Source organism: Dryocola baronae, assembly GCF_051297175.1.
Lineage (GTDB): Bacteria > Pseudomonadota > Gammaproteobacteria > Enterobacterales > Enterobacteriaceae > Dryocola.
Map to the genome: position 1 here is coordinate 4,108,107 of NZ_JBINNY010000001.1, position 230,686 is coordinate 4,338,792.

198 protein-coding genes, 4 tRNA genes, 3 rRNA genes, 1 pseudogene and 1 riboswitch (2 of these 207 only partly in view) are annotated in these 230,686 nt (G+C 55.4%); of the genes and pseudogenes, 80 read left to right on the forward strand and 126 right to left on the reverse strand.

Annotated features, from left to right (window positions below):
- A protein-coding gene (gene hpxZ, locus ACSPHG_RS19445; protein ID WP_435955115.1) for an oxalurate catabolism protein HpxZ crosses the window boundary here: on the forward strand, positions 1–67 show its 3' portion. It extends 317 nt beyond the left edge of the window; 67 of the gene's 384 nt are visible here — the last part of the coding sequence; its start codon lies beyond the left edge, outside the window; the stop codon is at positions 65–67.
- 40 nt (positions 68–107) lie between these two features.
- On the opposite strand, the gene puuE is transcribed toward hpxZ, so the two are convergent.
- Both puuE and hpxA read right to left on the reverse strand, forming a co-directional pair.
- Positions 108–1,073, reverse strand: a complete 966-nt coding sequence (gene puuE, locus ACSPHG_RS19450; RefSeq protein WP_435955116.1) for an allantoinase PuuE — start codon at positions 1,071–1,073, stop codon at positions 108–110.
- Positions 1,074–1,104: 31 nt separating this feature from the next.
- The gene (gene hpxA / locus ACSPHG_RS19455) at positions 1,105–1,842 is read right to left on the reverse strand and encodes an allantoin racemase (protein ID WP_435955117.1); all 738 of its coding nucleotides are present in this window, start codon (positions 1,840–1,842) and stop codon (positions 1,105–1,107) included.
- Between the two features lie 225 nt (positions 1,843–2,067).
- Here hpxA and ACSPHG_RS19460 point away from each other — a divergent pair, with 225 nt between their 5' ends.
- The gene (locus tag ACSPHG_RS19460) at positions 2,068–3,567 is read left to right on the forward strand and encodes an NCS1 family nucleobase:cation symporter-1 (protein WP_435955119.1); all 1,500 of its coding nucleotides are present in this window, start codon (positions 2,068–2,070) and stop codon (positions 3,565–3,567) included.
- A 53-nt stretch (positions 3,568–3,620) separates the two neighbouring features.
- On the opposite strand, the gene ACSPHG_RS19465 is transcribed toward ACSPHG_RS19460, so the two are convergent.
- Together ACSPHG_RS19465 and dnaQ are read right to left on the reverse strand one after the other, a co-directional pair.
- A tRNA-Asp gene (locus ACSPHG_RS19465) sits at positions 3,621–3,697 on the reverse strand.
- 131 nt (positions 3,698–3,828) lie between these two features.
- Complete coding sequence (dnaQ, locus tag ACSPHG_RS19470; protein WP_435955120.1) at positions 3,829–4,560, reverse strand: DNA polymerase III subunit epsilon; 732 nt, start codon at positions 4,558–4,560, stop codon at positions 3,829–3,831.
- A gap of 52 nt (positions 4,561–4,612) precedes the next feature.
- Here dnaQ and rnhA point away from each other — a divergent pair, with 52 nt between their 5' ends.
- A complete protein-coding gene (gene rnhA / locus ACSPHG_RS19475; protein ID WP_435955121.1) occupies positions 4,613–5,086 on the forward strand; it encodes a ribonuclease HI in 474 nt (157 codons plus the stop codon).
- On the opposite strand, the gene ACSPHG_RS19480 is transcribed toward rnhA, so the two are convergent.
- Positions 5,043–5,801: a class I SAM-dependent methyltransferase gene (locus tag ACSPHG_RS19480; protein WP_435955122.1), complete on the reverse strand. Its 759-nt coding sequence runs from the start codon at positions 5,799–5,801 to the stop codon at positions 5,043–5,045. The two genes, rnhA and ACSPHG_RS19480, sit on opposite strands and share 44 nt — an antisense overlap.
- A 36-nt stretch (positions 5,802–5,837) precedes the next feature.
- Between ACSPHG_RS19480 and gloB the strand changes: the two genes are divergently transcribed.
- Together gloB and mltD are read left to right on the forward strand one after the other, a co-directional pair.
- Positions 5,838–6,593 (forward strand): hydroxyacylglutathione hydrolase, encoded by a 756-nt coding sequence (gloB, locus tag ACSPHG_RS19485; protein WP_435955123.1) that lies wholly within the window; start codon positions 5,838–5,840, stop codon positions 6,591–6,593.
- Between the two features lie 70 nt (positions 6,594–6,663).
- Positions 6,664–8,034 carry a murein transglycosylase D gene (gene mltD / locus ACSPHG_RS19490; RefSeq protein ID WP_435955124.1) on the forward strand — a complete coding sequence of 457 codons (1,371 nt, stop codon included), beginning with the start codon at positions 6,664–6,666 and terminating at the stop codon, positions 8,032–8,034.
- 52 nt (positions 8,035–8,086) lie between these two features.
- Here the strand turns inward: mltD and ACSPHG_RS19495 are convergent, their stop codons facing one another.
- From ACSPHG_RS19495 to ACSPHG_RS19505, 3 genes are all read right to left on the reverse strand, one after another.
- A complete protein-coding gene (locus ACSPHG_RS19495) occupies positions 8,087–8,854 on the reverse strand; it encodes a class I SAM-dependent methyltransferase (protein WP_435955125.1) in 768 nt (255 codons plus the stop codon).
- Positions 8,855–8,925: 71 nt separating this feature from the next.
- On the reverse strand, positions 8,926–9,729 hold the full coding sequence (locus tag ACSPHG_RS19500; RefSeq protein WP_435955126.1) for an endonuclease/exonuclease/phosphatase family protein: 804 nt from the start codon (positions 9,727–9,729) through the stop codon (positions 8,926–8,928).
- A gap of 147 nt (positions 9,730–9,876) precedes the next feature.
- Entirely contained in the window at positions 9,877–11,052 is a 1,176-nt protein-coding gene (locus ACSPHG_RS19505; RefSeq protein ID WP_435955127.1) for an MFS transporter, read from the reverse strand.
- Between the two features lie 104 nt (positions 11,053–11,156).
- Between ACSPHG_RS19505 and yafC the strand changes: the two are divergent.
- Positions 11,157–12,100, forward strand: a pseudogene (gene yafC / locus ACSPHG_RS19510) (DNA-binding transcriptional regulator YafC).
- On the opposite strand, the gene dkgB reads toward yafC, so the two are convergent.
- The 8 genes from dkgB to gmhB all read right to left on the reverse strand — a co-directional run bounded on the left by dkgB (position 12,066) and on the right by gmhB (position 19,344).
- Positions 12,066–12,869: a 2,5-didehydrogluconate reductase DkgB gene (dkgB, locus tag ACSPHG_RS19515; protein ID WP_435955128.1), complete on the reverse strand. Its 804-nt coding sequence runs from the start codon at positions 12,867–12,869 to the stop codon at positions 12,066–12,068. The pseudogene yafC and the gene dkgB overlap by 35 nt on opposite strands.
- 175 nt (positions 12,870–13,044) lie before the next feature.
- Positions 13,045–13,121, reverse strand: a tRNA-Asp gene (locus ACSPHG_RS19520).
- A gap of 53 nt (positions 13,122–13,174) precedes the next feature.
- Positions 13,175–13,290: ribosomal RNA gene (gene rrf, locus ACSPHG_RS19525) — 5S ribosomal RNA — on the reverse strand.
- A 105-nt stretch (positions 13,291–13,395) separates the two neighbouring features.
- A 23S ribosomal RNA gene (locus tag ACSPHG_RS19530) occupies positions 13,396–16,303 on the reverse strand.
- Between the two features lie 206 nt (positions 16,304–16,509).
- Positions 16,510–16,585 (reverse strand) — tRNA-Ala (locus ACSPHG_RS19535).
- Positions 16,586–16,696: 111 nt separating this feature from the next.
- A tRNA-Ile gene (locus ACSPHG_RS19540) sits at positions 16,697–16,773 on the reverse strand.
- A gap of 68 nt (positions 16,774–16,841) precedes the next feature.
- Positions 16,842–18,383, reverse strand: a 16S ribosomal RNA gene (locus ACSPHG_RS19545).
- The 16S, 23S and 5S rRNA genes sit together here with 3 tRNA genes alongside, the layout of an rRNA operon.
- 388 nt (positions 18,384–18,771) lie before the next feature.
- On the reverse strand, positions 18,772–19,344 hold the full coding sequence (gene gmhB, locus ACSPHG_RS19550) for a D-glycero-beta-D-manno-heptose 1,7-bisphosphate 7-phosphatase (RefSeq protein WP_435955129.1): 573 nt from the start codon (positions 19,342–19,344) through the stop codon (positions 18,772–18,774).
- Between the two features lie 189 nt (positions 19,345–19,533).
- Here gmhB and metN point away from each other — a divergent pair, with 189 nt between their 5' ends.
- The 7 genes from metN to ACSPHG_RS19585 all read left to right on the forward strand — a co-directional run bounded on the left by metN (position 19,534) and on the right by ACSPHG_RS19585 (position 26,009).
- Positions 19,534–20,565 (forward strand): methionine ABC transporter ATP-binding protein MetN, encoded by a 1,032-nt coding sequence (metN, locus tag ACSPHG_RS19555; protein WP_435955131.1) that lies wholly within the window; start codon positions 19,534–19,536, stop codon positions 20,563–20,565.
- Entirely contained in the window at positions 20,558–21,211 is a 654-nt protein-coding gene (locus ACSPHG_RS19560) for a methionine ABC transporter permease MetI (RefSeq protein ID WP_435955132.1), read from the forward strand. The genes metN and ACSPHG_RS19560 overlap by 8 nt, the downstream gene beginning before the upstream one ends.
- A 41-nt stretch (positions 21,212–21,252) precedes the next feature.
- Positions 21,253–22,068, forward strand: a complete 816-nt coding sequence (gene metQ / locus ACSPHG_RS19565) for a methionine ABC transporter substrate-binding lipoprotein MetQ (protein WP_435955133.1) — start codon at positions 21,253–21,255, stop codon at positions 22,066–22,068.
- Positions 22,069–22,181: 113 nt separating this feature from the next.
- The gene (rcsF, locus tag ACSPHG_RS19570) at positions 22,182–22,586 is read left to right on the forward strand and encodes an Rcs stress response system protein RcsF (RefSeq protein ID WP_435955134.1); all 405 of its coding nucleotides are present in this window, start codon (positions 22,182–22,184) and stop codon (positions 22,584–22,586) included.
- A complete protein-coding gene (gene tsaA / locus ACSPHG_RS19575) occupies positions 22,583–23,290 on the forward strand; it encodes a tRNA (N6-threonylcarbamoyladenosine(37)-N6)-methyltransferase TrmO (RefSeq protein ID WP_435955135.1) in 708 nt (235 codons plus the stop codon). Before rcsF ends, tsaA begins: the two co-directional genes overlap by 4 nt.
- Positions 23,291–23,402: 112 nt before the next feature.
- Positions 23,403–25,121, forward strand: coding sequence for a proline--tRNA ligase (gene proS, locus ACSPHG_RS19580; RefSeq protein ID WP_435955136.1), 1,719 nt, complete (start codon positions 23,403–23,405; stop codon positions 25,119–25,121).
- 78 nt (positions 25,122–25,199) lie between these two features.
- Positions 25,200–26,009, forward strand: coding sequence for a YaeF family permuted papain-like enzyme (locus ACSPHG_RS19585; RefSeq protein ID WP_435955137.1), 810 nt, complete (start codon positions 25,200–25,202; stop codon positions 26,007–26,009).
- A 27-nt stretch (positions 26,010–26,036) separates the two neighbouring features.
- Here ACSPHG_RS19585 and nlpE read toward each other — a convergent pair whose 3' ends face one another.
- From nlpE to ACSPHG_RS19600, 3 genes are read right to left on the reverse strand one after another with little or no spacing between them, the layout of a single operon-like run.
- On the reverse strand, positions 26,037–26,732 hold the full coding sequence (gene nlpE / locus ACSPHG_RS19590; RefSeq protein WP_435955138.1) for an envelope stress response activation lipoprotein NlpE: 696 nt from the start codon (positions 26,730–26,732) through the stop codon (positions 26,037–26,039).
- A gap of 37 nt (positions 26,733–26,769) precedes the next feature.
- A complete protein-coding gene (gene arfB / locus ACSPHG_RS19595; protein WP_435955139.1) occupies positions 26,770–27,189 on the reverse strand; it encodes an alternative ribosome rescue aminoacyl-tRNA hydrolase ArfB in 420 nt (139 codons plus the stop codon).
- Positions 27,189–27,731, reverse strand: coding sequence for a YaeQ family protein (locus ACSPHG_RS19600; RefSeq protein WP_435956067.1), 543 nt, complete (start codon positions 27,729–27,731; stop codon positions 27,189–27,191). The genes arfB and ACSPHG_RS19600 overlap by 1 nt, the downstream gene beginning before the upstream one ends.
- 203 nt (positions 27,732–27,934) lie before the next feature.
- Between ACSPHG_RS19600 and ACSPHG_RS19605 the strand changes: the two genes are divergently transcribed.
- Both ACSPHG_RS19605 and rof read left to right on the forward strand, forming a co-directional pair.
- Entirely contained in the window at positions 27,935–28,135 is a 201-nt protein-coding gene (locus tag ACSPHG_RS19605; protein ID WP_435955140.1) for a YaeP family protein, read from the forward strand.
- Positions 28,122–28,382: a Rho-binding antiterminator gene (gene rof / locus ACSPHG_RS19610; protein WP_435955141.1), complete on the forward strand. Its 261-nt coding sequence runs from the start codon at positions 28,122–28,124 to the stop codon at positions 28,380–28,382. Before ACSPHG_RS19605 ends, rof begins: the two co-directional genes overlap by 14 nt.
- Before the next feature lie 61 nt (positions 28,383–28,443).
- Here rof and ACSPHG_RS19615 read toward each other — a convergent pair whose 3' ends face one another.
- The 22 genes from ACSPHG_RS19615 to rpsB all read right to left on the reverse strand — a co-directional run bounded on the left by ACSPHG_RS19615 (position 28,444) and on the right by rpsB (position 54,291).
- Positions 28,444–28,755, reverse strand: coding sequence for a c-type cytochrome (locus tag ACSPHG_RS19615; RefSeq protein ID WP_435955142.1), 312 nt, complete (start codon positions 28,753–28,755; stop codon positions 28,444–28,446).
- A complete protein-coding gene (tilS, locus tag ACSPHG_RS19620) occupies positions 28,752–30,062 on the reverse strand; it encodes a tRNA lysidine(34) synthetase TilS (RefSeq protein WP_435956068.1) in 1,311 nt (436 codons plus the stop codon). Before tilS ends, ACSPHG_RS19615 begins: the two co-directional genes overlap by 4 nt.
- Before the next feature lie 63 nt (positions 30,063–30,125).
- Positions 30,126–30,515 carry a VOC family protein gene (locus tag ACSPHG_RS19625; protein ID WP_435955143.1) on the reverse strand — a complete coding sequence of 130 codons (390 nt, stop codon included), beginning with the start codon at positions 30,513–30,515 and terminating at the stop codon, positions 30,126–30,128.
- Positions 30,516–30,569: 54 nt separating this feature from the next.
- Complete coding sequence (locus ACSPHG_RS19630) at positions 30,570–32,711, reverse strand: lysine decarboxylase LdcC (protein ID WP_435955144.1); 2,142 nt, start codon at positions 32,709–32,711, stop codon at positions 30,570–30,572.
- An 81-nt stretch (positions 32,712–32,792) separates the two neighbouring features.
- Positions 32,793–34,565: a glycoside hydrolase family 19 protein gene (locus tag ACSPHG_RS19635; protein WP_435955145.1), complete on the reverse strand. Its 1,773-nt coding sequence runs from the start codon at positions 34,563–34,565 to the stop codon at positions 32,793–32,795.
- 187 nt (positions 34,566–34,752) lie between these two features.
- Complete coding sequence (gene accA / locus ACSPHG_RS19640; RefSeq protein ID WP_435955146.1) at positions 34,753–35,712, reverse strand: acetyl-CoA carboxylase carboxyl transferase subunit alpha; 960 nt, start codon at positions 35,710–35,712, stop codon at positions 34,753–34,755.
- Between the two features lie 12 nt (positions 35,713–35,724).
- Positions 35,725–39,207 carry a DNA polymerase III subunit alpha gene (dnaE, locus tag ACSPHG_RS19645; protein ID WP_435955147.1) on the reverse strand — a complete coding sequence of 1,161 codons (3,483 nt, stop codon included), beginning with the start codon at positions 39,205–39,207 and terminating at the stop codon, positions 35,725–35,727.
- A 38-nt stretch (positions 39,208–39,245) separates the two neighbouring features.
- Complete coding sequence (rnhB, locus tag ACSPHG_RS19650; protein WP_435955148.1) at positions 39,246–39,842, reverse strand: ribonuclease HII; 597 nt, start codon at positions 39,840–39,842, stop codon at positions 39,246–39,248.
- The gene (gene lpxB / locus ACSPHG_RS19655; RefSeq protein ID WP_435955150.1) at positions 39,839–40,987 is read right to left on the reverse strand and encodes a lipid-A-disaccharide synthase; all 1,149 of its coding nucleotides are present in this window, start codon (positions 40,985–40,987) and stop codon (positions 39,839–39,841) included. Before lpxB ends, rnhB begins: the two co-directional genes overlap by 4 nt.
- Positions 40,988–41,776: an acyl-ACP--UDP-N-acetylglucosamine O-acyltransferase gene (lpxA, locus tag ACSPHG_RS19660; protein ID WP_435955151.1), complete on the reverse strand. Its 789-nt coding sequence runs from the start codon at positions 41,774–41,776 to the stop codon at positions 40,988–40,990.
- Between the two features lie 3 nt (positions 41,777–41,779).
- Entirely contained in the window at positions 41,780–42,235 is a 456-nt protein-coding gene (gene fabZ, locus ACSPHG_RS19665) for a 3-hydroxyacyl-ACP dehydratase FabZ (protein WP_121264562.1), read from the reverse strand.
- A gap of 128 nt (positions 42,236–42,363) precedes the next feature.
- Positions 42,364–43,389 carry a UDP-3-O-(3-hydroxymyristoyl)glucosamine N-acyltransferase gene (lpxD, locus tag ACSPHG_RS19670; protein WP_435955152.1) on the reverse strand — a complete coding sequence of 342 codons (1,026 nt, stop codon included), beginning with the start codon at positions 43,387–43,389 and terminating at the stop codon, positions 42,364–42,366.
- 3 nt (positions 43,390–43,392) lie between these two features.
- Positions 43,393–43,893 carry a molecular chaperone Skp gene (gene skp / locus ACSPHG_RS19675; RefSeq protein WP_435955153.1) on the reverse strand — a complete coding sequence of 167 codons (501 nt, stop codon included), beginning with the start codon at positions 43,891–43,893 and terminating at the stop codon, positions 43,393–43,395.
- 120 nt (positions 43,894–44,013) lie between these two features.
- Positions 44,014–46,431: an outer membrane protein assembly factor BamA gene (gene bamA / locus ACSPHG_RS19680; RefSeq protein ID WP_435955154.1), complete on the reverse strand. Its 2,418-nt coding sequence runs from the start codon at positions 46,429–46,431 to the stop codon at positions 44,014–44,016.
- A 33-nt stretch (positions 46,432–46,464) separates the two neighbouring features.
- Positions 46,465–47,817 (reverse strand): sigma E protease regulator RseP, encoded by a 1,353-nt coding sequence (gene rseP / locus ACSPHG_RS19685; protein WP_435955155.1) that lies wholly within the window; start codon positions 47,815–47,817, stop codon positions 46,465–46,467.
- Positions 47,818–47,828: 11 nt separating this feature from the next.
- Positions 47,829–48,686, reverse strand: a complete 858-nt coding sequence (cdsA, locus tag ACSPHG_RS19690) for a phosphatidate cytidylyltransferase (RefSeq protein ID WP_435955156.1) — start codon at positions 48,684–48,686, stop codon at positions 47,829–47,831.
- Positions 48,687–48,704: 18 nt separating this feature from the next.
- A complete protein-coding gene (gene ispU / locus ACSPHG_RS19695; RefSeq protein WP_435955157.1) occupies positions 48,705–49,457 on the reverse strand; it encodes a (2E,6E)-farnesyl-diphosphate-specific ditrans,polycis-undecaprenyl-diphosphate synthase in 753 nt (250 codons plus the stop codon).
- A 186-nt stretch (positions 49,458–49,643) separates the two neighbouring features.
- Positions 49,644–50,843, reverse strand: coding sequence for a 1-deoxy-D-xylulose-5-phosphate reductoisomerase (gene ispC / locus ACSPHG_RS19700; RefSeq protein ID WP_435955158.1), 1,200 nt, complete (start codon positions 50,841–50,843; stop codon positions 49,644–49,646).
- Positions 50,844–50,996: 153 nt separating this feature from the next.
- Positions 50,997–51,554: a ribosome recycling factor gene (frr, locus tag ACSPHG_RS19705; protein WP_435955159.1), complete on the reverse strand. Its 558-nt coding sequence runs from the start codon at positions 51,552–51,554 to the stop codon at positions 50,997–50,999.
- A gap of 136 nt (positions 51,555–51,690) precedes the next feature.
- Positions 51,691–52,416 carry a UMP kinase gene (gene pyrH, locus ACSPHG_RS19710; RefSeq protein WP_435955161.1) on the reverse strand — a complete coding sequence of 242 codons (726 nt, stop codon included), beginning with the start codon at positions 52,414–52,416 and terminating at the stop codon, positions 51,691–51,693.
- Positions 52,417–52,561: 145 nt separating this feature from the next.
- A complete protein-coding gene (gene tsf / locus ACSPHG_RS19715) occupies positions 52,562–53,413 on the reverse strand; it encodes a translation elongation factor Ts (protein WP_435955162.1) in 852 nt (283 codons plus the stop codon).
- 152 nt (positions 53,414–53,565) lie between these two features.
- On the reverse strand, positions 53,566–54,291 hold the full coding sequence (rpsB, locus tag ACSPHG_RS19720; RefSeq protein WP_435955163.1) for a 30S ribosomal protein S2: 726 nt from the start codon (positions 54,289–54,291) through the stop codon (positions 53,566–53,568).
- A gap of 310 nt (positions 54,292–54,601) precedes the next feature.
- Here rpsB and map point away from each other — a divergent pair, with 310 nt between their 5' ends.
- The 4 genes from map to ACSPHG_RS19740 all read left to right on the forward strand — a co-directional run bounded on the left by map (position 54,602) and on the right by ACSPHG_RS19740 (position 59,494).
- Positions 54,602–55,396 (forward strand): type I methionyl aminopeptidase, encoded by a 795-nt coding sequence (gene map / locus ACSPHG_RS19725; RefSeq protein WP_435955164.1) that lies wholly within the window; start codon positions 54,602–54,604, stop codon positions 55,394–55,396.
- A 63-nt stretch (positions 55,397–55,459) separates the two neighbouring features.
- Positions 55,460–58,132 (forward strand): bifunctional uridylyltransferase/uridylyl-removing protein GlnD, encoded by a 2,673-nt coding sequence (gene glnD, locus ACSPHG_RS19730; RefSeq protein WP_435955165.1) that lies wholly within the window; start codon positions 55,460–55,462, stop codon positions 58,130–58,132.
- Between the two features lie 37 nt (positions 58,133–58,169).
- Positions 58,170–58,994 (forward strand): 2,3,4,5-tetrahydropyridine-2,6-dicarboxylate N-succinyltransferase, encoded by an 825-nt coding sequence (dapD, locus tag ACSPHG_RS19735; protein ID WP_435955166.1) that lies wholly within the window; start codon positions 58,170–58,172, stop codon positions 58,992–58,994.
- A gap of 110 nt (positions 58,995–59,104) precedes the next feature.
- Positions 59,105–59,494, forward strand: a complete 390-nt coding sequence (locus ACSPHG_RS19740; protein ID WP_435955167.1) for a DUF3461 family protein — start codon at positions 59,105–59,107, stop codon at positions 59,492–59,494.
- An 86-nt stretch (positions 59,495–59,580) separates the two neighbouring features.
- Here ACSPHG_RS19740 and cdaR read toward each other — a convergent pair whose 3' ends face one another.
- The 3 genes from cdaR to dgt form a co-directional block, all read right to left on the reverse strand.
- Positions 59,581–60,738 (reverse strand): DNA-binding transcriptional regulator CdaR, encoded by a 1,158-nt coding sequence (gene cdaR / locus ACSPHG_RS19745; RefSeq protein ID WP_435955168.1) that lies wholly within the window; start codon positions 60,736–60,738, stop codon positions 59,581–59,583.
- Positions 60,739–60,911: 173 nt separating this feature from the next.
- Complete coding sequence (gene degP, locus ACSPHG_RS19750; RefSeq protein WP_435955169.1) at positions 60,912–62,351, reverse strand: serine endoprotease DegP; 1,440 nt, start codon at positions 62,349–62,351, stop codon at positions 60,912–60,914.
- Positions 62,352–62,492: 141 nt separating this feature from the next.
- Positions 62,493–64,007: a dGTPase gene (gene dgt, locus ACSPHG_RS19755; RefSeq protein ID WP_435955171.1), complete on the reverse strand. Its 1,515-nt coding sequence runs from the start codon at positions 64,005–64,007 to the stop codon at positions 62,493–62,495.
- Between the two features lie 94 nt (positions 64,008–64,101).
- On the opposite strand from dgt, the gene mtnN reads away from it, so the two are divergent.
- The 3 genes from mtnN to ACSPHG_RS19770 are packed head-to-tail and all read left to right on the forward strand — an operon-like array spanning position 64,102 to position 66,232.
- Positions 64,102–64,800: a 5'-methylthioadenosine/S-adenosylhomocysteine nucleosidase gene (gene mtnN / locus ACSPHG_RS19760; RefSeq protein ID WP_435955172.1), complete on the forward strand. Its 699-nt coding sequence runs from the start codon at positions 64,102–64,104 to the stop codon at positions 64,798–64,800.
- Positions 64,793–65,593: a vitamin B12 ABC transporter substrate-binding protein BtuF gene (btuF, locus tag ACSPHG_RS19765; protein ID WP_435955173.1), complete on the forward strand. Its 801-nt coding sequence runs from the start codon at positions 64,793–64,795 to the stop codon at positions 65,591–65,593. The genes mtnN and btuF overlap by 8 nt, the downstream gene beginning before the upstream one ends.
- Before the next feature lie 21 nt (positions 65,594–65,614).
- The gene (locus tag ACSPHG_RS19770; protein WP_435955175.1) at positions 65,615–66,232 is read left to right on the forward strand and encodes a TRIC cation channel family protein; all 618 of its coding nucleotides are present in this window, start codon (positions 65,615–65,617) and stop codon (positions 66,230–66,232) included.
- 51 nt (positions 66,233–66,283) lie between these two features.
- Here the strand turns inward: ACSPHG_RS19770 and erpA are convergent, their stop codons facing one another.
- Together erpA and clcA are read right to left on the reverse strand one after the other, a co-directional pair.
- Positions 66,284–66,631 (reverse strand): iron-sulfur cluster insertion protein ErpA, encoded by a 348-nt coding sequence (gene erpA / locus ACSPHG_RS19775; RefSeq protein ID WP_435955176.1) that lies wholly within the window; start codon positions 66,629–66,631, stop codon positions 66,284–66,286.
- Between the two features lie 81 nt (positions 66,632–66,712).
- Complete coding sequence (clcA, locus tag ACSPHG_RS19780) at positions 66,713–68,134, reverse strand: H(+)/Cl(-) exchange transporter ClcA (protein ID WP_435955177.1); 1,422 nt, start codon at positions 68,132–68,134, stop codon at positions 66,713–66,715.
- Between the two features lie 138 nt (positions 68,135–68,272).
- Between clcA and hemL the strand changes: the two genes are divergently transcribed.
- Entirely contained in the window at positions 68,273–69,553 is a 1,281-nt protein-coding gene (gene hemL, locus ACSPHG_RS19785; protein ID WP_435955178.1) for a glutamate-1-semialdehyde 2,1-aminomutase, read from the forward strand.
- A 150-nt stretch (positions 69,554–69,703) separates the two neighbouring features.
- On the opposite strand, the gene fhuB is transcribed toward hemL, so the two are convergent.
- The 6 genes from fhuB to hrpB all read right to left on the reverse strand — a co-directional run bounded on the left by fhuB (position 69,704) and on the right by hrpB (position 80,914).
- Positions 69,704–71,689 (reverse strand): Fe(3+)-hydroxamate ABC transporter permease FhuB, encoded by a 1,986-nt coding sequence (gene fhuB, locus ACSPHG_RS19790; protein WP_435955179.1) that lies wholly within the window; start codon positions 71,687–71,689, stop codon positions 69,704–69,706.
- Positions 71,686–72,585: a Fe(3+)-hydroxamate ABC transporter substrate-binding protein FhuD gene (gene fhuD / locus ACSPHG_RS19795; RefSeq protein WP_435955180.1), complete on the reverse strand. Its 900-nt coding sequence runs from the start codon at positions 72,583–72,585 to the stop codon at positions 71,686–71,688. Before fhuD ends, fhuB begins: the two co-directional genes overlap by 4 nt.
- Complete coding sequence (gene fhuC / locus ACSPHG_RS19800; RefSeq protein ID WP_435955181.1) at positions 72,585–73,382, reverse strand: Fe3+-hydroxamate ABC transporter ATP-binding protein FhuC; 798 nt, start codon at positions 73,380–73,382, stop codon at positions 72,585–72,587. The genes fhuD and fhuC overlap by 1 nt, the downstream gene beginning before the upstream one ends.
- 56 nt (positions 73,383–73,438) lie before the next feature.
- Positions 73,439–75,640: a ferrichrome porin FhuA gene (gene fhuA / locus ACSPHG_RS19805; RefSeq protein WP_435955182.1), complete on the reverse strand. Its 2,202-nt coding sequence runs from the start codon at positions 75,638–75,640 to the stop codon at positions 73,439–73,441.
- 211 nt (positions 75,641–75,851) lie between these two features.
- Complete coding sequence (mrcB, locus tag ACSPHG_RS19810; RefSeq protein ID WP_435955183.1) at positions 75,852–78,401, reverse strand: bifunctional glycosyl transferase/transpeptidase; 2,550 nt, start codon at positions 78,399–78,401, stop codon at positions 75,852–75,854.
- A gap of 80 nt (positions 78,402–78,481) precedes the next feature.
- Positions 78,482–80,914 (reverse strand): ATP-dependent helicase HrpB, encoded by a 2,433-nt coding sequence (gene hrpB / locus ACSPHG_RS19815; RefSeq protein WP_435955184.1) that lies wholly within the window; start codon positions 80,912–80,914, stop codon positions 78,482–78,484.
- Between the two features lie 75 nt (positions 80,915–80,989).
- Between hrpB and thpR the strand changes: the two genes are divergently transcribed.
- The 9 genes from thpR (at position 80,990) to panD (ending at position 87,997) form a co-directional block, all read left to right on the forward strand.
- Positions 80,990–81,538 (forward strand): RNA 2',3'-cyclic phosphodiesterase, encoded by a 549-nt coding sequence (thpR, locus tag ACSPHG_RS19820; protein WP_435955185.1) that lies wholly within the window; start codon positions 80,990–80,992, stop codon positions 81,536–81,538.
- On the forward strand, positions 81,538–82,242 hold the full coding sequence (gene sfsA / locus ACSPHG_RS19825) for a DNA/RNA nuclease SfsA (protein WP_435955186.1): 705 nt from the start codon (positions 81,538–81,540) through the stop codon (positions 82,240–82,242). The genes thpR and sfsA overlap by 1 nt, the downstream gene beginning before the upstream one ends.
- A 191-nt stretch (positions 82,243–82,433) precedes the next feature.
- The gene (dksA, locus tag ACSPHG_RS19830) at positions 82,434–82,889 is read left to right on the forward strand and encodes an RNA polymerase-binding protein DksA (protein ID WP_121266913.1); all 456 of its coding nucleotides are present in this window, start codon (positions 82,434–82,436) and stop codon (positions 82,887–82,889) included.
- Positions 82,890–82,961: 72 nt separating this feature from the next.
- Positions 82,962–83,858, forward strand: coding sequence for a tRNA glutamyl-Q(34) synthetase GluQRS (gene gluQRS, locus ACSPHG_RS19835; protein WP_435955187.1), 897 nt, complete (start codon positions 82,962–82,964; stop codon positions 83,856–83,858).
- 57 nt (positions 83,859–83,915) lie between these two features.
- Complete coding sequence (pcnB, locus tag ACSPHG_RS19840) at positions 83,916–85,313, forward strand: polynucleotide adenylyltransferase PcnB (RefSeq protein WP_435956069.1); 1,398 nt, start codon at positions 83,916–83,918, stop codon at positions 85,311–85,313.
- Positions 85,310–85,789 (forward strand): 2-amino-4-hydroxy-6-hydroxymethyldihydropteridine diphosphokinase, encoded by a 480-nt coding sequence (folK, locus tag ACSPHG_RS19845; protein ID WP_435955188.1) that lies wholly within the window; start codon positions 85,310–85,312, stop codon positions 85,787–85,789. Before pcnB ends, folK begins: the two co-directional genes overlap by 4 nt.
- 70 nt (positions 85,790–85,859) lie before the next feature.
- The gene (panB, locus tag ACSPHG_RS19850; protein ID WP_435955189.1) at positions 85,860–86,654 is read left to right on the forward strand and encodes a 3-methyl-2-oxobutanoate hydroxymethyltransferase; all 795 of its coding nucleotides are present in this window, start codon (positions 85,860–85,862) and stop codon (positions 86,652–86,654) included.
- Between the two features lie 13 nt (positions 86,655–86,667).
- Positions 86,668–87,522 carry a pantoate--beta-alanine ligase gene (panC, locus tag ACSPHG_RS19855; RefSeq protein WP_435955190.1) on the forward strand — a complete coding sequence of 285 codons (855 nt, stop codon included), beginning with the start codon at positions 86,668–86,670 and terminating at the stop codon, positions 87,520–87,522.
- Positions 87,523–87,616: 94 nt separating this feature from the next.
- Positions 87,617–87,997, forward strand: coding sequence for an aspartate 1-decarboxylase (gene panD / locus ACSPHG_RS19860; protein WP_435955191.1), 381 nt, complete (start codon positions 87,617–87,619; stop codon positions 87,995–87,997).
- Between the two features lie 115 nt (positions 87,998–88,112).
- Here the strand turns inward: panD and ACSPHG_RS19865 are convergent, their stop codons facing one another.
- The 4 genes from ACSPHG_RS19865 to ACSPHG_RS19880 all read right to left on the reverse strand — a co-directional run bounded on the left by ACSPHG_RS19865 (position 88,113) and on the right by ACSPHG_RS19880 (position 91,684).
- Positions 88,113–89,363 carry a polysaccharide deacetylase family protein gene (locus ACSPHG_RS19865; protein WP_435955192.1) on the reverse strand — a complete coding sequence of 417 codons (1,251 nt, stop codon included), beginning with the start codon at positions 89,361–89,363 and terminating at the stop codon, positions 88,113–88,115.
- Between the two features lie 83 nt (positions 89,364–89,446).
- Positions 89,447–89,878 carry a PTS sugar transporter subunit IIA domain-containing protein gene (locus ACSPHG_RS19870; RefSeq protein ID WP_435955193.1) on the reverse strand — a complete coding sequence of 144 codons (432 nt, stop codon included), beginning with the start codon at positions 89,876–89,878 and terminating at the stop codon, positions 89,447–89,449.
- Positions 89,879–89,993: 115 nt separating this feature from the next.
- Entirely contained in the window at positions 89,994–90,764 is a 771-nt protein-coding gene (locus ACSPHG_RS19875; RefSeq protein ID WP_435955194.1) for an ABC transporter permease, read from the reverse strand.
- Complete coding sequence (locus tag ACSPHG_RS19880; protein WP_435955195.1) at positions 90,761–91,684, reverse strand: ABC transporter ATP-binding protein; 924 nt, start codon at positions 91,682–91,684, stop codon at positions 90,761–90,763. The genes ACSPHG_RS19875 and ACSPHG_RS19880 overlap by 4 nt, the downstream gene beginning before the upstream one ends.
- 108 nt (positions 91,685–91,792) lie before the next feature.
- Between ACSPHG_RS19880 and can the strand changes: the two genes are divergently transcribed.
- A complete protein-coding gene (can, locus tag ACSPHG_RS19885; RefSeq protein ID WP_435955196.1) occupies positions 91,793–92,473 on the forward strand; it encodes a carbonate dehydratase in 681 nt (226 codons plus the stop codon).
- A 200-nt stretch (positions 92,474–92,673) separates the two neighbouring features.
- On the opposite strand, the gene hpt is transcribed toward can, so the two are convergent.
- Complete coding sequence (gene hpt / locus ACSPHG_RS19890) at positions 92,674–93,210, reverse strand: hypoxanthine phosphoribosyltransferase (RefSeq protein ID WP_435955197.1); 537 nt, start codon at positions 93,208–93,210, stop codon at positions 92,674–92,676.
- A 160-nt stretch (positions 93,211–93,370) separates the two neighbouring features.
- Here hpt and ACSPHG_RS19895 point away from each other — a divergent pair, with 160 nt between their 5' ends.
- Positions 93,371–95,791, forward strand: a complete 2,421-nt coding sequence (locus ACSPHG_RS19895) for a glucose/quinate/shikimate family membrane-bound PQQ-dependent dehydrogenase (RefSeq protein ID WP_435955198.1) — start codon at positions 93,371–93,373, stop codon at positions 95,789–95,791.
- A 77-nt stretch (positions 95,792–95,868) separates the two neighbouring features.
- Here the strand turns inward: ACSPHG_RS19895 and cueO are convergent, their stop codons facing one another.
- Positions 95,869–97,443 (reverse strand): multicopper oxidase CueO, encoded by a 1,575-nt coding sequence (gene cueO / locus ACSPHG_RS19900; protein ID WP_435955199.1) that lies wholly within the window; start codon positions 97,441–97,443, stop codon positions 95,869–95,871.
- Between the two features lie 143 nt (positions 97,444–97,586).
- Here cueO and ACSPHG_RS19905 point away from each other — a divergent pair, with 143 nt between their 5' ends.
- The 3 genes from ACSPHG_RS19905 to speD all read left to right on the forward strand — a co-directional run bounded on the left by ACSPHG_RS19905 (position 97,587) and on the right by speD (position 99,719).
- On the forward strand, positions 97,587–97,934 hold the full coding sequence (locus tag ACSPHG_RS19905; protein WP_435955200.1) for a YacC family pilotin-like protein: 348 nt from the start codon (positions 97,587–97,589) through the stop codon (positions 97,932–97,934).
- A 109-nt stretch (positions 97,935–98,043) separates the two neighbouring features.
- Positions 98,044–98,910 carry a polyamine aminopropyltransferase gene (speE, locus tag ACSPHG_RS19910; protein ID WP_435955201.1) on the forward strand — a complete coding sequence of 289 codons (867 nt, stop codon included), beginning with the start codon at positions 98,044–98,046 and terminating at the stop codon, positions 98,908–98,910.
- Positions 98,911–98,924: 14 nt separating this feature from the next.
- The gene (gene speD, locus ACSPHG_RS19915) at positions 98,925–99,719 is read left to right on the forward strand and encodes an adenosylmethionine decarboxylase (RefSeq protein ID WP_435955202.1); all 795 of its coding nucleotides are present in this window, start codon (positions 98,925–98,927) and stop codon (positions 99,717–99,719) included.
- A gap of 40 nt (positions 99,720–99,759) precedes the next feature.
- Here speD and yacL read toward each other — a convergent pair whose 3' ends face one another.
- The 3 genes from yacL to ACSPHG_RS19930 all read right to left on the reverse strand — a co-directional run bounded on the left by yacL (position 99,760) and on the right by ACSPHG_RS19930 (position 101,514).
- Positions 99,760–100,122 carry a protein YacL gene (gene yacL / locus ACSPHG_RS19920; protein WP_435955203.1) on the reverse strand — a complete coding sequence of 121 codons (363 nt, stop codon included), beginning with the start codon at positions 100,120–100,122 and terminating at the stop codon, positions 99,760–99,762.
- 120 nt (positions 100,123–100,242) lie between these two features.
- A complete protein-coding gene (locus ACSPHG_RS19925; protein ID WP_435955204.1) occupies positions 100,243–100,716 on the reverse strand; it encodes a hypothetical protein in 474 nt (157 codons plus the stop codon).
- Complete coding sequence (locus ACSPHG_RS19930) at positions 100,717–101,514, reverse strand: DUF4431 domain-containing protein (RefSeq protein WP_435955205.1); 798 nt, start codon at positions 101,512–101,514, stop codon at positions 100,717–100,719.
- Between the two features lie 57 nt (positions 101,515–101,571).
- Between ACSPHG_RS19930 and ACSPHG_RS19935 the strand changes: the two genes are divergently transcribed.
- Positions 101,572–102,561 carry a DUF4424 family protein gene (locus ACSPHG_RS19935; protein WP_435955206.1) on the forward strand — a complete coding sequence of 330 codons (990 nt, stop codon included), beginning with the start codon at positions 101,572–101,574 and terminating at the stop codon, positions 102,559–102,561.
- 38 nt (positions 102,562–102,599) lie between these two features.
- On the opposite strand, the gene acnB is transcribed toward ACSPHG_RS19935, so the two are convergent.
- Positions 102,600–105,197 (reverse strand): bifunctional aconitate hydratase 2/2-methylisocitrate dehydratase, encoded by a 2,598-nt coding sequence (gene acnB / locus ACSPHG_RS19940; protein ID WP_435955207.1) that lies wholly within the window; start codon positions 105,195–105,197, stop codon positions 102,600–102,602.
- 510 nt (positions 105,198–105,707) lie between these two features.
- Between acnB and ACSPHG_RS19945 the strand changes: the two genes are divergently transcribed.
- Positions 105,708–106,343, forward strand: coding sequence for a hypothetical protein (locus ACSPHG_RS19945; RefSeq protein ID WP_435955208.1), 636 nt, complete (start codon positions 105,708–105,710; stop codon positions 106,341–106,343).
- Positions 106,344–106,437: 94 nt separating this feature from the next.
- Here the strand turns inward: ACSPHG_RS19945 and lpdA are convergent, their stop codons facing one another.
- From lpdA to pdhR, 4 genes are all read right to left on the reverse strand, one after another.
- The gene (gene lpdA / locus ACSPHG_RS19950) at positions 106,438–107,862 is read right to left on the reverse strand and encodes a dihydrolipoyl dehydrogenase (protein WP_435955209.1); all 1,425 of its coding nucleotides are present in this window, start codon (positions 107,860–107,862) and stop codon (positions 106,438–106,440) included.
- Between the two features lie 176 nt (positions 107,863–108,038).
- Positions 108,039–109,928 carry a pyruvate dehydrogenase complex dihydrolipoyllysine-residue acetyltransferase gene (gene aceF / locus ACSPHG_RS19955; RefSeq protein WP_435955210.1) on the reverse strand — a complete coding sequence of 630 codons (1,890 nt, stop codon included), beginning with the start codon at positions 109,926–109,928 and terminating at the stop codon, positions 108,039–108,041.
- Between the two features lie 15 nt (positions 109,929–109,943).
- Positions 109,944–112,607 carry a pyruvate dehydrogenase (acetyl-transferring), homodimeric type gene (gene aceE, locus ACSPHG_RS19960; RefSeq protein ID WP_435955211.1) on the reverse strand — a complete coding sequence of 888 codons (2,664 nt, stop codon included), beginning with the start codon at positions 112,605–112,607 and terminating at the stop codon, positions 109,944–109,946.
- 141 nt (positions 112,608–112,748) lie between these two features.
- On the reverse strand, positions 112,749–113,513 hold the full coding sequence (gene pdhR, locus ACSPHG_RS19965; protein ID WP_435955212.1) for a pyruvate dehydrogenase complex transcriptional repressor PdhR: 765 nt from the start codon (positions 113,511–113,513) through the stop codon (positions 112,749–112,751).
- Between the two features lie 567 nt (positions 113,514–114,080).
- Here pdhR and aroP point away from each other — a divergent pair.
- The 3 genes from aroP to ACSPHG_RS19980 all read left to right on the forward strand — a co-directional run bounded on the left by aroP (position 114,081) and on the right by ACSPHG_RS19980 (position 117,981).
- The gene (gene aroP, locus ACSPHG_RS19970; protein WP_435955213.1) at positions 114,081–115,451 is read left to right on the forward strand and encodes an aromatic amino acid transporter AroP; all 1,371 of its coding nucleotides are present in this window, start codon (positions 114,081–114,083) and stop codon (positions 115,449–115,451) included.
- 168 nt (positions 115,452–115,619) lie between these two features.
- Positions 115,620–117,020, forward strand: a complete 1,401-nt coding sequence (locus ACSPHG_RS19975) for a glycoside-pentoside-hexuronide (GPH):cation symporter (protein WP_435955214.1) — start codon at positions 115,620–115,622, stop codon at positions 117,018–117,020.
- A gap of 10 nt (positions 117,021–117,030) precedes the next feature.
- A complete protein-coding gene (locus ACSPHG_RS19980) occupies positions 117,031–117,981 on the forward strand; it encodes a glycoside hydrolase family 43 protein (RefSeq protein WP_435955215.1) in 951 nt (316 codons plus the stop codon).
- A gap of 82 nt (positions 117,982–118,063) precedes the next feature.
- On the opposite strand, the gene ampE is transcribed toward ACSPHG_RS19980, so the two are convergent.
- Positions 118,064–118,918, reverse strand: a complete 855-nt coding sequence (gene ampE / locus ACSPHG_RS19985) for a beta-lactamase regulator AmpE (RefSeq protein WP_435955216.1) — start codon at positions 118,916–118,918, stop codon at positions 118,064–118,066.
- Positions 118,915–119,478, reverse strand: coding sequence for a 1,6-anhydro-N-acetylmuramyl-L-alanine amidase AmpD (gene ampD / locus ACSPHG_RS19990; RefSeq protein WP_435955217.1), 564 nt, complete (start codon positions 119,476–119,478; stop codon positions 118,915–118,917). Before ampD ends, ampE begins: the two co-directional genes overlap by 4 nt.
- A gap of 84 nt (positions 119,479–119,562) precedes the next feature.
- Here ampD and nadC point away from each other — a divergent pair, with 84 nt between their 5' ends.
- The 4 genes from nadC (at position 119,563) to hofC (ending at position 123,688) form a co-directional block, all read left to right on the forward strand.
- Positions 119,563–120,453: a carboxylating nicotinate-nucleotide diphosphorylase gene (gene nadC, locus ACSPHG_RS19995; RefSeq protein WP_435955218.1), complete on the forward strand. Its 891-nt coding sequence runs from the start codon at positions 119,563–119,565 to the stop codon at positions 120,451–120,453.
- A gap of 187 nt (positions 120,454–120,640) precedes the next feature.
- Positions 120,641–121,102: a prepilin peptidase-dependent pilin gene (gene ppdD / locus ACSPHG_RS20000; RefSeq protein ID WP_435955219.1), complete on the forward strand. Its 462-nt coding sequence runs from the start codon at positions 120,641–120,643 to the stop codon at positions 121,100–121,102.
- Positions 121,103–121,104: 2 nt separating this feature from the next.
- Entirely contained in the window at positions 121,105–122,490 is a 1,386-nt protein-coding gene (gene gspE, locus ACSPHG_RS20005) for a type II secretion system protein GspE (RefSeq protein WP_435955220.1), read from the forward strand.
- On the forward strand, positions 122,483–123,688 hold the full coding sequence (gene hofC, locus ACSPHG_RS20010) for a protein transport protein HofC (RefSeq protein ID WP_435955221.1): 1,206 nt from the start codon (positions 122,483–122,485) through the stop codon (positions 123,686–123,688). The genes gspE and hofC overlap by 8 nt, the downstream gene beginning before the upstream one ends.
- 30 nt (positions 123,689–123,718) lie before the next feature.
- Here the strand turns inward: hofC and ACSPHG_RS20015 are convergent, their stop codons facing one another.
- Complete coding sequence (locus ACSPHG_RS20015; protein WP_435955222.1) at positions 123,719–124,762, reverse strand: GMP reductase; 1,044 nt, start codon at positions 124,760–124,762, stop codon at positions 123,719–123,721.
- 398 nt (positions 124,763–125,160) lie between these two features.
- Between ACSPHG_RS20015 and coaE the strand changes: the two genes are divergently transcribed.
- From coaE to yacG, 3 genes are read left to right on the forward strand one after another with little or no spacing between them, the layout of a single operon-like run.
- Positions 125,161–125,781: a dephospho-CoA kinase gene (coaE, locus tag ACSPHG_RS20020; RefSeq protein ID WP_435955223.1), complete on the forward strand. Its 621-nt coding sequence runs from the start codon at positions 125,161–125,163 to the stop codon at positions 125,779–125,781.
- Complete coding sequence (gene zapD, locus ACSPHG_RS20025) at positions 125,781–126,524, forward strand: cell division protein ZapD (RefSeq protein WP_435955224.1); 744 nt, start codon at positions 125,781–125,783, stop codon at positions 126,522–126,524. Before coaE ends, zapD begins: the two co-directional genes overlap by 1 nt.
- A 9-nt stretch (positions 126,525–126,533) precedes the next feature.
- Complete coding sequence (gene yacG / locus ACSPHG_RS20030; RefSeq protein WP_435955225.1) at positions 126,534–126,731, forward strand: DNA gyrase inhibitor YacG; 198 nt, start codon at positions 126,534–126,536, stop codon at positions 126,729–126,731.
- Here yacG and mutT read toward each other — a convergent pair.
- From mutT to secM, 3 genes are all read right to left on the reverse strand, one after another.
- Positions 126,728–127,117, reverse strand: coding sequence for an 8-oxo-dGTP diphosphatase MutT (gene mutT, locus ACSPHG_RS20035; protein ID WP_435955226.1), 390 nt, complete (start codon positions 127,115–127,117; stop codon positions 126,728–126,730). The two genes, yacG and mutT, sit on opposite strands and share 4 nt — an antisense overlap.
- Before the next feature lie 64 nt (positions 127,118–127,181).
- Entirely contained in the window at positions 127,182–129,887 is a 2,706-nt protein-coding gene (secA, locus tag ACSPHG_RS20040; RefSeq protein ID WP_435955227.1) for a preprotein translocase subunit SecA, read from the reverse strand.
- A 70-nt stretch (positions 129,888–129,957) separates the two neighbouring features.
- Positions 129,958–130,464, reverse strand: a complete 507-nt coding sequence (gene secM / locus ACSPHG_RS20045) for a secA translation cis-regulator SecM (protein WP_435955229.1) — start codon at positions 130,462–130,464, stop codon at positions 129,958–129,960.
- 22 nt (positions 130,465–130,486) lie between these two features.
- On the opposite strand from secM, the gene ACSPHG_RS20050 reads away from it, so the two are divergent.
- The gene (locus ACSPHG_RS20050; RefSeq protein WP_435955230.1) at positions 130,487–130,996 is read left to right on the forward strand and encodes a DUF721 domain-containing protein; all 510 of its coding nucleotides are present in this window, start codon (positions 130,487–130,489) and stop codon (positions 130,994–130,996) included.
- A gap of 14 nt (positions 130,997–131,010) precedes the next feature.
- On the opposite strand, the gene lpxC is transcribed toward ACSPHG_RS20050, so the two are convergent.
- The 20 genes from lpxC to leuO form a co-directional block, all read right to left on the reverse strand.
- On the reverse strand, positions 131,011–131,928 hold the full coding sequence (gene lpxC / locus ACSPHG_RS20055) for a UDP-3-O-acyl-N-acetylglucosamine deacetylase (protein WP_435955231.1): 918 nt from the start codon (positions 131,926–131,928) through the stop codon (positions 131,011–131,013).
- A gap of 100 nt (positions 131,929–132,028) precedes the next feature.
- Positions 132,029–133,180, reverse strand: coding sequence for a cell division protein FtsZ (gene ftsZ / locus ACSPHG_RS20060; RefSeq protein ID WP_435955232.1), 1,152 nt, complete (start codon positions 133,178–133,180; stop codon positions 132,029–132,031).
- A gap of 63 nt (positions 133,181–133,243) precedes the next feature.
- Entirely contained in the window at positions 133,244–134,500 is a 1,257-nt protein-coding gene (ftsA, locus tag ACSPHG_RS20065; protein WP_435955233.1) for a cell division protein FtsA, read from the reverse strand.
- Positions 134,497–135,333: a cell division protein FtsQ gene (gene ftsQ / locus ACSPHG_RS20070; RefSeq protein WP_435955234.1), complete on the reverse strand. Its 837-nt coding sequence runs from the start codon at positions 135,331–135,333 to the stop codon at positions 134,497–134,499. Before ftsQ ends, ftsA begins: the two co-directional genes overlap by 4 nt.
- Position 135,334: 1 nt before the next feature.
- The gene (locus ACSPHG_RS20075) at positions 135,335–136,255 is read right to left on the reverse strand and encodes a D-alanine--D-alanine ligase (protein WP_435955235.1); all 921 of its coding nucleotides are present in this window, start codon (positions 136,253–136,255) and stop codon (positions 135,335–135,337) included.
- Complete coding sequence (gene murC / locus ACSPHG_RS20080; RefSeq protein WP_435955236.1) at positions 136,248–137,723, reverse strand: UDP-N-acetylmuramate--L-alanine ligase; 1,476 nt, start codon at positions 137,721–137,723, stop codon at positions 136,248–136,250. The genes ACSPHG_RS20075 and murC overlap by 8 nt, the downstream gene beginning before the upstream one ends.
- Positions 137,724–137,791: 68 nt before the next feature.
- Entirely contained in the window at positions 137,792–138,859 is a 1,068-nt protein-coding gene (murG, locus tag ACSPHG_RS20085) for an undecaprenyldiphospho-muramoylpentapeptide beta-N-acetylglucosaminyltransferase (RefSeq protein WP_435955237.1), read from the reverse strand.
- Positions 138,856–140,100 carry a cell division protein FtsW gene (gene ftsW / locus ACSPHG_RS20090; protein ID WP_435955238.1) on the reverse strand — a complete coding sequence of 415 codons (1,245 nt, stop codon included), beginning with the start codon at positions 140,098–140,100 and terminating at the stop codon, positions 138,856–138,858. Before ftsW ends, murG begins: the two co-directional genes overlap by 4 nt.
- Complete coding sequence (gene murD, locus ACSPHG_RS20095; RefSeq protein WP_435955239.1) at positions 140,100–141,416, reverse strand: UDP-N-acetylmuramoyl-L-alanine--D-glutamate ligase; 1,317 nt, start codon at positions 141,414–141,416, stop codon at positions 140,100–140,102. The genes ftsW and murD overlap by 1 nt, the downstream gene beginning before the upstream one ends.
- 2 nt (positions 141,417–141,418) lie before the next feature.
- Positions 141,419–142,501 (reverse strand): phospho-N-acetylmuramoyl-pentapeptide-transferase, encoded by a 1,083-nt coding sequence (mraY, locus tag ACSPHG_RS20100; RefSeq protein WP_271121844.1) that lies wholly within the window; start codon positions 142,499–142,501, stop codon positions 141,419–141,421.
- Entirely contained in the window at positions 142,495–143,853 is a 1,359-nt protein-coding gene (murF, locus tag ACSPHG_RS20105; protein ID WP_435955240.1) for a UDP-N-acetylmuramoyl-tripeptide--D-alanyl-D-alanine ligase, read from the reverse strand. The genes mraY and murF overlap by 7 nt, the downstream gene beginning before the upstream one ends.
- A complete protein-coding gene (gene murE, locus ACSPHG_RS20110) occupies positions 143,850–145,337 on the reverse strand; it encodes a UDP-N-acetylmuramoyl-L-alanyl-D-glutamate--2,6-diaminopimelate ligase (RefSeq protein ID WP_435955241.1) in 1,488 nt (495 codons plus the stop codon). Before murE ends, murF begins: the two co-directional genes overlap by 4 nt.
- Positions 145,324–147,090: a peptidoglycan glycosyltransferase FtsI gene (locus ACSPHG_RS20115; protein ID WP_435955243.1), complete on the reverse strand. Its 1,767-nt coding sequence runs from the start codon at positions 147,088–147,090 to the stop codon at positions 145,324–145,326. Before ACSPHG_RS20115 ends, murE begins: the two co-directional genes overlap by 14 nt.
- 15 nt (positions 147,091–147,105) lie before the next feature.
- On the reverse strand, positions 147,106–147,468 hold the full coding sequence (ftsL, locus tag ACSPHG_RS20120) for a cell division protein FtsL (protein ID WP_435955244.1): 363 nt from the start codon (positions 147,466–147,468) through the stop codon (positions 147,106–147,108).
- Complete coding sequence (gene rsmH / locus ACSPHG_RS20125) at positions 147,465–148,406, reverse strand: 16S rRNA (cytosine(1402)-N(4))-methyltransferase RsmH (RefSeq protein ID WP_435955247.1); 942 nt, start codon at positions 148,404–148,406, stop codon at positions 147,465–147,467. Before rsmH ends, ftsL begins: the two co-directional genes overlap by 4 nt.
- A 3-nt stretch (positions 148,407–148,409) precedes the next feature.
- Positions 148,410–148,865, reverse strand: a complete 456-nt coding sequence (gene mraZ / locus ACSPHG_RS20130) for a division/cell wall cluster transcriptional repressor MraZ (RefSeq protein WP_435955248.1) — start codon at positions 148,863–148,865, stop codon at positions 148,410–148,412.
- A gap of 565 nt (positions 148,866–149,430) precedes the next feature.
- The gene (gene cra, locus ACSPHG_RS20135) at positions 149,431–150,435 is read right to left on the reverse strand and encodes a catabolite repressor/activator (protein WP_435955249.1); all 1,005 of its coding nucleotides are present in this window, start codon (positions 150,433–150,435) and stop codon (positions 149,431–149,433) included.
- A gap of 176 nt (positions 150,436–150,611) precedes the next feature.
- On the reverse strand, positions 150,612–151,103 hold the full coding sequence (ilvN, locus tag ACSPHG_RS20140; RefSeq protein WP_435955250.1) for an acetolactate synthase small subunit: 492 nt from the start codon (positions 151,101–151,103) through the stop codon (positions 150,612–150,614).
- Positions 151,103–152,827 (reverse strand): acetolactate synthase 3 large subunit, encoded by a 1,725-nt coding sequence (ilvI, locus tag ACSPHG_RS20145; RefSeq protein ID WP_435955251.1) that lies wholly within the window; start codon positions 152,825–152,827, stop codon positions 151,103–151,105. The genes ilvN and ilvI overlap by 1 nt, the downstream gene beginning before the upstream one ends.
- Before the next feature lie 411 nt (positions 152,828–153,238).
- On the reverse strand, positions 153,239–154,183 hold the full coding sequence (gene leuO, locus ACSPHG_RS20150; RefSeq protein WP_435955252.1) for a transcriptional regulator LeuO: 945 nt from the start codon (positions 154,181–154,183) through the stop codon (positions 153,239–153,241).
- An 833-nt stretch (positions 154,184–155,016) separates the two neighbouring features.
- Between leuO and leuA the strand changes: the two genes are divergently transcribed.
- The 4 genes from leuA to leuD are packed head-to-tail and all read left to right on the forward strand — an operon-like array spanning position 155,017 to position 159,701.
- Positions 155,017–156,588: a 2-isopropylmalate synthase gene (gene leuA, locus ACSPHG_RS20155; RefSeq protein WP_435955253.1), complete on the forward strand. Its 1,572-nt coding sequence runs from the start codon at positions 155,017–155,019 to the stop codon at positions 156,586–156,588.
- 1 nt (position 156,589) lies between these two features.
- Positions 156,590–157,681, forward strand: a complete 1,092-nt coding sequence (leuB, locus tag ACSPHG_RS20160) for a 3-isopropylmalate dehydrogenase (RefSeq protein WP_435955254.1) — start codon at positions 156,590–156,592, stop codon at positions 157,679–157,681.
- A gap of 2 nt (positions 157,682–157,683) precedes the next feature.
- Positions 157,684–159,084 carry a 3-isopropylmalate dehydratase large subunit gene (gene leuC, locus ACSPHG_RS20165; protein WP_435955255.1) on the forward strand — a complete coding sequence of 467 codons (1,401 nt, stop codon included), beginning with the start codon at positions 157,684–157,686 and terminating at the stop codon, positions 159,082–159,084.
- A gap of 11 nt (positions 159,085–159,095) precedes the next feature.
- Positions 159,096–159,701 carry a 3-isopropylmalate dehydratase small subunit gene (gene leuD / locus ACSPHG_RS20170; RefSeq protein ID WP_435955256.1) on the forward strand — a complete coding sequence of 202 codons (606 nt, stop codon included), beginning with the start codon at positions 159,096–159,098 and terminating at the stop codon, positions 159,699–159,701.
- A 52-nt stretch (positions 159,702–159,753) separates the two neighbouring features.
- Here leuD and ACSPHG_RS20175 read toward each other — a convergent pair whose 3' ends face one another.
- From ACSPHG_RS20175 to sgrT, 3 genes are all read right to left on the reverse strand, one after another.
- Positions 159,754–160,455 carry a YopT-type cysteine protease domain-containing protein gene (locus ACSPHG_RS20175; protein ID WP_435955258.1) on the reverse strand — a complete coding sequence of 234 codons (702 nt, stop codon included), beginning with the start codon at positions 160,453–160,455 and terminating at the stop codon, positions 159,754–159,756.
- A gap of 142 nt (positions 160,456–160,597) precedes the next feature.
- Positions 160,598–161,314 carry a YopT-type cysteine protease domain-containing protein gene (locus ACSPHG_RS20180; RefSeq protein WP_435955260.1) on the reverse strand — a complete coding sequence of 239 codons (717 nt, stop codon included), beginning with the start codon at positions 161,312–161,314 and terminating at the stop codon, positions 160,598–160,600.
- 206 nt (positions 161,315–161,520) lie between these two features.
- On the reverse strand, positions 161,521–161,697 hold the full coding sequence (gene sgrT / locus ACSPHG_RS20185; protein WP_435955261.1) for a glucose uptake inhibitor SgrT: 177 nt from the start codon (positions 161,695–161,697) through the stop codon (positions 161,521–161,523).
- A gap of 88 nt (positions 161,698–161,785) precedes the next feature.
- Between sgrT and sgrR the strand changes: the two genes are divergently transcribed.
- From sgrR to thiQ, 4 genes are all read left to right on the forward strand, one after another.
- Positions 161,786–163,444 carry an HTH-type transcriptional regulator SgrR gene (gene sgrR / locus ACSPHG_RS20190; RefSeq protein ID WP_435955262.1) on the forward strand — a complete coding sequence of 553 codons (1,659 nt, stop codon included), beginning with the start codon at positions 161,786–161,788 and terminating at the stop codon, positions 163,442–163,444.
- A gap of 35 nt (positions 163,445–163,479) precedes the next feature.
- Positions 163,480–163,581: riboswitch (TPP riboswitch) on the forward strand.
- Between the two features lie 35 nt (positions 163,582–163,616).
- Positions 163,617–164,600 (forward strand): thiamine ABC transporter substrate binding subunit, encoded by a 984-nt coding sequence (gene thiB, locus ACSPHG_RS20195; RefSeq protein WP_435955263.1) that lies wholly within the window; start codon positions 163,617–163,619, stop codon positions 164,598–164,600.
- Positions 164,576–166,186, forward strand: coding sequence for a thiamine/thiamine pyrophosphate ABC transporter permease ThiP (gene thiP / locus ACSPHG_RS20200; RefSeq protein WP_435955264.1), 1,611 nt, complete (start codon positions 164,576–164,578; stop codon positions 166,184–166,186). Before thiB ends, thiP begins: the two co-directional genes overlap by 25 nt.
- A complete protein-coding gene (thiQ, locus tag ACSPHG_RS20205) occupies positions 166,170–166,868 on the forward strand; it encodes a thiamine ABC transporter ATP-binding protein ThiQ (protein ID WP_435955266.1) in 699 nt (232 codons plus the stop codon). Before thiP ends, thiQ begins: the two co-directional genes overlap by 17 nt.
- Here thiQ and ACSPHG_RS20210 read toward each other — a convergent pair.
- Both ACSPHG_RS20210 and araC read right to left on the reverse strand, forming a co-directional pair.
- The gene (locus ACSPHG_RS20210; RefSeq protein ID WP_435955267.1) at positions 166,865–167,638 is read right to left on the reverse strand and encodes a DedA family protein; all 774 of its coding nucleotides are present in this window, start codon (positions 167,636–167,638) and stop codon (positions 166,865–166,867) included. The two genes, thiQ and ACSPHG_RS20210, sit on opposite strands and share 4 nt — an antisense overlap.
- Positions 167,639–167,725: 87 nt before the next feature.
- Positions 167,726–168,571, reverse strand: coding sequence for an arabinose operon transcriptional regulator AraC (gene araC / locus ACSPHG_RS20215; protein ID WP_435955268.1), 846 nt, complete (start codon positions 168,569–168,571; stop codon positions 167,726–167,728).
- A 340-nt stretch (positions 168,572–168,911) separates the two neighbouring features.
- Here araC and araB point away from each other — a divergent pair, with 340 nt between their 5' ends.
- From araB to rluA, 6 genes are all read left to right on the forward strand, one after another.
- Complete coding sequence (gene araB, locus ACSPHG_RS20220; protein ID WP_435955269.1) at positions 168,912–170,618, forward strand: ribulokinase; 1,707 nt, start codon at positions 168,912–168,914, stop codon at positions 170,616–170,618.
- Positions 170,619–170,628: 10 nt separating this feature from the next.
- Positions 170,629–172,131 carry an L-arabinose isomerase gene (araA, locus tag ACSPHG_RS20225; RefSeq protein WP_435955270.1) on the forward strand — a complete coding sequence of 501 codons (1,503 nt, stop codon included), beginning with the start codon at positions 170,629–170,631 and terminating at the stop codon, positions 172,129–172,131.
- Positions 172,132–172,237: 106 nt separating this feature from the next.
- Positions 172,238–172,933, forward strand: a complete 696-nt coding sequence (gene araD / locus ACSPHG_RS20230) for an L-ribulose-5-phosphate 4-epimerase (protein ID WP_435955271.1) — start codon at positions 172,238–172,240, stop codon at positions 172,931–172,933.
- Positions 172,934–173,008: 75 nt separating this feature from the next.
- The gene (gene polB, locus ACSPHG_RS20235) at positions 173,009–175,369 is read left to right on the forward strand and encodes a DNA polymerase II (protein WP_435955272.1); all 2,361 of its coding nucleotides are present in this window, start codon (positions 173,009–173,011) and stop codon (positions 175,367–175,369) included.
- Between the two features lie 268 nt (positions 175,370–175,637).
- Positions 175,638–178,544 carry an RNA polymerase-associated protein RapA gene (rapA, locus tag ACSPHG_RS20240; RefSeq protein ID WP_435955273.1) on the forward strand — a complete coding sequence of 969 codons (2,907 nt, stop codon included), beginning with the start codon at positions 175,638–175,640 and terminating at the stop codon, positions 178,542–178,544.
- Positions 178,544–179,203 (forward strand): bifunctional tRNA pseudouridine(32) synthase/23S rRNA pseudouridine(746) synthase RluA, encoded by a 660-nt coding sequence (rluA, locus tag ACSPHG_RS20245; RefSeq protein ID WP_435955274.1) that lies wholly within the window; start codon positions 178,544–178,546, stop codon positions 179,201–179,203. Before rapA ends, rluA begins: the two co-directional genes overlap by 1 nt.
- Positions 179,204–179,312: 109 nt before the next feature.
- Here rluA and djlA read toward each other — a convergent pair whose 3' ends face one another.
- The gene (gene djlA, locus ACSPHG_RS20250; RefSeq protein ID WP_435955275.1) at positions 179,313–180,122 is read right to left on the reverse strand and encodes a co-chaperone DjlA; all 810 of its coding nucleotides are present in this window, start codon (positions 180,120–180,122) and stop codon (positions 179,313–179,315) included.
- 183 nt (positions 180,123–180,305) lie between these two features.
- Here djlA and lptD point away from each other — a divergent pair, with 183 nt between their 5' ends.
- Genes lptD through apaH form a run of 6 tightly spaced genes read left to right on the forward strand, consistent with a single transcriptional unit; the run spans position 180,306 to position 187,072 of the window.
- Positions 180,306–182,687, forward strand: coding sequence for an LPS assembly protein LptD (lptD, locus tag ACSPHG_RS20255; protein WP_435955276.1), 2,382 nt, complete (start codon positions 180,306–180,308; stop codon positions 182,685–182,687).
- Between the two features lie 56 nt (positions 182,688–182,743).
- The gene (surA, locus tag ACSPHG_RS20260; protein ID WP_435955277.1) at positions 182,744–184,036 is read left to right on the forward strand and encodes a peptidylprolyl isomerase SurA; all 1,293 of its coding nucleotides are present in this window, start codon (positions 182,744–182,746) and stop codon (positions 184,034–184,036) included.
- The gene (gene pdxA, locus ACSPHG_RS20265) at positions 184,029–185,018 is read left to right on the forward strand and encodes a 4-hydroxythreonine-4-phosphate dehydrogenase PdxA (RefSeq protein ID WP_435955278.1); all 990 of its coding nucleotides are present in this window, start codon (positions 184,029–184,031) and stop codon (positions 185,016–185,018) included. The genes surA and pdxA overlap by 8 nt, the downstream gene beginning before the upstream one ends.
- Positions 185,015–185,839 carry a 16S rRNA (adenine(1518)-N(6)/adenine(1519)-N(6))-dimethyltransferase RsmA gene (gene rsmA / locus ACSPHG_RS20270; protein WP_435955279.1) on the forward strand — a complete coding sequence of 275 codons (825 nt, stop codon included), beginning with the start codon at positions 185,015–185,017 and terminating at the stop codon, positions 185,837–185,839. Before pdxA ends, rsmA begins: the two co-directional genes overlap by 4 nt.
- A gap of 2 nt (positions 185,840–185,841) precedes the next feature.
- The gene (apaG, locus tag ACSPHG_RS20275; protein ID WP_435955280.1) at positions 185,842–186,219 is read left to right on the forward strand and encodes a Co2+/Mg2+ efflux facilitator ApaG/CorD; all 378 of its coding nucleotides are present in this window, start codon (positions 185,842–185,844) and stop codon (positions 186,217–186,219) included.
- 4 nt (positions 186,220–186,223) lie between these two features.
- Positions 186,224–187,072, forward strand: a complete 849-nt coding sequence (apaH, locus tag ACSPHG_RS20280) for a bis(5'-nucleosyl)-tetraphosphatase (symmetrical) ApaH (protein ID WP_435955281.1) — start codon at positions 186,224–186,226, stop codon at positions 187,070–187,072.
- A 156-nt stretch (positions 187,073–187,228) separates the two neighbouring features.
- On the opposite strand, the gene folA is transcribed toward apaH, so the two are convergent.
- The 9 genes from folA to ACSPHG_RS20325 form a co-directional block, all read right to left on the reverse strand.
- Positions 187,229–187,708: a type 3 dihydrofolate reductase gene (gene folA / locus ACSPHG_RS20285; RefSeq protein ID WP_435955282.1), complete on the reverse strand. Its 480-nt coding sequence runs from the start codon at positions 187,706–187,708 to the stop codon at positions 187,229–187,231.
- 159 nt (positions 187,709–187,867) lie between these two features.
- Entirely contained in the window at positions 187,868–189,727 is a 1,860-nt protein-coding gene (gene kefC / locus ACSPHG_RS20290) for a glutathione-regulated potassium-efflux system protein KefC (RefSeq protein ID WP_435955283.1), read from the reverse strand.
- Entirely contained in the window at positions 189,720–190,250 is a 531-nt protein-coding gene (gene kefF, locus ACSPHG_RS20295) for a glutathione-regulated potassium-efflux system oxidoreductase KefF (RefSeq protein ID WP_435955284.1), read from the reverse strand. The genes kefC and kefF overlap by 8 nt, the downstream gene beginning before the upstream one ends.
- Positions 190,251–190,555: 305 nt before the next feature.
- Positions 190,556–193,144 (reverse strand): glycosyl hydrolase family 18 protein, encoded by a 2,589-nt coding sequence (locus tag ACSPHG_RS20300; RefSeq protein ID WP_435955285.1) that lies wholly within the window; start codon positions 193,142–193,144, stop codon positions 190,556–190,558.
- A 291-nt stretch (positions 193,145–193,435) separates the two neighbouring features.
- A complete protein-coding gene (locus ACSPHG_RS20305) occupies positions 193,436–193,669 on the reverse strand; it encodes a YgdI/YgdR family lipoprotein (RefSeq protein WP_435955286.1) in 234 nt (77 codons plus the stop codon).
- Between the two features lie 171 nt (positions 193,670–193,840).
- Positions 193,841–197,065, reverse strand: a complete 3,225-nt coding sequence (carB, locus tag ACSPHG_RS20310; RefSeq protein ID WP_435955287.1) for a carbamoyl-phosphate synthase large subunit — start codon at positions 197,063–197,065, stop codon at positions 193,841–193,843.
- A gap of 15 nt (positions 197,066–197,080) precedes the next feature.
- Positions 197,081–198,229: a glutamine-hydrolyzing carbamoyl-phosphate synthase small subunit gene (gene carA / locus ACSPHG_RS20315; protein ID WP_435955288.1), complete on the reverse strand. Its 1,149-nt coding sequence runs from the start codon at positions 198,227–198,229 to the stop codon at positions 197,081–197,083.
- A 460-nt stretch (positions 198,230–198,689) separates the two neighbouring features.
- Positions 198,690–199,511, reverse strand: a complete 822-nt coding sequence (dapB, locus tag ACSPHG_RS20320) for a 4-hydroxy-tetrahydrodipicolinate reductase (protein ID WP_435955290.1) — start codon at positions 199,509–199,511, stop codon at positions 198,690–198,692.
- Positions 199,512–199,662: 151 nt separating this feature from the next.
- Complete coding sequence (locus tag ACSPHG_RS20325; protein WP_435955291.1) at positions 199,663–200,670, reverse strand: LacI family DNA-binding transcriptional regulator; 1,008 nt, start codon at positions 200,668–200,670, stop codon at positions 199,663–199,665.
- A gap of 197 nt (positions 200,671–200,867) precedes the next feature.
- Between ACSPHG_RS20325 and ACSPHG_RS20330 the strand changes: the two genes are divergently transcribed.
- The 5 genes from ACSPHG_RS20330 to ACSPHG_RS20350 are packed head-to-tail and all read left to right on the forward strand — an operon-like array spanning position 200,868 to position 205,171.
- Positions 200,868–202,613 (forward strand): class I mannose-6-phosphate isomerase, encoded by a 1,746-nt coding sequence (locus ACSPHG_RS20330; protein ID WP_435955292.1) that lies wholly within the window; start codon positions 200,868–200,870, stop codon positions 202,611–202,613.
- A gap of 4 nt (positions 202,614–202,617) precedes the next feature.
- A complete protein-coding gene (locus tag ACSPHG_RS20335) occupies positions 202,618–203,046 on the forward strand; it encodes a PTS sugar transporter subunit IIA (protein ID WP_435955293.1) in 429 nt (142 codons plus the stop codon).
- Between the two features lie 9 nt (positions 203,047–203,055).
- Positions 203,056–203,550, forward strand: a complete 495-nt coding sequence (locus tag ACSPHG_RS20340) for a PTS sugar transporter subunit IIB (protein WP_435955294.1) — start codon at positions 203,056–203,058, stop codon at positions 203,548–203,550.
- 11 nt (positions 203,551–203,561) lie between these two features.
- Complete coding sequence (locus tag ACSPHG_RS20345) at positions 203,562–204,356, forward strand: PTS mannose/fructose/sorbose/N-acetylgalactosamine transporter subunit IIC (protein ID WP_435955295.1); 795 nt, start codon at positions 203,562–203,564, stop codon at positions 204,354–204,356.
- Positions 204,356–205,171 (forward strand): PTS system mannose/fructose/sorbose family transporter subunit IID, encoded by an 816-nt coding sequence (locus tag ACSPHG_RS20350; protein ID WP_435955296.1) that lies wholly within the window; start codon positions 204,356–204,358, stop codon positions 205,169–205,171. Before ACSPHG_RS20345 ends, ACSPHG_RS20350 begins: the two co-directional genes overlap by 1 nt.
- Positions 205,172–205,418: 247 nt before the next feature.
- Here ACSPHG_RS20350 and ACSPHG_RS20355 read toward each other — a convergent pair whose 3' ends face one another.
- From ACSPHG_RS20355 to ribF, 8 genes are all read right to left on the reverse strand, one after another.
- Positions 205,419–206,201: a glucose-6-phosphate isomerase family protein gene (locus ACSPHG_RS20355; RefSeq protein WP_435955297.1), complete on the reverse strand. Its 783-nt coding sequence runs from the start codon at positions 206,199–206,201 to the stop codon at positions 205,419–205,421.
- The gene (locus ACSPHG_RS20360) at positions 206,194–206,757 is read right to left on the reverse strand and encodes a glucose-6-phosphate isomerase family protein (protein WP_435955298.1); all 564 of its coding nucleotides are present in this window, start codon (positions 206,755–206,757) and stop codon (positions 206,194–206,196) included. Before ACSPHG_RS20360 ends, ACSPHG_RS20355 begins: the two co-directional genes overlap by 8 nt.
- Positions 206,758–206,858: 101 nt before the next feature.
- The gene (gene rihC / locus ACSPHG_RS20365) at positions 206,859–207,776 is read right to left on the reverse strand and encodes a ribonucleoside hydrolase RihC (RefSeq protein ID WP_435955299.1); all 918 of its coding nucleotides are present in this window, start codon (positions 207,774–207,776) and stop codon (positions 206,859–206,861) included.
- A gap of 71 nt (positions 207,777–207,847) precedes the next feature.
- Positions 207,848–208,798 carry a 4-hydroxy-3-methylbut-2-enyl diphosphate reductase gene (gene ispH, locus ACSPHG_RS20370; protein ID WP_435955300.1) on the reverse strand — a complete coding sequence of 317 codons (951 nt, stop codon included), beginning with the start codon at positions 208,796–208,798 and terminating at the stop codon, positions 207,848–207,850.
- Complete coding sequence (gene fkpB / locus ACSPHG_RS20375; RefSeq protein ID WP_435955302.1) at positions 208,779–209,249, reverse strand: FKBP-type peptidyl-prolyl cis-trans isomerase; 471 nt, start codon at positions 209,247–209,249, stop codon at positions 208,779–208,781. The genes ispH and fkpB overlap by 20 nt, the downstream gene beginning before the upstream one ends.
- 3 nt (positions 209,250–209,252) lie before the next feature.
- Positions 209,253–209,759: a signal peptidase II gene (gene lspA / locus ACSPHG_RS20380; protein WP_435955303.1), complete on the reverse strand. Its 507-nt coding sequence runs from the start codon at positions 209,757–209,759 to the stop codon at positions 209,253–209,255.
- The gene (ileS, locus tag ACSPHG_RS20385) at positions 209,759–212,575 is read right to left on the reverse strand and encodes an isoleucine--tRNA ligase (RefSeq protein ID WP_435955304.1); all 2,817 of its coding nucleotides are present in this window, start codon (positions 212,573–212,575) and stop codon (positions 209,759–209,761) included. The genes lspA and ileS overlap by 1 nt, the downstream gene beginning before the upstream one ends.
- 40 nt (positions 212,576–212,615) lie before the next feature.
- Entirely contained in the window at positions 212,616–213,548 is a 933-nt protein-coding gene (gene ribF / locus ACSPHG_RS20390; protein ID WP_435955306.1) for a bifunctional riboflavin kinase/FAD synthetase, read from the reverse strand.
- Positions 213,549–213,875: 327 nt separating this feature from the next.
- On the opposite strand from ribF, the gene rpsT reads away from it, so the two are divergent.
- Positions 213,876–214,139, forward strand: a complete 264-nt coding sequence (gene rpsT, locus ACSPHG_RS20395; protein WP_039897887.1) for a 30S ribosomal protein S20 — start codon at positions 213,876–213,878, stop codon at positions 214,137–214,139.
- 61 nt (positions 214,140–214,200) lie between these two features.
- On the opposite strand, the gene nhaR is transcribed toward rpsT, so the two are convergent.
- The 3 genes from nhaR to ACSPHG_RS20410 form a co-directional block, all read right to left on the reverse strand.
- Entirely contained in the window at positions 214,201–215,094 is an 894-nt protein-coding gene (gene nhaR / locus ACSPHG_RS20400; RefSeq protein ID WP_435955307.1) for a transcriptional activator NhaR, read from the reverse strand.
- 64 nt (positions 215,095–215,158) lie between these two features.
- Positions 215,159–216,337 carry a Na+/H+ antiporter NhaA gene (gene nhaA / locus ACSPHG_RS20405; RefSeq protein ID WP_435955308.1) on the reverse strand — a complete coding sequence of 393 codons (1,179 nt, stop codon included), beginning with the start codon at positions 216,335–216,337 and terminating at the stop codon, positions 215,159–215,161.
- 260 nt (positions 216,338–216,597) lie between these two features.
- A complete protein-coding gene (locus ACSPHG_RS20410) occupies positions 216,598–218,667 on the reverse strand; it encodes a glycoside hydrolase family 18 protein (RefSeq protein ID WP_435955309.1) in 2,070 nt (689 codons plus the stop codon).
- A gap of 411 nt (positions 218,668–219,078) precedes the next feature.
- On the opposite strand from ACSPHG_RS20410, the gene ACSPHG_RS20415 reads away from it, so the two are divergent.
- Together ACSPHG_RS20415 and ACSPHG_RS20420 are read left to right on the forward strand one after the other, a co-directional pair.
- Positions 219,079–219,525: a winged helix-turn-helix domain-containing protein gene (locus ACSPHG_RS20415; protein ID WP_435955310.1), complete on the forward strand. Its 447-nt coding sequence runs from the start codon at positions 219,079–219,081 to the stop codon at positions 219,523–219,525.
- A 22-nt stretch (positions 219,526–219,547) separates the two neighbouring features.
- Positions 219,548–220,096: a glycoside hydrolase family 108 protein gene (locus ACSPHG_RS20420; protein WP_435955311.1), complete on the forward strand. Its 549-nt coding sequence runs from the start codon at positions 219,548–219,550 to the stop codon at positions 220,094–220,096.
- A gap of 42 nt (positions 220,097–220,138) precedes the next feature.
- Here ACSPHG_RS20420 and ACSPHG_RS20425 read toward each other — a convergent pair whose 3' ends face one another.
- The 5 genes from ACSPHG_RS20425 to ACSPHG_RS20445 form a co-directional block, all read right to left on the reverse strand.
- Positions 220,139–220,468 (reverse strand): phage holin family protein, encoded by a 330-nt coding sequence (locus ACSPHG_RS20425; protein ID WP_435955313.1) that lies wholly within the window; start codon positions 220,466–220,468, stop codon positions 220,139–220,141.
- A 152-nt stretch (positions 220,469–220,620) separates the two neighbouring features.
- Positions 220,621–221,568: a LysR family transcriptional regulator gene (locus ACSPHG_RS20430; protein WP_435955314.1), complete on the reverse strand. Its 948-nt coding sequence runs from the start codon at positions 221,566–221,568 to the stop codon at positions 220,621–220,623.
- A 311-nt stretch (positions 221,569–221,879) separates the two neighbouring features.
- Positions 221,880–223,025 carry a molecular chaperone DnaJ gene (dnaJ, locus tag ACSPHG_RS20435; protein WP_435955315.1) on the reverse strand — a complete coding sequence of 382 codons (1,146 nt, stop codon included), beginning with the start codon at positions 223,023–223,025 and terminating at the stop codon, positions 221,880–221,882.
- A gap of 85 nt (positions 223,026–223,110) precedes the next feature.
- On the reverse strand, positions 223,111–225,027 hold the full coding sequence (gene dnaK, locus ACSPHG_RS20440; RefSeq protein WP_435955316.1) for a molecular chaperone DnaK: 1,917 nt from the start codon (positions 225,025–225,027) through the stop codon (positions 223,111–223,113).
- A complete protein-coding gene (locus tag ACSPHG_RS20445) occupies positions 225,028–225,201 on the reverse strand; it encodes a hypothetical protein (RefSeq protein ID WP_435955317.1) in 174 nt (57 codons plus the stop codon).
- 125 nt (positions 225,202–225,326) lie between these two features.
- On the opposite strand from ACSPHG_RS20445, the gene satP reads away from it, so the two are divergent.
- Positions 225,327–225,893 carry an acetate uptake transporter gene (gene satP, locus ACSPHG_RS20450; protein ID WP_435955318.1) on the forward strand — a complete coding sequence of 189 codons (567 nt, stop codon included), beginning with the start codon at positions 225,327–225,329 and terminating at the stop codon, positions 225,891–225,893.
- A 52-nt stretch (positions 225,894–225,945) separates the two neighbouring features.
- Here the strand turns inward: satP and ACSPHG_RS20455 are convergent, their stop codons facing one another.
- From ACSPHG_RS20455 to tal, 3 genes are all read right to left on the reverse strand, one after another.
- The gene (locus ACSPHG_RS20455) at positions 225,946–227,286 is read right to left on the reverse strand and encodes an MFS transporter (RefSeq protein WP_435955319.1); all 1,341 of its coding nucleotides are present in this window, start codon (positions 227,284–227,286) and stop codon (positions 225,946–225,948) included.
- Positions 227,287–227,411: 125 nt separating this feature from the next.
- Entirely contained in the window at positions 227,412–227,999 is a 588-nt protein-coding gene (mog, locus tag ACSPHG_RS20460; RefSeq protein WP_435955320.1) for a molybdopterin adenylyltransferase, read from the reverse strand.
- A 110-nt stretch (positions 228,000–228,109) separates the two neighbouring features.
- Positions 228,110–229,063, reverse strand: a complete 954-nt coding sequence (tal, locus tag ACSPHG_RS20465; RefSeq protein ID WP_435955321.1) for a transaldolase — start codon at positions 229,061–229,063, stop codon at positions 228,110–228,112.
- Between the two features lie 216 nt (positions 229,064–229,279).
- Here tal and ACSPHG_RS20470 point away from each other — a divergent pair, with 216 nt between their 5' ends.
- Positions 229,280–230,686, forward strand: partial view of an alanine/glycine:cation symporter family protein gene (locus ACSPHG_RS20470; RefSeq protein WP_435955322.1) — the 5' portion only. It continues 39 nt past the right edge of the window; 1,407 of the gene's 1,446 nt are visible here — the first part of the coding sequence; its start codon is at positions 229,280–229,282; the stop codon falls past the right edge of the window.

The window sequence follows — 230,686 nt, forward strand, 5'->3', positions numbered from 1 at the left end:
GCAGACGTGGGTGAAGTTCCCCTACGGCTGGCGCATCGTGGCGGCGCACGTAAGTTTGATGGGGTAGGCTCAGCCGCAAATGTCGGATGGCGCTTCGCTTATCCGACCTACAACATCTCTCCCCGGCTGAATGGGTGCTCCCGCGCCCAGTGCTCCGCGATTTCCTGGCGGCGGCAAATCCACACGTCGTCAAACTGACCAATGTAATCCAGAAAGCGCTGTAGGGCGCGGAAGCGGCCGGGACGGCCGAGTAGGCGGCAGTGCATGCCGATCGACATCATTTTTGGTGCCGTTTCCCCCTCTTCGTACAGCACGTCAAAGCTGTCTTTCAGATAGGTGTAAAACTGCTCGGCGGTGTTAAAGCCCTGCGCGGTGGCGAAGCGCATGTCGTTGGCGTCGAGCGTGTAGGGCACGATGAGGTGCGGTTTCACCGTACCGTCTTCGCAGGTGACCTCGCTCCAGAACGGCAGGTCGTCACCGTAGTAGTCGCTGTCGTAGAGAAAACCGCCGTTTTCCACCAGCAGCCGCCGGGTGTTGGGGCTGTCGCGCCCGGTGTACCAGCCGAGCGGCCTGCTGCCGAACAGGTCGGTGAGGATTTCGATGGCCTGGTGCATGTGCTGGCGTTCGGTGGCGGCGTCGAGGTGCTGATAGTGGATCCAGCGCCAGCCGTGGCTGACAACGTCGTAATCCGCGGCTTTGATGGCTTCGACAATTGCCGGGTTGCGCGCCAGCGCCATCGCCACGCCGAACACGGTGAGCGTCAGGCCACGCTTTTGAAACTCGTCGTGGATGCGCCAGAAACCGGCCCGCGAGCCGTATTCATATAAAGAATCCATCGACATATGGCGATCCGGATAGCTCGCCGCGCCGATGATATCGGACAGAAACTGCTCGGAGCCGTCGTCGCCGTGCAGCACGTGGTTTTCACCGCCCTCTTCAAAATTCAGCACAAACTGAACGGCGAGTCGTGCGTTGCCGGGCCACCGGGCGTGCGGCGGACGCCCGGCGTAGCCCTTCATGTCGCGCGGATAGTTTTCGGTAAAGCTGTAGGTTTTTTTGGCTTCGGCCTGCATGGTTGAGTTCCTTTTTGCGCCGAGCCGCACGTCAGCTCAGCATGTCAAAACAGCCGGATAGCGGCTTTTTATTCGGATACGCGAGGTCGCCGTGCTTGCTGGTGCCGAGGCCGAGCGCGAGAAGGGATTCCACCATTTTCACCGCTGCGGTTACGCCGTCTATCACCGGAACGCCCAGTTCAGCGGTTAGCTCCCGCGCCAGATTCGCCATCCCGCCACAGCCGAGCACGATGGCCCCGCTGTTGTCCTCTTTTATCGCCCGTATGCAACGCTCGCGTACCTTTTCCTGAGCAAGACCCGTGCCATCTTCTAAAGCCAGTACCGGCAGGTCGATGGCGTGGAGCGCGGCGCAGTGGTGTTCAAAGCCGTACTGCTGGAGAAGATGGCGGGCGATAATCAGCGTGCGCGGCAGCGTAGTGACGATGGAAAAGCGCGTGGCGACAAACGTTGCGGCGTGCATCGCGGCTTCGGCAATGCCGATAACCGGGCCGCTCGCCATCTCGCGCGCCGCCAGCAGGCCGGGGTCGCCAAAGCAGGCAATCACGTGGCCGTGGACGCCCTGCTCTTTGCCAAGCCTGATTTGCTCCAGCACGCCAATGGCGGCAATTGCCTCGTCGAAATGGCCTTCAATCGATTCCACGCCCTGCGAGGGGCAAACCGCGATGATTTTGCTTGAGGGGGCGGCCACGCTGCGCGCCGCCTCGGCGATGGTATGGGTCATCGCCACGCTGGTATTGGGATTGATTACCTGAATCAAATGTTGCGTCATGCTCGCTCCTGTTAGCCTTTTTACCCGGCGGTGGAGCACCACCTGCGGGCATTGCTCGCTTTATCTGCACTAAGATAATGCATGTTAAGTATCAATATTGCTTTGTTAAGGCGGTATTTTGCCGCGGAACGCCCTTTGTTTCTTCAAAAATGAAACCTGGCCTGGTTCATGCAACGAAAGTTGCAGACATTCCGTCAGCATCTGTTTTTGAAAGGAGCAGATTTCATGCCAAACGTTGAACATACCCATTCAGCCATGCCCGACGGCGCTAACGCTGGCTACAGCCCGCGCCTGTGTAACGAGGATCTCGCGCCGACGCGCAACCAGAGCTGGTCCTGGTACAATATTTTTTCTTTCTGGATGTCAGACGTCCACAGCATGGGCGGCTACGTAGTTGCCGCCAGCTTCTTCACGCTGGGGCTGGCGAGCTGGCAGGTGCTGCTTTGCCTGCTGGTGGGGATCTGCATCGTGCAGCTTTGCGCGAACCTGGTCGCCAAGCCTAGCCAGATGGCGGGCGTGCCCTATGCGGTCATTTGCCGCCAGGCGTTTGGCGTGTTCGGGGCTAATATTCCGGCGGTGATCCGCGGGCTTATCGCTTTTGCATGGTACGGCATCCAGACTTGGCTCGCCGCCAACGCGCTGATGCTGGTGATTTTGAAGTTCTGGCCTGCGCTTGCGCCGATGACCGTCGGGCATTTTCTCGGCCTTTCACATCTGGGCTGGGTGTGCTTCGGCATTATGTGGGTGCTGCAGGCGATGGTGTTCTGGCGCGGCATGAACGCGATTAAGCGCTTTATTGATATCGCCGGGCCTGCGGTTTACGTGGTGATGATGGCGCTGGCGGGGTGGATCCTCTACCAGACCGGCTTTGACGGCATTTCCTTTACCCTTGCCAGCAAGCAGCTGACCTCCGGCGAGCAGGCCTGGCAGATGCTGACCGCCACCGCGCTGGTCGTCTCATACTTCTCCGGCCCGCTGCTGAACTTCGGCGACTTTTCGCGCTACGGCAAGAGCATGAAGGAAATCCGCCGCGGCAACCGCTGGGGGCTGCCGTTTAACTTCCTGCTGTTTTCGATCGTGACGGTGGTGATTGTTTCCGGCACCCAGTCGCTGTTCGGCAAGATGATCACCGATCCTATCGAAACCGTGAGCCACGTGGGTAACAGCCTGGCGATGGCGATTGGCCTGCTGACGATGATCACCGCCACCATCGGCATTAATATCGTCGCCAACTTTGTGTCGCCCGCCTTTGATTTTTCTAACTGTTCGCCGCAGAAGATCAGCTTCCGCACCGGCGGGATGATTGCTGCCGTGGGGTCCGTGCTGCTGACGCCGTGGAACCTGTTCCAGTCGCCGGAGCTGATTCACTACACGCTGGACGTGCTGGGTTCCTTTATCGGGCCGCTGTTCGGAATTCTGCTCACCGATTTCTACATCATCAAGCGCAGCAAGGTGTACGTGGACGATCTGTTTGATGATTCACCGAAGGGGCGCTACTGGTACAAGGGCGGCTTTAACCCGAAGGCAATTGCAGCGCTTGTGCCGTCGGTAGCGGTTTGCCTGACGATTAGCTTTATTCCTTCTCTGCACGAGATCGCTAACTTCAGCTGGTTTATCGGCGCGTTTCTGAGCGCGGGCTGCTATAACCTGCTGGCGCGCAGTGAGAAAGAGAATGAGGTGGCGGGATATACGGCGCAGGTTGTCGTGTCGAAAGATCGGCTTTAAACGCCAGAAACGACAAAGGCCTGAATCATTGCTGATTCAGGCCTTTTGAATTGTGGCGGAACGGACGGGACTCGAACCCGCGACCCCCTGCGTGACAGGCAGGTATTCTAACCGACTGAACTACCGCTCCGCATTGTCCCCCGTCGGGAACGAAGCGGATATTACGGACTGGCCCGCAGGCCGTCAACGGTTTTTCTTACAAAGTGAATCGTTTGCCGCAAAAATCGGCTGAATGCTCTTTTTTAGAGCGTTCTCACTGGTTTAAATGCGCCACAGGCAGCTGCCGCCTTTTTTCTGTACCAGATCGAGACGCGATTCGTGGGCCGCCACTTCTTCGTCGCTTGCCTGAATCACGCGGAGGCCGCTTGCGCCTCTAACCACGCGCTGAATGCCGTCACCGCCCTGCTTCTGCTGAATGTCGCCTTCCATAGAGAAGGTCAGCGTAGTCTGGCCGCCGGTCATCATCAGATAGACGTCGGCCAGAATCTGGGCATCGAGCAACGCGCCGTGCAGCGTACGCTTGCTGTTGTCTATTTCGTAGCGTGAGCAAAGCGCATCGAGGCTATTACGTTTGCCCGGAAACATCTTACGGGCGAGCGCCAGGCTGTCGGTAATTTTGCAGAAGGTGTCGGTTTTCGGGATATCGCGTTTGAGCATGCCAAACTCGTAATCCATAAAGCCGATATCAAACGAGGCGTTGTGGATGACAAGTTCCGCGCCGCGAATGTAGTCCATGAACGAATCGGCAACCTGGTCGAAGGTCGGTTTATCTGCCAGGAACTCATCCGCGATGCCGTGAACGCCGAATGCCTCCGGGTCCACCAGCCGGTCGGGCTTGAGATAGACGTGGAAGTTATTGCCGGTCAGGCGGCGGTTAACCACTTCGACGGCACCGATTTCAATGATGCGATGGCCTTCGTAGTGAGCGCCGATCTGGTTCATACCGGTGGTTTCGGTATCGAGGACGATCTGTCGTGTAATTGGTGTGCTCATAACGCTCGTTTATGTCAGACTTGGATTTTTAATCACAGGAAGTCTACCAGAGATGCGTAAACAGGTAGAAATATTCACCGATGGTTCTTGCCTCGGTAACCCAGGGCCGGGTGGATACGGCGCTATTCTACGTTATAAGCAGCATGAAAAAATATTCAGCGTTGGCTACCGTTTGACCACCAATAACCGGATGGAGATGATGGCGGCCATCGTCGCGCTTGAGGCGCTGATTGAGCCTTGTGACATCGTGCTCAGTACCGATAGCCAGTACGTGCGCCAGGGGATCACCCAGTGGATCCACAACTGGAAAAAGCGCGGCTGGAAAACGGCGGATAAAAAGCCGGTGAAGAACGTCGATTTATGGCAGCGCCTGGACGCCGCCCTGCAGGAACATAAAATTAGCTGGGAGTGGGTAAAAGGCCACGCGGGCCATCCGGAAAACGAACGCTGCGACGAGCTTGCGCGCGAGGCCGCGTCCAATCCTACTCTTGAGGATGTTGGCTACCTGCCGGACGTGAAGGCTTAATTTCTTCACGATACTGACGGGTTGCCCCGACCGCCGAGCGAATTTGTGATTTCGCTTGGCGGTTTTTCATCGGATTTAGCGTTAACGGCAGCGTACGCTTGCGCGCCACGATCACATGCATGCACCCTAATGCCGGAAGGTGGGTACTAAGCATTTTCCCGCCCTGCTTTTGCCACGGTAAAACCTGAAAACCGCGCTGATACATCACTTCGAAATTGAGCAGCGAGAGCCAGTCACACTGGCGCATCGGCGTAAACATGCGGCTGTTGTAAGGCACGCGCTTGCGCAGGTAGGGGATCGTTTTCCCAAGACCCAGCAGGCTAACCGGGTTGAAGCTGCTGATGATAAGCCAGCCGTCGTCGATCAGGACACGATCCGCCTCGCGCAACAGGCCGTGCGGGTCAGCACTCCAGGGCAGCGTATGCGCCAGCAGGCAGGCATCGACGGATTTAGAAGCAAAGGGCAGATGCAGCGGGTCGGCCATGACCTGGAGCTGCGAACCTTGCGAAGCGACGTTAACCTGATGTGAAATAGCGCAGGCGCTGGTGTCGATTTCTGCGCTAAGGTTGCCTATTTTCAGTAGGTGAAAGCCGAACATTTTAGCAAGCCAGGGGCGCAGCTGATTTTCCAGCGCCTCGCGGTAGTATTCCCCCCAGGGCAGCTGTCCCCAATGATGCGGTGAAGTGAAATTGTCAGGTATCCTTGCCGGTTTCATCACTACCTTCTAATCGCTTTGCCGAGAGGTTGAATTATGAATCTTAACAGTATTCCCGCCTTCCAGGATAACTACATCTGGGTTCTCAATGACGAACAGGGCAAATGTATTATTGTCGACCCAGGCGAAGCGGCCCCGGTGCTGAAAGCCATCGCTGAGAATCACTGGCAGCCGGAAGCCATTTTGCTCACCCACCATCATCATGACCACGTTGGCGGCGTGAAAGAACTTCTGCAAAACTTCCCAGACCTTGTGGTGTATGGCCCCGAGGAGACACGAGATAAGGGAACGAACCGGGTAGTGGGTGAAGGCGATAAGGTCAATATTTTGAAGTATGAATTTAGTGTAATTGCCACACCCGGTCACACTTTAGGACATATCTGTTATTTTAATTTTCCTTATCTTTTTTGCGGCGACACGATGTTTTCCGGCGGCTGCGGCAGACTTTTCGAAGGCACACCAGAGCAAATGTATCAATCATTTCAAAAGATTAACTCACTGCCCGCCGAAACGTTAATTTGTTGTGCACATGAATACACATTATCCAACATTCAATTTGCCTTAAGTATTTTACCGAAGGATGAGGGTTTAACCCGATACTATCGAAAAGTTAAGGAGTTACGTGCAAAAAACCAATCAACTCTGCCGACTACGTTACAATTAGAACGTGAAATTAATGTTTTTTTGAAAACAGAAGATACTGATTTAAAAGAAATAATTGGAAAAGAAACAAACTTGCAACAACCACAGCAGATATTCGCCTGGTTACGCGCAAAGAAAGATAGCTTCTGAATTTTCTGGTTGTGTTGTCGAACGGTCAAATGTATTCTTGCTCGTCTTTTAAGCAACCATTGACACACACATGAAGGCAAAAGCGATATTACTCGCCACTGTCCTGCTTGTGGGGTGCCAGGCGTCAAAGCATGACGCTAACATCCAACAGCATGCGCAGAGTCTGTCTGCGGCTGGTCAAGGTGAAGCAGGAAAGTACACTGGTCGAGCGACCTCGGCGCGATGGATGGACGATGGGACATTCCTCGCGCAAGATCAGAACCTGTGGAACTTCATCGGCGACGAGCTAAAGATGGGGATACCGGAAAATACCCGGATCCGCGAACAGAAACAGAAGTACCTAAGCAATAAGAGCTATCTCCACGATGTAACATTACGGGCAGAGCCGTATATGTACTGGATTGCCGGGCAAGTTAAAAAACGTAACATGCCGATGGAACTAGTACTGCTACCCATAGTGGAGAGCGCTTTTGACCCCCACGCGACGTCTGGCGCAAATGCAGCTGGCATTTGGCAGATTATTCCAAGTACGGGGCGCAATTACGGTCTTAAGCAGACCAAAGCGTACGATGCACGCCGTGACGTAGTGGCTTCCACCACCGCAGCACTGGACATGATGCAGCGTTTGAACAAGATGTTTGACGGTGACTGGTTACTCACTGTAGCAGCGTACAACAGCGGTGAAGGCCGCGTGATGAACGCCATTAAAGCGAACAAATCCCGCGGTAAACCAACGGACTTCTGGTCGCTTTCACTGCCGCAGGAAACCAAGATTTACGTGCCGAAGATGCTGGCCTTGAGCGATATTCTCAAGAACAGTCAAAAATACGGTGTACGTTTGCCGACCACCGACGAAAGCCGTGCTTTAGCACGTGTTGAAGTCAGCAATCCCGTCGAGCTGACGCAGGTTGCGGAGATGGCCGGGATTTCACTTTCATCGTTGAAAACGTTCAACGCAGGCGTAAAAACGTCTACCGTTGGCAAAAATCAGCGTTATGTGATGGTGCCGAAGAAGCATGCCGACCAGCTAAAAGCTTCTCTCGCATCGGGTGAGATCGCAGCCGTACAGCCAACATTGATGGCGGATAACCGCCTCAGCGCTGGCAGCAACAAATCTTACAAGGTTCGTTCGGGTGATACCCTTTCGAGCATCGCTTCTCGCTTAGGCGTAAGCGCTAAAGATTTGCAGAGCTGGAACGGTATTCGCGGTGCGCATATTAAGGTTGGCCAAACTCTTAGCGTTAAAAACGGCGGTGAGCGTTTAGCCAACAACGATAGCATCACCTATAAGGTGCGCAAGGGCGACTCCTTGTCGAGTATTGCGAAGCGTCACGGTGTGAACATCAAAGATGTTTTGCGCTGGAACGACGATACGGATAATTTGAAACCGGGCGATCAGTTAACGCTGTTTGTTAGCAACAACTCTACGCCAGATACGTGATTGTTAATCAAAGAAAAAGGCACCTTTTTAGGTGCCTTTTTTGTTTTTCATCTCAAGGCTTCGTCGCCTCAAGCATGACGATGTCGCTGCTAAACGAGCCATCGTTCTGCAGTTCAAAGTAGCGCTGGACCTCATCTGATGCGCTTTGCTGGTAGGTGCGAATGGCTTCGGCCAGTACCGCTGGGGTTCTCATTCTTGCGATCCAGCTCGAAAACTCCAGGTGCAGACGGTCGCACAGCAGGTTCTGCGTGACGAGGCCCGCGTCATTAAACATGCTCAGCCATTCGCCGCTTGAGTAGTCACGCACGTGGGACGTATCGCGCAGGGCTTCCACCGTTTGCAGCCAGATATCCAGCACGGAATGTCCAGGCGACATTACATCCATAAAGATGACCACCCCGCCCGGCTTAAGCACGCGCTTAACCTCACGCAGCGCTTTGCCGACGTCGTGCCAGTGATGGGCTGAATAGCGGCTGATGACAACGTCGAAAGTTTCATCGTCGAACGGCAGGATTTCCGCATAGCCTTGCTGCGTGGTGATGTTTTCTAATCCGCGCGTTTGCGCCGCATCGCTGACAACGCCCAGCATCTTTTCTGAAAGATCGTAAGCAACCACCTCTCTCACCTGCGCCGCCGCAATGAAACTGGCGTGTCCAGCCCCGCATCCCATATCGAGCAGTTTTGCCTGCGGGAAAGCCGCCAGACGAGCGCTCAGACGCTCGAGATCGCGTCCAGCAGCGTGTACAGCGCTTTTCAGGTAAGCGCTGGCCTGCGATCCAAACTGTTGATCGACTTTATCGTGGTGAGACTGTGTTGCCATCGTATTGTCCTTGCGTTTGAGTAATTGAAAGGGCAGCACACGGGTCTGCCCACCGGCAGACCTGACTAACCTTACTTCAGCTCAGGCTTGCCGGGACGAAATTCGACGAGTAGCGGGTTGTGATCGGAAGCGCGGGTCACCAACACCGATGCTTCGGTGACGTTCAGACCACGGTAGAAAACGAAGTCCAGCGGACGGCCAAAAGCACGACGGCGATGATCGTCGGTGAAACGCACTTCACGCAGCGACATTTCACGCGCGAAGCGGTACAGCGCATTCATACGCGGACGGCTCCAGGCATTGAAATCCCCGGCCATGATCACCGGGCCATTGTGATGGCCAATCTGATCGCCTATAGGGCCGAGCTGTTTGCTGTACACGTCCACGCCCAGACTAAAATTCACCGCGTGAATATTTACCACCATTAATAGGCGGCCATCGGGTAAGGGATAGACGGTGACTAGGGCAGATTTGGAGAGGCGAAGAATGGGCTCGCGCTCCCTCAACGGGCAACAATATACAGGATGAGCTGCGGACAGCGTCATCACGCCGGAGGGATGCTGAGGCAGAACAAATGCTGGAACCTGATCCGCTGCCAGATAGTTGCTGGTCGCGAAGGTCACCAGCTCAGGGGTCGTTTGCGCTTCCTGCAGCAGAACCAGATGGGCATCTTTGCCGAAGTTCTGCAACACCGAAAGCCAGTCGGCTCGCTGCTGTTTGAAAATATTCCACACCAGAACGCGCAGGTTACCTTCGCCAGGTAAGGGCTCGCCGGGTGGCAATGCCTGACCAATAGTCGCAAATGAACCAGGCGGCAGGATACGTTCTGCGGGCTGACCGGCGACATACCGCATGGCATAGGTATTTTTACGCACGTTAGACTAACGACCTCTGTAACGAAAGTGCCCTCTGACGGAGGGCGGTCTTTCAGTTATAGGGACTTTATCGCAGAGTTTCAATGACCATTACAAACCGTTGACGGAGAAGAGCGTAACAAAATACTCACGCCCTCCCCCTTGTCGTTAGCCAATGGCGACTTCGCTTCGTTTGTCCAGGCGCCCGCTGACGCCAATCAGCAGCAGCGCGCCGACGACGATAACTGCACCGATCCACGGGGTTTGATCGAGGCCGTAGCTTTGCACTGTCTGCCCGCCAATGACCGACCCCATCGCAATCCCGATGTTAAAAGCTGCGATATTCAGGCCAGAAGCAACATCTACGGCATTTGGCGTGAACTCTTCGGCCTTCTGAACTACGTAAACCTGAAGACCGGGGACGTTACCGAAAGCGAAGATGCCCATCACCAGAACCGTAACCAACGCGGCAATATGCGAACTGGCGGTAAACTGGAATACCAGTAGCAGTACTGCCAGAGCGGCAAATATAAATGTCAAAGCGGGAACAGCACCGTGACGATCCGCAAGCTTGCCACCCCATATATTTCCGATGGCAACCGAGACGCCATATCCCAACAGAATCCAGCTTACCGCCGCCGGGGAATAGCCGGCAAGATCCTGCATCATCGGTGCCAGGAAGGTAAATGCGGTGAATACGCCGCCATATCCCAGCGCGGTGATGGCATAGATAATGACCAAGCGAGGATGGGTCAATACCTTGAGCTGATCTTTCAGACTCGCAACGGCGCGGGTCGGAATATTTTTCGGTACCAGAATCATACTGGTGAACAATGCAATAACACCGATGAATGAAACGGCGAGGAAGGTTTCACGCCAGCCAAAATGCTGACCGATGAAAGTCCCTAACGGCACGCCGGTGACCAGCGCAACGGTGAGGCCACCAAACATGATAGCAATTGCGGAGGCGGCTTTTTCCTTCGGGACAAGGCTAGTTGCGATGGTAGACCCAATCGAGAAGAACACGCCGTGGGCAAGCCCCGTTAACAGGCGGGCGATGACCAGCGTTTCATAGTTTGGCGAAAGCCATGCCAGGAGATTGCCTGCGGTGAATAACACCATCAGGCCAATCAGCAGCTGTTTACGCGGTAGCTTAGCTGTTATGGCGGTCAGCACCGGCGCACCAACGGCGACGCCCAGCGCATAGATTGAAACGAGCAGCCCGGCAGAGGGCAGTGAAATAGAAAGCTGCTCGGCGATGGTAGGAACCAGGCCAACAATAACAAACTCGGTAGTACCGATTGCGAACGCACTGATAGTCAGTGCCAGAAGCGCCAGAGGCATAATTTACTCCATAGCAGGTGTCTTTTGATGACACGTAGTATGGCGAGATGGTTAAATAACAAAAATATGCAAAATATCAATATAATTTTGCTTCAGGAGCAACAATGAAGGCGACATCTGAAGAACTGGCGATCTTTGTCGCCGTTGTTGAAAGCGGGAGCTTTAGCCGGGCGGCGGAACAGCTGGGCCAGGCCAATTCGGCCGTGAGCCGCGCGGTGAAGAAGCTCGAGATGAAGCTCGGCGTAAGCTTGCTAAACCGAACAACCCGGCAGTTGAGTCTGACAGAAGAAGGCGAGCGCTACTTCCGCCGCGTGCAGCAAATCCTGCAGGAGATGGCGGCAGCGGAGAACGAGCTAATGGAAACCCGGCAGACTCCTCGCGGGCTTTTACGCATTGACGCAGCGACGCCGGTTATGCTGCACCTGCTGATGCCGCTGGTTAAGCCATTCCGCGAGCGCTATCCCGAGATGACGCTTTCGCTTATCTCATCAGAAACATTCATCAACCTAATCGAACGCAAGGTGGATGTTGCTATCCGAGCCGGAACGTTAACGGATTCGAGCCTTCGCGCCAGGCCGCTATTTGCCAGTTATCGAAAGATTATTGCTTCTCCGGAATACCTTGCTGAATATGGCGTGCCGCAGAGTGCAGAGGATCTAAAGGATCATGTGTGCCTTGGGTTTTCAGAAACGGCAAGCCTCAATCGCTGGCCGGTAGCGCAGGTTGACGGGCAGCTCTACGATATTAAGCCCGGCATTACCTCAAATAGCGGTGAAACGCTAAAACAGCTTTGCCTGATGGGCAACGGTATTGCCTGTCTTTCGGACTATATGATTAATCAGGAAATTAGCGAGGGCAGTTTTGTGGAACTGATGGTTGATAAACTTTTGCCTGTCGAGATGCCTTTCAGCGCCGTGTACTACAGCGACCGGGCGGTGAGTACGCGGATTAGGGCATTTATAGATTTTTTAAGCGAGCACGTGAAGCAGCCCCCGCAGGGGCTGTAAGGGAAATTAATCCCACTGAGGAGCCAGTCCTTCCGGGCTGACAAGGCGGTCATTACACTCCAGCGCCGCAATGGCCGTCATATCTTCAGGATCCAATCTCAATGCCTGTGCCTGAAGGTTACTCTGCAGGTTTTCACGCTTCGTAGAAGATGGAATAACCGCATAGCCCAGCTGTATCGCCCATGCCAGAATGACCTGCGCAGGGGTTGCACCGTGTTTTTTACCAATCCCGCCAATCACTTCGTCAGCCAGCGCTTTGCCATAAGCCAGGGTCATATAAGACGTGATATGAATACCGTGTTGCTCTGCCCATTCAACGACTTTCGTGTTTTGCAAATAGGGTGAAAGTTCGATCTGGTTGGTGGCAATATTTTCTGCGCCCACCGCGTCAATTGCCTTATGCATCAGATCGATAGTGAAGTTAGAGATACCAATCTGACGCGTTAAGCCTTCTTTCTTCGCTTCCAGAAGGGCCTGCATACACTCGGCCACGGGCACGGCGTCGTTTGGCGATGGCCAGTGGATTAGCGTGAGATCGACATAGTCGGTACGCAGTTTACGCAGGCTTTCTTTCAGGCTTGGAATCAGGTTGTCTTTGCTGAGGTTTTCAATCCAGATTTTGGTAGTAATAAACAGGTCACTACGCGCTACACCGCTCTCTTCAATAGCCTGTCCAACGGCCGCTTCGTTGTCATAGATTTGTGCGGTATCGATAGCACGGTAGCCGAGTTCTAATGCTGTTTTAACCGATGCGATTACCACGTCATCTTTTAAGCGAAAAGTACCTAAGCCAAATGCAGGAATTGTCATTATTTACCTCGAATGGGGATATGTGTTTGTATTACGAGGAGTATGAGGCAGATAACTATGGCGAAAAAGGGAGGTAAATGCAGAAGATAATTGCGTTATTAGCAATAATGGAGTTTTTTTTCAGGAATTTAGACAAGAAAAAAGCCCTGAGTCTTATGACTCAGGGCTTAATAAGTGGCGGAACGGACGGGACTCGAACCCGCGACCCCCTGCGTGACAGGCAGGTATTCTAACCGACTGAACTACCGCTCCACCGAATTTCTTACAGCACCAGATTTTACTCCGGTTTTACTTCTGAATTTAGAGCCTGGCAGTTCCCTACTCTCGCATGGGGAGACCCCACACTACCATCGGCGCTACGGCGTTTCACTTCTGAGTTCGGCATGGGGTCAGGTGGGACCACCGCGCTAGTGCCGCCAGGCATATTCTGTTTATCAACCGTTACGTTATCCACGTAACCATTGATTCAATCTCGGACCAGCTGAAAATTATATCGTCTCTCTCACCAAAACACCTTCGGTGTTGTAAGGTTAAGCCTCACGGATCATTAGTACTGGTTAGCTCAACGTATCGCTACGCTTACACACCCAGCCTATCAACGTCGTAGTCTTCAACGTTCCTTCAGGACTCTCAGGGAGTCAGGGAGAATTCATCTCGGGGCAAGTTTCGCGCTTAGATGCTTTCAGCGCTTATCTCTTCCGCATTTAGCTACCGGGCAATGCCATTGGCATGACAACCCGAACACCAGTGATGCGTCCACTCCGGTCCTCTCGTACTAGGAGCAGCCCCCCTCAATTCTCCAGCGCCCACGGCAGATAGGGACCGAACTGTCTCACGACGTTCTAAACCCAGCTCGCGTACCACTTTAAATGGCGAACAGCCATACCCTTGGGACCTACTTCAGCCCCAGGATGTGATGAGCCGACATCGAGGTGCCAAACACCGCCGTCGATATGAACTCTTGGGCGGTATCAGCCTGTTATCCCCGGAGTACCTTTTATCCGTTGAGCGATGGCCCTTCCATTCAGAACCACCGGATCACTAAGACCTGCTTTCGCACCTGCTCGAGCCGTCACTCTCGCAGTCAAGCTAGCTTATGCCTTTGCACTAACCTCACGATGTCCGACCGTGATTAGCTAACCTTCGTGCTCCTCCGTTACGCTTTAGGAGGAGACCGCCCCAGTCAAACTACCCACCAGACACTGTCCGCAACCCGGATAACGGGTCTACGTTAGAACACCAGCCATTAAAGGGTGGTATTTCAAGGTTGGCTCCACGCAGACTGGCGTCCACGCTTCAAAGCCTCCCACCTATCCTACACATCAAGGACCAGTGTTCAGTGTCAAGCTATAGTAAAGGTTCACGGGGTCTTTCCGTCTTGCCGCGGGTACACTGCATCTTCACAGCGAGTTCAATTTCACTGAGTCTCGGGTGGAGACAGCCTGGCCATCATTACGCCATTCGTGCAGGTCGGAACTTACCCGACAAGGAATTTCGCTACCTTAGGACCGTTATAGTTACGGCCGCCGTTTACCGGGGCTTCGATCAAGAGCTTCGCCTTGCGGCTGACCCCATCAATTAACCTTCCGGCACCGGGCAGGCGTCACACCGTATACGTCCACTTTCGTGTTTGCACAGTGCTGTGTTTTTAATAAACAGTTGCAGCCAGCTGGTATCTTCGACTGCCTTCAGCTCCACGAGTAAATCGCTTCACCTAACGACAGCGTGCCTTCTCCCGAAGTTACGGCACCATTTTGCCTAGTTCCTTCACCCGAGTTCTCTCAAGCGCCTTGGTATTCTCTACCTGACCACCTGTGTCGGTTTGGGGTACGATTTGATGTTACCTGATGCTTAGAGGCTTTTCCTGGAAGCAGGGCATTTGTTACTTCAGCACCGTAGTGCCTCGTCATCACACCTCAGCGTTTAATAAGAGTCCGGATTTACCTAAACTCTCCGCCTACATGCTTAAACCGGGACAACCGTCGCCCGGCTAACATAGCCTTCTCCGTCCCCCCTTCGCAGTAACACCGAGTACAGGAATATTAACCTGTTTCCCATCGACTACGCCTTTCGGCCTCGCCTTAGGGGTCGACTCACCCTGCCCCGATTAACGTTGGACAGGAACCCTTGGTCTTCCGGCGAGCGGGCTTTTCACCCGCTTTATCGTTACTTATGTCAGCATTCGCACTTCTGATACCTCCAGCAAACCTCACAGTTCACCTTCGACGGCTTACAGAACGCTCCCCTACCCAACAACACATAGTGTCGCTGCCGCAGCTTCGGTGCATGGTTTAGCCCCGTTACATCTTCCGCGCAGGCCGACTCGACCAGTGAGCTATTACGCTTTCTTTAAATGATGGCTGCTTCTAAGCCAACATCCTGGCTGTCTGTGCCTTCCCACATCGTTTCCCACTTAACCATGACTTTGGGACCTTAGCTGGCGGTCTGGGTTGTTTCCCTCTTCACGACGGACGTTAGCACCCGCCGTGTGTCTCCCGTGATAACATTCTTCGGTATTCGTAGTTTGCATCGGGTTGGTAAGCCGGGATGGCCCCCTAGCCGAAACAGTGCTCTACCCCCGAAGATGAGTTCACGAGGCGCTACCTAAATAGCTTTCGGGGAGAACCAGCTATCTCCCGGTTTGATTGGCCTTTCACCCCCAGCCACAAGTCATCCGCTAATTTTTCAACATTAGTCGGTTCGGTCCTCCAGTTAGTGTTACCCAACCTTCAACCTGCCCATGGCTAGATCACCGGGTTTCGGGTCTATACCCTGCAACTTAACGCCCAGTTAAGACTCGGTTTCCCTGCGGCTCCCCTATACGGTTAACCTTGCTACAGAATATAAGTCGCTGACCCATTATACAAAAGGTACGCAGTCACCCCATAAATGAGGCTCCCACTGCTTGTACGTACACGGTTTCAGGTTCTGTTTCACTCCCCTCGCCGGGGTTCTTTTCGCCTTTCCCTCACGGTACTGGTTCACTATCGGTCAGTCAGGAGTATTTAGCCTTGGAGGATGGTCCCCCCATATTCAGACAGGATACCACGTGTCCCGCCCTACTCTTCGAACTCACAGAATATGCATTTTAGTGTACGGGAGTATCACCCTGTACCCTGCGACTTTCCAGACGCTTCCACTAACACACAAACTGATTCAGGTTCTGGGCTGCTCCCCGTTCGCTCGCCGCTACTGGGGGAATCTCGGTTGATTTCTTTTCCTCGGGGTACTTAGATGTTTCAGTTCCCCCGGTTCGCTTCGTTAAGTTATGTATTGGCTTAACGATAGTGTGACGAATCACACTGGGTTTCCCCATTCGGAAATCGCCGGTTATAACGGTTCATATCACCTTACCGACGCTTATCGCAGATTAGCACGTCCTTCATCGCCTCTGACTGCCAGGGCATCCACCGTGTACGCTTAGTCGCTTAACCTCACAACCCGAAGGTGTCTCGTAAGACACAATCGACGTTGTGAAAATTTGAGAGACTCGAACATATCGTATTCCCATTCCTTATTACGGAGGAATGAGACGACATGTCGTTTCAATTTTCAGCTTGTTCCGGATTTTTAAAGAGCAAATACTTCGCAGTACACCGCTGTACGGTACACTCGGAAGTATTGTGTGAGCGTGAAATGATGGTGGAGCTAAGCGGGATCGAACCGCTGACCTCCTGCGTGCAAGGCAGGCGCTCTCCCAGCTGAGCTATAGCCCCATCGATTTCGTAAAACCTTATGTTACCTTAACTTCTTTACAGGCAAGGCGCGTCACCGCGAAGCATACTTGAGTATGTGAGCGGGGGCGCAACACAGCATGGAGAGAAGTTTGGTAGGCCTGAGTGGACTTGAACCACCGACCTCACCCTTATCAGGGGTGCGCTCTAACCACCTGAGCTACAAGCCTATAAGGTTTTACTGCTCGTTTTCTATCAGACAATCTGTGTGAGCACTACGCGGGTTGTATCTATTAGGTAAGGAGGTGATCCAACCGCAGGTTCCCCTACGGTTACCTTGTTACGACTTCACCCCAGTCATGAATCACAAAGTGGTAAGCGCCCTCCCGAAGGTTAAGCTACCTACTTCTTTTGCAACCCACTCCCATGGTGTGACGGGCGGTGTGTACAAGGCCCGGGAACGTATTCACCGTGGCATTCTGATCCACGATTACTAGCGATTCCGACTTCACGGAGTCGAGTTGCAGACTCCGATCCGGACTACGACGCACTTTATGAGGTCCGCTTGCTCTCGCGAGGTCGCTTCTCTTTGTATGCGCCATTGTAGCACGTGTGTAGCCCTACTCGTAAGGGCCATGATGACTTGACGTCATCCCCACCTTCCTCCAGTTTATCACTGGCAGTCTCCTTTGAGTTCCCGGCCGAACCGCTGGCAACAAAGGATAAGGGTTGCGCTCGTTGCGGGACTTAACCCAACATTTCACAACACGAGCTGACGACAGCCATGCAGCACCTGTCTCACAGTTCCCGAAGGCACTAAGGTATCTCTACCGAATTCTGTGGATGTCAAGAGTAGGTAAGGTTCTTCGCGTTGCATCGAATTAAACCACATGCTCCACCGCTTGTGCGGGCCCCCGTCAATTCATTTGAGTTTTAACCTTGCGGCCGTACTCCCCAGGCGGTCGACTTAACGCGTTAGCTCCGGAAGCCACTCCTCAAGGGAACAACCTCCAAGTCGACATCGTTTACGGCGTGGACTACCAGGGTATCTAATCCTGTTTGCTCCCCACGCTTTCGCACCTGAGCGTCAGTCTTTGTCCAGGGGGCCGCCTTCGCCACCGGTATTCCTCCAGATCTCTACGCATTTCACCGCTACACCTGGAATTCTACCCCCCTCTACAAGACTCAAGCTTGCCAGTTTCAAATGCAGTTCCCAGGTTGAGCCCGGGGATTTCACATCTGACTTAACAAACCGCCTGCGTGCGCTTTACGCCCAGTAATTCCGATTAACGCTTGCACCCTCCGTATTACCGCGGCTGCTGGCACGGAGTTAGCCGGTGCTTCTTCTGCGAGTAACGTCAATCACTGCGGTTATTAACCACAATGCCTTCCTCCTCGCTGAAAGTACTTTACAACCCGAAGGCCTTCTTCATACACGCGGCATGGCTGCATCAGGCTTGCGCCCATTGTGCAATATTCCCCACTGCTGCCTCCCGTAGGAGTCTGGACCGTGTCTCAGTTCCAGTGTGGCTGGTCATCCTCTCAGACCAGCTAGGGATCGTCGCCTAGGTGAGCCATTACCCCACCTACTAGCTAATCCCATCTGGGCACATCTGATGGCAAGAGGCCCGAAGGTCCCCCTCTTTGGTCTTGCGACGTTATGCGGTATTAGCTACCGTTTCCAGTAGTTATCCCCCTCCATCAGGCAGTTTCCCAGACATTACTCACCCGTCCGCCGCTCGCCGGCAAAGTAGCAAGCTACTTTCCGCTGCCGCTCGACTTGCATGTGTTAGGCCTGCCGCCAGCGTTCAATCTGAGCCATGATCAAACTCTTCAATTAAAAGCTTGATTTGCTTCAACTCGTGAAGCGGTGCTCAAAAATTAACTTTCGTAATAATTCAACTAAATGAATTACTGCTTGGTCACTCTTCAAGACTTGATATTTTTTTGTACCCGAAGGTACCGAGATATCAACCCTGCGAGTGCCCACACAGATTGTCTGATAAATTGTTAAAGAGCAGTGAGTTAGCCGCTTTCGCCGGGTAACTCGAGGTGGCGTATATTACGCTTTCCTCTTTCAGAGTCAAGCGTTTATTTTCGCTTTCGTCTGACTGACGGGCCGGTTTGTAAGCCGTTGTGCCGTGTCAGTGGAGGCGCAGTATAGGGATTTTTCGGAGGCTGACAACCCCTAAATTCAAAATAATTTCCGACCGCGTATTTTTTAATCGTTACGCTGATTTTTGACGCGCTTTAATGGCTTTTGGCAGGTCAGCGAGACTATTAATCACCAAATCTGCCGCCGCTTCACCCTCTTCAGTAACTGGCTTGCCGCTGCGCACCAGTACTTTTGTTCCTACCTGAGCTGCTGCGGCTGCCTGAATGTCTTCAATTTTGTCACCAACCATATAAGAAGAAGCCATATCGATGTGCAGATAGTCACGCGCAGACAGAAGCATGCCCGGCTGCGGCTTGCGGCAGTCGCAGGTTTGGCGAAACTCTTCTACTATTGCCTCGGGATGATGCGGGCAGTAATAGATGCCATCGAGATCGACGCCACGGTCTGCCAGAGACCAGTCCATCCATTCGGTGAGGTTCTCGAAATCATCTTCGGTGAACATACCGCGCGCGATACCCGACTGGTTCGTCACCAGCACCAGGGCATAGCCCATCTCTTTTAGTTCACGCATGGCATCGATTGCGCCATCGATGAATTCAAACTGGTCGACTTCATGGACGTAACCATGATCAACATTAATTGTGCCGTCTCGGTCGAGGAAGATAGCGGGGACAGACTGTGCCACTTGGTAACTCCTGATACTGAATAGTTGTGCTTAGTATCGCATGATTTGGGGTGCCTGAGAGAACAGACAATCACGCCCCGATTGATTTAGACGTCTGGATGCCTTAACATCCATATCGATGACGGTCATCGCCCGTTATCGGCAGTAGAAAATGCCACGGCTAACTCTTATACGATAATAAATAACCTAATGATTAAACTTTCAAACATCACCAAAGTGTTTCAGCAAGGGAACCGCAACATACAGGCGTTGAATAACGTCAGTCTGCACGTTCCTGCTGGGCAAATTTATGGCGTGATTGGCGCATCTGGCGCGGGTAAAAGTACCCTGATCCGCTGCGTGAACCTGCTTGAGCGTCCAACGCAAGGCTCCGTGCTGGTTGATGGCCAGGAGTTGACGACGCTGTCAGAAGGTCAATTAACGAAAGCACGCCGCCAGATTGGTATGATCTTCCAGCACTTTAACCTGCTCTCATCCCGCACGGTGTTCGGTAACGTTGCCTTGCCGCTAGAGCTGGACAACACGCCACGCGAAGAAGTTAACCGCCGCGTGAAGGAGCTGCTTGATCTTGTTGGCTTAAGCGAAAAGCATGATGTCTACCCGGCAAACCTGTCCGGCGGGCAGAAACAGCGCGTAGCGATTGCCCGTGCGCTGGCCAGCAATCCAAAAGTGCTGCTGTGTGATGAAGCCACCAGCGCGCTGGATCCGGCAACCACTCGCTCCATCCTGGAATTACTGAAAGACATTAACCGTCGCCTGGGATTGACCATCCTGCTGATCACTCATGAAATGGATGTAGTTAAGCGTATTTGCGATTGCGTCGCGGTTATCAGCGACGGCGAGCTTATCGAGCAGGATACGGTGAGCGAAGTGTTCTCTCATCCTAAAACGCCTCTCGCGCAGCAGTTTATTCAGTCCACGCTGCACCTGGATATCCCAGAAGATTACGCCCAGCGCCTGAGCAGTGACAAACAGGGTGAGGCGGTGCCGCTTCTGCGCCTTGAGTTCACCGGCCAGTCTGTTGATGCTCCGCTGCTGTCCGAAACCGCCCGCACCTTTAATGTGAATAGCAACATTATCAGCGCGCAGATGGATTACGCCGGCGGCGTGAAGTTCGGCATTATGCTGTGCGAGATGCACGGCGAACATCACAACACGGAAGCTGCCATTGCCTGGCTGAAAGAACAACACGTAAAAGTAGAGGTGCTGGGTTATGTCTGAGCCAATGATGTGGTTGCTGTTAAAAGGCGTGTATGAAACGCTGGCGATGACGTTTGTTTCCGGTTTCTTCGGCTTTGTTATCGGCCTGCCAGTGGGTGTGCTTCTGTATATTACGCGTCCCGGCCAAATCAGCGCCAACGCGAAGCTTTATCGCGGCATGTCCGCGCTGGTGAACATCTTCCGTTCCATTCCTTTCATCATTCTGCTGGTGTGGATGATTCCGTTTACTCGCGCGATCGTCGGCACGTCCATCGGTCTCCAGGCGGCTATCGTTCCTTTAACCGTCGGCGCGGCACCGTTCATCGCTCGTATGGTGGAAAATGCCCTGCTTGAGATCCCATCAGGCCTGATTGAAGCCTCCCGTGCAATGGGCGCAACGCCGATGCAAATTATCCGCAAGGTTCTGTTGCCTGAAGCGCTGCCGGGTCTGGTTAATGCTGCAACCATTACGCTCATCACGCTGGTTGGCTACTCGGCCATGGGTGGCGCGGTTGGTGCAGGCGGCTTAGGCCAGATTGGTTATCAGTACGGTTATATCGGTTATAACGCTACCGTGATGAATACGGTATTAGTGTTATTGGTTGTATTAGTGTATTTAATTCAGCTATCTGGCGATCGCATCGTCCGGGCTGTGACTCACAAATAAGACGTTCATCACAACATCGTTTACTCAAGTAAGGAAGGGATATGTCTTTTAAATTTAAAACCTTTGCAGCTGTTGGTGCTCTGATTGGTTCCCTCGCTCTGGTGGGTTGTGGCCAGGACGAAAAAGATCCGAACCATATTAAAGTCGGCGTGATTGTGGGTGCTGAGCAGCAGGTTGCTGAAGTCGCGCAGAAAGTAGCAAAAGAGAAGTATGGCCTCGACGTTGAGCTGGTCACCTTTAACGATTACGTGCTGCCAAACGAAGCGCTGAGCAAAGGCGACATCGACGCGAATGCCTTCCAGCACAAACCTTACCTGGACCAGCAGATCAAAGATCGCGGCTACAAGCTGGTTTCCGTGGGCAATACCTTCGTTTACCCAATTGCGGGCTACTCCAAGAAAATCAAATCTCTGGATGAGCTGCAAAACGGCGCCCAGATTGCTCTGCCAAACGACCCTACTAACCTTGGCCGTTCCCTGCTGCTGCTGCAAAAACAGGGTCTGATTAAACTGAAAGACGGCGTAGGTCTGCTGCCAACCGTGCTGGACGTCACCGAGAACCCTAAAAATCTGAAACTGGTTGAGCTGGAAGCGCCTCAGTTGCCACGCTCCCTGGACGATGCTCAGATTGCGCTGGCGGTTATCAACACCACCTACGCAAGCCAAATTGGCCTGACTCCAGCAAAAGACGGTATCTTTGTTGAAGACAAAGACTCCCCGTATGTGAACATGATCGTTTCTCGCGAAGACAATAAAGATGCTGAGAACGTGAAGAAATTCGTTGAGGCCTACCAGTCTGATGAAGTTTACGAAGCAGCCAACAAAGTCTTCAACGGCGGCGCCGTTAAAGGCTGGTAAGCTTCCTCCAGCAGTTTTTGCGTAAATAATTTAAGACGGGCTCATGCCCGTCTTGTTATTTGTGCGAGAGCTTGATTCAATATTCCCGATTGATCATTCATTGAGGAAAAATTATGCGTGCTTTACCGATCTGTTTATTAGCAGTCATGCTGAGCGGCTGTTCTATGTTAGACAGATCCCCAGTACAACCCGTCCAAAGCACCGCAGTCCCAGCGAAAACTGAGCCAGCGAAAGCCAAGGCCCCGCGCCCGGCACCGGTAAGAATCTATACCAAAGCAGAAGATTTGATCGGAAGCCCGTTCCGCGATCTTGGTGAAGTCAGCGGCGAGTCATGCCAGGCAAGCAATCAGGATTCACCACCGAACATCCCAACCGCACGCAAGCGTATGCAGATTAACGCCTCAAAAATGAAAGCAAACGCGGTTCTGTTACACAGCTGCGACGTTACCAGCGGTACGCCGGGCTGCTACCGCCAGGCTGTCTGCGTTGGCTCCGCGCTTAACGTATCGGCAAAATGACAGCATTTAGCTTCGAACAAATTGGCGTAATTCGTTCCCCGTATAAAGAAAAGTTCGCCGTTCCGCGCCAGCCGGGTCTGGTGGCAGACGGGGGCGGTGAACTCCATCTGCTGCCGCCATACAATCAGGCCGATGCCGTACGCGGTCTTGAAGGTTTTAGCCACCTGTGGCTGCTGTTCGTCTTCCATCAAACGATGGAAGGCGGCTGGCGGCCCACTGTGCGCCCTCCCCGCCTTGGCGGCAACGCACGTATGGGTGTTTTTGCCACACGTTCAACTTTCCGTCCCAACCCCATCGGCATGTCCCTGGTAGAGCTAAAAGGCGTAAGCTGCCAGAAGGATCGGGTTATATTGCAGCTCGGCAGCCTTGACCTGGTAGACGGCACGCCGATTGTCGATATCAAACCCTATCTCCCCTTTGCCGAAGCCTTGCCTCACGCGGTTGCGGGCTATGCCCAAAACGCTCCGGAAGCGAACATGCCGGTTTACTTCACCGACGAAGTTCAGCCCCAGCTTGGGCGTTTAGAAAAAAACCATCCCAATATTGCGCGCTTTATCCAACAAGTATTGGCACAGGACCCTCGTCCAGCTTATCGTAAGGGCGAAGATACCGGTAAAACCTATGCCGTATTACTGCTGGATTTCAATGTGCGCTGGCGCGTGACGGAGCAGGGTTCTGAAGTGTTCGCAATCGAAGAACGCTAATTTATCCCCCCTCTCTTTTGACATCCCTGCCACACTGGTAAACTAAACCACTTTTTTTGAAGCAGGCTGCCTTGCAGCCGGTTAACAGCCGTTCAAATGGAACCGTAACAACATGCGTACTAGCCAATACCTGCTCTCCACTCTGAAGGAGACACCTGCCGACGCCGAAGTCATCAGCCACCAGCTGATGCTGCGCGCCGGGATGATCCGCAAACTCGCCTCCGGTTTATATACCTGGTTGCCGACCGGTCTGCGCGTCCTGAAAAAAGTCGAAAATATCGTGCGTGAAGAGATGAACAACGCCGGTGCCATCGAGATGTGCATGCCCGTGGTTCAGCCCGCAGATTTGTGGCAGGAGAGCGGTCGTTGGGAACAGTACGGCCCAGAGCTGCTGCGCTTTGTCGATCGTGGCGATCGTCCGTTTGTGCTCGGCCCAACTCACGAAGAAGTGATCACCGACCTGATTCGTAACGAGCTGAGCTCTTACAAACAGCTGCCGCTGAACTTCTTCCAGATCCAGACCAAATTCCGTGATGAAGTACGCCCGCGTTTCGGCGTGATGCGTTCCCGCGAATTCCTGATGAAAGATGCCTATTCTTTCCATACCACTCAGGAATCTCTGCAGGAAACCTATGATGCGATGTACCAGGCCTATAGCAAAATCTTCAGCCGTATGGGTCTGGATTTCCGTGCCGTAGAAGCGGACACCGGGTCAATCGGCGGTAGCGCATCCCACGAATTCCAGGTGCTGGCAGAAAGTGGTGAAGATGACGTGATCTTCTCTACCGAGTCTGACTTCGCGGCGAACATCGAATTTGCAGAAGCCTTAGCCCCTGTTGGCGGGCGTGCAGCGCCAACCGTTGAAATGACGCAGATTGATACCCCGGACGCGAAAACCATCGCCGAGCTGGTCGAGCAGTTCAATCTGCCGATTGAGAAGACCGTTAAAACTCTGCTGGTTAAAGCGACCGAAGGCAGCGCTTATCCACTGGTTGCCCTGCTGGTTCGCGGCGATCACGAACTGAACGAAGTCAAAGCCGAAAAACTGCCGCAGGTTGCCAGCCCGCTGACCTTTGCTACTGAAGCAGAAATTCGCGCCGTAGCCAACGCAGGCCCAGGCTCTCTTGGTCCTGTAAATCTGCCGGTTCCGGTTGTGGTTGACCGCACCGTTGCAGCCATGAGCGACTTCGCCGCAGGCGCTAACGTTGACGGTAAACACTTCGTTGGCATCAACTGGGAACGCGACGTTGCCCTGCCGGAAGTTGCGGACATTCGTAACGTGGTGGAAGGCGATCCAAGCCCGGACGGCAAAGGCACGCTGCTGATCAAACGCGGTATTGAAGTGGGCCACATCTTCCAGTTGGGCACCAAATATTCCGAAGCGATGAAAGCTGCGGTTCAGGGTGAAGACGGCCGCAACCAAACGCTGACCATGGGTTGCTACGGTATCGGCGTGACTCGCGTTGTTGCAGCGGCAATCGAGCAGAACAACGACGAGCGCGGCATTCTGTGGCCTGACGCGATTGCACCTTTCCAGGTTGCTATCCTGCCAATGAACATGCACAAGTCTTTCCGCGTGAAAGAGCTGGCTGAAGAGCTGTACGCGACCCTGCGCGCTAAGGGCATCGACGTGCTGATGGACGATCGTAAAGAGCGTCCGGGCGTGATGTTTGCCGATATGGAACTGATCGGCATTCCGCACACCGTGGTTATCGGCGACCGCAATCTAGATAGCGAAGAAGTGGAATATAAAAACCGCCGTATCGGCGAGAAGCAGATGATCAAAACGGGTGAAATCATTGATTTCCTGGTAAGCCAGATCAAACGCTAATACCGTTATAGCAGTATCCAAAACGCCCTGATTTTTCAGGGCGTTTTGTTAAGGGATAATTTTATAAAGGATTATATGATGCCCCAGCCATCACCGTTCGCCCTGCGCGTAACCCTGCTAGCAGCACTCTTATCGGGTGGCTGCACAATGGATGTCTCGCTTTCCAAACCACAAGAAACCTCCGTATTACCTGTCGGCATTCAGCTACGGCAACCAGGTTCAGCCCCCCGCAATATTTTGATCGATATTACCCAGGCAGACCTGCGTGCTGGCGACCTGCTGCTTTCATCCTCCATCAGCCTGACTTCCGTAGGCATTCGCGTTTTCAGCACCTCGGCGGTGAGCCACGTTGCGCTCTACATTGGGGAAGGTGAAGTCGCGGAGGCCGTTGGCGGCGGCGTGCAAATCGTCACGATCGACGAGGCAATGAAGCACAGCGATAAAATTCTGGCGCTGCGCATGACGGATCTAACCCAAGAAGAGGCGCAGAAGGTCCGCCAGTTTGCACAGCAAAAGGCAGGCAGCGGATATAACTACAAAGGGATTATCGAAATGGCCCCCTTTATGGTGACTAAGCAGCTCTGCTCGTTAAATCCCTTCTCGAAGGAATTCAGGCAGCAGTGTGTCAGGGGGTTAGCGGCAGCGCAGCTCAGCACGCCAACCGGGAGCGAATCTCGTTATTTCTGCTCGCAGTTTGTTATTGCCGCTTACGAACAGGCGGGGCACCCGTTAACGGTGGCGTCTGCCAGCTGGGTTAGCCCCGGCGACCTGCTGCATATGCGCGAGGGGGATGTGGCTACGCTGGCAGCCAATCAGCCGCTGCTGTACGTAGGGCATCTCAAGCCGGGGATTTATTATAAGGCGCGGGAACTGGTCAACATGAATTAATGCCCTGCATCCGGCAGGGCATTTCCGTCACTCTTCGCAATTTTTACCGGGTTTGAAGGCTGCGCCTTTATCGGCCACCAGCGTTTTGCGCATTTCGCCGCTGTCCGGGGAAGCCTGTAGGGTAAAGTGCGCTTCAATCATCAGCAGTACCGGCTGGGAATCCTCGCCGCGCGCCGCTGCGTAACCGCGTTCCAAGTCTGCATTGCTGGCAACGGCAAACGTACGCCCGGTTGCACAATCCTTGAAGACCGCCGCGTCGGCCATGTATTTATACATGCCCTTCATTGCCATTGGCGTGGCTGGAAGCGCATCGTCGGTCGGTTTGAGGGTGTAATTAAACTGGGATTCGATGGCCTGGCCCTCGCGATCAAGCATCTCCAGACCGTCGGTTTTAGGGCGGAAATAGAGCTTCTCGCCGTCGCTTTCGGTCAATACCAGCTTATCAGCCGTGCGTGCCCAGGTGCCGTAAGTGGCGAATACCGAAGGTGTTTTTGCGCCTTCATAGCGCTGGTTCATTACCCAGGTTCCGTCTTTTTCCAGGAATAACGACGTTTCGATTCCTTCGCAATCGGCGCACGGCAGCAGGCCCTTATAGCTCTGCTGCATCGGTTTTAATTCCGCAGCCTGCGTTGGCTGTAAAGTCTGCACCTCGGCGCGATTATTGCAGCCAAAGAGGGCAAGTAGGCTTAACGCAGCTACCGTTGATAACAATAATTTCTTCACCGTCTGTTCCTTTTGCTGGTTACTTTTGCGCCCTTCATCACTCGGGGCGGCGGACTTTTCCGCGCAGCGATTTGGTTGTCGATTTTTGTGCTTTTGAAGCCAGCCGACGCTCTTTTGAAGCTCGCGTCGGCTTGGTGGCCCGGCGGCTTTTCTGCTCGGCGGTTAATTCTTTAATCAGTGAGATCAGGCGAGCCACGGCGGCTTCTCGGTTCATTTCCTGGCTACGGTATTCCTGCGCCTTAATCACCACCACGCCCTCCGGCGTAATCAGATGATGGCTCGCCGCAAGCAGACGCTCTTTATAATATTCTGGCAAGCTGGAGGCGCGAATGTCAAAGCGGAGATGAATAGCCGTTGAGGTCTTGTTCACGTGCTGGCCGCCCGCGCCCTGCGCGCGGATCGCCGTAATAGTGACTTCTTGGTCGGGTATCTCTACCGACCGGGAAATGCTAATCATTAATGACGAAGCCACGGCGTAAAGTGGATTTCAACGTTGTTCTCGGCGTCCGAGAGCCAAATCGCCCCATCCTGAATGGTCGCCTGCAGGTTCATCGTACGCGTCCCAAACTCGCTCAGCTTCGCCAGCTGTTCATCGTCCAGATACCAGATGCTTAAGTTTTTAAACTGGCTCAGTTTGTTCTGGTTTTGCTGCCACCAGATCTCTGCCGCACGACTGTTGTAGGTAAACAGCGCCACTTCCGCAGACTGGCTACAGGCTTTTTTTACGCGACGCTCTTCCGGCAGACCCAGTTCAATCCACAGGTCGATGCCCATATGGTCGTTACGCTGCCAGATTTCCGGCTCGTCTTCCGCGCTTAAACCGCGTGAAAATTGCAGTCGCTCATCGGCATATTTAATCCATGCCAGCAGGCGCAGCATCATGCGTTCCTGGGTTTCCGAAGGATGGCGCGCCAGCGTCAGGTTGCTATCCAGGAACTTATTGCGATCGAGATCGGCAACGTTCACCACCGCTTTATAAATTGTCGCTTTTAACGCCATCATACTTCTCCAGTCTTCATTGGCGCTCATTGTAGCGAAAACGGCGCTAAAACGCTGTTATCTATTCACAAGGCCCGATATGCAGCCTGCTGATATCGGTTTCATGGCTGTGGTATAGTCACCTTGCTAAACAGAGTTTATCTTCGTAGGCTTAGACTGCATCCACGAAAAAGTCTGTAGTCGAGACTCTGACAGGAGGGCGTGTGGAAAAGTATTGTGAATTAGTTCGACAACGCTACGCGGAAATCGCGAGCGGTGATTTAGGTTACATTCCGGATGCGTTAGGTTGTGTCCTGAAGGTGCTGAATGAAGTGGCCTGTAATGAAGCACAGCCTGAATCAATCAGGGAACAGGCAGCTTATGCTGCCGCGAACTTACTGGTGAGCGATTATGTCAATGAATGATGCCTATCAACCCATCAATTGTGATGACTATGACAATCTCGAGCTCGCCTGCCAGCATCACTTAGTACTGACGCTGGAACTGAAGAGCGGAGAGATTTTAAAAGCGAAAGCAGGCGACCTGGTGTCTCGTAAAAACGTCGAATATTTGATTATCGAAGATGCAGGCAGCACGCGAGAAGTTCGGCTCGATAAAATCACCAGCTTCAGTCATCCTGAAATTGGAACCGTCGTGGTAAGTGAATCCTGACGCGAACGGTGCAAGATAAGCGGGTAGCCAAACGGCTGCCCGTTTTTTTTGTGTTGTCGAATTAAGGTTTCATGGAGGCGTAGTAGGCGGCGAGGTTACTGATATCCTCGTCGGACAGGCCGCTGACGTAGGCCTTCATGATTTCAGCCTGCCCGCCGCTGCGCTCGCCTTTTTTATAGGCCTGCAGCGAATGCTCGAGGTATTTTTCGTTCTGCCCCGCAAGGTTTGGGTACATAGGAACGGACACTTTACCGTTCACGCCATGGCAGGCCACGCACATCACCGCTTTTTGCTCGCCCGCCTGCACGTCGCCGTTTGCGAAGGTTTGAAAACTGCACATCGCGAGTCCGACCAGGACTACTGCTCTTCTCATTGCTGATTCTCCTTTTGCCAGTCTATATGCCAGCATGATTCACTCGTTGCCTGCCCTTCACGCGTCACAAAGATGCCGGGGGCGGTAATTAACCGTTCGCCGTAAAACACCAGCGGCGTGGTATCCCGCTGCCAGGAGGGGACTTGCAGCTCCTGCCAGATTTTCTTGAGGCTCCTGCCGCGATCGCGCCCGACGATATGCAATAGGCCGCCAGCCTTGAAACGCACGGTCACCCGTTCATCATCGCGCGGCGCGCGTACGGCCTGGCCGCTTGCGTTGAGCTTAAGAACGCCCAACCCGGCGGGTAATTTCAACGGTTCGTAAGGCGCGCTCCAGTGCAAAATGTTATCGCCCTGTCTAGCCGAGGGTAAAACCCAATACAGCGCCCCCTGATAGCGGCGAACTTCATGATTTCCCAGCTGCATGCGCGGATTTGCGTCCTCGCGGCTGCACGCCACCTCATCCCAGACGCGCTGTAACGCCGATCGAGAGGGCATTGCGGAACTGTGCCACGCAAACCACCGCCGCAGCAAAGCCGCGCGCCGTGCATCGCTGACATTAACAAGCGGCGCTATGCGTAGCGCACCGTCCGGCTGCATCGAAGCGGCAAGTTGTTCAGCAAGCAGCTCGTCGAGAAGCTGTTCCTGCTCGCCGCAAAGCTCTGCGCTACGGGCCACGCTGCGGGCAAAGTGCGGCCAGCGCTGCTGCAGCTCCGGCAAAATGCGCAGGCGCAGAAAATTTCTATCGTAGGCATCATCCTGATTGCTTTCATCTTCGATCCAGGCGAGCCGGTGCGCTGCCGCCCATTCCTCAAGAGCCGCCCTGCTCTGCCCGAGCAGCGGTCGGAGCAACGTCGTTCCCGCGAAGTCGAGCCGGGCGGGCATCGCCGCAAGCCCCGCAGGCCCGCTGCCCCGCTTCAAAGCCAGCAAAAACGTTTCGCACTGATCGTCCAGATGTTGGGCGGTAAGCAGCACCTCGCCCGGCTGCAAAGCTTGGGATAATACCTGATAGCGCGCGGTGCGAGCCTGCGCTTCGGTACCCTGCCCGTCGTCGGCCAGTTTCACCTTTGCGGCTGCAAACGGCACATTCCAGCTCGCGCTAACCCGCTCACAGTGGTTCAGCCACTTATCGGCATTGGCACTGATTCCATGATGAATATGCATAGCGCGAAGTTGCAGCTCGGGCGCAAGCCCATCGCGAAGCGTGACCAACTGATGCAGCAAAACCGTGGAGTCCAGCCCACCGCTAAACGCCACCAGCAGTTTCTGGTGCGGATGAATAAAAGACAGCAGCGGGCGAAGATCCATAGTCAATATTTTACGTGGGGGTTTGCCCGGCACGTTACCGGGCAACGAGGAGAGAGGCAAGAGTTACTGCTGGTAAAGTTCCAGCGGCAGGCCGTCGGGGTCGGCAAAGAAGGTAAAACGCCTGTCGGTAAACGGATCGATACGAATGGGTTCGCAGGTGACGCCGTGCTTTTCAAGATGCTGAACGGCCAGGTCAAGATCGTCAACGCTGAACGCCAGATGTCGCAGGCCGCAGGCTTCCGGGCGGCTCGGGCGTGCAGGTGGAAACGGGAAGGAAAAGAGTTCAATGACGTACTGCCCGTTTAGCGCCAGATCGCCTTTCCAGGAATCCCGCTCTTCGCGATACGCCTCCGCCTGAAGAGTGAATCCGAGGATATCGCAGTAAAACTGCTTACTGACCTGGTAATCCGAGGCGATGATAGCGATGTGGTGAACCTGCTTTAAGCCCAGCATAAATGCTCCTTTGTTTTTGGCACGTTAACCACCGCGCTCCGGCAAATCAAGACGCTACAGCGTTTTTAAGACTCGTACCCGATAAATGCCATCTTCGCCAAGTTTGGCACCGTGGATGTCGGTTTCAAAGCCGGGATAATGCTCCCCAACCGAACAAAGCATAAGCAGGAAGTCCAGCACGGCGCGGCTTTCGTTAGTGATCATCTCACCCGGCATGACGACGGGTACGCCCGGCGGATAAGGCAGGATCATCGTCGCCGAAACCCGGTTCAACAGCTGTTCAATTTCAACCGTTTCGACGTTGCCCTTGACCTGCTGCTGCCAGGATTCGTGGGGCGTCATTTTCATTTCAGGCAGAACGTCAAAGGCGCGCAGCATAAGATCGGGCAGGTTGTGTTGCCTAATCAGCTTATGGATCCCCTGCGCCAGATCCTGAATGCGCATGTTGCGGTAGAAGTCGGGATCTTCCGCGTAGAGGTCCGGCAGCATGTTTTTAACCCGCAGATTGAGATCGTAGGAGCGCTTGAACTCGGTCAGGCCGCGCAGCAGGCTGAGCGCCTTGGTTTTGTCGATGCCGATGCTGAACAGGAACAGCAGGTTGTACGGCCCGGTTTTCTCGACCACCACGCCGCGTTCATCGAGGAATTTTGCCACCAGCGCCGCGGGAATGCCTTCGTCCGCCATTTCGCCCAGCTCGCTCATACCCGGCGTCAGGATCGTCACTTTGATCGGGTCAAGGTACATGTGATCGGCGTCGGCATCCCTAAACCCGTGCCAGTCTTCTTCGCCCGGCGAGATAGGCCAGCAGGCCGCTTCGTCGATAAATTCCGGCTGCCAGATATCGAAGAACCAGTCCTCTGACTCTTCGCGCAGACGCTGGACTTCGCGGCGGAAATGCAGCGCACGCTCAATGGAGCGGTTAATCAAACGCTTGCCCGGATTGCCGCGCAGCATCGCCGCGGCGGTTTCTATCGACGCCACCAGCGGATAGCTCGGGGACGTGGTGGTGTGCATCATGTACGCTTCGTTAAAGGCGTCTTCGTCGTACTCGCCCTTAATGTGAATTAGCGAGGCCTGCGAAAGTGCGGCCAGCAGCTTGTGGGTAGACTGCGTTTCATAAATCACCTTGCCGGGAACGCGATCCCCGCTCATGCCGCTCTTGCCCTGATAAATCGGGTGAAAATTGGTGTAAGGCACCCATGCAGAATCAAAGTGAATCGACGGCACGTCCAGGGCCTGCTTGATGAAATCCGTGTTGTACAGCAGCCCGTCATAGGTTGAGTTGGTGATTACGGCGTGTACCGGCCACTGGGCGTCTTTCGTCGCAGCGACTTTCTTTTCGATGCTGTCACGCAAAAACTCGCGCCTGGGGATGCCGCCAAGAATGCCCAACGCGTTGCGCGTAGGCTTAAGCCAGATGGGCACGAGGTCGGTCATCATCAGCAGATGCGTGAGTGATTTATGGCAGTTGCGGTCGATCAAAACGGTGCTGCCGGACGGCGCGGCATACATGCCGACGATTTTGTTCGACGTTGAAGTGCCGTTGGTCACCATATAGCTTTGTTCAGCGCCAAAGGTACGGGCGATGTACTCTTCGGCCTCGAGGTGCGGCCCGGTGTGGTCGAGCAGGGATCCCAGTTCGGTGACCGATATCGACACGTCCGCTTTTAAGGTGTTCCCGCCGAAGAAATCGTAAAACAGGCAGCCAACCGGGCTTTTCTGATAGGCGGTGCCGGCCATATGCCCCGGCGTGCAAAAGGTGTATTTCCCTTCTTTCACGTAGGTGAACAGCGCCTTGGTCAACGGCGGCGTAATGGTGTCGAGATATTCGTTGGTGTACTGCTTGATACGCACGGCGATGTCGTCCGCGGCGCTGAGGGCATATTCAAAGAACCACAGTGCCATGCGCATCTCGTTGACGCTAACGTCCAGCGACGAGTGGGTGTTAATAAAGGCATACAGCGGGAGATACTCGTTAAGCAGGTTGATTTCACTGCACAAATCCAGACTGTATTCGTCCCAGTCGAAGATCACGCCGCAGATGCGTGGGTTGTGTTCGATGAGTTTCAGCAGGTCGTTACTGTTGGTGGGGTAAATGAGCTGGAAGCCCTGTTTTTCGAGTTCCTGATGCAGCTCCTTCAGCGGCTCGTCTTTGTAAAAAACGCCCTGCGGTCCCATAACGGCGATGATATTCACAGCTTACCTCCTGGAAAAAGTCTTCGGTAAGCATAGTTGATGAAGCACACGCCAACGGCAAGCGTTGGCGTGTAAAGGTTTTTAAAGCGCGGTCCAGGCATCGGTCCAGGAAAGGCCAACCCCCGGTTCGTAGTGCTCCGGTGCGCTGTTGCACCATGCGCCATACGGGTACGGCTTACACTGGAATAGCGCACCGTGGTTATTCACGATATCACCTGATTTCCACTGCTGGTTCACGTTCCACGCAGGGTACTCACCCGGTGCGGTTTCGTCCGCCGGGGTGGTTTCATCCTGCGCGGCCTTCGCCTTAACGTTCAGCGTATAGCTTGCGTGGCTGCTCAGCGTGCCGTCGCTCACTTCCAGACTAATCGCATACTGAGCATCGGTGCTCTTTTCCGGCGCGTTAAACGTCACAACGGATTTATCCTTGCCGCTGATTACCGTACCGTTCGGGAAGGTCCAACGGTAGCTAAGCTCGTCGCCGTTTGCATCGGTGGATGCAGCCGCGCTAAGCGATACGGCACTTCCCGCGTCAACCATGCCGACCGGGCCTGCAATATTCGCGACCGGCGCAACGTTTGCTTCCGGCCCTGGCTGCGGCTCAGGCGTGTTGTCCTTCTCGTCATCGCCGCCGCCTACGATCGTTACATTATAGAAATGCTCGACGCACTTGCTGTAATCACCTTCTTTAAAGGCGCTGAACGGCGTCTGGTAGCCCACCAGCTGGCAGGAATAAGACAGCCCACCCGGATTTGCGCCGTTAAAGCCCCAGTCCTGTTCCCAATAGATTGGCAGTGCGCCCGCGCCGCCGTCGTCGAACTGCTTCATATTTTTACAGCCGAGCACTTCATCCGCAGGAACCGGTACTTTCAGATAGTTAGCAAACTCTTTGTAGTAGGTAATACGGTTCAGCGACTGATCCTTTTCTTGTGAACCGCCGCACTCTACGCCGCCGTTGATAATCTGAATAGTTACGCCGAAGCCCGGCACCAGCCCATTCGCTCTATCACGGTCATTCGGTTGCCAGGTGCCGTCAATAACGTGCAGCATGCTTGGTTTAGGCGGCTGTGGGTAAACGTAGAAGAACAGCGCGCTGGCGAGATTCAGCCAGGTGTCGCCAACCAGCTCGGGTTTATCCAGCAGCGTGCGAACATCACCAAACATCGCTTCAGAGAAAGGACCGTAGTTGTAGTTATAAGAAAGCTGCTTCGCGCCGCGGCCAAAATAGCTCAGGAAGTCGCCGTCTTTGTCTTTACCGCACGGCCAGGTTTGGCCCTGCCAGGTGCTCGGATTACATTCACCGTTATAGCCGCCCTTCTGACCTTCGGTCCAGCCTACCTCGCGCAGGTAAACCAGCGCCTGGCGCCATTCACCAATATCGCGCCAGTTTTCATGGCCGCCGGTTTCCTGAGCGAAATGCGCGAACATTGTCGCCAGCGATTTACGGCAGATGGCGTCGCTGTCGCGGCCATCGGTATAGGAACCGCAGATCGCCGGGAATTTGCCGACCGCTTTCAAGAAGTTGGTATAGGTGTATTCCGGCGCGCGCAGCGGGAACAGGTAGTCCCAGTCCTGAGCGGAAATAATGCTCTCAACGCGTTTTACGTTTGCGGGATTGGCCGCGCGGCCCGGTACGATTTGTTCGACCTCTGCGTTATCCAGCGTGCGGATAGAATCCTTGACGGCCTGCATCATGGGGAAACCGGTGAGTTCCTGTTCTCTCTTTTGCAGATCGCTGGCTTTCATTTCGAACGGCGTAGTGCTTGTCGCCATGGGTGCCGCGTGAGCCGCCGAGAAAGTGAGTGCTATGCCCGCTGCAAGCGTGCTTAGCATCATAATATTTTTATTCGTCATTGCTGTTCTCCTTGTGGAATGAATATCGTCTTTGGCGCTCAATGCACCTTTCGGGACGGCACTCTAAAAAGAATCCACGCGGAAAACCTGTCAAATTAGCTCATTGCGAGCCTCACGAAACCTCATCGGATATCACAAAAAAAAGGACCGGAAAATCCGGCCCTTATCGTTTATCAGTGAGATGAAATTAGGCGTAGCCGTAGCTCATCAAACGCTGATAACGGCGGTTTAGCAGTTCGTCTTTGTTCAGCACGTCCAGATCGGCAAGATCGGCAAGCAGCTGCGCTTTCAACGACGCGGCCATCGCCTCAGGATTGCGATGCGCGCCGCCCAAAGGTTCAGGAATAACGGTATCGACAAGCTTCAGCTCTTTAAGACGCGGAGCGATAATACCCATTGCTTCCGCAGCCAATGGCGCTTTGTCCGCGCTTTTCCACAGAATGGAAGCACAGCCTTCCGGGGAGATAACGGAATAGGTGCTGTACTGCAGCATATTCACTTTATCGCCAACGCCGATAGCCAGCGCGCCGCCGGAACCGCCTTCGCCGATAACCGTACAAATGACCGGCACCTTCAGGCGAGACATTTCACGCAGGTTGCGCGCGATAGCTTCAGACTGGCCGCGTTCTTCCGCGCCCACGCCCGGATATGCCCCAGGGGTGTCGATGAAGGTGATGATTGGCATGTTAAAACGCTCAGCCATCTCCATCAGGCGCAGCGCTTTACGATAGCCTTCCGGCGCAGGCATACCGAAGTTGCGACGGATTTTCTCTTTGGTTTCACGACCTTTTTGGTGACCAATGATCATCACCGGACGGCCATCAAGACGCGCGATGCCACCAACGATAGCCTTATCGTCGGCATAGGCACGGTCGCCCGCCAGTTCGTCAAACTCATCAAATGCCAGACGGAGATAGTCTAACGTGTAAGGGCGCTGTGGATGGCGCGCCAGTTGAGCAATTTGCCATGCTCCTAAATCGGCGAAGATTTTACGAGTGAGTTCTACGCTTTTTTCACGCAGACGCTGCACTTCTTCGTCCAGATTAATATCCAATTTTTCATCCTGACGGCTAACGGCGGTCAGGGAATCGATTTTCGCTTCCAGCTCTGCAATCGGCTGTTCGAAATCAAGGAAATTCAGACTCATAGTATTCCTGTATTAGTCAAACTCCAGTTCCACCTGCTCCGAACCAATCAGCGTCCTGAGATCGTTGAGTAAACGATCGCTGGGGGAAACACGCCAAGCTGCGCCAAAGCGCAGCCGTGCTCGTGCATCTTCCCTCTGATAGTAGAGGTGTACCGGAATTGTCCCCGAACGGTGGGGTTCCAGAGACTGACGGAGACGGTTTAAAAGCTGGTCATCAATTTGCCTGTCCGTCAGCGAGATAGCAAGCCCGCGCGCATACTTTTCACGGGCTTCGTCGATGTCCATCAGTTCACGAGCGGTCATTTTAAGGCCGCCGCTGAAGTCATCAAAGCTGACCTGTCCGCTGACGATCAGGATACGGTCTTTTTCCAGCAGATGCTGGTACTTTTCTAACGCATCTGTGAATAACATCACTTCCAGACGACCAGAACGATCGTCGAGAGTACAGATGCCAATGCGATTGCCTCGCTTGGTCACCATGACCCGTGAGGCAATCACCAGACCCGCAGCCGTGGTCATTTTACCACGTTCTGTCGGGTGCATCTCTTTCAGGCGCATGCCGCCGACATAGCGCTCAATTTCTTTCAGGTACTGATTGATCGGGTGCCCGGTAAGATACAGCCCCAGGGTTTCACGTTCACCATCCAGTACTACCTGCTCCGGCCACGGGATGACGCTGGCGTAAGATTGTTCGACCTGTTCCGGCTCGTCGGCCAGTACGCCAAACATATCAGCCTGACCAATAGCTTCTGCTTTCGCATGCTGGTCGGCGGCCTTAAGCGCGTCGCCAAGCGCGTTCATCAGCGCGGCGCGGTGCGGCCCGAGGCGGTCAAACGCCCCGGACATAATTAGTTTTTCCAGCACGCGGCGGTTGAGCTTTTTAATATCGGAGCGCGCGCACAAATCAAAGAGATCGAGGAAATGCCCGCCCTGATTACGCGCCTCAATAATGGCTTCGATCGGGCCTTCACCCACGCCTTTAATCGCCCCGATGCCGTAAACAATTTCGCCGTCGTCGTTGACGTGGAAATGGTAAAGACCAGAGTTGATGTCCGGCGATAGGACCTTCAGCCCCATGCGCCAGCATTCGTCCACCAGACCCACGACCTTCTCGGTGTTGTCCATATCGGCGGTCATTACGGCCGCCATAAACTCTGCCGGGTAGTGCGCTTTCAGCCACAGCGTCTGGTAGGAAACCAGCGCATAGGCGGCGGAGTGGGATTTGTTAAAGCCGTAACCGGCGAACTTTTCCACCAGGTCGAAGATTTTAATCGCCAGTTCGCCGTCGATGCCGTTGGCCTTCGCGCCGTCTTCAAAGCTGGAACGCTGCTTCGCCATCTCCTCCGGCTTCTTTTTACCCATCGCACGACGCAGCATGTCCGCGCCGCCGAGAGTATAGCCGGACAGCACCTGGGCGATCTGCATGACCTGTTCCTGGTACAGGATGATGCCGTATGTAGGCTCCAGCACCGGCTTCAGGCTTTCGTGCTGCCACTGAATATCCGGGTAGGAAATCGCCTCGCGGCCATGCTTACGGTCGATGAAGTTATCCACCATGCCAGACTGTAGCGGGCCAGGGCGGAACAGGGCCACCAGGGCTATCATATCTTCGAAGCAGTCGGGCTGCAGGCGCTTGATCAGATCTTTCATGCCGCGGGATTCAAGCTGGAAGACCGCGGTGGTTTCCGAGCGTTGCAGCATGTCGAAGCTTTTCTTATCGTCGAGCGGGATAGCCGCGATATCAATCGGCTCCAGTCCCTGTTTTGCCCGACGCGGGTTAATCATTTTCAGCGCCCAGTCGATGATGGTGAGCGTACGTAAGCCAAGGAAGTCGAACTTCACCAGGCCCGCGTATTCCACGTCGTTTTTGTCGAACTGGGTGACCGGGTTTTGCCCCTGGTCGTCGCAGTAGAGCGGCGCGAAATCGGTAATTTTGGTAGGCGCGATAACCACGCCGCCAGCGTGTTTACCGGCGTTACGCGTGACGCCTTCGAGCTTGCGCGCCATGTCGATCAGCGCTTTTACTTCTTCATCCGCTTCGTAGATCTGCGGCAGCTGCGGCTCGGCCTCGAAGGCTTTGGCAAGCGTCATGCCCGGATCCGGTGGGATCAGCTTAGAGATACGATCGACAAAGCCGTAAGGATGGCCCAGCACGCGGCCCACGTCGCGGATAACCGCTTTCGCCGCCATCGTACCGAAGGTGATGATCTGTGATACCGCATCGCGGCCGTACATTTCGGCCACGTGATCGATTACCCGGTCGCGCTTTTCCATGCAGAAGTCGATGTCGAAATCGGGCATCGAGACACGTTCCGGGTTAAGGAAACGTTCAAACAGCAGGTCGAACTCAAGCGGATCGAGGTCGGTGATCTTCAGCGCGTAGGCCACAAGCGACCCCGCACCTGAACCACGGCCCGGGCCTACCGGCACGCCGTTATCCTTCGACCACTGGATAAACTCCATTACGATCAGGAAGTAGCCGGGGAAGCCCATCTGATTGATAACTTCGAGTTCGATGTCCAGGCGCTCGTCATACGGCGGGCGCTTTTCAGCGCGCTCTGCCGGGTCCGGGAACAGAAACTCAAGTCGCTCTTCCAGACCTTCCTTCGATTTCACGACGAGGAAGTCTTCGGTGGTCATTTCGCCCGTCGGGAACTGCGGCAGGAAGTACTCGCCAAGCCTGACGGTGACGTTGCAACGCCTTGCGATCTCAACGCTGTTTTCCAGCGCTTCCGGGATATCAGCGAACAGCTCGCACATCTCTTCTTCGCTGCGCATATATTGCTGCGTCGAGTAGTTGCGCGGACGTTTTGGATCGTCGAGCGTGAAGCCGTCGTGGATGGCGACGCGGATCTCGTGGGCATCAAAGTCGGTTGTGTCAATAAAACGCACATCGTTGGTTGCGACAACCGGTAGACCCCGCTCTTCAGCAAGGGCAACGGCGGCATGCAGATAGTTTTCTTCGTCGGCTCGCCCGGTGCGGATCAGCTCCAGGTAGAAGCGATCGGCAAAATACTGCTGGTAGAACTCCAGGCACTGATCGACCTGAGTAGGGTTCCCACGCAACAGATTTTTGCCAATATCCCCCATCCGCCCGCCGGAAATCAGGATCAGCCCTTCGTTGAGTTCCGCAAGCCAGCCGCGATCGATAACCGGCCCGGCCGCGCCATAGCCGCGCTGATAGGCTTTCGAGATCAGAAGAGTCAGGTTTTGATAGCCAACATTATTGGCAGCAAGCACGGTCAGATGGCTAAGTTCGTCACCCAGCAGTTCATTGGCAACGTTAAAATCTGCGCCAATAATCGGCTTGATGCCAGCGCCATGAGCGCCGCCATAGAACTTCACCAGGCCACAGAGGTTGGTAAAATCGGTGATCGCTAAAGCCGGCATGTTCAGCGCCGCGGCTTTTTTCACCAGCGGCCCTATTTTTGCCAGCCCATCAATCATGGAATAGTCACTGTGCACCCGCAGGTGCACGAAACGTGGTTCAGCCATTTCTCATTCCGATTAAATGTGTACCAGATACCCGCAGGTCAGGACGCAAGCCCAAGAGCGCGTTTGACCGGAGCAAAACTACGACGATGATGCTCGGTGGCACCGTGCTGCGCCAGCTTTTCCAGATGGAAAGCCGTTGGGTAGCCCTTGTGTTGGGCAAATCCGTACTGCGGGAAACTTAGATCCAACGTGGCCATTTCGCGGTCACGCGTAACTTTAGCAAGGATTGAAGCGGCGCTAATCTCTGCAACCCGGCTATCCCCTTTTACCACCGCAAGTGAAGGCATAGGTAATGCCGGACAGCGGTTACCGTCGATCAGTACGTATTCCGGGGCAATGGCCAGGCCAGCAACCGCTCGCTGCATCGCAAGCATAGTGGCGTGCAGAATATTGAGCTGGTCGATTTCAGCCGGTTCGGCGCGCCCGAGGCTCCAGGCTAGCGCCTTCTCAACGATTTCATCATAAAGCGCGTTGCGTCGTTTTTCTGAAAGCTTCTTGGAATCCGCAAGACCCAGGATAGGTTTTGCCGGATCGAGGATGACGGCGGCCGTTACCACGGCACCGACCAGCGGGCCACGACCCACTTCATCCACACCCGCAACCAGGTGCGTGTGCGGATAGATAAATTCGATCATTGTGCTAACTCCAGCACGGCGTCTGCCGCCTGTTCGTCTGCGTTACAGCGGATTTGTTGATGCAGGGCGCGGAAAGTTTCATGCATTTGATGGCTCTGCGCGCCGTCTTCAAGCAGCGGCTCAAGGGCCGCTGCAAGCGCTGCAGGTTCACACTCTTCCTGCAGCAGCTCTTTGACGAGTTCGCGCCCGGCAAGGAGGTTTGGCAGCGAAACATAATCTGTTTTCACCAGGCGCTTCGCGAGCCAGAAGGTGAAGGGCTTCATGCGATAGCCGACGACCATCGGACATTTGGCCAGCATGCACTCAAGCGCAGCCGTGCCGGAAGCCAGTAACGCCGCGTCGCTTGCGACCATCGCCTCGCGGCCCATGCCGTCCAGCATATGAACTTTAAGCTCTGGGGCGATTTCCGCTTTAATGTGTTCGAACTGCTCGCGACGTTTGGCATTGACCAGCGGCACGACGATTTCAAGGTCCGGGAAGCGGCTACGCAATAGCTGCGCGGTGCGCAAGAAGTCGGCGCTGAGCATTTCGACCTCTGCGCCACGGCTCCCCGGCAGCAGAGCCAGACATTTTACATCGGGTGAGATACCGAGCGTTGCGCGCGCCGCGTTTTTATCGGGGTCGAGCGGCATGGCGTCGGCCATAGTGTGGCCGATAAAGCGGCAGGGTACGTTAAATCTGTCATAAAACGCTTTTTCGAAAGGCAGAAACGCGAGCACCAGGTCGGTTGCTCTGCCAATTTTGAAAACGCGTTTTTGACGCCAGGCCCAGACGGACGGGCTGACGTAATGAATAGTGCGAATGCCCTGTTTTTTGAGGTTGCCTTCCAGCGTGATATTGAAATCAGGCGCGTCGATGCCGACGAACACATCTGGCTGCAGCTCGGCAAAGCGGCGGGTTAAATCAGCGCGGATATGCAACAGGCGACGCAGGCGACCGAGCACTTCAACAATGCCCATTACCGCCAGCTCCTCCATTTCATACCAGGCTTCGCAGCCTTCGGCCTGCATGCGCGGACCGGCTACGCCCACAAAGCGGGCATCAGGGTGGCGAGCCTTCAGGGCGCGAATTAAACCGGCACCAAGAATATCGCCGGAAGTTTCTCCGGCGACCAGGGCAATCGTTAGGGGACGACCAGGCTTCATTTAGCGAATCAAGCCGCGCGTGGAGCGCGCAAAGAATTCAACAAATGCGTTTACTTCCGGATGCTGTTTAGCAAGCTCAGCGATTTCCGGTTTTGCCTCGTCGAGGGTTTTGCCGCTGCGGTACAGCAGTTTGTAAGCGTTACGAATTGCGTGTAGCGCTTCTTTGCTGAAACCACGGCGTTTAAGCCCTTCGAGATTGACGCCAAACGGCGTCGCGTGGTTGCCCTGCGCGATAACGTACGGCGGAACATCCTGTGCTACGCCGGAGCAGCCGCCTACCATCACGTGCGCACCGATAATGCAGAACTGGTGCACCGCGGTCATGCCACCGATGATCGCAAAATCATCGACAGAAACGTGACCGGCAAGCGTGGCGTTATTTGCGAGGATACAGCGATTCCCAACGGTACAATCGTGCGCGATGTGCGCGTTGATCATCAGCAGGTTATCGCTGCCCACCTTCGTCAAACCACCGCCCTGTTCTGTGCCACGATGGATGGTGACGCTTTCGCGGATGCGGTTGCGATCGCCAATTTCCACGCGAGTAGGTTCACCCGCATATTTAAGGTCCTGGTTAACTTCACCAATGGAGGCAAACTGATAAATCTCGTTATCACGGCCAATGATCGTATGACCATTTACCACAACGTGAGACTTCAGTACGGTACCCTCGCCGATCTCAACATGCGGACCAACAACACAAAACGGGCCAATGTGAACGTTGGCACCAATAACGGCGCCCTCTTCCACAATGGATGATGGATGAATAAAGGCGGATTTATCAATCACGTATCAGCTCTCCCGGCTGCGGGCACACATCATGGTTGCTTCGCAGACAATTTTACCGTCAACGGTTGCCACGCCTTTAAAGCGCGTCAGACCACGGCGGGTTTTTTCGAAAGTTACTTCCATGACCATCTGGTCACCAGGCACAACCGGACGCTTGAAGCGCGCTTCGTCGATACCCGCAAAGTAATACAGTTCGCCAGGCTCCAGTTTCCCTACGCTTTTAAACGCCAGAATACCGGTAGCTTGCGCCATTGCTTCAAGAATCAGCACGCCCGGAAAAATAGGTTTGCCAGGGAAGTGGCCCTGGAAGAATGGCTCGTTAACGGAGACATTTTTTACTGCGCGCAGAAAACGACCTTCTTCAAAGTCCAGCACGCGGTCTACCAGTAAGAACGGGTAACGGTGCGGCAGAAGCTCTAAAATCTCTTCAATGTGCAGAGTATGAGTGTCGGTAGTCAAAATACTCTTCCTGTCCAAATGTACTAAATGACAATAATAACACGGCCTGCGGCTATCAGGAGATAGCTTGCAGGCCGCAAATCAGTTAACTCGCGAGAGTTAAAACTAAGCTTTAAGGCTGGCGATGATTAGTCTTGTTGATTGACCTTACGCTCAATGGTCTTCAAGCGCTTGTTCATTTCATCGATGTTCATCACCAGCGCGGCGGTTTTGCGCCAAACTTTATTCGGCTGCAGCGGAATACCGGAAGAGTACACCCCAGGCTCGGTAATTGGGCGCATGACCATGCCCATACCTGTCACGGTGACCTTATCGCAGATTTCCATGTGGCCGTTGATGACGCTAGCGCCGCCAATCATGCAGTAGCGCCCAATTTTCAGGCTGCCCGCCATGATGACGCCACCGGCAACGGCAGTATTGTCGCCAATCACAACGTTATGTGCAATCTGGCACTGGTTATCAATGATAACACCATTACCGATAATCGTATCGTCGAGTGCGCCACGGTCAATCGTCGTACAGGCACCGATTTCAACGCGGTCGCCAATAATCACCCGGCCAAGCTGAGGGATCTTCACCCAGTTGCCGCGATCGTTAGCATAACCAAAACCATCCGCACCGATAACCGTGCTCGACTGGATAAGGCAAAGCTCGCCAATCTGGATTTCATGGTAAACCGAGACATTCGCCCACAGACGCGTACCGGCACCGATTTTAGTATTTTTACCGACAAAGCAGCCTGGGCCAATGACGACGTTATCACCCAGCACAACGCCGGATTCGATAACAGCATTGGCACCAATCGCCACGTTGTTGCCCACCGTCGCAGTCGTATCGACCACCGCGCTAGGCGCGATGTTTTGTGCAGGCTGCGGCGTGGAATCAAGAATTTGTGCCATGCGGGCATAGGTCAGGTAGGGATTCTTCACTACCAGAGCCGCGCTTTTGGCAAAAGGAAGGTCGGCTTCAGTCATTACGACGGCGGAAGCCTGGCAAGACGCCAGTTGTTCATGATAACGCGGGTTAACGATGAACGTGATGTGGCCTGCCTGGGCCGTTTGCATAGATGCAACGCCGGTGATGACGATATCGCCATCACCGTGCAATTCTGCATCCAACTGCTGGGCTAATTCAGCCAGTCGAATTGAAGACATTACTTATTTAACCTGTTTCAGTACATCTGCAGTGATGTCTTTTACGCCGCTACCTGCATAGGCAACAGTGTTGGTGTCCAGCACCACGTCGTAGCCTTTGTCGTCAGCAACTTTCTTCACTGCGCTCTGGATACGAGTAACCAGTTTGCCGCGCTCTTCGCCGGAACGACGTTGACGATCTTGTTCAAAAGCCTGAGCTTTTGTAGAGAAAGTCTGGCGCTGAGCCATTACGTCTTTTTCCAGCTTGCTACGATCGCTAGCTTTCATGGTGGAGCCATCGCGCTGCAGACGCTGCATTTTGGATTGCAGATCGTTTTCCATTCCCTGAAGTTCAGTGGCACGGCCTTTGAACTCGTTTTCCAGGGTCTTAGAAACACCGGTATTCTGCGCAACTTGTTGGAACAGGTTGCCCATGTTTACAACAGCGATACTTTCTGCTGCTTGAACGCTGGCTGATGCAGCCATAGCGATGCCAAGACCTGCGGCAAATAACCACTTTTTCACAATAAACTCCTTACCATCCCAAATGTGTCCGAAGACACTGTCTTTTGCGTGTACCAGCCCAGAGCATTCCGGACCGGTACCAACGCTTCACTGCTTATCGCATTCCTTCGCGCAGAAGAATTACCAGGTTTTACCAATGTTAAACTGGAACTGTTCCGCTTTGTCGCCATCGTATTTTTTGAACGGCTGGGCATAGGAGAAGACCAATGGCCCCAATGGTGACATCCACTGCAATGCTAAACCGGCAGACATACGAATGTTGCTCGGGTCACTGTAATCAGGCACCCCGGCAGCTTTCATCTGTGCGGTGTTTTCCCAGTTGGTATCCCACACGGTACCGGCATCCACAAACAGGGATGTACGAACCGAGTTGGCATACTTCTCACTAAGGAACGGCGTAGGGGTAATCAGCTCGAAGCTTGCCACACCCATGGCGTTACCGCCCACCGCATCGTCAGAACCACAAACGTCATTCGAAGAGGACTTATTACAGTTGTCGGTATCGTTACCGCCGTAATAAACCGCCTTAGGACCGATGTTGTTCGACTGGAAACCACGCACGGTGCTGGAACCACCGGCATAGAAGTTTTCATAGAACGGCAGTTCTTTACCGCCTAAGCCATCACCATAGCCCCAACGGGTACGGCCCAACACGACCCACGTATGGTCTTCGTTGATTGGGAAGTAGCTCGCGGTATCGAGGGTAATTTTATAGAACTCGTTATCGGAGCCCGGCATGGTGACTTTACCGTTCAGGTTGACACGCGAACCGTCCGTCGGGAAGAACCCGCGATCCAGCTTGTTGTATGTCCAACCATAGTTCAGGGTGAAGTCATCTGCCGCAAAACCATTGTCATCAGATGATTTAGATGTGCTCTGACCCACAGAATCCAGGTAACGCCACATTGCCACCTGCGGCTGCATATTGGACAGGTCGTTATGCACATAACCTAAGCCCAGACGCAAGGTATTGTATTCGTTAACCGGGAAGCCGAGCGTACCGTCCACACCGTAACTGGTGTTGGTATAGTCGGACAGATCCGCGTCATCTGCCTTAAAGTCGTTATAGAACAGACGGCCACCGAGGCTCACGCCATCGACGGTGAAGTACGGATCGGTAACGGACAGTTCTGCATAGGTCTGGTAATCGTTCTTCGTACCGTTGATGCCAACGGAGTAGCCGGTACCTAACCAGTTATCCTGCTGAACACCGACCTGGAAGCTTACGCCGCTTTCAGTACCGTAACCAACCCCGAAGTTGAAGCTACCGGTGTTACGTTCTTTCACCTTGTAAACAACGTCTACCTGATCCGGGCTACCGGAAACACGCTGGGTATCGACGTCAACGGTTTCAAAGTAGCCGAGACGGTTCAAACGCTCTTTACCCTGATCGACGAGATCGCTACCTAACCATGCACCTTCCATCTGGCGCATTTCGCGGCGCAGAACGGAGTCTTTACTGGTGTCGTTGCCTTCGAAGCGAACTTTACGCACGTAGTAGCGGTTACCGGAATCTACGCTTACGTGCAGTTTAACGGTCTTGTCCGCATCGTTGATTTCAGGCTGAGTCTGCACGCGTGGATAGGCATATCCATAACGACCCAAGAGTTTCTTGATATCGTCTTCCATCTTGGTGACTTTCGTACCGTTATACAGCTCGCCCGGCTTCAGCTTGGTCAGGCTTTCAATTTCCGCCGAGTGCCCCGCTAAGTTGCCGTTTACCGTTACGCCAGCAATTTTGTACTGATCGCCTTCAGTAATGTTCACCGTCACATAGATGCTTTTCTTGTCCGGCGTCAGGCTGACCTGCGTGGAGTCAATGTTAAAGCGAGCGTAACCGCGATCCAGGTAGTAGCTGCGCAGGGTTTCAAGGTCACCCGCCAGTTTCTGCTTCTGGTATTTACGATCGCCCACCACGTTCCACCATGGCACTTCGTCGCGCAGCTGGAAGTGAGAGATTAGCTCTTCGGTAGAGAACGCGTGGTTGCCGACGATGTTGATTTGCTGAATTTTGGCTGAGACGCCTTCCTGGAATACCAGTTTCAGGTCAACACGGTTACGCGGCAGTGGCGTAACCACGGCTTTAACGCTGGCACTGTACTTACCAACGCTGTAGTAGAAGTCTTCTAACCCTTTCTCGATATCCGAGAGGGTGGTGCGGTCCAATGATTCGCCGACACGCACGCCAGAAGCCTCAAGGTTCTGCTTAAGCATGTCGTCCTTCACGGACTTGTTACCAGAGAAAGTAATACTTGCGATTGTTGGACGCTCTTTTACCTGAACGACCAGCGTCTCGCCGTCACGCAGCACCCGGACATCTTCGAAGTTCCCGGTAGCAAACAGTGAACGGATAGTATTACTGATATCCTCGTCAGAGACAGTATCGCCTACGCGAACTGGCATGCTGAGGAGGGCCGCACCGACGGCGACTCGCTGCAGGCCTTCGAAATGAATGTCTTTCACTACGAACCCGTCTGCACCGTATACGGTGGCGCTGCTAAACAGCAGCGACGCTATGAGCAACTTTTTCATCGCCATCGTTGTTATGCGTTCTTCCTAACCTAATTCTCTCTAAAACCGAGAGAAATCATTGAAAAGTGCAAGCCCCATTAACAGCACCAGCAAGATAGAGCCGATGCGGTAACTAAAGTCTTGAACTCGCTCGGAAACCGGCCCGCCCTTCAGTTTCTCAATCGCCAAAAAGAGCAGATGTCCACCGTCAAGAACGGGAAGCGGAAAGAGGTTGATAATGCCTAAGTTGACGCTGATAAGCGCCAGGAACATTAGATAGTAAATCAACCCAAATTCCGCTGACATACCTGCACCTTGAGCTATGGAGATTGGCCCACTGAGGTTGTTCAGTTTTACGTCACCGGTTATTAATTTCCCCAGCATGTTTACCGTCAGCTTCATCAGTTGCCAGGTTTTATCCGTAGCTTCTGCAACAGCGACAAACGGCCCATACTGGCGCACTGTCTTGTACTCATCCGGCAGCGGGATAACCTTTGGAACTACACCCGCGAACCCTTCAGCCTTTGCTTTACCCGGCTTTGTATCCGGTATCAGCGTTAAAGACAAGGAACGCCCCTGTCTTTCTACTTCAACAGCCAAAGCCTGACCAGGGTTATCACGTACCTGGCTGACAAAATCTGTCCATTGGCTAATAGGCGCACCGTTGACTTTAACGATCCTGTCCCCGGCTTGCAAACCGGCCTTGTTGGCTGCCGACTGTGGTTGAACTTCTTCGAGCACTGTCTCAACCTGCGGACCACGCGGCCTGATGCCTAACGAGACAATAGGATCTTCTCTGTCTGGTTCAAACTGCCAGTTCCGTAAATCGAGCGTTTTCTCGCTGGTCTGATTAGTGCCGAAAGGTGCCAGAGTAACCCGAGCATTTTCATCACCAATCTTCGCCACCAGAGCAAGACGAACTGCATCCCAATCAGGCGTTTCGATACCATCTATCGCTTTAAGTTCCGTACCTGGTGCAATTTGTGCGCTAGCCGCTATCGAGTTGGGCGTTATTTCGCCAACAACCGGACGAATGCTAGGGACACCAATAATAAACACCAGCCAGTAGGCAAAAATAGCGAAGATGAAGTTGGCAACCGGCCCGGCGGCAATAATGGCTGCGCGCTGGGAAACGGTTTTGTTATTGAAGGCATAATGGCGCAGTTCCGGGCTAACCGGCTCAACGCGCTCATCAAGCATTTTGACGTAGCCGCCCAGGGGAATAAGGGCGATAACAAATTCAGTGCCATGGCGATCGGAGCGACGCCAAAGCGCTTTACCAAAACCGATGGAAAAACGCTCAACGCGAACGCCACAGCGGCGGGCAACCCAAAAATGGCCGAACTCATGCACGGTGATTAAGACACCCAGCGCAACGATAAATGCAGCCAAATTCCAGAGTATGCCCAGCATAAAACCTTCCGTTAAATCGTCCTGAAAACGAGCAAAAGCAGACAGGCAAATACCGGCACTGCGGCTGTGAGACTGTCAATGCGATCAAGGATACCACCATGTCCGGGGATCATGTGACCGCTATCTTTAATCCCTGCTTCACGCTTAAACATACTTTCGGTTAAATCACCCAGCACGGAAGCTAGCGCGGCGATGACCGAGCACACGAGAAGAATCGAAGGCGTTACCTGCAGATTCGCCCACATGCCGAACATCAGCGAGATGATAGCCGAGGTAAACAGGCCACCAATAAAGCCTTGCCAGGTTTTCCCCGGAGAAACTTTAGGCGCAAGCTTATGCTTGCCGAACATTTTGCCAAACAGGTATGCGCCGGAATCCGCTCCCCAAACGAGGATCATCACATACAGCAGCCACATGGCCCCGGTATAGTGATTGACGTCGTAATGCCAGCTGCGCAGTACCACCATGCCCCAGAAGAACGGCACGATAGTCAGCAAACCAAATATCAGCCGCAACGTTCTGGAATTACGCCAGAAACCTGCAGAAGCGGGATAGAACAGCACCAGCAGCAAAGCGGCAATCCACCAGACAAGCGACGCCCAAAGCGAATACTCGATCAATGGGATGTGTACCGTGCGGCGGTATTCCGGCAATGCAAATAGCATTCCCGCTAATAGCAATCCACAAAGTACCGCCAGCCATACCCGCTGGGAACGCGCTTTAAATCCAGCCAGTTGCCCCCATTCCCACGCGGCTAACATGCACACGACGAGGGTGGTAATGGCAAAACCGACCGGCGGAAGTAAAAACAGCGCGGCAATGACAACAGGTATTAAAATAAACGCGGAAATCAGGCGATACTTCAGCAAAAGTGACCCCCAACAGGCTTATTCGCCACCAGGTGCAGTGCCGCCAAAACGACGCTCTCGATTCGCAAAAGCATTTAGCGCACCTTCAAAATCTTGTTCATCGAAATCAGGCCAAAGAACATCTGTAAAGTAAAGCTCTGCATAGGCGATCTGCCAAATCAGAAAGTTACTGATGCGATGCTCCCCTCCTGTCCTAATTACTAAATCAACGGGGGCCAGTTCATTCATGCAGATTTGCTGGCTCAGCAACTCTTCATCAATCTGGTCCGGGCGCAATAACCCTTCCTGCACCTGTTCGGCAAGATGCCGAACGCCCTGGATAATATCCCAACGACCACCATAGTTCGCGGCGATGTTGAGCGTCAAACCTGTATTTTGACTGGTCTTCGCTTCGGCTTTATTGATACGTTCTTGCAGGCGCGAGTTAAATCGGCTGGTGTCGCCGATAATACGCAGGCGAACATTGTGACGATGTAGACTTTTGACTTCGCTGTCTAAAGCCCACACGAACAGTTCCATCAGCGCACTCACTTCCTGAGCCGGGCGATTCCAGTTTTCACTACTAAAAGCATAAAGCGTCAGCGCCTCAATGCCGTTATTCGCGGCAAAACTGACGGCACGGCGAACGGATTTCGCCCCTGCTTTATGGCCGAAGACCCTCATTTTCCCTTGTCGTTTAGCCCAACGACCATTGCCATCCATAATTATGGCAACATGGCGTGCGCCATGCGCGGCTGCGGTTTCGCTTAATTGTTGGTTTGCTGACAACATAACGCGTAATAATTCCCTGATAAGGATTAAGCGGTACTCAAGAATGACTTAGGCCTTCACACAAAAAAGCCGTGCTATGACACGGCTTTCCGCCTTTCAATCAGTCATATCTGAGAGAAAGGTGGCGCAGACTATATCACTGAAGCACAACGCTAACAAATAGCGGGACGCCAGCCGATTGAATAATCATCGGTAAGCGACGCGCGTCACCAGTTTTCTGGCGATTTCACGCGCCGTTGCATCCACCGCCTGCACCTCATCGACACTTTGCGGTTCCGTCAGATCGGCCTGTTCCAGCACTGCGCGATTCAGGGCGGCAATATCCGTAAAACGCAAACGATCGTGCAGGAAAGCATCCACTACAATCTCGTTTGCCGCATTCAGGACGGTTGTCGCTGCCTGTCCCTGCTCAAATGCTTCAATCGCAAGCTTGAGGCAAGGATAGCGGTGATAGTCTGGCTCCATAAAGGTAAAGGTGCCGATCTTGCAGAAATCGAGCGGCTCTACGCCCGAAACTACGCGCTCCGGGAACGCCATCGCATGAGCGATAGGGGTGCGCATATCGGGCGCTCCCAGCTGTGCCAGAACGCTCCCATCCCGATAACGGACCATCGAATGGATAACGGACTGCGGATGGATCAGCACTTCCATTTGTTCAGCGCGGGCATTAAACAGCCAGCGGGCTTCAATATACTCGAGACCTTTGTTCATCATGGTGGCGGAGTCGACGGAGATTTTGCGCCCCATCGACCAGTTCGGATGGCAACATGCCTGGTCTGGCGACATTGCCGCCAGCTCGCCAATCGGCGTTTCACGAAATGGGCCACCTGACCCGGTGAGGATAATAGACGATACGCCATTATCTTCCAGCCCAGCGTATCCCAGGTTCTGTTGAATTGTTTCCGGTAAACTCTGAAAAATAGCGTTATGTTCGCTGTCGATGGGTAATAATTGTGCCCCGCTACGCTGCACAGCGTCCATGAACAGACGCCCGCAGGTGACCAGCGATTCTTTATTAGCCAGCAAAACCTGCTTGCCCGCCGCAATCGCAGCAAGCGTTGGCAGCAGACCAGCCGCCCCGACGATGGCCGCCATGACCTGATCCACCTCATCCAGCGCGGCCATTTCACAGGCCGCCTTCTGCCCTGCCAGCACCTTGGTCGCACAGCCCCGGCTTTGCAAAATCTCGCGCAGCTGTTGGGCACAGGCGTCATCGTCCATTACCGCCCAGCTCGGTCGAAACTCAAGGCACTGCTCTGCCATACGCGCGACGTTCTTCCCGGCCACCAGTGCAGTAACTGAGAATTGCTCGGGATTGTGACGGACGACGCTTAGGGTGCTGTTACCGATAGAACCGGTGGAACCGAGGATGGTCAGCTGCTTCATGAGGGACTCTGGATTGTAGTAGTAAAAACACGAATAAGTGTGCGGCGGCAGACGGAGCTTGTCTATGCCTTTGACCGAAAAGCAAAACGCCGTAAACAAAACCCGTGAAGCGAATCACGGCCTGCGTACGGCGTTTGGTCAGTCACGGGGACTTTAGAACTGCATCAGCTCAGTTTCTTTGTCTGTCAGAGCCGCATCAATTTTCTTGATTGCTGCATCGGTCAGTTTCTGAACGTCGTCCTGGGAACGACGATCATCATCTTCACTGATTTCTTTTTCTTTCAGCAGCGCTTTAACTTTATCGTTAGCATCGCGACGTACGTTGCGTACCGCAACGCGCGCGCCTTCGGCTTCGCCGCGCACAACTTTGATCAGATCTTTACGACGTTCTTCAGTCAGCGCCGGCAGTGGAACGCGAATATCGCTACCTGCAGAGCTTGGGTTCAGACCGAGGTCAGAAGTCATGATCGCTTTCTCAACGGCCGGGCTCATAGAGCGGTCGAACACGTTGATTTTCAGCGTACGGGAGTCTTCAACCGTCACACTTGCCAGCTGACGCAGCGGGGTTGGCGTGCCGTAATATTCCACAACGATGCCATCCAGCAGGCTTGGGGAAGCACGGCCAGTACGCACTTTGCTGATTTGGGTTTTGAACGCTTCAACGCATTTTTCCATGCGTACTTCAGCATCTTTTCTGATATCGCTAATCACGTTACGAATCCTTGAAAACTGGTTTAAGGCAGACCACGCTTGCCATCGCAGCACCGAAGCTGCGCGCTAAGTATAGCCCTGTTTAATCTTGGGTGCAGTTTAAGCCAATCTTACCTTGATTAAGCTTTCACTGAAATTACTCAGTGATCAGAGTGCCTTCTTTTTCACCCATAACCACACGGCGCAGCGCGCCTGGCTTGTTCATGTTGAAGACACGAATCGGCAGTTTGTGGTCACGCGCAAGGGTAAAGGCCGCCAGATCCATCACTTTCAGCTCTTTATCCAGCACTTCCGTATAGGTCAGCTGCTCGTAGAGAGTCGCTGTTGGATCTTTAACCGGGTCAGCCGTGAAAACACCGTCAACTTTCGTGGCTTTCAAAACCACATCCGCTTCAATCTCGATCCCGCGCAGACAGGCGGCAGAATCCGTCGTGAAGAATGGGTTGCCAGTACCGGCAGAGAGAATCACTACACGGTTGTTACGCAGCAGACTGATAGCTTCAGCCCAGCTGTAGTTGTCGCAAACGCCATTCAATGGAATAGCGGACATCAGGCGGGCGTTCACATAGGCGCGATGGAGCGCGTCACGCATCGCCAGGCCGTTCATCACGGTTGCCAGCATGCCCATGTGGTCGCCCACAACGCGGTTCATACCTGCTTTCGCAAGGCCCGCACCGCGGAATAAGTTGCCACCGCCAATCACCACCCCGACCTGAATACCCAGTTCAACCAGCTCTTTAATTTCCTGAGCCATACGATCCAGTATGCTCGCATCAATACCGAAACCTTCGGTGCCCTGCAGGGCCTCGCCGCTCAGCTTGAGTAGAATGCGTTTATAGACGGGTTTTGCATTGGTAGCCATGTTTCTTTCCTGAGAACAGTCAACGAATGGGGATGGATAAATCTGGCGACATTGTGTCGCATATCAGCAAGAACTGTATCAGATCAGACTGATATTTGAGGCTGGATAAAAAGGAACCGCCATCTGGCGGCTCCTTTTTTAAAAATTAAGACTGCTTGGACATTGCAGCAACTTCTGCTGCGAAGTCAGTCTCAACTTTCTGGATGCCTTCGCCCACTTCAAAGCGGATGAAGTTAGTCACGTCAGCGTTGTTCTCTTTCAGGAACTGGCCAACGGTTTTGCTTGGGTCAATAACGAAAGGCTGACCAGTCAGAGAAACTTCGCCGGTGAATTTCTTCATGCGGCCTTCAACCATTTTCTCTGCGATTTCTTTAGGCTTGCCAGACTGCATGGCGATGTCCAGCTGAACCTGGTACTCTTTCTCAACCACTTCAGCAGAAACATCTTCAGGCTTAACGAATTCAGGCTTGCTAGCTGCAACGTGCATTGCAATTTGCTTAACCAGATCTTCGTTAGCGCCGGTAGCAGCAATCAGAACACCGATACGTGCGCCGTGCAGATAGCTACCCAGCACATCGCCTTCCAGGGAAGCAACGCGACGGATGTTGATGTTTTCACCGATTTTAGCAACCAGTGCAACGCGTTCTTCTTCGAACTGTGCTTTCAGCACTTCAACGTCGGTGATTTTGCCAGCCAGTGCAGCATCCAGCACTTTATCAGCGAACGCCTGGAAACCGCCGTCTTTAGCAACGAAGTCAGTCTGGCAGTTTACTTCCAGAATCACACCGTAGTTGCCTTCGATTTTGGTTTTGATCACGCCGTCAGCAGCAACGTTACCTGCTTTCTTAGCAGCTTTGATAGCGCCAGATTTACGCATGTTTTCGATTGCCAGCTCGATGTCGCCGTTAGCTTCAGTCAGTGCTTTTTTGCAATCCATCATGCCTGCGCCAGTACGCTCACGCAGTTCTTTTACCAGAGCAGCGGTAATTTCAGCCATTCTTTAATCCTCGGTTATCTCGTGAAGAGAGATAAGCCCTGGTTCACGTGTGGGCGAACCCTGGCTCAAAATAAAAAGGGGGCCTGAGACAGGCCCCCTAACCAAACTATGCAATACCTGGTTAATAAGGGCTCAAATAAGAGCGAACCTTATTATTCAGCTTCTACGAAGCTTTCTTCTGCCTGAGCAGCCAGATCCTGAGAACGGCCTTCACGCACGGTAGCTGCAACAGCACCCAGGTACAGGGTAACAGCGCGGATTGCGTCGTCGTTACCTGGGATTACGAAATCAACGCCATCTGGATCGGAGTTGGTATCAACGATAGAGAACACTGGGATACCCAGGTTGTTAGCTTCTTTGATAGCAATGTGTTCGTGATCTGCATCGATTACGAACAGAGCATCCGGCAGGCCGCCCATGTCTTTGATACCGCCCAGGCTGTTTTCCAGCTTGTCCAGTTCACGGGTGCGCATCAGCGCTTCTTTCTTGGTCAGTTTTTCGAAGGTACCGTCCTGAGACTGAGTTTCCAGATCTTTCAGACGTTTGATGGACTGACGAACGGTTTTCCAGTTAGTCAGCATACCGCCCAACCAGCGATGGTTCACGAAGAACTGATCGCAGCTAAGAGCAGCTTCTTTTACTGGTTCGCTTGCAGCGCGCTTAGTACCAACGAAAAGGATTTTGCCTTTACGAGAAGAAATCTTGCTCAGCTCAGCCAGGGCTTCGTTGAACATAGGTACAGTTTTCTCAAGGTTGATGATGTGAACTTTGTTACGTGCGCCGAAGATGAAAGGCTTCATTTTCGGGTTCCAGTAACGGGTCTGGTGACCAAAGTGAACACCAGCCTTGAGCATGTCGCGCATGGAAACAGTTGCCATGTTTAAAACCTCTATAAGTAAATTGGGGTTAAGCCTCCACGCATCCCATATTACCGACCCCTAAGGGCACCCCGGAATATGTGTCGATACGTGTGTGTTATTTACACAAAGTGAGAGTGTTGGCTGTACCCGAAAAATCGGAGTACAAGTCCGGCGCGCTTTATACCACAAAACAGACACAGACTCCAATAGTTGTTCGCAGACGCAGCGACCGCCCATTCTCAATTTGGCACTGTCTGTACGCCCTGATAACATTGACCTACACCTGCTCAATTATTGTCGATAACGTCGACACCTGCGGACAGAATTAATGGCTATCTCAATTAAAACACCAGAAGAAATCGAAAAAATGCGCATCGCGGGCGCTCTTGCCGCTGAAGTGCTGGAAATGATCGAACCCCACGTACAGCCCGGCGTCACCACCGGCGAGCTTGACCGTATCTGTAATGACTACATCGTCAATAAGCAGCAAGCGGTCTCCGCGTGCCTGGGCTACCACGGCTTCCCTAAATCCGTGTGCATCTCCATTAATGAAGTGGTTTGTCACGGCATCCCGGACGACGAAAAAACCCTCAAAGATGGCGACATCGTCAACATCGACGTGACCGTCATTAAAGACGAATACCACGGCGACACCTCCAAAATGTTTATCGTGGGCAAACCCACTATTTTGGGCGAGCGCCTGTGCCGCATTACTCAGGAAAGCCTGTATCTGGCCCTGCGAATGGTTAAACCAGGCATTCGCCTGCGCACGCTGGGCGCGGCTATTCAGAAATTCGTCGAAGCGGAAGGTTTCTCCGTTGTGCGCGAATACTGCGGCCACGGCATCGGCCGCGTCTTCCACGAAGAGCCGCAGGTGCTGCATTACGATGCGGATGACGGCGGCGTGGTGCTGCAACCGGGCATGACGTTCACTATCGAACCGATGGTCAACGCTGGCGACTACCGCATCCGCACCATGAAAGACGGCTGGACGGTGAAAACCAAAGATCGCAGCTTGTCTGCACAATACGAGCATACTATTGTGGTGACAGATAACGGCTGCGAAATTCTCACGTTGCGCAAGGATGACACCATCCCGAACGTCATTTCGCATAACGAGTGATTCTCCTGACGCAAGTCAGCAATCAAAGCCGGCAAATGCCGGCTTTTTTTATGGATGTCGAACATGACCCAGAGTTTACCCGAGCAGTATGCAAACACCGTGCTTCCTGAGATTTCCGGGCAACCTGACAACCCCGCCAGCTGGCCCGCAAGCGAACTCAGCTGTGGCCAGATCAAAACACATCTCGACGTCTTCCAGCGCTGGCTTGGGGAAGCTTTCGACAACGGTATTTCTGCCGAACAGCTCATTGACGCCCGCACCGAATTTATTGACCAGCTGCTTCAGCGCCTGTGGCTGCACTACGGATTCGGCGAAGTGCCGGAAGCCGCGCTGGTTGCCGTCGGCGGCTATGGACGAGGTGAGCTGCATCCGCTTTCTGACATCGATTTATTAATCCTCAGCCGCAAACGATTGACCGACGCTCAGGCGCAAAAAATCGGCGAGCTGCTGACGCTGCTATGGGACGTTAAGCTCGAAGTCGGCCACAGCGTACGCACGCTGGAAGAGTGCCTTCTGGAGGGGCTTTCTGATTTAACCGTTGCCACCAACCTGATTGAATCACGCCTGCTGATCGGCGACGTCGCCCTGTTCCTCGAGCTGCAAAAACACGTCTTCAGCGAGGGTTTTTGGCCGTCGGCTAGGTTCTTTGCCGCCAAAATCGACGAGCAGGAAGAACGACATCGCCGCTATCACGGCACCAGCTATAACCTTGAGCCAGACATTAAAAGCAGCCCCGGCGGCCTGCGTGACATCCACACTTTACAGTGGGTTGCCCGCCGCCACTTCGGCGCAACGTCGCTGAGCGAAATGGTCGGCTTCGGTTTTTTAACCGAGGCGGAGCGCAACGAGCTGGACGAGTGCCAGCACCTGCTGTGGCGCATCCGCTTTGCGCTGCATCTTGAGGTCAATCGCTACGACAATCGCCTGCTGTTCGACAGACAGCTCAGCGTCGCCCAGCGCCTCAACTATAGCGGCGAAGGCAACGAGCCGGTCGAACACATGATGAAGGATTTCTACCGCGTCACGCGTCGGGTAGGCGAGCTAAATCAGATGCTGTTACAGCTTTTCGACGAAGCGATTCTCGCGCTGGATGCCAGCGAAAAGCCTCGACCGCTGGACGACGATTTCCAGCTTCGCGGCACCCTTATCGATCTGCGTGATGAAACGCTGTTTATGCGCGAGCCGCAGGCCATTCTGCGCATGTTTTACATGATGGTGCGCAATCGTGACATCACCGGCATTTACTCCACCACCCTGCGCCATCTGCGCCACGCCCGTCGCCATCTGGCGCAGCCGCTCTGTTATATTCCCGAGGCGCGCGCGCTTTTTCTGTCGATCCTGCGCCATCCGGGCGCCGTCAGCCGTGCGCTGGTGCCCATGCACCGCCACAGCGTGCTGTGGGCCTACATGCCGCAGTGGTCGCATATCGTCGGCCAGATGCAGTTTGACCTCTTCCACGCCTACACGGTGGATGAGCACACTATTCGCGTACTGCAAAAACTGGAAAGCTTCTCGCACGAGGAAACGCGCCAGAAGCATCCGCTGTGTGTGGACCTGTGGCCGCGCCTTGCGCATCCGGAACTGCTGCTGATTGCCGCGCTGTTCCACGATATTGCCAAAGGACGCGGGGGCGACCATTCGGTGCTCGGCGCGCAGGACATCCTTAAATTCGCCGAGCTACACGGCCTTAATTCGCGGGAAACCCAGCTCGTCGCCTGGCTGGTACGCCAGCACCTGCTGATGTCCGTCACCGCCCAGCGTCGTGACATTCAGGACCCGGAGGTCATCAAGCAGTTTGCCGAAGAGGTGCAGACCGAAAACCGCCTGCGCTACCTGGTCTGCCTGACGGTAGCCGACATCTGTGCCACCAACGAAACCCTGTGGAACAGCTGGAAGCAGAGCCTGCTGCGCGAGCTGTACTTCGCCACCGAAAAACAGCTTCGCCGCGGCATGCAAAACAGCCCGGATATGCGCGAACGCGTGCGCCATCACCAGCTTCAGGCGCTCGCGCTGCTGCGCATGGACAACATCAACGAAGAGGCGCTGCACAATATTTGGCGGCGCTGTCGGGCAAACTACTTTGTGCGCCATACGCCAAACCAGCTCGCCTGGCACGCGCGGCACCTGCTCAAGCACGATCTTACCCAACCGCTGATCCTGCTTAGCCCGCAGGCAACGCGCGGCGGAACGGAGATCTTCATCTGGAGCCCGGATCGCCCTTACCTGTTTGCCGCCGTCTGCGCCGAGCTGGATCGTCGCAACCTCAGCGTGCACGACGCGCAGATCTTCACCACCCGCGACGGCATGGCGATGGACACCTTTATCGTACTGGAACCGGACGGCAGCCCGCTGTCCGGCGATCGTCACGAGCTGATTCGCCACAGCCTGGAGCAGGCCATCTCGCAAACCAGCTGGCAGCCGCCGCAGCCGCGCCGCCAGTCGGCCAAATTGCGCCACTTTACCGTCGATACCGAGGTCAACTTCCTGCCCACGCATACCGACAGGCGCACGTTCCTTGAACTGATTGCGCTCGATCAGCCAGGTCTGCTGGCACGCGTTGGGGAAGTGTTCGCAGACCTGGGGATTTCGCTCCACGGGGCGAGAATTACGACAATTGGCGAGCGAGTAGAAGATTTATTTATAATCGCGACGGCCGACCGGCGTGCACTTAATAATGTGCTGCAACAAGAGGTTCAACAACGGTTGACAGCAGCCCTTAATCCAAACGATAAATAACAGTCTGTTAATTTCGTCACAATCAGGAAGCTTTATAATGCAGCAGCTACAGAACGTCATTGAGTCCGCTTTCGAGCGCCGCGCCGAGATCACTCCGGCAAACGTTGATACCGTTACCCGTGAAGCGGTAAACCAGGTTATCTCCCTGCTCGACAGCGGCGCGCTGCGCGTTGCCGAAAAAATTGACGGCCAGTGGGTTACCCACCAGTGGCTGAAAAAAGCCGTTCTGCTCTCTTTCCGCATTAATGACAACCAGGTCATGGAAGGCGCAGAAAGCCGTTACTTCGACAAAGTCCCAATGAAATTTGCTCACTACGACGAAGCACGCTTCCAGAAAGAAGGCTTCCGCGTGGTGCCACCAGCCGCCGTTCGCCAGGGCGCATTTATCGCTCGCAACACCGTGCTGATGCCTTCCTACGTGAACATCGGCGCGTACGTTGATGAAGGTTCCATGGTAGATACCTGGGCGACCGTCGGCTCCTGCGCGCAGATCGGTAAAAACGTTCACCTGTCCGGCGGCGTTGGCATCGGCGGCGTGCTGGAACCGCTGCAGGCTAACCCTACCATCATCGAAGACAACTGCTTCATTGGCGCACGTTCAGAGGTGGTTGAAGGTGTTATCGTCGAAGAAGGCTCCGTTATCTCTATGGGCGTATACATCGGCCAGAGCACCCGTATTTACGATCGCGAAACCGGCGAAGTGCATTATGGCCGCGTACCGGCTGGCTCCGTCGTGGTTTCCGGCAACCTGCCGTCTAAGGATGGCAAATACAGCCTGTACTGTGCGGTTATCGTGAAGAAAGTTGACGCGAAAACCCGTGGTAAAGTCGGTATTAACGAACTGCTTCGTACCATCGACTAAAAATAAATGTTCAAAAGGCGGGGTAACCCGCCTTTTTTGCATCCGGGACTGGCGGGAAAGAAACTTTCCGTTGATTATCTATAGGTTAATGATATCGAAAAGGTAACGCTATGTACGATAACTTGAAAAGTCTGGGTATTACCAATCCTGATGAAATCGATCGTTACAGCCTCCGGCAGGAAGCCAACAACGATATCCTGAAAATCTATTTCCAGAAGGATAAGGGCGAGTTCTTTGCGAAAAGCGTGAAATTTAAATATCCACGCCAGCGCAAAACCGTTGTCGCCGATGGCGTAGGTCAGGGTTACAAAGAAGTGCAGGAAATCAGTCCGAACCTGCGCTACGTGATTGACGAATTAGATCAGCTTTGCAAACGCGACCGTACCGAAGTGGATCTGAAGCGCAAGATCCTCGACGATCTGCGTCACCTGGAATCGGTTGTCACCAATAAAATCTCTGAGATCGAAGCCGATCTGGAAAAGCTTACCCGCAATAAATAAGTCCCCGGCGGATGGCGCTTGCGCTTATCCGCCCTACGTTGCTGCGGAATGTAGGGCGGATAAGCGCAAGCGCCATCCGCCCTCTTTTATCTCTGTTCGTCCAGCTGCAAAGCCACGTACAGCAGCAGACGATCGTCGAAATTTCCTAGATCCAATCCCGTCAGCTCAGAAATGCGGTTAAGCCGGTATTCCAGCGTATTGCGATGGATAAACAGCGCTTTTGAGGTCGCCAGCGGCTGCACGTTATGGCGGAACCAGGCGCTCAACGTTCTGCGCAGCAGCCCGTTGTTATCCATGGATTTGAGCCGCGCCAGCGGACGGGCCAGTTCGTTGGCCTGCCAACCGCCGCGCAGGCTGTCGAGCAGCACAGGCAGCATTAAATCCTGATAAAAATAGCTGCGGTTTTCCGGCATGCGCTGTTTGCCGACCATCATGGTGGTGCGGGCGGTTCGGTAGGAGCGGGCGATGCTGCCAGGGCCGGTAAAATAGTTGCCCAGCGCGACGCGAAAACGGAGCTGGCCGTTTTCCTTCAGGCGGTTGATGAGCTGCTCGACGCGCTTACGGTGATCCTCCGCGTCCCAGCGGCCAAACTGGTTTAGTGCGGGCTTGAGCACCACCATTTCCGTCAGGGAAACAATCGCAATCAGGTTGTTACGCTCGGGCGTGGTTAACGCGTTTTGCAGCTGCTGAAGCTCCTCCATAGCGCTGTCGACACCCAGCTGACCGCTGTCGACCTCTACCACCGCGACCACGCGCGGCTGGTTAAGGTCGATACCCAATCTTTGCGCCCACTCCGTCAGCGCGGGCGTGTGCTCTTCGGCCTGAATAAGGTTCATTACCAGCTCTTCACGCAGGCGGCTATCCTGTGCCAGCAGGTGCATCAGGCGGGACTGCTCAAGCATCATCTCGGCGGTCATGCACACCAGCTCACCGTATTTGCGCAGCGATTCCGGCTCGCCCGTCAGGCCGATAACGCCCACAATCTCGCCGTCAATACGCAGCGGCAGGTTAATCCCCTGACGCACACCGTGCAAATGCCGGGCGACGGCGTCGTCAATGTCCACCACCCGCCCCTGCGAGAGCACCAGCAGCGCCCCTTCGTGCAGCTCACCGATACGCTCTTTGTCACCGCTGCCGATAATCCTTCCACGGGCATCCATGACGTTAATATTGGTATCGATGATGGTCATGGTGCGCGCCACAATGTCCTGCGCCATTTTGGTATCAAGATGCCAGCCCGCCATTAATCACTCTCCACATCGTGCTAATCGCCCAGCATAGGCGACTGTAATAGCCACGGCATTGTGCAAATGCCCAAAGCGCCCATTCAGAGTGTGGAGTTGTGGAAAGCCTCACAAAAAAAGGGCCGCTATTGCGGCCCTTTACTACAAGGAGGGATAACGACTGGAGTCAGCGATTACTGCATCAGCAGGTAAATGGTGGTGTCACCGCGCTGAATGTTAAGCGCCATTACCGCAGGCTTGGTGTCGAGAATTTTACGCAGTTCGGCGATGTTGTTCACGGGCTGCTGGTTCACGCCGATGATAATGTCGCCCTTTTTCAGGCCGATACGCGCAGCAGGCGTATTGCCTTTAACCGCATTAACGATCACGCCCTTCTCATCTTTACCGCTGCGGTTGCTCATTTCAGCCCCCTCGATGCCGTTAAAGATCGTGGCGGAATCAACCTGAGTCTGGCTGCTCTGCTGAAGCTCCAGGTTTACGGAAACAGGCTTACCGTCGCGCAGCAGGCCGAGGGTAATTTTGCTGCCCACCGGCATAGAGCCGACTTCTGCACGCAGCGCTGCAAAGCTGCTGATCGCCTTACCGTTCATGGAAACCACTACGTCACCGGCTTTAATGCCCGCTTTCGCCGCAGAGGAGTTAGCCATAACCTGGCTTACGAACGCACCGCGTTGCGCATCAACCTTCATGGCCTTCGCCAGTTCGGAGTTCAGCTCGGTGCCCATGATACCCAGTTCGCCGCGCTTAACCTGGCCGTACTGCACCATCTGAGCGGTCAGGTTTTTCACCATGTTGCTTGGGATCGCAAAGCCGATACCGATGTTGCCGCCGTCCGGCGCGAGGATCGCGGTGTTGATACCAATCAGCTCGCCGTTCAGGTTAACCAGCGCGCCGCCGGAGTTACCGCGGTTGATCGCCGCATCCGTCTGGATGAAGTTTTCGTAGTTTTCAATGTTCAGGCCGCTACGGCCCAGCGCCGAAACGATCCCCGAGGTCACGGTTTCGCCCAGGCCATACGGGTTACCGATTGCCACGGTGTAGTCACCCACGCGCAGAGAATCGGAATCGGCCATTTTAATTGCCGTCAGGTTTTTCGGCTCCTGCAGCTGCAGCAGCGCGATGTCGGAGCGCGGGTCTTTACCCACGACTTTTGCATCGAACTTGCGGCCATCGCTCAGGGAAACCTGAATCTTGGTGGCGTTATCCACCACGTGGTTGTTGGTCACCACGTAGCCTTTAGCGGCATCAATGATTACGCCGGAGCCCAGCGCGGCAAATTTCTGCTGCTGGGAACCGCCTTCAGCGCCGCCGCCAGGACCACCCTGACAGAACGGAGAGCTCTGGAACGGTGAACCTTCCTGGCAGAACGGGGAGTTGTCGCCAAAGAACTGTTGGAAATTGCGCCCCATGCGCGGGGTGTTAACGGTGGTGCTCCCCTCAACGTTAATACTCACCACTGATGGCATTACTTTTTCCAGCATAGGTGCGAGGCTTGGCAGCGGTTGCGCTGCGGATGCAGAAGAAGCCGTCTCAGCGGCGAAAGCGGACACAGGTCCCAGCGCCAAACCCAGACTCAGAGCCAGCGCGCTCATTGCTAAAGTCGTTTTTTTCATGTCTTTCAATCTCAAGTTAAATAAGTCACGCATAATTGCTGTGTAGGCCTTTATAGAGTGAAGTTATTGCACTAAGTTCCGCAGATAACCCACTGGAAAAAGTAAATAATTATTGTCGGTCTTTACAAAACTAAACGGCAGTTATTCCACGGCCATCAATCGCCGATATTCATCCCAGGCGTATAAGTCAGTCATTCCGCTGATATAGTCCTGGATAAGCCTGCAGCGATAATAAAATTCCCAGATGGCAAACTCCGGGTTCGATGGCACCAAAGCATTCACAGCCTCAATATAAGCAAGCCGATGTTTGGTCGATAACTTATGATAAAGCCGCGTTTCGATAGGCAGACGGCGCAAACTCTCTTTTTCCACCAGCTCAGCAAAATCCTCACCGGCTATATTGAGCAGCGGACTGTAAATTTCAAGTAATCCGCTTATTACTCTATAGCCCTGTAATTCCAGCTGTTCCACTTCGGGATGGTTGAATACCTGACGAATAGCGACCTGCTTATAGAGTTCCAGCAGACGAGCGAACGGGCTATCGTCCTCTAATAAAGCGTGATTAAACTCGCCGGAATAAATCTCCGGCAGGTTATCGATAAATCGCTGGGCCGCGTAGGGAACCAGCTGGTTTAAGGTATTAACGCGCAAATACATAAAGAACTGGTCTTCGGTGCTGCGGCGCATCTGATTGGTGCTCGATTTACGCCATGCCTCGTTCACCACCTCTTCAAATAGATCGTCCGGGCGATGCTCGCCCCAGGCCTCGCAAAGATGCTGATAAAGCTGCTCGACGCTGAAAATATTCTTCTCAACCGCATCCTCCAGATCCGCCACGCAGTAGGAGATATCGTCAGCGGCCTCCATTATCCACGTCAGCGGGAAACGGCTGTATTCACCGAGCTGAAGCTCCGCGCGCAGCCGCTTGATGTACGCCTCTTCAGAGAGATAAAAACCCGGTTTCTTCATCAGATAAGCGTGACTTTCCGGCGGCTTGCCCACAAACCACGCCGGGCGAGTATATTTCAGGATGCAGCCCACCTGCGCCCAGGTCAGGTTCATGCGCAGCAGGCTGTGAACCAGGCGAATACCCTGCGCGTTGCCTTCAAACTGGCATAGATCCTGGCGCACGTTGCGGCGCAACTCGTTCAGGCGGTCCTCGCCTTCCCGCAGCTGTAGCGCGTTTACCTTACAGCGGTCGTCACTGCGCGGCTGGCTTCCCGCATCGCTCGGGAAAAGCCGCTGGCGAAACCAGTCATTGATGGCGGATTCACCAAAATGGCCGAACGGCGGGTTGCCGATATCGTGCATCAGGCAGGCCATCTCGACGATGCTCTCAAACGGCCCGGTGAGTTCGTCTAGCCCATATTTCTCGAGGCTTTGCTGCTCTTTCAGGCGGCTGAGCACCTCTTTGGCGATATAGCGCCCGACCTGCTGAACTTCCATGGAATGCGTAAGCCGGGTGCGCACCGAGGCGTTACGCTCGAGAGGGAAAACCTGCGTTTTTTGCTGCAGCCGACGAATAGCCGGTGAGTTTATAATGCGCCCGCGATCGCTTTCGAAGATGCGCAAAATCTCATGCTCATTTTTGACGCCTTCAGGCGATCGGAAACGGCGGTGCCAGTTAATTTTCCTGCGGAAATCTATTTCACTCATGCCCTCTCCTTCGCCCAGCTCACGAGCGGATTAATTCCTTCCTGCATGCCATGATAGACTATGCATCCTAACTATCACGATTGCGAGTATCACTATGAAAGCAGGCATTATTGGTGCAATGGATGAAGAAGTTACGCTGCTGCGTGACAAAATCGAAAACCGTCAAACGCTCAAACTGGCCGGGTTAGAAATTTATACCGGCACCCTGAACGGCGTGGAAGTGGCGCTCCTGAAATCCGGCATTGGTAAAGTTTCCGCGGCCATGGGCGCAACTCTGCTGCTGGAGCATTGCAAGCCAGACGTGGTTATCAACACCGGCTCCGCAGGCGGCCTTGCTGCAACGCTAAAAGTGGGCGATATCGTCGTTTCCGACGAAGCGCGCTACCACGATGCGGACGTGACCGCCTTCGGTTACGAATACGGCCAGCTGCCGGGCTGCCCTGCCGGCTTTGCCGCAGACGCCAGGCTGATTGCGGCGGCTGAAGAGTGCATCACCGAGCTGAACCTGCACGCGGTGCGCGGCCTGGTAGTCAGCGGCGACGCGTTTATTAACGGTTCCGTTGCGCTGGCAAAAATCCGTCACAACTTCCCGCAGGCCGTTGCGGTAGAAATGGAAGCAACCGCCGTGGCGCACGTTTGCCATAGCTTCGGCACGCCGTTCGTGGTGGTTCGCGCCATCTCCGACGTAGCCGACCAGCAGTCGCACCTGAGCTTTGACGAGTTCCTTGCGGTGGCGGCTAAACAGTCCACCCTGATGGTTGAGAAACTGGTGCAGAAACTGGCTCGTGGTTAACCGAATCTTCTGGCGCAGAATCTGCGCCATTCTTTTCTTCGCCCCATCGCTGCTGTTTGCCGCACCGCGCGTTATCTCCCTGTCGCCGAGCAATACCGAGCTCGCCTTTGCGGCCGGAATTACGCCGGTGGCGGTGAGCGCCTGGTCGGACTATCCCGAACAGGCTAAAACAATCGAGCAGGTGGCGAACTGGCAGGGCATGAACCTCGAACGCATCGTGGCGTTAAAGCCGGATGTCATTCTCGCGTGGCGCGCCGGAAACGCCGAACGGCAGGTTAACCAGCTGGCAGCACTGGGCATAAAAGTCGTCTGGCTGGACCCAACCACGGTCGAAGGCGTTGTTGCAGCGCTCCGCCAGCTCGGCCAGTACAGCACCACGCCCGAAAAGGCTAACCAGGCCGCCGATAAACTGGCTAAAGACTTCAGCGAGCTAAAAGCCAGGTACGCGCAAACGACCAGCAAAAAGGTGTTCCTCCAGTTTGGGCAGCATCCCCTTTTCACCTCCGGAAAAGGCTCGCTGCAAAACGAAATCCTCGAAACGTGCGGTGGGCAAAATATCTTCGCCGATAGCCGCGTTCCCTGGCCGCAGGTCAGCCGCGAGCAGGTGCTCATCCGCAGCCCACAGGCTATTATCATCGCTGGCGATGCGACCCAGATCCCACCGGTGCAAGAATTCTGGCATACCCAGCTAACTATTCCGGTTATTGCGGTGAATGATGACTGGTTTAGCCGCTCCGGCCCGCGTATTATCCTCGCCGCAAAACAGCTCTGTTCGGAGCTGGCGAAACGTTAGCGTCTTCTCTGAGGGTAATAAATGCTGGTCTACTGGCTGGATATTATTGGCACAGCTGTCTTTGCAATCTCCGGCGTTCTGCTCGCCGGTAAACTCCGCATGGACCCTTTTGGCGTGCTGGTTCTGGGCGTGGTAACGGCGGTAGGCGGCGGGACTATCCGTGATATGGCGCTGGCAAACGGCCCGGTATTCTGGGTAAAAGATGCTACAGACCTGGTGGTGGCGATGGTCACCTGCCTGCTGACCATTCTGCTGGTGCGCCAGCCGCGTCGCCTGCCGAAGTGGGTTCTCCCGGTGCTGGATGCCGTGGGGCTTGCGGTGTTTGTTGGTATCGGCGTCAACAAGGCCTTTCTGGCCGGCACCAGCCCGCTTATCGCCATCTGCATGGGCGTGTTAACGGGCGTGGGCGGCGGGATAATTCGCGACGTGCTGGCGCGTGAAATCCCGATGATCCTGCGAACGGAAATCTACGCCACCGCCTGTATTATCGGCGGTATCGTGCATGCCACCGCTTTTTATACCTTCAAGGTGCCGCTGGAACAGGCGAGCATGATCGGCATGGTCGTGACGCTCGCCATACGCCTGGCGGCAATCCGCTGGCACCTTAAGCTGCCGACCTTCGCCCTCGAAGACAAATAACAGACGTAAAAAAGCCGGGTACAGAAACCCGGCTTTTTATTTCCCGCGCGCTTACACGCTAAAGGAAGAACCGCACCCGCAGGTGCTTTTGGCGTTCGGGTTGCTCACCACGAAGCGAGAACCTTCCAGGCCTTCGGTGTAGTCCACCGCGCCGCCGACCAGGTATTGCAGGCTCATCGGGTCAACCACCAGCGCGACGCCTTGTTTTTCGATGGTCATATCGCCGTCGTTAATCTGGTCATCAAAGGTGAAACCATACTGGAAGCCGCTGCAACCACCACCGGTGATGTAGACGCGCAGTTTGAGATTCGGATTCTCTTCATCTGCGATCAGGCTTTTTACTTTATTGGCTGCTGCTTCCGTAAACTGGAGGGGCAGCGCTACGACGTCATCACTCATTTTTTGCTCCCAACGAAATAAGAAGTCGGATAAATTTTAACCCGATCTTTGGGGTCATTATCTAATACCCTGGTAAATCGTTCAAGTATTCTCCCCGGCCGGGGTTTGCTGCGCTTTCGCCCGCTCTTCGGCTTCCTGCTTAGCCAGGGTGCGCTCAAGTATCGAAGAATAAAGCGGTTTTCCGCCGAGGAACTGGGCAAGCAGTGTCGCGCCGAGGCAGGTAATAATCATTGGCAAAATGAGCTGATAATTATCAGTCATTTCCAGTACCAGCACGATACCGGTCAGCGGCGCGCGCACCGATGCGGCAAACAGCGCCCCCATCCCCGCAATGGCAAAGGTCCCAACATCAAGATGATACGCGGGGAACCAGGCCGCGCAGCCGGTGCCGAAAGCCGTGCCGAGCAGCGTGCCGAGCGCCAGCATCGGGGCAAAAATCCCCCCCGGCGCGCCGGAAGAAAAACATAAAAGCGTGGTCACAATGCGTGCGATGAAAATAAACAGCAGCATGCCGATGGTGTAATTACCCGCCGCCGCTATAGGGATAAGGTTCGAGCCGCCGCCCGCTGCCGCCGGTTCAATTAGCCCCAGCACGCCGCAGAGGCCGCCGAGCAGACCGCCAATCACCACCCATTTGCCGATGTTCCCGCCGTGAATACGGAAAAACATATCCTGCACGCGGAACACCAGCGAGTTAAACACTACGCCCACCACGCCGAACACCATGCCCAGCACCAGGTAAAGCCACAGCGTATTAACCGGGGCGTTGGAGAGCTTACCGACTTCGATAACCGCGCTTTCGCCATTAAAGATGCGGAAGACAACGCTCGACATAATCACGCCGATAAATACCGCCTTTATGGAGATCAGGTTGTAGCGGAACTGTGGGCGCATCTCTTCGATGATGAACAGAATGCCCGCCAAAGGCGCGTTAAACGCGGCGGAAAGCCCGGCTGCCGCCCCCGTCGCCAGCAGGGAATGGCGCGCTTCGGCACCGCGCACGCGGAAAATATCCAACACCATGCGGCCGATATTCCCGCCCATCTGCACCGTCGGGCCTTCGCGCCCCAGCACCATGCCCGCGCCAAGCGTGCCCATGCCGCCGATGAATTTTACCGGAATCACGCGCCACCAGCGTACCGGGCGCAGCTCCTCCAGAGCGCCTTCAATTTCGGGGATGCCCGACCCGCCCGCCTCGGGCGCAAAGCGCCGCACGAGATAATAGCCAAGTCCCGCCAGCAGCACGGAGCTAAGAAACGCCAGCGGCCACACCAGCAGCGAAGAATCCGCGACGTGGGCCAGCATCGCCAGGCGGTTTTGCTGGATCCAGGTCACAGCTTTTTCGAAAGCCACGCCGACAAGCCCGGCGAGCGTGCCGACAATGGCCGCCATAAACAGAATCGCCACCGGGGTTTTGTCCTGACGGATCAGGCGACGCACGATGTCGCTCCTGCGCAAACGCACGGCTTCCTGTGCCTCAAACGATGGATGAAGTGGGTTCATGAGCGTAATCATTAATAAGTAATACAAATCAAGCGGGCATTCTACCCGCTCGGCGCGTTGGGGCAAAACTTTCATAACGGCGGGGCTTTCCCTTAGAATAGCCCGTTGCCACCATTTCCACGAATCAGGAGCCGATTCATGAGTAAGTCAGAAAACCTGTACGATGCCGCCCGCAAAGTCATCCCTGGCGGGGTGAACTCACCGGTACGTGCTTTTACCGGAGTCGGCGGCGTGCCGCTGTTTGTTGAACGCGCGGACGGCGCCTACCTGTACGACGCCGACGGCAAAGCCTATATCGATTACGTCGGTTCCTGGGGTCCGATGATCCTCGGTCATAACCATCCGGCGATCCGCAACGCGGTTATCGAAGCCGTAGAGCGCGGCCTGAGCTTCGGCGCGCCGACCGAAATGGAAGTCAAAATGGCGGAGCTGGTGACCGAACTGGTGCCGACGATGGACATGGTTCGCATGGTCAACTCCGGCACCGAAGCCACCATGAGCGCCATTCGCCTGGCGCGCGGCTTCACCGGCCGCGACAAAATCATTAAGTTTGAAGGCTGCTATCACGGCCACGCCGACTGCCTGCTGGTGAAAGCCGGTTCCGGCGCGCTGACGCTGGGCCAGCCGAACTCTCCGGGCGTACCGGCTGATTTCGCCAAACACACCCTGACCTGCACCTATAACGATCTTGCTTCGGTGCGCGAAGCGTTCGAGCAGTATCCGCAGGACGTGGCCTGCATCATCGTTGAGCCAGTCGCGGGCAACATGAACTGCATTCCACCAAACGACGACTTCCTGCCGGGCCTGCGCGCGCTGTGCGACGAATTCGGCGCGCTGCTGATCATCGATGAAGTCATGACCGGCTTCCGCGTCGCGCTGGCTGGCGCTCAGTCTTATTACGACGTGGAGCCAGACCTGACCTGCCTTGGCAAAATCATCGGCGGCGGCATGCCGGTGGGCGCCTTTGGCGGCCGTCGTGAAATCATGGACGCGCTGGCACCTACCGGCCCGGTTTACCAGGCGGGTACGCTGTCCGGTAACCCAATCGCCATGGCCGCGGGCTATGCCTGTCTGACGGAAGTTTCCCAGCCGGGTATTCACCAGACGCTGACCGAACTGACGGAAATGCTGGCAAGCGGCCTGCTGAATGCGGCAAAAGAAGAAAATATCCCGCTGGTGGTGAATAACGTTGGCGGCATGTTCGGCCTGTTCTTTACCGATGCGCCAACCGTGACCAACTACAAAGACGTGATGGCGTGCGACGTGGAGCGCTTCAAGAAGTTCTTCCACCTGATGCTGGAAGAAGGCGTGTACCTCGCCCCTTCCGCGTTTGAAGCAGGCTTTATGTCGGTTGCGCACTCGAAAGAAGATATTCAGAAAACCATCGACGCCGCGCGCCGGGTGTTTGCGAAGCTTTAATTGAGGAGTAGCGGTGGATGGCGCCTGCGCTTATCCACCCTACAAAATCGCACTGCGCCGTCTTTTCGTAAACAATCACGGTGGATGGCGCGTTCGATATGTTTTCGTAGGTCGGGTAAGGCGCAAGCCGCCACCCGACGCTCGGCAAATCTAGCGACTCTGTTTCCGCAATAAATATACAAAATAAGGCGCGCCGATAAACGTCGCCAGCAGCCCGGCAGGCACCTGATCCGGGAACATCAGCATCCTTCCGCACCAGTCCGCAGCCACCATCAGCATGCCACCGAACAGCGCGGCCATGACCAGCTGTGGCATCGCGCGGCGGAAGCCCAGCATACGTGCGATATGCGGAGCCATCAGCCCGACAAAGCTCAGCGGCCCGACGGTCAGCGTCGCGGCGGCGGTAAGCGTCGCAGCCAGCAGGAGCAGGCCAAATCTTGACTGCGTCAGCGCCATCCCCACCGCGCGCGCGGTTGCACCGCCCAGCGGCAGGATCGTCAGCCAGCGGCGGCACAGCGGCGTAAGCGCAAGCAGCAGCACCATCAGAATCAGCGTTTTCACCGCCTGATCGCCGCTAACGCCATAGGTCGAACCGGAAATCCACGTCAGAATCCCCGCCATGCGAGGATCGCCGCTTGCCAGAAGCAGCATCAGCAGCATGGTGAACGCGGTGCTCAGCGCCATCCCCGCCAGCAGCATGCGCTGGGGCGAGAACCCGCCGCGCCCGGCGGCAACCATAATCACCAGCAGCGTGACGGCCGCGCCCAGGCTACCCGCCGGGAACAGCCAGCTGAACGCATTGCCCGGCACGATAAACAGCATGACAACCACGCCGAAAGCGGCACCGGAACTGATGCCCAGCACTTCCGGGCTCGCCATCGCATTACCCGTCAGGCGCTGGATCACGCAGCCCGCCACCGCCAGCATCATCCCGGCGCTCAGCGCCGCCAGCATACGCGGCCAGCGCCACGGCAGCAGGTCGTGGAACATCGCGCCGTTAACCCAGTTCCAGCCGTGCGCGTCGCGGCCGAGCGTTAACGCCGTGACGATGACCAGCGCCAGCAGGCCGGAGCCAACGAGTACCCACCAGCCAACGTGCTGGCGTTCAGCGGGAACGTTATCACCCGCGTTCATGGCAGGCGAGCCGACCGTACGCAGGCGCGGCAGCAGCCACAGCAGCAGCGGCGCGCCAATCAGCGCGGTCACCGTGCCGGTTGAAATTTCACGCCACGCGTCGGTCAGCCAGATAACCGCCTGATCGGAAATCCACAGGATCAGCGCCCCAATCAGCGGCGCGAGGAAAAGGCGGGCCACCAGGCGACGTGCGCCCAGCATCTTCGCCAGCAGCGGCGCAAACAGGCCGATAAACCCAACGATCCCCACCGCGTTCACCAGCAGCGCGCTGATCGCGATGGCGAGAATCAGGGTCGCAAACCGTACCAGAGACAGCGCGAGGCCCAGGTTACGGGCAACGCCGTCGTCAAGCCCCATCAGCGTCAGCGGGCGCAACAGCAGCAGCGTCAGCAGCAGCCCGCCGACCAGCCGCGGCCACAGGCCGTTGACGATGCTCCAGTCCTGCTGGTTCAACGCGCCGGTGCTCCACAGGAACATATTTTGCAGCTGATCGTGGTGGAAAATGGCTAACAGCTGGTTCACAGCGCCGCAGTACAGGCTGAGCACCAGACCTGCCAGAATGAGCGTCACGGGCGAAAGCCGCTTGCCCCACGCCACGCCAAACACCAGCAGCCCGACAACGCCCGCGCCGATCAGCGCGGCAAACTGCTGCGTTTCAAAGCCGCCCGGCAGCGCCCAAAGGGTGGCAACCGTAACGCCAAGCTGAGCGCCGCTCGCCACGCCGAGGGTAGTCGGCTCGGCAAGCGGGTTACGCAGCACCTGCTGGAACAGCACGCCGACCAGCCCCAGCCCCGCGCCGACCAGCAGCGAAACCGCAAGCCGTGGCAGCAGGCTGTAGTGGAACAGCATCTGGTTGATATCGTCGATATTGGGCTGCCACAGGGCTTTTGACCACTGGGACGAAGGCAGCTGCGCGCCAAGGTTTTGCAGCGTCAGCGCGCAGGCCGCAACAAAGAGTAAGGCCAGCAGCGCGGCGGGGAAAAAAGCATGATGACGTTTCACGCGGCGCTCCCTACGGCTTTCGCCAGCATTTTAGTGAAGTTCATCGCCGAAATTGTCGCGCCGTACAGCCACACGGCGGGCACGCGCTGAAAACGGTTCTGACGCACGAACGGCATGGCCTTCCACAGCGGTGAAGCCATCACTTTTTCCATTTCGGCATCGTTGTTGTGGTCGAAGCAGATCACGTCGGCATTTTTCACGGCGGCAAGGCGCTCCAGGCCGATAACCGCCGTGCCCCAGAAGTTGGTTTCGCCGTGCCAGGCATTTTTCACGCCCAGCAGATCCATGACTTCCTGGAACAGGCTGTTTTCGCCCACGACCAGCGCGTGGCGCGGATCGAGCAGCGTCATCAGCAGAACCGGGCGATCGCCCCGCTCGGTAAAGCGCGGCTTCATCTCGGCGATAAAGCGATCGAAATGCGCCAGGTGATCCTGTGCCGCCTGCGGCATGCCCAGCCTGTCGCCCAGCTCAACCAGCGATCGGCGCGCCACGGTAAGCGGCTTGCCCGAGCCATCGTTAAAGTTAAAGCCCAGCCCTGGTGCTATGCGCGACATTTTCTCGGGCGCCGGGCCGTAGCCCGCAGAATAGAGGATCAGCGACGGCTTAAGCTGGGTCAGCAGCTCCAGGTTCGGCTCGGTGCGCAGGCCAACGTCGATAACGCTCGCCGGGAGTTCAGGCTCGCCAACCCAGGCGCGGTAGTTGGTCATGTCCGCCACCGCCATCGGCGTCACGCCAAGCGCGAGCATCAGCTCCACCGGCAGCCATTCGAGGGCGACAACGCGATGAGGATCGATAGACGCAGCGTGAGCCGTGCCCATCCTGAATAACAGCGGCGAGAGCGCCAGCGCCGCCACAAGCTGGCGACGGCTAAGGGAAGGATTGATTACGTCCGGCATCAGTAGACAAAGCTCACTGGTGCGCTGCCCGCCGGGTGCGGCAGGATGCCCATCGGAATGCCGTAGATATGCTCGAGCGTTTCGCTCTTCATAATTTCAGCCGGGCTGCCCTGGGCAATCATTTCGCCACCGCGCAGCGCCACCAGGTGGTCGCAGTAGCGCGCGGCCATATTGATGTCGTGCAGCACGGCAATCACCGTCAGGCCGCGCTCCTGGCTCAAACGATGGATGAGCGCCAGCACGTCAACCTGATGGGCGATATCCAGCGCGGAGGTAGGCTCATCGAGCAGCAGGCAGCGGCTGTCCTGCGCCACCAGCATGGCGATCCACGCCCGCTGGCGCTCGCCGCCGGAAAGGCTGTCTACCAGGCGATGGGCAAAAGGCTTCAGGCCGACCAGCGTAATCGCTTCATCCACCAGCTCCCTGTCGGCCACGCCAAACCGCCCCAGCGCGCCGTGCCACGGATAGCGACCGATCGCCACCAGCTCGCGCACTGTCATCCCTTCTGCCGCCGGAAGCTGCTGCGGTAGGTAAGCCACTTGGCGAGCAAACGCCTTGCTGCTCCAGCTATCGAGCGGCTGATCGTTAAGGCGCACTTCGCCGTCCGACGGTTTCTGATGGCGTCCGAGCATTTTGAGCAGCGTGGATTTGCCCGAACCGTTATGGCCGATAAGACCGGTCACTTTGCCAACGGGAAAGGTTAGAGAAAGCGGGTGAAGCAGGGTGCGGCCCGGCACCCGGAAGGTGACGTCAGAGAGGCTGAAAGTGGTATCGGGAGAGGTGTGTTTGTCGTGCATGATAGCCCAACTTGTTGAAGGGCACGGCGAACCGTGCCCAAAGTTTGCTTAAAAAATTAGAAGCGGAAGGTCGCGGTCGCAACCACCTGACGTTCCGCGCCCCAGTAGCAGGCGTAATCGCGGTAGCAGCTGGAAACGTACTCACGATCGAACAGGTTGTTAACGTTGACGGCAACGGATGAGCCCGGCAGACCGAAGCGGCCCAGGTCGTATTTCACCATCGCGTCGGCAACCGTGTAGCTCGCTACGTTAAAGGACTCATTGGTCTGAGGGCCCGTAGTATAGAAGCTCGACGTTGAGCCAACGTAACGCGCGCCGGCACCGAAGGTAAAGCCGCTGAGCGCCGTTTCGTGGAAGGTGTAATCCGCCCACAGGGAAGCCATGTTGCGCGGCACTTCTGCCGGACGCTGGCCTTCATACAGCGTGTCGTGGGTGTATTCCGCGTCGGTGAAGGTGTAGCCCGCCGTCACGTTGATGTTTGCGTTAACGGCAGCCTTCGCTTCCAGCTCGAAGCCGCGTGAACGAATTTCGCCGCCCTGCACGCTGAAAGCGATATCGCTTGGATCGGCGGTCAGGTTCTTATCTTTGGTGAGCTGATAAACGGCGGCGGTAACGGTAATCGGCAGATCTTTAGGAACGTATTTCACGCCCGCTTCGTACTGCTTGCCTTTCGACGGGTCAAACGGCTTGCCCTGCTTGCTGGCACCGGAAACCGGCTCGAAGGATTCGCTGTAGCTGATGTACGGCGCGATGCCGTTATCGAACACGTAGTTCAGGCCGCCGCGCCAGGTGAACTGTTCGTCGTTAATCTCTGCGGTGGTGCTGCTGGAGCGGGTAAACGTCGAGGTTTTGGCGAAGTCATAGCGGCCGCCCAGGGTCAGAACGAACTTGTTCCATTCCGCCTGGTCCTGCATATACAGGCCGGTTTGCTCCTGACGGTTGATAACCTCATAAGGGAAGAAGGTCACCACGTTCGCGTTGCCGTAAACCGGGTTATGCATATCGATCGGGTTGGCAGAGCCGTAGTCCGCATCGATGTCGTTACGCATACGCATGTAGTCAACGCCGGTCAGCAGCGTGTGATCTACCGCGCCGGTAGCGAATTTGGTCTGCGCCTGGGTATCAACGGTGAAGTTGTTCAGGTCTTCATCAGAGCGCACGTAGGCGCGGCTGATCTGCCCCGGAGCAATGTAGCCATTACCGTAGACGGAATCATACAGGGTATGAATACGCGTGTAGCGCAGGTTCTGGCGCACGGTCCAGGTATCGTTAAATTCGTGAGCGAAGCTGTAGCCAACCATCTGCTGACGGCGGGACATCTTGTTGTTTTGCTCGCCTTCGTTGAAGTCGGTCGGCAGCTTGTGCGCGTTGCCGTTAGCATCAACGTAAGGGACAACGGTGCCCTGACGCGGCAGCCAGCCGTAGTAACCGGCGTCCGGATCGCTCTGGAAGTTGCTCAGGAAGGTGAAGTCGGTTTTGTCATCCGGACGCCAGCTGAAGGAAGGCGCAATCGCGTAGCGGGTGGATTTAACCATTTCCTGCTGCTCGTTCTCGCTGCGGCCAAGGCCGGTCAGACGGTAAGAGAACTCGCCGTTGTCGTCCAGCGCGTCGCTGAAGTCGAAGCCGGTCTGCCACAGGTTGTTGGTGCCCATTTTGAACTGAACTTCTTTTAGCGGTTCAGTCGTTGGGCGCTTGCTGACCATGCTCACGACGCCGCCCGGATGGCTTTTACCATACAGTACGGAAACCGGGCCGCGCAGCAGCTCAACGCGCTCGAGGAAATACGGGTCCATCGAGGCTTCGGAATAGTTATCGCCCTGTAATTTCATGCCGTCCAGATACTGGTTGGTGTTTACAGTCGACGAAGTCGTAAAGCCGCGAATAGCGACCACATCATAGGTAGAAGAGCTACCGCGCGTTGAGAAGACGCTTGGGGTGTAGTTCAGCGCTTCTTTCACGGTCAGCGGCTGTTTGGCGTCCATCTCGTCACGCGTCACCACGGAAATAGACTGCGGCGTCTTTTCAATCGGCGTGTCGGTCTTGGTCGCGGTAGCGGTGCGTTTAGCCGCAACGGTCGGCGCAGGTCCCCACGCGCTCTCCTGCGGAGCCGCAGCGGTTACGGTGATGGTGTCTTCTTTTTTAGCTGTGGTATCTGCAGCAAAGCTTGATGCGCTGACCCCGCCAACGGCGGCAGCGACGAAAAGTGCAAGCTTGCGAATAGCGGTGTTGGCTGGCTGGCCGATGGTTGAACGCGCCATTGTATAATCTCTGATGATGTGAGGAATGATAACGTAAACGATAATTATTATTATGCCCGCAGGATAATAGACGAAACGGAAAGTGCATAGCAAGCGGATCACATCCCTTGGGAGACTAAGGGAATAATAATTAACCAGAGTAAGTTTCAGGGATTAACAAAAAGAAAACCCCCGAACGAATCGGGGGTTTTTGGCCTATCTATAACGCAGACTAATTGCTGCCGAACATGTCCTTGATCCAGCCCGCTACGCCATCGCTCTTTTCCTGCTGCTGAGGCGGTTGCTGCTGTTGTTGCTGCTGCTGCGGCTGCTGTTGAGGCTCGCCGGAGGACTGGTCGAACGGATTATTATTCTGCTGTTGCTGCATGCTCTGCTGGCACAGCGCGTCCGGGTTGGTCGTCCAGACCGGCAGGGTGCGCACTGCACCGCCGGCACACTGGAAGTTACCCACGTCGTCCACGCCCATATCCACGATATCTTCCGGCGGCGTCAGCGTCAGCGGGATCGGCGTCTGGTTTGCCAGATAACGCTGATACAGCGCCATCGCGCCGCTCGCGCCGTACAGCTTGGTCGGCTGGTTGTTATCGCGCCCAACCCAGGTGATGGTCACCTCTTTGCCGTCGATGCCCGCAAACCAGGTATCCACGTTGTTGTTGGTGGTCCCCGTTTTACCGGCAAGATGCAGGTTAGGATATTTACCGCCCAGCGCACGCCCGGTACCACGCGCCATAACCTGCTGCATGGTGAAGAGCGTCATGTACGCCGCCTGCGGTGGAACAGCCTGCTCCGCCTGCGGGAAGCTCTGATACAGCACCGTGCCGTCTTCCGCGATAACCGAACGCAGCGCGGAAAGCGTTGCGCGGTTGCCGCCGCTGGCGATGGTCTGGAACGCCTGCGCGACCTGAATCGGCGTCAGGTTCAGCGCCCCCAGAATCATCGCCGGAACCGGGTTCAGCTGGTCTTTCGGCACGCCGAGCTTGGTCCAGGTGTCGGTGATGGCCGGTAGGCCAAGCGACATACCTAAGTTCACGGTCGGCACGTTCATGGAGCGGGTTAGCGCATCCACCAGCATGACCTGGCCGCTGAAGCGATGATCGTCGTTCTGCGGCGACCACACCTGCCCGTTCGGCTGCGGCAGCGAGATCGGCGCATCGGCGATAATCGTGTTCAGACGATATTTATCCGGCTGGCTCAGCGCCGTCAAATAGGTTGCCGGTTTTGCCAGCGAGCCGATGGAGCGGCGGGCCTGCAGCGCGCGGTTAAAGCCCGCATACTGCGTTTCCGCCCCGCCAACAACCGCACGCACTTCGCCGGTATACCTGTCGACGATAACCATCGCCGCTTCAAGATCTTTCAGCTTGCGGGAAGCGCGCAGCACCGGCACACCTTCACTGACCGCTTTTTCTGCCGCATCCTGTGAAACCGAGTCAAAGGTGGTGAAGATCTTCACGCCGGAGAGATCTTTCACCTTGTCGCCGAGCTTCGCCTGCAGCTCGTTACGCACCATCTGCATAAACGCCGGCTGCGGTGAAATCACCCCGCCGCGCGGCTGCACGCCCAGAGGACGAGCGCTCAGCATGTCGTACAGCTCCTGATCGATCACCTTCTGCTCCTGCAGCAGGCGCAGCACCAGGTTACGACGTTCGAGGGCGAGTTTCGGGTTGCGCCACGGGTTATACAGCGACGCGCCTTTCACCATGCCCACCAGCAGCGCCTGCTGGTCGAGGCTCAGCTCGTCCACCGGACGGCCAAAGTAGTACAGGCTCGCCAGCGGGAAGCCGCGGATCTGCTCGTCGCCGCTCTGGCCGAGATACACCTCGTTAAGATACAGCTCGAGGATGCGGTCTTTGCCGTAGCGGGCGTCCATGATCAGCGCCATGTACGCTTCGTTGGCTTTACGCCACAGGGTGCGTTTGTTGGTCAGGAACAGGTTTTTCACCAGCTGCTGGGTCAACGTACTGCCGCCCTGCACCGCTCGGCCCGCCGTTAGGTTGGCGACCACGGCACGGCCGATGGAATAAACGCTAATCCCGTCATGCTCGTAGAAATGGCGGTCTTCGGTGGCGATCAGCGTATCCACCAGCAGATCCGGGAAGCCCGTGCGCGGCACGAACAGGCGCTGCTCGCCGTTTGGCGAAGAGAGCATGGTGATCAGGCGCGGGTCTAAACGGAAGAAACCGAAGCTGCGGTTGCTGTCCATATTCTGGATGGATTCCAGACGCTCGCCATCAAAGACCAGCCGCGCGCGGATCTGCCCTTCTTTACTATCCGGGAAATCGAACGGGCGACGGATCATCTCAATGCTGTTGGCCTGCACGGTAAATTCGCCCGGACGCGTCATGCGCGTGACCTGGCGATACTGCGTGGCTTCCAGCAGGTTAACCATCTCTTTTTTGCTGTACGGCATGTCTGGCTCAAGGTTAACCATGCGGCCATACACCGCCGCAGGTAGCTGCCAGACTTTACCGTCGATACGGTTGCGAATCTGCTGATCCAGGTAGACGCCGTAAATCACAAACAGCACCACAAAGACCACAAACAGCTTCACTAAGAACCATAGCCAGCGGCGTTTTTTACGCGGCGGACGGCCGTTACCGCCGCCCTTTCCTTTACGTGGCGGCATCGGCTCCTCGTCGTCGTAATCATCATCGTAATCGTCGTCGTACTCTTCATCCCTGAGTCGACGACGGCTTACCTTCTCTTTCGCGGGACGAGCAGGTCTTCCTTTACGTCCAATAGGTTCGCGGTCATTCCCCGCCATTGCTTTCTCCACCAAATAATAAGGCGCACGGCCTGATTCTCCTTTCTTCCGCACCGAGCGAAAGAAGAAATCTCTCAAAGTCACTGATACTTCTTAGTGCGCCGCGTCGGCTGCGCCTGGCCCGGATCGTCCGGCCACACGTGTTTCGGGTAGCGCCCTTTCATCTCTTTTTGCACCTCCCGGTAAGCGCCTTTCCAGAACGCGGTTAAATCACGCGTAATCTGTAACGGACGCTGCGCCGGGGAGAGCAGTTCAAGCACCAGCGGCACGCGCCCTTCGGCGATCGCCGGGGTTTGCGCTTCGCCAAACATCTCCTGCATGCGCACCGCTAAAACGGGCGGATTCTCTTCGTCGTAGCGAAGGGAAATCTGGCTTCCGGTCGGCACAGTGTAATGAGTTGGCAGCGCACTATCCAGATGTTGCCGTTGTGACCACTCAAGCAGATTTTGTAACGCTCGTGTGACGTCGATGTTTTTCAGCGCCCGCAGCGAATGCACGCCGTGCATTTCCGGCAGCAGCCATTTGTCTAAATCCCGCAGCAGCGCTTCATCGCTGACGTCAGGCCAGTTTTTTTCCGGCAGCCATTTCGCCGCGCATGCCAGGCGAACCCGCAGCTGCTGCGCCTGGGGCGACCAGTTGAGCACGCCAAGGCCGCGATCGCGAATGCCGTTGAGCATCGCCTGGTGCAGCTCGTCCTGCGACGGTTTCGCCAGCGGCTGGACTTTGACGACCAGCTGCCCAATCTGCGAGCGGCGGAAGGCTTTTAACGTCCCCAGCGCCTCGTCCCATTCGACGGAATCGCTCTGCGTTAACAGACCCGGCGCGCGGGCTACCAGCGCTTCGATATCCAGCGGCAGCGCCTGGAGCATGCGCGCGTCCGGCGTCTGGCTACCCTGTAAAAGCAGCGGGGCCAGCAGCCATTCGTAGCGGGTCAGCGCGTCGTCCTGATTGAGCATCGCGCCCGTGCCGTTAGCCAGCTGGTAGCGCCCTTCCTGACCGCGCCTGCGGGCGATGCGGTCGGCAAACGCCTGCGCAAGCAGCGGGCCAGCCAGGTCAATATCCGCCTGCCCGCCCCGGCTGTTTAAACGCCTGAGAAGCTGGTTTGCGCGCTGCTGCCAGTTGTCCTGGCGGCGGCTGAACGCGTTGCGTAAATCGCTGTCCTGCCCACGCGGCGGCTCTTCCAGAATCGCGACCAGACGCGCGGCGGTTGCCTGCTCGTCAGGCGTTTTCGCCGCGATCAGCATGGCGGCAAAGCGCGGATCGTTGCCCATCTGCGCCATCTTTTGGCCCGCTGGCGTCAGGCGATGCCGTTCGTCCAGCGCGCCGAGCTGGCGCAGAAGCTGCCGCGCCGCGTGAAGATTAGCCGCTGGCGGCAGATCCAGCCAGGTGAGCTGCGCCGGGTCGTTGCAGCCCCACTGTAAAAGCTCAAGCAGCAGGCCCGAGAGATCGCTTTGCAAAATTTCCGGTTCGCCCTGTGCCGCGGCGCGTTCCGCCTGTTCAGCGCTGGTCAGATGCAGGCAGATACCCGGCTCAAGCCGCCCGGCACGCCCGGCGCGCTGGGTCATTGATGCCTGGCTCACGCGCTGGGTGACCAGCCGCGTCAGGCCGGAACGCACGTCGAAGCGTGCCACCCGCTCCTGGGCGCAGTCCACCACCAGCCGGATGCCTTCGATAGTCAGACTCGTTTCGGCGATGTTGGTCGCCAGCACCACCTTACGCGTGCCGGGCGCTGCCGGGAGGATGGCTTTGCGCTGTTCGCTAAGCGGCAACGCGCCATAAAGGGGGCAAAGCTGCACGTCGCCCGCGACGCGTTCCTGGAGCTGCTGCTGCACGCGCTGGATTTCGCCGACGCCGGGAAGGAATAAAAGCAGCGAGCCGGACTCTTCGCGCAAAAGGTTTGCCACCGCAATGGCAACGGCTTCGTCGAAACGCTGGTGGGACGCAAGCGGGCCGTAGCGACGCTCGACCGGATAAGCACGCCCTTCGGAGCTCACCACCGGCGCCTGCGCAAGCGTGCGCTGTAGCCGCTGGTTATCAAGCGTAGCGGACATGATGAGCAGCTTAAGATCGTCGCGCAGCCCCTGCTGCACGTCGAGCAGCAGCGCCAGGGCGAGGTCTGCCTGCAGGCTGCGCTCGTGGAATTCATCGAGGATCACAAGCCCAACGCCGTCGAGTTCGGGGTCGTGTTGGATCGTCCGCGTCAGGATACCTTCGGTGACCACCTCAAGCCGGGTATTCGGGCCGACGCAGGTTTCAGCCCGCATCCGGTAACCGACCGTTTCACCGGGCTTTTCACCCAGCAGCTCCGCCAGCCGCTGCGCAACGTTGCGTGCGGCAAGACGCCGCGGCTCAAGCAGCAGAATGCGCCCTTTGATGACGCCAGATTTCAGGATTTCCAAAGGCAGCCAGGTGGATTTCCCCGCCCCGGTAGGCGCGTTAAGCAGCACCTGAGGCGCGGTTTGCAAAGCGTTGAGGAGATCGGGTAGCACCGCAGCGACCGGTAATGACGACACAAACAGCTCCAAAGGGTTAACATTCGCAGTCGCGCATTGTAGCATCCCGCCAAACCTTAACAGAGACAGCTTTTTATGGCCGATACCCGCCGCCTGTTTTTTGCCCTTGAGATGCCCGATGATGTCCAGCGGCAGATCGTTCAGTGGCGCGCAGAAAACTTCCCGGACGATGCGGGTCGCCCGGTCGCGGCGGCTAATCTGCATCTGACCCTCGCCTTTTTAGGTGAGGTGAGCGCCGAAAAGCAAAAGGCGCTTTGCCAGCTCGCGGGGCGCATTCAGCAGCAGGGCTTTACGATAACGCTCGATGATGCCGGGCTTTGGGCCCGCTCGCGCGTAGTCTGGCTCGGCCCACGCCACGCCTCGCTCGGCCTGATTCAGCTGGCAAACATGCTCCGCGCGCAGGCGGCTCGCAACGGATGCTACCAAAGCCCGCAGCCGTATCATCCGCACGTCACGCTTTATCGCAACGCAAGCCAGACGGTCGCTATCCCGCAGCCCAACTTTCGCTGGCAGTTTAAGGTGGAAGAGTTTGTGCTGTATGAATCCGTGTTCGAAAAAGGACGCACCCGCTACCGGCCGCTGCAGCGCTGGCCGCTCGGCATACGCACCAGTAAGGAAGAGTGATGGAATTTTCACCGGCGCTACAGCGCGCCACGCTAATCAAACGCTACAAGCGCTTTCTTGCAGACGTCGTTACCCCTACGGGTGAATTATTAACGCTTCACTGTCCAAATACCGGAGCGATGACCGGCTGCGCCACGCCCGGCGATACCGTCTGGTATTCAACGTCGGACAATCTGAAGCGCAAATATCCCCACACCTGGGAAATAACTGAAACGCAAAGCGGCGCATTTATTTGTGTGAATACTCTTCAGGCAAATAAAGTGGTTAAGGAAGCTCTGAAGGAAAATCGGCTTAAAGAATTAAACGGTTACACAAATATTCTTAGCGAAGTGAAATACGGAGCGGAGCGTAGCCGCATCGATTTTATGCTACAGGCAGATAACAAAGTTAACTGCTATATTGAAGTGAAATCAGTCACGTTATCCGAACAGGGAAGTGGCTTTTTCCCTGATGCCGTCAGCCTTCGCGGGCAGAAGCATCTGCGGGAATTGATGAACGTGGTTATGCAAGGAGAGCGCGCAGTGCTGCTGTTTGCGGTATTACATTCCGCCATCACTCGTGTCTCCCCGGCACGCCACATCGACGCGAAATATGCGCAACTTTTATGCGAGGCGCAGGAATGCGGGGTAGAAATTGTTGCTTACCGGGCAGAACTTTCTGCTAAAAAGCTCACTCTAACTTCGCCGTTGCCTGTCTGTTTATAACGTACGTTTTATAAAGAGCAGTTAACGTATTGTATGTTTTGTGTTCTGGCCGCTCGCGTAAATACGCTTTTCTTCACAGGGTTGTCAAGAGAGGAATTTATATAATTGCCATCCTGAAAAGCATCTGCTATTTATAGCGGCCTGATTTTCCCCCAACAGGGGACCGATAGTGCGTGTTAAGGAGAAGCAACATGCAAGAAGGGCAAAAGCGTAAAACATCGTCCCTGAGTATCCTCGCCATCGCTGGGGTGGAGCCATACCAGGAGAAAGCGGGCGAAGAATACATGAACGAAGCCCAGCTGTCGCACTTCAGACGTATTCTTGAAGCCTGGCGTAACCAGCTTATGGATGAAGTTGATCGTACCGTCACGCACATGCAGGATGAAGCAGCTAACTTCCCTGACCCGGTAGACCGTGCCGCACAGGAAGAAGAGTTCAGCCTGGAACTGCGTAACCGTGACCGCGAACGTAAACTGATCAAGAAGATCGAGAAAACGCTTAAGAAAGTAGAAGACGAAGATTTCGGCTACTGCGAATCTTGTGGCGTTGAAATTGGTATCCGCCGCCTTGAGGCTCGTCCGACAGCTGATTTGTGTATCGACTGTAAAACGTTGGCAGAGATTCGCGAAAAACAGATGGCCGGCTAAGCGGCCCGCAATTTCACCACTCTTTAAAGGCGGGAGTCTCTCCCGCCTTTATTATTTGTAGCGCAAGCAACCATGACGGATCCTCAGTACATCGGGCGTTTTGCCCCTTCGCCTTCGGGTGAACTCCATTTCGGCTCGCTGATTGCCGCCCTTGGCAGCTATTTGCAGGCCCGCGCGCATCAAGGCCAGTGGCTGGTGCGCATCGAAGATATCGATCCCCCGCGTGAAGTCCCCGGTGCCGCACAAACCATATTGCGCCAGCTTGAACATTACGGCCTGCGCTGGGACGGCGAAGTCATGTGGCAATCCCAGCGCCACGACGCCTACCGCGAAGCGCTGGCATGGCTGCGTAAGCAGGATTTAAGCTATTACTGCACCTGCACCCGCAGCCGTATTCAGCAAATCGGCGGTTTTTACGATGGCCACTGCCGCACGCTTAACCACGGCCCGGAAAACGCCGCGATGCGCCTGGTGCAAACGCATCCGGTATTGAGCTTTGAAGATAGGCTGCGCGGCAGGCTCATCGCCGACGAAAACCTGGCCCGCGAAGATTTCATTATCCACCGTCGCGACGGGCTGTTTGCCTATAATCTGGCCGTTGTGGTGGACGATAATCAGCAGGGCGTAACGGAAATCGTGCGCGGTGCCGATTTAATCGAGCCGACGGTGCGGCAGATTTCGCTTTATCAACAGTTTGGCTGGCGCGTGCCGGATTACGTGCATCTGCCGCTGGCGCTCAACGAGCAGGGCAATAAATTATCCAAGCAAAATCATGCTCCCGCGCTGCCTGCGGGCGATCCGCGCCCGGTGCTGATTGCCGCATTATCTTTCTTAAACCAGCCGGTTATCAGCCACTGGCAGGACCTCTCGCTTGAAGCTCTGCTAAACGAAGCGGTGGAAAATTGGGCGCTTGCAAAGGTGCCGTTAATTATGCAAACGAATACGTCATTCTCAAATGCCGCACACTGAGCTATGATTAGCCGCTGTTTTTTTTGTCCCTAATGATTGACACTGCCGAGGTGTACTATTTTTACCCGAGTCGCTAATTTTTGCCGCAAGGTGCTTAACCGCGATGATGTCGTGGCTGAGGAGATCGACGATCTCCCGAAAATCACGGTTATACCGCGTGACCAGCATGCTATCTCCCGCAAAGATATCAGTGAAAATGCCCTCAAGGTGCTCTACCGTCTGAACAAAGCGGGCTACGAGGCTTATCTTGTCGGCGGCGGCGTCCGTGACCTTCTGCTGGGCAAAAAACCGAAAGATTTTGACGTCACCACCAGCGCCACGCCGGATCAGGTTCGTAAACTGTTCCGCAACTGCCGCCTCGTTGGTCGTCGTTTCCGCTTAGCCCACGTCATGTTCGGGCCGGAAATCATCGAAGTTGCCACCTTCCGTGGTCACCACGAAGAGCAAAAAACCGACCGTCAGACCTCGCAAACGGGGCAGAACGGCATGCTGCTGCGCGATAACATCTTCGGCTCCATCGAAGAAGACGCCCAGCGCCGCGACTTCACCATCAACAGCCTTTATTACAGCGTGGCGGATTTCTCCGTTCGCGATTACGTCGGCGGCCTGCGCGACTTACGCAACGGCGTGATTCGCCTGATTGGCGATCCGGAAACGCGCTACCGTGAAGATCCGGTGCGCATGCTGCGCGCCGTGCGCTTTGCCGCCAAGCTGAATATGACCATCAGCCCGGAAACCGGCGAACCGATCCCACGCCTCGCGACCCTGATTAACGACGTGCCGCCCGCGCGCCTGTTTGAAGAGTCGCTCAAGCTGCTGCAGGCGGGCCACGGTTATGCAACCTACGAACTGCTGCGCGAATATCACCTGTTCCAGCCGCTGTTCCCGATCATCACCCGCTACTTTACCGAGCAGGGCGACAGCCCGATGGAGCACATGGTTGCTCAGGTGCTGAAGAACACCGATAACCGTATTCAGAACGACATGCGCGTTAACCCGGCCTTCCTGTTCTCCGCCATGTTCTGGTATCCGCAGCTTGAGATGGCACAGAAGCTCACCCAGGAAAGCGGCCTCGCCTATATGGACGCCTTCGCACTGGCGATGAACGAAGTGCTGGACGAAGCCTGCCGCGCGCTGGCTATTCCAAAACGTATTACTACGCTTGTGCGCGATATCTGGGGCTTACAGCTCCGCCTGTCACGCCGCCAGGGCAAACGCGCCTGGAAGCTGATGGAACATCCTAAGTTCCGCGCCGCCTACGATCTGCTGGCCTTACGTGCGGAAGTGGAAAACAACCAGGAACTGCTGCGCCTGACCAAATGGTGGGGCGAATTCCAGGTTGCGGCACCTCCGGCGCAGAAAGATATGCTTAACGATCTGGGTGACGAACCGGCTGCACGCCGTCGCCATCGCCGTCCGCGCAAACGCGCGCCGCGCACCGGTGGCAGTGCATGACGCTGGCGTTTATCGCCCTCGGCAGTAACCAGGCGTCGCCGCTTGAGCAGGTTGCTCAGGCGCTGGACGCCATAGCGGCCATCCCGCAAAGTCGGGTGGTCGCCACCTCCTCGTATTACAGAACGAAGCCCCTCGGCCCGCAGGATCAGCCCGACTACCTGAACGCCGCCGTGGCGCTGGAAACAGACCTGTCCCCGGAAGCCCTTCTTGACCATACTCAACGCATTGAGCTTGAGCAGGGCCGCGTACGCAAAGCGGAACGCTGGGGGCCAAGAACGCTGGATCTGGACATCATGCTGTTCGGCGATTTAACCCTTTCTACGCCACGTCTGACCGTGCCCCATTACGATATGAAAAACCGGGCGTTTATGCTGGTGCCGCTGGTGGAAATCGCCCCCGACAGCCGGTTCCCGGACGGCACGCGCGTGGCCGACGTGCTGGCAAACCTGTCCCGCGCGGGCATCACTTACTGGTAACACCAAACTTGTTGCTTTGCTAAAGTAGCCATCGTTTACTCTCCCTAACCCTTCTACTCCAGGGACTGCCATGAAACCAACCACAATGTCTCAGTTGCGCCAATGGAAGCAGGCTCAACGTAAATTCGCCACCATCACCGCGTATGACTTCAGCTTTGCCAAGCTGTTTGCCGAAGAGGGCATCGGCGTGCTGCTGGTGGGCGATTCATTAGGGATGACCGTTCAGGGGCACGACTCCACGCTGCCGGTAACCGTCGCCGACATCGCCTACCACACGCGGGCCGTACGTCGCGGTGCGCCGAACGCTCTGCTGCTGGCCGACCTGCCGTTTATGGCCTACGCCACGCCGGAGCAGGCTTTTGTTAATTCGGCGGAAGTGATGCGCGCCGGGGCCAACATGGTGAAAATCGAAGGCGGAAGATGGCTGGTGGACACCGTCAAAATGCTCACCGAGCGCGCCGTTCCGGTGTGCGGGCATCTTGGTCTGACGCCGCAGTCGGTCAATATCTTCGGCGGCTATAAGGTGCAGGGGCGCGACGAAGCCGCGGCCCAGACGCTGTTTGACGACGCCGTCGCCCTCGAAGCCGCGGGCATTCAGCTGCTGGTGCTGGAATGCGTGCCGGTTGCGCTTGCCAAACGCATCACCGAAGCGCTGACCATCCCGGTTATCGGCATCGGCGCGGGCAACGTTACCGACGGCCAGATTCTGGTGATGCACGATGCGTTCGGCATTACCGGCGGGCACATTCCAAAGTTTGCGAAAAACTTCCTGGCCGAGGCGGGCGATATGCGCGCAGCCGTTCGCCAGTACGCCGCCGAAGTTGAGTCCGGGGCCTATCCGGGCGAAGAGCACAGTTTCCACTGACAGGAGAAAGGTTGTGTTGATTATCGAGACGTTACCGCAGCTCCGCCTGCAAATTCGCCGCTGGCGCCAGGAAGGCAAACGCATCGCGCTGGTGCCGACCATGGGCAACCTGCACGACGGGCACATGACGCTGGTCGAAGAGGCGAAAGCCGCGGCCGACGTGGTAGTGGTGAGCATTTTTGTTAACCCGATGCAGTTCGACCGGCCGGAAGACCTGGCGCGCTACCCGCGCACCCTGCAGGAAGACTGCGAGAAGCTCAACCGCCGCAAGGTCGATCTGGTCTTCGCCCCTGCCCCGTCGGACGTTTATCCGCAGGGCATGGACACACAGACCTTTGTCGACGTGCCGGGTATCTCCACGATCCTCGAAGGCGCGAGCCGTCCGGGGCATTTCCGCGGCGTGTCCACCATCGTCAGCAAGCTGTTTAACCTTGTCCAGCCGGACGTCGCCTGCTTTGGCGAGAAGGACTATCAGCAGCTTCAGCTTATCCGCAAAATGGTTGCCGATATGGGCTACGACATCGACATCGTCGGCGTGCCAACCGTGCGCGCCAAAGACGGCCTGGCGTTAAGCTCCCGCAACGGCTATCTAACCGCCGAGCAGCGTAAAATCGCCCCTAACCTTGCTAAGGTCATGAACGCCCTCGCGGATAAACTGCGCGCCGGGGAACGCGACGTTGAAGAGATGCTGGCTATCGCCGCAAGCGAGCTGAACGAAAAAGGCTTCCGTTCAGATGACCTGCAAATCCGCGATGCTGACACCCTGCTGGAGCTTTCAGCCGACAGTAAACGCGCGGTGATCCTGATGGCCGCCTGGCTTGGTCAGGCGCGCCTGATTGATAATATTCAGGTTGATTTGGCACAGTAGACAGCCCCTGTAAAACGGGCAATACTGCTGCAATATATTCATGGAACCGATGAACGTCGGTTCTGTTTTAGGCCAGTAACAAAGGTTTAATTTTATGATTCGCACCATGCTGCAAGGCAAGCTGCACCGCGTGAAAGTGACCCAGGCGGACTTGCACTATGAAGGCTCCTGCGCCATCGACCAGGACTTCCTGGAGGCGGCAGGCATTCTGGAATATGAAGCCATTGATATCTACAACGTGACCAACGGCAAGCGTTTTTCCACCTACGCTATTGCCGGTGAGCGCGGCTCTAAGATTATCTCGGTGAATGGTGCCGCCGCGCACTGCGCCGACGTGGGCGACATTCTGATTATCGCCACCTACGTGACGATGCCGGAAGAGCAGGCCCGTACCTGGCAGCCGAAGGTGGCCTATTTTGACGGCGACAACGAAATGAAACGCCTGGCGAAAGCCGTGCCGGTTCAGGTGGCCTAATCAGGCAGTAGCGGTGGATGGCGCTTGCGCTTATCCACCCTACACACCGCAAAGCGCCGCCTTTGCGTAGGTCGGTTAAGGCGCATGCCGCCACCCGACATTTACCCTCACCCCATCAAGACTCCGGCTGATTGGTTATCAACCGCGCCATCGTCTCCAAAGAATCCGTGCGCAGAATATAAAGCCGCTTAAGCAGATACGGATTGTCCCCCGGCTTCACCTTGCCTCTTACCGTCGTTACCGCCATATGGAACCCCGCGTCGTTTGCCGCCTTTACCGCCATGTCGTTATAGCCGCCGAACGGGTAGGACAGATACAGCACGTGCGGATTGAACTGTGCCAGCGCGCGCCTTGAGCGCTCAAAATCAAACAGAATGTTGTGGTAGCTGCGGGTGAGCAGAATCGGGCGATGGTAGTAATCAACGCGGTGCAGGAAGTGGGTGTGCGACTGCACGTCAAACACATCCTGGGTTTCCTGCAGTTCCGAAATGCTCATAAACTGCAGCGCCTTCGGGTTCCACTGCTGCGGGTGGCGCTTAATGCGCGACGAGATAATAAACGCCGTCGCCTTGAAGCCGTATTCCTTGAGAATCGGGTACGCGTAGCGGTACACCGATTTTAGCCCGTCATCAAAGGTAATCACCACCGAGCGCGCCGGCAGATTCATGCGGTTTCGCACGTAGCCCTCGAGCTGGTACATCGTCAGCGTGGTGTAGCCCATATCGCGCAGCCAGGTCATCTGGTTGCTGAAGGCGACGACCGAGGTGGTGGTCGACGTATGGCGAAAGCGGGTATTTTCCTCGTCGCGCAGAATGTGGTGGTAAGTCAGCACCGGAATGCCGTTATCCTGCTGCGCGTCGAGGCTGCTCACATAGCCCAGGCGGTTGCCGATTCGGATTTGAAACCAGGTCTGGTTGAGGCGGTCTTTCAGGCGCGCGCTGATAGGGTAGCGCAGGTTTTCCGCCAGCGTTCCAAAGGGCGCGCTGCCGGTATCCGGCGCGTTATAAATCCGCACGTCCCGAAAGGTGACGAGATTTTGATTGCTCAACGGCTTGTTCAAATCGCCGAGCCTGTCCTCCACGCGCTGCCTGCCCGCCACCGGGCCGAGATGCGTTTTATCGATAAAGCCGGTGCCAAAGCCAAAGCGGAACTCGTAGTAGTCAGCCGCCGTCGGCACCACCGCGATGATTTGCCCCTCTTCGATGGTGCCCACCGAAATCACTTTGTCGCCAACCTGCGCCCAAACGACGGCGTCTTCGGTGGTCTGCATGTACTGTGCGGGAAGACCGTGGCTGCTAAGCAGGCTGGCATGAAGCGAACCGACGCAAAAGAACATCAGCAGGCAGAAAACGAGGCGAGCTTTCATAAAAGGTTTGATAGCACTTTTTGCACAACGAGGGGAAGAAGCGGTTAGTTTAGCAAAAGCCCTGCTAATACCAACCTTTGAGATCAATTATGGTGCAGTAAGACGAAGGGCGGGTTCTTCTGCTGCTGATGCCAGAGGCTTGTCACCTCGCTTCCGCCCTCCTCCACGATGAGCTGGCGGAAAGCCTCGCTTGATAGCGACTCACGCTTCGCGCGCATGGCAAAAAGCAGCGGCAGGGTGACGCCGGAGATGACCTCACAGTGGGAGTGTTTATGGCTGAGCTGAGCTGCGGTTCGATAAGGCGCCGCGCCGGTTTTGTCGGTGAGGAAGATAACGCCATCCCCGGAATCGCATTTGTAGAGCGCGTCGCACAGCATGCGGCTGAGCATGTTGGTGCTAAGCCCTTTCCAGAAATTGACGGCATAACACTGCGGCTGCGGGCCAAAACGCTTTTCGATAGCGTCCAGAATGTCCTGCGCGTAGTAATCGTGTCCGGCGATGACCCAACCCAGCATAATGCCTCTCCTGTTTTCGGAGCGCCAGTGTGCCAGAAAGCGTAAAAAGCAGACTGATGTTTATCAAATATGGAATGAAAACCTCCCCATTTAGGGGAGGTTTGGATACTCAGTTTTAGCTACGCAGGCCGCGACCGCGCTGGATCAGATACCAGCAGAGCAGATAAAACGCGGCAATGAAGATAACCAGCACGCCTACGGTGGTGGCCAGCGGCACGTCGGTAATGCCGAGGAAGCCAAAGCGGAAGCCGCTGATCATGTAGACGATGGGGTTCAGATGCGACAGCGCCTGCCAGAACGGCGGCAGCAGCGTCAGCGAATAGAACACGCCGCCCAGATAGGTCAGCGGGGTAAGCACGAACGTGGGGATCAGGCTGATATCATCGAAGGTCTTGGCAAACACGGCGTTCAGCAGCCCCGCCAGCGAGAACAGAATCGCGGTCAGCACCAGCGTCAGTGCCACGAACAGCCAGGAGTGAACCTGGAACGGCACGAAGAACAGCGAGATAGCCGTAACCAGCACGCCCACGCACAGGCCGCGCGCCACGCCGCCGCCGACGTAACCGGCAATGATCACGTGCGTTGGCACCGGCGCCACCAGCAGCTCTTCGATATTACGCTGGAACTTCGCGCTGAAGAACGACGAGGCGACGTTGGCGTAGGCGTTGGTGATCACCGCCATCATGATCAGGCCCGGCACGATAAACTGCATATAGCTAAAGCCGTGCATCTCGCCGATGCGCGAGCCAATCAGGTTACCGAAGATAATGAAATACAGCGTCATCGTAATAACGGGCGGGACGAGGGTTTGGATCCAGATGCGGGTAAAACGGTGGATCTCTTTAGTCCAGATGCTTTTTAACGCCACCCAATAAAGATGCATCATGCGTGGGCTCCTTTTTTATTGACCAGCGTGACGAACAGCTCTTCCAGACGGTTGGCCTTGTTACGCATGCTTAATACCTGAATCCCCTGCGCGCTCAGCTGGCTGAACACGCTGTTAATGCCCTGCTCGCGCAGCACTTCAACCTCAAGCGTGGAGGTGTCGACCAGCCGGTACTGATAGCCGTCGAGCTTCGGCAGCGGGCTTCTGGGGGCCAGGTCCAGAATAAAGGTTTCTGACTTCAGCTTGGAAAGCAGCGACTTCATGGAGGTGTTTTCTACAAGCTCGCCGCTCTGGATGATGCCGATGTTGCGGCACAGCATTTCCGCCTCTTCCAGATAGTGCGTGGTCAGAATAATGGTGGTGCCTTTGTCGTTAAGGTCTTTTAAGAAGCCCCACATGGAACGACGCAGTTCGATGTCCACACCAGCGGTTGGCTCATCGAGAATCAGCAGCTTAGGCTCGTGCATCAGCGCGCGGGCGATCATCAGGCGACGTTTCATACCACCGGAGAGCATGCGGGCGCGTTCGCCGCGTTTTTCCCACAGGTCGAGCTGCTTAAGATATTTTTCACTGCGCGCAATCGCTTCGTCGCGCTCCACGCCGTAGTAGCCCGCCTGATGAACGACAATCTGCTGCACGGTTTCAAACGGGTTGAAGTTAAACTCCTGCGGCACCAGCCCAAGCTGGCGTTTGGCGTTTACCACGTCCTGCTGGAGGTCGTAACCGAAGACCCGCACGCGGCCAGAGGTTTTGTTGACCAGCGAGCTGATGATCCCGATGGTGGTGGATTTACCTGCGCCGTTCGGGCCTAGTAAGGCGTAAAAATCCCCCGCCTCAACGCGAAGATCTATGCCACGCAGCGCCTGAACGCCACCGGGATAGGTTTTCGTGAGCTTTTCCAGTTCTAATGCAATGGTCATTGTTTAGGGTTACCTTGTACGGTGCAAATTTGTTAAGCAGTTTTAAAATTTAGCGAGTTGCCCTATATTACCTCAACGCACTTCTGCGGTTACAGGTTGTTAACCTCCATGAATGACATAGATACCCTTATCAGCAATAACCAGCTCTGGTCAAAACTGATGGAGGAAGAAGACCCCGGTTTTTTTGAACGTCTTGCGTTAGCCCAAAAACCCCGCTTTCTTTGGATTGGCTGCTCCGATAGCCGCGTACCGGCCGAGCGTTTGACCGGCCTTGAGCCAGGCGAACTTTTCGTTCACCGCAACGTGGCAAACCTCGTCATTCATACCGACCTGAACTGCCTGTCCGTCGTGCAATACGCGGTGGACGTGCTGGAAGTCGAACACATTATTATCTGCGGTCACTACGGCTGCGGCGGCGTGCAGGCTGCGGTTGAAAACCCGGACTTGGGGCTTATCAACAACTGGCTGCTGCACATTCGCGACATCTGGTTCAAGCATAGTTCGCTGCTGGGAGAACTCCCGCCGGAACAACGTCTTGATACGCTTTGCGAGCTGAACGTGATGGAACAGGTGTATAACCTCGGCCATTCAACGATTATGCAGTCTGCCTGGAAACGCGGGCAGAAGGTGACGATACACGGCTGGGCCTACGGCATTCACGACGGTCGCTTGCGCGATCTTGAAGTGACAGCAACCAGCCGCGAGTCTTTAGAGCAGGGATACCGCAGCGGGATTTCCAACCTCAAGCTCGCCCACAGCAGCCACAAGCATAGAACGCCTTCCCAGTAAGACAGATAGCAAAAAGGGCCGTTAAGGCCCTTTTGCTATTGTAGGTCGAGTAAGGTGCAAGCCGTCATCCGACGATTTGTGTTGCCATCACCTGCGGGACGCCCTCATCCCGGCCTTCTCCCCCAGGAGAAGGAGAAAGGGCTAGCACGTAGGTCAGGTAAGGCGCAAGCCGCCACCCGACAACTCCCGACTATTCTTTTCTACTCGTCCAGCAGCACAACCTTGCCAACGTACGGCAGATGGCGATAGCGCTGCGCGTAGTCGATACCGTAACCCACCACGAACTCATCAGGGATTGAGAAGCCAACCCATTCAACGGTGACGTCCACTTCGCGGCGCTCTGGCTTATCCAGCAGCGTACAGATGGCGAGGGATTTTGGCTCGCGCAGGCGGAGAATCTCACGCACTTTGCTCAACGTGTTGCCGGAATCAATGATGTCTTCAACGATCAGCACGTCTTTGCCACGGATGTCTTCATCCAGGTCTTTAAGGATCTTCACGTCGCGGGTGGTGGACATGCCGCTGCCGTAGCTGGAAGCCGTCATAAAATCGACTTCGTGGGGCACGTGCACCTGACGGCACAGGTCAGCCATGAACATAAACGAGCCGCGCAGCAGGCCAACCAGCACCATGTCGCTACCGCTATCACGATAGTGTTCAGTTATTTGACGCCCCAGTTCAGCGATACGGTCTTTGATCTCCGCTTCCGGGATCATCACTTCAACAGTATGTTTCATATCTTTAACCATATGATTTAAAAACAAATCATTCGATGCTGGTTAACCTGCAGCCAACACAAAATATTCAGGCCAGCAGTATAACAGCAAAAGACATTCGCTTCCGCTATCAGTAAAAAAGCCATTTATGTGATGAAAGTCACACTTGTTAATAACTATAATGAATTGCTATCAAACTTTTAAGAGCGTGATAATTGTGAAAACAAATAACTCAGGTTCGCGAGCGATCGCGGCCTTAACAGCCCTGTTTGCGGTACTTACCGGGCTGTATTTACTTATTGGCGGGATATGGTTAGTGGCAATTGGCGGGTCCTGGTACTACCCAATTGCAGGCGTGGTGATGTTAATCACCGCATGGTTACTCTGGCAACGCAAAGCCCTGGCCCTGTGGCTGTACGCCGCATTCTTGCTTTGCACCCTGGCATGGAGCGTCTGGGAAGTCGGCTTTGACTTCTGGGCGTTAACCCCGCGCCTGGACGTCGTATTCTTCTTTGGCGTGTGGCTGCTGCTGCCGTTTGTCTATCGTCAGTTTATCCTGCCTTCCGCTGGCGCGAAGCCTGCGCTGGGTGCGGTACTTGCGGTAACCGTGGTCGCCCTGGTCTGGGCGGTGTTTAACGATCCGCAGGAAATCAACGGCACGCTGAGCGCGGATGCAAACGCGCCAGCTGCGACGGCAACGTCTTCTATTCCTGATGCAGACTGGCCGGCATATGGCCGCAACCAGGAAGGCCAGCGCTATTCGCCGCTCAAGCAGATCAACGATAAGAACGTCGGTCAGCTGAAAGAGGCCTGGTCGTTCCAGACCGGCGACGTGAAGCGTGCAACCGATCCGGGCGAAATCACCAACGAAGTCACCCCGATTAAAATCCGCGACACGCTTTACCTGTGTACCGCGCACCAGCAGCTGTTTGCGCTGGACGCCGCAACCGGCAAGCAGAAGTGGAAATTCGACCCGCGTCTGGATACCAACCCTTCGTTCCAGCACGTGACCTGTCGCGGCGTTTCTTATCATGAAGCCACGGCGGATAACGCCAGCCCGGACGTCGTTTCTGACTGCCCGCGCCGCATCATCCTTCCGGTGAACGACGGTCGCCTGTTTGCAATCAACGCCGACAACGGCCAGCTGTGCGAAAGCTTTGCTAACAAAGGCATTCTGAATCTGCAAACCAACATGCCGGTCACCACGCCGGGCATGTACGAGCCGACTTCCCCACCGATTATCACCGATAAGGTGATTGTCATTGCCGGTGCTGTAACGGACAACTACTCCACGCGCGAGCCGTCTGGCGTGATCCGTGGCTTCGATGTCAACAGCGGTAAACTGCTGTGGGCGTTCGATCCGGGTGCGAAAGATCCGAACGCAATTCCCGGTGACGAGCATCACTTCAGCCTGAACTCGCCGAACTCCTGGGCTCCGGCCGCGTATGACGCGAAGCTGGATCTGGTCTATCTGCCGATGGGCGTTACCACGCCGGATATCTGGGGCGGCAACCGCACGCCAGAGCAAGAGCGTTATGCGAGCAGCATCGTCGCCCTGAACGCGACGACCGGCAAGCTGGCCTGGTCCTATCAGACCGTGCACCACGACCTGTGGGACATGGATATGCCTTCTCAGCCAACGCTTGCGGATATTACCGATAAAAACGGCAACACCGTTCCGGTCATTTACGCCCCGGCGAAAACCGGCAACATCTTTGTGCTTGACCGCCGTGACGGCAAGCTGGTTGTTCCCGCTCCGGAAAAACCGGTGCCGCAGGGCGCTGCGAAAGGCGACTACGTGACGCCAACCCAACCCTTCTCCGATCTGAGCTTCCGTCCGAAGAAAGATCTGAGCGGCGCGGATATGTGGGGCGCAACGATGTATGACCAGCTGGTCTGCCGCGTGATCTTCCACAAGCTGCGTTATGAAGGCATCTTCACGCCGCCGTCCGAGCAGGGCACGCTGGTGTTCCCGGGTAACCTGGGGATGTTCGAGTGGGGCGGTATCTCAGTCGATCCTAACCGCCAGGTCGCTATCGCTAACCCAATGGCGCTGCCGTTTGTCTCTAAGCTGATGCCGCGCGGCCCGGGCAACCCGATGGAGCCGCCGAAAGACGCGAAAGGCTCAGGCACTGAAACAGGCATTCAGCCGCAGTACGGCGTGCCGTATGGCGTGACGCTGAACCCGTTCCTCTCACCGTTCGGCTTACCTTGTAAGCAGCCGGCGTGGGGCTACATTTCTGCGGTTGATTTGAAAACCAACGAAGTGGTGTGGAAAAAACGTATCGGGACAGTGCGCGACAGCTCGCCGCTTCCGCTGCCGTTTAAAATGGGGATGCCAATGCTGGGCGGCCCAATTTCCACCGCGGGCAACGTGCTGTTCATCGGCGCTACCGCAGATAACTACCTGCGCGCGTATAACATGAGCAACGGTGAAAAACTGTGGGAAGCCCGTCTGCCGGCCGGTGGCCAGGCAACGCCAATGACCTATGAAGTGAACGGCAAGCAGTACGTCGTGATCTCCGCGGGCGGCCACGGCTCCTTCGGCACGAAGATGGGTGACTATATCGTCGCTTACGCTTTGCCGGACGACGCGAAGTAAAATGAAGAGTGTCGGATGGCGCTTGCGCTTATCCGACCTACTGTAGGGCGGATAAGCGCAAGCGCCATCCGCCTTTTTTACGCCACCGTAAACCCGAGCATCATGCCGGTATCTTCATGTTCCAGCAGGTGGCAATGCGCCATATAAGCGTGCTCTTTTGCAGCCGTATGATCGAACCGCACCAGCACCTCGCTACGCCCGCCTTCCACACGAACCGTATCCTTCCAGCCCTGACGATGTGCTGCAACCGGCTGCCCGTTCTCGCTTAAAATGCGGAACTGCGTGCCGTGAATGTGGAACGGATGCAGCATCATGTCGCCCTCCCCCGAAATCGTCCACTTCTCATATTTGCCCTTCTCGGCGGCAAACGCGGGCGCGTTCATATCGAAAGCCTTACCGTTAATCTTGTTGGCGTCGTAGATGTCGAAACCGCTCTTGCCGTGATTCATACCGCCGTGGCCCATGTGCTTCATACCGCCGCCCATGTTCCCCATATTGCCGTGCCCGGGCATGCTCATGCCCGCCATCGCCTGCTCGCCGTATTTGTCCATCAGCGCCTGCATGCCCATCATGTCGAGCATCGGGTCCATCATCAGCTGCAGCCAGCGTTCGGTCAGGCCATCAAGGGCCGGGAGCGCGGGCATGTTGACCAACCTGTCAGGCAGTTCGCCGGACGCGGCGATGCGCAGCGGCTGAATGCGGGCAACGGGAACGGGTTTATCAAACGGGGCGACGGTCATGCCCATCTGCCTGACGGGCAGCGTGACGATATCAAAGGCTTTACCGTCGCTCGTATCCACCAGCACCTCAAAGCGTTCGCCCATCAGCATCGGTAGCTCCGTCACCTTTACCGGCTCGGCCAGCAGGCCGCCGTCGCTGGCAATGACATAGAGCGGACGATTGTCGCTGGCGGCGATGTTCAGCGAGCGGGCGTTACAGCCGTTGAGCAGCCGCAGGCGCAGCCAGCCACGCGGGTTGGCGTGCTGCGGGTAGCGCGCGCCGTTGCACAGTAAGGTGTCGCCAAACCAGCCTACCGCCGCGCTCATGACGTCGAGCCGGTAGTCAATCTGGCCGTCAGCGGAAAAACGTTTGTCCTGGATAATCAGCGGCACGTCGTCGATGCCCCACTGCTTGGGCAGCATCAGCTGGCGGCTTTCGGTGTCTTCAATCAGCACCAGCCCGGCAAGCCCCATCGCCACCTGATGCCCGGTTTTGCCGTGCTGATGAGGGTGGAACCAGCAGGTCGCGGCACGCTGTTCGGGGGTGAAGCTAACGGTGCGTTTCCCGCCTGCGGCAATCACGCCGTGCGGCCCGCCGTCGACATCGCCCGGTACTTCCAGACCGTGCCAGTGCACCGTAGTTTCTTCAGCCAGGCTATTATAAATATCTACGGTAACCTTTTCGCCCTTCGTCAGCCGCAGGGCGGGGCCAAGCAGATTGCCGTTATAGCCCCAGGTGGTGGCCGATTTTGCGCCGAAGGCAGTCTTGCCGGATTGCGCGGTCAGACGCAGGCTACTTTTCGCATCAGGGGTCAACAAAGCAGGGATCGGTAAGGCTGGGCGATCCGCCGCCAGCGCCGTACGGCTCCAGAGCGGCAGCGCGCTAAAAGCGCCTAATGCCGCAGAATATTTTAGAAAGTCACGACGATGCATTTGCAATTCCTTTAGTCAGCAGGCGTGCGGTGAGCATAAACCTTTCCCCAACGGGAAGGTCAAGTTTGCAGCAGAGAATAAATCTCGTCGTGGTCCAATTAACTGTGATAACGTTTCGCATCTAATGAAAAGTGGTAGACGTGATGAAGATGGGAGTTAGGGCGTTAATGTTGGGTGCTTTGCTGGCGTTTTCTACCAGCAGTCAGGCACTTAGCGAATCCGAAGCAGAAGATATGGCCGATCTGACTGCGGTGTTTGTGTTTCTGAAAAATGATTGCGGCTATCAAAACCTCCCTAATGGACAGATTCGTCGCGCGCTGGTCTTTTTTGCTCAGCAAAATCAGTGGGATTTAAGCAACTACGATAGCTTCAACATTAAGGCGCTTGGTGAGGACAGCTACCGCGATCTGAGCGGCATCGCCATTCCAAAGGCGAACAAGTGCAAATCGTTGGCCCGTGATTCATTAAGCCTGCTCGCCTACGTTAAGTAATCCGCCCTCTCCAAACCTCTGCTGAAACTTTAGCCGTGCACTCACGGCTATTGTTAGCTACCATGTTGCACCCATTTTTCAAGGTTGTTAACAAAGAGGTGTATCCCCAATGACCGATAAAAAAGTGTGGCAGGAAACGCTGCACGATAGCTTTGGCCAGTACTTTGCCATCGACAACGTGCTGTATCACGAGAAGACCGAGCATCAGGATTTGGTCATCTTCGAAAACGCCGCCTTTGGCCGCGTCATGGCGCTGGATGGCGTGGTGCAAACTACCGAACGCGACGAGTTTATCTATCACGAAATGATGACCCATGTGCCGCTGCTGGCGCACGGGCAGGCAAAACACGTGCTGATCATCGGCGGCGGCGACGGCGCCATGCTGCGCGAAGTGACCCGCCACAAAAGCGTTGAAAGCATCACGATGGTGGAAATCGATGCGGGCGTGGTGTCGTTCTGCCGCCAGTATCTGCCAAACCATAACGCCGGAAGCTATGACGATCCGCGCTTTAAGCTGGTTATCGACGACGGCGTCAATTTTGTTAATCAGACGACGCAAACGTTTGACGTGATAATTTCCGACTGCACCGATCCGATCGGGCCGGGTGAAAGCCTGTTTACCTCCGCGTTCTACGAGGGCTGCAAACGCTGCCTGAACCCCGGCGGAATTTTCGTCGCGCAAAACGGCGTCTGCTTCCTCCAGCAGGATGAGGCCGTCGACAGCCACCGCAAGCTTAGCAACTACTTCAGCGACGTCAGCTTTTACCAGGCGGCCATCCCGACCTATTTCGGCGGCATTATGACTTTCGCCTGGGCAACCGATAACAACGCGCTGCGCCACATGCCTGGCGAAACCCTGCAGGCCCGCTTCCATAAGGCTGATATAGCCTGCCGCTACTACAACCCGGCAATCCACACGGCAGCCTTTGCCCTGCCGCAATATTTGCAAGATGCGCTGGCAAACCAGTCATCCTAAGGAGGTGATAAAAATTGAAAAAGCTGAAACTGCACGGCTTTAACAACCTGACGAAAAGCCTGAGTTTTTGTATCTACGATATTTGCTATGCCAAAACCGCCGAAGAGCGCGACGGGTATATTGCGTATATTGATGAGCTGTATAACGCGAACCGTTTGACGGAGATCCTCAGCGAAACCTGCTCGATAATTGGCGCGAATATCCTGAATATCGCCCGCCAGGACTATGAACCCCAGGGTGCCAGCGTCACGATTCTGGTCAGCGAAGAGCCGGTCGACCCGCAAAACATCGACAACTCCGAACATCCCGGCCCGCTGCCGGACGCCATCGTCGCCCATCTTGATAAAAGCCATATCTGCGTCCACACCTATCCGGAAAGCCACCCGGAAGGCGGCCTGTGTACCTTCAGGGCGGATATCGAAGTGTCGACCTGCGGGGTGATTTCACCGCTCAAGGCGCTCAATTACCTGATTCACCAGCTGGAATCCGATATCGTCACCGTGGACTACCGCGTGCGCGGCTTCACCCGCGATGTGAACGGCATGAAGCACTTTATTGACCACGAGATAAATTCGATTCAGAACTTTATGTCAGACGATATGAAGGCGCTCTACGACATGCTGGACGTGAACGTTTATCAGGAAAATATCTTCCACACCAAGATGCTGCTTAAAGAGTTCGATCTGAAGCACTACATGTTCCACACCCGCCCGGAGGATCTGAGCGAAGAGGAACGCAGAACGATTACGGATTTACTCTGGAAAGAGATGCGCGAAATTTATTACGGTCGCAATATTCCACACATCTGACGTGATGGCGGCGGGTAGCGCATGCCTACCCGCCCAAAAATTAGCGCTGATTCACAAACTCGCGGTAGGCCGTTACCACCTGCAGAAAATCCTCTACGCCGCAGAACGACAGGCTTTCTTCGTCGTAATAGCTCATCCCGTCTTCCATCTCGTCGCCGGAAATTTCCAGCTGATTGGCGCGGATAATCACCTCTTCACCGTCCAGCCACAGGGTGTATTCATGCCCGGTACGCTGCCACTGGCGCTCGCTCCCTTTAACGGACTGCGCGGCCTGCTCAACCTCATCAAGCAGCGCCAGATTGTCTTTTACTTCTTCATTGAACCAATGGCCCACCACCTCGTGGCCCATCGACATACGCACTTTCACAAGTCCTGTGACGTCACGCAAAAATTCATATTCCATGGTGTTTTCCTCTGCAAGGCGAGGGAAAGTCAGCACCCCTTCGCGTATAGCGTAATTATCGCAGCAAAGTTGGCGAAAAAACAGCGTGGAGCACGTCAAACAGTCACTTTCTTTTGGCCACTAGGGTTGAGCAAGGTATTTATTAACTATATCCGGGTCTGGCATCGTGAAATCGAGCGTTATGGGTAAGTGACCTTTACGGTAGAGAAAAATACCGCAGGAAAAATCCATTTGCGGTTGTATCCGATCGGTATCGAAAATTATCCGGCGGTTATCAGCTAAGGTGATTAAGAAACGGTGCTGATCACTTTTGATGACAGGTACATGTACCGACTCAAAAAAATCGTATTGGTTCATGGCGTAAAACGCCCAATCGTCCATTACGGTGCTGTAGTCTTGCGCTTCAGTTGAGTTTTCATCAGCAAATTCTTTAACTGGCGGAGTAATCAGGACCGCGGTCGTTTCTTTTAACTCCAGCACATCATCAGGAACAGTCGCTTGTGTAAAGGGCTCATATTTTGTGACCACAGTTTCAGCCCTGGCGCTAAGAGTGACCATCAAAGAGAGATAGAAGAAAAGAATTCCTTTCAACATTTACTTTGCTTCCTTTAAAAGAAATAGATTATCCAACAAGAGTGGCGTGTGATGCCGCTGGCTTAATGCCAATAATAGATCCCCACCGACGGTGACTTTTTTGCCGATAAGGTCTTTCAATGATTCACGTTCTTCTGCGGTTAAAACCAACTGCATTTGCCGATTCCAGTCTGAATTATGCTTATCCGCATCTCTGACACAGGCGAATGGGCTATCTGGATTAATGACCCAGAATATTTCGCCATTATTATTTTTTTCTTCAAGCGTGCCGCTCAGTAGTACGGAATCACCTTCCAGCGCGCATCGTTGCTGGCTCTTTTCTAGCTGAGTGACAAGGAAATCGTTGGTAAGCTCATCATGGATGTTTACACAGGCTGAAAAGGATGTTTGCTGACTCAATACCGCTGGCGCTGGCGTCCATTTCCTTCCCGTTTCTTTCTTTAAGATGGTTTCCACAGAGCTTTCTTCATAATTGTAAGGACTGGAAATGTCACCGCTGGCGTGGCCACAAAAATAGGCGTAATCGTTAGTGACACATAGCCGATTCACAATAAATTTTACTGTGGGAATATCGCCGTTTAATTGGTGCTGATTGCTATCACCAACGTAGCTTGCACGCAGGCTATCCAGAATCTCTTTTCTTCGCGGGTCCGATTTACCTACCGGCTGGCAGATTTCCTCCCGGTTCATATCTGCTGCCATTTGTTGACGATTATTATCAGCTTTGGGTAATAAAGCTATATTCTCGGCAAATGAATTGCCGACAACCATAAACATAAAAAATAAATAACGAAGCATCATGGTTCCATCGATAAAAAAAATCCTGAGATTATAATAAACGTTATTGTCTCTATCGTGAGTCTGATTTTAATGCTTCGCTTTATATTTATTTTCAATTTATTGCTGATAACGTCCAGCCCTGCCTTTGCCAATGATAGCGCGTGGGGAGATATAAATGGCTCCATTCAACTGTTAAAACAAAATGATGTCAGTATGGCGAAAGAACGCCTCCTGATCGGAACCGATCGTATAAATGTCGATTACGTTTTTATCAACCGCAGCAAGCAAGACATCACGGTCCCCGTGAGCTTTCCTATGCCAGAAGTGGTGCTGTACTCCCCCGTCGATCGTTCTGCGGGCATTATGAATTTTAAATTGAGTGTGGATGGCAAACCTGTGGCAACAGAGTCCCGCTGGGTCGTCACGCGCATTGATAATAAGGGAAATAAAAAGGAGGACATCACCGCAAAGGTAGCTCAGGCAGGCTGGAGCGTTGAGAAATTAATCGCGGTTTTCCAGAGTGATTCTCCGGTCGACACGCTCCCGGAAGGGCTTCTGCCCTTACCTGCGCAATGGGTTATCGACGGGCTGCCGCAGTTTACTATCCAGCAGCATTTTGTCTGGCAGCAGCGCTTTCCGGCGCAAAAAGAAGTGGTGATCCACCATTCCTACACCCCCAGTACATCCGGCGGAGTACCGACAGCGCTTAGCTATATTATGGGTGACGAAAAGAATAATCTTGCTGGCGATGAATGCCTAACGCCGACAAGCCTGGAGCAGTTACAACGCCTGGATAAGCAGCTACAAAAAATTGAAGGGCAAGAAGAGGGTCAAATTGGCTGGGAAGAACTGAGGTATATCCTGACGACCGGTGCGAACTGGAAAGATAGCGTTATTGGTGATTTCACGCTGCGTATCCATAAAAACGCACCGCAGGATGTGGTTGTGACCTGCTTTAAGCACCCGATGAAGCAGGTGGATGATACAACCCTTGAGTTCCATCAAAAAAATTTCCAACCGGAAGAGGATCTAAAAATAACAGTCTATTCAGATGCCTTCAGATAGCATGAAAAAGGGAAGCCCGCTGGCTTCCCTTAATTTTATTACACGGCGGTCTGGAAAATCACCCCGTCGGCTTTCTCGGTGTACTGAGAAAGCTGGTCGAAGTTCAGATAACGGTAGGTGTCTACCGCCGTCTTATCGACCTGCGCCATAAAGGTTTGGTACTCGTCAGGCGTTGGCAGTTTACCCAGCAGAGAAGCCACGGCGGCAAGCTCGGCGGAGGCCAGGAAGACGTTTGCACCGGTCCCTAAACGGTTAGGGAAGTTACGGGTAGAGGTGGAAACCACCGTCGCGCCGTCTGCCACACGCGCCTGGTTACCCATGCACAGGGAACAGCCTGGGATCTCAATACGCGCCCCGCTCTTGCCAAAGACGCTGTAATAGCCTTCTTCGGTGAGCTGTGCGGCATCCATACGCGTTGGCGGCGCAACCCACAGGCGGGTCGGCAGCTGGCCTTTGTGGCTGTCCAGCAGCTTACCGGCGGCGCGGAAGTGGCCGATGTTGGTCATACAGGAGCCGATAAACACTTCGTCGATTTTCTCGCCCTGAACGTCAGACAGCAGGCGCGCGTCGTCCGGATCGTTTGGCGCGCACAGGATCGGCTCTTTGATATCGTTCAGATCGATGTCGATCACGGCCGCGTATTCCGCGTCCGCGTCGGCTTCAAGCAGCTGCGGATCGGCCAGCCATTTTTCCATGCCCTGGATGCGGCGCTCGAGCGTGCGGCGGTCGCCGTAGCCTTCGGCAATCATCCACTTCAGCAGCACGATGTTGGAGTTCAGATACTCTTCGATCGGCTCGCGGTCGAGCTTGATGGTACAGCCTGCGGCAGAACGCTCGGCGGAGGCATCGGTCAGCTCAAACGCCTGCTCAACTTTCAGCGTCGGCAGCCCTTCGATTTCCAGGATGCGGCCGGAGAAGATATTTTTCTTACCTTTCTTCTCAACGGTCAGCAGGCCCTGCTTGATGGCATACAGCGGAATGGCGTGAACCAGGTCGCGCAGGGTGATCCCCGGCTGCATTTTGCCTTTGAAGCGCACCAGCACGGACTCTGGCATATCAAGCGGCATCACGCCGGTTGCCGCAGCAAACGCCACCAGGCCGGAACCCGCCGGGAAGGAAATCCCGATTGGGAAACGGGTGTGGGAGTCACCGCCGGTACCCACGGTATCCGGCAGCAGCATACGGTTCAGCCAAGAGTGAATAACGCCGTCGCCCGGACGCAGGGACACGCCGCCACGGTTCATGATGAAGTCCGGCAGCGTGTGGTGCGTGGTGACGTCCACAGGCTTAGGATAGGCCGCGGTGTGGCAGAAGGACTGCATCACCAGGTCGGCGGAGAAGCCGAGGCACGCCAGGTCTTTCAGCTCATCGCGGGTCATTGGGCCAGTGGTGTCCTGAGAGCCCACGGAGGTCATTTTTGGCTCGCAGTACTGGTTCGGGCGAATGCCTTCCACGCCACACGCGCGGCCAACCATTTTCTGTGCGAGCGAGAAGCCACGGGTGCTGGCAACCACGTCTTTCGCCTGCACGAACACGTCGCTTTGCGGCAGATTCAGCGCTTCACGCGCTTTGGTTGTCAGGCCACGGCCGATGATCAGCGGGATACGGCCGCCGGCGCGAACTTCGTCCAGCAGCACGTCGGTTTTCAGCTCAAAGTTAGCGATAAGCTCGTTGGTGTCGTGGTTACGCACTTCGCCTTTGTACGGGTAGATGTCGATAACATCGCCCATGTTAAGGCCGTTCACGTCTACTTCGATTGGCAGAGCACCGGCATCTTCCATGGTATTAAAGAAGATTGGCGCGATTTTGCCGCCGAGCACCACGCCGCCGCCGCGCTTGTTCGGTACGTTCGGGATGTCGTCGCCCATGAACCACAGCACGGAGTTGGTCGCCGATTTACGGGAAGACCCGGTGCCCACTACGTCGCCAACATAGGCCAGCGGGAAACCTTTTTTGTTCAGTGCTTCAATCTGCCTAATCGGGCCGACGCTGCCAGGCTGGTCCGGCTCAATGCCTTCGCGGACGTTTTTCAGCATCGCCAGAGCGTGCAGCGGAATGTCCGGGCGTGACCATGCGTCCGGCGCCGGAGACAGGTCATCGGTGTTGGTTTCGCCGGTGACTTTGAAAACGGTAACGGTAATTTTTTCAGCAAGTTTAGGACGAGACAGGAACCATTCTGCGTCAGCCCAGGACTTCAGCACCTGCTGCGCGTGGACGTTGCCCGCTTTCGCTTTTTCTTCTACATCGTAGAAGTTATCGAACATCAGCAGCGTGTGGGACAGCGCTTTAGCCGCAATCGGGGCCAGCTTTTCGTTATCCAGCGCGTCAATCAGCGGGTGAATGTTGTAACCGCCCTGCATGGTGCCCAGCAGTTCGACCGCTTTCTCAGGGGAGATTAATGGGGAGGTGGCGTCGCCTTTGGCGAGGGCAGCCAGGAAACCGGCTTTAACATAGGCGGCTTCATCAACGCCTGGGGGTACACGATTGGTAATCAGATCTAACAGAAATGCTTCTTCACCCTTAGGCGGAGTTTTCAGCAGCTCAACCAGTGCGGCCATTTGGGTTGCATCAAGAGGTTTTGCAACAATCCCTTCTGCGGCACGTTCAGCTACGTGCTTACGGTATTCTTCTAGCACGACGGTTCTCCTCGCTCTCATTGTCATTGTGGCGCCAGGCTTAATCTCTTCACGCTCCTGTGAGACAGCAGTTTGTAGGGTAAATGCCCGGATCCGCGACGGCAGCATAGCAGGATTTCAGGGGGGTGTTAATCCGTTTACAAAAAAGCAACATTAAATCCTTGCTGAATCGTTACGGACAAAAGATTACTTTTTGATATGACCGTCGGGGCGGTTTTTGGTCGATTGGCAGGTTGTATTTAACACTGCCAAAACGACTCATAACGGCATCACGATGCAATATCACAACAGCTCAGAACTGTCCATTTAATGAACGATTCGCCATAAGCGCCCCCTTCTATGTGATATTCTGCTCCAGAACCCCTTTAATACGACCTGTTGAATATTAAAGAATCTTAAGCCAGCTATCATTCAATATTTACATCCTACCAGTAAAGACTGCTTTATTATAAAGGGTCGCGAAGAAAGTAAGCAGGTTAGGGATATCACTAATTTAATAGGGAGAATGAAATGAATATCATACAGAAAAGATCGTTCCGCTTTTCGCAATATGCACTTCAGAATAATGGAGGCTGGTGTTATGGAATTAGTACAGCAATTCTTACTCACCTTCATGAAAATATCGACGGGGTTATTTCACCCAATGAAGCCTACGGCTATACGGAAACCTACGCCAGAATGTTGAAGTCATCCTATAACAAGGTGATAAGCAGCATTACCCCGGGGTTTCATGCCCTCCGGAAAAGTATTTTTGCCATCCAAAATGATCAAAACAATCCTTTCAAAAAACCGGGAGCGAATGTATATAGCTTTGACAGATGTGGCAGCTGTGTGCTTTTGGTAAATATTAATAGCTCAAACTTGGGGTATGGCGATTTATTCCAGGGACGTTTTTCATTTTTTAGCGAACCCGCCAATCATGCAGCCGTTATTATTTGGGCACCGAATGAGATTTTCATTTTTGATCCAAACTGCGGTGGCGTTTTATTCACATGGAATGGGGGCGACAGTTCACAGAGCATGCCGAGGATTATAGATATGATGTTGGAGCAAATGTACTGCCTTTACGATCGAATGCAGGGTGCCCGTAAGGCGAATGCGGTGTCAGGTTTGATCCTTGATAAACTTTGTTTTGGTCGTGTTTAAACCTATCTGCAAAATTTGGCTGGCACGGAACTCTCTTTCTGGCGCGTAAAAGAAAAAAACGGCCCCGCAGGGCCGTTTCGTCAAACGCGGAAAGTTACTTTTTCTTCGCTTTCGGGTTTGGCAGGTCGGTGATGCTGCCTTCGAAGATCTCAGCGGCAAGGCCAACGGACTCGTGCAGAGTCGGGTGCGCGTGGATGGTGAGCGCGATGTCTTCAGCGTCACAGCCCATTTCAATAGCCAGACCGATTTCGCCCAGCAGCTCGCCGCCGTTCGTCCCGACAATCGCACCACCGATAACGCGGTGAGTTTCTTTGTCGAAAATCAGTTTGGTCATGCCGTCCGCGCAGTCGGAAGCGATAGCACGGCCAGAAGCAGCCCACGGGAAGGTGGCGGTTTCGTAGCTGATGCCTTTTTCTTTCGCTTCTTTCTCGGTCAAACCAACCCATGCAACTTCTGGTTCGGTATAGGCGATGGATGGGATCACTTTCGGGTCGAAGTAGTGTTTCTTGCCCGCGATAACTTCAGCGGCAACGTGGCCTTCGTGAACACCTTTGTGAGCCAGCATCGGCTGACCAACGATATCACCGATAGCGTAGATGTGCGGCACGTTGGTGCGCATCTGCTTGTCAGTGCGGATGAAGCCACGGTCGTCAACTTCAACGCCAGCAGCGCCCGCATCCAGCAGCTTACCGTTAGGTACGCGGCCGATAGCCACCAGAACCGCGTCATAACGCTGTGGTTCTGCCGGCGCTTTTTTACCTTCCATCGTGACATAGATGCCGTCTTCTTTGGCTTCAACCGCGGTCACTTTGGTTTCCAGCATCAGATTGAACTGCTTGCTGATGCGCTTGGTGAACACTTTCACCACGTCTTTGTCGGCAGCCGGGATCACCTGGTCGAACATTTCAACCACGTCAATCTCTGAACCCAGCGCATGGTAAACGGTACCCATTTCCAGACCGATGATACCGCCGCCCATAACCAGCATACGTTTTGGTACGGATTTCAGCTCCAGCGCGTCGGTGGAATCCCATACGCGTGGGTCTTCATGCGGAATGAACGGCAGCTGAATCGGACGGGAACCCGCCGCGATGATGGCGTTATCAAAGTTGATGGTGGTTGGGCCGTTTTCGCCTTCAACAACCAGGGTGTTAGCGCCGGTGAATTTGCCCAGGCCGTTAACAACTTTAACTTTACGACCTTTCGCCATACCGGACAGGCCGCCAGTCAACTGGTTGATTACCTTTTCTTTCCAGGTACGGATTTTGTCGATGTCGGTTTTTGGCTCGCCGAAAACGATGCCGTGTTCAGCCAAAGCTTTCGCTTCTTCGATCACTTTAGCAACGTGCAGCAGGGCTTTAGAAGGGATACAACCAACGTTCAGGCAAACACCGCCGAGGGTGCTGTAACGTTCAACGATTACGGTTTCCAGACCTAAATCCGCGGCGCGGAATGCTGCGGAATAACCTGCCGGGCCTGCCCCAAGTACTACGACCTGAGTTTTGATTTCTGTGCTCATCATGACCTCTTAATTTATACCCGTCGTCCACCGGGTCGTTCTATCCGCCCGCATTTTACAAAATTGTTAACAATTTTGAAACAACAAACGGCTCATGAATTTTTGCTTACGCCAGCAACCTCAACAACATCATGAGATTATCAGAAAAAAGCCGGCCGTTTGGCCGGCTTTCTGGCTTACATCACCAGGCGGCGAATGTCTGACAGCATGTTGTTGATGATGGTGATGAAGCGAGCCCCATCAGCACCGTCAATCACGCGGTGGTCGAAGGAAAGAGACATCGGCATCATCAGACGCGGTGCGAACTCTTTACCGTTCCAGACCGGCTCCATCGCAGACTTGGAGACACCCAGGATAGCCACTTCCGGCGCGTTAACGATTGGCGCGAAGTGAGTCGTCCCGATACCGCCGAGGCTTGAAATGGTGAAGCAACCGCCCTGCATTTCGCCTGCGGTCAGCTTGCCGTCGCGCGCTTTCTTGGAGATAGCCATCAGTTCGCGAGACAGTTCAGTGATGCTCTTCTTGTTCACATCTTTGAACACTGGCACAACCAGACCGTTTGGCGTATCAACCGCAACACCGATGTTGATGTATTTTTTCAGCGTCAGCTTCTGGCCGTCTTCGGACAGGGAGCTGTTGAAGCGTGGCATCTGCTCAAGGGCTGCTGCAACGGCTTTCATGATGAACACAACAGGTGTGAACTTCACGTCCAGCTTACGCTTAGCCGCTTCGTCGTTCTGCTGCTTGCGGAACGCTTCCAGATCGGTGATATCGGTTTTGTCGAAGTGCGTAACGTGCGGGATCATCACCCAGTTACGGCTCAGGTTCGCGCCAGAGATTTTCTGGATGCGGCCCAGTTCAACTTCTTCGATTTCGCCGAACTTGCTGAAATCAACTTTCGGCCATGGCAGCATGCCTGGCAGACCGCCGCCGCTCGCCGCTGCTGGTGCAGTTTCAGCGCGCTTAACAGCGTCTTTCACGTATGCCTGAACGTCTTCGCGCAGGATACGGCCTTTGCGGCCAGTGCCTTTCACTTTCGCCAGGTTAACACCAAACTCGCGCGCCAGACGGCGAATCAGCGGGGTGGCGTGAACGTAAGCGTCGTTTTCAGCGAAGTCAGATTTGCCTTCGGCTTTCGCAGGTGCCGCAGCCGGTTTTTCAGCTTTCGCCGCAGGAGCCGGAGCCGCTGCTTCCTGTTTTGCTGCCGGAGCCGCAGGTGCAGCGCCTTCAACTTCGAAGACCATAATCAGGGAGCCGGTGGACACTTTGTCGCCGGTGCTGATTTTGATTTCTTTCACAACGCCCGCGAACGGCGCAGGGACTTCCATAGAAGCTTTGTCACCTTCAACGGTGATCAGTGACTGTTCAGCGGCAACTTTATCGCCCACTTTCACCATCACTTCGGTCACTTCTACTTCATCGCCGCCGATATCCGGCACGTTAACTTCTTTAGAGCCGGAAGCGGCTGGCGCGGCCTGAGCCGGTGCAGCTTCAGCTTTGGTTTCAGCAGCGGCAGGTGCAGCACCCGCTACTTCGAAGACCATGATCAGGGAGCCGGTAGACACTTTGTCGCCGGTGCTGATTTTGATTTCTTTCACAACGCCCGCGAACGGCGCAGGAACTTCCATAGACGCTTTGTCACCTTCAACGGTGATGAGGCTTTGCTCTGCTTCTACTTTGTCGCCCACTTTTACCATGATCTCAGTGACTTCTACTTCGTCACCGCCGATGTCCGGCACGTTCACTTCTTTCGCTGCCGCGGCCGCTGGGGCTGCTGCAGGCGCTGCTTCTTTCTTCTCTTCTGCCTTGGCAGGCGCAGCGTCAGCTGCACCGTCGGCGGAATCGAAAATCATGATAAGTGCACCGGTCTCGGTTTTGTCGCCAACAGAGACTTTGATCTCTTTAACAACGCCAGCCTTTGGAGACGGAACTTCCATAGAAGCCTTGTCACCTTCCACGGTGATCAGCGACTGTTCAGCTTCAACTTTGTCGCCAACTTTGACCAGGATCTCGGTGATTTCAACTTCATCAGCCCCGATGTCCGGTACTTTGATTTCGATAGCCATTATATTCTTTACCTCTTATGCCAGACGCGGGTTGACTTTATCTGCATCGATATTGAATTTGGCGATAGCATCAGCCACCACTTTCTTATCGATTTCGCCACGTTTAGCCAGTTCGCCCAGCGCTGCTACAACCACGTAAGAAGAGTCAACTTCGAAGTGGTGACGCAGGTTTTCGCGGCTGTCTGAACGACCGAAGCCATCAGTACCCAGTACGCGATAATCGCTTGCCGGGATGAAGTTACGGATCTGCTCAGCGAACAGTTTCATATAGTCAGTAGATGCCACGGCAGGTGCATCGCTCAGAACCTGAGCAACGTAAGGCACGCGTGGTTCTTCAGTTGGGTGCAGCATGTTCCAGCGCTCACAGTCCTGACCGTCACGAGCCAGTTCAGTGAAGGAAGTGACGCTGAATACGTCAGAGCCTACGCCGTAGTCTTTCGCCAGGATCTGAGCCGCTTCACGTACGTGACGCAGGATAGAACCGGAGCCCATCAGCTGAACTTTACCTTTACTACCTTCAACGGTTTCCAGCTTGTAGATACCTTTACGGATACCTTCTTCCGCACCCTGCGGCATCGCAGGCATGTGGTAGTTTTCGTTCAGCGTGGTGATGTAGTAGTAAATGTTCTCTTGTTTCTCACCGTACATACGCTCCAGACCGTCGTGCATGATCACGGCAACTTCGTACGCGTAAGAAGGATCGTAAGAGATACAGTTCGGGATAGTCAGAGACTGAATATGGCTGTGGCCATCTTCGTGCTGCAGACCTTCGCCGTTAAGCGTGGTACGACCGGAAGTACCGCCGATCAGGAAGCCACGAGCCTGTTGGTCACCCGCTGCCCAGCACAGGTCGCCGATACGCTGGAAACCGAACATGGAGTAGTAGATGTAGAACGGGATCATCGGCAGGTTGTTGGTGCTATAAGAGGTAGCAGCCGCCAGCCATGATGAACCTGCGCCCAGTTCGTTGATGCCTTCCTGCAGGATCTGACCTTTTTCGTCTTCTTTGTAGTAAGCAACCTGCTCACGGTCCTGCGGGGTGTACTGCTGGCCGTTCGGGCTGTAAATACCGATCTGACGGAACAGGCCTTCCATACCGAAAGTACGCGCTTCGTCGGCGATGATTGGAACCAGACGGTCTTTAATAGACGGGTTCTTCAGCATCACGTTCAGGGCACGAACGAAAGCGATAGTGGTGGAGATCTCTTTGTTTTGCTCTTCCAGCAGCTGGCTGAAGTCTTCAAGCTTAGGCAGCTCGAGTTTTTCAGTGAACTTAGGCATGCGGGACGGCAGGTAACCGTTCAGCTTCTGACGCTGGCCGTGCAGGTAGTTGTACTCTTCGCTGCCTTCTTCGAACTTAACGTATGGCAGTTTTTCGATGTCGGCATCAGCCACAGGCACATTGAAACGGTCACGCACGTAACGTACGCCGTCCATGTTCATTTTCTTAACCTGGTGAGCGATGTTTTTACCTTCGGCGGTGTCACCCATGCCATACCCTTTGATGGTATGAGCAAGAATTACGGTAGCTTTGCCTTTGGTTTCCTGCGCTTTTTTCAGTGCAGCGTAGACTTTCTTCGGATCGTGGCCGCCACGGTTCAGGGCCCAAATCTGCTCGTCAGTCCAGTCAGCAACCAGAGCGGCAGTTTCCGGATATTTACCGAAGAAGTGCTCACGCACGTAGGCGCCGTCTTTGGATTTGAAGGTCTGATAGTCGCCGTCAACGGTTTCGTTCATCAGCTGAATCAGTTTACCGCTGGTATCTTTACGCAGCAGTTCGTCCCAACGGGAACCCCACATCACTTTAATTACGTTCCAGCCAGCACCTGCGAAGATGCCTTCCAGTTCGTTGATGATTTTGCCGTTGCCGGTAACCGGGCCATCAAGGCGCTGCAGGTTACAGTTGATGATGAAGCACAGGTTGTCCAGCTTCTCACGAGTTGCGATGGTGATCGCACCTTTGGATTCGGGCTCATCCATCTCACCGTCGCCCAGGAACGCGTAAACGCGCTGCGCGGAGGTGTCTTTCAGACCACGGTGTTCCAGGTATTTCTGGAATTTAGCCTGGTAAATCGCACCGATCGGGCCCAGACCCATAGATACGGTCGGGAACTGCCAGAATTCTGGCATCAGTTTCGGGTGCGGATAAGAAGACAGGCCGTTGCCGTGAACTTCCTGACGGAAGTTGTTCATCTGCTCTTCGGTCAGACGACCTTCCAGGAAGGCACGCGCGTACACGCCCGGAGAGATGTGGCCCTGGAAGTACACCAGATCGCCGCCATCTTTTTCAGTGCGCGCACGGAAGAAGTGGTTGAAGCACACGTCATAAACGGTTGCAGAAGACTGGAAGGATGCCATGTGGCCGCCCAGCTCGAGGTCTTTTTTAGACGCACGCAGCACGGTCATGATGGCGTTCCAGCGAATAGCAGAACGAATACGGCGTTCCAGCTCCAGATTGCCCGGGTATTCCGGTTCATCTTCAACGGCAATAGTGTTGACGTAGTTGGCTACACCAGTACCAGATGCCACTTTAACGCCGCCTTTGCGGGCTTCGGACAGTAACTGGTCGATGAGATACTGAGCACGCTCAACACCTTCTTCACGGATGACCGATTCGATCGCCTGTTGCCAGTCGCGAGTTTCGATCGGATCCACGTCATTTGGGAAACGTTCTGACATGGGTGGTATTCCTTATCTGTGTCTAATACGTTGATTATCTGGAACCTGTCCCATTGTGCTTTCCTTTAAAAAGCACAATAAGACAGGTTCTGCGTTTAGTTGCCGCGCTCTAAAAATGGCGCTTAGAACCAGTTCTGGCTCTTATTCCTTACGTTGCTGTAAGCGCCGAAGAGAACGCTCTCGACGGCTCTCTTCGCGGCTGCGATCCAGCAATATTTCCTCAATAAACGCCAGGTGACGGTGCGAGGCTTCACGCGCCTGCTCCGGCTGACGAGCCATAATCGCCGCGAAAATGCTGGCGCGATGGCTGCTCACTTGCGCCAGCATTTCACGGCGCGCGTAGAGCAATTCAAAATTCTGACGAACGTTTTGTTCGAGCATCGGTTCCATGCAGCGCAGGAGGTGAAGGAGCACCACGTTGTGGGCGGCTTCGGTCACTGCGATTTGATATTGCATAACGGCGTCCGCTTCCGCGTCTAAATCACCGGATTCCTGCGCCTGCTGAATAGCGATATGGCAATCGCCAATGCGCTTAAGATCGTCGTCGGTTCCGCGTAATGCGGCGTAGTACGCAGCGATCCCTTCCAGTGCATGGCGGGTTTCAAGCAGGTCAAACTGGGATTCAGGATGGTCAGATAACAGCTCAACGAGCGGATCGCTCAGGCTCTGCCAAAGGCTGTTTTGGACAAAAGTGCCACCGCCCTGACGACGAAGCAGTAATCCTTTTGCTTCGAGACGCTGTATAGCCTCGCGCAGTGAAGGACGGGAAACGTCGAACTGTTTTGCCAGCTCGCGCTCGGGTGGGAGTTTTTCGCCGGGACGCAATGTTCCCTCAAGGATAAGAAACTCCAACTGCTGCTCGATCACATCGGATAGTTTTGGTTGGCGAATTTTGCTGTAGGCCATTCTTCCCTTTCTTAAGCCGTTTGTCTTAAGCCATTTGCCCGGAGTCAATTGGTATGACCAATTGCACATTCGTGACGCTAAAGTAACAAAGTATTCACCTTCTGTCCATATTGGTTTTGATTGAAATCAGTAAAGCGGGCACTTTTTAACAACATTACAGAAACAACGTTTCAAACATGTAACTTTGCACAAATCTTATGTTTACCCCCTTTGAGGGAGTTTTAACTTTATTGAAACGAGATGAAGTGGTTGTTCTTGCAATCTGAACCGATTCATCACTTTAAAATATGAATATAAATTCAGGTATATCGCTTAGGGTCGGTTAATAAAGTCGGACATCAACGTGATGCCTTTATTAAAGCTGGCTTCTTTTTATCCAACTCGTCACGGCGTTAAAAGAAAGCAGGTGCAAACGCTGGCGCTTACCACTATTCTTTGCGCTGCGGTAGTCCATTACGCAAAATACTGGATTCCAAAACCGTAAAACAAAGACTACACCTTACGGAACTACATACTTACAAGCGCCGTTACGAGCGCATAAAACAACCACACTCACGAGGTTTCAAAATGGATGGTCAACTGCAAGGCGACACGCTGAAGCGCGGCCTGAAAAACCGCCATATTCAGCTTATTGCGCTGGGTGGAGCTATCGGAACTGGCCTGTTTCTGGGCAGTGCCTCCGTTATTCAGTCTGCGGGCCCGGGGATTATTCTCGGCTACGCTATCGCCGGGTTTATCGCCTTCTTAATTATGCGCCAGCTGGGCGAGATGGTGGTTGAAGAGCCGGTAGCCGGTTCATTTAGCCACTTTGCCTATAAGTACTGGGGCGGGTTTGCCGGTTTTGCCTCCGGCTGGAACTACTGGGTTTTGTACGTTCTGGTGGCGATGGCCGAGCTTACCGCCGTCGGTAAATACGTGCAGTTCTGGTGGCCTGAGATCCCAACCTGGGCCTCTGCGGCCGCCTTCTTCGTGCTGATCAACGCCATCAACCTCACCAACGTAAAAGTGTTTGGCGAGATGGAGTTCTGGTTCGCCATCATCAAAGTCGTCGCCGTTGTTGCGATGATCCTGTTCGGCGGCTGGCTGCTGTTTAGCGACAGCGCGGGCCCGCAGGCCACGGTGCGCAACCTTTGGGAACAGGGCGGTTTCCTGCCGCACGGCATGACGGGGCTGGTCATGATGATGGCGATCATCATGTTCTCCTTCGGCGGCCTTGAGCTGGTCGGCATCACCGCAGCCGAAGCGGACAACCCGGAGGTCAGCATTCCGAAAGCGACCAACCAGGTTATCTACCGTATTCTGATTTTCTACGTGGGTTCACTGGCGGTACTGCTTTCCCTGATGCCGTGGACGCGCGTCACCGCCGACACCAGCCCGTTCGTGCTTATCTTCCACGAGCTGGGTGATTCACTGGTCGCCAACGCCCTGAACGTGGTGATCCTGACGGCGGCGCTGTCCGTCTACAACAGCTGCGTTTACTGCAACAGCCGCATGCTGTTCGGCCTTGCCCAGCAGGGTAACGCGCCGAAAGCACTGCTGAAAGTCGACCGCCGCGGCGTGCCGGTTACCACCATTCTCGTGTCCGCCGTCGCCACCGCGCTGTGCGTGCTGATTAACTACCTGATGCCCGGCGAAGCCTTCGGCCTGCTGATGGCGCTGGTGGTTTCTGCCCTCGTGATCAACTGGGCCATGATTAGCCTCGCGCACATCAAATTCCGCCGTAAGAAAGACCAGCAGGGCGTAAAAACCCGCTTCCCTGCCCTGTTCTATCCGTTGGGGAACTGGATCTGCCTGCTGTTTATGGCCGGCATTCTGGTGATTATGGCTATCACGCCGGGCATGGCGATTTCCGTCTGGCTGATCCCGGTTTGGGTACTGATCCTCGGCATCGGCTACTGGATTAAAACCCAGCGCGGCGGCAAAACCGTTAAGGCCTGAATGTAATTTGTCACTCGCAGGCGCCCCGCACCGCCGGGGCGCTTTGTTATCCGCCTCACACTTTCCCCCTGACGACACGATTGTCCATCTCTGCGACGGATTCCTGCTGCGCAAATTTAATTCATCAGACCAATAATCTTGTCCATATTCTGGTCAGGAGCTTGGGTAATGGAAAACGGTAAGTTATCTATCAAAGAAAAAATCGGCTACGGAATGGGTGACGCCGGATGCAACATTATCTTCGGCGCCATCATGCTGTTTGTGAACTATTTTTACACCGACATATTTGGCCTGGCACCGGCGCTGGTTGGCGTAATGCTGCTTTCAATCCGCGTGATTGATGCGGTAACCGATCCGATAATGGGCGCTATTGCCGATCGTACACAAAGTCGCTATGGGCGTTTTCGTCCATGGATTTTGTGGATTGCCTTCCCGTTCGCCCTGTTCAGTTTCCTGATGTTCACCACGCCGGAGTGGAGCTACAGCAGCAAAGTTATCTATGCCTTTGTCACCTACTTCCTCTTCTCTCTCACCTACACCGCGATCAATATTCCCTACTGCTCTTTAGGCGGCGTTATCACCAACGACCCGCAGGAGCGCGTCGCGTGTCAGTCCTACCGTTTTGTCATGGTCGGCATCGCCACGTTAATCCTGTCACTGAGCCTGTTGCCTATGGTGGATTGGTTCGGAAACGGCGACAAAGCGAAAGGCTATCAGTGGGCGATGGGCGTGCTGGCGCTGATAGGCATGTGCATGTTTCTGTTCTGCTTCTCAAGCGTGCGGGAACGCATTCGCCCTGCGGTGCCAAGCAACGACGATCTTAAAGCCGATATGAAGGACGTGTGGAAAAACGACCAGTGGGTGCGCATTCTGCTGCTTACCCTGTGCAACGTCTGCCCGGGCTTTATCCGCATGGCCGCCACCATGTATTACGTGACCTGGGTAATGCAGCAAAGTACCAGCTTCGCCACCCTGTTTATCAGCCTTGGCGTTATCGGCATGATGGGCGGCAGCATGCTGGCGAAAGTGCTGACCGACCGCTTCTGCAAGCTGAAGGTGTTCTTCTGGACCAACATCGTGCTGGCGATTTTCTCCAGCGGCTTCTATTTCCTGGACCCGCACGCCACCACGCTTATCGTGGTGATGTACTTCCTGCTTAACGTGCTGCACCAGATCCCTTCCCCGCTGCACTGGTCGCTGATGGCCGACGTGGACGACTACGGCGAATGGAAAACGGGCAAGCGCATCACCGGCATTAGCTTCTCCGGCAACCTCTTCTTCCTGAAGGTTGGCCTCGCGGTGGCGGGCGCGATGGTCGGATTCCTGCTTTCCTGGTACGGCTACGACGCCAGCGCGAAGCAGCAAAGCCCGGACGCGATCAACGGCATCATCATGCTGTTCACCATTATTCCCGGCGTCGGATATTTGATCACCGCAGGCGTGGTAAGGCTACTGAAAGTCGACCGCGAACTGATGAAGCAAATTCAGGCCGATCTCGAAAAACGCCGTATTAACTACCGTGAACTCAACGACTACCGCGACAGTAAGACTATCGAAGCTAAACCTTAAGGAACACAAGATGACGCAGAGCCAGTGGCCAAATCCCTTTATCGAACAGCGGGCCGACCCGTTCATTTTGCTGCACGAAGGAGCGTACTACTTTATTGCCTCGGTTCCCGAGTACGACAGGCTGGAAATCCGCCGAGCGGCGACCATCGAAGAGCTGCCGCAGGCGTCGCCCGTCGTGGTATGGCGCAAGCCGGAAACCGGCCCGATGAGCAAGCTTATCTGGGCGCCGGAACTGCATCATATTCAGGGGAAATGGTACATCTACTTCGCCGCCAGCCACACGCAGGCGCTGGACGAGCTGAATATGTTCCAGCACCGCATGTTTGCCCTGGAATGCGCGGACGCTGACCCGCTGACGGGTAAGTGGGTTGAAAAAGGCCTGGTCAAAACGCCGTTCGATAGCTTCTGCCTGGACGCCACCACGTTCCACCATCAGGGCAAGCAGTGGTATCTGTGGGCACAAAAAGACCCGGCGATTCCCGGCAACTCAAATATCTATCTTGCGGAAATGGCAACGCCCTGGTCCATTAAGGGCGAACCTGTGATGCTAAGCAAACCGGAGCTGGAATGGGAATGCCGGGGATTCAAGGTTAACGAAGGCCCGGCGGTCATCACCCACGGCGAAAGGCTGTTTGTCAGCTATTCGGCAAGCGCCACGGATGAAAATTACTGCCTGGGGCTGCTGTGGATTGACCTGGCAGCCGATCCCACAAAAGTAGAGAACTGGCATAAATCCCCCCGGCCGGTCTTTACCACCAGCTATGAAAATAGGCAGTACGGCCCCGGCCATAACAGCTTTACCAAAACGAAGGAGGGGGAAGACGTGCTGGTCTATCACGCGAGGAATTACACGGAAATTGAAGGCGACCCGCTTTACGATCCGAACCGCCACACGCGCCTGAAAACAATATGCTGGGATGAAAACGGCATGCCGGTCTTTGGCGTGCCGCCTGCCGAGTAGGTTTACTGCGGCGGGTGGCGCTATCGTTAACCCGCCCAACGAAATTATGGGCGGATAAACGCAGTGCCATCCACCAAAAGCGTTAAACCAGCGTGCCGTAAATCGTCAGCAGCGCCACCACGACCACAATCACCAGTGACGTTTTCTTCGCCATAGATACGGCTGCCTTTGGTGTTTTAACCTTGTCGAGATGCGGCTCGCGCGCCAGAGAGTACTGGGCCAGTTGGGTCAGCACCTGATACTGCGAGGTATGACGATCGGCAAGGGAAGCAAACCATGCCGGCAGCGCCCGCTCGCCGTGCCCGAGCAGCGCGTAAGCCACCCCAGCAAGACGCACCGGAACCCAGTCCAGAACGTGCAAAATCGCATCAATGCCGGAAAGCAGACGCTGGTGCGGCGAATGGTGACGGGCAAGCCAGGTTTGCCACGCGCGCAGGAAAGCGTAGCCCGCAAGGGTGACCGGCCCCCAAATGCCGCCAACGATGAACCAGAACAGCGGCGCAAGGTAATAACGGAAGTTAATCCACAGCAGCGCGTTTTGCAGCTCTTTGAGATATTCGCGCTCGTCGCAGTCGGGCGGCACGCCGTGGATCAGCGTCAGCTCATTGGCCATCGCATCGCGCGCGTGCAGATCGTCGTGGCTGGCCGCCTGTAAATAGGCGTGATAGTGCAAGCGCACCTGCCCCGCCCCGATACACAGCACGCCCAGCGCAATCCAGAACACCAGCAGCGGAACGTTGAAGAACAGCCCCTGCAAACCGCGTACGCAAAGGAAAACGACGAGCATACACAGCGCCGTCATCAGCAGCGTGCGCAACATCGAAAAATGCTTAACCCGCTGGAAAACGACTTCCAGCCGGTGGTCCAGCTGCCAGTGCTCGCCCATTTTGAACAGGCGTTCCCAGATCATGACCAATAACAGCGTAAAAAGCGTCATGTCATCTCCTTATTCGACGTGGCTTCTACCGACTGACGAAAACGGTGCCAGTCAAATGCGGGGCCGGGGTCAGTTTTACGCCCGGGTGCGATATCGCTATGGCCTGTCATATTGTCGGCAATGGAAGGATATTGCTGAATTAACAGGCGGGTAAGTGCTGCGAGCTGGTGATACTGCTCGTCAGTGTAAGACTGCGTGTCCGTCCCTTCCAGCTCGATACCGATGGAAAAATCGTTGCAGCGCTCGCGGCCCTGATAGAGCGAAATGCCCGCGTGCCAAGCGCGTTTATTAAACGGAACGTACTGCACAATTTCACCGTCACGGCGAATCAAACAGTGCGCGGAAACGCGCAGATGGGAAATATCGGCAAAATAGGGGTGCGCGTCAGGATCGAGAGTGCCGGTAAACAATGCGTCAATCCACGGACCGCCAAACTCGCCCGGCGGCAAACTGATGTTATGCACCACCAGCAGTGAGGGGTTTTCATCCTCCGGTCGGCAATCGAAATGTGGGGAAGGGACATGCTTCACGCCCACCAGCCAGCCGTCTAAAAGCCGCATGCGTGGTTCTCCTCTCTAGTGGTACTCGGCGTCGCATCAGAGTAGCATGTTTCGACCTTAACTTTGCCATTTCGGAGTTTTATCATGCCGCCCCGCCGTTATAACCCAGACCGCCGACGTGACGAGCTTCTCGAACGTATCAATCTTGATATTCCTCAGGCCGTAGCCACCGCCCTGCGCGAAGATCTTGGCGGTGACGTCGATCCTAACAAAGATATTACCGCGCAACTGTTGCCAGAAAATCACACCTCCCATGCGGTGGTGATCACCCGTGAAGACGGCGTGTTTTGCGGTAAACGATGGGTTGAAGAAGTCTTTATCCAGCTGGGCGGGGATGTCCTGGTGAAATGGCACGTGGAAGATGGCCAGGCGGTAACGGCCAACCAGCCGCTGTTCGAACTCGATGGCCCATCGCGCGTTCTGCTCACCGGCGAGCGCACCGCGCTGAACTTCGTGCAAACACTTTCCGGCGTGGCGAGCGAAGTACGCACCTACGTCGACTTGCTGAACGGCACCAACACGCAGTTGCTCGATACCCGTAAAACCCTGCCCGGCCTGCGTACCGCCCTGAAATACGCCGTACTTTGCGGCGGTGGCAGCAATCACCGACTGGGTCTGTCCGACGCGTTTCTGATTAAAGAAAACCACATTATCTCCTCCGGTTCGATTCGCCAGGCGGTTGAAAAAGCGTTCTGGCTGCATCCGGACGTGCCGGTAGAAGTGGAAGTCGAGTCCCTTGATGAGCTGGAGCAGGCGCTGAAAGCCGGTGCTGACATCATCATGCTCGATAACTTCGACGTGGAGAAAATGCGCCAGGCCGTCGCGCTGACGGCGGGCAAAGCGCGGCTGGAAGTTTCCGGAAACGTGACGAAAGAAACGATCCGTGAATTTGCCGAAACCGGCGTTGATTTCATCTCCGTAGGGGCATTGACCAAGCACGTTCACGCCCTCGATCTCTCCATGCGTTTCCGCTAGCCACTTCTTAAAAGATGGGTCCTTCGGCCCATCTTCTCTTCATTTTGCGAAATACCCCGCATCTCTACCGTTTACTTTTGCAACTTCATAAAAAACTCTGGAAAGCACCTTCCTGAAATCTTTTTTGCTTCTCGTAAGCCTTGAATCAAGCTGAGAAAGTGTCGCCTCTTTAAACAAGGAGCGACCCATGAAAAAGCAAAAAGGATTTACCCTGATCGAGCTGATGGTGGTGATTGGCATCATTGCGATTCTGAGCGCCGTCGGCATTCCGGCCTACCAAAACTACCTGCGAAAAGCTGCGCTCACCGACATGCTGCAAACCTTTGTCCCCTACAGAACGGCGGTGGAACTGTGCGCCATCGAACGAGGCGGGATTACGCCTTGTGATGCAGGCAGCAATAGCATTCCGTCTGCCAAAAGGACGCGTTACGTCGGCAGCATGAGCGTGGCGAAAGGCGTTGTTACCCTGACAGGCCAGGAAACGCTTAACGGTCTAACGGTTTCGCTCACTCCCGTCTGGAAAGACGCCGAAGGCGTTGAAGGCTGGACCCGCAGCTGTACGGTGGCAAATGACGGCTCGCTAAAACAATCCTGTGACGAAGTTTTCCGCTTTGACGACCAGACGCCCGGCGCACCGGTTGGGGGCTGATCGTGTCTAATCGCCAGCAGCTCCTTGCCCTCTGCGCGCAGTATCAAGCGGTACTGCTTGGGGAAGATGAAAACCGCTTACGCATCGCCGTGGCGCCTAACCCTCCGACGCAGCTATTTGAGTCTCTGCGCTTCATCTGCGATAAGCACGTTGATGTCGAGTTTTGGTCCGCGGAACGCCTTGAAAAGGTGAAGCACCTGCCCCTGTCCTCAGGCAACGAGCAGGTTGCAGAAAACGGTATATCCGTCGTTTCGCTGCTGAACGAAACGCTGCAAAAAGCGATTCAGGTGCGTGCGTCGGATATCCATTTCGAACCCGCAGAAGATCGCTACCGGATCAGACTGCGCATTGATGGCGTACTGCAATTGCAGCCGCTGCTGCCGGCGAGCATGGCGGCACCGCTAACGGCGCGTCTCAAAGTGCTGGGGAATCTGGACATTGCCGAACGCCGTTTGCCGCAGGACGGGCAGATGGACGTTAGCACCGGGGAGTGGAAGGCCTCGTTTCGTATTTCAACGCTCCCCGTTCGACACGGGGAGAAGGTTGTCCTGCGTTTACTCCAGCAAACCGAACAGCCGCTGGAACTGGCGGCCCTGGGCATGTCCCCGGAGGGCCGCAGCGCTTTCGAGTCTGCGCTTACCCATCCGCAGGGTATGATTTTGGTCACCGGCCCAACCGGTAGCGGTAAAACCATCACGCTGTACAGCGCGCTAAACGCGCTGAATCAGGCGGGTGTTAACCTGTGCAGCGTCGAGGACCCGGTGGAAATCCCGCTATCGGGGTTCAACCAAACGCAGGTGAATACCAAAGCCGGGCTTACGTTTCAGAACGTCCTTCGCGCGCTGTTACGCCAGGACCCGGATGTCATTATGGTCGGTGAAATCAGGGATAGCGAAACGGCAGAAATCGCCATTAAAGCGGCGCAAACCGGGCACCTTGTGCTCTCCACGCTGCATACCAACTCGACGATTGAAACCGTCGTACGCCTTGAGCAAATGGGGATCGCACGCTGGATGCTGGCTTCGGCCGTTCAAATGGTTGTAGCGCAGCGGCTGGTTCGCAAGCTTTGTCCCCACTGCAAAAAACGGCTGGATGACGATATCACCCTACCGAGGCAGCTATGGCCTGCTCCGTTACCCAATCTGCAGGCCGTTGGCTGCGAGCGGTGCTACGGCGGGTTTTATGGCCGAACCGCGCTGTTCGAAATCCTCACTGTCGACCGCGCCCTGCGCGGGGCCATCGCGAGCGGCGTGCAGGCCGCTGAAATCGAAACGCTTGCCCGTGAACAAGGCCTGGTCACCCTCTTCGAAAGCGGCTGCCGGGCCGTATCCCAAGGATTGACCACGCTTGAGGAGGTCTATCGCGTGCTGGGTGTTCCCCATGGCTAGCGTGACGTTCTGGCACTGGAAAGCCATCGACGGCCAGGGGCAGATTAGCCAAGGCACCATGCTTGCCGACAATCTGTCGGCGGTGGGCGCACGGCTTTTTGAACAGCAGCTGCAGCTGCTGAGCGCGAAAAAGAACGCCAGCACCCGGCGGGGGTGCTGGCACATCCAACAAAAAATTCAGATATTCCGCCAGCTGGCAACGCTGCTTCAGGCGGGGATCTCTCTCGCAGACGGGCTGGCGCTGATGGCAAACCAGCATCCCTATCGGGAATGGCGGGCGTTGCTGGAGCATATTCAGCAGCAGGTTTCGCAGGGGATCCCTTTTTCTGCCGCGCTGCGCCAGTGGCCACGTATTTTCCCGCCGCTTTTTGTCGCGCTGGTTCATATGGGCGAGCTGACGGGCAAGCTGGATGAATGCTGTCGGCGGCTGGCGGACCAGCAGGAGCAGCTGTATCGCCTGCATAAAAAGGTGGTAAAGGCGCTACGTTATCCGCTGTTTATTCTGGTTGTTGCAATAGCTGTGACCGCCGGAATGATGGGCTTTGTTCTGCCCGAATTTGCAGCGATATACAGCTCGTTCAATGCCCCCCTACCGGCCATCACGCTTGCGGTGATGGCGATTTCCGGCTGGGTAACATCCCAAGGGGGATGGTGGCTGCTTGCAGTAATAGTGTTAGCGGGATGTTGGCTAACCCTGCGCCAGCGTAACCCGCACTGGAAAGAGTACGAGCAAAAGCTGCTACTCAAGCTACCGCTGGTGGCAAACTTATGGCGCGGGCAAATCCTCAGCCAGATTTACACCACGCTTTCGCTTTCACAGCAGGCGGGCATTCCGCTGCTGCAAGGGCTGGCGGCGGTCGAGCAGACGTTAACGCACCTGCTGTGGAAAAAGATCATTTCACGGATGGCCACTCAGGTTGCGGAAGGTATACCGCTCTGGCAAACGCTGGATGAGGCTGATCGGTTTACGCCTCTGTGTTCACAGCTGATCCGAATTGGGGAGGAATCTGGAGCACTGGATCTGATGCTGGAAAAGCTTGCAATCTGGCATCATGACCATACGCAGGAGCTGGCGGACAGCCTGGCCGCAGCGCTAGAGCCGCTGATGATGGTGGTCATTGGCATGATAATCGGCACGCTGGTGATTGCGATGTATTTACCGATTTTCCAGCTTGGGGATGCGATGAGCGGGGGATAACGGCGCAGCGGACGCTGCGCCATTGATAGCTTACAGGCTATTGAAAACGCGGTTTTCCTGCTCCGCTACGCGGATAAAGGTGGTGCGTTTGGTCAGTTCTTTCAAACGGGAAGCGCCCACGTAGGTGCAGGCAGAACGCAGGCCGCCAAGGACGTCGCGCGCGGTGTTCTCAACCGGGCCACGCAGCGGGAGCTTAACGGTTTTACCTTCTGCTGCCCGATACTGCGCAACGCCGCCGACGTGGCGAGTCATTGCGGATTCAGAGCTCATGCCGTAGAACAGCATGAACTTCTCGCCGTTCTCTTCAACGACGGTGCCGCCGCTTTCTTCGTGCCCTGCCAGCATACCGCCCAGCATCACAAAGTCTGCGCCACCGCCAAACGCTTTAGCCACGTCGCCCGGCACGGTGCAGCCGCCGTCGCTAACGATTTGACCGCCCAGCCCGTGGGCTGCATCGGCGCATTCAATCACTGCGGACAGCTGGGGATAGCCAACGCCGGTTTTAACGCGAGTGGTGCATACGGAGCCAGGGCCGATGCCCACTTTAACGATATCGGCACCGGAGAGAATCAGCTCTTCACACATCTCGCCGGTCACAACGTTACCAGCACAGATGGTTTTGCCCGGCCAGGCTTCACGGGCTTTGCTGACAAACTGGGTGAAATGTTCGGAATAGCCGTTCGCGACATCGATACAGATAAAGTTCAGGCCAGGGTGCAAAGCCAGTATCTGCTTGGTTTTGGTGAAGTCGGCTTCAGACGTACCGGTAGACACCATGATATGGCGCAGCACGCTTTCTGGAGCAGATTTCACGAAGTCGCTCCACTGCTCTACCGTGTAGTGTTTGTGAACCGCGGTGAGGATGTCAAAGGAGGCCAGCGCTTGCGCCATGGCGAAGGTACCGACGGTATCCATGTTCGCCGCAATAATCGGCACACCAGACCACGCAATACCAGAATGTTTGAATGTGAATTCGCGCTCTAGCTGTACGTCAGAGCGGCTCTTTAAAGTGGAACGTTTCGGGCGAATAAGAACGTCTTTAAAACCTAACTTCAAATCTTCTTCAATACGCATGTTGCGGATTCCTGGTAATGGCGATGGACGCGGGAACGTTATCGGCGACGGCTCTAAATAATTCAAGTTGCAGAAAGGCGGCAAACTCTTGAATACCCCCAGGAGCTTACTTAAGTAAGTGACTAGGGTGAGAGAATGCAGCTAACGCGCCTGCAGCTTGAAGTATGACGAGCGTACAGCTGCCAACTCCAGTGACGCTATCATACGCACTAATAATGGCTCCGCAAGACTGCGAAAACAGTCTTTTTTAAGCTACAATCGTTAAAATTTACCTGAGAAACAGGCCAGAATAAGCGGGAAGAAAAAGGCTTTCATTTTTTGTCGCTTTTTCTCTTGATTATCTCAGGCAAGAAAATGCTATATCTGTCTGATTAAAATAAGTTTAAGGTCCAGCTCTTATGGTTTATACGGTGGCGTTAACGGGTGGGATTGGCAGCGGAAAAAGCACTGTCGCCAACACTTTTGCCCGATTAGGGATCGCCGTAATCGATGCCGATGTGATAGCGCGGCAGGTTGTTGAACCCGGTCAGCCTGCACTGAATGCTATTTCGGAACATTTTGGAAAAGAGATCCTGCTGCCAGATGGCTCACTGAATCGCCGGATCCTGCGTGAAAAGATCTTTTCTTCCCCCGCTGAAAAGCAGTGGCTGAATGAGCTGTTGCACCCGCTAATTCACCAACTCACCCAAACCGAAATCAACCATGCCCGCTCGCCCTATGTACTCTGGGTGGTGCCTTTACTGGTGGAAAATCATCTACAGCATAAAGCCGATCGCGTGCTGGTTGTCGATGTCTCCCCAGAGGTACAGATCGCACGGACTATCAGCCGTGATAACGTCAGTCGCCAGCATGCAGAGCAGATCCTTGCCGCCCAGGCGACGCGAGACGAGCGGCTGGCGGTGGCTGATGATGTGATTAATAATGACGGCTCGCCTGATCGGGTAGCTGTTCATGTTGACCGTCTGCATCGCCAGTATCTGAAACTGGCTCATCAGGCCGCACAACAGGATAAAGAATAATGAGCACTCAGATCCTTTTTGAGCATCCACTAAATGAAAAAATGCGCACCTGGCTGCGCATTGAGTTCTTAATCCAGCAGCTTGAAGTGTCGCTGCCGATTACGGAAAGCGCTGACGCACTGCACTTTTTCCGCAATATCGGCGATCTGCTGGACGTTTTTGAGCGCGGCGAAATCCGCACGGATATTCTCAAAGAGCTTGAACGCCAGCAGCGTAAGCTGCTGAGCTGGTCGGAAGTGCCGGGCGTTGATATGCAGCGCATTGACTCGCTTCGCGCTCAGCTGAAAGAACGCGGCAGCGTGTTGATGTCCGCCCCGCGTATAGGGCAAACGCTGCGTGAAGATCGTTTGATTGCGTTGGTTCGCCAACGCTTGAGCATTCCCGGCGGCTGCTGTAGCTTCGATCTTCCGACGTTGCACATCTGGCTCCACCTGCCGCAGGCGCAGCGCGATGAGCAGGTTAATTTTTGGCTGGCAAGCCTTCAGCCGCTGCGACAATCCCTGGATTTGCTGCTTGATATCATTCGTAATTCCGCTCCGTTCCGCAAACAGACAAGCCTCAACGGTTTTTACCAGGATAACGGCGATGACGCTGATTTGCTGCGCCTGCAGATAGATCTCGCGTATCAGCTCTACCCGCAAATTTCCGGGCATAAAAGCCGTTTTGCGATCCGCTTCCTGCCGCTGGACAGCGAGCGCGGAACCATCCCTGAACGCCTCGATTTTGAACTGGCGTGCTGTTAAGGAGAAAAGATGTCTGAACCTACCGTTGTGAACTGTCCCGGCTGCGGCAAAGCCGTTATCTGGAACGAAACCAGCCCCTACCGCCCGTTTTGCAGCAAGCGCTGCCAGCTTATCGATCTAGGCGAATGGGCCGCAGAAGAGAAACGTATCCCGAGCAGTAGCGATCTCTCTGACACGGATGGCTGGAGCGAAGGAGAGCAGCCTTAAGGCTGCTGAAGCTTCTTAATAACGGGCTCGTTAGCCGGTGGAAAATCATCGGCTTTCAAATCCTGCTGCGGTATCCACTGTCCCGGCTGCCCTTCTTTACCCCAAGGCTCACCTTCCCAGCCTTCTACCAGGAAAAACCACAGCGTGATATGCCTGTCGGGGAACTGGTAGGCCAGCTTCTCAAACTGCACGTAGCGCGTCGCGGCGATCCCGACCTCTTCCTGCAGCTCGCGTACCAGAGCCTGTTCGGGCGTTTCCCCTGCTTCGATTTTACCGCCCGGAAATTCCAGCTTGTTGGCCATGTGCGCATCGGCGGCTCGACGCGTAATGAATATCTCGCCCTGTGCATTGCGAACGATCCCGACGGCGATTTGCAGTTGTTTCATTTTTGTTCAGATGCTCCATAAAGAAAAGGCGCAGCAAGCTGCGCCTTTATCAGTCATTAAGTGCTTAGCTCAGACGGCCGTGGCACTGCTTGAATTTTTTACCGGAACCGCACGGGCACGGGTCGTTACGGCCAACTTTACGCTCGCCGGTTTCACCAGCCAGTTCCTGTGCGGCCTGAGTCTCGGCATCAACGTGGCTCAGTTGCTGCATTTGCGCCAGACGCTCTGCTTCTTCGCGGCGCTGCTGCTCCATCGCTTCTACTTCTTCAGGCATGCGCACCTGAACCTTGCTCAGGGTGCTGATCACTTCGTACTTCAGCGACTCAAGCATGGCGGCGAACATGGAGAAGGATTCGCGTTTGTATTCCTGCTTCGGATCTTTCTGCGCGTAGCCACGCAGGTGAATGCCCTGACGCAGGTAGTCCATTGCCGCCAGGTGTTCTTTCCACAGGGAATCAAGCGTTTGCAGCATGACGCCTTTTTCAAAGTGACGCATCATCTCTGCGCCAACAACCTCTTCTTTGCGCTGATACACTTCGATGGCGTTTTGCAGAATACGCTCGCGCAGCGTTTCTTCATGCAGCTCCGGCTCTTTGTCCAGCCACTCTTTGATCGGCATTTCCAGGTCGAAGTCGTTTTTCAAACGTTCTTCAAGCCCTGGAATATCCCACATCTCTTCAAGAGACTGCGGCGGGATGTGCGCATCAATAGTGGTCTTGAACACATCTTCACGGATGCTATTGATGGTTTCGCTTACGTCACTCACGTCCAGCAGTTCATTACGCTGGCTGTAAATCGCGCGGCGCTGGTCGTTAGCCACATCATCGTATTCCAGCAGTTGCTTACGAATATCGAAGTTACGGCTTTCAACTTTACGCTGTGCGTTAGCAATCGCTTTGGTAACCCATGGGTGCTCGATGGCCTCACCTGGTTTCATACCCAGTTTACGCATCATGCCAGACACGCGATCCGAGGCGAAGATACGCATCAGGGCATCTTCCATAGACAGGTAGAAGCGGGAAGAACCGGCATCACCCTGGCGACCAGAACGACCACGCAGCTGGTTATCGATACGGCGAGATTCGTGGCGTTCGGTACCGATGATGTGTAAACCGCCGGAAGCCAGCACCGCCTCGTGGCGTTTCTGCCAGTCCGCTTTAATCTGCGCAATTTGCTCAGGAGTAGGGTCTTCCAGCTCGGCCACTTCTGCCTGCCAGCTACCGCCCAGCACGATGTCCGTACCACGACCCGCCATGTTGGTTGCAATTGTTACCGCAGCAGGATAACCCGCCTGTGCAACGATGCCCGCTTCATTGGCGTGGAATTTGGCGTTCAGCACGTTGTGCTTGATGCCCGCTTTAGTCAGCTCGGCAGAAACTACTTCGGATTTCTCGATGGAGATTGTCCCCACCAGAACCGGCTGGCCGTTTGCCGTACGCTCTTTGATGTCTTCGATAATCGCGCCGATTTTGTCCATTTCGGTCATGTAAACCAGATCCGGCATATCTTTACGGATCATCGGACGGTTGGTCGGAACGACGATAGTGTCGAGTTTGTAGATAGAGCTGAATTCGAACGCTTCGGTGTCTGCGGTGCCGGTCATACCGGCAAGTTTCTCGTACAGACGGAAGTAGTTCTGGAAGGTGATGGAAGCCAGCGTCTGGTTCTCATTCTGGATATCAACGCCTTCTTTGGCTTCCACTGCCTGATGCAGACCATCGGACCAGCGGCGGCCCTGCATGGTACGACCGGTGTGCTCATCAACGATAATGACTTCGCCATCTTTAACGATGTAGTCAACGTCACGAGTAAACAGCACGTGTGCGCGCAGCGCGGCGGTAACGTGGTGCATCAGCATGATGTTGGTTGGAGAATACAGCGACTCGCCTTCCTCCATGATGCCTTCGCGAACCAGCAGTTCTTCAACCAGCACCAGACCACGCTCGGTGATGTTTACCTGGCGAGATTTTTCATCCACGGAGAAGTGGCCTTCACCCTGGAAGGTGTCGGAGTCTTCTTTTTCCTGACGGATCAGGTGCGGGATGATCTTGTTTACTTTTTTGTACATCTCGGAGCTGTCTTCAGCCGGACCGGAGATGATAAGCGGCGTACGAGCTTCATCGATAAGGATGGAGTCCACCTCATCCACCAGCGCGTAATGCAGTTTGCGCTGTACGCGTTCTTCAGGGCTGAACGCCATGTTGTCACGCAGGTAGTCAAAGCCGTATTCGTTGTTTGTTCCGTAGGTGATATCTGCGGCATAAGCTTCACGCTTGGCCGGAGCTGGCATGTTCGGCAGGTTGATACCCACGCTCAGGCCAAGGAACTCGAACAGCGGACGGTTATTTTCCGCATCACGCTGGGCCAGATAGTCGTTCACTGTAACCACGTGAACACCTTTGCCGCTTAAGGCGTTGAGGTATGCTGGCAGCGTTGCCGTCAGGGTTTTACCTTCACCTGTACGCATTTCAGCGATGCAGCGATCGTTTAGCACCATACCGCCCAGCAGCTGGACGTCGAAATGGCGCATGCCGAATACGCGCTTACTTGCTTCGCGCACCACGGCGAAAGCTTCAGGAATTAAGGTTTCTAGCACTTCGCCTTTTTCAAGACGGGCACGGAACTCGTTGGTTTTAGCTTTCAGCTCATCGTCGGACAGCTTCTCCATTTGTGGTTCCATGCCGTTGATCATGGTGACCACTTTACGCATACGGCGTAGGGTACGGTCGTTACGACTGCCGAAAACTTTAGTTAACATTTTGATTAGCATAATTAATTCTCAAACGCCTGCCACAAAGCAGATCTACAAAAAGTGTTATAATTTAAAGGTACTTTTTTGCTTAACTGAGGCGTTGTGGCCCGGCGCGGATGCCCTGCACCTGGCTAATCCAGAGAGCGGTACTGAATGTCGCCACGGCAGGACGCTGCCAGAGAGAAATATGGCGGACGATGACAGGGGGTTTGCTTTCCTGGGTTAATAACGCATTGAGCGTATCCAACAAAGCCAGATGCTGAGCCTGAAGCGGCAAACTCTCTTGTACAACCGGCAGCGTTTGCGGTGCCATTGCAAAAGAGAGATGGCGGATTACGGTACGAATGGCATGCTGATGCCAGTAATCCACATTAAATGACGGGCGACGAGTGCTTTCCTGCAATAATACCAGGCTATCGAAGCTAACCTGGTTAAGATGGTCCTGACTGCTGGCGGAGGTTTCCGCTGGAGTGGTATGGTCGGTATTTCCGCTGAACGCAGGCATGCCAAAACTCGCCGCGACCATCCCCAATAGGAGATGCGGCCAGAAATAACGTCTGCCAAGTTGTCGCCAACGATTTAGAATACCAATCACTTTTTCCGCCGGAGCTTATAGTATGCGCGATAGTCGCCCGCAATCTTTAGAGAATCTTTTCGACGACGCCGGTGCTCAAAGCATGCTGCAAAATGTGCAACAGCGAGCGGCTGCCCTACTGCGGCTAAACCGGGCAGTGAGAGGAATATTACCTGCTCAACTGCACCCCTGGTGTCGAGTCGCGAATTTCCGACAGGGGGTCCTCGTACTTGAAACGGCGAATGCCAGCTGGTTGATGCGCTTACGCTATGAACAATCCACGCTGCTGAGTGCATTACGCGCACAAATATTACCATCATTGACGTCAATCGACATCAGGATTAATCCAACGCTTGCAGCAATTGGACAGGATTCCGTACAAGAAAGCAGCAATCAGGTGGTAAACAAGAAATTTGAGGTAAATCGAGAATTGAGCGCGCACAGCGCGGAGGCATTACGAGAAGTGGCGAAGCGTAGCCCAGAGAAGTTAAGAGCAGCAATAGAACGACTGGCTTCATTGGCCGGAGAGAGTACCAATAAAAACCAGTCGTAATCGAGAGTCAGGCGTTACGCCAGCACCATAGTAGGTGCTTTGAATGCCAGCGGAAGTTCAGCGTCATCTTCGAAGGTTGCCCATTCCCAGGCTTCCTGCTTCGCTAAAACTGCCTGCAACAGTTTGTTGTTCAGCGCATGACCAGATTTATAGGCGGTAAACGCGCCGATAATGTTGTGGCCACACATGAACAAGTCACCGATAGCATCCAGCATTTTGTGACGAACGAATTCATCTTCAAAACGCAGGCCGTCTTCGTTCAGTACGCGATAATCGTCAACAACGATGGCACAATCGAAGCTGCCGCCCAGGCACAAACCACGGGACTGCAGATATTCGATATCACGCATAAAACCGAAAGTACGAGCGCGGCTGATCTGGCGCATAAACGCGTCCGCAGAGAAATTCATGCGGTAACGCTGGGTGCTGGCATCAATCGCCGGATGGTTAAAGTCGATGGTAAAGTCCAACGAGAAACCATTGTACGGCTTGAATTCAGCCCATTTATCGCCGTCTTCAACACGAACCGTCTCTTTGACGCGCACAAATTTCTTCGCGCAGTTCAGTTCATCAATCCCGGCATCAAGCAGCAGGTAGACGAATGGCGCTGCGCTACCGTCCATGATTGGGATTTCTGGCGCATCGACTTCAATAACAATGTTGTCGATACCCAGCCCAGCCAGGGCAGCGTTAAGGTGCTCAACGGTAGAAATCCGCACATCGTGCTCGTTCACCAGGCAAGTACAGAGCATGGTATCACGCACAGATTTGGCATCTGCCGGAAAATCTACCGGAGGATTCAAGTCGGTGCGACGATAGATGACCCCGGTATTTGCCGGCGCAGGGCGTAACGTCAGTGTGACCTTTTTGCCGGTATGTAAACCGACGCCAGTCGCCTGAACGATACGTTTAAGTGTCCTTTGTTTGATCATCGTATAATCTCGCCAAATTACCTATCCAACCGAAGTGTATATCACAATCGGCAGGCCAGTTTAGCACAAAGAGCGGAGATGCCCAACTTCCGGTTTATTCTTAATCAGCTTGCTTACGCAAGAATGCTGGAATATCCAGGTAGTCCGGTTCTTTCGCTGTTTGTGGCGTGTTGTCGTTAACGACTTTGGCCGCAGGCTTTTGTTCCTGAGTCAGAGGCGCCATACCGTGCTGCTGATAGCGGTCCATCACAGGCTGCTGAGTCTGTTTGTTCGTCACCAGGGTGATTTCTGGACGCTTGTCCATGCCAATACCGGTAGCAACAACGGTTACGCGCAGCTCATCGTTCATCTCTGGATCCAGAGAGGTACCGATAACTACGGTTGCGTTATCAGAAGCAAACGCACGGATGGTGTTACCCACGGTTTCGAACTCATCCAGACGCAGATCAAAGCCAGCGGTGATGTTGACCAGCACGCCGCGTGCGCCGGACAGGTCGATATCTTCCAGCAGCGGGCTGGAAATTGCCATTTCTGCTGCTTCTTCAGCACGGTCTTCACCGCTTGCCACACCAGAGCCCATCATGGCATAACCCATTTCGGACATGACGGTGCGCACGTCAGCAAAGTCGACGTTCATCAGGCCCGGACGGGTAATCAGTTCAGCGATACCCTGCACTGCGCCTTTAAGCACATCGTTTGCCGCACCAAAAGCGTCGAGCAAGGAGATGCCACGACCAAGCACTTTCAGCAGCTTGTCGTTTGGAATAGTGATCAGAGAATCCACGTGCTTAGACAGCTCGGCGATACCCTGCTCCGCGAACGCCATACGCTTTTTGCCTTCGAAGTTGAAAGGCTTAGTCACGACGGCTACGGTCAGAATACCGAGGTCTTTAGCGACTTCCGCAACGACAGGGGCGGCACCTGTACCGGTACCACCGCCCATACCTGCGGCGATAAACACCATGTCTGCCCCTTCAAGCGCGGCGCGCAGTGCATCGCGATCTTCATCGGCTGCGGAACGACCTACTTCAGGGTTAGCTCCAGCGCCCAGACCTTTGGTAATGCCATTACCAATCTGGATCGTCTGGCCTACTGCAGTTTTACGCAACGCCTGCGCGTCGGTGTTCACTGCGAAGAATTCAACGCCTTCGATGCGCTCGCGCACCATGTGTTCAACGGCATTACCGCCGCCGCCACCGACGCCGATGACTTTAATCACCGCGTCGTTGGTCAGTTCCATAGGTTCAAACATAGTTTCTCTCCGTTTTGTGCCTGTCGCCTGAGACCGCTAATTTTGTCCGGTCTCTTATAAAATTTAAAACTCTTTTCTCAGCCAGCTGTTGATTCGCTTAAACCATGAGCCGACAGAGGTCCGTTTTTCCACTTCAGCTTCACCACTGAGATGAGATTCTTTCCCGTAGTGCAGCAAGCCGACTGCAGTCGAATAGTACGACTCCTGGGCATAATCAGTCAGGCCAGTAATATTTAACGGCTGTCCGATACGCACCTGCGTATGGAAAACGCGCTGAGCACAGGCTGCCAGACCTTCAATTTGTGCTGCGCCGCCGGTTAACACAATCCCCGCCGCCAGGTGGTGCTTCACACCCTGCTGGCGAAGCTGTTCTTGTAACTGCAAAATCTCTTCGTTGACCAGGTTGAGCAGCTCGGTGTAACGCGGCTCAATAACCTCTGCAAGCGTCTGGCGCTGCAGACTACGCGGCGGACGTCCACCCACGCTCGGCACTTCAACGTTCTCATCTTTGCCAACAATCGACCCAAGCGCGCAGCCGTGGCGTACTTTAATGGCTTCTGCATCGCTTGGCGGCGTGCCGAAGGCATAGGCGATATCGCTGGTGACTACATTTCCTGCATAAGGAATAACTTTGGTGTGGCGCAGCGCGCCGCCAGTGTATACCGCGATATCCATTGTACCACCACCGATATCCACCACGCAGACGCCCAGTTCACGTTCGTCTTCGGTCAATACCGAGTAGCTTGCAGCAAGGCCTGCAAAAATGAGTTGGTCAACTTTCAGGCCACATCGTTCAACGGCTTTAACAATGTTTTTCGCCATATCGTTGTGGCAGGTGATCAAGTGGACCTTGGCCTGCATACGCACGCCAGATAACCCTACCGGATTTTTGATCCCTTCCTGATAATCGATTGCATATTCTTGCGGGATTACGTGCAGAACGCGATGTTCATCACGCACGCGCACCGACTTAGCGGTATGAACGACGTTTTCCACGTCCTCCTGCGTTACCTCTTCTTCTGAGATAGGCACCATACCAATTTCATTCTGGCAGCTAATGTGCTTGCCGGACAGCGCCAGGTAAACCGAAGAAATCTGGCAGTCCGCCATGAGTTCGGCCTGATCGATGGCGCGCTGCACGCACTTTACTACCGATTCAAGGTCGTTAACGCCGCCTTTGTCCATACCCCGGGACGGGCAACTGCCCACGCCGATAATATTAACCATACCGTCGGGCAGAACTTCCCCTACTAAAGCGGCGACCTTCGCGGTCCCGATCTCCAGTCCTACTACCAGTTTTCTGTCCGTCGCCTTGATCATTGTTGTTCTGCCTGTGCCTGATTCTGTTGCTGATTAGGATTAGGTTCCTGTACGGGAGCGGGCTGCCAGCCTACCGCCGCGCCAGAGTCATACCGCAGGTCGACATAGCTGACGACTTTATTGTCAGCCAGCCCCTGCTGCTGCAGAACCGGATAGAGTTCCACAAAGCGACTCAGGCGTTTCATCGTATCGCCCCGGCCCAGGTTGAGCTTAATACCGTTATTCAGCGTCAACTGCCAGGAACGACGGGCGGTCATCGCCGCCTCGTTCAACGTGAATTTATCCTTTGCCAGCACTTCGCCCATTGCGCGATAGCCCTGCAGCACTTCACCCTCACTTCCTTCCGGGCCCGATAACATCGGTAAAGTCTGCTTTCCCGTACGCTCTGCCGGAACACTGAAGGAATTTCCTTCCGCGTCTATCATGTGTTGGTCATTCCAACGCGCTATGGGCACATATTCAACCAGATGAATCTTCAATTCGTCCGGCCACTGCTTTCTAACGCTCGCCTGCTTGATCCACGGCAAACGCTCAATCTGTTGCTGGATGATGTTCACATCCTGCGTCATAAAGGTGCCCGGTGGGCCCAGCGCCAGAATGGACTGGCGAACATCATCATTGCGCGTGTAGTGCCGATCGCCGGTTAACACCAGTTTGGAAAGCGGCAGACGCTGAGCATCTTCCATCCAGCCGACCACAATCCAGCCGCCGATAAACACGGTAAATAGCACTATACTCAGGAAGATAATCCCGGCCAGCCGTCCGCCGTTGCTACGACGGGTGCTGGTCGGTTCTTCCTGGCGATTACGCGCATTCAGGGCTGCTTGCGACATATCAGTCCGCCAACTCCAGAATACGTACTACCAGTTGGGAGAAGGTCATGCCCGCCTGCCGTGCCGCCATCGGCACCAGGCTATGGCTGGTCATGCCCGGTGACGTGTTCACTTCCAGCAGATAAAACTGCCCATCGCTATCCTGCATAACGTCCACACGACCCCAACCGCTACAGCCCAAAACCTGCCAGGCCTGTAGCACTAATGCCTGCAATTCCTGCTCGCGCTGCTCAATTAAACCGCTCGGACAGAAATATTGAGTCTCATCAGAGAGATACTTCGCCTCATAATCATAGAAGGTTCCAGCAGGTTGGATACGAATTGACGGTAATATTTCCTCACCGAGGATCGCCACCGTATATTCAGGCCCGCTTAACCATTTTTCGATCAGCACTTCTTCATCATGTTTGAAGGCTAATTCCAGCGCTGCGGGCAGCGCGGCGGCGCTATCCACCTTCGACATCCCCACGCTTGAACCTTCACGGCTAGGCTTGACGATAACCGGCAAACCCAGCTCTGCAATACGTTCTGACGTTGCGGCCGCTATACCCGATTCAATATCACGACGCGTCAACGCCACCCACGGCGCTACCGGCAAACCCGCACCTTGCCACAGCAGCTTGGTGCGCAGTTTATCCATCGTGATAGCTGAAGCCATCACGCCGCTGCCGGTATAAGGCAGCCCCAGAAACTCTAAAAGCCCCTGCAACGTACCGTCTTCGCCGCCGCGCCCGTGCAGCGCGATGAAAATCTTGTTGAACCCCAGCGCTTTCAGCTCGGTTGCGACAGTATCTTTTAGATCGACACCGTGCGCGTTGACGCCACCCTCTATCAAACCAGCCAGTACGGCAGCACCGGACTGCAAGGAAACCTCACGTTCGGCGGACGTGCCCCCCAACAGGACAGCGATTTTATCAGCCATGTTGGTCTTCCTCTTTAGGTTGAGGCTGTAATTTGATTTCAGCCAGGTTGCGCGCGATTTTGCCGATGTTCCCTGCACCTTGCACGAGAATCAGGTCGTTTCCTGTTAAGACCGGCGCAAGCATATCTGCAACCTGGCTCGCTTCTGGCACCAGAATCGGGTCGACTTTGCCACGGCTGCGAATGGTACGGCATAGCGAGCGGCTATCAGCACCAGGGATTGGCGCTTCCCCGGCAGCATAAACATCCAGCATCAGTAGCGAATCTACCTGCGACAATACGTTAGCAAAGTCGTCGTATAAATCGCGAGTACGCGTATAACGATGCGGCTGGAAGACCATCACCAGATTTTTGTCCGGCCAGCCCGCGCGGGCGGCTTTGATCGTCGCGTCCACTTCCGTTGGGTGGTGACCATAATCATCCACCAGCATGGCGCTGCCTGCTTTGCCATTTACCGGCTCAAGCGGGTATTCGCCGAGGAAATCAAAGCGACGACCAGTACCCTGGAAGCTTTCCAGCGCGCGTAAAATCGCTTCGTCTTCGATTCCTTCTTCTGTTGCGACGGCAACGGCGGCGGCAGCGTTCAGGGCGTTATGGCGGCCCGGCGCATTCAGCGTCACATGCAGCTCAGGCCTGTCAAGGCGCACGATGGTGAAGTGCCCCTGCGCTCCTGTCTGACGATAGTTCTCAAGACGTACATCCGCGTCGTCGCTAAAACCATAAGTAGTGGTTTGACGGCCCACGCGCGGCAATAGCTCGCGAATTACCGGATCGTCCACGCACATCACAGCACGACCATAAAACGGCAAATTGTGCAGAAAATTAATAAACGTCTGCTTCAAATTTTCGAAGTCGCCCTGGTAAGTATCCATGTGATCGGCTTCGATATTCGTCACAACGGAGACCATCGGCTGCAAATGCAGGAACGACGCATCGCTCTCATCCGCTTCAGCAATCAAATAACGACTGTGGCCCAGGCGTGCATGGGTTCCCGCAGCCTTTACCAGCCCGCCGTTAACAAACGTTGGATCCAGACCCGCTTCGGCGTAAATGCTGGAAACCATCGCTGTCGTCGTTGTTTTACCGTGCGTACCCGCGATGGCGATGCCGTGGCGAAAACGCATTAATTCAGCAAGCATTTCCGCGCGACGGATAACCGGAATACGCGCTTCATGGGCGGCGACGATCTCCGGGTTATCCGCAGAAATCGCCGTAGAAACTACCACCACGCTGGCGTCCAGTACGTTCTCCGGACGGTGGTTGAAATAAATAGTGGCACCCAGTGCCGACAACTGTTGCGTGACCGGGTTCGGCGCCAGATCGGATCCGCTAATCTGGTAACCTTCATTGGCTAAAACTTCGGCAATACCGCCCATACCGGCGCCGCCGATGCCAACAAAGTGAATGTGCCGGACGCGACGCATCTCGGGCACGATAGAACGCAGTTTCGCCAGTTGTTGTGTATTCATTCTCTAACCTGCAGCGCCAAGCGCCATTACATCAAAAATTCACGGGTGAAACTCACCACCCACAACCATTACGCCAGTGCTGCGGCGCTCACTTCTTTGGCTACCCGCTCGGTCGCATCAGGAATGGACGCAGCGCGCGCGCGTTCGGCCATAGCCAGCAGCGTCACTCTGTCCCACCCGGCGAGCGTTTCGGTAACGGCATCCACGGTAAACTGCGGTTGCTCCAGTATTTTGGCAGCTCCGGCCTTTTCCAGCGGCAGCGCGTTCCAATATTGCTGCCGGTCTTTATGCTGGAAGGGAACAAACAGTGCAGGCAATCCAGCGGCCGCAATCTCGCTCACGGTTAACGCCCCTGAGCGACAGACTACGACATCGGCCCACGCATAAGCGGCGGCCATATCATCAATAAATTCGGTCACTTTGTGCTGAGGCTGCGCGGCTTCGGCATAGGCCTGCTGAACAACCGCCTGACCGCCTTTACCACACTGATGCCAGATAGTCACAGCATCGCCAAGACGCCCAGCCACCTGCGGCATAGTCTGGTTTAGGACGCGAGCGCCCTGCGAACCACCAACGACCAGCACGCGCACCGGGCCTTCACGCCCTGCAAAACGTTCCTGCGGCAGCGGCAGCGCCAGCACGTCAGTGCGCACCGGATTACCCACTACGTCCGCTTTCGGGAACGCACCCGGGAAAGCCTGCATCACCTTTTTGGCGATTTTTGCCAGCCACTTGTTGGTCAGGCCCGCAATGCCGTTCTGCTCGTGAAGAACAACCGGAATGCCGAGGGACCACGCGGCCAGGCCACCGGGGCCGGATACATAGCCGCCCATACCGAGGACAACATCCGGACGATAGGCCTTCATGATCGCCCGCGCCTGACGCCACGCGTTGAAGATACGCAACGGTGCCAGCAGTAAAGCCTTCACGCCTTTTCCACGCAGGCCAGAAATGCGGATAAAGTCGATTTCAATGCCGTGTTTCGGCACCAGGTCCGCTTCCATACGATCGGCGGTACCGAGCCAGCGCACCTGCCAGCCCTCAGCCATCAGATGATGAGCTACGGCAAGGCCCGGGAAAACGTGTCCACCGGTACCGCCCGCCATCACCATTAACCGCCGGGATTGATTGCTCATCGCACACCCCGTGTAAACGCCTGGGCTTTAGCCAGACGTGTTTCATAATCAATACGCAGCAACATCATGATTGCCGTAGACATTATCAACAAACTCGAACCACCATAACTGATGAGCGGCAATGTCAGGCCTTTCGTCGGCAGCATACCCGCCGCCGCGCCCACGTTAACTAACGCCTGGAAGCTGAACCAGATACCGATGGAACATGCGAGGAAGCCCGCAAAACGTTGATCCATTTCCAGCGCGCGTTTGCCGATGGACATCGCACGAAAAGCGACGAAGAATACCATCAATAAAGCCAGTACCACACCGATATATCCCAGTTCTTCGCCGATGATGGAGAAGATAAAGTCAGTGTGCGCTTCCGGCAGATACTCCAGTTTTTGTACCGAGTTGCCTAAGCCCTGGCCCCACAATTCGCCGCGCCCGAAAGCCATCAGCGATTGTGTCAGCTGATAGCCGCTGCCAAACGGATCTTCCCACGGGTTCCAGAATGAGGTGACGCGGCGGATACGATACGGCTCGGCAAGGATCAGCAGGATAACCGCTGAAATACCCATGCCGATGATCGCGATGAACTGCCACAGTTTCGCACCCGCAAGGAACAGCATCGCAAGCGTAGTGACAAAGAGTACAACAACCGTACCAAGGTCAGGCTGGGCCAGCAGCAGCACCGCCATCACCAGAATCACGCCCATCGGCTTAAGGAAGCCGCGCAGGTTGTTACGCACCTCATCAACCTTACGCACCAGGTAGTTGGCGAGATAGCAGAACAGCGACAGCTTGGTGAACTCCGCAGGCTGAATACGCAGCGGGCCGAAGGCAATCCAGCGCGACGCACCGTTAACCGAGCTACCCACCACCAGTACAATCAGCAGCATAGCGATAGAAAGCAGCAGCATGGCCGTGCTGTGCCGCTGCCAGAACTCCATCGGCAGGCGCAGGGTAATCAGCGACAGGGCAAACGCCAGCACGATGTATAAACCGTCACGTTTAGCAAACAGGAAAGGATCGTTTGCCAGGCGTTGGCCTACCGGCATCGACGCCGACGTCACCATGATAAAACCGATGGCGGCAAGGCCAAAGGTCAACCACAGCAGAGTGCGGTCGTAGAGCACCATGCTGTTAGAGTCGGCTTCACGAGAGCCCATCACCCAGCCTTTCAGCGCGGTCGACACCCATGACAGGATGGCAAATCCTGGAATACGTGGCATACGCAGGCGAGGGAGTGATAAACGCATCAGCCTAGCTCCTTCGCAAGACGGGCAAAGAGATCGCCACGCTGTTCAAAGTTTTTAAACTGATCGAGGCTGGCACAGGCCGGTGACAGCAGCACCATGTCCCCTGGCTTAACGCGCGGGCCAATAAGCTCCATCGCCTGCGCCATGGTTTCGGTTTGCTCTGCCACTTCTGGGCGCAGCGCAGCCAGTTCAGCCCCGTCGCGGCCAAAGCAGTACAGACGAACGTTCGGCCCTTGCAAATACTGGGCAAGCGATGAGAAATCAGCGGATTTCCCGTCACCGCCGAGCAGCAGATGCAGCGTACCGTCAACGCGCAGACCATTCAGCGCGGCTTCGGTGCTGCCGACGTTGGTCGCTTTTGAGTCGTTAATCCAGCGCACGCCGTTGTGTTCCCAGGCCAACTGGAAACGGTGCGCCAGGCCGGTAAACGTGGTTAGCGCCTTCAGGCTGCTGGAACGCGGGAGTTTCACCGCATCGGCCAGCGCCAGCGCGGCCAGCGCGTTGGTGTAGTTATGCTGGCCTACCAGCTTCATTTCGTTGGTATTAAGCACCTTTTCGCCCTTGACGCGCAGCCAGGTATCCCCCTGCTGGCGGTTAAGGTGATAGTCGCCGACATCGACGCCAAAGCTGATGCAGCGCTCGTCCGCGCCGCGAACCGGCATGGTCAGAGCATCATCCGCGTTGACGACGCAAACGGCCGCATTCTCGTAAACGCGCAGCTTGGCCGCCCGATACTGCTGCAGACCAAACGGATACCGATCCATGTGATCTTCAGTAACGTTCAGGATCGTGGCCGCCGCCGCTTTCAGGCTAAGGGTAGTTTCGAGCTGGAAGCTAGAAAGTTCGAGCACGTACAGTTCGCGGTTTGGCTCAAGCAGCATCAGCGCGGGCAGACCAATGTTTCCACCTACTCCGACGTTTACGCCAGCGGCTTTTGCCATCTCGCCGACCAGAGTCGTCACGGTGCTTTTGCCGTTAGAGCCGGTAATGGCCACGATAGGAGCCTGAGCCTCGCGGCAAAACAGTTCGATATCGCCGATAATTTCCACCCCGGCTTCCGCCGCGGTGCTTAACGCAGGATGCGCCAGCGCAATGCCAGGGCTGGCAATAATCAAATCGGCAGCCAGTAGCCAGTCTTCATTCAGCGCACCAAGGTGGCGCTCTACCGCTTCAGGCAGTTTGTCCAGGCCTGGCGGTGAGGTGCGGGTGTCCATCACGCGCGGCGTAACACCGCGCGCAAGGAAGAAATCCACGCAGGACAGGCCGGTTAAACCCAGCCCAATGATGACGACTTTTTTACCCTGGTAATCTGCCATTATTAACGCACCTTCAGCGTAGCCAGGCCTATCAGGACCAGCATCAGCGAGATAATCCAGAAGCGCACGATAACGCGCGGCTCTGGCCAGCCTTTCAATTCATAGTGGTGATGGATAGGCGCCATGCGGAAAATACGCTGTCCGCGCAGCTTAAAGGAGCCAACCTGCAGGATAACGGAGAGCGTTTCGACCACGAACACGCCGCCCATGATCACCAACAGGAACTCCTGGCGCAGCAGAACCGCGATGGTGCCCAGCGCGCCGCCCAAAGCCAGCGAGCCAACGTCGCCCATAAAGACCTGAGCCGGGTAGGTGTTAAACCACAGGAAGCCCAGACCCGCGCCGACGATCGCCGTACAGACAATCACCAGCTCACCCGCGTGACGAAGGTAAGGGATGTGCAGGTAGCCCGCAAAGTTCATGTTACCGGTAGCCCAGGCCACCAGCGCGAATCCACCTGCCACCAGTACGGTCGGCATAATCGCCAGGCCATCAAGGCCATCGGTCAGGTTCACCGCATTGCCGGTGCCGACAATAACGAAGTACGCCAGCAGAACGTAGAACAGACCAAGCTGCGGCATCACGTCTTTAAAGAACGGCACAACCAGCTCGGTGGCTGGCGTTCCTTTTCCGGCGATGTACATGGTGAAGGCAACGGCAAGAGCAATCACCGACATCCAGAAGTACTTCCAGCGCGCGATCAGGCCCTTCGTGTCTTTACGGACAACCTTGCGGTAGTCGTCGACAAATCCTATCGCCCCGTAGCCGACCAGCACGAAGAGCACGCACCAGACATAGGGGTTAGAAGGATAGGCCCACAGCAAAACTGAAATGACGATAGAGGTCAGGATCATGATCCCCCCCATCGTCGGCGTGCCGCGTTTACTGAAGTGCGATTCAGGACCGTCATTGCGGACGACCTGGCCGAAAGAAAGTTGCTGTAAACGAGCGATCATGCGCGGGCCCATCCACAAAGAGATAAACAGCGCGGTCAGCAGGCTGACGATGGCGCGAAACGTCAGATAGGAAAAGACGTTAAAGCCGGAATAATATTTGACCAAATGTTCGGCCAGCCAAACTAACATGTCCCAATCTCCTGTAATGCGTGCACCACCTCTTCCATGGCAGCACTACGTGAACCTTTCACTAAAATGGTGATAATTGAATGCTCGGCAAGTAGCGCCTTCAGGCGGGCTATTGCGGCTTTTTTATCGGTAAAATGCTCGCCAACGCCAGAGGCCTGGCTGATGGTTTCGCTCAGTACGCCAACGCTTAATACGCAGTCGATACCCGCGGCTTTTGCGGCTTCGCCAACCTGACGATGGCAATCTTGCGCCTCCGCCCCCAGCTCGCCCATATCGCCAACAACCATCACGCGATAGCCCGGCATCTCAGACAGAACCTGGGCGGCGGCGGTCATCGAACCGACGTTGGCGTTGTAGCTGTCATCGAGCAGCAGCTGCGTTTCGGCAAGCTGAATGGGATACAGGCGGCCCGGCACGGCCTTCAGCTCTGCAAGGCCTTTTTTTACAGCATCAAGCGGTGCGCCGACGGCCATCGCAAGCGCGGTTGCTGCCAACGCATTGGCGATATTGTGACGGCCCGGCAACGGCATCACCACGTCTACATCGCCCGTAGGGGTCTGCAGCGTGAATTCCGTACCGTGAGAGGTGATATGCACGTTTGTCGCGGTGAAATCGCTACCGGACGCATTCGGCGAGAAGCGCCAGGTTTTGCGATCGCCAATTACGTTCTGCCAGTTAAGCCAGTCGTTATTGTCGGCGTTCATGATCGCAATGCCGTTCACAGGCAAACCGGTGAAGATTTCCCCTTTCGCCTTCGCAACCCCAGCCAAAGAGCCAAAGCCTTCGAGGTGTGCGGCTGCGAGGTTATTTACCAGAGCGGCTTCCGGGCGGGTGAGTCCTACGGTCCAGGCGATTTCACCCTGGTGGTTTGCACCCAGTTCGATGACCGCATAATCATATTCAGGCGTCAGGCGCAGCAGCGTCATCGGCACGCCGATGTCGTTATTCAGGTTACCGGCGGTGTAGAGCGTGTTGCCGCACTGGCGAAGAATGGCCGCCGTCATCTCTTTTACGGAGGTTTTACCGGACGAGCCGGTCAACGCAACGACCCGCGTTGGCACCTGCTGGCGTACCCACGCAGCAAGTTCACCAAAGGCCAGACGCGTATCCTCAACGACGAGCTGAGGCACATCAATCGGCAGGCTGCGGCTGACAAGCAGCGCACCGGCACCGCCTTTGACGGCCTCTTCAGCAAAGTCATGTGCGTCAAAACGTTCGCCCTTAAGCGCCACGAACAGGCAGCCCGGCGTTAATTTACGTGTATCGGTAGTGACATCGATGATGTTGGCATCCGCGCCATGCAGCTGCCCGCGCAGAATACCGGCGAGTTGGCGTAATGAAACGCGAATCATGCCACAACCCCCAGCAGGCGGGCTGCGGTAACGCGGTCGGAGTAGTCCAGGCGGCGGTTGCCAACGATTTGATAATCTTCATGGCCTTTACCAGCCACCAGCACCACGTCGTTTTCTTTAGCCTGCATGATTGCGTTGGTGACGGCTTCTGCACGCCCCAGCACCACGTAAGCGCGACCAGCATCCAGCATGCCAGCGAGGATATCTTCTACGATAGCCTTTGGTTCTTCCGTACGCGGGTTGTCGTCGGTAACGACGACCACGTCGGCGTACTGTTCCGCAATAGCGCCCATCATCGGGCGTTTGCCCTTGTCGCGGTCCCCGCCGCAGCCGAACACGCACCAGAGCTTGCCGGTACAGTGCAGACGCGCGGCCTGAAGCGCTTTTTCCAGCGCGTCCGGTGTATGGGCGTAATCCACCACTACCGTGGTTTTACCCGGCGCGGTGAAGACTTCCATGCGCCCGCAAACCGGCTGCAGGCATTCTGCCGTTGTCAGCAGATCCGCAAGCGGATAACCGAGCGCCAGCAGCGTCGCCAGCGCGAGCAGCAGATTGCTGACGTTAAACGCGCCCATAAGACGACTTTCAAATTCGCCGTCGCCCCACGATGAGCTGAAGTGTATCGTCGCGCCGCCGTCGTGATAGTGAACGTTTGTCGCCTTCAGCCAGCGGCCCCGGCAGCCGGGCTGCAGATTATCTTCCATGGTCACCGCAACGGCATCCGGTAAACGAGCCAGCCATTTGCGCCCGACTTCGTCGTCGGCGTTGATGATGGCCTGTCCGGCTTCGTGCTCGGAGAACAGCAGCCACTTGGCGGCTTCATAGCCCGCCATGTCGCCGTGATAGTCGAGGTGGTCACGACTCAGGTTGGTGAATACGGATGCGGCAAATTTTAGTGCCGCCACGCGGTGCTGCACTAGCCCGTGGGAGGAGACTTCCATCGCGGCAAACGTCGCGCCCTGCCCGTGCAGGTTAGCAAGCACTTGCTGTACGTCGACGGCTGAACCGGTGGTATTTTCAGTTGGGATAACCTGATTGAGCAGACCGTTGCCCACGGTCCCCATCACCGCGCTGGTTTCACCCAACAGCTGCGCCCACTGGGCAAGAAGCTGTGTTGTGGTGGTTTTACCGTTGGTGCCCGTTACGCCGACCAGACGCAGCGCGTCGGAAGGTTCGTGGTAGAAACGCCCCGCCAGCGCGGAGAGTCGTTGATGCAGTTGGCTAAGATAGATAACCGGCACGCCGTGCATTTCACGGATTTCGCCGTCGCTTGCTTCGCCTTCCGCTTCAGCTACGACAGCGGCTACGCCTTGCGCAATCGCCTGCGGGATATATCGACGCCCGTCCGCCTGATGACCGACCACCGCCACAAAAAGGTCGCCCGAAGCCGCCACGCGGCTATCGAGTGTCATCTCTCGCAGTGCTCTCTCCGGTGCCGTTGGCACCCACGGAGCGAGAAGGTCGCGCAAATTACGATCTGCCACCTGATCCCTCTTTCTGATTAATTACAAATTCGCTTTTTTCACCGGTTGCCAGCGCGTCCGGTTCGATGTTCATGGTACGCAGAACGCCGCCCATGATGGCACCAAACACAGGTGCGGAAACGGCACCACCGTAGTATTTACCTGCCTGCGGATCGTTTATCACCACCACCAACGCAAAGCGTGGGTTGCTGGCAGGTGCTACGCCCGCGGTGTAAGCAATGTATTTGTTGATGTATTTTCCGTCCGGGCCGACTTTCTTCGCCGTACCGGTTTTAATCGCGATACGGTAGCCTTTGATAGCCGCTTTCACACCGCCGCCGCCAGGCAGGGCCACGCTTTCCATCATATGAACGACGGTGCGCACGGTGGATTCCGGGAAGATACGTTCGCCGGGGACCGGCGGATCAACTTTGGTAATCGACAGCGGACGGTAAACCCCGTAGCTGCCGATGGTTGCGTAGACTCGCGCTAGCTGTAACGGCGTTACCATTAGCCCGTAGCCGAAAGAGAAGGTGGCCCTCTCTATGTCAGACCACCGTTGTTTTTGAGGATATAAGCCACTGCGTTCCCCGACCAACCCCAAATTGGTCGCTTTTCCCAGTCCAAAACGTGAGTAAGTATCTACTAACGCTGAGGAGGGCATCGCTAACGCCAGTTTGGAAACCCCGACGTTACTCGACTTCTGTAATACCCCGGTGAGGGTTAATTCGCTGTAGCGCGCCACATCCTTAATCTCATGACCATTGATGCGGTACGGAATGGTATTCAGTACGGTGTTTTCCTGCACCACGCCGCGCTGGAGTGCGGTCATAACCACCATCGGCTTAACGGTTGAACCAGGTTCAAACACGTCGGTGATGGTGCGGTTACGCATGATGTCTTTTGCGGTGCCGGTCAGGTTGTTCGGGTTATAAGACGGGCTGTTCGCCATCGCCAGTACTTCACCGGTGTTTACATCTACCAGCACGGCGCTGCCTGATTCAGCTTTGTTAAACGCCACGGCGTTGTTGAGCTCGCGGTAAACCAGCGCCTGCAGGCGCTCATCAATGCTCAAAGCTAGGTTATGAGCGGCCTGGCTGTCGGTAGACGAAATATCTTCGATAACGCGGCCGTATCGGTCTTTACGCACGATGCGCTCGCCGGGCTGGCCGGTTAGCCATTTATCAAAGCTTTTTTCAACGCCTTCAATGCCCTGACTGTCGACGTTGGTGAATCCGATGAGGTGAGCGGTTACTTCGCCGGAAGGATAGTAGCGGCGTGATTCTTCACGCAGGTGAATCCCCGGTAGCTTCAGCTTCTTGATGTAATCGCCGATATCCGGGTTAACCTGACGCGCAAGATAGATAAAGCGGCCTTTTGGGTTGCTGTTGACGCGTGAAGCAAGCTGGTCGAGCGGCATTTTCAGCGCGTCTGCCAGGGCCTTCCAGCGGTTATCAAGGGTGATACCGCCAGCCTCATGCAGCTCTTTCGGGTCGGCCCAAATCGCTTTTACCGGCACGCTCACCGCCAGCGGGCGGCCTGCGCGGTCGCTTATCATGCCGCGTGAAGTTGACACTTCCTGCACGCGCAGGGAACGCATGTCCCCCTGGCGCACCAGCATATCCGGGGCGATAATCTGCAGCCAGGCAACGCGTCCTAACAGAAATGTCAGCGCCAACAAGATACAACCGCAAAGCAACGCAAAACGCCAACCGATAAAGTTGGCCTGCTCTTCCTGGCGTTTTGGTTTAAGCGTTTTTGCCGCTGCTCTCATCTGTCACGCGATTCCTTATTGCTGAACTACGATGTTTTCCTGCGATGGATCGACATGCTGCAATTGCAGCTTTTCCGTCGCGATCCGCTCCACACGGCTGTGATCGCCGAGTGCGTTTTCTTCTAAAATCAGGTTGCGCCATTCGATATCCAACGCGTCGCGCTCAACGACCATTTGTTCACGTTGCGCCGTGAGCAGACGGGTGTGGTGCGCGGTCGTTACGACAGAAATGGCGGTAAAAATGATCGCAATAAACAGACAGAGTGGCAGTTTGCCGTGGCGCAGGAGATCTCCGCCAATGACCGTTGGCAGCGCATGACGCTCGTTGCTGCCAAGCTGGGTCACTTTCCCCAGGGCTTCTGTCACTCTGCCGATCATGCGTTAGTCCTCTCAGCGATGCGCAGCACCGAACTGCGCGCGCGCGGGTTTTCCGCCACTTCTTCCTCACCCGGCATCATTTTGCCGAGCGCTTTCAGGTAGCGACCACCGAGTTTGTTTAACTGCGCTTCCGTCATCGGCAGGCCGGCGGGCACCTGCGGGCCACGGCTATTTTCGCGCATAAAGCGCTTCACGATGCGGTCTTCAAGGGAGTGGAAGCTAATGATCGACAGGCGGCCGCCCGGCGATAAAGCCTCAATGGAACCTTTCAGCGCGTTTTCGATTTCTTCCAGCTCGCTGTTGATCCAGATACGAATGGCCTGGAAGGTGCGCGTTGCCGGATGCTTGAATTTGTCTTTCACCGGCATGGCCGCAGCCACCACCGTTGCCAGCTCTTTGGTGCGCGTCATTGGCTGTTCGCGATTGCGCTCAACGATGGCGCGGGCAATACGCTTGCCAAACTTCTCTTCGCCGAAGGTTTTAATGACCCAGGCAATATCGGCTTCGTCAGCGGTCATCAACCACTGTGCGGCAGATTGTCCACGGGTGGGGTCCATGCGCATGTCCAGCGGACCGTCGCGCATAAATGAGAAGCCGCGCTCTGCATCATCAAGCTGCGGAGAGGAAACGCCAAGGTCGAGCAAAATACCGTCGATTTTGCCCTGCAGATCGCGTTCGCGCACATATTCAGCCAGTTCGGAAAACGGGCCGTGAATGATGGAGAAGCGCGGGTCATCGATGGCCTGCGCCGCGGCAATGGCCTGCGGATCGCGATCGATAGCCAGCAGGCGGCCTTCTGCCCCCAACTGGGAAAGAATCAGCCGTGAATGACCACCGCGACCAAAAGTGCCATCAATGTAGATGCCATCGTGACGAATATTGAGACCGTTCACGGCCTCATCAAGCAGCACCGTAGTGTGTTTAAAATTTTCCATCATTACTTATAGTGACAGGTCCTGCAGGCGATCCGACAAACCGGTCGTCTCCTGCTCAGCGTCGATGTCTTCCTTGATCTGTTGATGCCAGGTCGTTTCATCCCACAGTTCAAACTTATTGAACTGCCCGACCAGCATGACTTCTTTGGTCAGCCCGGCGTGCTGGCGTAAAACAGGCGCCAACAGTAATCGCCCGGCACTATCCATTTGACACTCACTGGCATGGCCAAGTAACAGACGCTGAACGCGGCGTTCTACAGGATTCATGCTCGACAAACGGGCTAGCTTTTGTTCAATAATTTCCCACTCGGGGAGGGTATAGAGCAGCAGGCATGGGTGATGGATGTCGATGGTGCAAACCATCTGACCTTCAGAGATGTCGATCAGCTTTTCCCGGTATCGGGTAGGCACGGCAAGCCGCCCCTTGCTGTCGAGATTGACTAACGTTGCCCCTCGGAACATGCCAGCCTCACCCTAAATTGCCTCATTCCACCACTTTACCCCACAAATTCCCACATAAAGGAGTTTACGGAGCGGAGGAAAAGCTTGTCAAGCAAGCCTCGCGGCGGAGGGAAATAAAAAACCCCACCTAAGCGATTGATTAATGGCTGGCATGAAAAGCGCGGCACTTGCGAAGCTGAAATTAACGTTATGAATATTTGAAAGAAAAGAGACGAATAAACATATAGCTCGTTAAATCGACTGAAAACCTGATAGAGAAAATATGAAGTACTCAGTTTGCGACGCGGTCGGCATTTTAAGGTATTTCCCAGCACTATGACAGCGCCAGATGCAGGCTAAACGCAGTGCGGGGGCGGGTTTGGGCGGGATGAATTCGCTATTGTTTAATTATCCGACACTTTTTATCCATTCGTATGTAACAAAATAATACAGTGTCGGAATTTATTACTTTTAAGGTTTAACTTCTTTACATTTAAGACCCCGAATTAATTACCTGAAATTAAGAAGGGGAATTAATAGAAGAAAAATCTTAATTAACAAAGGCAGCCGAAACTGCCTTAAGAACTTAGTGGCGACTTAAGCTGCCGCGGCGATAAAGATTGCGGCGAATCCGGGTCAGTCCAGGTTTAGGTTTACGCGGCTCATCCAGGTTTGCGAGAACCAGTTCCAGCACGCGTTCGGCCACATCCCGATGGCGCTGCGCCACGGCCAGCACCGGGCATTGCAGGAAATCCAGCAGTTCGTGATCGCCAAAAGTAGCGATAGCCAGCTCAGACGGCAAACGCCCTTCGCGGCGTAAAGTAACGTCCATCACGCCCTGAAGAAGCGCAAACGAAGTGGTAAACAACGCCTGTGGCATCGGATGGGTTTCAAGCCATTTTTCGAAGAGCTGCCCTGCGGCTTCGCGTTCGTAGCTGTTGGCATATAAGAAATGGACTTCGCGGGGATCGTCTTTCCAGGCCGTACGGAACCCTTGTTCACGCAGATAGCTGACGGAAAGCTCCGGCAGTGCGCCCAGATAAAGAATCGTGTCGCCAGGGAATTTGCGCAGCTCTTCTGCCAGCATTTCCGCATCGTCCTGGTCCGCGCCAACGACGCTAGTGAAGTGTTCACGATCCAGCGCACGGTCGAGGGCGATGATCGGGAACGGGTCATTTGCCCAGCGCTGATAGAAGGGGTGCTCCGGAGGCAGGGATGTTGAAACGATTATGGCATCGACCTGGCGCTGTAAAAGATGTTCGATGCAGCGCATTTCATTGTCGGGCTGGTCTTCTGAACAGGCGATCAGCAGCTGATAACCGCGCTGACGCGCCTGCCGTTCAAGATAGTTAGCAATACGGGTATAACTGGTGTTTTCCAGATCCGGGATAACGAGCCCAATGGAGCGCGTACGCCCCGCTCGCAAACCCGCTGCCACCGCGTTTGGGTGGTAGTTATGTTCGCGTACAACCGCCATGACTTTCTCAACGGTCTTGTCACTGACACGATACTGCTTTGCTTTACCGTTGATGACGTAGCTCGCCGTGGTGCGCGAAACTCCAGCCAGGCGCGCGATTTCATCCAATTTCACAGTAGCCCCTTAATCAGTAAGTTTTCCATAACCATACCCTGGTCATGGTTACAACGTTGACATCTAAGCGCAGAATAATAACTCCGGCAACCGCTTTTACTGGCAGTTGTTGAATCCTTTGCAAAAAAAAGCCCGGTAGCGATTACCGGGCCTGTGAGATAGATCACGTTTCGTGCCTAGCGCATAATCTTATCGCCGCGCGAAACACCGACAATGCCGGACCGCGCGACTTCTACGATATTCGCAACTTCGCGAATAGTATTCAAAAAAGCATCAAGCTTATCGCTGGTTCCGGCGAGCTGAACCGTATACAGCGTCGGGGTAACGTCAATGATTTGCCCACGGAAAATTTCCGCGCTGCGTTTCACCTCTTCACGCCCATATCCGCTGGCCTGAACTTTTACCAGCATGATCTCGCGCTCGACGTGAGCGCCCTGCCCCAGCTCGCTCACGCGCAGCACGTCTACCAGCTTATGCAGCTGCTTTTCGATCTGCTCAAGAACCTTAGCGTCACCCACCGTTTGGATGGTCATGCGTGACAAGGTCGGATCGTCCGTTGGCGCAACGGTCAAGCTTTCGATGTTGTAGCCGCGCTGTGAGAACAGGCCGATGACCCGGGAGAGCGCCCCGGATTCGTTTTCCAGTAAGACAGATAATATCCGGCGCATCAGGTTCTCTCCGTTTTGCTTAACCACATTTCGTCCATTCCACCGCCGCGAATCTGCATCGGATAAACGTGTTCCGTACCGTCAACCGTCACATCCACGAACACCAGACGCTGGTTCTTCACGGTTTCCAGCGCTTGCGTCAGCTTGCTTTCCAACTCTTCAGGCTGGGTAATGCTGATCCCAACGTGCCCATAAGCTTCCGCCAGGCGAACGAAATCAGGCAGCGATTCCATATACGACTGTGAATGACGGCCGGAATAAATCATGTCCTGCCACTGTTTAACCATCCCGAGATAGCGGTTGTTCAGGTTTAACACCAGCACCGGCAGCCCGTACTGCAGCGCGGTGGAAAGTTCCTGAATATTCATCTGGATACTGCCGTCGCCGGTCACGCAAACCACGGTTTCATCCGGTAGCGCCAGCTTAACGCCTAGCGCGGCCGGTAAACCGAAGCCCATGGTGCCAAGGCCGCCGGAGTTAATCCAACGTCGCGGCTGGTCAAAGGTGTAATAAAGGGCGGCAAACATCTGGTGCTGGCCGACGTCGGAGGTAACGTACGCCTCGCCGTTGGTGAGCTTATAAATCGTTTCGATAACGGCCTGAGGCTTAATTTTCCCGCTTTCGCGATCGAACTCGAGGCACTGTCTGGCACGCCAGTGTTCAATTTGCTGCCACCAGTCGCGAATGTCATCGCACGACTGCTGGGTTTCTTCCTGCGAAAGCAGTTCGAGCATCTGCTGCAAGACCCGTCGCGCATCGCCCACGATGGGAACATCCGCGCCAACGGTCTTAGAAATGGAGGTAGGATCGATATCAATGTGCAGCACGGTAGCGTTCGGGCAATATTTTGCCAGATTATTGGTCGTGCGATCGTCAAACCTCACGCCCACGCCGAAGATCACGTCAGAATTGTGCATGACCATATTGGCTTCATAGGTTCCGTGCATACCCAGCATGCCAAGCGCCTGCCGATGCGTACCCGGAAATGCCCCTAACCCCATCAAAGAAGAAACGACAGGAATGTTAAGCTTTTCGGCTAGCTCGCGCAGTTCCCTTTCACAGGCTGAAGTAATTGCCCCGCCGCCCACGTACATCACCGGTTTTTTTGCCGCAAGTAGCGTCTGCAAAGCGCGCTTAATTTGCCCTTTATGGCCCTGCGTGGTCGGATTATAGGAACGCATGCTCACCGTTTCCGGGTAGCTATAAGGGAATTTGTTCGCCGGGCTCATGATGTCCTTCGGCAAATCAACGACCACCGGGCCAGGCCGGCCGCTTGCCGCAAGCCAGAAAGCTTTTTTAATGATGCCGGGGATGTCTTCCGCCTGCTTCACCAGAAAGCTGTGTTTTACGACCGGGCGTGAGATCCCCACCATGTCGCATTCCTGGAAAGCATCGTAGCCAATAAGAGAAGTTGCTACCTGGCCTGATAGCACCACCAGAGGAATAGAATCCATATAGGCGGTAGCGATACCGGTGATGGCATTCGTGGCACCTGGCCCAGACGTCACCAGCACGACGCCAACCTCGCCGGTTGCGCGCGCCAGGCCATCAGCCATATGTACGGCGGCTTGTTCATGGCGAACCAGCACATGATCAATTCCACCGATGGTATGGAGCGCATCGTAAATGTCGAGTACAGCGCCCCCCGGATAGCCGAATACATGCTTAACGCCCTGATCGATTAACGATCGGACGACCATCTCGGCTCCTGACAACATCTCCATGGTTGGCCTCCAGGCTCACGTTTTGACTGACGGCAGAAATCATTTCCACCCGGTCATTAAGGCAGCGTCACAATGCGCTGTCTGAGTTTTTAATTTTAGGTTTCCTTCCTAACATAACCGTTGAAAATCAGGCAATCAATCGCCCTACAAGTCGGCTATCCGCCTGGTTTTAACATGATTACTACAAAATAGCGGTGCAACGGAGTTAAGTTCTATATATAAGCAAAGATGATTGCTGAATATGTTAAGAAAGGAAGAATTAAAGGTGGAATCTAATTATAGGCGCTCGTTAGCATCAATAACGAAACGGCGGTTAGAAAGTGCTACAGCATAAAATGCTACTGAGGAAGGTAGAAAAAGAAAAACCGACCAGTTTTCACCGATCGGTCTATTTCGTAATCAGGTAGGAAATTACTTGCTACAAATAGAAGTCAGTAATTCGCCCATCCATTGGTGACCTTTATCTCTGCCTGCCGCTTCATGCCACGACAGGTAACAGGTACGGGTATTTTCATCGAGAGGCAATTCAAAAACTTTCAGGTTTAAGCTTTCGGTAAACTCTTCAGCTAACCAACGCGGCGCAATAGCAACCAACTGCGTCTGGGAAACGACATTCAATACGCTGGTCATCGCCATTCCTTGATAGGAAATGCAGGCTTGCCTTTGCGGAGTTTGATACCAAATTGCGCTAAATGAAGCAAAGCGATCTAATGAAACCACCGCATGCTGTTCGTTATATACATCTTCTTCGGTCAGCGGGGCCAGCAGACGAGGGTGTTTTTGGTTAGCAACAAGCACCATTTCATCTTTAAATAAAGGCACACATGTAAATTCCGGACGACGAAACTCATCATAGCTGATAACAAATTCCGTTTCCTGATAACGTAGCTGATGTTCAATATCCTTGTTGAGGCAGGATTTAAACAACAGTTGAATATTTGGTGCAGAATTTCTGACGTTATTGAAAATCACTGAAGTCAGCAGATTATCAAGAGGGCTGCTCACGCAAAGATGGAAAACGCGTTCGCTGTCAGAGGGTTCGAAACCGGTGCCTGGAAGTTCATTCTGCACAAGCTGCAATGCTTGACGCACCGCGCCAAAGAGCTGAAAAGCTCGCGCCGTTGGCTGAATACCGCGACCATAGCGTACAAACAGCTCGTCATTAAACATCAGCTTCAGGCGTGCTACCGCGTTACTGACCGCTGGCTGCGACATACCGAGCAGTTGGGCCGCTTTAGTGATGTTTTGCATTTGCATGACCGCATCAAAAACAGTCAATAAATTTAAATCAACGGTTCTTAATTGGCATTTATTACCGTCATTTGTAGGTGGTTTTTCAATATAATCGTTAGACATGTAATACTCCAGTGATAGGGCAATTCCATCTGCACAGAGAAACTGCGTGCAATTCCATTTAAACCTTTCTAATAAAGTTGATAGCAACAATTGGCAGGATCTATCGATATAGAATTCATCGACTCTATACTGAAGTATCTGACACATACGGAGTGTGTTATTGCTGCAACAATTCTCTCACAATAACTGGGGCAACTTGTGCGTTCATCAACCTGCCTTACGGCTAAGGCGAATAAAATCATAAAACGAAAGAATGCACAATAATTCACACGACGAATAATATATTAAGCGTTGATAAACATTTAAGATAAAATCTTAAGTCCAGATAGGGTTAAACTGCTTAAAAAAACATCCCGCTTAACAAATTGGAAAAAGATGCGTAGATATCTTTTAATTATCATAAAGATAGCCAATGTCATAAAACACAGCAATTGATCAATTATTATTTCAACAAGTATCTTTTTGCGAACATATGATAAAAACGTCGGTAATTTAAGCATTAGTATATTTTTGGATCTTTAGCATTTCCAGCACAATTAGCTCCCCCTTTTCTCATCATTTCCCCCGTTTATTGCTCGCCTGCAATCACTGAGGGTTGACATGGCAAAGCGGATCAAGTACCAATAAATGCATAACGCAAACACTTGAGGCTTGAAACATGATTCGCAGCTACCGCCTACTCGTTCTACTACTAAACGCATCTTATTTGCGCGGTAGACTGGTGGGCGACATCAAGCGTTGATTCAAGCCATCAGACTGAAAAAACCCGCGCCGCTGCGCGGGTTTTTTTATGTCCGCAGCAACGGTGCCTAAGACCAAACAAGGACCATAACATGAGCCAACAAGTCATTATTTTTGATACGACCTTACGTGATGGCGAGCAAGCGCTGCAGGCAAGCTTAAGTGTTAAAGAGAAGCTGCAAATCGCAATGGCGCTGGAGCGTATGGGGGTTGATGTTATGGAAGTCGGCTTCCCGGTTTCCTCGCCCGGCGATTTCGAATCCGTTCAGACCATCGCGCGCAACATTAAAAACAGCCGCGTTTGTGGCCTGGCACGCTGTGTGGACAAAGACATCGATGTCGCCGCCGAAGCGCTGAAGATTGCTGAAGCCTTTCGCATCCACGTCTTCCTGGCGACGTCCACGATGCACATCGAAACGAAACTGCGCAGCACCTTTGACGATGTGTTAGCCCGCGCGGTGCATTCCGTGAAGCGCGCTCGCAACTATACCGATGACGTTGAATTCTCCTGCGAAGATGCAGGCCGCACGCCGATTGATAACCTGTGCCGCATCGTTGAAGCAGCCATTGGCGCTGGCGCAACCACCATTAATATTCCCGACACCGTGGGCTACACCACTCCAGTACAGTTCGGCGGCATCATTCAGACCTTGTATAACCGCGTGCCAAATATTGATAAGGCGATTATCTCCGTCCACTGCCACGATGACCTGGGCATGGCAACGGGTAACTCCATCGCCGCGATTCAGGCAGGTGCGCGTCAGGTAGAAGGCACCTTGAACGGCATCGGCGAACGCGCCGGTAACACCGCGCTGGAAGAAGTTATCATGGCTATCAAGGTTCGCGGCCAGATGCTGGGCGTGCATACCGATATTAATCATCATGAAATCTATCGCACCAGCCAGATTGTCAGCCAGCTGTGCAACATGCCTATTCCGGCAAACAAAGCGGTTGTCGGCTCCAACGCCTTCGCGCACTCCTCCGGCATCCACCAGGACGGCGTGCTGAAAAACCGCGAAAACTACGAAATTATGACCCCGGAAACCATCGGTCTGAATCAGGTGCAGCTGAACCTGACCTCACGCTCTGGCCGCGCCGCCGTTAAACACCGCATGGAAGAGATGGGTTACAAAGAAGCAGATTACAACCTGGATTCGCTGTACGACGCCTTCCTGAAGCTGGCCGACAAAAAAGGCCAGGTCTTTGATTACGACCTGGAAGCCCTGGCATTCATCGGTAAACAGCAGGAAGAACCGGAACATTTCAGCCTGGAATACTTCAGCGTGCAGTCCGGCTCCACCGTGATGTCCACCGCATCAGTCCAGCTGCACTGCGGTGAAGAAATGCATTCCGAAGCGGCGACCGGCAACGGCCCGGTTGACGCAGTTTACCAGGCCATCAACCGCATTACCCATTACGACGTAGAGCTGGTGAAATATCAGCTGACCGCGAAGGGCCAGGGTAAAGACGCGCTGGGCCAGGTTGATATCGTTGTCACCCATAAAGGCCGCCGCTTCCACGGCGTTGGCCTGGCGACAGATATCGTTGAATCATCAGCGAAAGCGATGATTAACGTGCTGAACAACATCTGGCGCGCCGGTGAAGTCGAAAAAGAATTGCAACGCAAAGCACATAATAATGAAAACACTCAGGAAACCGTGTGACATGTCAAAATCTCATCATATAGCAGTATTGCCGGGTGACGGCATTGGCCCAGAAGTGATGGCGCAGGCGATGAAGGTGCTGGATGCCGTTCGTGCGCGCTTCGATATGCGCATCACTACCAGCTCCTATGACGTCGGCGGTATCGCCATCGACCGTCATGGCAACCCGCTGCCTCCGGTTACCGTTGAAGGCTGCGAGCAGGCGGACGCAATCCTGTTTGGCTCCGTTGGCGGCCCGAAATGGGAGCATCTGCCGCCGACGCAGCAGCCAGAGCGCGGTGCCCTGCTGCCGCTGCGTAAACATTTCAAACTGTTCAGCAACCTGCGTCCCGCGCGTCTTTACCAGGGGCTGGAAGAGTTTTGCCCGCTGCGCGCCGATATCGCCGCAAAAGGCTTCGATATCCTGTGCGTACGTGAGCTGACCGGCGGTATTTATTTCGGCCAGCCGAAAGGTCGCGAAGGTTCCGGCATGCACGAAAAGGCTTTCGATACCGAGGTTTATCACCGCTTTGAGATCGAGCGTATCGCCCGCATTGCCTTTGAATCCGCACGCAAACGTCGCAATCGTGTGACCTCGATTGATAAAGCGAACGTGCTGCAAACCTCCGTTATGTGGCGTGAAATCGTCAACGAGATCTCCAACGAGTATCCGGACGTTACGCTGACCCATATGTATATCGACAACGCCACCATGCAGCTGATTAAAGACCCGTCGCAGTTCGACGTGCTGCTGTGCTCCAACCTGTTTGGCGACATCCTGTCGGACGAGTGCGCGATGATCACCGGCTCCATGGGGATGCTGCCCTCTGCCAGCCTGAACGAACAGGGCTTCGGCCTGTACGAACCTGCCGGCGGCTCCGCGCCGGATATCGCGGGCAAAAATATCGCTAACCCTATTGCGCAGATCCTGTCACTGGCCCTGTTACTGCGCTACAGCCTGGACGCTGAAGAGGCCGCCGTGGCCATCGAAAACGCCATCAATCTCGCGCTGGAAGAAGGTTTCCGCACCGGCGACCTGGCGCGCGATGGCAAAGCAATCAGCACCGACGAAATGGGCGACACCATCGCTCGCTTCGTGGCTCAGGGGAAATAATCATGGCTAAGACGTTATATCAAAAGCTGTACGATGCTCACGTTGTGTACGAGGCGGTGGATGAAACCCCACTGCTGTACATCGACCGCCATCTGGTCCATGAAGTGACTTCGCCGCAGGCGTTTGACGGCCTGCGCGCGCACAAGCGCCCGGTGCGTCAGCCGGGCAAAACCTTCGCGACCATGGATCACAACGTCTCCACGCAGACCAAAGACATCAACGCCTCCGGCGAAATGGCCCGCATTCAGATGCAGGAGCTGATGAAAAACTGCAAAGAGTTTAGCGTGGAGCTGTACGACCTGAACCACCCGTTCCAGGGCATCGTTCACGTAATGGGGCCAGAGCAGGGCATCACCCTGCCGGGGATGACTATCGTCTGCGGCGACTCCCATACCGCGACCCACGGCGCGTTTGGCGCGCTGGCGTTTGGCATCGGCACCTCAGAAGTCGAACACGTGCTGGCAACGCAAACCCTGAAACAGGGCCGTGCCAAAACCATGAAGATTGAAGTTAAAGGCACCGCGGCACCGGGCATCACCGCAAAAGACATCGTGCTGGCAATCATCGGCAAAACCGGCAGCGCGGGCGGCACCGGTCACGTAGTGGAATTCTGCGGCAGCGCGATTCAGGCGCTGTCTATGGAAGGGCGCATGACCCTGTGCAACATGGCGATTGAGATGGGCGCGAAAGCCGGTATCGTTGCGCCGGACGAAACAACCTTCAACTATGTAAAAGGCCGTCTGCACGCGCCAAAAGCCGCAGACTGGGATGAAGCCGTCGCGTACTGGAAAACCTTTGTCACCGACGAAGGCGCTACATTTGATACGGTCGTCACGCTGGAAGCCGCAGATATCGCCCCACAGGTCACCTGGGGTACTAACCCGGGCCAGGTAATTTCCGTCACCGAAAACATTCCAAATCCCGACTCCTTCGCCGACCCGGTAGAGCGCGCGTCCGCTGAAAAAGCGCTGGCCTACATGGGCCTGAAGCCGGGCATCCCGTTAACCGACGTGGCTATAGACAAAGTATTTATCGGTTCCTGCACCAACTCGCGCATCGAAGATTTACGCGCGGCGGCAGAAATTGCCAAAGGCCGTAAGGTAGCCCCCGGCGTGCAGGCATTAGTGGTGCCGGGTTCTGGCCCGGTCAAGGCTCAGGCAGAAGAAGAAGGCCTGGACAAAATCTTTATCGAAGCGGGCTTTGAATGGCGCTTGCCGGGCTGCTCAATGTGCCTGGCGATGAATAACGATCGTCTGGAGCCGGGTGAACGCTGCGCCTCTACCAGCAACCGTAACTTCGAAGGCCGTCAGGGCCGCGGCGGGCGCACGCACCTGGTTAGCCCTGCGATGGCCGCCGCCGCTGCCGTATCCGGTCACTTTGCTGACATCCGTACGTTGAAATAAGGGAAAACACCATGGCAGAGAAATTTATCCAACATACCGGCCTGGTCGTTCCGCTGGATGCTGCAAACGTCGATACCGACGCCATCATACCCAAGCAATTTTTGCAGAAGGTAACGCGCACCGGCTTTGGCGCGCACCTGTTCAACGACTGGCGTTTTCTGGACGACGGCGGCCAGCAGCCAAACCCAGATTTCGTGCTGAACTTCCCGGAGTTTAAAGGTGCCTCTATCCTGCTGGCGCGCGAAAACTTCGGCTGCGGCTCCTCTCGCGAGCACGCGCCGTGGGCATTGACGGATTACGGCTTCAAAGTGGTGATCGCGCCTAGCTTCGCCGATATCTTCTATGGCAACTCGTTCAACAACCAGCTGCTGCCGGTTACGCTTAGTGAAGAAGAAGTCGACGAGCTGTTCAAAGTGGTTGCGGCAAACCCGGGCGTTAAGTTTGTCGTCGACCTGGAAGCGCAAACCGTACAGGCGGGCGACAAAACCTATTCGTTTAATATCGATACCTTCCGCCGCCACTGCATGCTGGAAGGGCTGGACAGCATCGGCCTGACGCTGCAGCACGAAGGCGCTATCTCAAGCTACGAGCAGAAACAACCGGCGTTTATGCGCTAATGCTTTAGGGCGGGGAGTGTTGAGGGTTCCCCGCCCTGCACATTTCTAAACATCATCTTAAAGCGTTATTTAGCTTCCTTGATATGATAATTTCCTTTGTTGGAGTGATATTTTTATATTTTCTCTCAAGGAAATCATTAATTTCCATCATCGGATACTGGGTGTCCGCTCTGAATAAACCATAGTTGGGCTCGAGGAATAACGTGTCGTGCTCGGCTATACGAAACGCCGCCACGGCGTGCGCCCCCTGCTTGCCAGAGGTGTGTATAAACTTAAACGTAATGATAACTCCCGTTAACGTATCCTTATTGTTTAAGTCATCCACCCCTTTGCATAAAATGAAATGGCTACGGGGGATAGAACGGTAAACCAGCCCCGGAACGCCGGAAATCGTCTCTTTTTCTAGCTCATGTTCATTCTTGTAATTTACCATGATTTCATCATGAGTTAATTTACACTTGCGTCCCGTTCTATATTCACTATAGCGTTTCTTATAATTAACCTGCTTCCTGAACGCGCGTTCAAAAAGCTGAATTAAACGAGCCGACTCTGAAGGCAACAAGGCTTTCATAGCGGGAGTTTGTTGCGGAGAAGAATAAAACCAGCTCGCAAGCCAGCCTTTTGGCTTCTCTTCCGGCCGTGCTTTTAAAATATCTCCCAGCCATGTCAGGCAAAGCCCCATGCAAACACCACGGCTGTTATGCTCATCAAGATAGGATTTATATAAATTCCTTGTATTCAAAAGGGGCAGCATACTCAAAAGTTCCTTTTATTTAATATTAGGCATGAATAATAAAAGCATTTTTATTATCAACAAAATCCTTTCCGACTGAAAAAGCGCATACATGTCAATCACAAACGATAAAGACGAACCGGGAATATCCAATCGTAAAAAATCAAGCCATTGAATAATTTACATTTTTAATTAATCGTCTTGATACTCTAATTTCTGTTCTTGGAGTTGCTTCAATATACTGTCTTTTGAGGTGAGAAATTATTTCCATCATTGGGTATTTTGTACATGTTTTAAACAAGCCAAAATTAGGATCAAAGAATAACGTTTCGAATTCATCAACGCGAAATGCCGCCACGGCGTGGCCTGCATAGGCACCGCCAGGAGCCAGCCTAAGTTTAAAAGTAATAATAACCCCCGTTAAAATATCCTTATCGTTATAGGTATCCAGCCCCCTGTAAAACATAAAGTTATTATATTTACTAGAGTGATACGTCAAACCCGGAATGCCAGACGCACGCTCCCTTTCTAACTGGAGTTGGTTCTTATGATTTATTGTGACTTCATCATAAGTCAGCTGGCTGAACCCGCCGTCCTTTTGTTCCTGATAACGTTTTATATAATTATTATGCTTCCTGAATGCGCGTTCAAAAAGCTGAGTCAAACGCGCTGCCTCAGAAGGCAATAAGGCCTTAGAAGCAGGCGTCTGTTTTGCTGTTGAGTAAAACCAGTTTGAAAGCCAGCCGCCCGACTGCTCGTTCGGTCGGTCTTTCAAAATATCACCCAGCCACGTCAGGCAAAGGCCCATGCAAACACCTGGACTTTGATTTTTTTCCAGGAATGAAATATATAAATTTCTTATATTTAATAGAGGTGTCATATTAAAAAACTCCATTTCTTTAAGATTAATCTCTGATAATAAAAAAAAGCCCCGCGCCTTGCCAGAAAAAACATTCAGCCACTATTTAAAGATATACTCACAAATATATTATTTGCCATATCAATATTTAGAACGTAAAAAAGCCAGCAGATAATCTGCTGGCTGGTGAAAAGCACCAATACTCAGTCACACGTGATGAAGGCGATTTAGTCGCTCACGGCCGTCGGGGTCGTAACCTCCCACTGCATTAAGTCTTCGAGCATCCTCAAACGTTGCCCAGCCGTCAGGCGAGCCAGCCATCCGGCACCCACGCCTTTCGTTTTCACGAACTGCGTCGCGGCAAAGTAATCTTGGTAAAACTCAACAGGTGATGACCGTTTCATATGCCCCTCCTCGCTTTCATCGTTGATGATTATTGGCGTAATATAGGGAAAGTTAAATTGATGAGTTTCTGCCTGGAGTTCCTCTTTTATGTCATCCGGTCGTTTACAACAGCAGTTCATTCGTCTGTGGCAGTGCTGTGACGGAAAGCCGCAGGAAACCACGCTCAACGATCTGGCCGAACTGCTCAACTGTTCGCGCCGCCACATGCGTACGCTGCTCAACGCGATGCAGGAAAAGGGCTGGCTTAGCTGGAAGGCGGAAGCCGGGCGCGGCAAGCGTTCGCAGCTCGAATTCTTATACACCGGGCTTGCCCTCCAGCAGCAGCGGGCCGAGGATCTTCTTGAGCAGGATCGCATCGATCAGCTGGTGCAAATTGTCGGCGACAAGGCCGCCGTCCGCCAAATGCTTATTTCCCACCTCGGCCGCAGCTTCCGCCAGGGCCGCCACATCCTGCGCGTGCTCTATTACCGCCCACTGCTAAACCTGCTGCCCGGCTCCGCGCTGCGCCGGTCTGAAACGCATATCGCCCGGCAGATTTTCAGCGGCCTGACGCGTATAAATGAGGAAAATGGGGAACTGGAAGCGGATATCGCCCACCACTGGCAGCAAATTTCCCCTTTACACTGGCGCTTCTACCTTCGCCCCGGCATCCATTTTCACCACGGCCGCGAGCTGGACATGCTGGATATCATCACCTCGCTGCAGCGCATCAACGCCCTGCCGCTGTTCGCACATATCTCGCAGATCGCCTCGCCGACCACCTGGACGCTGGATATTCATCTCAGCCAGCCGGACGACTGGCTACCCTGGCTGCTGGGCAGCGTCAACGCCATGATTCTGCCGCGTGAATGGACGACGATGGCGGATTTCGCCAGCCAGCCGGTCGGTACCGGCCCCTACTCTGTCGCCCGCAACAACCGCAACCAGCTAAAAATCCACGCCTTCGACGATTACTTCGGGTTCCGGGCGCTTATCGATGAGGTTAACTTCTGGGTTTTGCCGGAGGTAGGCGAAGAGTCGAGCTGCGGCGTGCAGCTACAGGGCATGCCGGACAGCGAAAAGGCGGTGGAAAGCCGCCCGGAAGAAGGGTGTTACTACCTGCTGTTCGACAGCCGTTCGGGGCTCGGTGCCCACACGGGCGTTCGGCAGTGGGTCGGGCATGTTCTGTCCCCCGTCAACCTTATCTACAGCGCGGCGGAACAGTATCAGCAGTACTGGTTCCCGGCCTATGGCCTGCTCCCGCGCTGGCACCATTCACGCACCGGGCCGTTGGTAGCTAAACCCGCGGGGCTTGAGAGCATCACCCTCACCTATTATCGCGACCACGTAGAACACCGGGTCATCAGCAGTATCATGAGCGAGCTGCTGGCGAAGCAGGGCGTAAAGCTCATCATTCAGGAAATTAGCTACGATGAGTGGCACCAGGGCGACGTGGAAAGCGATATCTGGCTTAACAGCGTCAACTTCACCCTGCCGCTGGAATATTCGCTGTTCGCCCAGCTCTACGAAGTGCCGCTGATTCAAAAATGCATGCCGATTGACTGGGAGGGCGACGCCCGCCGCTGGCACAGTAAAACGCTGGCGCTGCCGGAATGGTGCAAGCAAATGCTCGATCGCGACGACATTATCCCGCTGATCCACCACTGGCTGCGCATTGAAGGCCAGCGCAGCATGCGCGGCGTGCGCATGAACACCCTCGGCTGGTTTGACTTCAAATCCGCCTGGTTTGCGCCGCCGGAACCATAGTTCTTTCGGAACGTTCACAGAATCATTACAATGTTGCGTGCTCAACGGGGTGCCAGGACTTTTTGTCCGCGCTGAGATAATACCCGTCGAACCTGATCCGGATAACGCCGGCGAAGGGATTTGAGGCTCACCGCTCAAAGTCCTTTGCCACCCCTAATTTAAGAGGTGCAAAGTGTTCAAGAAATTACTGCCGCTGCTGGTTCTTATTGCAGCCCCCGCTTTCGCAAAACCCCTGCTGACCGTCTATACCTATGACTCCTTTGCCGCTGACTGGGGCCCCGGGCCTGCGGTAAAAAAAGCCTTCGAAGCCGACTGTAGCTGCGAGCTGAAATTTGTGGCGCTGGAAGACGGCGTATCGCTGCTCAACCGCCTGCGCATGGAAGGTAAAAACAGCAAGGCCGACGTGGTGCTGGGGCTGGACAATAATCTTCTGGAAGCCGCGTCGCAGACCAAACTCTTCGCGCCGAGCAACGTTGACGCCAGCGCCCTGAAAATCCCCGGCGGCTGGAAGAACGATACATTTGTGCCGTTCGACTACGGCTACTTCGCCTTCGTCTACGATAAAAACAAACTCAAAAATCCGCCGAAAAGCCTGAAAGAGATGGTTGATAGCGACCAGAAATGGAAAGTGATTTATCAAGACCCGCGCACCAGCACGCCGGGCCTTGGCCTGCTGCTGTGGATGCAAAAAGTCTACGGCGATAAAGCACCCGAAGCCTGGCAGAAGCTGGCGGGCAAAACCGTTACCGTCACGAAAGGCTGGTCAGAGGCCTACGGTCTGTTCTTAAAAGGCGAAGCCGACCTGGTGCTGAGCTACACCACCTCCCCGGCCTATCACATTATCGAAGAGAAGAAAGATAACTACGCGGCGGCGGATTTCAGCGAGGGGCACTACCTGCAGGTTGAAGTCGCCGGTCGTCTGGCGGCAAGCAGGCAGCCGGAGCTGGCTGAGAAATTCATGAAATTCATCACCACGCCGGGTTTCCAGAATACCGTTCCAACCGGCAACTGGATGTACCCGGTTGCCGAGGTGAAGCTCCCGGAAGGCTTCAGCACGCTTCCTAAACCGCAGACCGCGCTGGAGTTCACACCGCAGCAGGTTGCTGAACATCGTGCCGGCTGGATTAGCGCATGGCTTCGCGCCACCAGCCGCTAATACCAGGCTGGCTGTTCCCAGGGCTGTTCGCCGCCATGCTTGTGGTGGCGGTAGCCCTGACGGCTTTTCTGTCGCTGTGGTTTAACGCGCCGCAGACCGATATCCGCGCCCTGCTGCAGGACAGCTATCTGTGGCACGTGCTGCGCTTCTCGTTCTGGCAGGCGTTTCTTTCCGCCTTGCTTTCCGTTCTCCCAGCCATTTTCCTCGCCCGCGCGCTCTACCGTCGCCGCTTCCCCGGCCGCCTTGCGCTGCTGCGCCTGTGCGCGATGACGCTGGTGCTGCCGGTTTTAGTCGCCGTCTTCGGCATTCTGACCGTTTATGGCCGCGTTGGCTGGATCGCCTCACTGTGCGCGTGGTTCGGCGTGGAGTGGACGTTTTCGCCGTACGGCCTGCAGGGCATTCTGCTGGCGCACATCTTCTTTAATATGCCGATGGCGACCCGCCTGCTGCTCCAGGCGCTGGAGAGCATCCCCGGCGAACAACGCCAGCTTGCCGCCCAGCTCGGCATGCGCGGCTGGAACTTCTTCCGCTTCGTAGAGTGGCCGTGGCTGCGCCGCCAGATTCTGCCTGCCGCCGCGCTGATATTCATGCTCTGCTTCGCAAGCTTCGCAACGGTGCTATCGCTCGGCGGCGGGCCGCAGGCGACCACCATCGAACTGGCGATCTTCCAGGCGCTGAGCTTCGATTACGACCCTGCCCGCGCGGCGCTCCTCGCCATTATCCAGATGATCTGCTGTCTGGGCTTGGTGCTGCTGAGCCAGCGCCTGGGCAAAGCGATTCCGGTAGGCGTAAGCCAGGTGCAGGGCTGGCGCGACCGTCAGGACAACCTGCGCCGCAGGCTGTGCGACGGCCTGTTTATCGCCCTTGCCCTACTGCTGCTGCTGCCCCCGCTGCTGGCCGTCATTATTGATGGCGTCAATAGCGGATTTCGCAGCGTGGTGTCGCAGCCAATCCTCTGGCAGGCGCTTTTCACCTCGCTGCGCATCGCCGTTGCCGCCGGTATTATTTGCGTAACGCTAACCATGATGCTGCTGTGGAGCTCGCGCGAACTGCGGCTGCGCAGCCACGCCTTCGCAGGCCAGGCGCTGGAGCTGAGCGGCATGCTGATCCTCGCTATGCCGGGCATCGTGCTGGCGACGGGCTTCTTCCTGCTGCTCAACAATACCGTCGGCCTGCCGCAGTCTGCCGACGGCATCGTGATCTTCACCAACGCGCTGATGGCTATCCCCTACGCGCTGAAGGTGCTGGAAAACCCGATGCTGGACGCGGCTGAGCGCTACGGCAGGCTGTGCCGGTCGCTGGATATTAAAGGGCTAAACCGCCTGCGTTTCATCGAGCTGCGGGCGCTGAAAATCCCGCTTGCCCAGGCGCTGGCGTTTGCCTGCGTGCTGTCTATTGGCGATTTCGGCGTGGTGGCGCTGTTTGGCAACGAGGATTTCCGCACCCTGCCGTTCTATCTCTACCAGCAGATTGGTTCGTACCGCAGCCAGGACGGCGCGGTGACCGCGCTCATCCTGCTGACGCTTTGCTTTGCTCTGTTCACCCTGATTGAAAAACTACCGGGACGCCATGCTAACGCTGACTAATGTAACCTGGCTCTATCATCACCTGCCGATGCGCTTTTCGCTCAACGTGGCGGCGGGCGAACGCGTCGCCATTCTTGGGCCGAGCGGTGCCGGGAAAAGCACCCTGCTAAGCCTGATCGCCGGTTTTCTGAAGCCCGCCCAGGGGGAAATCATGCTGGATGGCGAAGACCATACCCACAGCGCCCCCGCGCGGCGCCCGGTCTCCATGCTGTTTCAGGAAAACAACCTCTTCACGCACCTGACGGTACGGCAGAATATCGGCCTGGGCATGCACCCGGGGCTGAAGCTGAATCAGGACCAGCTGGCGCGGCTGGAAACCATCGCCGGGCAGATGGCGATTGGCGACCTGCTGGACAGGCTGCCGTCGCAGCTTTCCGGCGGGCAGCGGCAGCGCGTCGCCCTGGCGCGTTGCCTGGTCCGCAAACAGCCGGTTTTGCTGCTCGACGAGCCTTTTTCCGCCCTCGATCCGGCGCTGCGCCAGGAGATGCTGCAGCTGCTTGACGAGCTTTGCAAACGGCAACAGCTCACGCTGCTGATGGTTTCCCACAGCATTGAGGACGCGGCGCGCATCGCGCCAAGAAGCTTAGTCGTGGTGGATGGCCGCATCTTTTGGGATGGCGATACGGCCACGTTGCTGAGCGGCGAAGCGAGCGCCTCGTCGCTGCTCGGCATTACCGGCTAGTGCTGGCCGGTTAACACCTTCCAGAGAATTTTCAGGTAGATAGGCATCAACGGGTGCATCTGTAACGCCACGAAGCTGCCGATTGCCACCACCAGCATGGCGGGAGCAAGCCAGTGCAGACGCCCGCGCGGCAGAAAACTCGTCAGACTGTCGGTGCCGGACTTGCCGCTGCGCCACCAGCGCCAGCACAGCCACGCCGCCACCCAGATCAGCAACGCTACGCCCAGCAGGAGCCACTTAAAGCTGCTGCTTTGCATATCCGCCGGAATGTCGATGGCCGCACCGGCCAGAATGCCGGGCATAAAGTAGAGCGGCGGCCAGAACAGGCAGCCGATAATATTGGGAACGATAAACTTCGCCAGCGGCAGGTCGAGCATCCCCGCCACCATCGGTACCAGCGGACGCGTAGGGCCGACAAAGCGCCCGATGAGAATCGTGAACATGCTGTGCCGGTGCAGCGCGTGCTCGGTTTTATCCAGCAGCGCCTTGTTTTTCTTCATAAACGACCAGCGGTGCAGCGGCCCTTTAAAGCGTCGCCCAAGCCAGAACGAGATCCAGTCGCCGAGCAGGCAGCCGATAATCCCCGCGCCCCACGCCTGATAGAAATCCACCTGACCGCTGCCGATAAGCGCGCCTAAGCCCGCCATCATGACCGTGCCCGGCAGAATCAGCCCGACCAGCGCCAGCGACTCGAGAAAGGCCACCAGCATCACCGCGAGGAGCGAATACGCCACGGACTGAGTAATAAAGTGTTCCAGCAAAGCTTCCATAAAGCATCCGTCGAGAAACGAGTGGGCGATTCTCCTGAGTGGGCAGACAACCGTCAAGGCATCATTTGTATGAATCAATAATAGCGGTTATTCACAGCCCGCACGAAACTCGCTCGGGCTTGCCCCGGTACACTTTTTGAAAACCCGCGAAAAGTAGAGCTGATCCTCAAAGCCCACGTTGCGCCCAACGCTTGCAATCGGCATCCGCGTGGTGCTGAGCAGCAGCTTCGCCTGGCTGATGCGCTGATCTTCGCGCCAGCTCAAAACGCTGACGCCGAGCTGCTGGCGGAAAAGGTGCGACAGGCGCGACGGCGACAGGCAGACGTGCTGCGCCACGCTTGCGATATCAAAATGGCTATCGGCAAGGTGGTCGCTGATGTACTGGCAGGCGTCCCGCACGCGGTTATCGAGCGGCGGATTGAGCGAGGCGCTTAGCACCTCCATGCGGCGCAGCAGAAGCTGTTCCAGCAGATTAATCGCCAGCAGTTCGGCGTAGCGCCCCTGCGCCTGCCCGGCGTCGATAATCTGCTGAAAAAGTTGCGAAAAGCCTGCCTGATGGGCGTCGTCCGGGCGATAAAAACCTGTGTGGGCGAAAATCGGCTCCCAGTTTAGCCACTCCTGCCAGTAGGCGCGCGGGCGGAAATAAACCCACTGGTGATACCACTCTTTGCTTTCCGGCGCGCGCCCGTAGTGGTGCACCTCGCCCGGCGGAAACAGCAGCATGTCGCCGGGGCGGCACACGTAGTTTTTCCCCTGGTTGTTGATAACCCCCTCGCCGCGCACGGTGAGGTTGAGGATATAGCCCTTCATGCCCAGCGGCCGGTCGATGAAAAAATCGAGCGGCCCCAGCGCCTCAATGGGCGTTAATCCCGCCACCAGATGAGCGTTAAAGGAGTAGCCGGGTAACAGGGGATCGTTTTGCAGTTCAGGCATCGTCACGCTCGCTCTTAAAAGGGATCAACAGAAACAATTTGTCCATATCCATGCTTAACGTCTTATCCCCCTCAACGGCATCTAAGCGAACAGGCTGATTTTTATCATAAAGCCGTAACCGATAAGCACCTACGCTTTTTAAGCGGCAACCACAGGCTTTTGTGATGACAACCAAAGTGTCTATAACGACGGCAGAAAAGTCCACATCGAATATTTGCGGAGCGTCACATTTCACGATGCCACAGCAATATTCTCCATAACTACAGCGATTACGACCTGACGTTTTTTTTCTGCAAAACCTACTGTTCACTGCATGAATGATTACCCGTGGAGTGAGAAAATGTCGATTGCGCTGGGCCTCGATTTTGGCAGCGATTCTGTGCGCGCCTTAGCGGTGGATTGTGAGAACGGGGCCGAACTGGCCACGAGCGTTGAATGGTATCGGCGCTGGCAGGAAGGCCGCTACTGCGACGCGCCCAACAACCAGTTCCGCCACCATCCGCAGGACTATATTGATTCAATGGAGCAGGCGCTGAAAACCGTGCTGGCAGAGCTTAGCCCGCAACAGCGCGCCGCCATTTGCGGCATTGGCGTAGACAGCACCGGCTCAACGCCCGCGCCGATAGACGCCAACGGCCGCGTGCTGGCCCTCACCCCTGAATTCGCCGACAACCCGAACGCCATGTTCGTGCTGTGGAAAGACCACACCTCGGTTGAAGAAGCCGAGGCCATTACCCGCCTGTGCCATCAGCCCGGCAAAAACGATTATTCGCGCTACATCGGCGGCATTTATTCCAGCGAGTGGTTCTGGGCCAAAATCCTGCACGTCACCCGCGCCGATCCGCAGGTTGCCCAAGCTGCAGTCTCGTGGATCGAACTGTGCGACTGGGTTCCCGCCCTGCTTTCCGGCACCACCCACCCACAGGACATTCGCCGCGGGCGCTGTAGCGCAGGCCACAAATCTCTGTGGCACGAGGACTGGGGCGGCCTGCCTCCCGCCGCCTTCTTCGACGAGCTCGACCCGATCATCAACCAGCATCTTGAGTACCCGATGTTCAGCGAAACCTGGACGGCGGACATTCCGGTCGGCAATCTTTCCGCCGAATGGGCGGAACGCCTGGGCCTGCCGCAAAGCGTGGTGATTTCCGGCGGCGCGTTTGACTGCCATATGGGGGCCGTGGGCGCCGGGGCGCAGCCGAACACGCTGGTCAAAGTCATCGGCACTTCCACCTGCGATATCCTGATTGCCGACAAGCCCACCGTGGGCGACCGCGCGGTAAAAGGCATCTGCGGCCAGGTCGACGGCAGCGTGATCCCAGATTTTATTGGCCTGGAGGCGGGGCAGTCCGCCTTTGGCGATATCTACGCCTGGTTTGGCCGCGTGCTCGGCTGGCCGCTTGAGCAGCTTGCGTGTGCGCACCCGGAGCTGCGCAGCCAAATCAACGCCAGCAAAAAACAGCTGCTGCCCGCGCTGACCGAAGCCTGGGCCAAAAACCCCTCCCTTGAACATCTGCCGGTGGTGCTCGACTGGTTCAACGGCCGCCGCACGCCGAATGCCAACCAGCGCCTGAAAGGCGTGATTACCGATTTGAATCTGGCAACCGACGCCCCCGCGCTGTTCGGCGGGCTGATTGCCGCCACCGCCTTTGGCGCGCGCGCCATTATGGAATGCTTCACCGAGCAGGGTATTCCGGTGACCAACGTGATGGCGCTGGGCGGCATCGCCCGTAAATCACCGGTCATCATGCAGGTGTGCTGCGATGTGCTGAACCGGCCGCTGCAAATCGTCGCCTCCGATCAGTGCTGCGCGCTCGGCGCTGCCATTTTTGCCGCCGTGGCGGCGGGCCAGCACACGAATATTTCGCAGGCCCAGCAGGCGATGGCAAGCCAGATCGAAAGCACCCTTGAACCGAATCCGCAACGTGCTGAGCGCTTCGAGCAGCTTTATCGCCGCTACCAGCAGTGGGCCACCAGCGCGGAACACCATTATCTCCCTTCAGCCCCTGTAGCGGCAGCGCCCGCCCAACGGGCCGCGACTTCCCATTAAGGACATGACGATGAACATTTTTGAACAGTATGAAGTGTGGTTTGTAATTGGCAGCCAGCATCTCTACGGCCCGGAAACGCTACGCCAGGTGACGCAGAATGCCGAAAAGGTGGTGAACGAGCTGAATAAAGAAGCCCGCCTGCCGTGCAAGATGGTGCTTAAGCCGCTGGGAACGACGCCAGACGAAATCACCGCTATCTGCCGCGACGCCAGCTACAACGACAGGTGCGCCGGGATGGTGGTCTGGCTGCACACCTTCTCACCGGCCAAAATGTGGATTAACGGCCTGAGTATTCTGACCAAGCCGCTGCTGCAGTTCCACACCCAGTTCAACGCGCAGATCCCGTGGGGCACCATCGACATGGACTTCATGAACCTGAACCAGACCGCGCACGGCGGCCGCGAGTTCGGGTTTATCGGTGCCCGTATGCGCCAGCAGCACACCGTAGTCACCGGCCACTGGCAGGATCCGCAGGCGCACAAGCGTATCGGTGCGTGGATGCGTCAGGCCGTTTCTAAGCAGGATACCCGTCAGCTAAAAGTGGTGCGTTTCGGCGACAACATGCGTGAAGTGGCGGTCACCGACGGCGACAAAGTCGCGGCGCAGATGAAGTTCGGCTTCGCGGTAAATACCTACGCCGTGGGCGATTTGGTTGCGGTAGTCAACGCGGTGAGCGATGGCGACGTGAGCGCGTTAGTGGATGAATATGAAAGCAGCTACCGCCTGACGCCGGCCGCGCAGCTCAACGGCGACAAGCGACAGAACGTGCTGGACGCCGCGCGCATCGAACTTGGCATGAAGCGCTTCCTCGAAGACGGCGGGTTCCACGCGTTCACCACCACCTTTGAAGATCTGCACGGCCTGAAGCAGCTTCCGGGCCTTGCCGTACAGCGCCTGATGCAGCAGGGCTACGGCTTTGCGGGGGAAGGCGACTGGAAAACCGCCGCCCTGCTTCGCATTATGAAGGTGATGTCCAGCGGCCTTGCGGGCGGCACCTCCTTTATGGAGGACTACACCTACAACTTTGAAAACGGTAACGACATGGTGCTCGGCTCGCACATGCTGGAAGTGTGCCCGACGATTGCGACCGCGGAAAAACCGATCCTCGACGTTCAACACCTCGGCATCGGCGGCAAAGCGGATCCCGCGCGCCTGATCTTCTCCACTAAAACCGGCCCGGCGGTGAACGCCAGCCTTATCGATCTTGGCGATCGCTTCCGCCTGCTGGTCAACTGCGTTGATGCGGTTGAAGCTCCGCACCAGTTGCCGAAGCTGCCTGTCGCCAACGCGCTGTGGAAGGCCCAGCCGGATCTGCCAACCGCCTCCGAAGCCTGGATTCTGGCGGGCGGCGCGCACCACACCGTCTTCAGCCAGTCCCTGACGCTTGACGATATGCGCCTGTTCGCCGAGCTGCACGGCATCGAGCTTACGGTTATCGATAACGAAACCCGTCTGCCCGCGTTCAAGGACGCCCTGCGCTGGAACGAGGTTTATTACGGCTTTAAACGCTAATGGGTATCGCCCTCACCCCGACCCTCTCCCCCAGGCGAGGGCGGATTTTGTCCCCTCTCCCAGGAGAGGGTTAGGGTGAGGGTGGCCTTCAGGCTAAGGATTCAACATGTTAGAAGATCTCAAACGCCAGGTGCTCGAAGCCAACCTGGCACTGCCGCAGCACCATCTTGTTACCCTGACCTGGGGCAACGTCAGCGCGGTGGATCGCGAACGCGGCGTGCTGATCATCAAGCCGTCGGGCGTGGATTACGGCGTTATGACCGCTGAAGATATGGTGGTGGTAAGCCTGGAAACGGGCGAAGTTGTTGAAGGCACTAAAAAACCGTCTTCCGATACTCCAACCCACCGGCTGCTGTACCAGCACTTCCCGCACATCGGCGGCATTGTCCACACCCATTCCCGCCATGCCACCATCTGGGCGCAGGCCGGGCAGTCCATCCCCGCCACCGGCACCACCCACGCCGACTATTTCTACGGCTCCATTCCCTGCACCCGCAAAATGACCGATGAAGAGATAAACGGCGACTACGAATGGCAAACCGGCGAGGTGATCGTCAAAACCTTTGCGGAACGCGGCATCGACGCGCTGCAAATGCCCGGCGTGCTGGTGCATTCCCACGGCCCGTTTGCGTGGGGGAAAGATCCGCTGGATGCGGTTCATAACGCCATCGTGCTGGAAGAAGTCGCCTATATGGGCATCTTCTGCCGCCAGCTGGCGCCGGAACTTCCGGACATGCAGCAGACCCTGCTCGACAAGCACTACCTGCGCAAGCACGGCGCGAAGGCCTATTACGGCCAATAAGCACTGTACATAAAAGCAGTAATTAACGGCGAAGTGGTCTATAATCAGACCACTTTTCCTTTATGAGAATGTAGCGTGTCGCAAGCTCGTCAGGGGTTTCTGCTCACGCGTCACTGGCGCGACACCCCACGTGGTACCGAAGTTGATTTCTGGCTGGCAACGGACGATGGCCCGGTTAAAGTGCGCCTGCCGTACCAGGAATCCGTCGCGTTCATTCCCCAGCAGCAGCAGGCCCAGGCCGCGCGCCTGTTAGCCAACGAAAGCCAGTATCGGCTAACGCCCCTTTCCCTGAAAGATTTCCATCGCCAGCCCGTCTGCGGGCTGTACTGCCGCCAGCACCGCCAGCTCATGCGCATGGAAAAGCTGCTGCGCGACGGTGGCGTCACGGTTTATGAAGCCGATATCCGCCCGCCGGAACGTTTTTTGATGGAGCGCTTTATCACCGCGCCCGTCTGGTTTAGCGGCGAAGACGGCAGCGGCGTGATAGCTGAAACCAGGCTCAAGCCCGCGCCGGAGTACCGCCCGCCGCTGAAATGGGTGTCGCTGGATATCGAAACCAACCGCCACGGCGAGCTATACTGCATCGGGCTTGAAGGCTGCGGGCAGCGCATCGTCTATATGCTCGGGCCGGAAAACGGCGACGCCCGCGGCCTGGACTTTACCCTCGAATACGTCGCCAGCCGCCCGCTGCTGATTGAAAAGCTTAACGCCTGGTTTGTGCAGCACGATCCCGACGTGCTGATCGGCTGGAACGTGGTTCAGTTCGACCTACGGGTGCTGCAAAAAATGGCGGACCGCTATCAGGTGCCGCTGCGCCTCGGGCGCGAAAGCAGCCTGCTGGAATGGCGCGAGCACGGTTTTAAACAGGGCGTTTTCTTCGCGCAGGCCGCCGGGCGCGTCATCATCGACGGCATCGACGCGCTGAAGTCGGCCTTCTGGAATTTCTCATCGTTTGCGCTGGAGGCGGTTTCACGCGAGCTGCTCGGGGAAGGGAAATCGATAGACAACCCGTGGGACAGAATGGACGAGATTAACCGCCGTTTTGCCGAGGACAAGCCCGCGCTTGCGAAGTACAACCTCAAAGACTGCGAGCTGGTGACGAGAATTTTCCACAAAACCGAGCTGATGCCGTTCCTGCTGGAACGCGCCACGGTTAACGGCCTGCCCCTCGACAGGCACGGCGGCTCGGTCGCGGCGTTTGGGTACCTTTATATTCCACGCATGCACCGCGCCGGTTACGTTGCGCCAAACCTCGGCGAAATTCCGCCGCAGGCAAGCCCGGGCGGCTATGTAATGGATTCGCGCCCCGGCCTGTACGACTCCGTGCTGGTGCTCGACTACAAAAGCCTGTACCCGTCGATCATCCGCACCTTTCTGATTGACCCGGTTGGCCTGGTTGAAGGCATGGCGCAGCCCGATGCCGAACACGCGGTGGAAGGCTTTATCGGCGCGTATTTTTCCAGAACCACGCACTGCCTGCCGGAGATCGTCAGCCAGATCTGGCACGGCCGCGACGAGGCAAAGCGCCACGGCAACAAGCCGCTTTCCCAGGCGCTGAAGATCATTATGAACGCCTTTTACGGCGTGCTGGGCACCAGCGCCTGCCGCTTCTTCGATCCTCGCCTCGCCTCGTCGATCACCATGCGCGGGCACCAGATCATGCTGAAAACCAAGGAGCTTATCGAATCTCAGGGCTTCGACGTGATTTACGGCGATACCGACTCAACCTTCGTCTGGCTGAAAAAGGCCCATTCGGAGGAAGACGCGGAGCGTATCGGCAAACGGCTCGTGGCCCACGTGAACAGCTGGTGGACGCAGCATTTGCAGGAAACGCAGCAAATCACCAGCGCGCTTGAAATCGAATACGAATCCCATTTCTGCCGCTTCCTGATGCCCACCATTCGCGGCACGGTTGAAGGCAGCAAGAAGCGCTACGCGGGGATGATCCAGGAAGGGGATAAGCAGCGCATGGTCTTTAAGGGGCTGGAAACGGTGCGCACCGACTGGACGCCGCTTGCCCAGCAGTTTCAGCAGGCGCTGTATCTGAAGATCTTCCGCAACGAGCCGTATCAGGATTACATCCGCGAAACGATCGCCAGCCTGATGGCGGGCGAGCTGGACGCCCAGCTGGTGTACCGCAAAAGGCTGCGTCGGCCGCTGAGTGAATATCAGAAGAACGTTCCGCCGCACGTGCGCGCCGCGAGGCTTGCGGACGAGCATAATCAGCGCCTGGGGCGGCCCGCGCAGTATCAGAATCGCGGGACCATCAAATACGTTATGACGCTAGGCGGCCCGGAACCCGTGGACTACCAGCAGTCGCCGCTTGATTACGACCATTACCTTACGCGCCAGCTCCAGCCGGTGGCGGAAGGAATTTTACCTTTCCTGGAGGATGACTTTGCTACACTGATGACTGGGCAACTGGGGCTATTTTGACATCCTCTAAATAATTCGAGTTGCGGGTGGGCGGCAAGGGAGAGAATCTCCAGGAGCTTACTTAGGTAAGTGACCGGGGTGAGGGAGTGCCGCCAACGCCCCTGCAACTTGAAGTATGACGAGTAGGTGACGAACGCGTTGCCTTCCAGTACCATAGCGCCCTCCTGAAACACCCAGACATCTACTTTTGAACTACCGCCCCACTTTGTGCGCGGTGGTTATGCTATTGCCTGCATATCTTAGTCACTGAAAATAGAGCCGAAATCTTATGCCTTTTACACTTGGTCAACGTTGGATCAGCGATACCGAAAGCGAACTGGGACTTGGAACCGTCGTTGCTTTAGACCCACGAATGGTAACCCTGCTTTTCCCTGCCACCGGTGAAAATCGCCTGTACGCCAGAAACGACTCGCCTATTACCCGCGTGATGTTTAATCCGGGCGACACCGTCACCAGCCATGAAGGCTGGCAACTCAAAGTTGATGAAGTTAAAGAAGAAAATGGCTTGCTAGCCTATATCGGCACCCGTCTGGACACCGAAGAAGCCAACGCGATGCTGCGCGAAGTGTTCCTCGACAGCAAGCTGGTGTTCAGCAAGCCGCAGGACCGTCTGTTTGCCGGTCAGATTGACCGCATGGATCGTTTTGCCCTGCGCTATCGCGCCCGCAAATACCAGAGCGAACAGTATCGTCAGCCGTGGAGCGGCCTGCGCGGCATGCGCACCAGCCTCATCCCGCACCAGCTGAATATCGCCCACGACGTGGGTCGCCGCCATGCGCCGCGCGTGCTGCTGGCGGACGAGGTTGGCCTGGGTAAAACCATCGAAGCCGGGATGATCCTGCACCAGCAGCTGCTGGCCGGCAGCGCCGAACGCGTGCTAATCGTGGTGCCAGAAACGCTGCAACACCAGTGGCTGGTGGAAATGCTGCGCCGCTTTAACCTGCGCTTTGCCCTGTTCGACGACGAACGCTACGCCGAAGCCCAGCACGACAGCGATAACCCGTTCGAAACCGAACAGCTGGTTATCTGCTCGCTGGACTTCGTGCGCCGCAGCAAGCAGCGCCTTGAGCACCTGTGCGACGCCGAGTGGGATCTGATGGTGGTCGACGAAGCTCACCACCTGGTGTGGAGCGAAGACGCGCCAAGCCGTGAATATCAGGCCATCGAACAGCTCGCCGAGCGCGTGCCGGGCGTGCTACTGCTGACCGCTACACCAGAACAGCTGGGGATGGAAAGCCACTTCGCGCGCCTGCGCCTGCTGGACCCGAGCCGTTTCCACGACTTCGAGCAGTTCGTTGAAGAACAGCAAAATTACCGCCCGGTTGCGGACGCCGTTGCCCTGCTGCTGGCCGGTAACCCGCTGACCAACGATCAGCTGAACGCCCTGGGCGAGCTTATCGGTGAGCAGGATATCGAGCCGCTGCTGCAAACCGCAAACAGCGATCGCGACGGCAGCGACGCCGCGCGCCAGGAGCTGATTTCCATGCTGATGGACCGCCACGGCACCAGCCGCGTGCTGTTCCGTAACACCCGTAACGGCGTAAAAGGCTTCCCGAAACGCGAGCTGCATACCATTCGCCTGCCGCTGCCAACGCAGTATCAGACGGCGATCAAAGTCTCCGGCATTATGAGCGCGCGCAAATCGGTTGAAGACCGCGCCCGCGATATGCTCTATCCGGAGCAGATTTATCAGGAGTTTGAAGGCGATTCCGGCACCTGGTGGAACTTCGATCCGCGCGTCGAATGGCTGATGGGCTACCTGACCAGTCACCGCTCCCACAAAGTGCTGGTGATTTGCGCCAAGGCCGCTACCGCTCTGCAGCTTGAGCAGGTTCTGCGCGAGCGCGAAGGCATCCGCGCCGCCGTGTTCCACGAAGGCATGTCGATCATTGAACGCGACCGCGCCGCCGCCTGGTTTGCGGAAGAAGACACCGGCGCGCAGGTGCTGCTGTGCTCGGAAATCGGCTCAGAGGGCCGTAACTTCCAGTTTGCCAGCAACCTGGTGATGTTCGACCTGCCGTTTAACCCGGATCTGCTGGAGCAGCGTATTGGCCGTCTGGACCGTATCGGCCAAGCGCACGATATTCAGATTCACGTGCCTTATCTGGAAAAAACCGCCCAGTCCGTGCTGGTGCAGTGGTTCCACGAAGGGCTGGATGCCTTCGAGCACACCTGCCCGACGGGCCGCGCGATCTACGATAACGTCTACACGCAGCTTATCGAGTACCTCGCCGCGCCGGAAAACACTGACGGCTTCGAGACGCTGATCAAGCATTGCCGCGAACAGCATGACGCGCTGAAGCTGCAGCTTGAGCAGGGCCGCGACCGCCTGCTGGAGATCCACTCCAACGGCGGCGAAAAATCCCAGGCGCTGGCGCAGGCGATTTCCGAGCAGGATAACGATACCGGCCTGGTGAACTTCGCCATGAACCTGTTTGATATCGTCGGTATTAACCAGGACGACCGCGGCGATAACATGGTCGTGCTGACGCCGTCCGATCATATGCTGGTGCCGGATTTCCCTGGCCTGCCCGAAGATGGCTGCACCATTACCTTCGAGCGCGACGTCGCCCTTTCCCGCGAAGACGCGCAGTTCGTGACCTGGGAACACCCAATCATCCGCAACGGTCTGGATTTGATTCTTTCCGGCGATACCGGCAGCTGCGCGCTGTCGCTGCTGAAGAACAAAGCGCTGCCCGTCGGCACGCTGCTCGTTGAGCTGGTGTACGTGGTTGAAGCGAAAGCGCCGAAGCAGCTGCAGCTCAACCGCTTCCTGCCGCCAACGCCGGTTCGTATGCTGGTGGACAAAAACGGCACCAACCTCGCCGCGCAGGTGGAGTTCGAAAGCTTTAACCGCCAGCTTAGCGCCGTTAACCGCCACACCGGCAGCAAACTGGTCAACGCGGTTCAGCCAGACGTTCACGCTATCTTGCAGTTGGCAGAACAGAAGGTTGAAGAAGCGGCCCAGGTGCTGATCAAAGCGGCGCGCGAAGAGGCAGACGAGAAGCTGAGCGCGGAACTGTCGCGCCTTGAGGCCCTGAAGGCCGTTAACCCCAACATTCGCGATGACGAGCTGGAAGCCATCGAAATCAACCGTCTGCAGGTGCTGGAAAGCCTCGCGCAGGCGAACTGGCGACTGGATGCGCTGCGTCTGATCGTTGTGACGCACCAGTAATGATTATGGAACCCTATAACCCGCCACAGGATCCCTGGCTGGTCATCCTTTATCAGGATGACCACATTATGGTGGTCAACAAGCCTTCGGGGCTGCTGTCCGTGCCGGGGCGTCTTGAGGAGCATAAAGACAGCGTGATGACGCGCATCCAGCGCGACTTCCCGCAGGCAGAATCGGTGCACCGTCTGGACATGGCAACCAGCGGCGTTATCGCCGTGGCGCTGACCAAGGCGGCAGAGCGCGAGCTGAAGCGTCAGTTTCGCGAGCGTGAGCCGAAGAAGCAGTATGTGGCGCGGGTTTGGGGCCATCCTCAGCCGGAAGAAGGCCTGGTGGATTTACCGCTGATTTGCGACTGGCCAAACCGGCCGATGCAGAAGGTGTGTCATGAAACCGGCAAGTCGGCGCAGACGGAATATCAGGTGCTGGAGTATGCGGCGGATAACACCGCCCGCATTCTGCTCAAACCGATCACCGGCCGTTCGCACCAGCTGCGCGTGCATATGCAGGCGCTGGGCCATCCAATTCTTGGCGATCGTTTTTACGCGACGCCGGAAGCGCTGGCAATGGCGCCACGTTTGCAGCTGCATGCGGAGATGCTGACCATCACCCATCCCGCTTACGGGACGCCGATGACCTTTAAGGCGCCTGCGGATTTCTGATGCCCGTAATTGTCGGGTGGCGGCTTCGCCTTACCCGACCTACGTTGTTTAGGATTGTAGGGTGGATAAGCGCATGCGCCATCCACCGCTTTCTTTGCTTAACCCTGGGTTATTTGAACCCTTTCGCCGTTTTAATCAAATCGTAGGCTTTCTGGATTTCCTGGGCTTTTTGCTTCGCCATCTGCATCATTTCCGGCGGCAGGCCTTTGGCGACCAGCTTGTCGGGGTGATGCTCGCTCATTAATTTGCGGTAGGCGCGCTTGATAACCGTCGGATCGTCATCGCTTTTCACGCCAAGCACGTTGCAGGCATCCTCAAGCGTTGGGCCGCGCTGCTGCTGGAAGCCGCCGCCCTGCGACTGATTGTAACCGCCGCCGAACTGCTGACCGCCTTCCATCATGTGCAGGAACTGGTCGAACTGCATGCGCGAGATGCCTAACTCTTCGGCAATTACGTACAGCACCTGGCGCTCGTTGGGATGCAGCGAGCCGTCGGCATACGCCGCCTGGATTTGGATTTCCAGAAACATCCTAATCAGATCGAAGCGGCCAAAGCAGACGCTGCGCAGCTGGCGCATTTTCTCACGCAGCGGGTAACCGTTCTCTTTCCCGATGCGGAAGGCGTTCTGTGCCGCACTTCTCGCTGTGCCGTGCAGCTGCATACGGTCCATCAGCAGTGACGCGATCTGAATATCCGCTTCGGAGACACGACCTTTCGATTTGGTGAGATGCCCCATCACTTCAAAGGTGGTGCTGAAAAACAGCGACTGACGCTGCTGCTGGTTCGAAAACCACGCGCTGCGGCGGCTGCGCATCTTGTCGATTGAATGACCAATCAGCAGTCCTAACACCACGCCCCAGAAGCCACCGCCTAAAATAAGTGCTATTGCGACACCGAGTACTTTTCCCCAATACTGCATATACTCCCCAAATCGTCATGCTGTCGGCTAGAATTTGCTTTATCATACCCGTCATTGATAGCGGTGCCTAACGGCAGACTGCTGAACGGGCAGGATTAACACTAGCGCTGTGGTGATGAGTAAGTTAGTCTCTGACCGTTTGCCGACGCTAAGCCATTGATGATGGAACAACGAATAACACGTATGAAAAAACGTATTCCCACCTTGCTGGCCACCCTGATTGGCTCAGCGCTTTATAGCCAACAAGGTCTGGCTGCCGATCTTGCCTCGCAGTGTATGCTTGGCGTGCCCAGCTACAACCGCCCCCTGATCGAAGGCGACACTAATAACCTACCGGTTACGATTACTGCTGACCACGCAAAAGGAAATTACCCTGAGAACGCGGTCTTTACCGGTAATGTGGACATTCAGCAAGGTAATAGCCGCCTGCAGTCTGATGAAGTTCAACTGCACCAAAAGCAGGTTGAAGGCCAGGCGGATCCTGTACGCACGGTAGACGCTCTCGGTAATGTGCATTACGACGATAATCAGGTCATCCTGAAAGGTCCGAAAGCGTGGTCCAACCTCAATACCAAGGATACCAACGTCTGGGAAGGCGACTACCAGATGGTCGACAGGCAGGGCCGTGGCAAAGCCGACGTAATGAAACAGCGTGGCAATAACCGCTACACCATCCTTGATAACGGCTCGTTCACCTCCTGTCTACCGGGTTCAAATACCTGGAGCGTCGTTGGCAGCACGGTGATTCAGGACCGCCAGGAAGAAGTGGCTGAAATCTGGAACGCCCGCTTCAAGCTGGGCCCGGTACCGGTGTTTTATAGCCCCTATTTGCAGCTGCCGATCGGCGACAAGCGCCGCTCTGGTTTCCTGATCCCAAGCGCCAAATACAGCACGACGAACTATTTTGAGTTCTCGCTTCCGTACTACTGGAACATCGCCCCCAACTTTGATGCCACCATCACGCCGCACTATATTGATAAGCGTGGCGGCATCCAATGGCAGAACGAATTCCGTTACCTGACCAAGGCGGGTGCGGGCATCATGGAATTCGACTACTTGCCTTCTGACGATGAATACAAAAGCGAATCTGGCGTACAGCCGGGCGACAGCGATCGTCGCTGGTTGTTCTACTGGAACCACAGCGGCGTAATGGACCAGGTGTGGCGCTTCAACGCCGACTACACCAAAGTCAGCGACGATAAGTATTTTAACGACTTTACCTCGCAGTACGGGTCAAGCACCGACGGCTACGCCACCCAGAAATTTAGCGTTGGTTACGCAGTTCAAAACTTCGATGCAACGCTTTCGACCAAGCAGTTCCAGGTCTTTGACTCACAGCGCACCAGGAACTCCTACCGCGCCGAACCGCAGCTTGACGTCAACTACTACCAGAATGACGTCGGCCCGTTCGACACGCGTATTTACGGCCAGGCGGTGAAGTTCACCAACGTCAACGAAAACCTGCCGGAAGCCACGCGTCTGCACGTTGAGCCAACCATCAGCCTGCCGTTATCCAACGGTTGGGCAAGCCTGAACACCGAAGCCAAAGTCATGGCGACGCACTATCAGCAGACGAACCTCGACGAATATCGTAACTACGTCAAAGGGAATGCGACTAACCTCGCCAGCGCCAACAAGCTGGATGGCACCGTTAACCGTACCCTGCCGCAGTTCAAAATGGACGGTAAGCTGATCTTCGATCGTGATATGGACTCCGCCGCAGGCTGGACGCAAACGCTTGAACCGCGCGCGCAGTACCTCTACGTGCCGTACAAAGACCAAAGCAATATCAATAACTACGACTCAGCCCTGCTGCAGTCAGACTATAACGGTCTGTTCCGCGATCGTACCTACGGCGGTCTTGACCGTATTGCTTCCGCAAACCAGGTGACTACCGGCGTAACTTCTCGCATTTATGATGATGCCGCCATTGAACGTTTTAACGTATCCGTAGGTCAAATCTACTACTTCACGAAGTCGCGCACCGGTGATGAAACGATCAACAGCGAAAAAGGTGATGAAACCGGCTCAGTTGTTTGGGCGGGTGATACCTACTGGCGCATGACCGATCGCTGGGGCTTACGTGGTGGCGTGCAGTACGATACTCGCCTCGATAACGTCGCAACCGGCAACGGCGCGATTGAATATCGTCGCGATACCGACCGCATGGTGCAGTTGAACTACCGTTATGCCAGCCCGGAATACATCAGCGCAACGATCCCCGGCATCAATACCAATGCCGATCAGTACAAAGATGGCATCTCGCAGGTGGGTATGGCAGCAAGCTGGCCGATTGTCGATCGCTGGTCCGTCGTAGGTGCGTATTATTACGATACCAACGCGCAGCAGTCCGCAGACTCCATGCTTGCGGTGCAGTACAGCTCCTGCTGTTATGCGATTCGTGTTGGTTACGAACGTAAAATTAACGGTTGGGAAGATAATCAGAGCAAATACGACAACGTATTCGGCTTTAACATCGAGTTACGCGGCCTGAGTTCTAACTACGGTCTGGGCACACAGCAGATGTTGCGTTCTAACATCCTGCCGTATCAAAGCTCGATGTAATTCACTTTGACTTGAAAACGTAATCCGCTTTGCGGCTAAGTAAAAATGGAAAAAGTATGAAGAACTGGAGAACGCTGCTTCTCGGTTTCGCCCTCGTGGCGAATACCACCTTCGCGGCGCCACAAGTGGTCGACAAAGTAGCAGCCGTTGTGAACAACGGCGTAGTACTCGAAAGCGATGTCGACGGCTTAATGCAGTCGGTAAAATTAAACGCCCAGCAGGCGGGCCAGCAGTTGCCAGATGACAGCACGCTGCGTCACCAGATTCTGGAACGTCTGATCATGGACCAAATCGTCCTTCAGATGGGTCAGAAAATGGGTGTGAAAATCACCGACGATCAGCTCGACAAAGCCATTGCTGACATTGCCGCACAGAACAAAATGAGCATGGATCAGATGCGCAGTCGTCTGGCCTATGACGGCATCAATTACAACACGTACCGCAGTCAGATCCGCAAAGAAATGACGATCTCCGAAGTGCGTAACAACGAAGTGCGCCGTCGCGTGACCATTCTGCCGCAGGAAGTCGATTCTCTGGCGCAGCAGGTCGGCAGTCAAAACGACAGCAGCACCGAGCTGAACCTGAGCCACATCCTGATTCCCCTGCCGGAAAATCCAACGTCTGGCCAGGTAGACGAGGCTGAAAAACAGGCGCGTGACATCGTTTCTCAGGCGCAAAACGGCGCTGACTTCGGCAAGCTGGCCATCACCTATTCGGCAGACCAGCAGGCGCTGAAGGGCGGACAGATGGGCTGGGGCCGAATTCAGGAACTGCCTTCTATCTTTGCCCAGGCGCTTGCTACCGCGAAAAAAGGTGAGATTGTTGGGCCCGTTCGTTCCGGCGTCGGCTTCCACATTCTGAAGGTGAACGACCTGCGCGGTCAGAGCCAGAGCATCTCCGTTACCGAAGTGCATGCTCGCCACATTCTGCTTAAGCCGTCACCTATCATGACCGACGACCAGGCACGCGTGAAACTTGAACAGATCGCAGCAGACATCAAAAGTGGCAAAACCACCTTTGAGAAAGCGGCGAAAGAGTTCTCCGACGATCCGGGCTCTGCCAACCAGGGCGGCGATTTGGGTTGGGCGTCTCCAGATATCTACGATCCGGCATTCCGTGATGCGATCATGAAACTGAGCAAAGGCCAAACCAGCACCCCGGTGCATTCATCCTTTGGCTGGCATTTAATTCAGCTGCTGGATACCCGCAAAGTCGATAAGACCGACGCGGCGCAGAAAGATCGTGCCTACCGCATGCTGTTTAACCGTAAGTTCTCGGAAGAAGCGCAGACCTGGATGCAGGAACAGCGCGCCAGTGCCTACGTGAAGATAATCGGCAGCAATGGCTAATGTCGCTCGTGTGACCCTCACTCCCGGCGAACCTGCCGGGATTGGTCCCGACCTGGTTGTCGCGCTCGCGCAGCGTGACTGGCCCGTTGAACTGGTCGTCTGCGCAGCCCCCGAACTACTTCTCGAACGTGCAGCACTGCTTGGCCTCCCGCTAACGCTTCAGCCCTATCAGCCCCATCTTCCGGCGACACCGCAGGCAGCAGGCACGCTGACAATCCTACCCGTCGCGCTGCGAGCACCCGTGGTTGCTGGCCAACTGGACGTGCGCAACAGCCCGTATGTTGTCGAAATGCTGGCTCGCGCCTGCGATGGCTGTATCAGCGGCGAATTTGCGGCGCTGGTTACCGGCCCGGTACATAAAGGCATCATCAACGATGCCGGTATCCCGTTTATCGGCCATACCGAATTCTTTGAAGAGCGCTCGCACAGCGAAAAAGTCGTGATGATGCTGGCAACCGAAGAGCTACGCGTCGCGTTGGCTACGACTCATCTGCCGTTAAAAGCGATTAGTGAGGCCATCACGCCAGAATTATTACGCCAGATAATCTCCATCCTGTATCATGACCTGCAAACCAAGTTTGGTATCGCGCAGCCTCACGTGCTGGTATGCGGCCTGAACCCCCACGCGGGCGAAGGCGGACATATGGGCATGGAAGAGATTGATACGATTATTCCAGTACTCGACGAGATGCGCGCGCGCGGGATGAACCTCACCGGCCCGCTACCGGCTGATACGCTCTTTCAGCCCAAGTATCTCGACCACGCCGATGCGGTACTGGCGATGTATCACGACCAGGGTTTACCGGTATTGAAGTACCAGGGCTTTGGTCGTGCGGTGAATATCACCTTAGGCTTACCTTTTATCCGCACCTCGGTTGACCACGGGACCGCACTTGAACTTGCAGCCCAGGGCAAAGCCGACGTCGGCAGTTTTATTACGGCGCTTAATCTCGCCATCAAAATGATTACGAATACTCAATGAATACTCGCGTCCACCAGGGCCACCTTGCCCGCAAACGTTTTGGACAAAACTTCCTTAATGACCAGTTCGTTATCGACAGTATTGTCTCCGCTATTAATCCGCAGAAAGGCCAGGCGATGGTTGAAATCGGCCCCGGCCTCGGTGCATTAACCGAGCCTGTGGGTGAACGCCTGGACGAAATGACCGTTATCGAGCTCGACCGCGATCTGGCAGCCCGCCTGCAGACGCACCCGTTCCTGGCCCCGAAGCTGACGATTTATCAGCAGGATGCAATGACCATGGACTTCGGCGAGCTGTCAAAAAAAATCGGCCAGCCGCTGCGCGTTTTTGGCAACCTGCCGTATAACATCTCTACGCCGTTGATGTTCCATCTCTTTAGCTATACTGATGCCATTGCGGACATGCATTTCATGCTGCAAAAAGAAGTGGTGAACCGTCTGGTTGCCGGGCCGAACAGTAAAGCGTATGGTCGTTTATCAGTCATGGCGCAATATTACTGCAACGTGATCCCGGTGCTGGAAGTGCCGCCAACGGCCTTTACGCCAGCGCCAAAAGTGGATTCCGCCGTCGTACGCCTGGTGCCGCATGCGGCGATTCCGCACCCGGTAAAAGAGCTGCGCGTGCTGAGCCGCATCACCACCGAAGCGTTTAACAAACGCCGCAAAACGATTCGCAACAGCCTTGGCCATCTATTCAGCGCAGACGTCATGGCGGAGCTGGGTATCGATGCAACCCTGCGTGCTGAGAACATCTCAGTCGCCCAGTACTGCAAGCTGGCAAACTATTTGGCTGACCACCCCGAGCAGCCGAAGGAGAGTTAACGATGTTAAATTCGCCCCGCGTATGTGTTCAGGTACAAAGCGTGTATATCGAATCACAGTCCTCCCCGGAGAATGAACGTTTCGTCTTTGCTTATACCGTGACCATCAGGAATTTGGGGCGAACACCGGTGCAGCTGCTGGGTCGTTACTGGCTGATTACCAACGGCAACGGTCACGAAACCGAAGTTCAGGGCGAGGGCGTGATAGGCGTTCAGCCCCATATCGAACCGGGTAACGAATACAGCTATACCAGCGGCGCCGTGCTAGAAACGCCGCTGGGCACCATGCAAGGCCATTATGAAATGGTCGATTATCAGGGCGATGCCTTCCGCGTCGCCATTCCGGTCTTCCGTCTGGCCATTCCAGCCTTCATTCACTGATACGATGTCTACATACCTGATTGGCGACGTTCACGGCTGCTACGATGAGCTGATCGCCCTGCTGCAACAGGTTGAGTTTACGCCTGGCAAAGATACTTTATGGCTCACCGGCGATCTCGTCGCGCGCGGCCCGGGCTCTCTTGAGGTTCTGCGCTATGTCCGTGGTTTAGGCGACAGCGTGCGCCTGGTGCTCGGCAACCACGATCTGCACCTGCTTGCGGTTTACGCGGGCATCAGCCGTAATAAACCGAAAGACCGCGTTTCCCAACTGCTCGAAGCACCGGACGCGGATGAACTGCTTAACTGGCTGCGTCGTCAGCCGCTGATACAGGTTGATGAAGAGAAAAAGCTGGTGATGGCGCATGCGGGCATTACGCCGCAGTGGGATATCGACACCGCCATCGCCTGCGCGCGCGACGCGGAGGCGGTGCTTTCAAGCGACAGCTATCCGCTGTTCCTCGACGCCATGTACGGCGACATGCCAAACAACTGGTCGCAGGATCTTAGCGGGCTTGCCCGCCTGCGGTTCATTACCAACGCCCTCACCCGCATGCGCTACTGCTTCCCGAACGGGCAGCTGGATATGTACTGCAAAGACACGCCGGAAAGCGCGCCCGCGCCGCTCAAGCCGTGGTTTGCTATTCCCGGCCCGGTGACGGACGCGTACTCGGTAGTCTTTGGTCATTGGGCATCGCTTGAAGGCAAAGGCACGCCGGAAGGCATTTACGGGCTGGATACCGGCTGCTGCTGGGGCGGGGATCTCACCTGCCTGCGCTGGGAAGATAAGGCTTATTTCGTCCAGCCGTCGAACCGGAAGAAAGATACCGGCGAGGGTGAAGTCGCGGTTGCGTGATACCAAGTATTCGCGCGGTTTGTCGGGTGGCGCTTGCGCTTACCCGACCTACAAAACACCCAGCGTCAAATAATTGTAGGGTGGCGCTGCGCTTACCCGGCCCGCAAATCGCTCAAATTGTAGGGTGGATTAGCGCAAGCGCCATCCACCCTAACTTTAGCGACGCTCCAGAATCTCGAAGCAATAGCCGTGCGAGTTCTGCTCGTCCGCATCATGAAACTCGCTAAAGGTAGACTGCCACTCGTCCGGATCGTAATCCGGGAAGTGCGTGTCGCCTTCCACTTCCGCATCAATGTGCGTCAGATACAGGCGCTGCGCTTTTGGCAGGAACTGCTCATAGACGCGCCCGCCGCCGATCACCATGATCTCTTCGGCATCGCCGCATGCTTTAATCGCCTCGTCAACGGAGCTCACCCACTCAACGCGATCGTCGGTGCCGGGCTTGCTGCTGATGACGATGTTCTTACGGCCAGGCAATGGGCGACCGATGGACTCCCACGTCAAACGCCCCATCACAACCGGTTTGTTTAACGTTGTACGCTTAAACCAGGCCAGATCGGCAGGCAGGTTCCAGGGCATGGCGTTTTCCATGCCAATAACGCGATCTACCGCTAATGCAGCAATCAGACTGATCATTCTATTAACCCAAGGGTGGTGAAAAAATTGCCGCCACTATACGTAAAGCGCATTCTTTCGTCGACTGCCCTTACGCGGCAGGAGCACAAATTTTTTCGTTCTGCTACGCCGGGATCGGCGGGCGCTAACGCGAACAAGGCGTTAGCGCAACTCATGGCTTTAATCCGGCTTCACCGGCGGTTCGTCCGCGAGCTTCCCGGAGTGAACGCCCTCATCCGTTCCCTGCCAGCCGTGGCGCTGAATAACGTTCAGGTGCGCGCGGTCCTCGTTGATCACTTCCGTCAGCATGGCGCTATTGCGTTTAAACACGTCCGCCCTTGCCGCCGATGCATCGTCCGTGGGCACCATCTCTTCAAGCATTTGCAGGTTGAAGCGCCGGAAGTGGTCGGCACGCTCGCGCGCCTCATAGCTTCCCACGCCCAGCCCTTCGAGCGCCCGGCGGCCAATCTTAAGCGAGCTTTCGAACGTTTCACGTTCTGGCATCTCAACCCCGGCCTGCCGCAGGCGGATGTAGTGATTGATGTCCCGCGCGCGGGCCAGGATTTGCAGATGCGGAAAATGCTCCTGCGCCATTTCGGTAAGCTGCATGTTGGCATCCGGATCGTCGATGGCGTTGATAAGCACTTCCGCCCCAGCCGCACCGGCGGACTCCAGCAGGTCAACGCGGGTGGCATCGCCGTAAAATACCTTGGTACCAAACTTGCGCAACGTTTCGATGTGGTCAGGATCGTGATCCAGAATCACCACGTTCACCCCGCTGGTCAGCAACAGACGACCGGCGATCTGCCCGAAGCGCCCGAAGCCCGCGATAATGACGCGCGGCTGTTCCTCATCGATCTCGTCAGCCTCATGGGACTGGTCTTTGCCCGATTTCTCAAGGCGACCCAGCAGCACCAGCAGCAGCGGCGTAGCCGCCATCGATAGCGCCACGGCAAGCGTCAGGGATTTCGCCCAGCTATCGTCGAGCACCTCCGCCATGCGCGCGGTGCCGAAGATCACAAAGGCGAATTCACTGCCCTGCCCCAGCAGCACGGCAAACCAGCGGCGCTGCCTGCCCGGCACCTTCAGCGGCCGGGCGATAAGCCAGAGCATCAGCGTTTTAATCACCAGGAAGCCCGCGAGAAGCGCGATAATGCGCAGCGGGTTATCCACCAGCGTGCCGAAGTCTATCGACATCCCCACGCCGATAAAGAACAGCCCGAGCAGCAGGCCTTTAAAAGGCTCGATGTCGCTTTCCAGCGCGTGGCGGTACTCCGAGCTTGCCAGCAGTACGCCCGCCAGGAACGCCCCCATCGCCATCGACAGCCCCGCTTCCTCAAGCAGCAGGCCGAAGCCGAACACCAGGAACAGCGCCACGGCGCTGAAAACTTCGCGCAGGCCGGAACGGGCAACGAACCGCAGCACGGGACGCGTAACGTAACGGCCGAGCAGCACGACCAGCGCCAGCGCGCCGACCACCTTCAGCGCCGAAATTGAAAACGCCGCAATCGTCGTGGTTGCGCCGCTGCTGGCGAGAAGCGGGATCATCGCCACCAGCGGGATTGCCGCAATGTCCTGGAACAACAGCACGGCGAAGGCGCTGCGCCCCATCGGCGAGATCGTCAGGTTACGCTCGTTCATCGCCTGCATGGCGATGGCCGTAGAAGAAAGCGCAAGCGTCAGGCCGATCAGCACGGCAACCTGCCAGCGCAGCCCCATCAGCATGCAGAACAGGCCAAGCGCTAGTCCGCAGGTCGCCATTTGCAAAAAGCCGCCGCCAAACACCGAGGCGCGCAGCGTCCACAGTCGCCGCGGGTCAAGCTCAAGCCCGATAACAAACAGCATCAGCACAACGCCGATTTCAGCAAAATGCAGAATGGTTTCCGCGTCGGTCACAAGCCTCAGCCCCCACGGGCCGATGATACAGCCGGCAATCAGGTAGCCGAGCACCGAGCCTAAGCCCAGGCGCACCGCGATGGGCACGATAAGCGCGGCGGAGCCGAGGTAAATCAACGCCTGAATCAGGCTGTGGCTATCCATGGTATGCCTCCTGCCAGTCGGCTAGACGCTGAAGGTACTGTTCGGCCTGCACCTCAAGGGTGTTTTCATCGCATACGAAGGTGAAGTGGATTGCAAAGCTCGGCAGCCAACGCATGCCGCAGTAAAGCGCCGTCGCCTGTAGCGGCTGCCCCAGCACGTCGAAGCCGGGATGATCGCCCAGCTCAAAATGCCCTTCGCCGCCGCCCGTCGTTACCGCCCACATCACGTTTTTACCGTGCAGCGCCTTTGCGCCGTGGCCGTAGGCCCAGCCGTGCGAAAGAACCTTATCGATCCACAGCTTCATCAGCGGCGGCATGCTGTACCACTGCATCGGATGCTGCCAGATGACCAGATCGGCGCGGCTTAACGCCTCCTGCTCGGCGGCAATATCGATGTTGAAATCAGGGTAAAGCTCGTAGAGCGAACGCACTTCTACGTCAGGCAACCGCGTGGCCTGCTCTATCATCTTTCGGTTGGCGTGGGAGTGTTGCGGGTACGGATGTGCATAAATAATCAGAATCATGCCGGTCTCATCATGAGGAACGCTTTCAAAAGCATATGACGCTTATGCTAAAAAAACAGCGGATCGGAAAGATAAAGAGTGCCAGCTTTGCGAAAAGAAGAAATTAAAAATATTTAACCAACTTATACAGATATATACCCTAAATAATTCAAGTTGTGGGTCGGCGGCCACCCAGGAGCTTACTAAAGTAAGCGGCTGGGGTTTGTGAGTGCAGCCAACTTCTCCACGACTTGAAGTATGACGGGTATACAAAACAAAGGCCGGAAGCATCTGCCCCCGGCCTTTGTAGTATTACCTACGCTCGATTACTGACAGGCACCTAAATCCTGCCAGATGCTTCCCGTTCCCGGCGTGTTCCCCTGGCTCCAGTAAGCGGCCTTCCACTGATGGCCGTTGTAGCTGACTTTGGCACCCTGGGCGTAGGCCGCAAGGCTGTTCCACGGTAGCGTCACGTTGCTGACCAGCTCCCACTGTTCGGCGGTCGCGCTCGGCTCGTTGTTTTGCGTCCAGTACTTCGCCTTCCACACCAGGTCGCGATAGCTGGCAATGTCCCCGGTGTTGTAGACCTTGGACGATGTCCACGTCGGGTAGTTAGCCGCATTCGGATCCTGTGGAATACCGCATGAACCCCCAGCTGAAACCGGTTGCACCGTTAGCGTCGTGCTGCCCGCCGTCGAGCTTTTGCCGTCGGAAACCGAAACGCTCAGCGTGTAGCTGGTTGCGCTGGTTACGGTCGGCGCGGTAATGGTCACCGAGCTGCCCGTTAGCGAAGGCGCGGTAAGACCGGTCGGCAGCGTCCATTGGTAGGTCAGCGCGTCGTTATCCTGATCGCTTGCCTGCGCCACAACGGTGATGCTCTTGCCCGATTCTACGCTCTGCGCGGCTGGCATGGTGACCTGCGGCGGACGGTTGGCCTGCGGCGCTTTGTTGGTGACCTGCACCTGGGCGGTAGAGCTTAGCCCCGCCGTGTCGGTAGTTTTCAGCTCGAATACCCACACCTGGTCGGCGGTGGTTTGCGCCACGCTGAAGGTTGCTTTTGCCTGATTAGCCTGACTTATCGTTACGTCCGGGCCGCTCACCTTGCGCCACGCGTAGGTCAATGCGCCCCCTTCCGGATCGCGGGACAGCGAACCGTCCAGCGTCACCGTCGCCGGGCCTGAAACCTGTTGGCTGGTGCCCGCGCTGGTCATCGGCGGCTGGTTTACCGGCGTGCCGCCGCTGCCGTTGCCGAGGCTTTCGTTCATCGCGTTGAGGATGTCGCCGTTATCGGCGTCGATTTCCCAGGCGAACAGGCCGCCGAGCTTATTGGTTTGGACATACTGCCCTTTTGCCGCCACCGAACGGGCATCGTCATAGGTAATCAGATCGCCGGAGGAGGCTTTGAACAGATACGGAGCCTGGGCCGCCGTGTCGTAGCTGTACTGCCACTCCCCGGAGGCTTTCATGGTGGCGAGCTGGCGGTAATCGACGATGCCGTTTTCCCAGGTGCCTTTCGTCGGGCCGGTAGCCGTTCCGGTGAAAGGATCGTTGTTCTGATAGCCGTGAACGCCGGTCCAGCCGCGCCCGTACATCGCCGCGCCGACGACGATTTTGCCCGGCGTTACGCCCTGGGCAAGCAGCGCCTGAACGCCGTGGTCGGTGGTGTAATCCGTGTCGGGTTTAGAAGCCGAGCCGTAGAGCGCCGTCTGGTGGCCGAGCGTGGTCAGAGAAAACGCGCCGTAGAAGTCATAGCTCATCAGGAAGATGTGGTCCATATACTGCTGGGCCGCCTGATAATCCACCTTGGCGATTTTGTCGCGACCGGCGCTAATCGCCGAGCTTAACTCATAGGTTTTGCCGGTTTCGGCGGAGAGCTGATCGAGCATGGCGCGCAGATCGTGCATCAGCTGCACGTAGGTTGCGCCGTCGGTCGGGCTGCCCAGCGTCACGTTCTGCCCGCCGCCGCCCGGAAACTCCCAGTCGATATCCACGCCGTCAAAGAACTTCCAGGTTTTGAGGAATTCCTTCACCGAGGCGACGAAGGTATCGCGCTTGGTTTTATCGCCCATGAAGTGGAACGGGTCGGAAAGCGTCCAGCCGCCGACCGATGGGATAATCTTCAGGTTAGGGTTGGCCTGCTTGAGCGCCATCAGCTGGCCGAAGTTGCCTTTGTAAGGCGCGGCCCAGTCGCTCACGCCCTGCTGCGGCATCTGCACCGCGGCCCACGGATCGTGAATCGCGACTTTAAAATCGGCGCGTCCGGCGCAGGCGCGCTGTAGCGCCTGGAAACTTCCCTCGATGCTCTTCAGGCTGTCATTAATGCCGTCGCCGCCGCAGATTGGCGTAAAGCCGTAGAGGATGTGCGTCAGGTTTTGCGCCGGGATTTTGTCCACCGGGAATGCGCGCCCGTAAACGCCCCACTCGACAAAGTAAGCCCCGACGACCTTGCCTGACTTATTGCTGTAAGGCTTGTTGTTTTCGCGCAGCGGGGTTTGTAGAGGCAGCAGATGGCTGCCGTCGGTATCGGCCACCACGATCTGCTTGCTGTCGCTGGTGGTACAGCCTTCGCTGTTGCACAGCGCCACCTGCATCGCGTAGCGCCCGCCTTTGTTGACCTTAAAGGTCGCGCTGCCGGAGGCCGATGACGGCCCCGTCCAGACCTGACTGCCGTCAAGCAGCACTTTTGCGGTCTGGCCCGCGTCGCCGTTCCACAGGCTCCAGGTGACGCTAACGTCCGCCGCGTCTTTTACCTTTACCAGGCTTTGATAGGCGCTAGCCGCCTGATCGACCTCAACAATGGCGAAGGTAGTTTCGTCCGCGCCGAGCGTGGGCTTGCCCGGCAGGGCGGCATATAGGGAAGGAGAAAGAGAGCCTGCAACCAGGCAGGTGAGCAGTGAAAGTTTGGTTCTTAACATTGATGACCTCGACGGTTTGCTGAAAAGAGAGCAGCGAAAGGGGCGATGTCGCCGCGCGACGGCCCTGAGGTCATTATGGTTTCAGAACAATTTATTTACATTTAATAACATCACTAAAACATTTACACCGATCACAAATTTATCAAATATATCAACTAGATATAATTACGGTGAATATATTAAGTGTGACTAACATGCACTTTAGTGCCAATAAACTCCCGTCAGCAGGCATTAAAAAAGCCCACAGATGTGAATCTGCGGGCCTTATGGGAAGCTAAGAGCGCGTTGGGATTAGTTATCCAGCTCGCTCATATTTTTCACCTGATCGCGATTGATCTGTTCGGTTTTGCCGGTTTCGGCATTTTTGTAGGATACCAGGCCGGTTTCGTCATCTACCTGCGGCTTGCCGTCGGTAACGATCGTTTTACCATCGGTGGTTTTCACCGCCTGGTTGGACGAACAGCCCGCGACGGTAAACAGAGTTGCTGCTGCGAAAATAGAAGCCACGAGAATCTTGTTTTGCATGTCGATCTCCCTAAAGAAAGTCATTTCTTATCATTTGAGTATTAAATGTAGTTCGTTTTGCCAACTTTGGGAGTAAATACAGAACACTCTGAAGGCGGGTCGTCGACAAACAGGCAGCTTATACCGAATAAAAAACCCGCCGAAGCGGGTTTTGCGAGGGATGCGAAGCGGTTATTTGGTGATTTGCGCGTGCATTTCCTGCACCGAAATAACTTTTTCGGTAGCGTCGGCGTTCAGCGCCATCGCGGTGGCGAAGCCGCCGTTAAGCGTGGTGTCGTAATGCACCTTGTACTGCAGCGCGCTGCGGCGGATGAGTTTGGAATCCTCAATCGCCTGACGCCCGGCGGTGGTGTTGATGATGTAGGTGTACTCGCCGTTCTTGATGCGGTCCTGAATGTGCGGACGCCCTTCGTGCACCTTGTTCACCAGGCGCGGGTTGATGCCCGCTTCGCCCAGCACGATAGCCGTGCCGTGGGTCGCGTCCAGCTCGAAGCCCTGCTTCAGGAGCTTGGCGGCAAGGTCCACCACGCGCTCTTTGTCGCCTTCGCGAACAGAGAGCAGCGCGCGGCCCGGCTTACGCATCGTGGACTGACTGCCCAGCATCGCTTTCGAGAAAGCTTCCGCAAAGGTGCGGCCCACGCCCATCACTTCACCGGTCGAGCGCATTTCTGGCCCTAACAGCGGGTCGACGCCCGGGAACTTGTTGAACGGCAGCACCACTTCTTTGACGGAGTAGTACGGCGGGATGATTTCTTTCGTCATGCCCTGTTCAACCAGCGTTTGCCCAACCATCACGCGCGCGGCGACTTTCGCAAGCGCCATGCCGGTGGCTTTAGAGACAAACGGCACGGTACGCGCGGCGCGTGGGTTCACCTCAATCAGGTAAACCTCGTTGTCTTTTACCGCAAACTGCACGTTCATCAGGCCGCGAACCTGCAGCTCGAAGGCCAGCTTCTGCACCTGCTGACGCATCACGTCCTGGATTTCCTGGCTCAGCGTATAGGCTGGCAGAGAACACGCGGAGTCGCCGGAGTGCACGCCCGCCTGCTCGATGTGCTCCATGATGCCGCCAATCAGCACGGTTTCGCCGTCGCAGATGGCGTCCACGTCCACCTCTACCGCATCGTCGAGGAAGCGGTCGAGCAGAACCGGCGCATCGTTGGAAACGCTAACCGCGGTCTGGAAGTAGCGGCGTAAATCCACTTCATCATAGACGATTTCCATCGCGCGGCCGCCCAGCACGTATGACGGACGAACCACCAGCGGATAGCCAATCTGCGCCGCCTTTTCTACCGCCATTTCGATGGTGGTGACGGTGGCGTTTGCAGGCTGTTTCAGCTTCAGGCGGTCAACCGCGTGCTGGAAACGCTCGCGGTCTTCGGCGCGGTCAATGGCGTCCGGGCTGGTGCCGATAATCGGCACGCCAGCGGCTTCCAGCTCACGCGCAAGCTTCAGCGGGGTCTGGCCGCCGTACTGCACGATGACGCCTTTTGGCTTCTCAACGCGCACGATTTCCAGCACGTCTTCGAGGGTAACCGGCTCGAAGTACAGGCGGTCGGAGGTGTCGTAGTCGGTAGACACGGTTTCCGGGTTGCAGTTGACCATGATGGTTTCGTAACCGTCTTCGCGCAGCGCCAGAGAGGCGTGAACGCAGCAGTAGTCAAACTCGATGCCCTGGCCGATGCGGTTTGGCCCGCCGCCCAGCACCATGATTTTGTCACGGTCGTTGTTCGGGTTCGCTTCGCACTCGTCTTCATAGGTGGAGTACATGTACGCGGTGTCGGTGGAGAACTCCGCCGCGCAGGTATCCACACGCTTGTAAACCGGGTGCAGATTGTGCTGCTCGCGCAGCTTGCGGATTTCGGATTCACGAACGCCCGCAAGCTTCGCCAGGCGCGCATCGGCAAAGCCCTTACGCTTAAGCATGCGCAGGAAGCCGTAGTCCAGGCCGGTGATGCCAACTTCTTCGACTTTCTCTTCCAGGCGCACCAGCTCTTCGATTTGCACCAGGAACCAGCGGTCGATGTTGGTCAGGTTGAACACGCCGTCGACGGACAGGCCCGCGCGGAAGGCGTCGGCCACGTACCAGATGCGCTCGGCACCGGCATCCTTCAGCTCGCGGCGAATTTTGGTCAGCGCTTCCGGGTCGTCCAGATTCACTTTCGGGTCAAAGCCGGTTGCGCCCACTTCCAGGCCGCGCAGCGCTTTTTGCAGCGATTCCTGCTGGGTACGGCCAATCGCCATCACTTCGCCGACGGATTTCATCTGCGTGGTCAGGCGGTCGTTTGCGCCGACGAACTTCTCGAAGTTAAAGCGAGGAATTTTCGTTACAACGTAGTCGATCGACGGTTCGAACGACGCAGGCGTTTTGCCGCCGGTGATGTCGTTCATCAGCTCGTCGAGGGTGTAGCCCACCGCCAGCTTCGCGGCCACTTTGGCAATCGGGAAGCCGGTTGCTTTAGAGGCGAGCGCGGAGGAGCGGGACACGCGCGGGTTCATTTCGATAACGATCAGGCGGCCGGTCTTAGGGTTCACCGAGAACTGTACGTTGGAGCCGCCGGTTTCGACGCCGATTTCACGCAGCACCGCCATCGAGGCGTTACGCATGATTTGGTACTCTTTATCGGTCAGCGTCTGGGCCGGGGCGACGGTGATGGAGTCACCGGTGTGGATGCCCATCGGGTCAAAGTTTTCAATCGAGCAGACGATGATGCAGTTGTCGTTTTTATCGCGCACCACCTCCATCTCGTACTCTTTCCAGCCGATCAGCGACTCGTCAATCAGCAGCTCTTTGGTTGGGGAAAGATCCAGACCGCGCTCGCAGATTTCTTCGAACTCTTCGCGGTTGTAGGCGATGCCGCCGCCGGTGCCGCCCATGGTGAACGAAGGGCGGATAATGCACGGATAGCCCACGTCAGCGGCAACCGCCAGCGCTTCTTCCATGTTGTGCGCGATGCCGGAGCGCGCGGTGTCTAAACCGATTTTTTTCATCGCCACGTCAAAGCGGCGGCGGTCTTCGGCTTTATCAATCGCGTCGGCGGTTGCGCCAATCATCGTGACGCCGAACTCGGCAAGCACGCCCTGGCGCTCAAGTTCCAGCGCGCAGTTCAGCGCCGTCTGGCCGCCCATGGTTGGCAGCACCGCATCCGGGCGCTCTTTTTCGATGATTTTGCGCACCACTTCCCAGTGAATCGGCTCAATGTAGGTGGCATCGGCCATTTCTGGGTCGGTCATGATGGTCGCCGGGTTGGAGTTCACCAGAATGACGCGGTAACCCTCTTCACGCAGCGCTTTACACGCCTGGGCACCGGAGTAGTCGAACTCACACGCCTGGCCGATAACAATCGGGCCTGCACCAAGGATCAGGATGCTTTTTATATCTGTACGTTTTGGCATTTTCTCGGCTCCTGATTATTTAGCAGTAGTGCGGTAGTGCTTAATCAAATCGATAAAGTGGTCGAACAGCGGCGCGGCGTCGTGCGGGCCCGGGCTCGCTTCAGGGTGGCCCTGGAAGCTGAACGCGGGTTTATCCGTGCGATGAATGCCCTGCAGCGTGCCGTCGAACAGCGACTTGTGGGTTACGCGCAGGTTTGCCGGTAACGTGGTTTCGTCCACCGCAAAACCGTGGTTCTGGGCGGTAATCATCACGCAGTCGCGGTCTAAATCTTTTACCGGGTGGTTGCCGCCGTGGTGGCCGAACTTCATCTTCACGGTTTTCGCACCGCTTGCCAGCGCCAGCAGCTGGTGGCCGAGGCAGATGCCGAACACCGGAACGTCGGTTTCCAGGAAGGATTCGATGGCGCTGATGGCGTAGTCGCACGGCGCCGGGTCGCCGGGGCCGTTGGAGAGGAAGATGCCGTCCGGGTTCATCTTCAGCACTTCCGCCGCCGGGGTCTGCGCCGGAACAACCGTCAGGCGGCAGCCGCGGTCTACCAGCATACGCAGGATATTGCGCTTCACGCCGTAGTCGTAGGCCACCACGTGGAACGGTAAATCTTCTTCTTTTGCCGCTTCCGGCAGTTCGCCTTCAAGCGTCCAGCTCCCCTGCTGCCACGCGTAGGCTTCTTTGGTGGTGACTTCTTTCGCCAGGTCCATGCCGTTCAGGCCCGGGAAGGCTTTCGCCCGCTCGTGCGCAAGCGTCGCATCGATGTTGTCACCGGCAATAATGCAGCCGTTCTGCGCGCCTTTCTCACGCAGCAGGCGGGTCAGCTTACGAGTATCGATATCGGCAATCGCCACGATGTTATGGCGTTTCAGGTAGGAAGAGAGGTCCTCGGTATTGCGGTAGTTGCTGGCAATCAGCGGCAGGTCACGAATGACGAGGCCTTGCGCATGTACCTGGGAGGATTCTTCGTCAGCGGAGTTGGTGCCGACATTGCCGATATGAGGATAGGTAAGAGTGACGATCTGGCGGGAGTAGGAAGGATCAGTGAGGATTTCTTGATAGCCGGTCATTGATGTGTTGAAAACGACTTCTCCCACTGCCTGACCCGATGCCCCAATGGCCCGACCGTGGAATTGGGTTCCGTCTTCCAGAACCAATATTGCTGACTTAATCAAAACGTCCTCCAGGGGAATAAACATTCAATTTATTCGCATATTAATTCAAAACCTATGCCTGAATCAAATGCAAAACAGCCTGTCATTTGGATTTTTGACAAACGGCGGCATTCTAAGGACAAGATGGGCAAAAGTCTACCTTAAGGCGAACTTTTTATGTCTATTTTACCGCTCTGGTTAAAAAGATCGGCATTGAGAGGTGAAATGAACAGCAAAAGTAACACAGGTAATCGATTGCGAGGCAGGAAGAATAAAAATTTCGTCAATGGCACGCAAAAAAGTGGACCAGATGGTCAAAATTAACATTAAGACAACAGAAAATGGAGGATAAAGTTATGATTATGGAGTTTTCAGATAAAAAACACATCTAAACACCAAAAATAAAAAAGGGCAATAAACTATTGCCCCACCAATCAAACACTTATGATTGAAATAACCACATCACGAAGGGTAACTCTTTTTACAAACTATTAAGATTCAGCACATCTTGCATGTCGAAAAGACCTTTTTTCTTACCGCTTAGCCACAAAGCGGAACGAACCGCGCCATTTGCGAAGGTCATGCGGCTTGAAGCCTTGTGGCTGATTTCAATGCGCTCGCCGATATCCGCAAACATCGCGGTGTGTTCACCTACAATGTCGCCCGCCCGCACCGTGGCGAAGCCGATGGTTCCAGGCACTCGCTCGCCGGTGTAGCCTTCGCGGGAATAGACGGCGCACTGTTTTAAATCTTTGTCCATCGCCTGAGCAATGGCTTCGCCCATCGCAAGCGCGGTCCCGGACGGCGCGTCCACCTTGTGGCGGTGGTGCGCTTCAATGATTTCGATATCGGTGTAGTCGCCCATGACCTTAGCCGCTTTCTCAAGCAGCTTGAGCATGACGTTCACCCCAACGCTAAAGTTGGCCGCGAAGACGACCGGGATATCAGCGGCGGCATCTTGAATCGCCTTTTTGCCCGCGTCATCAAAACCCGTGGTGCCGATGACCATGCCCTTGCCGTGCTGGCGGCAGAACGCCAGATGGCTCAGGGTGCCTTCCGGACGAGTGAAATCGATAAACACGTCAAAATCGTTGACCACCTTCTCAAGGCTATCGCTCACGGTGACGCCGGTTTTCGCAACGCCTGCCAGTTCGCCCGCGTCGCTGCCGACAAGGGATGAGCCCGCGCGCTCAAGGGCGGCGCCAAGCTGCACGCCTTCAAGCGCCAGGGCCGCCTGAATAAGTTGTCGTCCCATACGACCGCCCGCGCCCGCAATCGCGACGCGGATCTGTGCTTCGTCCATATTCACTCTCTTTAATTAATCTGCTAACAAAACATTTTCAGGTTACCAGCCCGTTGCAAGGCTGCCAGCCGAAAACACCGATAATTAGAAATTTATGTCAAACCGCGGCAGTTATCAGTAAAAGACTTCATTCCCCTGATAAATGTAGGCCTTACTTAAACCCGCATGATTCACGCACCACCAGCGTAGGCGGAAGGATAATGCGCTTTGGCGGCTCGTCGTTGCCCTGAATGCGACTAAACAGCAGCTCCCCCGCCTTGCGGCCAATCTCCTTGGCGGCGACGGAAACCGTCGTCAGGGCGGGCTGCACCAGCGCGGCCTCGGTAATATCGTCGAACCCCACCAGCGCAAAGTCCTGCCCCGGCGTGCGGCCCATTCTGCGTAAAGTCTGCATAACGCCCAGCGCCACAATGTCCTGATAACAAACCGCAGCGGTGATTTCCGGGTAACGCTGGAACAGCGCCTCCGCCACCCTCGCGCCGTCGCTTTGGCTCGCGGCGCAGGCCACTACCCACTCGCCTTTAGGCTGAATGCGGTTTTCCAGCAGCCTGCTGCTGTAGCCGCCGATGCGCTGCGCGCGGCTGATAGAGTTTTCGCTGCCGCCGATAAAAGCGATGTTTCGGTGGCCCAGCCGGATCAGGTGCTGCGTCGCCAGCTGCGTGCCGAGGAAGTTATCCGTGCCGACAAAATCAAAATCCACGTCGTCCAGCGGGCGCACCACCATTATCGCCGGAATGTTGCGGCGTTTGAGCGTTTCAAAGAACAGCGGCGGCGTTTCGCGGGCGGCGCAAAGCACCATGCCGCAGGCGTTGTTGCGCATCAGGGAATCAACAAACTTCTGCTGCCGCTCGCCGGACTCTTCGCTGTTGGCGAGAAACAGCAGCAGATCGTGGCGCTCCATCTCCTGGCTAAGTCCGGCCGTCATCTCGCCGTAGAACGGGTTGGTGATGTCGTGCAGCAGCAGCCCGACCATGTTGCTGGTGCGGTTACGCAGGTTGGCGGCGGTCTGGTTGTAGACGTAGCCCAGCTCGTCAAGCGCCTGGAGTACCCGCTGCCGCGTGGCGTCGGAGATGCGCCCGCGATTGTGCAACACCATCGAGACGGTAGCCGTGGAGACGGACGCGCGCTGCGCCACCTGGGCGAGTGTAACGGTGCTCATTTTGTTTCCTTAATCGAAGCCAATGCAGACAGATTAATCGAATAACCAAAAATTTGCATTTTCACCTGTGAATACCGTCACAGATAACCGCCAAAGCCGGCGAAGATTGCCAAAAGTGGCGGGTTAATCGCGTTTACCACGCTGTTCAAAAAAGGTTAATCGATTAATCTTAGGCTATCGACATCAGGGAGCCATTTATGAATCACGCCGCATACGATAAATATCCCGAAGTACGGGTTTCGGGTTTTGATAGCCATGCCCGGCAGGGTTGGGATGCCATCAGAAACGCCCTTCACAGCAGGCTTGCCGGGAAAAGCAAAACCGTGCTTGTCATCGACTGCTACCCCGGCGTTCGCCTTGCAGAACTGCACGAACAGCTGGTCGCGCATCTCAACCCTACTCTGGCAATCAACGCTGAATACGCCCGCCTGAGCGAGGGGGATCTGCACGATCTGCTGGCGCAAAACCTGACGGACGACCGCGTGTTCGGCGTGCTTTCCTGCCATCAGCTTGGCGAATTTTTCTGCCACGAAACGCTTGCGCAGATGCGGCAAGAGGTGGACGACGCGGGCGGCCTGGTGGTGGTTTACGGGCCCGGCGCTTCGCTGGTGCATCAGGGCGATATGCTTATCTATGCCGATCTGGCGCGCTGGGAGATCCAGCAGCGTTTCCGCAGCGGCGAGCTGGGCAACTGGGGGGCAAATAACGAAAGCGAAGACATCCTGCGCCGCTACAAGCGCGCCTTTTTCATCGAATGGCGCGTGTTCGACCGCCATAAAACCCCACTGCTCAAGCGCGCCGACTTCCTGCTGGATACCAATAACGCGGATGCCCCGGCGATGGTCAGCGGCGAAGCACTGCGCCACGCCCTGCAACAAACCACGCAGCGGCCGTTCCGCGTGGTGCCGTTCTTCGACCCCGGCGTCTGGGGCGGACAATGGATGAAAGACAAGTTCGATCTCGATCCCTCGAAGCCAAACTACGCATGGTGTTTTGACTGTGTGCCCGAGGAGAACAGCCTGTTACTGCGTTTTGGTGACGTGCGGATCGAGATCCCCTCTCAGGATCTGGTGCTGCTCCACCCCCGCTCGCTGCTGGGCGAAAAGGTTCACGCGCGCTTTGGCGCGGAGTTCCCGATCCGTTTTGATTTCCTCGATACCATCGGCGGGCAGAATCTTAGCTTCCAGGTGCATCCGCTGACTGAATACATCCAGCAGCATTTCGGCATGCACTACACCCAGGACGAAAGCTATTACCTGCTGGAGGCCGAGCCGGGAGCGGAAGTCTATCTCGGCACCAAAACGGGCATCTCGCCGCAGGAAATGCTCGACGATCTGGCGAGCGCCCAGCGCGGCGAAAAAGCGTTTGATGATGAAAAATTCGTTAACCGCTTCCCGGCCCGTAAGCACGATCACTTCCTGATCCCGGCGGGAACGGTGCACTGCTCAGGCGCAGGCGCGATGGTGCTGGAGATCAGCGCAACGCCCTACATCTTCACCTTCAAGCTGTGGGACTGGGGCCGCCTGGGCCTCGACGACCTGCCGCGCCCGGTGCACCTGGCGCACGGCGCAGAAGTTATCGACTGGCAGCGCGATACCCGGTGGGTCACGGAGCATCTGGTTAACCATGTTGAGCCGATAGCCGAGGGAGACGGCTGGCGGGAAGAGCGCACCGGCCTGCACGAACGCGAGTTTATTGAAACCCGCCGCCACTGGTTCACAAAACCAGTTACCCACCACACGCGCGGCGGCGTAAACGTGCTTAATCTGGTGGAGGGCAGCGAAGCGCTGGTAGAAAGCCCGAGCAACGCCTTTAAGCCTTTTGTCGTGCACTACGCCGAAACCTTTATCGTGCCTGCGGCAGTAGGCGAATACCGCATTTCACCGCATGGGCCGGGCGTCGGACAGCAGCTCGCCACCATGAAAGCCTGGGTAAGAGGATAACGATATGATCAACATCATTCTGGCAACACACGGCGCGCTCGCGGAGGCGATGATCGCCAGCGCGCGCATGGTTTACGGCGAGCTGCCGCACGTTCATCCGGTAATGCTCAGCGAAACCAAAGGCATCAACAGCTTTCGCGACGAGTTTGCCGCCGTGCTGAAGCAGGCGGCTAAGAAGGCCGATGGCGTGCTGGTGCTGTGCGACCTGCAAAGCGGCACGCCGTGGAACGTCGCCTGCCACCACGCTTTCGATCCGCAAACCACGCCGCCGATGGCGGTGATCGGCGGCGTCAACTTTCCGATGCTGCTGCTCACCGATGAGCTAACCGAACTGGACGACGTACAGCAGGCCGCCGCGCGGCTGCTGGCGCACAGCCGCGAGTCGCTGGTGCAGGCCAGGCTTGTGGAAACCACGCAGTCCGACGATTTCTAAGGGGGCACGATGAGCATTTCATTTGTACGCATAGATGACCGGGTGATCCACGGCCAGCTCGTGACCCGCTGGGCGAAAGAGCTGCCGTGCGACGGTATCGTCGCCATCGACGACGCGGTTGCCGCCGACCCGCTGCTCTCTTCGGTGATGAAAGGCGCGGTGCAGGACATCAAGGTCTGGCTGTTTGATACCGCCACGGCCATCGAGAAGCTGCCGAAAATCATCGCCAGCGAAAAGCGCTACTTCGTGATCGGCAAATCGCCGGTCACCCTGAAGCGCATTGAAGAGGCGGGCATCAGCCTGCAAAACGCCAATCGCAAAATCAACGTCGGGCCGATGAGCGCCCGCGCCAATACCACCACCATCGGGCCAAACCAGTCGGTCAGCCCGGAAGAAGCGGCGGCCTTTGATTTTCTCACCGGTCGCGGGCACCAGATTGATTTTCGTCTGGTGCCGGACGCGAGCGGCTACAGCTGGCAGGACGCCCGTCAAAAAATCAAATAACGAGGTGCATTATGGCTTTTGAAGCTGCGTTAATCGGCATCCTCTGTTACCTCGGTGCGCTGAGCAGCCCCTGGCTGCTGGGGCTCACCGGCGGCTGGTATCTGATTACCCGCCCGCTGGTTTCAGGGATGCTGGTAGGCTTTATTCTCGGCGATGTGCAAACCGGGATTATCATCGGCGTCGCCGTGCAGGCGGTGTACATTGCGATGGTAACCCCCGGTGGCTCAATGCCCGCTGACCTGAACTTTGTCGCTTTCCCCGCCATCGCGCTGGGCATTTTATCCAACAAAGGGCCGGAGGTAGCCGTTGCCCTGGCGGCGACCATCGGCATCGCGGGCACCGTGTTGTTTAACGCGATGCTGGTGCTGAACTCCTGGTGGAACCACCGGGCGGACGTGGCGCTTGAGAAGGGCGACGAGCGCGGCGTCTATCTCAACAGCGCCATCTGGCCGCAGGCCACCAATTTCCTGATGCGCTTTATCCCGACGTTTATCGCCGTCTATTTTGGCGCGCAGTACATCAACGCCTTTATGGACAGCCTGCCGCACATCGTGCTGGCGACCATGAACGTGCTCGGCGGCATTCTGCCCGCCGTGGGTATTGCCATCCTGCTTAAGCAAATCATCAAAAACTACAGCATGCTGATTTACTTCCTGGTGGGCTTTATCTGCATCGTGTTCTTAAAGCTCAACATGGTGGCGCTGGTGATCGTAGGCAGCCTGCTCGCGCTTATCCATTACAACTACAAGCCAGAGCCGCAGGCGGCAAAAGCGGCGCTGCCGGCTGATGACGAGGACGAATTCTAATGGAAGAACGTAAGCTGACCCGCCAGGATTTACGCCGCTGCTGGCGTAGCTGGATGATGTACAACCTCTCCTCCATGAGCTTTGAACGCCTTGAGTCCTTCGGCTTTTGCCTGAGCATGCTGCCGGTGGCGAAAAAGCTCTATCCGGACCCGCAGGAGCGCAAAGAGATGCTCAAGCGCCACGCTTCGTTTTACAACACCGAACCGCAGCTTGGGGCGATTGTGAACGGCATGGTGCTGGGGCTTGAGGAGAAGCGCGCCAACGGCGAGCCAATAGACGGCGAAACCATCAACACGCTAAAAGTCGGCCTGATGGGGCCGGTGGCCGGGATCGGCGATTCGATGATTCCCGGCATGCTGATCCCGATTTTGCTGAGCATCGGTATGGCGCTGGCGGCGGGCGGCAACGTGCTCGGCCCGCTGTTTTACTGCGTTGCCTGGCTGGCGATTATCGTCCCCGGCTCGTGGTTCCTGTTTTTGAAGGGCTACCGCATGGGCTCCACGTCGGTGGAGATGCTGGTTAGTAGCAAATCGACCCGCCTGCGCGAGGCGCTGTCGCTGCTCGGCGTGTTCGTGATGGGCGGCGTGGCGGCGAGCTATGTGAAGCTTGGCACCGGGCTGGAGTTCGTGACCAAAGACGGGGTGAACATTCACCTGCAGCAGATGCTGGACGGCATTTTCCCGCAGCTCCTACCGCTGGTGGTGGTGATTGGCACCTGGTATCTGATGGCGAAGCGCGGCCTGTCGCCGGTTAAAGCCATGTTGATGCTGCTGGTTCTGGCAGCGGCTGGCGTGGCGGTGGGGCTGTTTGCTTAATAACCTGTGTCGGGTGGCGGCTTCGCCTTACCCGACCTACGAAACATTGTCGGTAGCCGTTCGTAGGTTGGACAAGCGCTAGCGCCATCCAACACGGCATTAACGGCGGGTGGCGGCTTACGCCTTTCCCGCCCTACGAAACATTGTCGGTAGCCGTTCGTAGGTTGGATAAGCGCTAGCGCCATCCAACACGGCATTAACGGCGGGTGGCGGCTTACGCCTTTCCCGCCCTACGTTTGTCATCGTTTTATGGATGGAAATTCACCCACTTCTGCGCCGCCATTCCCGGCTTCGAAATGAACTGAAAGCGAGCCGGGTCGGCAATAAACTGCTGATAAAGCGGCTCTTCAGTAATGCCAAACTCGCTGTACTGACGCGGGGAAGTCACCTGCAAACGCCCCGGCATATAGCGGCGGTTATGCTGCCAGACGATATTCTCATCCTGCAAAATGGGGTACCACGCAAGCCCCTTGTAGGCCCGCACCGCTTCGTACTCAAAACCATATTCCCGATCGCACCATGCGCCGAAGGTCAGCGGCTCGTCCGGTGAGGCGGAGATGGTCGCGTGCGCCCAGCCCGGCGGCACCAGCACCTTTTCCCCCGGCCCGGCAGATATGGCAAAGCAGCGCCCCGGATCGTCAGCAACCTGTTCCTGCATATAGATGATGGCCCTGCCCTGCCAGATTTCGTACAGCTCCGGCGGCGACCAGCCGCTGTGCTCGCTGATGCGGTGGACGTGCCCCTGGCTGCGGATCGGCTCGTCGCCCAACCGCCCGGAAGCGTAGGTCACCACGCCAAACAGCAGCATGCGCTTTTTAAGCTCCTCGCGATCGGCCAGGCGAGCAACGTCCATGGCGATCGCGTACACGTCTTCCGGCCCGGCACACTGGGGATCGCGCAGCGAGGCGCGGATCTGATCGAGCCTGCGGATCTCCGGCACCGGCCCGATCGTCTCTTCGCCGTAGCTAAATCCCATCGGCCGATGGTGAACCTGCATATCGAGGCCAAAACCAAGCTGTCGTTCAGCCATTTTGCACCTCCTTTGCAAAGATCTTCCCTTCCCGATCCAAAACGCGTAACGCAAACCCCCGCTCCAGCGCCGCGTAGTCATGCCCGGCCGTGCTCGGCCATACCGCGAGCGCGGAAAGAACGTCGCTTCCCGTGTTTATCAGGCGATGGGCGGTAAAGCCGGGAATGACGTGAACGGAGCCGGGGAATACCTTTTCGAGCCAGGGTTTTCTCGCTTCGTTTTGCAGAAGCAGCAGGCCGCTTCCACGTAGCCCAAAGTAGACTTCGCCCTGCTCGCGACGCTGATGGAAATGGCCGCGTGTCATGTAAAACTCGTCGCCAACGCGCCCCGGCTGCAGGTGCGTGGTGCCGACGAATAGCTCACCTTCGCCCTGCGGCGAGCTCAGCATTTCGACTTCATAGACGGGAGTATCGGGAGGGATCGTCTGCCAGGCGGCGCGATCGTGAAAGACGCCGCTGAGATCGCCGCAGCGCGTGGTTTTCTTAATAATATCGTCAGCCGTAAATTGCCCGGCCAGGAATGCCACGCTCGGCGGCATGTTGAAAGAGATAGCCATAGATTGTCTCCGGCCCAAGGAGAACTGCATAACAAGTATAGCGGGTTAATCGATTAACCGAGTAACCGGACCGGAGAAAGTCGATCCGCATCGCGTTTTTATCAGGGGGCAAGCGCCAGCACTTCGGCAACCCAGGCCTGGAAGCCGGGAACATCAAGCCCAAGCGCAACCTGCGCGTTAGCCGGGCGCTGATAGCGATTTTCAAGGTCGACAACCGTCGTGCCCGAGGTGTATTCGCCGTGGGTTTCAACCGCCACAAAGCATGGCTGCATTTTGAAAAGCTCTGGCTTAACGAGCCAGGCAATGGCGCACAGATCGTGCATCCGCAGGCCGGTCGCCATGCTCCCGCTGCGGTAGTGGCTAAACAGGGCGTGAAGCATTTTGCCGGTCTGATTCACATGCGGCAGTTGGGCAAGAAATTCGGGGCTCAGCATCGCCTGATTGGTGACGTCCAGCCCGCACATCACGATCTCCAGCCCGCTTTCAAATACGCGCGCGGCGGCTTCCGGATCGATGGCGATGTTAAATTCGGCGTTCGGCGTGAAGTTCCCGCGCCCGGCAGATCCGCCCATCATCACCAGCCGTTTTATTTTACTTTTACACGCCGGGTGCTGCGTTAACAGCAGCGCGATATTGGTCAGCGGCCCGATGGTGACAAGCGTGATCGACTCGGCGCTGGCGTTAAGCCGTTGATAGGTAGCCTCGCAGGCGGTCAGCTCCAGCGGCCTGCGCTGGTGCTCAACGAAAGCGTAGCCTTCCATGCCCGACTCGCCGTGAACGTAGGCGGCATCGCGCAGCTTGCGCACCAGCGGCGCGGCCGCGCCTTGAGCAACCGGGACGTCTTTTCCCCAGAAGTGCATCAGCTGCAGCGCGTTGCGGGTGGTTTTTTCGACCGAGACGTTCCCGGCAACGGTAGTGATAAGCTTCAAATCAAGCTGCGGGGCGAAGAGCGCGGCGGCAATCGCGACCGCGTCGTCGATGCCGGGATCGGTGTCCAGAATGATGGGGGTGATGCTCATGCTTTTCTCCATAAAAAATGCCAGACGGTTTTACCCGACTGGCATCTTCTCATTTTCGTAAGCGGCGTGCGTTACTCTACTTCACGAACATCCATACGCAGCTCGCGCGGCACTTCGAAAACGATATTTTCTTCGCGCCCCGTTAGCTCACGGGTTTCGCTGCCGCCCAGCTCACGCAGGCGGGCCAGCACGTTCTGCACCAGCACGTCCGGCGCGGAAGCCCCGGCGGTGACGCCAACGCAGCCAGCCGCTTTCACCCACTCTTCCTGGATATCCGTCGCATCATCAATCAGATACGCGGCTTTCCCCATACGCTGAGCAAGCTCGGCGAGACGGTTGGAGTTGGAGGAGTTCTTCGAGCCGACCACCAGCACCACGTCCGCTTCGTCAGCCAGCGCGCGCACGGCTTCCTGGCGGTTGGTGGTGGCGTAGCAGATGTCGTCTTTGCGCGGGCCGATGATTTTCGGGAAGCGTTGGCGCAGCGCGTCAATCACGTCCGAAGTGTCATCAACGGAGAGCGTGGTTTGCGTCATGAATGACAGGCGCGCCTCGTCTTTCACCGTCAGCCTGCTGACGTCTTCCGGCGATTCGACCAGGTACATGCCCCCTTTCGGGTTGTTGTACTGGCCCATGGTGCCCTCCACTTCCGGGTGGCCCGCGTGGCCAATCAGAATGGATTCTTCACCACGGCGGCTGGCGCGCGCGACTTCCATATGCACTTTGGTCACCAGCGGGCAGGTTGCGTCGAACACCGTAAGGTCACGGCCTTTGGCTTCGTTGCGTACTGCCTGGGAAACCCCGTGCGCGGAGAAAATCAGGATCGCGCCGTCCGGCACTTCGCTGATTTGCTCGATGAAAATCGCGCCGCGTTCGCGCAGGCTGTCGACCACGTAGCGGTTATGCACCACTTCGTGACGCACATAAATCGGCGCGCCGTAAATCGCCAGCGCGTTTTCAACAATGCTGATAGCGCGGTCGACCCCGGCGCAGAAGCCGCGTGGGTTAGCCAACAGGATCTGCATTCAACGCCTCCAGTACCGGGTTAATTTCCAGTACTTCGATATCAAAATGAATGGTTTGCCCGGCAAGCGGATGGTTAAAGTCAACGGTGATAGAATCGCCGTTAACTTCACGCACCACACCCGGCATCTCGCTGCCATCCATTGCGGTGAAAAGCATGATCGCGCCCGGCTCCGGCTCGCCCGCGTCAACGAATTCGCGACGCGAGAAATACTGGATCATGTCCGGGCTGGGTATGCCAAAAGCGGACTCCGGTGCCAGAGAAAATGCCTTTTTGTCCCCGGCCTTCAGGCCAACGAGCTGGTCTTCCATGCCCGGCGACAGAGTTTCGTCGCCAAGCGTGAAGAGTGCCGGTTTACCGTTATTGCGGGTGGACTCAGCGGTGGAGCCATCTTCGAGCTTCAGCGTGAAATGCACCAGAACCCTGCTGTTACCCTGTATAGACTCAGCCATTTGTTACCCTTTTTGCTTTGCAGGCTTGTCGGAGGAGACGAAGAAGCCCTCCAGCACGATGAGCGCCGCGCCGATGCAGATTGCGGTATCGGCCAGGTTGAAGGTGGCAAAGTGCCAGTCGCCGACGTAGAAGTCGATCATGTCGACCACAAAGCCGTGCCACAGCCTGTCGAACAGGTTGCCAAGCGCCCCGCCGATAATTAAAGCATAGGCGATATTGTTGAGCTTCTGGCTCGCTTTAGCGCGGTACATCAATACCGCCAGCACTACGCAGATACCGATAGCGATACCCGCGAAGAACCAGCGCTGCCAGCCGCCTTTATCAGCAAGGAAGCTAAACGCAGCGCCATAGTTACGGGCGTAGTGCAGGTTCAGCGACGGGAACAGGGATACGGTGTCCCCCAGCATGAAATGCTGGAGGATTAGGTATTTGCTGCCCAGATCGACGATTAACACCACGACCACCAGCCACAGCCAGCGCAGGCCGGTAGAAAGAATCGGTTTACTCATCAGGCAAATTTACGCTTTTCGCCGTCACCGGCTACGTTGCTGACACAGCGGCCGCAAATTTCTGCGTGTTCCGCTACCTTGCCAACGTCGGTAGTGTAATGCCAGCAACGCGGGCATTTCTCACCGTCGGCTTTACGCAGAGCGACTTTCAGACCTTTGAGAATTTCGCTGGCCTGAGCGTCTTCACCTGCCTGCGCATAATCCGCAACTTCGGCTTCGGAGGTCAACAGGACAAATCGTAATTCTTCGCCAAGGCTGTTCAGCTTCGCCGCCAGTTCGTTATCGGCGTACAGCGTGACCGCCGCTTCCAGAGAACCGCCTACACGTTTGTCAGCGCGAGCCTGCTCGATGACTTTGTTCACTTCGCCACGTACGGTCAGCAGGGTGTCCCAGTAGTCGTTGTTCATCGCTTCGCTGTCGGCCAGGCCGAACAGGCCTTCGTACCATTCACCGGTAAAGACGTATTGCTCGCGTTTGCCCGGCAGGTAGGCCCAGATTTCATCCGCGGTAAAGGACATGATCGGTGCCATCCAGCGAACCAGCGCTTCTGCGATGTGGAACAGCGCGGTCTGGCAGCTGCGGCGCGCCACGCTGTCGGCCTTCGCGGTGTACTGGCGATCTTTGATGATGTCGAGGTAGAACGAGCCCATTTCTACGGAGCAGAAGCGCATCAGGCGCTGAACCACTTCGTGGAAATCGTAGTTTTCGTAGGAAGCCAGGATATCGGCCTGCGCTTCTTGCGCACAGCCTACCGCCCAGCGGTCCAGGATAACCATATCTTCTGGTTTCACCATGTCGGTTTCAGGATTGAAGCCGTTCAGGTTGGCCAGCAGGAAACGCGCGGTGTTGCGGATACGGCGATAAGAGTCTGCCGCACGCTTGAGGATTTCGTCAGAAACCGCCATTTCACCGGTGTAATCGGTAGAAGCTACCCACAGACGCAGGATGTCCGCGCCCAGCTTGTTCATCACGTCCTGCGGAGAAACCGTGTTGCCGATGGATTTGGACATTTTGCGGCCCTGTCCATCAACGGTGAAGCCGTGGGTCAGCACCTGGCGGTACGGCGCTTTGCCCTTCATGGCGGTGGAGATCATCAGCGACGACATGAACCAGCCGCGATGCTGATCCGAACCTTCAAGATACATATCCGCCGCGTGGCCGTTGAATTCAGGGCGCACGTCTACCACGGAGGAATGGGTTGAGCCGGAGTCGAACCATACGTCCAGGGTGTCTGGCACTTTGGTATAGAGGTCGGCGTCGTCACCCATGATGTCGCGCGGGTCGAGATCCCACCACGCCTGGATGCCGTCTTGTTCAACGCGCTTGGCGACTTCTTCCATCAGTTCCAACGTGCGCGGGTGCAGTTCTTCCGTCTCTTTATGGACGAACAGGGACATTGGCACGCCCCAGGTACGCTGACGAGAGATACACCAGTCCGGGCGGTTAGCAACCATGGATTCGATGCGCGCCTGACCCCAGTCAGGGATCCACTGCACGTCTTTGATCTCTTTAAGAGACTGCGCGCGCAGCCCTTTTTGATCCATGCTGATAAACCACTGCGGCGTGGCGCGGAAGATGATCGGCGTTTTGTGACGCCAGCAGTGCGGGTAGCTGTGCAGCAGTTTTTCAACGTGCAGCAGCGCGCCTTTATCACGCAGGATATTGACGATCAGATCATTCGCCTTGAAGACCTGCACGCCGTCCAGACCTTCGTAGGTGCCAGGCAGGTAGCAGCCGTCAGGGCCAACCGGGTTGGCGATTTCCAGATTGTATTTCTGGCTGATCACGTAGTCGTCAGGGCCATGGCCGCCTGCGGTATGCACCGCGCCGGTACCCGCTTCCAGCGTAACGTGGTCGCCCAGGATCGCCGGAACGTCGAAGTTTAAGAATGGATGCTTATAGCGCGTCAGTTCCAGATCGGCACCCTTAGCGGTGCCCAGAACGGTCCACTCGGCGATTGCCGCGTTCTTCATTACGCTTTCGAGCAGATCTTTAGCCACGATCAGCGCCTGGCCTTCAACCTGCACCAGCACGTATTCGAATTCCGCATTGAGGGAAACCGCGCGGTTAGCTGGCAGGGTCCACGGCGTGGTGGTCCAGATGACCAGTGAAACCGGGCCGTTAACCTGCTCTGCGCCAAACTTCGCTTTCACCGCATCGGCATCAACGGCCTGGAAGTTGACGAAGATGGATGGTGAGGTTTTGTCGTAGTACTCAACTTCCGCTTCAGCAAGCGCTGAACGGCAGTCGACGCACCAGTGCACCGGTTTTGCACCTTTATGCAGGTGACCGTTGCCGATGATTTTGCCGAGCGCACGGATGATGTTCGCTTCGGTGTTGAAATCCATGGTCAGGTAAGGACGTGACCAGTCGCCCAGCACGCCTAAACGGATGAAGTCTTCACGCTGGCCGTTAACCTGCTCTGCCGCGTACTTGCGGCATTCCGCACGGAATTCCGCTGCGGTGACTTTCTCGCCTGGCTTACCGATCAGCTGCTCAACCTTCAGCTCGATTGGCAGACCGTGACAGTCCCAGCCCGGCACATACGGGGAATCAAAACCGGAAAGCCCTTTGGACTTCACGATAATGTCTTTCAGAATCTTGTTAACCGAGTGACCAATGTGAATGCTGCCGTTCGCGTAGGGAGGGCCATCATGCAGAATGAAGGATTTTTTGCCTTTTTTTGCATTACGGATGATGCCGTACAGGTCATCATCGTTCCAGCGCGCCAGCATGCCCGGTTCGCGTTTGGCGAGATCGCCACGCATCGGGAACCCTGTTTCCGGCAGGTTCAGGGTAGATTTAAAGTCACTCATTAGATTCTCGGTTCCGTATTCGGTGTTGAGGAAAGTCTGCTCAGGTGTTTGACCCGAAAAACTCGCGGGCTGTTACCACGTCTTTTGCGATTTGCGCCTTAAGTTCGTCAAGCGAGGCAAAGCGCTGTTCATTGCGTATCTTTTTACGCAGCACTACATCTATATGGCGCCCATACAGGTCCATTACAACGTCCAGTAAATGGACTTCTAACTGCTGGCGCATTCCCGCAACCGTTGGGCGGGTGCCAATGTTGGCGACGCCAGGAAGCAACTTATCGCCGAGGCCCGCTACTTCTACCGCATAAACCCCTTTAACCGGGGAAACCTGACGACGCAGCGGTAAGTTCGCCGTCGGGAAACCTATGGTGCGGCCCAGTTCATCACCGTGCACGACGCGCCCTGAGATGATGAACGGATGTCCAAGCAGGCTTTCGGCTAGCTGAAGATCGTCATCGGCCAGCGCCTGGCGCACCGCAGTACTGCTGATGCGCACGCCACCTTCACAAAAGGTCTGCGTGCTGGTGACGTCAAAACCGTATTCCAGGCCAGCCTTCTGTAATAACAAGAAATCCCCCTGGCGACCAGCGCCAAAGCGGAAATCATCCCCTACCGCGAGGAATTTCACCCCGAGGCGGTCGACCAGAAGATCGCTGACAAAGTTTTGCGCCGTTAGCGCGGCGAAGCGGCGGTCAAACCGAACGCAGAGCACGTAGTCCACGCCGCATTCGGCCAGGTAACGAAGCTTTTCGCGCAGCCTGGTGAGGCGGGCTGGCGATTTACCGGCGGCAAAAAGCTCGAGCGGCTGCGGTTCGAATATCATGACCATGACGGGCAGATTGCGCGCACGCCCTTCCGCACACAGGCCTTGTAGCAGAGACTTGTGGCCTCGATGCACGCCATCAAAATTACCAATGGTGAGGACACACCCGTGGTGACTCTGGCGTAAATTATGTATGCCGCGTATCAGCTTCATGGCTGGCTCAAAACAGTGGAAATCGGCGGATTATATCAACTACCACGATGAACGTTAACCAACGATTGACCCCTTTGGCATAAAGCTTTAAGGATTTCATTATGCTGACGGCAACTTTCCATGAGAAAGCGCGCCATTGAACGAATTTTGTTAGCGAAAGGCTGTATTCGCAGTCGTGAAGCTGGTAGAATCCGCGCCATCACAACGTAAGAGGTGCCCGAAGTTTAACGGCGCTTATTTGCACAAATCCATTGACAAAAGAAGGCTAACCGGGCATATTCCTCGGCCTTTGAATTGTCCACATAGATCATATTTGGGAGTTGGACCTTGGCTAATATCAAATCAGCTAAGAAACGTGCTGTACAGTCTGAAAAGGCTCGTAAGCACAACGCAAGCCGTCGCTCTATGATGCGTACTTTCATCAAGAAAGTATACGCAGCGATTGAAACTGGCGACAAAGCTGCTGCACAGAAAGCATTTAACGAAATGCAACCAATCGTGGATCGTCAGGCTAGCAAAGGTCTGATCCACAAAAACAAAGCTGCGCGTCATAAGGCTAACCTTACTGCGCAAATCAACAAACTGGCTTAATCGCCTTTCTGTTGTCAGCTTAAAAAAAACCGGCTAACGCCGGTTTTTTTATGCCTGAAATTCAGCTCTCTTTGAACAACGCCGAGTAATCCCTTTTACAGACGCGCTGCACCGCCGGGTGCTGAATCATGCGTTCCGCAAAGATGGCGTGATACTCCTCCATCACGTTCTCAATCCGCCCAATTTCCACAATATTTTCGTCGCTGTAAATGTCCTGCCCGTAGAGCGTTGGCGCAACGAAAATGGCGTTATGCGCGGCTCCGAAGGCTTTCATCAGGGCGGCATCGTCAAACTCACCCAGAATTTCAACTTTTAGCCCTTGGGTGTTAATCCAGTTGAGGATTTTGCGCCCGAGCATCGAGCGGCGGCCCGGAATCAGCAGACGCCTCGTTTCAAGACAGGCCGGGAACGGCAGCTCCGGCAGGGGGTTCTGACACCAGAAGCTGATCCCACACTCGCCAATTTTGACCGAGAACAGCCCCTCCTGCTGGGTTGAGTCAATCGGGCAATCGGAGATGATCATATCCAACTTATGCTGGCTGAGCTGTTCGAGCAGCATTTCGTGAGTGGACTCGAAGCAGCGCAGGTGGATTTGTTCATCTTCAACAACCGCGGCATCTAACACGCCGCTTACCAGACGCTTGGAAAGCGCATCGGCAATGCCGACATCGAATAGCAGACTGGATTCTTTGCGGTAGTTGACGATATCGAGCATTTCCTGGCTGAGGGTAAACATGCGGTCCGCATAGCGGAAAACCAGCTGCCCCAGCTCCGAAGGCTCAAGCCCGCGCCCTTTTCGCTTGAATAGCTTGCCGTCAAGACGTTCTTCCAGCGCTTTGATTTGGCCGGTGATAGTTTGCGGCGTCAGATACAGCGCTTCCGCAGCGCCGACCACCGAGCCTTCTTTACAGACCTGCCAGAAATAGTAGAGATGATTGTAATTGATGTGCGACACGCGCCGTCACTCCCTGAATGATTGTCCATTAACGGGCGGCAGCTGCCCGCCGCCCGCGTGAAAATTAGTTTTGCCCAGCTGATGATGAAAATCGATTTCTTAGCATACTGTACCCCACCACAGCGGAAAGCAACGATCCGAGAAGGATGCCGAGTTTCGCCCAGACGATAAGCGCCGGGTCAACGTCGCTGAAAGCAAGTGATGCAATGAAGATCGACATCGTAAACCCGATCCCGCACAGCACGCCCACGGCCATAATATCTTTAAACGTTGTGCCTTCCGGCAGGCTCGCCAGCTTCAGTTTCAAAGCAGCGAGGCTGAACAGGCCGATTCCCAGCGGCTTGCCGATAAACAGCCCGGCAATTATCCCCATCGGCAGCAATGATGTCAGCCCTTCCAGCGTCACGCCTGTCAGAGAAACGCCCGCGTTAGCAAACGCAAACAGCGGCAGAATCAAAAAGGCTACCCACGGGTGCAATATATGCTCAAGCTCGCGCGCGGGTGAGCGCCCTTCTTTTTCTTTCAGTGGGATAAGGAAACCAATAATCACCCCGGCAAGCGTTGCGTGAACGCCCGATTTAAGTACCGCCGTCCACAGCACCACGCCCACCATAATATAGAGACCCGTACGGCGGATGTTGCAGACATTCAATAATATCAGCACGGCAATGGCTCCTGCCGCAACGGCAAGCGACAGCAGCGACAAATCGCTGGTGTAAAACAGGGCGATGATAATGATTGCGCCAAGATCGTCGATAATGGCAAGCGCCATCAGGAAGACCTTTAACGCAACGGGTACGCGATTGCCCAACAGCGCCAGAATACCCAGCGCAAACGCAATGTCCGTTGCGGCCGGAATCGCCCAGCCTTCACGGGTAATGGGGTCCTGATAGTTGAAGATCAAATAGATTGCCGCAGGGATAACCATTCCACCGAGGGCTGCAATCATTGGGAAAGCGGCCTGACGACGGCTGGCCAACGATCCTTCAACCATTTCACGTTTTACCTCCAGGCCAATCATCAAAAAGAAGACAGCCATCAGCGCGTCGTTTACCCACAGCAGCAGGTTTTTACTGATATCCAGTGAACCGATGCGCACTTCGACAGGCGTTTCCAAAAAGGCCTGATAAAACCCGCTGGTAGAACCGAGGTTGGCTAATACCATTGCCATTACGGCGGCAACGATCAGCATGATGCCGCTTGCGGCATCGCCATGGAAAAAACGTTGTAGAGTTTTCGTCATTTTTTCATCCTAATTCAAGCAGCAGAAACAGTTACGCCACTGCCAGGTCGCCAAAATAACACCCGCGACACATCGAAAAAAGTAGATTATTTATGCTTTAATGATCGTTAATTGCGAACAATTCAATGAAACAACTCGGAATTAACGGGGATGGCGGGCGTGAACAAAGCTTAGTGAGAGATCGCTTGAAATGAGTCAAAAAAAATCAAAAAGCCCCGATAAAAATCGGGGCTGAATCGTAATGCTAACCGTATGGCAGATTAATAGGCGCCGAGATCGGTCCACGCCTTGGCCTGGCCGCAGTTCAGATCCGGCTGGTCGCCCTGGCTCCAGAAGTTAACAATGTAGTTGTGACCCTTCCAGCTAACGGTTTCAAACACGCCCCAATCCTGACCGTAGACGGTGTTTACATCCCACTGCGGGAATTCAGAAGCACCGGTGTCTGGAACTGGATCCGGCGTTGGTTCTGGAGTTGGTTCTGGAGTCGGTTCCGGCGTTGGCTCTGGAGTCGGTTCAACTTCAGTAGAAAGCGCAGGCATAACCGTTACGTCAAAACGCTGCTGTGAAGACGGCAGATTCTTGCTGTCGCGCACGAACAGGGTGAACTGGTAAGTCGTCTTTTCAGCCACCGCAGGAACGGTGAGCTCGATAACTGCTGCAGTTTTATCTGCAACGGTAATCGCCGCCGGTACGCCCCAGCTGTAGGTCAGCGCATCTTTATCTTCGTCGCTTGAACCTTTACCTGAAAGCTGCAGGGTAGAACCCCCAACGATGCTCATTTCGATAAGCGCAACTGGCGCATGGTTAACAACCGGTGCTGGCTCCTGATCTTCGTCGCCGGTGATGTTGATGCCTTCAAAATAGAATGGCTTCATATCGACAACCTGATCGATCACCTGGCAGCCGAGACCTTCACGGGCGGCGTTAACCAGCACGCCGTTATCCTGATCGATAGTCCAGGTGAACAGGCCGCCGAGGTTACGGCTTGCCGCATATTCGCCTTTTACCTTCACGGAACGTGGGGTATCAAGGGACATATACAGTTTGCTTTCTGGGTTGTAGAGGTAGTCAGCGTCAGCAACTTTGTCGGTATAAACGTTGAAGCCGTTACGGCCGCGCTGGTTTTCCAGATCCAGGTAGTTATAGATGGTGTCATACCATTCCGTAGAGCCTGACTCGAAGGTGCCGGTGGTGGTACCGGTGCCCGCTGAGTAAGTCCCTTTCAGTGGAGAGAACGTTTCAATTTCAGCATTACGTGCGTTACGTGAGTAAGCAGCATAGCCGATGTTAATGCGGTCAGACGGGAAGCCTTCAGCAATCAGGTAATCCACGACGGAATCAATGCCCCAGCCATCTTTAACCAGCGCTTTCAGGTTAGTGTGGTGAGTCAGGGATTCAGCCCAAGGCGTACCGAAGAAGTCATAGGTCATTACGTTAATGGCGTACAGGCCTGCGTCCAGCAGCGCTTTAACGTTGGAGTGACCCAGCACATCTACAACCGCAGAGCTTGCGATAGAAATTTTCACATCGCTGCGGCCAATGGCGGCCAGCTCTTTTTTGAGGTCGGCAATCAGCAGCGCGTAGTTGGCGCCGTCTTCCGGGCCAAACGGGTTGTTGTTACCCGCGTTGTTTGGATATTCCCAGTCGATGTCGACTTCGCTAAACATTGGGAACTGGTTAAACAGTTTTGCGACACCTTTAGCAAAAATGGTGCGGCTTGCAGCATCTTTAGACATGTTATGGAAGCCGTTACTCATGGTCCAGCCGCCGATGCTCATAGACAGCGCCAGTTCATGACCCTGCTGTTTAGCCGCAGCCTGCAGATTGCGCAGGCCACCGATCAGGCCTTTTGCCTGAGCCTGGGTTACCGTTGCGGGAGTAATATCAACCCAGCCAGCATCAACGTTACAGTTGGTGGTGGACTGGAAATCACCCCATGAATCCAGGAATGTTGGCTCAAAAGTCACTTTACCGAACTCGGCAGCTGCCGTTTGGATAGTCGCCTGTTTTTCGCCTTTATCACCGACGATGCCAATGAAGCCAAAAATGATTTTGTCATAGGCGGTTGGGGATACTTTCGCGAGGTCGAAACCGCGGCCACGGCCAGCAGGATTATCGTTATTCTGCAAACGACCGTCGTACTGGGACCAGTCGGTGAAATAACCGAACACTTTTGGCTTACCCGCTACGTTATATTTGTTGTAAACGGGATTCTGTACGCGAGCTGAAGTGTAGCTATATTTCTGCACTTCTACCGCTGGGTTAAAACCGTCTGCAGCGTTGCTGATTTCTGTGTAGGCATCGCCTTTAATTAACTTGCTAGTACTCATGATATTTACCTTAATTTAAAAGTTTATTGGGCAGCCCTTTGCTGCTGGGGAGCATCATGTCCTTAATCCCGCCACCTCACCAATCACTCCCACTCACATCACCTCATTTCTGTTTCAATGAATTATTTGAGGGATATAAATAGCGCTCAAAGGCCCATCAACGGGCAGCATCCGTCCAGATGAGGTAACAGATAACCCATTTTGATTAGAAAAATCCTTATGAATTAAATCCAATTTAACCGCAAATTAAGTCCAGTTTAATTAGGTGCGAAATTTGTGAGCCAGATCATTTATAGGACAAAAGATTAGCGGCTAATTTTGTTTCGCTGTGGATCCTTTTCATCCTCATTCTTAATATTCACTCACTCGCTGGCCAATTCCGGTCAACATGAAAAACAATCAGGAATAAAAATGAATAGGTATCTTATTAATCAAAACTGTGTGTATAACGAAGATAAGAATGAGCTGAAGAAAGCGGATAACTCTTGCGTCGTTAAAATGACATCCATGCGTTCACGCTGCTTAAGCTACATAATATCGCACGCTAAAAATGGCATTATCGAAAAAAGCCAGCTTACGACCGAACTGTGGGGCAATCGCGGACAGTTTGTTAGCGATGCAAACCTCACACAGATTCTTTATCTTATTCGCCGTGACTTAAAGTCATTGGGCATTAACGATCTGTTCGTCACCATCCCAAGGCAGGGTATTAAGGTTAACGACAGCATCAGCATCGATTGCATCGAAGACGAACAGAAAACGAAATTCAATATTAACCGCTGGCAGGTGGCCTTTATTGTCACACTGATCACGACGATTATTTCTCTGTTTAGCATTGTCGATATTACTTATTTCTAAACTCTCAATTAAGGTTAAAAAAATGAACAATCCCGTGATTGACGGCATCCTCACGCTTGAAGGTGGCTACGTAAATAATCCAGCTGATAAAGGTGGAGCAACGCATTGGGGCATCACTGAATCAACGGCGCGCGCCCACGGTTTCAAGGGTGACATGCGCGAGCTGACCCGCGATGAAGCCTATAGCATCATCGAACAGGATTACTGGATTAAGCCTGGGTTTGATAAACTTGCGCAGCTGTCTTTACCGCTAGCGTTTAAACTGTGCGATGCCGGAGTTAACATCGGCCCCGCTTATCCTGGTCGCTGGCTTCAGCAGTGGCTAAATCTATTTAATAAATGCCAAAAGAAATATGCTGATATCACCGTTGACGGTGCGCTGGGGCAAAAAACAATGCAGGCCCTGCAGGCGTTTTTATCCTGGAGAGGAAAGGAAGGTGAAGAGGTGCTGTTAAAGGCAATTAACTGTAGCCAGGGGCACTATTATCTTTCGATAACTGAAAAAAGAGAGGCCAACGAAGAGTTCATTTACGGCTGGTTAAAAGAAAGAGTAACGATTGAAGCTCGCTAGGCAAATCGTTAACGGGATACCGGGTATCCCGTTAACGATCGTTCACATAAACTTCTCCAGCAGTTTTTTTACCCGCTCGCCAAGTAGATTCAGAATAGGCGTAGCAAAAACGCCCCCTACTCCGGCAATCATGATAACCATGTAGATACTCATGTTGCGTTCTATAGCAATGGCACTGAGAATGAAACCTGTAAAACATGAGATAACAACGCTTGTTAAGCACTGTATAATGTTTTGATGTTTTTCATTCTTGCGGGCCTTTATCAAAAAGCCTACCACTCCACCCCAGCCGCTAATAATCATAACCGTGGTCAGCACTTCTAATTCAAGCAGCAGGACTTTTGTCCCTTCAATCTGTGTCGATACGTTCATAAAATCCTCAGTCAACTCTACGGACCCATTCCGCGAGGCGGTAAAGTAGCGCGTATAGACCGATCGGGAAAATCAAGAACAATCAAAAATCACTTAAGTATTATCGTTGAGGTGAATAACACAATAAAAGACGTGCTGCATTGCGCCATATATCACTTTCGAAATGATGCAAGCGTCTGAATCATACTTACAAACTCTTTAACGTAGACCGCTTTTTCACTTTGTCGGTGCCAGGAGGCATAAATTGGAACGGGTTTAAAGACCAGTTCAGCCGGGAGTTTGACCAGAGAAATTCTGGCGTTGTGTTTAGACTGGTAGAATTTAGCCAGCTTAAGAGGCAGCACCGCAATCATCGACGTATTTTCTATGACGTTGACAATACCGTGCAAGGAATCTGAACGATAGCCTATCTTCCTCACTCCGGTAAACAAATGATTAGAGTGGATAACGTCAAGTTCATCATTGTAATTAGATGTTTGAAGCGTGGAGTGATAAACCGCATGCAAATGGGAATAAAAATTATATAAATTCATGGAGTTGATTTCTGATAACGGATTATCGCTGCTGCAAATAGCTGTGTACTTCGAGAATTTATCAATTTTTAGGGTTTCGATATCAATGTCGGCCATTGATGTAGTGCTCACGACTAAATCGATATCCCCCACCAGCAGGAATTCTTTAATCTTATCGCTGGAGTAATTGCGGCCATGGAAATGGCTAATGCTAAATCGCTCGAAGGCCTCCATGCTGTGCATCTGGGATATATAATATTCTTGGCTGACTTCGCCACCCAAGATGGTGATGTTATGCAATGCGTGCGCTTGTTCAGCCATTTCTAATGTGGACTGAATACTCGTCATGACGTGAGAGAAAACACGATGAATCTCTTTTGCACGAACGGTTGGTGTCAGCCCCTGACGAGTTCTGATAAATAATTGTTCACTATAAAGATCTTGCAAACGCTGCATGGCAAAAGTAACGGCCGCTGGCGTGACCTGCAATCTTTGCGAGGCACGTTTGGCATTGCCCGCAGAAACGACAGCATCAAATATTTTGATTAAATTAAAATCAAATTCCTTTAGAGCGTTCTTACTCGTCACCGTTATATCACCACTTCTAGTGAGAAAGTGCTAAAAGTAGATATTAATTTGGGGAAAAGAAAATCTTCTTCTAACAAGTCAGGAGTTTAGTACACATCTACATAAGAAGATAACAATCACTCAAAAATCATTTAATTTTTATTTCCATCACTAAGATAATCCTTAAGCATAAATAAGTATTAGACGTTAAATCAAACGAAGTAATTATTCGAAGAGTTTACAAATAGTGGACGAAAAAAAAGCCTGATTTGCTCACAGTGGAACAAATCAGGCTTAAATGAAGATGCCTGCGGGCCAATCCCGAGGCGGGATCAGCTCGTCAAATCATCAAAGAACTTTTTAACGCCATCAAAGAAGCTTTTGGAACGCGGGCTGTTTTTCTCACCGCTTGGTCCGCCAAAGCTTTCATCCAAATCGCGCAGCAGCTGTTTCTGCTTTTCATTCAGGCTGACCGGCGTTTCCACGACGACGCGGCACAGCAGATCGCCCTGTGCACCACCACGAACGGATTTAACGCCTTTGCCACGCATTCTGAACAGTTTGCCCGTCTGCGTTTCGCCAGGCACTTTCAGCTTCACGCGACCATCAAGCGTAGGCACTTCAATCTCGCCGCCAAGGGCTGCCATAGCAAAGTTAATTGGCACTTCGCAATACAGGTTGTTGCCTTCACGTTCGAAGATCGGGTGCTGTTTGACCTGAACCTGAACATACAGATCGCCCGACGGCGCGCCGTGCTCACCTGCTTCACCTTCACCCGCCAGACGAATACGATCGCCGGTATCCACGCCAGCCGGAATTTTCACCGACAGGGTTTTGGTTTTTTCTACACGACCGTGGCCGTGACAGGTGTTGCAAGGATCTTTGATAATGGTGCCGCGACCCTGACAGTGCGGGCAGCTTTGCTGTACGGTGAAGAAGCCCTGGCGCATCTGCACCTGGCCTGCACCGTGACAGGTTGGACAAGTCTGCGGTTTAGAACCGGCCTTCGCACCGCTGCCGTGGCAAACATCGCACTCTTCAAGCGTTGGGATACGGATCTCTTTGGTGACGCCACGAACGGCTTCTTCAAGCGTCAGGTCCATGTTGTAGCGTAAATCGGAACCGCGAGAAGCGCGTTGACGACGGCCACCGCCGAAAATGTCACCGAATACGTCGCCAAAGATATCGCCAAAGTCGGCACCACCGCCGCCAAAGCCACCGTTGAAGCCGCCACCGCCGCCCATGCCACCTTGTTCAAACGCCGCATGACCATACTGGTCGTAGGCCGCGCGTTTTTGCTCGTCGGTGAGGATTTCGTAAGCTTCTTTGATCTCTTTAAACTTACCTTCGGCCTCTTTATCACCCTGGTTACGGTCCGGGTGGAATTTCATTGCGAGGCGCTTGTAAGCTTTTTTGATTTCACGCTCGTCCGCTGACTTCGGGACGCCCAAAACCTCGTAATAGTCTCTTTTCGCCATCTCTTTTTTCTGCCCTTAACATACGAGCACGGGCGTGGAGTAAACTCCGACGCCCGTGCCAGTTAATTACCCTGCATCAGGGCGATTATTTTTTGTCTTTAACTTCTTCGAACTCAGCGTCAACAACATCGTCTTCTTTGCCGGCGTTGGTCGCGTCTGCCGCGTTACCCGCCTGCTGTTCAGCGTGCTGCTGCTGTGCCAGTTCCATCAGCTTCTGGGAAACCTGCGCCAGAGCCTGCATTTTCGCTTCGATATCCGCTTTGTCTTCGCCTTTCAGAGAAGTTTCCAGCGCGCCCAGAGCAGATTCGATCGCAGTTTTGTCTTCAGCCGGCAGTTTGTCACCAGCTTCTTCAACCTGCTTACGCGTGCTGTGCAGCAAGTGGTCGCCCTGGTTGCGGGTCTGAACCAGCTCTTCGAACTTACGGTCAGATTCTGCGTTCGCTTCCGCGTCGCGTACCATTTTCTGGATTTCTTCTTCGTTCAGGCCAGAAGAAGCCTTGATGGTGATCTTCTGCTCTTTACCGCTGTTTTTGTCTTTAGCGGAAACGTGCAGGATACCATCGGCATCGATATCGAAGGTGACTTCGATTTGCGGCATGCCGCGCGGTGCCGGGCTGATACCATCCAGGTTGAACTGACCCAGAGACTTGTTATCAGACGCACGTTTACGTTCACCCTGAATCACATGGATGGTTACCGCAGACTGGTTGTCTTCAGCGGTAGAGAACACCTGGCTGTGTTTCGTTGGGATTGTGGTGTTTTTGTTGATGAGTGCAGTCATAACGCCGCCCATGGTTTCGATACCCAGAGACAGTGGGGTAACGTCCAGCAGCAGTACGTCTTTCACTTCACCCGTCAGAACACCACCCTGAACGGCCGCACCGATTGCAACGGCTTCGTCCGGGTTAACGTCTTTACGTGGTTCTTTACCAAAGAACTCTGCAACTTTTTTCTGCACCATTGGCATACGAGTCTGACCACCGACCAGGATAACGTCCTGGATGTCGGATACGGACAGGCCAGCATCCTGCAGCGCAACTTTCAGCGGATCGATTGAACGGTTTACCAGGTCTTCGACCAGGGATTCCAGTTTCGCACGCGTCACTTTGATGTTCATGTGTTTTGGACCGGTCGCGTCTGCAGTGATGTACGGCAGGTTCACGTCGGTCTGCTGTGCAGAAGACAGTTCGATTTTCGCTTTTTCAGCAGCTTCTTTCAGACGCTGCATCGCCAGCGGATCGTTACGCAGATCGATACCCTGATCTTTCTTGAACTCTTCTACCAGGTAGTTGATCAGACGGCTGTCGAAGTCTTCACCACCAAGGTGGGTATCACCGTTGGTTGCCAGAACTTCGAATGTTTTTTCGCCATCAACTTCATCGATTTCGATAATAGAGATATCGAAGGTACCACCACCCAGGTCGTAAACCGCGATGGTACGGTTGCCGACTTCTTTATCCAGACCGTAGGCCAGCGCCGCTGCGGTTGGTTCGTTGATGATACGTTTTACTTCCAGACCTGCGATACGACCGGCGTCTTTAGTTGCCTGACGCTGAGCATCGTTAAAGTATGCAGGAACGGTGATAACCGCTTCAGTTACCGGCTCACCCAGGTAATCTTCAGCCGTTTTCTTCATTTTCTTCAGCACTTCAGCAGAGATCTGCGGCGGTGCCATTTTCTGGCCTTTCACGTCAATCCATGCGTCGCCGTTGTCAGCGCCGATGATTTTGTACGGCATGATAGCTTCGTCACGCTGTACTTCTTCGTCCTGGAAACGACGGCCAATCAGGCGCTTAATCGCAAACAGGGTGTTCTGCGGGTTAGTCACTGCCTGACGTTTAGCCGGCTGACCAACCAGAGTTTCGCCATCCTGGGTATAAGCAATGATAGAAGGAGTGGTGCGGTCGCCCTCGGCGTTCTCCAGCACACGAGCCTTGTTACCATCCATGATTGCTACACAAGAGTTAGTTGTACCCAGGTCGATACCAATAATTTTACCCATCTAAACGTCTCCACTTAAAATTTGTTCGTCATGTGGTTGTGAACCTGTTATGCGGGCAAACAAGAGTGTTTCAACTGCCCAAACGTGTTTTTTTCCAGGTCCATCAACTGCGGTTGCATACAAGATGGGGTCAGCCAGCCCGCCATCAAGGGGCAAAGCAAAAAAAATTTTCATCACCACACCTGTTTAGATCATGGACTCTGGCCTGCCGCCTGATTATGATGCCGCGCCCCGCAGCCCTTTAATGGCTACGTGGCCTTAATACACACAATTAAACAGATGAATTTTTCAGAGGAACTATGGGCAACACTAAGTTGGCTAATCCAGCTCCCCTGGGCTTAATGGGCTTCGGCATGACCACCATTTTGCTCAACTTAACCAACAGCGGCTTGTTTGGTTTTGATATCACGATCCTGAGCATGGGGATCTTTTACGGTGGTTTGGCACAGATTTTTGCCGGTCTGATGGAGTACAAAAAAGGCAACACCTTTGGTGTGACCGCCTTTACCTCCTACGGCTCATTCTGGCTGACGTTAGTTGCCATTTTCCTGATGCCAAAAATGGGCCTGGGCGACGCGGCTAACGCGCACTTCCTCGGTGCCTACCTTGGCCTGTGGGGCGTGTTCACAGCGTTCATGTTCTTCGGCACCCTGCAAGCTGCTCGTATGCTCCAGTTCGTGTTCGCAAGCCTGACCGTGCTGTTTGCCCTGCTGTCTATCGGCCACTTTGCCGACAGCGAGAGCATTATTCACGTTGCTGGATGGGTTGGCCTGGTGTGTGGCGCAAGCGCTATTTACCTGGCGATGGGCGAAGTGCTCAACGAGCAGTTTGGCCGTACCGTGCTGCCAATCGGTGAAAAACACTAATTTTGCCCTTTAGGTAGAAACAAAAATGCGGAGGCTGGCCTCCGCATTTTTTTTAGGAATGTTGCAGCGGTCTTTCCACCACCACGTCCTCATGATTCAAATCCTTTCGCAGCCAAATCCCCAGCGCTAGCCCAACTAACGCCAGCGCCAGAACATACCAGGCCGGAGCCATCGGCGAAACGCCCATAAGCATGGTGACGAAGATTGGCGTCAGCCCGCCGAAAATAGCGTAGGAAACGTTGTAAGAGAACGAGATGCCGGTGAAGCGAACTTCGGCCGGAAATGCGCGCACCATAACAAAAGGCACCGCGCCTACCACTCCAACGCTTAGCCCAACCAGCCCGTAAAGCAGGAAGAGGTGTTCCGGGTGGCTCGCCGTCAGGTGATAAAACATCCAGCTGCACACCGCCAGCAGCAGGCTGCCGATGATAAAAGTTTTGCTCGCGCCGATACGGTCAATAACTAGCCCCGCCATGATACAGCCGATGCACAGCATAATCGTGGCGATGCTGTTCGCCTGAAGCGTCAGCGCCGGGGCAATGCCAAGCTGTTTTTGCAGCCAGGTGGGTGCCATCAGGATCACCACCACAATCCCCGCCGACAGCAGCCAGGTGAGCAGCATGGAAATCACCACGGCCTTTTTGTGATTCACCACCACCGACTTCAGCGGCAGCTCTTCGGCCAGCGCTTTGCGTTTTTGCATCTCGATAAAGATCGGCGTTTCCTGCAGCCAGCGGCGCAGGTACATCGCCACCAGCCCAAAGACGCCGCCGATAAAGAACGGGATACGCCAGCCGCCGTCGTGAATAGCCTCCTGGGTCATCGCCGTGTTGATGATGGTGGCGACGACTGAACCTAGCAAAATGCCGACGGTTAAACCCGCCGTCAGCGCTCCGCAGGCAATGCCGATACGTTTATAGGGAACGTGTTCAGCAACGAACACCCAAGCTCCCGGCACTTCACCGCCGATGGCCGCGCCCTGAAGCACGCGCATCAGGAGCAATAAAAGAGGTGCGGCGATGCCAAGCGTGGCGTAGGTCGGCAGCAGTCCGATGGCGAGCGTCGGTAGCGCCATCAGCAAAATGCTCAGGGTGAACATTTTTTTGCGCCCGACGAGATCGCCAAAGTGCGCCATCACGATGCCGCCCAGCGGGCGAGCCAGATAACCGGCGGCAAAAATACCAAAGGTCTGCACCTGACGGAGCCATTCGGGAATATCCGCAGGGAAGAAAAGCGCCCCGACTACGGTGGCGAAAAAGACGAAGATAATGAAGTCGTAGAATTCGAGCGCACCGCCGAGGGCGGCGAGGGTCAGGGTTTTATAATCCTGACGGTTCAGAGGTCTTGCCTGTTGTGATAAAGCTGGCCGTGCTGCAGAAGTTTGTATCGACATAAGAAACCGCGCGTAAAGAGGAGTGTGATAATTATTTTCCGTTTAGCTGTAAAGCAAACATGACTATAACGGTTAAATATCAACACTCCATAGGCGCTGCATTTTATATCAGAAACACCATGACTTTAGGATTTTGTCTCGCGACGCGCGCTCTTAGGGCGAAAAGCTGCTACTACGTCGTCATTTGTTTCGACGTATGGCCCATCCAGAAGCTGTACACAATACGGTACACTCGCAAAAATTCCCGGCACCACGACCTTGCCGTTCTCATCTTTCACCCCTTCCAGCGTTTCCTGGATGGACTTCGGCTGGCCCGGTAAATTCAGGATCAGCGCCTGTTTGCGAATAACGCCAACCTGGCGGGAAAGAATCGCCGTCGGCACAAAGTGCAGGCTGATCTGGCGCATCTGCTCGCCGAAGCCCGGCATTTCGCGGTCGGCGATGGCAAGCGTCGCGTCAGGCGTGACGTCGCGCCGCGCCGGGCCGGTTCCACCCGTGGTCAGCACGAGATGACAGGCCATTTCATCCACCAGCTCGCACAGCGTTTGTTCGATGATCGGCTGCTCGTCTGGGATCAGGCGGGTTTCAATCTGGAAAGGAGTGGTCAGGGTACGTTCCAGCCATTCGGCAAGCGCCGGAATGCCTTTGTCCTGATAAACGCCGCTTGAGGCGCGGTCAGAGATGGAAACTAAACCAATGCGTAAGGTATTCATATCATTCCCGGGAAATCAGCAAACTTGAGCGGAATGATACACGGTGGGGGGAGTTGCAGACAGGGTATAACGCTAAAAAGCGCGGCCGGTAAACCCGGCCACGCCAATGATTACAGCAGGTCGCCGATCATTTTTTCCAGTTTTTCCTGGTCGATAGCAAACTTACGGATACCGTCCGCCAGTTTATCAACGGCCATTGGATCCTGGTTGTGCTGCCACAGGAACTGGGATTCGGTGATGCGCTCAGGGCGTGCTTTCACATCGCCGCTGTAGGCCAGCTTACGCTCAACTGCGCCTTCGCTTTCAGCCAGCTCTTTAAGCAGCGCTGGAGCGATAGTCAGACGGTCACAGCCTGCCAGCTCAAGAATTTCACCCAGGTTACGGAAGCTTGCGCCCATTACGACAGTTTCGTAGCCGTGCTGTTTGTAGTACTGGTAGATTTCAGCAACGGACACCACGCCAGGATCTTCCTGCGGCGCGTACTCTTTCTTGTCGGTGTTAGCTTTGTACCAGTCGAGGATACGGCCAACAAACGGTGAAATCAGGAACACGCCAGCTTCCGCACAGGCGCGAGCCTGAGCGAAGGAGAACAGCAGTGTCAGGTTACAGTTGATGCCTTCTTTTTCCAGCTGCTCAGCGGCACGGATGCCCTGCCAGGTAGAAGCCAGTTTGATCAGAATGCGATCGTTGCTGATGCCCGCGTCGTTATACAGTTTGATCAGACGTTTGGCTTTCGCGATGCTGGCTTCGGTGTCGTAGGACAGACGAGCATCCACTTCTGTAGAGATGCGGCCCGGGATCAGTTTCAGGATTTCCAGACCAATGTTCACAGCCAGTTTGTCAGTTGCGTCTACAACCTGCTGAGCGCGATCGCTGCTCTGCTCGCGCGCCCACGCCACCGCATCGTCAATCAGCTTGCGGTATTCAGGGATCTGCGCGGCGTTCAGAATCAGGGAAGGGTTAGTAGTAGCATCCTGCGGCTGGTACAGCTTCATTGCCGCGATATCCCCGGTGTCCGCAACCACTGTGGTTAGCTGACGCAGGGAGGTCAATTTATCCGTCATGATAGTGTTTCTCGTTAGGTGTAACTTGTTAGGGGGATGTAACCGGTCTTGCCTGATGATATCACGACGCAAGTCAGGTGCAACCGTAGCAATACGCCCCCAGCCGGTCGAAGGATATATGATAAACTCGCTATAATATTTGCCTGCGATGTAATGGACTGCGCGTTGTCGACGCCTCATGGTCGAGCTCATCACGCATCGACAAGAGGGATGTTAATGATCGATTTTCTTCAGTTTATCAACGAGGTGCTCTGGGGCTCGGTGCTGATTTATCTGCTACTGGGCGCGGGCATCTGGTTTACCTTCCGCTGCGGTTTTGTGCAGCTACGTTATTTGAAGCAGTGGCGTTCGCTCATCTGCCCGCCGCAGGCACCGGATAAATCCGGGATTTCCCCCTTTCAGGCTCTTTGCACCAGCCTTGCCGCACGCGTCGGCAGCGGCAACCTTACGGGCGTGGCGCTGGCGCTCACCATCGGCGGGCCGGGCGCGATTTTCTGGATGTGGGTCGTGGCGTTCATCGGTATGGCGACCTCGTTCGCTGAATGCTCGCTGGCCCAGCTCTACAAAAGCCGCGACAGCGAAGGCAACTATCGCGGCGGCCCGGCCTGGTATATGGATCGCGGCCTTGGCATGCGCTGGATGGGGGTAATGTTCTCCGTCTTTCTGATGCTCGCCTTCGGCCTTATCTTCAATGCCGTGCAGGCAAACTCCATCGCCAGCGCGGTCAACCACGCGTTTGCCATCCCCAGAACCTGGGTCGGCATCCTTCTGGTGATCCTGACCGGCGGCGTTATCTGGGGCGGCCTGCGCGGCGTGGCGCGTCTTTCGCAATACCTGATGCCGTTCATGTCCGTAGCCTGGATCCTGATGAGCCTGTACGTGGTGGCGCTACATATTGAACGCCTGCCGGACGTCGTGACGCTGGTGATTAAAAGCGCCTTTGGCTGGCATCAGGCGGCCTCCGGCGCGCTGGCGTTTACCCTCAGCCAGGCCATTACCACAGGCTTCCAGCGCGGGATGTTTTCAAACGAAGCGGGCATGGGCTCCACGCCCAACGCCGCCGCTGCCGCATCCGCCTGGCCGCCGCATCCCGCCGCGCAGGGGCTGGTGCAAATGTTCGGCGTACTGATTGATACCGTCATTATCTGCTCGGCCACGGCGGCAATCGTGCTTTTCTCCGGCATGCTCGACGGCGGCACCACCAATGCAGGCGGCGTTGCCCTCGTGCAAATCGCGCTTAGCAGCATGATTGGTAGCTGGGCGTCAGGCTTTATCGCCTTCATCGTGTTTTTATTCGCCTTCACCTCTATCGTGGCGAACTACGCCTACGCCGAAAACAACCTTTTCTTCCTGCGTAAAAACGGCCCTTTCGCGCTGGTGCTTTTCCGCTGCCTGGCCTTAGTGATGGTGATGTTCGGAACGCTTTCGCCTCTGCCGCTGGTCTGGCAGCTAGCCGACGTGGCAATGGCGTTTATGGCGATGACGAATCTAAGCGCTATCCTGCTGCTGTCGCCTGTAGTTCGTGACTTAGCCAGAGACTATCTGCGCCAGCAGCGTCTTGGCGTCACGCCCGTTTTTGACCCGAATCGCTTCCCTGAAATTAAAAGCCAGCTTGCGCCCGGC

What these genes read in the sequence shown, in the direction of transcription:
- puuE (WP_435955116.1), bottom strand. Translation starts at nt 1,073, where the DNA reads ATGCAGGCCGAAGCCAAAAAAACCTACAGCTTTACCGAAAACTATCCG.
- hpxA (WP_435955117.1), bottom strand. Translation starts at nt 1,842, where the DNA reads ATGACGCAACATTTGATTCAGGTAATCAATCCCAATACCAGCGTGGCG.
- ACSPHG_RS19460 (WP_435955119.1), top strand. Translation starts at nt 2,068, where the DNA reads ATGCCAAACGTTGAACATACCCATTCAGCCATGCCCGACGGCGCTAAC.
- dnaQ (WP_435955120.1), bottom strand. Translation starts at nt 4,560, where the DNA reads ATGAGCACACCAATTACACGACAGATCGTCCTCGATACCGAAACCACC.
- rnhA (WP_435955121.1), top strand. Translation starts at nt 4,613, where the DNA reads ATGCGTAAACAGGTAGAAATATTCACCGATGGTTCTTGCCTCGGTAAC.
- ACSPHG_RS19480 (WP_435955122.1), bottom strand. Translation starts at nt 5,801, where the DNA reads ATGAAACCGGCAAGGATACCTGACAATTTCACTTCACCGCATCATTGG.
- gloB (WP_435955123.1), top strand. Translation starts at nt 5,838, where the DNA reads ATGAATCTTAACAGTATTCCCGCCTTCCAGGATAACTACATCTGGGTT.
- mltD (WP_435955124.1), top strand. Translation starts at nt 6,664, where the DNA reads ATGAAGGCAAAAGCGATATTACTCGCCACTGTCCTGCTTGTGGGGTGC.
- ACSPHG_RS19495 (WP_435955125.1), bottom strand. Translation starts at nt 8,854, where the DNA reads ATGGCAACACAGTCTCACCACGATAAAGTCGATCAACAGTTTGGATCG.
- ACSPHG_RS19505 (WP_435955127.1), bottom strand. Translation starts at nt 11,052, where the DNA reads ATGCCTCTGGCGCTTCTGGCACTGACTATCAGTGCGTTCGCAATCGGT.
- dkgB (WP_435955128.1), bottom strand. Translation starts at nt 12,869, where the DNA reads ATGACAATTCCTGCATTTGGCTTAGGTACTTTTCGCTTAAAAGATGAC.
- metN (WP_435955131.1), top strand. Translation starts at nt 19,534, where the DNA reads ATGATTAAACTTTCAAACATCACCAAAGTGTTTCAGCAAGGGAACCGC.
- ACSPHG_RS19560 (WP_435955132.1), top strand. Translation starts at nt 20,558, where the DNA reads ATGTCTGAGCCAATGATGTGGTTGCTGTTAAAAGGCGTGTATGAAACG.
- metQ (WP_435955133.1), top strand. Translation starts at nt 21,253, where the DNA reads ATGTCTTTTAAATTTAAAACCTTTGCAGCTGTTGGTGCTCTGATTGGT.
- rcsF (WP_435955134.1), top strand. Translation starts at nt 22,182, where the DNA reads ATGCGTGCTTTACCGATCTGTTTATTAGCAGTCATGCTGAGCGGCTGT.
- tsaA (WP_435955135.1), top strand. Translation starts at nt 22,583, where the DNA reads ATGACAGCATTTAGCTTCGAACAAATTGGCGTAATTCGTTCCCCGTAT.
- proS (WP_435955136.1), top strand. Translation starts at nt 23,403, where the DNA reads ATGCGTACTAGCCAATACCTGCTCTCCACTCTGAAGGAGACACCTGCC.
- ACSPHG_RS19585 (WP_435955137.1), top strand. Translation starts at nt 25,200, where the DNA reads ATGCCCCAGCCATCACCGTTCGCCCTGCGCGTAACCCTGCTAGCAGCA.
- arfB (WP_435955139.1), bottom strand. Translation starts at nt 27,189, where the DNA reads ATGATTAGCATTTCCCGGTCGGTAGAGATACCCGACCAAGAAGTCACT.
- ACSPHG_RS19600 (WP_435956067.1), bottom strand. Translation starts at nt 27,731, where the DNA reads ATGGCGTTAAAAGCGACAATTTATAAAGCGGTGGTGAACGTTGCCGAT.
- rof (WP_435955141.1), top strand. Translation starts at nt 28,122, where the DNA reads ATGTCAATGAATGATGCCTATCAACCCATCAATTGTGATGACTATGAC.
- ACSPHG_RS19615 (WP_435955142.1), bottom strand. Translation starts at nt 28,755, where the DNA reads ATGAGAAGAGCAGTAGTCCTGGTCGGACTCGCGATGTGCAGTTTTCAA.
- tilS (WP_435956068.1), bottom strand. Translation starts at nt 30,062, where the DNA reads ATGGATCTTCGCCCGCTGCTGTCTTTTATTCATCCGCACCAGAAACTG.
- ACSPHG_RS19625 (WP_435955143.1), bottom strand. Translation starts at nt 30,515, where the DNA reads ATGCTGGGCTTAAAGCAGGTTCACCACATCGCTATCATCGCCTCGGAT.
- ACSPHG_RS19635 (WP_435955145.1), bottom strand. Translation starts at nt 34,565, where the DNA reads ATGACGAATAAAAATATTATGATGCTAAGCACGCTTGCAGCGGGCATA.
- accA (WP_435955146.1), bottom strand. Translation starts at nt 35,712, where the DNA reads ATGAGTCTGAATTTCCTTGATTTCGAACAGCCGATTGCAGAGCTGGAA.
- dnaE (WP_435955147.1), bottom strand. Translation starts at nt 39,207, where the DNA reads ATGGCTGAACCACGTTTCGTGCACCTGCGGGTGCACAGTGACTATTCC.
- rnhB (WP_435955148.1), bottom strand. Translation starts at nt 39,842, where the DNA reads ATGATCGAATTTATCTATCCGCACACGCACCTGGTTGCGGGTGTGGAT.
- lpxB (WP_435955150.1), bottom strand. Translation starts at nt 40,987, where the DNA reads ATGAAGCCTGGTCGTCCCCTAACGATTGCCCTGGTCGCCGGAGAAACT.
- lpxD (WP_435955152.1), bottom strand. Translation starts at nt 43,389, where the DNA reads ATGTCTTCAATTCGACTGGCTGAATTAGCCCAGCAGTTGGATGCAGAA.
- bamA (WP_435955154.1), bottom strand. Translation starts at nt 46,431, where the DNA reads ATGGCGATGAAAAAGTTGCTCATAGCGTCGCTGCTGTTTAGCAGCGCC.
- rseP (WP_435955155.1), bottom strand. Translation starts at nt 47,817, where the DNA reads ATGCTGGGCATACTCTGGAATTTGGCTGCATTTATCGTTGCGCTGGGT.
- ispU (WP_435955157.1), bottom strand. Translation starts at nt 49,457, where the DNA reads ATGTTGTCAGCAAACCAACAATTAAGCGAAACCGCAGCCGCGCATGGC.
- ispC (WP_435955158.1), bottom strand. Translation starts at nt 50,843, where the DNA reads ATGAAGCAGCTGACCATCCTCGGTTCCACCGGTTCTATCGGTAACAGC.
- pyrH (WP_435955161.1), bottom strand. Translation starts at nt 52,416, where the DNA reads ATGGCTACCAATGCAAAACCCGTCTATAAACGCATTCTACTCAAGCTG.
- tsf (WP_435955162.1), bottom strand. Translation starts at nt 53,413, where the DNA reads ATGGCTGAAATTACCGCTGCTCTGGTAAAAGAACTGCGTGAGCGTACT.
- rpsB (WP_435955163.1), bottom strand. Translation starts at nt 54,291, where the DNA reads ATGGCAACTGTTTCCATGCGCGACATGCTCAAGGCTGGTGTTCACTTT.
- map (WP_435955164.1), top strand. Translation starts at nt 54,602, where the DNA reads ATGGCTATCTCAATTAAAACACCAGAAGAAATCGAAAAAATGCGCATC.
- glnD (WP_435955165.1), top strand. Translation starts at nt 55,460, where the DNA reads ATGACCCAGAGTTTACCCGAGCAGTATGCAAACACCGTGCTTCCTGAG.
- dapD (WP_435955166.1), top strand. Translation starts at nt 58,170, where the DNA reads ATGCAGCAGCTACAGAACGTCATTGAGTCCGCTTTCGAGCGCCGCGCC.
- ACSPHG_RS19740 (WP_435955167.1), top strand. Translation starts at nt 59,105, where the DNA reads ATGTACGATAACTTGAAAAGTCTGGGTATTACCAATCCTGATGAAATC.
- cdaR (WP_435955168.1), bottom strand. Translation starts at nt 60,738, where the DNA reads ATGGCGGGCTGGCATCTTGATACCAAAATGGCGCAGGACATTGTGGCG.
- degP (WP_435955169.1), bottom strand. Translation starts at nt 62,351, where the DNA reads ATGAAAAAAACGACTTTAGCAATGAGCGCGCTGGCTCTGAGTCTGGGT.
- dgt (WP_435955171.1), bottom strand. Translation starts at nt 64,007, where the DNA reads ATGAGTGAAATAGATTTCCGCAGGAAAATTAACTGGCACCGCCGTTTC.
- mtnN (WP_435955172.1), top strand. Translation starts at nt 64,102, where the DNA reads ATGAAAGCAGGCATTATTGGTGCAATGGATGAAGAAGTTACGCTGCTG.
- ACSPHG_RS19770 (WP_435955175.1), top strand. Translation starts at nt 65,615, where the DNA reads ATGCTGGTCTACTGGCTGGATATTATTGGCACAGCTGTCTTTGCAATC.
- erpA (WP_435955176.1), bottom strand. Translation starts at nt 66,631, where the DNA reads ATGAGTGATGACGTCGTAGCGCTGCCCCTCCAGTTTACGGAAGCAGCA.
- clcA (WP_435955177.1), bottom strand. Translation starts at nt 68,134, where the DNA reads ATGAACCCACTTCATCCATCGTTTGAGGCACAGGAAGCCGTGCGTTTG.
- hemL (WP_435955178.1), top strand. Translation starts at nt 68,273, where the DNA reads ATGAGTAAGTCAGAAAACCTGTACGATGCCGCCCGCAAAGTCATCCCT.
- fhuD (WP_435955180.1), bottom strand. Translation starts at nt 72,585, where the DNA reads ATGCCGGACGTAATCAATCCTTCCCTTAGCCGTCGCCAGCTTGTGGCG.
- fhuC (WP_435955181.1), bottom strand. Translation starts at nt 73,382, where the DNA reads ATGCACGACAAACACACCTCTCCCGATACCACTTTCAGCCTCTCTGAC.
- fhuA (WP_435955182.1), bottom strand. Translation starts at nt 75,640, where the DNA reads ATGGCGCGTTCAACCATCGGCCAGCCAGCCAACACCGCTATTCGCAAG.
- mrcB (WP_435955183.1), bottom strand. Translation starts at nt 78,401, where the DNA reads ATGGCGGGGAATGACCGCGAACCTATTGGACGTAAAGGAAGACCTGCT.
- thpR (WP_435955185.1), top strand. Translation starts at nt 80,990, where the DNA reads ATGGCCGATACCCGCCGCCTGTTTTTTGCCCTTGAGATGCCCGATGAT.
- sfsA (WP_435955186.1), top strand. Translation starts at nt 81,538, where the DNA reads ATGGAATTTTCACCGGCGCTACAGCGCGCCACGCTAATCAAACGCTAC.
- dksA (WP_121266913.1), top strand. Translation starts at nt 82,434, where the DNA reads ATGCAAGAAGGGCAAAAGCGTAAAACATCGTCCCTGAGTATCCTCGCC.
- gluQRS (WP_435955187.1), top strand. Translation starts at nt 82,962, where the DNA reads ATGACGGATCCTCAGTACATCGGGCGTTTTGCCCCTTCGCCTTCGGGT.
- folK (WP_435955188.1), top strand. Translation starts at nt 85,310, where the DNA reads ATGACGCTGGCGTTTATCGCCCTCGGCAGTAACCAGGCGTCGCCGCTT.
- panB (WP_435955189.1), top strand. Translation starts at nt 85,860, where the DNA reads ATGAAACCAACCACAATGTCTCAGTTGCGCCAATGGAAGCAGGCTCAA.
- panD (WP_435955191.1), top strand. Translation starts at nt 87,617, where the DNA reads ATGATTCGCACCATGCTGCAAGGCAAGCTGCACCGCGTGAAAGTGACC.
- ACSPHG_RS19865 (WP_435955192.1), bottom strand. Translation starts at nt 89,363, where the DNA reads ATGAAAGCTCGCCTCGTTTTCTGCCTGCTGATGTTCTTTTGCGTCGGT.
- ACSPHG_RS19870 (WP_435955193.1), bottom strand. Translation starts at nt 89,878, where the DNA reads ATGCTGGGTTGGGTCATCGCCGGACACGATTACTACGCGCAGGACATT.
- ACSPHG_RS19875 (WP_435955194.1), bottom strand. Translation starts at nt 90,764, where the DNA reads ATGATGCATCTTTATTGGGTGGCGTTAAAAAGCATCTGGACTAAAGAG.
- ACSPHG_RS19880 (WP_435955195.1), bottom strand. Translation starts at nt 91,684, where the DNA reads ATGACCATTGCATTAGAACTGGAAAAGCTCACGAAAACCTATCCCGGT.
- can (WP_435955196.1), top strand. Translation starts at nt 91,793, where the DNA reads ATGAATGACATAGATACCCTTATCAGCAATAACCAGCTCTGGTCAAAA.
- hpt (WP_435955197.1), bottom strand. Translation starts at nt 93,210, where the DNA reads ATGAAACATACTGTTGAAGTGATGATCCCGGAAGCGGAGATCAAAGAC.
- ACSPHG_RS19895 (WP_435955198.1), top strand. Translation starts at nt 93,371, where the DNA reads ATGAATTGCTATCAAACTTTTAAGAGCGTGATAATTGTGAAAACAAAT.
- cueO (WP_435955199.1), bottom strand. Translation starts at nt 97,443, where the DNA reads ATGCATCGTCGTGACTTTCTAAAATATTCTGCGGCATTAGGCGCTTTT.
- ACSPHG_RS19905 (WP_435955200.1), top strand. Translation starts at nt 97,587, where the DNA reads ATGAAGATGGGAGTTAGGGCGTTAATGTTGGGTGCTTTGCTGGCGTTT.
- speE (WP_435955201.1), top strand. Translation starts at nt 98,044, where the DNA reads ATGACCGATAAAAAAGTGTGGCAGGAAACGCTGCACGATAGCTTTGGC.
- yacL (WP_435955203.1), bottom strand. Translation starts at nt 100,122, where the DNA reads ATGGAATATGAATTTTTGCGTGACGTCACAGGACTTGTGAAAGTGCGT.
- ACSPHG_RS19925 (WP_435955204.1), bottom strand. Translation starts at nt 100,716, where the DNA reads ATGTTGAAAGGAATTCTTTTCTTCTATCTCTCTTTGATGGTCACTCTT.
- ACSPHG_RS19930 (WP_435955205.1), bottom strand. Translation starts at nt 101,514, where the DNA reads ATGCTTCGTTATTTATTTTTTATGTTTATGGTTGTCGGCAATTCATTT.
- ACSPHG_RS19945 (WP_435955208.1), top strand. Translation starts at nt 105,708, where the DNA reads ATGAATATCATACAGAAAAGATCGTTCCGCTTTTCGCAATATGCACTT.
- lpdA (WP_435955209.1), bottom strand. Translation starts at nt 107,862, where the DNA reads ATGAGCACAGAAATCAAAACTCAGGTCGTAGTACTTGGGGCAGGCCCG.
- aceF (WP_435955210.1), bottom strand. Translation starts at nt 109,928, where the DNA reads ATGGCTATCGAAATCAAAGTACCGGACATCGGGGCTGATGAAGTTGAA.
- aceE (WP_435955211.1), bottom strand. Translation starts at nt 112,607, where the DNA reads ATGTCAGAACGTTTCCCAAATGACGTGGATCCGATCGAAACTCGCGAC.
- pdhR (WP_435955212.1), bottom strand. Translation starts at nt 113,513, where the DNA reads ATGGCCTACAGCAAAATTCGCCAACCAAAACTATCCGATGTGATCGAG.
- aroP (WP_435955213.1), top strand. Translation starts at nt 114,081, where the DNA reads ATGGATGGTCAACTGCAAGGCGACACGCTGAAGCGCGGCCTGAAAAAC.
- ACSPHG_RS19975 (WP_435955214.1), top strand. Translation starts at nt 115,620, where the DNA reads ATGGAAAACGGTAAGTTATCTATCAAAGAAAAAATCGGCTACGGAATG.
- ACSPHG_RS19980 (WP_435955215.1), top strand. Translation starts at nt 117,031, where the DNA reads ATGACGCAGAGCCAGTGGCCAAATCCCTTTATCGAACAGCGGGCCGAC.
- ampE (WP_435955216.1), bottom strand. Translation starts at nt 118,918, where the DNA reads ATGACGCTTTTTACGCTGTTATTGGTCATGATCTGGGAACGCCTGTTC.
- ampD (WP_435955217.1), bottom strand. Translation starts at nt 119,478, where the DNA reads ATGCGGCTTTTAGACGGCTGGCTGGTGGGCGTGAAGCATGTCCCTTCC.
- nadC (WP_435955218.1), top strand. Translation starts at nt 119,563, where the DNA reads ATGCCGCCCCGCCGTTATAACCCAGACCGCCGACGTGACGAGCTTCTC.
- ppdD (WP_435955219.1), top strand. Translation starts at nt 120,641, where the DNA reads ATGAAAAAGCAAAAAGGATTTACCCTGATCGAGCTGATGGTGGTGATT.
- hofC (WP_435955221.1), top strand. Translation starts at nt 122,483, where the DNA reads ATGGCTAGCGTGACGTTCTGGCACTGGAAAGCCATCGACGGCCAGGGG.
- ACSPHG_RS20015 (WP_435955222.1), bottom strand. Translation starts at nt 124,762, where the DNA reads ATGCGTATTGAAGAAGATTTGAAGTTAGGTTTTAAAGACGTTCTTATT.
- coaE (WP_435955223.1), top strand. Translation starts at nt 125,161, where the DNA reads ATGGTTTATACGGTGGCGTTAACGGGTGGGATTGGCAGCGGAAAAAGC.
- zapD (WP_435955224.1), top strand. Translation starts at nt 125,781, where the DNA reads ATGAGCACTCAGATCCTTTTTGAGCATCCACTAAATGAAAAAATGCGC.
- yacG (WP_435955225.1), top strand. Translation starts at nt 126,534, where the DNA reads ATGTCTGAACCTACCGTTGTGAACTGTCCCGGCTGCGGCAAAGCCGTT.
- mutT (WP_435955226.1), bottom strand. Translation starts at nt 127,117, where the DNA reads ATGAAACAACTGCAAATCGCCGTCGGGATCGTTCGCAATGCACAGGGC.
- secA (WP_435955227.1), bottom strand. Translation starts at nt 129,887, where the DNA reads ATGCTAATCAAAATGTTAACTAAAGTTTTCGGCAGTCGTAACGACCGT.
- ACSPHG_RS20050 (WP_435955230.1), top strand. Translation starts at nt 130,487, where the DNA reads ATGCGCGATAGTCGCCCGCAATCTTTAGAGAATCTTTTCGACGACGCC.
- lpxC (WP_435955231.1), bottom strand. Translation starts at nt 131,928, where the DNA reads ATGATCAAACAAAGGACACTTAAACGTATCGTTCAGGCGACTGGCGTC.
- ftsZ (WP_435955232.1), bottom strand. Translation starts at nt 133,180, where the DNA reads ATGTTTGAACCTATGGAACTGACCAACGACGCGGTGATTAAAGTCATC.
- ftsA (WP_435955233.1), bottom strand. Translation starts at nt 134,500, where the DNA reads ATGATCAAGGCGACGGACAGAAAACTGGTAGTAGGACTGGAGATCGGG.
- ftsQ (WP_435955234.1), bottom strand. Translation starts at nt 135,333, where the DNA reads ATGTCGCAAGCAGCCCTGAATGCGCGTAATCGCCAGGAAGAACCGACC.
- ACSPHG_RS20075 (WP_435955235.1), bottom strand. Translation starts at nt 136,255, where the DNA reads ATGGCTGATAAAATCGCTGTCCTGTTGGGGGGCACGTCCGCCGAACGT.
- murC (WP_435955236.1), bottom strand. Translation starts at nt 137,723, where the DNA reads ATGAATACACAACAACTGGCGAAACTGCGTTCTATCGTGCCCGAGATG.
- murG (WP_435955237.1), bottom strand. Translation starts at nt 138,859, where the DNA reads ATGAGCAATCAATCCCGGCGGTTAATGGTGATGGCGGGCGGTACCGGT.
- ftsW (WP_435955238.1), bottom strand. Translation starts at nt 140,100, where the DNA reads ATGCGTTTATCACTCCCTCGCCTGCGTATGCCACGTATTCCAGGATTT.
- murD (WP_435955239.1), bottom strand. Translation starts at nt 141,416, where the DNA reads ATGGCAGATTACCAGGGTAAAAAAGTCGTCATCATTGGGCTGGGTTTA.
- mraY (WP_271121844.1), bottom strand. Translation starts at nt 142,501, where the DNA reads ATGTTAGTTTGGCTGGCCGAACATTTGGTCAAATATTATTCCGGCTTT.
- murF (WP_435955240.1), bottom strand. Translation starts at nt 143,853, where the DNA reads ATGATTCGCGTTTCATTACGCCAACTCGCCGGTATTCTGCGCGGGCAG.
- ACSPHG_RS20115 (WP_435955243.1), bottom strand. Translation starts at nt 147,090, where the DNA reads ATGAGAGCAGCGGCAAAAACGCTTAAACCAAAACGCCAGGAAGAGCAG.
- ftsL (WP_435955244.1), bottom strand. Translation starts at nt 147,468, where the DNA reads ATGATCGGCAGAGTGACAGAAGCCCTGGGGAAAGTGACCCAGCTTGGC.
- rsmH (WP_435955247.1), bottom strand. Translation starts at nt 148,406, where the DNA reads ATGATGGAAAATTTTAAACACACTACGGTGCTGCTTGATGAGGCCGTG.
- mraZ (WP_435955248.1), bottom strand. Translation starts at nt 148,865, where the DNA reads ATGTTCCGAGGGGCAACGTTAGTCAATCTCGACAGCAAGGGGCGGCTT.
- ilvN (WP_435955250.1), bottom strand. Translation starts at nt 151,103, where the DNA reads ATGCGCCGGATATTATCTGTCTTACTGGAAAACGAATCCGGGGCGCTC.
- ilvI (WP_435955251.1), bottom strand. Translation starts at nt 152,827, where the DNA reads ATGGAGATGTTGTCAGGAGCCGAGATGGTCGTCCGATCGTTAATCGAT.
- leuO (WP_435955252.1), bottom strand. Translation starts at nt 154,183, where the DNA reads ATGTCTAACGATTATATTGAAAAACCACCTACAAATGACGGTAATAAA.
- leuA (WP_435955253.1), top strand. Translation starts at nt 155,017, where the DNA reads ATGAGCCAACAAGTCATTATTTTTGATACGACCTTACGTGATGGCGAG.
- leuB (WP_435955254.1), top strand. Translation starts at nt 156,590, where the DNA reads ATGTCAAAATCTCATCATATAGCAGTATTGCCGGGTGACGGCATTGGC.
- leuC (WP_435955255.1), top strand. Translation starts at nt 157,684, where the DNA reads ATGGCTAAGACGTTATATCAAAAGCTGTACGATGCTCACGTTGTGTAC.
- leuD (WP_435955256.1), top strand. Translation starts at nt 159,096, where the DNA reads ATGGCAGAGAAATTTATCCAACATACCGGCCTGGTCGTTCCGCTGGAT.
- ACSPHG_RS20175 (WP_435955258.1), bottom strand. Translation starts at nt 160,455, where the DNA reads ATGCTGCCCCTTTTGAATACAAGGAATTTATATAAATCCTATCTTGAT.
- ACSPHG_RS20180 (WP_435955260.1), bottom strand. Translation starts at nt 161,314, where the DNA reads ATGACACCTCTATTAAATATAAGAAATTTATATATTTCATTCCTGGAA.
- sgrT (WP_435955261.1), bottom strand. Translation starts at nt 161,697, where the DNA reads ATGAAACGGTCATCACCTGTTGAGTTTTACCAAGATTACTTTGCCGCG.
- sgrR (WP_435955262.1), top strand. Translation starts at nt 161,786, where the DNA reads ATGTCATCCGGTCGTTTACAACAGCAGTTCATTCGTCTGTGGCAGTGC.
- thiP (WP_435955264.1), top strand. Translation starts at nt 164,576, where the DNA reads ATGGCTTCGCGCCACCAGCCGCTAATACCAGGCTGGCTGTTCCCAGGG.
- thiQ (WP_435955266.1), top strand. Translation starts at nt 166,170, where the DNA reads ATGCTAACGCTGACTAATGTAACCTGGCTCTATCATCACCTGCCGATG.
- ACSPHG_RS20210 (WP_435955267.1), bottom strand. Translation starts at nt 167,638, where the DNA reads ATGGAAGCTTTGCTGGAACACTTTATTACTCAGTCCGTGGCGTATTCG.
- araC (WP_435955268.1), bottom strand. Translation starts at nt 168,571, where the DNA reads ATGCCTGAACTGCAAAACGATCCCCTGTTACCCGGCTACTCCTTTAAC.
- araB (WP_435955269.1), top strand. Translation starts at nt 168,912, where the DNA reads ATGTCGATTGCGCTGGGCCTCGATTTTGGCAGCGATTCTGTGCGCGCC.
- araA (WP_435955270.1), top strand. Translation starts at nt 170,629, where the DNA reads ATGAACATTTTTGAACAGTATGAAGTGTGGTTTGTAATTGGCAGCCAG.
- araD (WP_435955271.1), top strand. Translation starts at nt 172,238, where the DNA reads ATGTTAGAAGATCTCAAACGCCAGGTGCTCGAAGCCAACCTGGCACTG.
- rapA (WP_435955273.1), top strand. Translation starts at nt 175,638, where the DNA reads ATGCCTTTTACACTTGGTCAACGTTGGATCAGCGATACCGAAAGCGAA.
- rluA (WP_435955274.1), top strand. Translation starts at nt 178,544, where the DNA reads ATGATTATGGAACCCTATAACCCGCCACAGGATCCCTGGCTGGTCATC.
- djlA (WP_435955275.1), bottom strand. Translation starts at nt 180,122, where the DNA reads ATGCAGTATTGGGGAAAAGTACTCGGTGTCGCAATAGCACTTATTTTA.
- lptD (WP_435955276.1), top strand. Translation starts at nt 180,306, where the DNA reads ATGAAAAAACGTATTCCCACCTTGCTGGCCACCCTGATTGGCTCAGCG.
- surA (WP_435955277.1), top strand. Translation starts at nt 182,744, where the DNA reads ATGAAGAACTGGAGAACGCTGCTTCTCGGTTTCGCCCTCGTGGCGAAT.
- pdxA (WP_435955278.1), top strand. Translation starts at nt 184,029, where the DNA reads ATGGCTAATGTCGCTCGTGTGACCCTCACTCCCGGCGAACCTGCCGGG.
- rsmA (WP_435955279.1), top strand. Translation starts at nt 185,015, where the DNA reads ATGAATACTCGCGTCCACCAGGGCCACCTTGCCCGCAAACGTTTTGGA.
- apaG (WP_435955280.1), top strand. Translation starts at nt 185,842, where the DNA reads ATGTTAAATTCGCCCCGCGTATGTGTTCAGGTACAAAGCGTGTATATC.
- apaH (WP_435955281.1), top strand. Translation starts at nt 186,224, where the DNA reads ATGTCTACATACCTGATTGGCGACGTTCACGGCTGCTACGATGAGCTG.
- folA (WP_435955282.1), bottom strand. Translation starts at nt 187,708, where the DNA reads ATGATCAGTCTGATTGCTGCATTAGCGGTAGATCGCGTTATTGGCATG.
- kefC (WP_435955283.1), bottom strand. Translation starts at nt 189,727, where the DNA reads ATGGATAGCCACAGCCTGATTCAGGCGTTGATTTACCTCGGCTCCGCC.
- kefF (WP_435955284.1), bottom strand. Translation starts at nt 190,250, where the DNA reads ATGATTCTGATTATTTATGCACATCCGTACCCGCAACACTCCCACGCC.
- ACSPHG_RS20300 (WP_435955285.1), bottom strand. Translation starts at nt 193,144, where the DNA reads ATGTTAAGAACCAAACTTTCACTGCTCACCTGCCTGGTTGCAGGCTCT.
- ACSPHG_RS20305 (WP_435955286.1), bottom strand. Translation starts at nt 193,669, where the DNA reads ATGCAAAACAAGATTCTCGTGGCTTCTATTTTCGCAGCAGCAACTCTG.
- carB (WP_435955287.1), bottom strand. Translation starts at nt 197,065, where the DNA reads ATGCCAAAACGTACAGATATAAAAAGCATCCTGATCCTTGGTGCAGGC.
- dapB (WP_435955290.1), bottom strand. Translation starts at nt 199,511, where the DNA reads ATGGACGAAGCACAGATCCGCGTCGCGATTGCGGGCGCGGGCGGTCGT.
- ACSPHG_RS20325 (WP_435955291.1), bottom strand. Translation starts at nt 200,670, where the DNA reads ATGAGCACCGTTACACTCGCCCAGGTGGCGCAGCGCGCGTCCGTCTCC.
- ACSPHG_RS20330 (WP_435955292.1), top strand. Translation starts at nt 200,868, where the DNA reads ATGAATCACGCCGCATACGATAAATATCCCGAAGTACGGGTTTCGGGT.
- ACSPHG_RS20335 (WP_435955293.1), top strand. Translation starts at nt 202,618, where the DNA reads ATGATCAACATCATTCTGGCAACACACGGCGCGCTCGCGGAGGCGATG.
- ACSPHG_RS20340 (WP_435955294.1), top strand. Translation starts at nt 203,056, where the DNA reads ATGAGCATTTCATTTGTACGCATAGATGACCGGGTGATCCACGGCCAG.
- ACSPHG_RS20345 (WP_435955295.1), top strand. Translation starts at nt 203,562, where the DNA reads ATGGCTTTTGAAGCTGCGTTAATCGGCATCCTCTGTTACCTCGGTGCG.
- ACSPHG_RS20350 (WP_435955296.1), top strand. Translation starts at nt 204,356, where the DNA reads ATGGAAGAACGTAAGCTGACCCGCCAGGATTTACGCCGCTGCTGGCGT.
- ACSPHG_RS20355 (WP_435955297.1), bottom strand. Translation starts at nt 206,201, where the DNA reads ATGGCTGAACGACAGCTTGGTTTTGGCCTCGATATGCAGGTTCACCAT.
- ACSPHG_RS20360 (WP_435955298.1), bottom strand. Translation starts at nt 206,757, where the DNA reads ATGGCTATCTCTTTCAACATGCCGCCGAGCGTGGCATTCCTGGCCGGG.
- rihC (WP_435955299.1), bottom strand. Translation starts at nt 207,776, where the DNA reads ATGAGCATCACCCCCATCATTCTGGACACCGATCCCGGCATCGACGAC.
- ispH (WP_435955300.1), bottom strand. Translation starts at nt 208,798, where the DNA reads ATGCAGATCCTGTTGGCTAACCCACGCGGCTTCTGCGCCGGGGTCGAC.
- fkpB (WP_435955302.1), bottom strand. Translation starts at nt 209,249, where the DNA reads ATGGCTGAGTCTATACAGGGTAACAGCAGGGTTCTGGTGCATTTCACG.
- lspA (WP_435955303.1), bottom strand. Translation starts at nt 209,759, where the DNA reads ATGAGTAAACCGATTCTTTCTACCGGCCTGCGCTGGCTGTGGCTGGTG.
- ileS (WP_435955304.1), bottom strand. Translation starts at nt 212,575, where the DNA reads ATGAGTGACTTTAAATCTACCCTGAACCTGCCGGAAACAGGGTTCCCG.
- ribF (WP_435955306.1), bottom strand. Translation starts at nt 213,548, where the DNA reads ATGAAGCTGATACGCGGCATACATAATTTACGCCAGAGTCACCACGGG.
- nhaA (WP_435955308.1), bottom strand. Translation starts at nt 216,337, where the DNA reads ATGACGAAAACTCTACAACGTTTTTTCCATGGCGATGCCGCAAGCGGC.
- ACSPHG_RS20410 (WP_435955309.1), bottom strand. Translation starts at nt 218,667, where the DNA reads ATGAGTACTAGCAAGTTAATTAAAGGCGATGCCTACACAGAAATCAGC.
- ACSPHG_RS20415 (WP_435955310.1), top strand. Translation starts at nt 219,079, where the DNA reads ATGAATAGGTATCTTATTAATCAAAACTGTGTGTATAACGAAGATAAG.
- ACSPHG_RS20420 (WP_435955311.1), top strand. Translation starts at nt 219,548, where the DNA reads ATGAACAATCCCGTGATTGACGGCATCCTCACGCTTGAAGGTGGCTAC.
- ACSPHG_RS20425 (WP_435955313.1), bottom strand. Translation starts at nt 220,468, where the DNA reads ATGAACGTATCGACACAGATTGAAGGGACAAAAGTCCTGCTGCTTGAA.
- dnaJ (WP_435955315.1), bottom strand. Translation starts at nt 223,025, where the DNA reads ATGGCGAAAAGAGACTATTACGAGGTTTTGGGCGTCCCGAAGTCAGCG.
- dnaK (WP_435955316.1), bottom strand. Translation starts at nt 225,027, where the DNA reads ATGGGTAAAATTATTGGTATCGACCTGGGTACAACTAACTCTTGTGTA.
- ACSPHG_RS20445 (WP_435955317.1), bottom strand. Translation starts at nt 225,201, where the DNA reads ATGAAAATTTTTTTTGCTTTGCCCCTTGATGGCGGGCTGGCTGACCCC.
- satP (WP_435955318.1), top strand. Translation starts at nt 225,327, where the DNA reads ATGGGCAACACTAAGTTGGCTAATCCAGCTCCCCTGGGCTTAATGGGC.
- ACSPHG_RS20455 (WP_435955319.1), bottom strand. Translation starts at nt 227,286, where the DNA reads ATGTCGATACAAACTTCTGCAGCACGGCCAGCTTTATCACAACAGGCA.
- mog (WP_435955320.1), bottom strand. Translation starts at nt 227,999, where the DNA reads ATGAATACCTTACGCATTGGTTTAGTTTCCATCTCTGACCGCGCCTCA.
- tal (WP_435955321.1), bottom strand. Translation starts at nt 229,063, where the DNA reads ATGACGGATAAATTGACCTCCCTGCGTCAGCTAACCACAGTGGTTGCG.